The following is a 208,400-nucleotide window of genomic DNA, read 5'->3' as shown; positions in this document are numbered from 1 at the left end:
TACCCACGTGTTACTCACCCGTCCGCCGCTAAGCATCAGAGGTGCAAGCACCTCATCAACTCCGCTCGACTTGCATGTATTAGGCACGCCGCCAGCGTTCGTCCTGAGCCAGGATCAAACTCTCCAAATTGGTGTTTGAAATGCTCATTACTTTTTTATCGCTTTTTTCGCTTATCCCGAAGGATTTGCGAGGCAGTTATTACTCGTTGTTCAGTTTTCAAAGAGCAATCTTTTCTCTCTTGTCGGCCGTGTATCTCGTTGGCGACCTAGATAATATATCATACGCGCCTATGGCATTGCAAGTTTTTTTTTCATTATTTGCGAAAAACTTTTTGCATTAGCATTTCATACCTTCTTCTCACCTTTGCAGCTGGCCATAATGGCTTGTTTAAAAAATATAACTTGCTACAACATATTATATAATTTCCTAACTTTCATTAATTATTCTTCTTATACAATAAAAAAAGTAAGTACAATGTTACGGTGAGAAGACTTCGTTTAGTCTCCTTATCGTTACACTGTACTTACTTAAAGTTTTGACGAATTCGCTTATCTGAGCACTTCTTTAATATGAAGATGCCTGTCTACGATTAAGTTTACAATGACACCTTCAATGGATACCCAAGGCCTAGTCGGATAATTACGATCCGAGAATACAATCTCTCCAATACGTTCATCGCTAAGCTTAACGACCGTCCCATTATGGAACTGAGTAGCCTTCTCTACAAATGTACGGACATAAGTAGGATCCAGCTTCCCGAAGGAATCGCTTTGGATTTGTTCCAATACGAGATACGGAGATGCAGCTTTCCTATATGCCTTGTTCAAAGTCATTGCATGAAATATATCAGCAATCGCTACGATCTTGGCGTACGGGTTTATCTTCGTCGCATCAATGCCGAGCGGATAACCTGTTCCGTCAACCTTCTCATGATGCTGAAGCGCCGCCATCTTTACCCCCTCATTAAGAGCAGATACATTCTTGAGCAATTGGTACCCAAGAACCGTATGACGCATCATTTCTTCTTTTTCTTCTGTTGATAATGTATTAGGCTTCGTCAAGATTGCTTTGTCAATTCGGACGTTGCCGATATCATGCAATAAACCGGCAAATGCAATTTGCATCCAATCCTTTTGAGGAAAGCCAGTCCACTGTGCAATTTGATAGGAGGTTAATGCAGACGTAATGCTGTTATGAAGCAAATAGTCTTTCTCCAAAAATTGACGCGGTACAAAGGTCAGCAAGTTGTAGCTCTTTATGTGCTCCAGCATTTTCTCAAGCTGCTTGCGTACATCCATGATCGGCATGGCTTGACCCGCTGCAACAGTGTTAAATACTTGGCGTAAAACAATAATCATTTTGTCGTACTCTTCATGAAGGGGAGATGCGACTAATGCTGAACTCGGTTCTTGGCTTGCATCCTCATCGGTATCCTCTTTTGTCTTGCTCAAATCAATATTCGATTCAATCTCGACACTTGTGACGAGAAATGCTTGCAATATTTCTATTTCTTTTGGGGTAACGATCTTTCCCTTTTGAAATAAAACACTGCCAAGTGGGGTGAGGACATCTTCAATGATTTTGTCGCCTAATTTGAGATGTAATAATGTTACTGCTGCCACGAGAGTCCTCTCCCCTTGTGCCTGAATAGTAATTATGTACTCCCATAAATAAAGCAAACCTAGGCTGACCCGTCATGCGACGGAGTCAGCTGCGTCTGCTTTCATTTATTCTTGCGTCGTTTCGCCGCCATCTTGCTCTTCATTTTCATCTATAGCTTCATTCTCTTCACTGCGAGCAACACGTGTAACAGTCGCTACCGTATCATCTTCGCGTGTATTAATCAGCCTTACGCCTTGCGTATTCCGTCCCATCGTAGATATGCCTTCCATGCTGGTACGAATCATCGTGCCAGATGAAGTCATAATCATAAGATCCTCATCATTCTCAACCACTTTTAGTGAGACGATCGGTCCATTCTTATCGGTTACGTTAAGCGTCTTAATCCCTTTACCGCCACGGTTCTGAATACGATAATCGGCCACTGGTGTCCTCTTGCCGTAACCTTTGGAGGTAACGATCAGGATATCGTTATCCGGTACGATAACATCCATATCAATAACGGTATCTTCATCATCAAGCTGGATACCTTTCACGCCTGTAGCGGAACGTCCCATAGAACGGACATCCTGCTCAGAGTAACGTATGGACATGCCCTGCGCAGTTCCCATAATAATTTCCTGGTTACCGTCAGTCAGCTTAACGCCAATTAGATCATCGTCCTCACGAAGTGAGATTGCGATCAATCCGACTTTCCGAATGTTGACGTAGTCATCAAGCGGAGTCTTCTTCACAACCCCTTGCCTTGTAGCAAAGAACAAGTAATGTTCCGAATCAAATTCTTGTACAGGTATGACCGCATTGATTGTCTCACCCTGTTCAATTTGAATGAGGTTGATAATAGGCGTACCGCGTGCAGTACGGTTAAGATCAGGAATCTCATAGGCTTTCAGCTTATACACCTTACCTTTGTTCGTAAAGAACAGCAGGTAGTGATGCGTATTGGATACAAATAGATGCTCAACAAAGTCATCATCCTTAGTACCCATGCCGACAACGCCTTTGCCGCCGCGCTTCTGGCTGCGGTAAGTGCCAACCGGCAAACGCTTGATATAGCCCGTGTGAGTAATGGAGATGATAACATCCTCACGAGGAATAAGATCCTCATCGAGAATTTCCTCATCACTTGCCATTATCTCCGTACGACGCTCATCACCGAAACGATCCTTCAATTCAGCAAGCTCTGTGCTAATAATATCGAGCACAAGCTGCTCATCAGCTAGAATCGCTTTATATTCAGCAATTTTACGCATAAGTTCTGCATACTCTGCTTCTATTTTATCTCTTTCCAGACCAGTCAGGCGCTGCAAACGCATATCCAAAATCGCTTGCGCCTGCTCATGGCTGAGCGAGAATCTTGTAATTAAGCCTTCACGAGCTTGATCAGCTGTTTGGGAAGCGCGAATGAGTGCAATGACCTCATCCAAATGGTCAAGCGCTATTCGCAAGCCCTCCAAGATATGTGCGCGAGCTTCAGCCTTTTTGAGATCAAACTCCGTACGACGACGAATAACCTCGATCTGATGCTGTAAATAATGATAAAGCATATCGCGTATGTTAAGCGTCTTAGGCTCACCATTTACGAGTGCCAGCATGTTAATCCCAAAGTTGGATTGCAGCTGTGTATGCTTGTACAAATTATTAAGTACGATGCTCGGGTTAACATCACGACGAAGCTCAATGACTACGCGCATGCCGTTACGATCCGATTCATCTCGCAAATCAGTAATACCTTCAATTTTCTTCTCGCGAACGAGCTCGGCAATTTTCTCAACTAAACGAGCTTTAATGACTTGATAAGGCAGTTCATGCACAATGATGCGCGCTTTGCCGTTATTTTCTTCAATCGTCGCCCTTGCTCGCATTGTTACCGAACCGCGGCCTGTCAAATAAGCTTGACGAATCCCCATACGGCCCATTACAAAACCGGCTGTTGGAAAATCCGGACCTTTTATGTGTTCGATGAGTTCGAGTGGCGTAATGTCAGGATTAACAATAAGCGCCTGTACTCCATCGATAACCTCATTCAAGTTATGAGGTGGAATATTCGTAGCCATACCAACCGCTATCCCAGTAACCCCGTTTACGAGAAGGTTTGGATAACGTGCTGGCAATACAACTGGTTCCGACTCTTCACCGTCATAGTTAGGAATGAAATCAATCGTTTCCTTGTTGATATCGCGTAGCAACTCCATTGCCATCTTCGAAAGACGAGCTTCCGTATAACGCATGGCAGCTGCAGAGTCGCCATCAACTGAACCAAAGTTACCATGTCCATCTACGAGCATATAACGCATGGAGAAATCTTGTGCCATCCGTACCATCGACTCATAAACTGCGGAATCACCATGCGGGTGATACTTACCGATTACTTCTCCTACAATTCTCGCTGACTTCTTATGGGGCTTGTCCGGTGACATGCCCAGCTCAGACATCGCATACAAAATACGTCGATGCACTGGTTTAAGTCCATCCCTAACATCGGGAAGAGCGCGACTTACGATGATACTCATTGCGTAATCCATAAAGGAATCCCGCATCTCCGTACCAATATCTCGATCTCTTACAGACATACGTTGTTCTTCCGCCATGATTTACCTCCCTGACGCCATCTATAGCTACTCTTAAATCAACATAACTCTTATATTACTTTCTCAAAAAGCGAGCATATAAACCTTTTGCGCTCATGCTTTTGGAATTCCTGCGAAACTTTCGTCTTTACTTGCTAAAAATAGGTGAATTACCGCTCTCCATACATGAAAACCTGCCATAAAATAAACAGACCCAACTTTCATTATACCACTCAATCGAAAGTCTGTCTCCTGCATCATTTGAAATCGATGACCTGTAAAAGCAGCATTTTGAAAGGAGAAAAATCGTTGAGTATACAACGCGTTACGAGCAAATGGGCCAAAACAAAAGTCATGTTGAAATCTGACTATTTGCGCTCTTATATGCCCCCAACAAAACTATTCGGACGCGGCAGCCTTCAGTCAATGCTTAGTGAATATGGTATGGTCTACGTCAAGCCGATAAACGGTACGTTCGGCAATGGCGTCATCCGCGTGGAGAGAACTACTGTACCTGCTCTCGGATATCGCTATCAGCTAGGGACAAAAATCTTGTTTTTCTCAACACTCGACCAGTTATACCATAAGCTAGCTCAACAAACGAAGAAGCGAAGCTATCTTGTTCAAAAAGGTATCCATTTGCTAAAACATCAAAAGCGGCGCTTCGATATTCGCGTTATGGTTCAGAAAAACCCTCATAACGAATGGGAGGCCACTGGCATTATCGGTAGACTCGCCCATCCTGCGAAAATAGTAACCAATTATCACAGCGGCGGGACTCCGATGGCTCTTGAGCGGCTCATGGGCGATCATGCTAATGCTTCAGAACTTGCTGCCTTCAAAAACAAATTAAGAAAAGTCAGCATTACGATTGCCAACCAGTTACAAGGTGCCTACCCCAATATAAAAGAGCTAGGCGTGGACATCGCAATTGATGCAAAACTGCATCCATGGATTTTGGAAGTCAATACACTACCCGACCCATTTATCTTTCGAAAGCTGCCTGACCAAAATGTTTTTCATAAAGTATATCGTTATGCAGTCGCCTATGGCCGATTTAAAAAAAGAAGCAGTCGTCCATAATGGGCGGCTGCTTCTTTACGAGATCCTTTATTTTAAACATCTAGATTCGTTACGTATCTAGCGTATTTTTGAATAAATTCGCGGCGCGGTTCAACGTTATCGCCCATAAGCGTGTCGAACACGATATCCGCTTCAATTGCATCCTCAATCGTTACCTGGAGCATCGTACGGCTTTCAGGATCCATCGTTGTCTCCCAAAGCTGAGTAGCGTTCATCTCTCCAAGACCTTTATAGCGCTGAACGTTTACTTTTACGCCTTCTCCAAATTCAGCCAAAATCTTCTCGCGTTCCTTCTCGGTTTGCGCGTAGCGAATGACCTTATTACGCTCGATCTTGAATAGAGGAGGCTGTGCAATATAAATATAGCCAGCGTCTATAATTTCACGCATATAGCGATAGAAGAACGTTAAGATGAGCGTACGAATATGAGCGCCATCGACATCCGCATCGGTCATAATGATGATTTTGTGATAACGTGCTTTAGTTAAATCGAAATCATCGCTTATACCGGTGCCCATCGCTGTAATCATTGCCCGAATCTCAGCATTGCCAAGAATACGATCGAGACGCGCTTTTTCTACGTTCAAAATCTTACCGCGAAGCGGCAAAATGGCTTGGAAATGACGATCGCGGCCCTGCTTGGCAGATCCACCGGCAGAGTCACCTTCTACGATGTACAGTTCGCTGATCGATGCATCCTTGGATGAGCAGTCAGCAAGCTTACCAGGTAGAGAGCCAACTTCCAGAGCGCTCTTACGGCGAGTCAGCTCACGCGCTTTGCGCGCTGCTTCACGAGCACGAGCAGCAGATAGACCTTTTTCTACGATTTTGCGCGAAACAGAAGGATTCTCTTCTAGAAATTCCTGCAGCTTCTCAGCAAAAAATGATTCTACGATTCCGCGGACTTCGCTGTTGCCAAGCTTAGTCTTTGTTTGTCCCTCAAATTGCGGTTCCGGGATTTTGACAGAAATAATAGCCGTCAAGCCCTCACGCACATCATCGCCGGAGAAATTCGAATCATTATCCCTGATGAGATTTGATTTGCGGGCATAATCGTTAATAATACGCGTAAGTGCGCTCTTAAAGCCCGACTCATGCGTACCGCCCTCATGTGTATTAATATTATTTGCGAAAGAGTATATATTCTCGGTGTAGCTGTCATTATACTGTAGAGCGACTTCTACTTGGATATGATCCTTCGAGCCTTCCACATAAATTGGCAGCTCATGCAAAGGTTCGCGATTGCGGTTCAAGTATTTTACAAACTCGATAATACCGCCCTCATATTTAAACGTATTGGATACGCCAGTACGCTCATCACTAAGCACAATTTCAATGCCTTTATTCAAAAACGCAAGCTCGCGAATACGCGATTGCAGCGTCTCATAGTCGTATACGGTCGTTTCCGTAAAAATTTCTGTATCAGGCTTAAACGTTACTTGAGTACCTGTTTCCGTTGTCTCGCCGACAATTTTAATATCATACTGCGGAGCACCCTTGCGGTACTCTTGCTGATAGATATTGCCTTCGCGTTTTACTTGAACAATGACAAGCTCGGACAGTGCGTTTACGACAGATACGCCGACCCCGTGCAAGCCGCCGGATACTTTATAGCCCTCTCCGCCGAACTTACCTCCCGCATGCAAAACAGTCATAACGACTTCTAGCGTCGATTTTTTCAGTTTCGCATTCTCTCCTACAGGGATACCGCGTCCATTATCGATAACCGTTACGCTGTTATTCTCATGCACGATAATTTCGATTTTTGAGCAATAACCGGCCAAAGCCTCGTCAATACTGTTATCAACAACCTCCCATACGAGATGGTGAAGACCTTTGCCACTAGTGGAGCCAATATACATCCCCGGACGTTTGCGTACCGCCTCTAAACCTTCCAAGACCTGTATCTGACTCTCGTCATACGTATGCTGTTCCAAAGACATGCAACTTCACTGCTCCTCTCAACTGCTGTTCCTGATCGCCTTCGCTCTAGCCGTTAGCCACAAACTGATGGGCTCTTTTCTTAAGCGTAGAGGATGAAATAGGCGAATAATATATTTTTTGCTTCGTTACAACGATCGATTTTGGCTCTTCCTCGCCTATCGTTTCAACGTCCTTACGCTTGCGTGCTCCCGCAACGAATTGCTTGGATAGTTTAGAGGATTGCTCGATAGAAATATCAAAGATGGCCACGAGCTCCGCAGCCCGAATTATTTTCTCGCCGCCCAAATGGATGTACATGTCCTCTTCCTCACCTCTCCTATTCGCAATTTAACGTGTCACTCGGCCGTCATGCACATGATAGATGCCGGCATCCTGAAGCCTGCTCACATTCACGCTTTCAAGGCCGGTCGTTGTAATAAAGGTTTGTACTTTGCTCTGAAATGTCTCAATAAGCTGTGTCTGACGGTTCTGATCAAGCTCTGACAGCACATCGTCAAGCAGCAAAATCGGATACTCACCGATTTCCTCGTTAATGAGTTCTATTTCTGCCAATTTTAAAGACAGGGCCGTTGTTCGCTGCTGCCCCTGTGAGCCGTAGACTTGCGCTTCTTTGCCGTTGATAAAAAACGCCAAATCATCGCGATGCGGACCCACGAGCGTAACACCTCTGCGAATCTCCTGATCTTTCACCTGTGTTAACTTTATCATAAATTGATCAAATAAAACAGATTCATCTTGCTGGGCATCTGTATCAAAAGAAGGACGGTAGTCAATCGTGAGCTGCTCAGTCCCGTTCGTTATGCCTGCATGTATTCGTTCTGCAAACGTTTGTAATTTATGTATAAAGTGTTTCCTTTTTTTCATGATTTTAACACCATGCTCTGCGAGCTGCTGATTCCACACCTCAAGCATCGTTTGATTTGCCCCCCCAGGATAGGAGGCTTTCAAAAAATTGTTGCGCTGCTGCAGCACTTTTCCATATTGCTGGAGTGTATACAAATAGCCGGGCTGTACTTGTCCGATTTCCATATCGAGAAACCGTCTTCGCACTCCCGGCGTTCCTTTTACAATTTCAAGATCCTCTGGCGCAAACATGACGACATTTACCGAACCGATGAAATCACTGAGCTTACGCTGCTCAAGTCCGTTTATTTTCGCTTTTTTTCCTTGCGCTGAGAAAAGGAGATCCAGCTTAATCGCTCCGTACTTCTTATCGACCTCACCAGTAATGCGAGCGGAGCTTTCTTGCCAGCCAATAAGCTCCTTATCCTTAGAGGTACGATGAGACTTCGTTAAAGCAAGTACGAATATAGCCTCTAGCAAATTAGTTTTGCCTTGAGCATTTTGCCCAAGAAATATATTGACCTTATTCGGCGTTTGCAAGTCAATCTCGCTGTAGTTCCGATAATTTTGCAGCTGTATGCTCGTTAAAAACACGTTTTGACCTCCCGGTCCGTTGGTGCGTTACTCTCTACCTACCGTAAAGACGCCGCAGCCTTCAACTTCTACTTTATCGCCAGCATACAATTTTCTTCCTCTGCGGTTATCCGCTTCTCCGTTAATAACGACAGTGTTTTCTTGAAGGAAAAACTTCGCATGACCGCCGGTTTGAATGCAATCAGAAAGCTTCAAAAATTGGCCCAGCGTTATATATTCCGTCTTGATGGCGATTTCTTTCATGAAAATAGGTCAGCCCTTTCTTGCTTATATTTGAGATTTAGCCCGTTGTTCTATAAGGCAAGATGACATACATGCTATATGCATGATCCATAGGACGAATAATAATAGGGCTCATTGCGCCTGTAAAGCCAATAAACAATTGCTCGCTATCAATGACTTTAAGGACGTCGAGCATATATTTAGAGTTAAATGCGATTCGAAGAGGCTCGCCATTAAATTCTTTTGCTTCAAGCTGCTCCGTTACTCGTCCAAGCTCAGTCGAGCTGGATGAAATTTCAATCGTTCCATCTTCAAGCGTCATAAGGCGTACGATATTCGTTTTTTCCTCACGAGACATGAGGTAGGCACGATCAATCGCGTCCATCACATTTTTTGTATCAAGTACAAGTTCTGTTTTGAACGTTTGCGGAATAATTTTAGAAGTATCGGGATAAGTTCCATCAAGGATACGTGTATAAAATAATACATTTCCGAGTTTAAACAACACTTGGTTGTCTGATACAACGATATCGACAAGAGCATTTTGCTCTGGAACGAGCTTGGATAGCTCAATTAGTGTTTTCGCTGAAATGACGACATTGCTGAATTTGAGCTGTGCTTCTGTTTCAACTTGTGCGGTACGGCTTGCTAGACGGTGGCGGTCCGTTGCTACAAATTTCAATTCCCCTTCAAGCAAGTTCCAAAGTACACCTGTCAAAATAGGCGTTTGTTCACTTGCTGAGGCTGCAAGCACAGTTTGGCGAATCATTGCTTTTAATAGATCGCCAGGCATTTGCAATATATCGTTTTGCTCGATGGAAGGAAGTACTGGAAATTCTTCCGGATCAAGTCCGACCATTTGTATTTCAGTAGAGCCCGAACGGATCATCGTCTGGTAAGTATTGCTCACATCGATAACGACTTGCTCGGATGGGAGTTTTTTTACAATCTCCACGAAAAACTTTGCGGGCAAAACGACGCTTCCCGGTTTATCCACATGTGCAATAACGAATTGATCTCTTTCCACAGGGATGAAGCTTTGAATAGAGATATCGGTATCGCTTGCTGTAAGTGTTACCCCTAGATGAGTAACCTCAATTTTGATACCGCCGAGAATAGGTATAGCAGGACGTGAGGAAGCAGCCTTTGCTACTTGCTGGATCGCATCGTTTAATTCATTTTTTGAGATTGTTAATTTCATGATTTCACTCCTAGCGTTCTTATAAATTCATCCAAGTATGAGCTCTCACAAACGATTTTTTTGAAAACGGCGTAAATTGGTTATGTTTTGATGATTTCGCGTTTATTTTAAACGTTATACAAACCTTATACTTGACCGCGAAGCGAGCATTTGCCTGTAAAGGCTGGCATCAGCCGTTTTGCCGTATTTGATGATGTTTTTTTAAAGATTTTTAGTAGTCGTAGTAGTAGGGGCACTGAATATGTGGATAACCCCTTGGAAGACCGATAAAGCAAGCCTATCCACATGTGCATAGCTTGTGCATAGGCTTGCTTAGTTGTTCACATATGATTTTTGATCTTTTCGGTCAGGTTTTGAATGATTTTGTACAGGTCCTGATCTATTTTAAGCTGCTGTGTAATTTTCTCATGTGCGTGGATAACGGTTGTATGGTCACGCCCGCCAAAAGCTTCGCCAATCTTCGGAAGCGAGAAATCGGTGAGCTCCCTGGATAGATACATTGCGATTTGCCTAGGATAGGCTACCGCCTTCGTTCGTTTCCGCGCTTTGAATTCCTCTAGCCGCAGCCCGTAGAACTCCCCAACCTTCGTCTGAATATCATGCATCGTAATCATTCTAGGTCTGCTGGAAGGAATGATATCCTTAAGCGCTTCTGCCGCCAAATGCGACGTAATGTCTGCATTTATCAAGGATGAATAGGCGACTACCCGAATAAGGGCACCCTCCAGTTCACGAATATTTGTATCGATTTGATTAGCGATATAGATCATCGCTTCGTTAGGAATATCTAGATTCTCAGCGCGTGCTTTCTTGCGCAGTATTGCAATCCGCGTCTCCAGATCCGGCGGCTGAATGTCGGTAATAAGTCCCCATTCAAAGCGAGAGCGAAGCCTTTCTTCCAGCGTAGGAATTTCCTTTGGAGGCCGGTCACTTGAAATGACAATTTGTTTCCGCTCCTCATGCAGCGCATTAAAGGTGTGGAAAAACTCTTCCTGCGTCTGTTCTTTTCCGGCTAGAAATTGAATATCGTCGATGAGCAGAACATCGATATTGCGATACTTCGTACGGAAGCTTTCACCACGATTATCACGGATTGCGTTAATGAATTCGTTGGTGAATTTCTCAGACGAGATGTAAAGAACTTTCGTATTCGGGTTGTGATCCATGATGTAGTGGCCAATGGCATGCATTAAGTGGGTTTTGCCTAGCCCAACTCCACCGTATAAAAACAATGGATTGTAAGCTTTGGCCGGCGCTTCCGCTACGGCAAGCGATGCTGCATGCGCAAAACGGTTGTTAGCACCGATAACGAATGTATCAAACGTATACTTCGGGTTAAGCATATGAGTAGGTGTCGCTTCCTCATTCATGACAGGGGAATGCACCGCTTTCGGCGGGAACATATATGCGGGCTCCGCACCCTTCGGTTCCTCAATAGAGAAGCGAACATCGACTTGTCTGCCCAAAAACTCAAACAGTGTCGTTCTTATTAGCTTCGTATAACGGCCCTCCAGCCATTCGGCCGCAAATGTTGTCGGCGCTGTTACTTCAAGCATGGAATCATCAACAAAATTAGCTTTCGTTGCTTTGAACCAAGTGTCAAAGCTCGGTTTGCTCAATTTCGTCTGTATGATCGACAACACTTGCTGCCATAAATCATAGGTATGGCTGTCCACAGACTGTCACTCCTTATCCAAATCGCCACAAGTGGCGCAGTTGCAAGAAAAAATGTCGAAAACAAGGGTATTATAACGAAAGCATCCACATTATGAAGAGAAATAAGTGAATGAGTTATAAATAGGGGATGAGTTTGTTCACAATGTTATCCACAGGCTGTTGATAAAACTGAGGCAATATTGATCTAATCCACAATGAAAACATAATTATCATAGCAAAAGATGCCTTATATTTCAACGAAATCGCATATTTTATCCACATTCTCAACTGCTTGTGCATAAAAGTTATCTACACCACTACATATTGTTTATATCTTGTTAAGATTTCGACAAAGTTCGTTTAACCCGCCTGTGGATTGTGCACATGTTATTAGTTTTTGAAAAATGAAGTCAATTCATGCGTTTATCCACAGCTGACTTGAAATTATTTTTATCAACAAGAGGGTGCTGGAGCTGATCATTGACTTTTGGGGCTGGGCATGGTTTAATAAAAAAAGCGTTTTTTTAAATATAAGACGTTATAGGTGCATGCTTATAATGCTGCTTATATACACCGCGAAACGATGCTGCTCCGTCAAACTATGACGGCGAGAGCCGTTTACGCTTGATTGGAAACACGCAGTATAGGAGGTGCAGAACGATGAGACCTACATTTAGACCTAATGTAAGCAAACGCGCGAAAGTGCATGGATTCCGCAAACGGATGAGCACGAAGAACGGACGTAAAGTTTTGGCAGCGCGTCGTCAAAGAGGAAGAAAAGTACTGAGCGCATAAGCAGAAGACCACGTCCGGTGGTCTTTTTTTTTTGCTTGTGAGGATGAGGAGTGAGTGAGCAGCAGCTTAGGCTGCTCGCTTGCTGACTATACTTAGAAGATGAACAAGAGAACGGTGGCCAACAGTCGTGCATAGAAAATTGCGTCTTCGCAATCGTGAAGACTTCAGCCGGATTTATCGAGGCGGCAAATCGTTTGCGAATGGGCAATTCGTCGTCTATTGGTCGAAGCAACCATCGGCGGAACCATTTCGCCTCGGTGTATCGGCAAGCAAAAAAATAGGCAATGCGGTAGTACGTAATCGCATGCGCAGAATGATTAAAGAAATTGTTCGTCACCAAGCCAATCGAATCGTTCCCAGAACCGACTTCATACTAATAGTAAGAAAGCCTGCTACATTGATGAAGATGAAGGATATGGAGAAGAGCGTTCTTCATGTATTGAAGAAGGCCGGTTTGCTGAAAAGCACGAGTATTTCAAAAGAGAAGCAGGCAGATTAACGATATTTTGCCGGCTTGCTTCGCATGCCTAAAAAACGTGATACAGCATGCGCCAAGAAAGCGGATGCATGGATAGTCTCGTTGTTTCTTTGTCCCATAAATTATGGTATAGTCTAGATTGAAAATATAAGATTGTATTAGTCATACAATGCCTGTATTTTTCCACGAAACATATGCTGCGCCGCAAGAGCACGGCTATTGCCGCTGACGCTTGATGTAATGGCTTTCAGAGAGGAGTTTTAAAGTTGTTGTTTTGGACAAAAAACAAGAAAATGATTTTAGTGTTCGGTCTTGTTCTGCTTATGGGTGTGCTGGCAGGATGCGGCGCTCCATCAACAGAGACAACCGAGACTGCTGATCTATTGAAGGGGAACTTCTGGGAGAAGAACGTCGTTTATTACTTTGCCTTAACGCTTGATACGTTCGCAGGCTGGTTTGGCGACTCCTACGGACTTGCGATATTGCTCCTGACGATCATTGTAAGAACATTGATTTTGCCGTTAACGCTAAAACAGTACCGCAGCTCCAAAGCTATGCAAGCGTTGCAGCCGCAAATGGCTGAAATTAAGAAAAAGCACAAAGACAATCCGCAAAAGCAGCAAGAAGAGACAATGAAGCTTTTCCAAACGCATAAGGTAAATCCGATGGCGGGCTGTTTGCCTCTAATTGTTCAAATGCCGATTTTTATCGCTTTGTACAATTCAATCTACAAAAACCCTGATATTCGTGAGCATACATTCCTGTGGCTTCAGCTTGGAGAGAAAGATCCGTATTACATTCTTCCTATTCTCGCTGCCGCTACAACGTTCATTCAGTCAAAGATGATGCAGAAGCAGCAAACACAAACAATGCCAGGTATGGGCATGATGCTGGCGATCTTCCCTGTGCTCATTTTTGTAATGGCACTTTCTTTCCCAGCGGCTCTTCCTTTGTACTGGGTTTACAGCAACATTTACACAATCATTCAAAACTACTTCCTATACGTTCGTTCATCTGACAAAGGTAAGGAGGCCCCTGCGAAATGAAGAAAATCATTGCATCGGGGAAAACGGTAGAAGATGCTGTACGTAACGGATTATTACAATTGCAAGTAACTGAAGACCGCGTTAAACAAGTTGTGCTTGAGCAGCCAACCAAAGGTTTCTTTGGACTGTTCGGCGCAAAGGAAGCGAAAGTTGAGCTTGAGCTTATTCCCGATCCCATGCTTGAAGCGGAGAATTTCCTCCGTGAAGTGGCTGGCACGATGGGATTGCAAGTAAACATCGATCGAAAGCAAACAAGAGACGGTATACATATTGCTGTAACAGGCAGTGGAGATCTTGGCATGCTGATTGGACGTCGCGGACAAACGTTGGATGCATTACAGTACTTGGTTAATATTGTGGCTAATCGTTATTCAGACAGTCATTTGCGTATCGTACTTGATGCAGAAGATTTTCGGGAGCGCCGCCGCAAAACGTTAGCGGATTTATCCGATCGTTTGGCGGGACGAGTTATCCGCACAAGGAAAGAAGTTGTCTTGGAGCCGATGTCGCCGCATGAGCGCAAAGTTATTCATTCGCAGTTGCAGAACCACCCTAAGGTGAAAACGTTTAGTAAAGGCGATGAGCCGAACCGGCGAGTCGTTATTGCATTAAGACAATAAGCTGTACATTATAAATGTATACGAATCAATACGCTATCCACAGCAATGGCTCATAATGGTCATTGCTGTTTTTCCATTTGAGAGGTGCTGACAGCAATGGTACATGATACGATAGCTGCCATTTCCACAGCAGTCGGAGAAGGCGGAATCGCAATAATAAGAGTAAGCGGACCTGAGGCAATTGCAGGTATCGCGAGTGTTTTTCGTTCGAAAATAAATCTAAATGATGCGGATACACATACGCTGCATTATGGTCATATTCTCGATCCGAGGTCTGGAGAAGAGGTTGAAGAAGTACTTGTTACGCTGATGAGAGGCCCCCGTTCGTTTACCGCGGAGGATGTTGTCGAAATTAACGCACATGGCGGCGTTATTGCTGTTAAAAAGGTGCTTGATGTCGTATTGCAGCTGGACGGCTATCGCACAGCGGAGCCAGGCGAGTTTACGAAGCGTGCCTTCCTGAATGGTCGAATCGATCTTATGCAGGCAGAGGCTGTTATCGATTTGATTCGTTCCAAATCTGATCGAGCTTTTTCCGTTGCCCGCAAACAAGCGGAGGGCGTTCTGTCGAAGCGGATTAAAGCTTTGCGGCAGACGGTCATTGAGCTGCTTGCCCATATAGAAGTAAACATCGATTATCCGGAGCATGACGTAGAGGAAATGACGAGCTCGTTTATTCGTGACCAATGCGATTCTGCTATTAATGAAATAGATCGTCTGTTAAAAACCGCAAACGAAGGCAAGATACTAAGAGAAGGTATTGTAACAGCAATCGTTGGGCGTCCCAATGTCGGTAAATCGTCTCTTATGAATGTACTGACGCAGGAGAATAAGGCTATCGTTACCGATATCCCAGGTACGACTCGTGATGTCATTGAACAATTTGTAGCGCTAAACGGAATTCCACTTCGACTGCTCGATACGGCTGGTATTCGTGAAACAACGGATGTTGTTGAGCGAATTGGGGTGGAGCGCTCTCGCAATGCGCTTGAAGAAGCGGATCTCATTTTGCTAGTGCTGAACTATAATGAGCCGTTGCAAGTTGATGATCGGGAACTTTTGTTGCAAATGAAGGGTCGCCCAGTCATTGCGATCATAAATAAGACTGACTTGCCGCGTCAATTAGAAATTGAGGTGGTGGAGGAGTCGATTCCGGTCGATTCCATCGTTAAAATGTCGGTTCTTGAGGAAGATGGGTTAGACCGTTTAGAGAAGACGATTAGCGAGATGTTTTTTGAAGGCCAGCTTGAATCAGGTGATCTGACATATGTGAGCAATGTTCGACATATTGCTTTATTGAAGCGGGCAAGGCAATCGCTAGTCGATGCAATAGAAGCATCTGATACAGGAATACCGATTGACCTTATTCAGATCGATGCCAGATCCGCGTGGGAGTCGCTTGGTGAAATTTTGGGTGATGAGGCTGGAGATTCATTAATCGATCAAATTTTCTCGCAGTTCTGCTTAGGGAAATAGATGGAAGTAGGCTTTTGCAGCCGATATGAATTAAACTTACAACATGTGGCTTTAATGAAGAAGTAAAGTTAGTTCGCTGCTAAAAAGTGATTTTGCTAATGAGGCAGAGTTTCCAGCTGTCTCTGTGATTTAAGATTAGCGCAGCTCTAAGTGTTAATTAAGGAAATAGAATATCGAGCTAATCGTTATTCTATTCAGCATATAGGTTTCACTGAAATGATGGGGCATAAGAAAGTTTTCAATGAAAGCCTTCGGTTATGCTTACGAAGTGGTTTTCTATGAAAACCTTTAGGAGGGTAAAGGACAATGAGATATATAGCTGGTGAATATGATGTGATCGTCATTGGAGCGGGGCATGCAGGATGTGAAGCTGCACTTGCGGCTGCACGTATGGGCTGCGAAACGCTGCTGCTTACAATAAATCTAGACATGGTTGCTTTTATGCCATGTAATCCATCTATCGGCGGACCGGCAAAAGGCCATGTGGTGCGTGAAATTGATGCGCTCGGCGGTGAGATGGGACGTAATATCGATAAAACGTTCATTCAAATGAGGATGCTTAATACAGGTAAAGGTCCAGCGGTGCATGCACTGCGTGCGCAAGCTGACAAGTTTGATTATCAGCATTTAATGAAAAAGACAATTGAAGAAACACCTCATTTGACTCTGAGACAAGGTATGGCTGAAGAGCTTATTGTTGAGGATGGTAAATGCTTAGGAATCGTTACAAAAACAGGCGCTGAGTATCGTGCAAAGACAACGGTTGTTACAACGGGCACCTATTTGCGCGGCAAAATTATTATGGGCGAGCTGATGTATGAGAGCGGACCAAATAATCAACAGCCGTCAGTCAGACTTTCGGCAAGCTTGAAGGAGCATGGTTTGGAGCTTGTACGTTTCAAGACAGGTACGCCTCCGCGTGTTCACAAAGACACGATTGATTTTTCGAAAACAGAAATTCAACCTGGCGACGACAAACCGAAGTTTTTCTCGCATGAGACGGAATCTTCCACAAACGAGCAATTGCCTTGCTGGTTAACATATACATCTGAAGCGACGCACAAAATTATCAATGACAATCTTCATCGTGCGCCAATGTTCTCAGGTGCAATTGAGGGAACGGGCCCAAGATATTGTCCTTCTATTGAAGATAAAATCGTCCGTTTTGCTGATAAGCCAAAACACCAAATCTTCTTAGAGCCAGAAGGTAAAAATACCTCTGAGTATTATGTACAAGGTCTCTCCACAAGTATGCCGGAAGATGTACAGCTTGGTATTTTACGTTCTATACCAGGTTTGGAAAAAGTTGAGATGATGCGTAACGGATATGCGATCGAATATGATGCGGTAGTTCCTACACAGCTGTGGCCATCTTTGGAGACAAAGGTGATTGACGGTTTATTCACAGCTGGACAAATAAACGGAACTTCTGGTTATGAGGAAGCAGCGGGACAAGGCGTTATGGCTGGCATTAATGCTGCACGCAAAGTACAAGGGAAAGAACCGATTATTATCGGTCGTGCAGATGGCTATATCGGTGTAATGATCGACGATCTTGTTACGAAGGGGACGAACGATCCTTATCGTTTGCTCACTTCAAGAGCGGAATATCGATTGCTGCTTCGCCACGACAATGCAGATTATCGTCTAACGCCAACTGGCTACGAAATCGGTCTTATTTCGGAAGAACGTTACAATAAATTTTTGCGTAAAAAAGAATTGGTTGAAATGGATATTGAACGTCTACGCGGAACTAAAGTAAAACCTGATCAAGCAAATGAAATGCTGATAGCAGCGGGTACAGCGCCAATGGAGCATGGCACTGATGCGTTATCGTTGCTTCGTCGACCGGAAGTTACTTATGCGATGCTGGAAACGGTTGTACCTTCCGTTCCAGAAATGACAGAGGAAATGAAGGAACAGGTTGAAATTCAAATTAAATATGCAGGTTATATTGAGAAGCAGCTTGTGCAAGTAGCACGTTTGAACAAAATGGAGAAAAAACGTATTCCTGATGACATTGATTATAGTGATGTTCGCAGCTTAGCATCTGAAGCGAAGCAAAAGCTTTCTGTTATCAGACCGCTATCTATTGGTCAAGCGTCAAGGATTGCCGGTGTTACACCAGCTGATATTTCTATACTGCTTGTTTACTTGGAACATTACAACCGTGTTACTGCAGCGAGAGGATCATAATATGGACGAAACTTTAAAATGGTTTACAAAACGAATGGAGGAGAGCGGCATTCCGCTTTCTCCCTTTCAGCTTGAACAGTTCGAAACTTATTATCGCCTGCTCGTTGAGTGGAATGAGAAAATGAATTTGACCGGCATTACCGAACGAGATGCTGTATACGAGAAACATTTTTATGATTCCGTATCGCTTTCTTTTTATACGAAGATGGACAGTGTTCGTAAGCTTGCTGATATAGGCTCAGGAGCGGGTTTTCCTAGTATTCCTTTGAAAATTTGTTTTCCTCATTTGCAAATCATGATTGTTGATTCTTTGAATAAAAGAATACAATTCCTAACGCATCTGAAAGAGCAGCTTGGTTTAGATCAGGTTTTATGCTTGCATGGACGGGCTGAAGATATTGCACAATTGCCAGACCACCGTGACAAGTATGATTTAGTAACGGCAAGGGCAGTTGCGAGATTAAATGTATTAAATGAATTTTGTTTGCCCTTCGTAAAAAAAGGTGGATTGTTTGCTGCTATGAAAGGCTCGCAATCGGATGAAGAAGTTCGGGAGGCAGCTTTAAGCCTAAGAGAGCTCAAAGGAAAAATTAAATCACAGCATCAGTTATCACTTCCAAACGAGCAATCAGAGCGACATATTGTTTTAATAGAGAAGCTAGATGCTACTCCGCGTAAATACCCTAGAAAAGCAGGCACTCCACTAAAACAGCCACTTATGTAGCTGGCATCTAATGTTCCACGTGAAACATTTTGCAAATGGTTACTTGGGGAAAAGAACTTCCATTTTCTTATAACAATTATTTGTTCTAAAATGATGTCAAGCAGGAGATCGTCCAGTGATAGTCGAATTATTATAGTAGATGAAGAGACTGGACGATACCGTTACATAGACGAACCAATAAACGTCTTCATAAGACACATTGAAGTTCGTATCACGGGCAAATATAAGCATCGTATCAAGCTTTACAGCCATACCTGATTATATTTTAACTGAAGCCTCTCCTATCATTTCCGAATGAATTTTGTTATGGATGTTCGCCGTGCAGTTGACGATTATTACCTGAGAGAGGTTCTAGTAACCGAAATAATCCAATTGGCAATGAACCAATCTTACTGCTGAAGCGTATTTATTGCAAAAACCTTGTAATTGCTTTTTAATAGAATGGAGACATTTTCCTAGTTTACTAGTGTTAATGCTGACATTTTGTGTGAAACGCATGCTTCCCATTACTATGATGGGGGTTATGGTTTCTTTTGAAGTGATTAAAAACAAGGTTTATCTCATGATCGGGTGGTAATTATCGATATGAAAGAACAATTTTCTCGATTGTTCGGCCTGTCCGAGCAGCGCATACCGCAAGAAGAAGTTCGGCAAATACCGATTCAAGAAATCGACGCAAGCCCATTTCAGCCGCGGACGATTTTTGATGATGACCGAATTGAAGAATTATGTCAAACGATAAAAACGCATGGTGTTATTCAGCCTATCGTTGTTCGTATGCGTAATGGAAGATATGAAATCATAGCAGGGGAACGTCGCTGGCGTGCTGTTACTAAGCTAGGTTACGATACGATCCCTGGTATTGTTCGTGAATTCAACGATTCACAAACAGCTTCCATTGCATTAATTGAGAATCTTCAAAGAGAAGGTTTATCAGCAATTGAGGAAGCGATAGCTTATCAAAAATTAATCGAGCTTCATCAATTAACACAGGAAAGCTTGGCTCAGCGTCTAGGGAAAAGTCAATCGACGATTGCCAATAAATTAAGATTGTTAATGTTGAATGATACGATTAAGATGGCTTTAATGGAACGGAAAATTACGGAACGACATGCAAGGGCTTTGTTGTCGCTCGATAATGAAGAGTTGCAGCTTAAAGTATTAGATGAAATCATAACTAAAGATTTGAATGTTAAGCAGACTGAGGTTAGAATCGCTTTCCTAAAAGAGTCAACCAAACTCAAGAAAGCGAAACGTATTTCTTTTACTAAGGACGTACGTCTGGCCCTTAATACAATCAGACAATCCATTGAAATGGTTTCTGGATCTGGATTGCAAATTAAGACGAATGAAAAGGATCATGAAGATCATTATGAAATTACGATCCAGATCCCTAAAAGATAGAGTTATATCTTAAAATAGTATAATTTAATGCTTATTTGTGCCGTCCTCACTGAGGGCGGCGATGCCATTTGTAGCTAGTTTTTTATTAAATGTGCTGTACATGTATGATTCATGATAATTAACTAGTTTTATGTTATTAGCATTTTTACGTTAATGGATCTTAAGAAAATAGCACATAAAAGTTGTACACATAGAGGTGAGCCGGTTTTGTCGAAGATAATTGCAATAGCCAACCAGAAGGGCGGTGTCGGAAAAACGACAACGTCTGTCAATTTAGCTGCCTGTCTTGCATCACTTGGTAAAAAAGTGCTGCTAGTTGATATTGATCCACAAGGGAATACAACAAGTGGTCTCGGTATTAACAAAGGGGACGTAACGAATTGTATTTACGATGTGCTTATTAATGAAGTCCATCCAAAAGATGCAATGTTTGAGACGGCTGTTCCAGGTCTGAAAATCATTCCAGCAACGATTCAATTGGCTGGTGCCGAAATCGAATTAGTGCCGACGATATCAAGAGAGCTGCGTTTGAAAAAGTCTTTGCATATGGTTAAGGATGATTTCGATTATGTGCTTATTGATTGTCCTCCGTCACTTGGGATATTAACGATAAATTCGTTAACCGCAGCTGATTCTGTTCTTATTCCTATTCAGTGCGAATATTATGCTCTTGAAGGTTTGAGTCAACTGCTTAATACGGTTCGACTCGTTCAAAAGCATTTAAATACATCGCTTCAAATTGAGGGTGTTCTTCTGACCATGCTTGATGCGAGAACGAATTTGGGAATTCAAGTTATTGAAGAAGTGAAAAAGTATTTCCAACAAAAAGTGTATCAAACGATTATTCCACGTAATGTACGTTTAAGTGAAGCGCCATCACATGGACAAGCTATTATCACATACGACCCGCGTTCTAAAGGTGCAGAAGTTTATCTTGAACTCGCAAAGGAAGTGATTATGTATGAGCAAGCGGCTAGGTAGAGGGCTGGATGCGCTTATCCCATCGCTTTCTGTGAATGACGATGATAAAGTGATTGAAATTACCTTATCCCAACTAAGGCCTAATCCGTATCAACCTAGGAAAACATTTGATGAGGATTCGATTAAAGAATTAGCAGAATCCATTAAGCAGCATGGCATCATTCAACCTATTATTGTTCGTACTGTATTGAAAGGTTACGAAATCATAGCAGGTGAAAGACGTTTCCGTGCTTCACAATATTGTGGAAATGCGACTATACCTGCTGTAGTAAGATCGTTTACTGATCAACAGGTTATGGAGATTGCTTTAATTGAGAACCTACAGCGCGAGGATTTGAATGCAATTGAAGTTGCAATTGCTTATCAGGCGCTTATCGATAAGTTCAAGCTTACGCAAGAAGAGTTGTCCATGAAGGTCGGAAAGTCCCGTTCTCATATTGCCAACTTCGTTCGGTTGCTTTCGTTGCCAACTGAAATAAAAGATAATGTTTCACGTGGAACAATTTCTATGGGTCACGCAAGAGCGTTGGTCGGCATTAAAGATGATAAGGTGCAAAAGGAATTAGCAGATCTTACCGTTTCTCAAGAGTGGAGTGTCCGCGAGCTTGAAGAGGCGATTCAGAAGCTTGATTCTAAGCAGCCGGAAGATACAGCGAAGCCGAATCAGAAAAAACGCGATCCGTATATTGACCATTTAGAGGAGTCGCTTCGTGAACGATTTAAAACGACAGTGAAAATTAAACAGCAAAAAGATAAAGGCAAAATTGAGCTACAATACTATAGTAAACAGGATTTGGAACGTTTGCTAGAATTGCTTCAATACATGGCATAGACTATACCAAACAATGGCATACCTTAGTTGTAATCTTGCTTTTGAAAGATTAAACTAAGGTATGCCATTGTTGTGAGCAGGCAGCTAGGAAAGGTGTGAAATTCGTGAGCAATCGTAACCAATCACTCATTTATTTGGATCATGCGGCAACCTCTTGGCCTAAGCCGCCTGCAGTAACAGAAGCAGTTGTTAATGCTATGTTAAATGACGCTGCTAATCCGGGAAGAGGCAGTCATGCTATGGCTGTGCGAGCAAGTCGAATATTATTTGAAACGCGCAAACAATTGGCTAAACTATTTAACATAAAAAACCCGAATGACATAGCATTCACCTCTAATACGACGATGTCATTAAACATGGCGATAAAAGGTTGGTTGAAGCCTGGTGATCATGTTATCGCAACCTCAGTTGAACATAATTCAGTAAGAAGACCTTTATATTTTCTGGAACAGACAATCGGTATTGAAGTGACATATGTAGAATCGGATGAACGTGGAAATATTAACATAGATGATGTTGCCTCAGCTATTCGTTCTAACACAACACTTGCTATTGTTAATCATAGTTCCAACCTGTTAGGAACAATTATGCCTGTTGCAGATATAGCTGAACTAACAAGGAAGCATGGAATAAAATTGTTAGTTGATGCCGCGCAAAGTGCAGGTATTTTACCTATAGATGTAAGAACAATGGGCATTCACATGCTGGCTTTCCCGGGACACAAAGGGTTGCTCGGCCCACAAGGCACAGGAGGGCTGTACATCGATCCTGAGCTTGATTTGGTGCCTTTATTGCATGGTGGGACAGGAAGCCAATCTGAGGCAGTAGAGCAGCCTCAAGTGAGGCCAGATCGTTATGAGGCGGGAACACAAAATACACCGGGCTTGGCAGGGCTCAAAACCGGTGTACAGTATGTTCTGTATGAGACGGTGCACAATATCCATACTAAGGAATGGATGCTTACTCAGAGATTAATGCAAGGCCTTGAACCAGTAAAGGGAGTCAAAATACTGGGACCAGAGCTTGGGGAACAAAGAACAGGTATTGTAGCTTTTAACCTAGAGGGCGTTGATGCTTCTGAATTATCATTCATATTGGATCAGCATTACCGAATTGCTGTGCGAGCTGGATTTCATTGCACTCCACTCGCACATGCTTGTGCAGGAACATTGGAAACAGGAGCTATACGAGCAAGTGTCGGTGTATTTACAACGAATGAAGAAATTGATGCGTTAACAGGTGCAATCAGAGAGATTGCACAGCAATATGGCGTTTAGCATTGAACTGGGGGCGGAGTAGCTAAGATGGAAGATTGGACATCAAATCCGATGAATGCAGTTACGGTGGGCATTGCGTTATTTGCCATCGTATTATTCATTTGGATAGCGGTTTTAGGCGGGCGGCTGAAAAAGCTAAGAAAGCAATATACAGCGGTTATGGGGAATACAGGTGTGACGAATATGGAAGATGTCATTGTTGAATTGAAGCAAGGCCTTGCCGAGCAGCAGCAAGCGAATGCGGAGCTGAAGGCTCAGCTAATTGATATGCAATCTACTGTAACAAAGCAAAAAGGAAAAGTAGGCGTCATTCGTTATAATGCTTTTGCTGAACAGGGCAGTGATCTCAGCTTTTCAATCGCAATTATCAATGATGAGAAAGATGGAGCCGTATTTTCAGGTATTCATAGCAGGGAGAATACTTATGTCTATGCAAAACCTCTTGAAAAAGGCCAATCAGTATACCCTTTAACCCCTGAAGAGCATAAAGCTATTTTGGAAGCAAAATAGGAAATTTATTTGTTATTAAATATTATCCGAAGCTGCGGTTTGTTCAAGAACGCTGGTCGTGATATGCGCATTGTTCGCAATAGCAGTAAATAAACTGAGCGAAATAATGTCGGCCATTTTCATAACGAGATGCAGACGAGTGTTTTGCAGCACAAAATACTCCATAAATCCGCCTACATTAACGATACCAGTAATATGAATGTCGCCAACAGGAGGAAGGTCCTTGTTGACGCCAGCACCAGGACGCACAGGGCCTACACCAACTTGAATGCTGCCTACGCTGGATACTTGACCAAGGCAGGCATCAATGCCAATCACAAATGGTTTGTGGAACCGCCGATTGATCTCGATAAGGGTATCATCTAAATTCATAGCATGAACCGGATTTTCAAGCGTGCCAAATAGTGAGAAATGAGGGCTGCGGTATTTCGATAGTGAGGTTCCAATCAGCGGTCCTAAAGAGTCTCCTGTTGAACGGTCCGTGCCTACGCAGACAACTACGATGGGGCGTGCAGCAGCCATTTCTTCGAGCATGGCTGTAAGTCGATTTACTAGCATGCCAATTACGTTTGCGGTGGTGTAGGGTACCTTCAAAGGCGTCTCTTTAATAAATGAAAGCTTCATAGAATCCCTCCGATTATACCGATATGCTACTAGTATATGGATAGGACAACCATTTTATACGTCAGATAGTTTTGATATTTTGTTTGCCAAGAAAGTTTGTCATGCTAATTTAATGGAGGTCTTGCTTGTGTTAATTGCCTTCGATTCAACTCAGCAAGCATTGCGTGCAGAAATGCTGCTCGAATACGCAGATATTGAAATTGACATATGTCCCACACCGAAGGAAATTACAGCCGGCTGCGCATTATCTATTCATTTTCCTGAGGAAGATTTGATAACGGTTAAGGAAGTTATTGTGCAGGAAAACGTGGAAGTTAGAGGTATATTTAAGCCGATTGAAGCCGGTTATGAGCAAATCGACATGTAAATATATTCAAAGTTAATGAGGAGGAATTGTGATGTCAATCAGAGAACGATATGATGAATTTGTTGATTGGTTGACAAACAATGAATTATGGCAAGCATTTGGTAGTTCTGCGCTGCGAATCGTTATGTTCTTATTCATTGGCCGTGTAGTTGTATGGGTAATCCATAAAACCATTGATCGAATTATTTTAGAGCGTGAGAACAAGATGTTGATCAACCACACAAGGCGAATGACAACCGTAGGCAAGCTGATGAAAAATGTAACTTCTTACGTCGTCTATTTTATAACCATTATGCTCATATTGTCTGAATTCGGGATTAATTTAGGGCCATTGCTCGCAGGAGCAGGTGTACTAGGACTTGCTGTCGGGTTTGGTGCGCAAAGCCTGGTGAAGGATATTATTACGGGATTTTTTATTGTACTCGAAGATCAATTCGCTGTTGGCGATGTGATTCAGACAGGGCAATTCAAAGGGACCGTAGAAGTCATTGGACTTAGGACAACCCGTATTCAGAGCTGGACCGGGGAGGTTCATATTGTTCCCAATGGCATGATCAATGAGGTTACAAACTTCTCGATTAATAATAGCATAGCGGTTGTTGATATTTCGATTGCTTTTGAGGAAGAAGTCAATCGTGCGCTAGAGGTCATTCGACATACGATGATCACGATGAAGGATGAGAATTTAATTAATGCACCGGAAGTGCTAGGTATTCAGGCTATTGCTCCAACAGGGGTAACGCTTCGAGTGATTGCTGAATGTCGACCGAATACGCATCCCATTGTATCACGCAAGTTAAATATGGAGCTGAAAAAGGCATTAGATGCGAGTGGTATTGAAATTCCGTATCCTCGAATGGTCACTTATCATCGCAATGGAAAGGGAGGCGAAAAAGATGGAGCGTAAGCAATTTGAGCTAGGTGATGTTGTTCAAATGAAAAAACAGCATCCATGCGGCTCTAATGAAATGGAAGTCATTCGAATGGGGATGGACATCCGCATTAAATGCGTCGGTTGTAAGCACAGCGTTCTAATCCCTAGAGCTAAATTTGAAAAAAACATGAAAAAGGTGCTGCGCTCCAAAGCCTCTGAAGAAGGCTTAACGTAAGCAGAAGTATGAACGGCTGAGGGGTTTTAAGGAAATACTTGCGCGTTGACAAGCACTGTGATACAATAATTTTTACATGCGGAGAGGTACCCAAGAGGCCCAAGGGGGCTGACTCGAAATCAGCTAGGCGGGTCAAACCGTGCGTGGGTTCGAATCCCACCTTCTCCGCCATTATATTAAACATTTACGGTTCCTTCAGAGGAACCGTTTTTTTATGTCTTTTTAATAGATTAGGAAATACAAAGGAATAAATAAAATAGAAAAGAGAGCTCTTGCGAGCTCTCTTCCTGACGGTGAATAATGGCTGAGTCGATCAATTCTCACTGCAAGCTGTTGAAACATCATTCGTCAATCGGAACAAATCAGCTAAAGCTTCATTAAATCCTTTTGAGCACAATCATACACGGCCGATTGAACGGTAACGTGTATCAATGCTCGAATGCGCGTGTGTTACAGACAAGTGTCTTTGGCACAACCCTCCGCTTCTCTCCTGAGTGGACGAAATCCTCACGCGATGAGAGCTAATCCGTTTTTAGACGGGTATAGTGTCTCCGCGTTTGCCGAAATGGTTCAATGGAACCACACCTCTCTTGCACCGTCAAAAATTAGAATGGCCAAACTGATGTTTTATTATTCAAAACCATGTAGAAAAATTAATGGCCCATTCGTTTCCATTTACGCTCGTGGTTAGAGGTGTCAGGAAAACGCTGCCCTTTGCTGAGCTTAACCTTCTTCGGATTATTGATTCCCATATGAAATGAGTTCACACCGTCCTCGATGTATGTGCCATCATTCGGAGCTTTGTCGCCCGGCGAAAACATTGTACCTTCACCCATTATGATCAGCCTCCAGCTTATATTTAGAGCGGATAGATAAATACACAAGATCTATCCCTTCAAGTTGTAGTATTAGCGGGCAATGGAATTTGCATGAGTAGCAGATAACGGCTATAAATGGATGAATCATCGCCAGAACTTGCTTGCGCAGCACCATCATCTATTTTCGCTTGTCATAGGCGTTCAGATTTGATATAGTATAGAGATGCGAGCAGAAGCTCGTTCCTTGCTCCATTTATGGGGCCGTTAGTCCAAGAGGAGGTGAAACAATATGCGCAAATATGAAGTAATGTACATCGTTCGTCCAGACGTTGAGCAAGAAGCCTTGCAAGCGATCGTTGACAAATTCCATGGCATTATCTCCAATGGCGGAGAAGTCACAAAGCAAGATGTGAGCGGAAAACGTCGTCTTGCGTATGAAATCAACAAGCTTCGTGATGGTTATTTTGTACTCGTTCATTTCAATGCAACTACTGAAGTTGTAAATGAACTTGACCGTATCATGAAGATTACGGATGAAGTTATCCGTTCGTTGATCGTCAGAGACGCCGCTTAATCCAAGCTGGATTGTTCGATTGGGAGGTCAGAAACGATGTTGAATCGTGTTATACTAATTGGTAGATTGACGAGAGACCCAGAGCTTCGCTATACACCTGCAGGTGTCGCAGTTACACAATTTACGTTAGCGGTAGATCGTCCGTTTACAAGCGGTGGTCAAGGTGAGCGTGAAGCGGATTTTATTCCGGTTGTAACATGGCGTCAACTGGCCGAGACTTGCGCCAACTATTTGCGCAAAGGCCGCTTAACAGCGGTTGAAGGTCGCATTCAAGTTCGGAATTACGAGAACAACGAAGGCAAACGCGTCTACGTGACGGAAGTTATCGCTGATAACGTTCGGTTCTTGGAATCCAACAAAGATGGCGGTGGATCGCGTGAAGAGGGTGGAAGCAGCTACAGCGGCGGTACAAGCACCGGCGGAAGCAATTTCGGCGGCAATGCGTCCCAAAGCAGCGGTAACCGTCCATCTGGTAATAACTCACGTAACGACAGCCGTGATCCGTTTCAGGATGACGGACGCCCGATTGATATATCAGAGGATGATTTGCCATTTTGATAATGGTGTAGCTCAGGCTGCACATGTCAATGGAGCAGTTGCACAGCCTTTAGCTGTTGTGTAATTGTAATATTTTCAACGATAAGGAGGATACCTATCATGGCTTTCAAGCAAAGAGATAACGGTGGCGACGAGCGTCCAGAACGTAAGTTCAGCGGACGTAAAGGCGGACGCAACAAACGCCGTAAAGTTTGTTTCTTCACTGTAAACAAAATTTCTAAAATTGACTATAAAGATGTTGATTTGTTGAAAAAGTTTATTAGCGAGCGCGGCAAAATCTTGCCACGTCGTGTGACTGGTACAAGCGCGAAATACCAACGCTTGCTTACAATCGCAATTAAACGTTCACGTCAAATCGCATTGCTTCCTTACACGACTGAATAGGTTGATGTCTGGAATCAAAAAGCCTACTGAGGTTTCTCAGTAGGCTTTTTTTGTATTTCTAATCGAATGATACGCATATATTCACGAGGCAAGTAAGGGGAATATGGCTCCAAATGATGGTTAGAATCATGCGCTGAATATATTTTGTATTGGAGTAAGGATGCAGGCTGCAGCAGCTGTTTGCTCCGCTGCTGGTCCATTTGCTGATCCAAATGCCATGCGCCAGCTAAAATCAGAATGAAAATGAATGAGCTGATCGCTATTTTTGTATGCCGCATGATGATCACTCCTTTAGTAAGAGTAATCCCCATTTTAACTATTTTCATTCTCCCCGCTTTGTCATCTCAATTCTTTTGACAATTTTAGACTTGAACGATATACTAAAGTGTAGTCAAAAAACAACTAAATTAACTTTTTTATCGGAGGAGCCTGCCAACAGCGGGCTCTTTTTGCGTTTTTTTAAGGCTCCGGCAGAAATGGAAGTACTTTTATAGAAATAGGGAAAAGCTATGGAAGTCATTTGTAGAGGAAGGGGAGAGTGTTTTTGCTATCTGTCATCATCATTTTACCATTTATTATGGCTGCTATTAGTCCTTTGCTGCGAAAGCTGCTGCATGGACTTCATACGGGTTGGATTATTCTGCCTTTGCCAATTTTGCTGTTTAGTTATTTTCTATGGAAAATACCAGCGATTCAAAGCGGTGAAACCATAACAGCAACCATCCCATGGATACCTTCATTAGGAGTCAATTTCACCGTTTATTTGGATGGTTTAGGTTTATTATTTGCCTTATTAATTACGGGAATTGGCGCGTTAGTCGTCCTTTATTCGATTTATTATTTGGATAAAAATAAGGAAGCGATAACATCCTTTTATGTTTATTTGCTTCTATTTATGGGGGCTATGCTCGGGGTTGTCCTATCAGATAACCTTATTGTGCTGTATGGTTTCTGGGAGCTGACGAGCATTTCCTCGTTCTTGCTGATCGCTTTCTGGAACCATAGAGAGAAATCGAGATATGGCGCATTAAAATCTATGCTCATTACAGTATTCGGCGGCCTTTCTATGCTGGCTGGTTTTGTACTGCTGTATGTGATGTCAGGTACCTTTAGCATTCGTGAGATCATCGGCAGCGTTGATACGCTAAGCGGCCATGTATTGTTTTTGCCCGCAATGCTGCTTATTCTAGTCGGAGCGTTTACGAAATCGGCGCAGTTTCCATTCCATATTTGGCTGCCCGATGCGATGGAGGCTCCAACCCCTGTAAGTGCGTATCTGCACTCAGCGACGATGGTTAAGGCAGGTTTATATTTAGTCGCAAGGTTCAGTCCAATCTTCTCTGGAGAGTCGGCTTGGTTCTGGCTCGTTTCGTTCTTTGGTCTTGTGACGATGATTTATGGCTCTTTCCGAGCGATGAAGCAGACGGATTTAAAATCATTACTCGCGTTCTCAACGATTAGCCAGCTCGGCTTGCTGATGAGTTTATTTGGACTTGGATCGGCGGCGGCTTTCTATACAGGAGGTACAGATTCACTCTTTTATGCAAAAGCAACGATGGCGGCCATCTTTCATTTGATCAACCATGCTGTGTTTAAAGGTGCTTTGTTCATGGTTGTCGGGATCGTTGACCATGAAACAGGGACGAGAGACATTCGCAAGCTAGGCGGTCTTATGGCTCTAATGCCAATAACCTTCTCCATTGCGCTTATTGGAGCCTTCTCGATGGCGGGCCTGCCACCGTTTAATGGCTTTTTGAGCAAGGAAATGTTTTTTACAGCGGCTCTTAATATTAGGCAGCTGGACTTTTTCAACGTTTCATTTATGCTGGCTATCATTCCCGTTATCGCATGGGTTGCAAGTATATTTACATTTGTATACAGCATGATTTTGCTATTTAGAACGTTTATGGGACCAGCACAGTTTGAAAAGTTGGCGAAGAAGCCGCATGAAGCGCCGCTCGGCATGCTTATTTCCCCGGTCATTCTTGCTTCTTTAGCTGTCGTTATCGGTTTGTTCCCAAATCTGCTTGCGTACTCTTTAATTGAACCTGCCATGGCTGCGATTCATCCGAATGTGCTGCTGCCCGGCGAGCGTTTCCTCGTGCATATTCAATTCTGGCATGGCTGGACAGCTGAAATATTTATGACGATGGGCGTCGTTATTGCAGGGACACTTTTGTTCAAGTTTCATCAACGTATCCAGTGGATCAATCAACCGCTCTTCCAGCACATCTCATTGAACCAAATGTATGATGGAGGGCTTCGAGTATTGGATAGAGGCTCCAATCGGTTGACCAACCGTTATATGACGGGTTCCATTCGCCACTACTTGATGTACATTTTTGTATTTCTAATTGTGTCGCTTGGGTTAACGATGATCCAAGAGAAAGTGAATGTGTTTCAGTTCTCGGATTATGCTCCAATATCCGTATATGAGGCGGTTATTATTATCGTCTTAGTCATATCGGTTATTGCCATACCGTTTACGAAGTCGAGAATGATGGCTATCATTTTAACGGGTGCGGCAGGTTATATGGTCACCTTGTTTTTTGTCATCCTACAGGCGCCTGATCTAGCTTTGACTCAGATGATCGTCGAGACAGTATCGGTGACGCTGTTCCTCTTATGTTTCTATCATTTGCCGAAGCTGAGCAAGGAAATAGCCGCCCTGCGTTTTCGACTATCTAATTTCGTTATTGCGCTTAGTGTGGGAATTATAATGACATTAATTGCGCTTGGTGCAAGCGGAAATCGCGCGTTTGATTCTATATCAGACTTTTTCTTAAAAGAGAGCTACGAATTAGCGGGCGGCAAAAATGTGGTTAACGTCATCCTCGTTGATTTCCGCGGCTTTGATACGATGCTTGAAATTGTTGTCCTTGCCATCGCATCGTTAGGTATTTATTCCATGATTAAGCTGAAGCTGGATACAGAGGATGAAAGAGTGTTTCTGCCTAAGCAAAGCAATAGAGGAAAGCTGGCGTTTCCAGTAGTAAGAAGCAACGATGTTATTCTGAAAACGATAGCGAAAGTCGTTATCTTCATTATATTAACGTTCTCAGTGTATTTGATGTTCGCAGGGCATAACCACCCAGGCGGAGGATTTATCGGGGCATTAATGGCGTCGGCTGCATTTATTTTGCTTACGATGGCCTTTGGATTGCAGACGATGCGAGAGGTCATTCCTATCGATTTCCGAGTATTAACAGCGATTGGGCTGTCGATTGCTATTTTGACGGGAGTAGGATCTTTTATATTTGATGCACCATTCCTCAGTCATGCCTTTGGTCACTTCGAGCTGCCGCTATTGGGCGATACGGAGCTTGCTACGGCAATGCTGTTTGATTTAGGGGTATATTTGACCGTTATTGGCGTGACGATGACCATCATTTTAACGATAGGGAGGGATAAGTAGCTATGGAATTGTATATGTCACTCGCAATCGGTGTTATTTTTACAGTCGGGGTCTATCTGATCTTGTCCAAAAGCCTGCTGCGTATCATTTTGGGAACCTCTATCCTTACCCATGGTGTTCATTTGCTGCTGCTTACGATGTCCAAGCTGAAAACAGGAGCTGCGCCGCTGCTTGGCGAAAAGGCGGAAACGTATGTTGATCCGCTGCCGCAGGCTCTGATTCTAACTTCTATCGTCATTAGCTTTGGCGTAACCTCTTTTTTCTTTGTACTCGCGTATAAGGCTTATCAGAAGCTGGGTACTGACGATATGGAGCAGTTAAGGGGGAATGACGATGAATAATCTGCTTGTATTCCCGCTTCTCATTCCTTTGTGTACGGCAGTTATTCTTTTGTTTTTTAAAAATAGTGTGATCGGGCAGCGTTGGATAAGTGCGATTGGTATGCTTTTTAATCTGGCTGCAGCTATTGTCCTTATCTATCAAGTAAAAACGGAGGGCATTCAAACGCTGCATATGGGAGGCTGGCTGCCGCCGTATGGTATTGTGTTCGTTGGGGATATGCTTGCCGCATTGCTTGTTTTGGCTACTTCGATTGTCGGCACCTTCTGTTTGTTCTTTGCATTCGGAACGATCGGCAAGGAGAGAGAAAAATATTATTTTTATCCGTTTTATCAGTTTCTGCTCGTCGGTGTGAGCGGATCGTTTCTTACGGGAGATTTGTTTAATTTATTTGTTTGCTTCGAGGTTATGCTTATTTCCTCCTATGCGCTTATCGTGCTTGGAGGGACGAAGAAGCAGCTCCGCGAAACGTTGAAATATATTTTAATTAATATTTTATCCTCAACACTATTTGTAGCAGCAGTCGCCTATTTGTACGGAGTTGTAGGCACTTTGAATATGGCGGATTTATCACAGCGCATAGCTGAAGTAGGTCAGAGCGGCGTCTTGAACGTCATAGCGATACTGTTCATGATCGTATTTTCTTTAAAGGCGGGACTGTTCCTATTTTTCTGGCTGCCCGGCTCTTATAGTGCGCCTCCGGCAGCGGTATCCGCATTGTTTGGTGCGCTGCTCACGAAAGTAGGCTTATATGCTCTCATACGGACATTTACGCTTATCTTTTATCACGAACCTGCGATTACGCATCATTGGATGGCTTGGATGGCCGCTGCAACGATGGTTTTAGGCGCTTTCGGGGCAGCCGCTTATTCCGATATTGGCCGTATTTTGAACTACAATGTCATCATCAGCGTTGGTTTTCTAGCTTTTGGGTTAGCAGTGAGCTCAAAGGAAGCGCTAGATGGAGTCGTGTTCTATTTGCTGCACGATATGGTTGCCAAGGCACTCCTTTTTATCATTGGAGGAATGCTTATGTATATTGCTGGTACGGGGCGTTTAAAGGAAATGGGAGGTTTGATCAAGCGTTATCCGTTTATGGGCTGGATGTTTTTTATCACAGCGTTAGCCATTGCAGGCATTCCTCCACTTAGTGGATTCACAGGAAAATTGCTGATCATTATGGGCGGCTTTCAGGAAAAATATTTCTGGCTTACAGCTGTGTCGCTAGCATCAAGCTTCATCGTGCTCTATTCCTTGATCAAAATATTTATGGCGGCTTTCTGGGGTGCAGAAATGAAAAACGCCGAATCGCTGCCTGCCGTTAATAAAGGATTTATTGTTTCCACAGCAGGGTTATGCTTGATCGTCGTTGCGATGGGCATAGGATCGGAATGGGTGTACCAATACGTTTCTGAAGCAGGGCATACGCTTATCAATCCGGCGCAGTATATCGATGCCGTATTAAAGGAGTAGATGAGATGGCGTTGCAAATCTTATTAAACTTAATCATTTCGTTCGTATGGATGTTTCTTCACAATGACTGGTCGGCTCCGCGGTTTATCGTAGGTTATATCATTGGTATTTTATTTATAGGGCTGCTCAGCCGCTTTTGGCCGCATGACTTTTATATGAAGAGAGTATGGGCAATCTTTCAGCTGCTTGTCCTGTTCATAAAAGAATTGTTTGTATCCAGCTTCGTTGTGATTGGACTAATCGTTCGTCCTAGGCTCGCCATACGTCCAGGGATTTTTGCTCTGCAAACCGAGCTCAAAACAGACTGGGAAATCACAGTGCTGTCCTGCCTAATCTGTTTGACACCAGGGACGCTGACGCTCGACGTATCCAAGGATGGACGAACATTATATATTCATGCGATGGATATGGATGATGCGGAGCTGCTCTCACAGCAGATCAAGGATTCTTTTGAAAAAGCGATTATGGAGGTGACTCGGTAATGCTGTCCCCTTTGCTTATTGCATCATTAGTTATACTGTCACTAGCTATTTTGGGTTGTATGTACAGGCTGCTCAAAGGTCCATCCATAACGGATCGGATTGCTGCTTTGGATACGATTGGCGTCATTTTATTATCGATGATTGCAGTCATTTGCATGCTGTTAAAAACACAAAATTATTTCGATATCATATTATTGATCGGCATATTGACCTTTATCGGGACAACCGCTTTTGCAAGATATATTGAAAGGGGTGTCGTCTTTGAACATGGAGATGATAAGTAAAGCAGGAGAGCTGATTATTGGTCTGATGGTTCTGTTTGGTGCATTAATTGGTGCTCTAAGTGCTTTTGGCTTAATTCGGCTTCCTGACGTTTATTTACGATCACATGCGGCAACCAAAAGCGCGACGCTTGGGGTGTTGTTCATTTTGGTAGCCGCTTTCCTATACTTTATGATTTATTTGGAGCATACGAGCGCCAAGCTGCTGTTAGGTATTGTGTTCGTATTCATCACAGGTCCGGTAGCCGGGCATTTAAATGGAAGAGCGGCCTATCGTTCAGGCGTACCGCTATGGAATAAAAGCGTACAGGATGATTTGAAGGACGCCTCTAAAGAGGAACAGGGATAATTGCCAACAAAGGACAGCATACCTTTCTAATCGATCCGCTTCAAAAAGGAATGAAACATGATCTTTAATAAAATAAGATGATAGGCGAGCCCGATGCCAAATGCCCCTAAAGCAGCTAAAGGCTCGCCTGCTATGCCTAATAAATAGCTTTTGGCAGGCCAGTAGCTTGGAATCCATGCTCCTAAATACTGCCATGGCAGGGGGGTGAAGGCAGCAATAATAGGTCCTGCAAAAAGTAAACCGCTTATCTTGGACAAGGCTAAGCCTTCGACCTTATTTGATGCAAAAGTCGCTAGAAACAAAGCCAAACATGGGGCCTCTAGGGTTAGCAATACGATGGTATACAAACTTTCGATTTGAAGCTTTGCAATGCCCGATAATAGGATGAATAAACTGGCCAAGCTTATTGCAAGAGCGCATGGCAGCAGTAATCGATACAAAAAATAGCCTTTACGTGTGAAAGGGGTAATCGCATAATAAGCAATCATATTTTCATCCCGTTCATCGAGCATAAGAAGTCCAGCCATTGTCCCTGGAAGAAGCGGTATGACAAGCATAAGGAACGTTACCGCGAAATTGGAATAATCCATCAATAAAAAGCCGTACTGCTCATGTATCCAATCGGATAATGGAGGGAGGGCATAACGAGCAACCACGATAATGGCTAGGGGACCAAATAAACTGGCCATAAGCATAGGATCCATCCTAATTTGCCTCGCATCATTCCTCATAAAAGCTTTAATTTTCAGTATCATCATGAATCCCTCTTTCCTATTTTCATAAGAATGACCTGCTGAAATGACCGTTTAGCCCATAAGAAAACGAGTGTGTTGCCTAATAATAAAATGAAAATGGCATACATCGTTTCTGCGACAGATGGCTGTTTGATCATCGATTTTAACAATAAGAGGGTTCCTTCCGTAGGGATGATCATGTATAAATATGGATTGCCAATCTGAAAGAAACCGAGTAGAGGAAGCGCAAACGGCAGAGCATAGAGCTGTGAGAGTAGAATAAAACCGTTTACCGATTGCGAGCGTACAACTACGCCAATGGATAACAAAGTGAAAAAGCTGGATGTAAGCAGGATGCCAATCGTGAAATGAAAAGGTGAAGCGGGTACACCAATGGAAAATAGATGTATAGCCCAGGCAGATGAGATTGAGAGTAAGGCAAGAGAACAAGCTTTGGCAAGCAAATATTCGGTTACACGAAGCGGGGTAACGAACAGACTGTCATGAATGCCTTGGTCTTTCTCAAGCAAGACAATGCCGCCGGCTAGAATTAATCCTAACGCACTTGGATCAGAGAAGGTAAGCAATAGAGCAACGGTTGTTTTGTAGTCTGTGGGAATAGAGTGGAGCAATAGGAGATATATTGTGCAGACGAGCATGTAGATCAGGTAAAATTTATGGCGCCACTGGAAACGAAGATCATGACATACGGTCATCCACATTCTCATACTAAAGCCCTGCCTGTCACATCAATAAATATTTGTTCAAGAGTTGCTTCTAAGGAATGAATCGTTTCGATTTTTTCATGATGGATAAGGTTCATAAATTGCTGATTCCCCGCAAGCCCATCCATAGAAAAGTGTTCGGTTATCAGCTCATGCTGCTTTAAATATTCAATTCGAACACTGTTTTGGCCATGTCGCAGTCTTAGCTCTCTAGGAGAATCAATAAGCTTAATCTGACCATCGACAATAAAAGCAACACGGTCGCAAAGCTCCTCGGCTGCTTGCATGTTATGTGTTGTGATGACAATGGTAGTACCCGCAGCTTTCCTCTCCAAAATCAACTCTTTCATCCGCTTTGCATTTACGGGATCAAGGCCGGAGGTCGGTTCGTCGAGAAACAAAATGTTTGGTTGATGCAGCAATGCACGACAAAAATTCAACCTCATCTTCATGCCTTTGGATAGCTGTGACACCTTCATATTCGCGGCATCCTGCAGTCCAACCTGGGAGAGGAGCTGCATAGGGTCCAAGGTAACGCCTGCATAAAGAGAACGAAACAATTTTAAGTTTTCAAGGACTGTAAACTTGCTGTAGAAGTTGGGGAATTCAAAAGCAACGCCGATTTGTTCATAATAGTCGGGACCAGTGCTCTTGATTTCATGATCCAAAACACGCACACTGCCTGCGTAACCTTTAAGTGCACCGATCAATATTTTTTGCGTGGTGCTCTTTCCAGCACCTGATGGACCGAGAAAACCAAATACTTCTCCTGGCGCGATTGAAAAGGTAAGGCCGTGCAGAATCGTATTTGTGGTACCGGGATACTTGTACTCAAGCTGATTCACTTCGATCATTCGATAATTTCCCCTCCTAAATCACGCTTTGCATACATACCTTCCGCAACAATATCAAGCATAAATGAAATGGTATCGGAATAAATGCCTGGCCCGATTTCCCCCTTATGCAAGGTAAGAAGGACAAGCGCTCTGATCATACTAACGATAAGCTCAGGCTTTGTATGAGTGAGAATGCCAGCTGCTTGCCAATGGTGAATAATTGGCATTAAGGCATCTGCATCATCAGAGAAATTATGTTCCAAGAGCTCTGGAGGCAGCTTGCGTACAAGCTGAGCAAATTCACCTTCCAAGTACATTTGACGAACCATAGGGCTTTCTCCTAATAGACGGAAGGATTCAATAAGAAATTGATGAATACTCTCTTTGGTTACGAGTTCACTCCGATTTAGCGAAGCAAGCAGACGATTGCGGATTAAAGCCTCCTCTTCAAGCAGAATGTGATAAAAGAGCTCCTCCTTCGAATTGAAGAACATATAGAAGGAGCCTTGTGCAATGCCGCAAGCTTTCGTTAAATCTTCAATGCTTGTTTTGCGAAGACCAGCAGCTTCGAAGCAGCGTTTGCCTTCTTCGAACAGCTTTTTGCTAATCCATTGTTTCTCTTGCTCACTGAATTTTTTGGGCATAAGGATTCTCTTTTCTTTTTTATGATTTTATGAATAATTTTATTTTATATTCACAATAAGCGATAAAGGAGATTCCAGTCAAGCATAATAAAAGAGCAGTACCCAAGTAGAGGATACTGCCCTGATTTTGATATCTTAGAAAGCAGATCGTTTGCTGCTGTTATCTTATATTTCTCTGCCAAAGGGGCTAGTATCAACTTCAGCGTCGCCGTGAAATTCTGCTTTTGCCCACTTTAATGGAAGGTTTAGACGTTCGCGGCTTGGTGAATACTTTGCTTGAGCTATTCTTTTGCTTAATGTCTTTCACAATCTTGCCTTTGGTCGCTGGCTTTGTGGTGATTGTATTCGTGCTTGCTTTGGAGGAGGAGGAAACACCCGCCTCTTTGGAGCGTCTCATAACCGAGCCGGTACGATTAACGGTAACTGGTGGTGCAAGCTTCTTATCATCAACGGTAGGTATGCGGTACGTTGTCTTAGGCTTGTAGGTATCCTTTGACGAATAACCTCGGTATTTGCCGCTGCCGTATTTGCCCTTATCGAACAGATCATCAAGAACACTCGCGATTAAGTAGGCTTGGAGAAAGCTTGAGCTATAATTCTGACGTACATATTCCGTTGAGTTAATTTCGATCAGTGTATCTTCCGGTGCATCAGGAGCCTGCTGCAAATCGATGACTTCATCGGAATAGACGAGAAACATCCGCTCTGTACTTGTCTCGCTCTGCTGCTTCGGTTTACGCTGCTCGTTAAAATCAGAAGCGACATCAGGAACGGAACGATTTGCGGCACGATAGACGTAAGAGGTTTGATTGCCAGAGCCGTTGACTGATTCTAACGGGTACTGCTCCTTAACTGTATCTGAAATGGTGCATGCTGTGAGAAGCGGGATGATAAAGCTAAGCAGAAGCAGGTATTTCAAAGATTGATGCCACCATTTGTTCATTGTTATCCTCCTAGCCGCCGCGCAGCACGCGAACATCTGCAGGCAGCACGCTTTCTCCTTCATAGAGCATGAAGCGCCCGTTTTGCCATTCGATACGAAGCAGCTTCATATCATCTGATTGATATTGCCAGACAGACTGTTCGCCTCCCTGCATATATGGCGTTTTGCCGGTCGCCGTAATTAAACCGGAGAATTGCTCCTCCATATGATATGTACGTTCATCCAGCTCCAAAATGGTAGGCACCTCGTCAATTGATTCCAAGCGCCCGTCTATAGGGTCATAAAGCGCAAATACGGTTCTTTCTCGCTCCTCTATCGTTAAATAACGAATGGTTATGCCATCCTGAAGCGTGAGGACAATCGCGTTGCGTGCACGATTATGAGTTCTGCCTGTGACGTTATAAGTTATTAAGGAAACCTCACAAGCATCGCCAGGTGACAATGTCATTATGCTCTTCTCAGCAATGGGCGGAGGAGAAGTAGCAATCAGGTTTTTGATCCGTTTGAACAAGCTCATCGTATATACTCCTTCTGAATAATTAGATAGACCCGATAATTAGTGCGCCTGCAACATGCAGAGAGCCTGCGAATAACGCGTAGTTGACTTTACCCTCATGAATACCTTGCTCCAGCTTCATACCGCTGACAGCAATGACGATTTTCTCTACGATCCACTCCAGTATGAGCAACAGCACGAAGGAGATGAGCGAGATGAGTAGAGCTTCCCACATTTCACTTGATTTACTGATGGATTGGGACAGTATGTACGCTTGAGCAAATAATTTGAGTACGAAGCGGGTCGTTACCGCAGTATTTCCTTTTTTAATTTCCTGCAAATCATTGTACTTCGTAAAACGCGAGTCTAAAAACATGATGATGATTAACAAAATTGCTCCAGCACCTGTCCAAATCGGAATTCGAATAAGGTCAATCCAAGACATCGTCAGTTCCTCCAATGGTTCAATTTATAAAAAAGACCGCTTCCGTTAAAACCGGTCCTCCGATTCGTAACATAAGCGGCTACACTAGATAATATTTATGAAGTGACTAAGCTATTACTGTTTCTCGTATTGCTTCATCAAGGCGGCAAGCTCATCATCGACCGCTTTATCCTTGCCGAGCTTCTCAAACTCAGCATCAAGCGATTTTCCTTTGGCGCTTAATTCGTTACTGGCTTCAGCTTGCGCTTCCATTTGCAGCATCTTCTCTTCCATACGCTTCATGCCTGAAGCAGCTGAATCGGTACCGAAGCCAGACATTGCTTTATTGATTTCCGTTTGTGCCTTGGCTGCATTATAACGAGCGACGAGTGTCTCACGTTTGTTTTTAAGCTCAGTGAGCTGCTGGCGCATCTGATCCAGCTTGCCGCGCAGATTGTCTGCGAGCAATTTATTCTGATCGAAGCTCGTTTTGTACTCCGTTGATTTTTGTTCGGCTGTTTTCTTCTCTTCCAAGGCACGACGAGCGAGCTCAATGTTTTGCGCTTGTGCTGCCAGATGGGCTTGCTCACTGCGCTTCTCTACCAGCTGTGCTTGCTCTTCATAAAGCTGCTTGAATTTTTTCTCAATGGCAATTTGTGCTGCGACTGCTTTCTCGGCATCGGCTAGATCCTCTTGCATGTCGCGAATATATTGATCGGTCAACTTAACAGGGTCTTCCGCTTTCTCAATTAGAGCATATACATTCGATAAAGTAAGATCACGCAGTCGTTTAAATATGGACAATGAAATCCCTCCTAGAATCGTAGTACGCATAAGTCATAATACGCGAAGAGCAAGCGAGTCGTTGCAAGTAAATGCAGAATCGCTGCCATTCGCGTTTATATTTAAAGAAATGCTACAATAAACCAAAATGATCACCTGTATGAGAAGAAAAGAGGGAGCATAACCATGGAAAATAGCAAAACTGGAACGGAGCGGTTTAAGCGATTTATTTTGAACAATAAATTCGTATTATTTCTGCTTGTTTTGTTGCTTGTTGGACTAAATATTATGGTGCTGACGAAAATTTCATACATTTTCACGCCTTTAACCGTGCTGCTCAAGACCTTGCTGCTGCCGGTCATATTGGCGGGAATAGCTTATTACTTACTTAATCCAGTCGTCGACTTCTTAGAACGAAAGGGAGTCAAACGGATATATTCTATTATTATGCTGTTTCTGGTTGGCGCAGGACTGATTACAATTTTGCTGGTCATCGTCATTCCATTATTAAATGGGCAAGCCGTGAGCTTCGTGAACAGCTTTCCTAAATACGGCGAGCAATTGCGGGTTAAATTTGAGCAGTTTATGGATAGCGCTGGATTTATTCAAGTACAAGAGTGGTTTAATTTAAATCCGGAGAAGCTGACGTCGAATATTACAGAGCAAGCCACGTCCATTTTGAATGGAACGTTAACTAGCGTGGGTTCCTTTGTGGGAGCACTTAAAGAGGTTATTCTTGCGATATTGACGCTTCCGTTTATTTTGTTCTATTTGCTAAAAGACGGGAAAAAGCTGCCGGAAACGATCGTTAGTGTCCTGCCTAACAAGCTTCAGCCGCATACGAAACGAATTATGGCAGAGATGAACGGACAAGTCAGCAGCTATATCCGAGGTCAAATTATAGTAAGCTTCTGTATTGGGCTTTTATTATATATCGGTTACTTAATTATTGGGCTCGAATACTCACTTGTGCTTGCGCTGGTAGCTGCGTGCACAAGCGTTATTCCATATCTAGGGCCTGCCATTGCGATTACACCAGCTTTAATTGTTGCTATGGTGACTTCGCCTGTCATGCTCCTGAAGATGGTGGTTATATGGACGATTGTTCAATTAATCGAAGGCAAGTTCATCTCGCCGCAAATCATGGGCAAAACGCTGCATATCCATCCGATTACCATTATTTTTGTTATTTTGACAGCAGGCAACTTGTTTGGCCTTGCAGGGATTGTACTCGCGGTACCGGGTTATGCAGTCATCAAGGTCGTTGTGATTCATCTGTTCGAATGGTTTAGAAGCCGCTCGATTCTTTATGAAGCAGATAAGAAAGGCGAAAACGTGCTATAATAACCGATTTCGCTTAAGCAGCTTGAAATATATAAATACAATACCGAAAGCCAGCAGGTAGGATAAAAAGGTATACCCTATATTCCAGCCGTTGCCGTAGGATACTTTGCCAAAGATTAGAGCCATAAACTCAAGCAGTGTAGTGCCCAGTATGAACAAGAACAAGATTAGCATAGTTAATACGGGGCGTGAGTTGATCAACCAGATCATAAAGCATGCTAGTAGCGGGTAAAGACCGATATCAAGCGGCAAAGCGGAAACGGACTCGTCATTGGGGATAAGAGGAGTGAAATCCCAAAACTTTAATTGAAAACCAATTGAGTTGATGACTAAAGAGGAGACCGCTCCGATAGGGAAAATAAGAAGCAAGGTTTTGGGGCTTTTTATGCCCAAATATATACCGGCAATCCAAGGAACAAAGAACCCAAATATAGTATTGATAAGCATTATAAGTTCCTTTCTTGAACATTTTTTATTAGAATGTCCTGAATCCAGTTCAGCATGCGTGAAAAAGAAAAAAGGAAGGCGCCAAGTGCGCCTTCCTTTTTGTTTTAACCTACCTCTGGTTTGAGCAGTCGAATAGGTGGACCGATCGTCAGCTCAACTTTATTAATGCGATGTTTGCTTACTTCACGAACGGTAAAGGTCAAATTATGAAAGCCAAATTGTTTGCCTGGCTTAGCTTCTTCCATTTCACTGTACAGCCAGCCGCCGACCGTATCAACCTCTTCATGCTCAAGCTCAGCTCCTATAAGGTCGCCCAGCTCAGTAAGCGATACCTTGCCATCCAGCATATAAGATGTATCCGACAGCATCTCGATATCTTTGCGTTCATCGGCATCAAATTCATCTCTGATATCGCCGACAATTTCCTCCAAAATATCCTCAATCGTTACAAGGCCGGAAGTGCCGCCATACTCATCTACGACGATCGCAAAGTGTACGCGTTCCTGCTGCATTCGTTTTAGCAATGTCTTGACAGGCATCACCTCGGATACGGACATGACAGGCTGTATAAGTGTTTGCAAATCAATTTCTTTGTTTACTTGATATTGAAGAAACAATTGCTTCGTGTTGATCATCCCGACGATATGGTCTTTGCTGTCGCCGGCAACAGGGAAGCGGGTATATTGTTCCTTGCGAATGATATCCATGTTTTCTTGCAGTGTATTGTTCTTATATAAGACGGTCATGTCTGTACGCGGAACCATAATTTCTTTAGCTAAAATTTCATCAAAAGCAAAGATCCGATTTACGTAACCATATTCCGTATTGTTGATTTTACCGCTCTCTAAGCTGTCTGTTAAAATAATTTGAATTTCTTCTTCGGAATGGGCGTTCTCATGCTCCTTCGCTGGCTTTAAGCCAAACAAACGAACCAACGCATTGGCAGATCCATTCAAGACCCAGATGAAGGGGTACATGACTTTGTAGAAAAGAATAATCGGTTTCACGACAGTGAAGCTGACAAGCTCTGCCTTCTGGATGGCAATGCTCTTAGGAGCAAGCTCACCAACGACCACATGGATAAATGTGATGAATAAAAAGGCGATTAGAAATGACAAAATGTGACTCAAATTACTGTTTAGATTCCATTGCTCGAATAGAGGGAGAAGCAGTTTTTCAACGGTAGGTTCTCCTAACCAACCAAGTCCGAGCGCTGTAATTGTAATGCCGAGCTGACAGGCAGATAGGTAACCATCCAAATTGCTTACAACACGTTGAACGGCAATTGCGTTTTTCTTGCCTTCAACTACTAACTGGTCGACACGGCTGGAACGAAGCTTAATGATTGCAAATTCAGTAGCTACGAAAAAAGCGGTTAACACAATTAGTAAAGCAACTAAGAGCAGATTAAGTCCTATACCCATAATAAATGTTCACAATCCTTCTTATTCGTATTTAATTGATGTTATTTAATAGTACGAACTTTCTGCCAATTCATCAAACCGCTGAAAAAGGGTTATACGGCTGCAAAAGCCCAATTTTACCGATTTAGAGAAGCCAGTAGAACAATATTAGCCGATACCTAGCGATTACGAGATTATTTGTCTGGTTTAATGAATAGTTCTTATGAACTCGAAATCAATAAAAAAAAGAACGGCAGCAGGCCGTCCATTTTTTTTGAAATATAAGAAAGGATATGATTTACTGTTACTCACCTTATATTTCGTAGTCTAGGCGATATTAAAACTTATTTGCTTGCTGCTCTGACCACTCACCGATGACAGGCAGCTTATTCAGCTTCCCTTGCAGCGTGAGCAGCATGAGGCCAATCCATGCAATGAAAGCGGCTAGACCAAGCAATATCCCTAGCAGCCAACCAATTATCGGGATAAAGCCTAACAAAATATTAGCGGCGATGAAAGCGACCGATAAGACGATAGACTGTACAGCATGCAATCTAACGAAGCGGCTCTTCTTCTCTAGCACAAGGAATATAATGCCGGTTATAAAACCTGCCAGGTAGCAAAGCAAGCCTGCTACTTTCGGATCAAGTCCCGTTGATGAGCTGTCTGGTTGTAAGGATGGAGGTTGATTCAAGAGATTCACCCTTTCTATTTTACCTATACTTGCAATGATTGTATTCGTCATACATTTTCAGTAGACCTCTTTATTTTATAAAATATTATCCAAAATTGGTATCAAAACTTTGTAAAAGGTTTGTAACCTGTTTCGACAAATTATCGTCTAAACTAAAGAATGCGTATTTATAAAAGAATTGATAAGATAGGAGAAGTCATCATATTATGAATAAAATGAATAAACGTAGATGGTTAATTGCTGCATCAGCTGCAGTAGTGCTTCTTGGTGTTGTTGGTTTTTTCAACAGAGGAACATTGGCTATGCTAGGGTTTGATTGGTTTCTGGAAGGTCAGGTAAAGAAGCAGCTCGAGCAATCTTATAAACCTATCGATGGACGGGAACCCGTTCCAGTGAGTACAATTAATAAGAAACAAGATCCATTCTCCATCCTGCTGCTCGGCATTGACCAACGCGGCAAGGAGACTGGACGATCGGATACGATGATCTATACAGTCGTTCGTCCAAATGACGGCGAGATGCTCATGGTTTCCATACCGCGTGATACGTATGTAGATATCGTCGGTAAAAATAAAGAGGACAAGATTACGCATGCATACGCTTTTGGCGGTGCGGGAATGGCAATGAACACGGTTGAGAAGTTTCTAGACACACCTATTCAATATTACGCTTCAATTAACTTTGAAGGATTCCGTAACGTGATCGACACGCTTGGCGGAATTTCGCTTCCTATCGAAGAGGATATTGTGAATAAGGATGCTGATCATGAGAAATTTGTCATTAAAGCTGGCCAGGAAACTTACAACGGTAAGGATACACTGAACTATGTTCGTTATCGTGAGGATGCTGGCGGCGATATCAATCGTACAGAGCGTCATCAGATTTTCTTGAATCTTCTTATGGATAAAGCGAAACAAATGAATCAATGGTCCAAAATTCCTGAGCTTATGGATATTATGGGCGATAATTTCAGTACGGATATGCGTCCACAGCAGCTAGTCGATTTAGGTCAAATCATGCTCATGGCGAAGGATCGCAAAATCTACAGCCATTCGCTGCTTGGTGACGGACATCGCTTGAAGAGCGGCGGAGCTTGGTATTATTTTGCCGATGAGGAAGATTTGTCGAAGGTACAAACCATGATTAAAAACTGGTTAAATGCAGATACACCTGCTTCCAGTCTAATATTGCCTGATAAGTACAATGAAGATAAGGTCAAAGATGTAGGTGCATTATCAAGCAGCGAAACGACGACTAAGCAGCCTTAATGCTGTTTGCTCCGCTCCGTCTTGCTGCTTTAGGACCAATAGGAATGGAAAGAGCAAACGGAACGGAGTGGTTTAAGAAAAATGAATATCGCGTTTTTTTTGTTGCCGAAGCAAGAGGTCGTGTGTGTTACTCAGGATGTAACGTTAAGACAAACGCTAGAGCGTATGGAGTATCATCGCTATACGGCGGTTCCTATCATTAATGATGATGGCGGTTATGCAGGTACGGTTACGGAAGGCGATTTGTTATGGTATTTTAAAAATCATGCTGACTTATCACTGGAACAAACCAATAAGGTGAAGCTAATTGATGTACCGCTTCGAATGAACAACAAGACGGTACGAATTGATGCCAATATGGATGATCTGATCTCGCTGGCGAAGGTGCAAAACTTTGTACCGGTTGTCGATGATATGAACCGTTTTATTGGCATTGTACGCAGAAGCGAGATCATTGATTATTGCCAAAAAATTATTATGGAGCAGCATAATGTGCTGCAGGATAAATAAGAAACGGCAGCGATTGGGATCGTCTTCAGGTACTATTTTCAAACTAGGCAGGGCAATATAATAAGCAATAAGACGGAATAAGCTTGCTGTTCCGTCTTTTTCTTTTATAGGAAGCGCCTAAGCCGACAGTTCGACTAAAGAGTGAGCCTGCTGGAATGTGAGTGATATGTTTAGCTTTTATGCTATAATGAGTTGTAAAAGTTTCGTAAGAAACCAGATTATATAAGCAAGAGGTGAACGGTTTGAGAACCGGCTTGAAACCAGTGCTGTGGAGCTTTGCGGCACTCCTTTTATTATTGTCCCTTCTAGTACCGCTATTTAATGTAATTACCATGCTGCTGCTTATGGTGCCGTATGTCGTGCTGTATACGATACTGTCGCCAAAGTCTTTTGTGCTGCATCTGCTTCCGGTATGGGCACTGGCATTTATTATCGGCGGGCCAGCTACACTTATTATCGGATTATTTTTCCTCATACCGTCTATTGTGATGGGCCACTTGTATATGAAACAAGCGCCTGCCTCAAAGGTTCTTCGGACGGTCAGCGTCGTCGTTCTTGCTCAGTTGATGCTTGAGTTGATCATATTCGAGGCGTTCTTGAATATTTCGCTCATTAAAGAGCTCAGAACATTTATAAGGTCAACAGTCGATGAACTGATGACAAAGCAGCTGCTTCCTACAGAATGGAATTCGGATCTAACTGAGGTTGTTGCTCGTACGATGGTCAATTCTATTCCTGTAACCTTTATTATTATCGCTTTCGTACTCACTGCTATATCGCAATTTATAGCTCGCAGAGCTGTAAAGTGGAGCGGCGGCCCGGAAGTACCTAGGTTTACGCGTGCCAAAGATTGGCGTTTGCCTCGTATACTCGTTGTGCTTTATTTAATTACTTATGTAATCGAGCTGTTCTCGTCGACGACGAGCGATTCTTTTTTTGCAGTGGCTTTGATGAACTTGGTACCTCTGCTTAGTTATGTTTTTGCGTTTCAGGCTGTCGGATTTTTCTTTTTCCTTGCTCATCAGCGAGGATGGAACAAAGCGGTACCGATTCTTATTGCGATTCCGGTGCTATTGATCCCGCCGCTTAGCTTGATCGGCGTGCTGGATACTGCTTTTCCAATCCGCAAGTCGTTTACGAAACCATAGCACAGGAGCGGATAGGAAATGCCGAAGTTTTTGGTTACACGATGGCACGGAATGCATCAAATGTGGGCCTTTGCATTGATGGTGCTCATGTCAGTGGGACTTGCATGGTTCGAGTGGCTGCTTGGGCTGCTCGGATTACTGCTCACGGCCTTGGTATTGTTTTATACCATAATGGCAGAACGTGCTTTCCGCAAAGATTTGAAATCGTATCTAGGCACGTTGTCCTACCGGGTTAAAAAGGCAGGAAACGATGTCGTCAGCGAGCTTCCTTTCGGAATTATTTTATATAACGAAGATCGTATGGTGGAATGGCATAATCCTTATATTGCTAATATGGTGGAGCGGGAAACCGTCATTGGCGTTCCGCTTGCGGAGCTGTTCCCATCATTGCAGCAAGTGAAGGAACGCGAAGGAACGATTGAAGCTACAGTAGGCTCGCAAGTTTACCAGCTGATCTTCAAGCAGAAGGAACGTATTCTTTATGTGAAGAACATTACGGATCTGTGGCAGCTTGGCCGCAAATACGATGATGAGAAGCTCGTTATCGGCATTGTAATGATCGATAATCTTGAAGAAGTTACGCAGGGCCTCGACGATCACCAGCGCAGCTCTATGCTCTCGAAGGTGACGACGGAAATTACCGAGTGGGCTCAAAAGTATCATATTTATTTGAAGAGGCTCACGTCGGATCGTTTTCTGCTCGTAACGGATCAAAAAACGTTAAAGCAGCTTGAACAGTCTCGTTTTGTCGTGCTGGACGAGGTTAGAGATATTACCGGCGATCACAAAATTCCGGTTACGCTGAGCATCGGTTTTGCGGCAGGGGCTGAGCATATAATCGAGCTCGGTCAATGGGCGCATATGAGTCTTGATATCGCGCTCGGACGAGGCGGCGACCAAGCAGCGGTGAAGGTTGGCAGTCGGCAATCCTTCTATGGCGGCAAGTCGAATGCGGTGGAGAAACGGACACGCGTGCGCGCCCGGGTGGTCGCACATGCATTACGTGATCTGATACGCGAGAGCCATAACGTAGTCATTATGGGGCACAAAATGCCCGATATGGATGCGATTGGAGCAGCTATCGGTGTTATGAAGGCGGCGCAGCTGTTCGGCAAGGAAGCTTATATTGTGTTAGAAGGCGTAAATCCAGCCATTCAGAAAATGATGGAGCTCATCCGCGAAGACGAGAAGCTGTCCAAACGCTTTGTCTCACCAGAGCAGGCCTCGGCATTAATTACACCTCAGACGCTCGCTGTCGTTGTTGATACGCACAAGGTGTCGATGGTTAAGGAGCCTAAGCTGCTCACACAGACCGACCGTATTGTCGTTGTCGATCATCACCGCCGCAGTGAGGAATTTATCGCAAATGCGATATTAATTTATATGGAGCCTTACGCTTCATCAACATGTGAGCTCGTAACGGAGCTGCTGCAATACATCCATGATCGAGTAGTACTCGATGTACGGGAATCAACAGCTTTGCTTGCCGGTATTACGGTAGATACAAAGAGCTTCTCGCTTCGCACTGGTGCGAGAACGTTTGAAGCGGCATCATTCCTGCGCCGTAATGGGGCAGATTCGATGATGATTCAGCGGATGCTGAAAGAGGATCTTGAAGAATACGTGCGCAAGGCTGAAATTATTAAGCATGCTGAGGTGCTTTATGAGCATGTCGCCATTGCAGTAACCGAAAGCGGTCGTAAATATTCGCAGCTGCTCATCGCGCAATCAGCGGATACGCTGCTGAATATGACGGATATACTCGCTTCCTTCGTTATCGGAGAGCGCCAAGATGGGCTTATTGGCATTAGTGCGCGTTCACTAGGCCATATGAATGTACAGGTCGTCATGGAGAGAATGGGCGGAGGCGGACATTTGACGAATGCTGCCGCTCAGCTGGAAGGCTCTGTGGTGGAAGTAGCGGAACGTTTGAAACAAGTGTTAGAAGAAATTGAAAAGGAAGAGGGGTTATTTGAATGAAAGTAATCTTTTTGCAGGATGTTAAAGGACAAGGGAAAAAAGGGCAAGTAAAGGATCTGTCCGAAGGGTATGTACGTAATTTTCTATTGCCGCAAGGGCTTGCGAAGCTGGCATCCGACGGCAACCTGAAGACGCTTGAAGTACAGCATGCTTCTGAACAGAAGCGCAAGGATAAAGAAAAGCAGGACGCGCAAGAACTAGGCAAGAAGCTTGAAGAGATGACCATCGTAATTAAGACAAAAGCAGGCGAGGGCGGCAGACTATTTGGTGCCATTACGAGCAAACAAATTGGAGAAGCATTAGCGGCGAAAGGCATTAAAGTAGATAAACGCAAAATCGAGCTTGATGATCCAATCCGTACGCTGGGTGTTACACAAGTCGTTGTGAAGCTTCACCCTGAAGTGAAAGCGAAGCTGAACGTGCAGGCGTCTGAAGAATAGAGCAGTCTAAAGTATAAGCCAAGGTTTGTTACAGAACCTTGGCTTATGCTTACGAAGTAGGCTTTTATGAAAAACTTAGCTATATGCTTACGATGTAGGTTTTCTTCGAAAACCTTAGCGTATGCTTACGAAGTAGGTTTGCTACGCAAACCTTTTAGGAGGGACCCATGAGCACTGAATTGATGTTTGATCGTGTTCCACCGCAAAACTTAGAAGCGGAACAAGCTGTTATCGGAGCGATATTGCTGCAATCAGAAGCCTTGATTACAGCGATGGAGCGCGTGCGCAGTGAAGACTTCTACAGCGGTCCTCACAGACAAATATATGAGGCGATGGTTGAAATCGCGGAGAACAACCAGCCGGTTGATCTCGTGACTTTGACTGCGCATTTGCAGGATCAGCATTTGCTTGAGGAAATTGGCGGAGTCAGCTATTTGGCGAAGCTTGCCAACTCGGTGCCAACCGCAGCAAACGTTGACTACTATGCACAAATTGTAGAAGAGAAGTCGATGCTGAGGCGCCTTATTCGCACAGCAACAAATATCGTATCCGATGGTTATGCGAATTCGGAGGATGTAGGTGTACTTCTCGGAGATGCAGAGAAACAAATTCTCGAAATATCGAACCGCCGCTCCGGCAGCGGGTTCATCTCCATAAGAGACGTATTGATGGAGGTATTCGAGAAGGTAGAGCAGCTGTACCAGGATAAAGGCGGCACAACAGGCATTCCATCCGGGTTTACCGATCTGGATCGGATGACAGCCGGCTTCCAGCGAAGCGACTTGATCATCGTTGCTGCCCGTCCTTCTGTAGGTAAAACGGCATTCGCGCTTAACGTTGCACAAAATGTCGGCGTTCGCGCACGCGAGACCGTCGCGATCTTTAGTCTGGAGATGTCAGCGGCACAGCTTGTACAGCGTATGATTTGCGCAGAAGCAAATGTAGACGCCCAGCGGATGCGGACAGGGCACCTTGAAGGCGATGACTGGGAAAAGCTGACGATGGCGATTGGGTCGCTTTCGGAGGCACAAATCTTTATTGATGACACACCGGGCATTACGGTCGCAGAAATTCGCGCCAAATGCCGTCGCTTGAAGAAGGAAAAAGGGTTAGGCATGATCATGATAGACTATTTGCAGCTCATCTCCGGCCGCGGCAAAGCGGGCGAGAATAGGCAGCAAGAGGTCTCCGAAATTTCACGTACACTGAAGCAAATTGCGCGTGAGCTTGAAGTTCCCGTTATTGCACTTTCTCAGCTAAGCCGGGGTGTTGAGCAGCGGCAAGACAAACGTCCGATGATGTCCGACCTTCGGGAATCGGGATCTATCGAGCAAGATGCTGATATCGTATCGTTCCTTTACCGGGATGATTATTATGACAAAGAGTCTGAGAAAAAAGATATTATCGAGATCATTATCGCTAAGCAGCGGAATGGACCGGTAGGTACGGTTGAGCTCGTGTTTCTCAAAAAGTACAATAAATTTGTAAGTATCGATCGCGCGCATCAAGATCCGATGCAAGCGTCGTGAATATCCGAACAATTGCATGTGTAGTTATGCAATTGTTCGTTTTTCGTTTGACTTCTCGATGTTGGACTGCTACACTATTAATGCTGTCTTTTGACTTGTGACACGGGCCCTTTTATAAAAGGTTTGCTGGTGTATAAAGCATTGGGACGGTAATTTTCGGTGCTTATAAACACCGGACGGGGGTATAATTATGTCTACGGTTGTTGTAGTTGGTACACAGTGGGGAGACGAAGGTAAAGGCAAAATCACTGATTACTTGGCAGAGGGAGCCGACGTCGTCGCTCGTTACCAAGGAGGAAACAATGCCGGACACACCATCCTTATTGATAACAAAAAATATAAATTGACGATGATTCCATCGGGTATTTTCAATCATGATAAAACTTGCGTCATCGGTAACGGAATGGTTATTAATCCGGAAGCTCTGATTGACGAAATTAACTATATTCACGAAAATGGCTTCTCTACTGATAATTTGAAAATTAGCGATCGCGCTCATGTCATTATGCCTTATCACCTTGTACTTGACGGTCTTGAAGAGGATCGTAAAGGCGATAATAAAATCGGCACAACTCGCAAAGGGATCGGCCCTTGCTACATGGATAAAGCGGCACGCAACGGCATTCGTATTGCTGATTTGATGGATGCTGAGGAATTTGAATCCAGAGTTCGCAGCATTATCATCGAGAAAAACCAATTGATTGAGCAAGTATATGGCGGAGCGCATCTTAATGCGGATTCCATCGTTGCCGACTATCTTGGTTTTGCAGAAGTGCTTCGCAAATATGTAACAGATACTTCAGTTATTCTAAACGATGCTATCGATGCTGGTCAGAAGGTTTTGTTCGAAGGCGCTCAAGGCGTTATGCTCGATATTGACCAAGGAACTTATCCGTACGTAACATCATCCAACCCATCAGCTGGCGGAGTTTGTATCGGTTCTGGCGTTGGTCCGTCAAAAATCCAGCAAGTTATTGGTGTTGCAAAAGCATACACAACTCGTGTAGGCGATGGTCCTTTCCCAACAGAGCAAGACAACGAAATCGGTCAAATGATTCGTGACAAAGGCCATGAATACGGTACAGTAACAGGTCGTCCACGCCGCGTTGGCTGGTTCGATACGGTAGTTGTTCGTCATGCACGCCGCGTTAGCGGTATTACAGGTCTTTCTCTGAACTCGCTAGACGTTCTTACAGGCCTTGAAACAGTTAAAATTTGCACAGGCTACAAATTGCGCGGCGAAGTGATTGATACTTACCCAGCAAGCCTCAAAATGGTATCAGAGTGCGAAGCGATTTACGAGGAGCACCCAGGCTGGTCAGAGGATATCTCTGGCGCAAAAACACTTGAGGATCTTCCAGTGAATACACGCAATTACTTGAACCGTGTATCCGAGCTTACAGGTATTCCAATTGCGATCTTCTCCGTTGGCCGTAACCGCGAGCAAACAAATCCGGTTCGTCCGATTTACGAATAAAATGTTTTTTACAAAGGGTGGCCTGCGGGCCATCCTTTTTTTTGTATATAAATGTTGAAAACTCGCTTTAAAACACTCAATTATAGGAAATTAATAGAGTTTAGAAGAATGGTTGTCCCTAATGTTGACCATAATGATATATAACAGATTATGGCAATTGCGGCTGCTAAATAACAATTTGTCAGCTGCTGGACGAAGGGATTGGTGCGGCAATGTTGAAAAAAGTAGAATGGCTGGCGAAAATTGTAGCAGCAGGATTAATCGTAAGTTTCTTATCCATTTGGACGACGGGATATATTGTAACCAGCTATGTGGAAACGATATTAAAACAATTCAATTTACCGCTTGAAGTGCCGCCGATGGCAATGTCAGGCGTATGGGGCAAACTATGGGGAGCAGATCCGCTAGTAACGACGGATATTGCAGATAAAGAAGAGAAGAAGACTATAGTTGATGGTGAGGATACTCCAGCAACAGATGCAGGTGAAAATGAGCAGGCTGATCCACCGGCAGCCATCGACGCCTTTGGGCAAGCAACGGATGCTCCGCTTACCGATATGGGCATTGGCGGGGGCACCGAAGCAGGAAGTGGTGCAAAACCTGAAGATGGTAGTGTTGAAGAGGGAACAGCTGGTGTTGATGATACCGAAACAGCGATGACAACGGATGATTTGACTGAAGTAAAGGATCAAATGAGCGATGAGGATAAGGAAAAACTATTCAGTCTGCTTATGACAAAATTACCGCAAGAATCGTGGCAAACAATCTCTCAATATATCGAAAACGGGCTGACAGAACAAGAGTTGACAGAGATTCAACAAATAATGGCACAGCACCTCGACAAGACCGAATATGGGCAAATGATGGAGATTCTGAAAAAATATTAATATTGTGAATAGGGTGTAAAGGTTGCTCCAATTGTTGGGCATATGTTACAGTATTAGGCGAACGATCCGACAGGATAATTCGTCTTTTTTTATGTCGGAAATCGGAAAAAAAGTTGCATTAGCGCGAAAAGGAGACAATCATGACCGTTTTCAGGGACAAGGGTCGGATTCAGAAAGTATGGAATCAAGCGATTCAGTACTTTCGGCATGACCGATCGCAACAACTGGATGGCAAGACACAGCAACAATCCGCAAGTGATCAGGCAAACAAGCCATTTTGGCGAAAAAAGCCGGTTCAGTTAGCGGGCGGGGCGCTCGTACTCCTCACAGTAGCCGGATTTAGCGGAATCCAATATGTTCAAGCAAACACAGTCGAATTTTATAACGTATATATGAATGGAACAGCCGTTGGAACCGTAAGTGATCCACAAGAAGTAGAGCAGCTAGTTTTGCTGGAAACCGAAGAGGTTCAGCAAGCTAACCCGGGCATTAACATGGTGCTTGATACAGGAACAATTACCTATGAGCCTGATCATGCATTCAAAGGAACTCCAGAAACTGCTGGTACGCTGGACAAGCTTGAAGGGTTGTTTACCTCTCATGCGGTTGGTGTCGAAGTGAAGGTTGATGGAAAAGTCATCGGCATAGTGAAAGACCAACAGACAGCAGATGAAGTTTTATTGCGTGTGCAAAGCAAGTTTGCACCGAAGCTTGCCGCAGCGAAGAAGGAAGCAAAGGAAGTGAAGTCGCTTTCGTTCAATGCAAAGGATGCAAAGCCGCCAGCGCTTGATTCGAAGGCAGCCTCTAAGCAGCCTGGGCGTGAAGTGACAGAAGTTGAATTCATCGAAGCGGTAATGATGGAATCAATCGATACCGATCCAGAACAGATCATGGAAGCAGAAGCTATTTATAAGATGCTCGTTCAAGGCAGTATTCAACCAACTAAATATACGGTACAAGCAGGCGATTGCGTCGGCTGTATCGCACAGAAATTTGATATTTCCCCAGAGGTTGTTTATAAGAATAACGCATGGATTAAAGATGATAAGATAACGATTGGTGATGTTCTTGATCTAACGGTGCTCCAACCGGAGCTCACAGTAAAGACAACCGAGAATTTAGTTGAAGTTGAAACGATAGAACCACCCGTTGAAATTAAGAAAAATGCGAGCATGCGTGTAGGCGAGTCGAAGACGATAGCAAATGGTACGGCTGGATCCAAACGAATGACTTATCGCATCGTGAAGCAAAACGGTTACGTCGTATCCGAAGAGCTTCTCACGAAAGAAGTAATTAAAGAAGCGACTCCAAAAATTGTTGAACGAGGAACGAAGGTTGTTTTGGGAGAAGGATCAGGACGTTTTGCAATGCCTGTCTCCGGATCTAGAATGACTAGTAAGTTCGGGAAACGTTGGGGACGCATGCATAACGGTATTGACCTTACTGGCAACAAGAACATTCTTGCATCCGATACAGGAAAAGTTGAGTTTGTTGGAACGAAGCCAGGTCTAGGCAAAACGGTTATTATCAATCATAAGAACGGCTACAAAACCGTATACGGTCACCTTAGCTCTTACAATACCAAAGTAGGGGATATTGTTGAGAAGGGTGAAAAGATTGCTATCATGGGCAGTACAGGAAACTCTACTGGCGTTCATTTGCATTTTGAAGTACACAAGGACGGCGTCTTGCAAAATCCATTAAAGTACTTATAACATATACCCATAATTTACTAGAGAGAAACACTTTTGCTATAAGCGAAGTGTTTCTTTTTTTTGCGTATATAAATGATGTGTATGGACATGGAGTATTTAACTGATTCATGCAGTGATGGCGGACTGAGGAAAAACCTTTCAACATGAGGGAAGTTTCATTGTGAAGCAAGGGATAACAGTGTTAAAATAGAAGGTAATAAAAAGGACAAGCGACGGGCGGGTGTAGCGATGCACGGAAAAATATTAGTGGTCGATGACGAACAGCCGATTGCAGATATTATAAAGTTTAATTTGGAGAAGGAAGGGCATCAAGTTATTTGCGCTTTCGATGGCGGCGAGGCGGTTCGGCTTGCGTTCGAGGAGCTTCCTGATCTTATTTTGCTGGACCTGATGCTGCCTGTAAAGGACGGTATGGATGTATGCCGCGAGGTTCGCGCCAAGCTGCAAATGCCAATCATTATGCTGACGGCCAAGGATACGGAAATTGATAAGGTGCTTGGGCTTGAGCTGGGCGCTGATGATTATGTGACAAAACCATTTAGCACAAGGGAATTGCTCGCACGAGTGAAGGCGCATCTGCGCAGGCAGCAAAAGACAGAAGAAGCTGCAAGCGGTGATCATGCTGGCACTGCCGATCATTCCGCCGAACAGGAGCAGCAGGGCTTTAAGCTGTTCAACCTATTTGTGGATACAGATATGTATGTCGTTTATAAAGACGGCGTACCGCTTGATTTGACTCATCGTGAGTATGAGCTCGTTTATTATATGGCCCGCAACAGCGGCAAGGTGATGACGCGGGAGCATTTGCTTCAAGCAGTATGGGGATTTGAGTATTTCGGAGACGTGCGAACGGTTGATGTTACGATTAGAAGATTGCGCGAGAAGATTGAGGATGATCCAAGTCGCCCAGAGTATATTATGACACGGCGCGGTCTCGGTTATATGATGCGCAACTCCAAGTCCGGAGGCTTCGGCCCAGGATGAAGGGCAAAAGTTTTTTTCGCACAATCCAAGTAAAGCTGGTCATCATCTATTTGCTGCTTATATTGGTGGCTATGCAGTTGATCGGTGTTTATTTTATAAGTACGGTCAAAAACTCCTTAATTGACAGCTTCACGAAAAATTTGAAGGAGCAAGCGGATATTTTATCTAAGTTTGCAGCTCCGAGCTTAGCGGCTAAACCAGATACTGAGGGTGATTCTGCGGAAAGCACGACAGAGGATCTTAGTTTGGTCGTTCGCAATCTGTTCAGCATTAGCGGCGCCGAGGTGCAGGTGCTTGATTCGAACGGGAAGATGGTAGCAACGTCCGTTCAAAGCAACGAGACCTATATTGGCCAGAAGAACAAATCGCTTGCTGTAAGCCGGGCACTTCAGAACATTACAGACAATGAGCAAGAAATTATAGATGATGATAATACACGCAAAAAGATGATTGCCCAGCCAGTGACGATTAATGACAACAAGGTGGTTGGGGTTGTATATGTTGTTGCGTCGATGAACGAGCTGTATGAGACCGTCAACAGGGTCAATCAGATCTTTTTCTCAGGGACACTTATTGCGCTTGGTCTCACGGGTGTGCTTGGCATATTGCTTGCTCACACCATTACGAGCCCGATTCAAGGTCTGACGAGGCAAGCAGAGGCGATTTCACAAGGGAAATTCGATCTTCAGGTGCCCGTGCTTGGCGATGATGAGATTGGCAGCTTGAGCGTTGCCTTCAACGATATGACGATTCGGCTGAAAGAAGCTCTATCGGTAAATGAAGAGGAAAATGAGAAGCTGAATTCCGTTCTCTCCAACATGAGCGATGGCGTTGTTGCAGCGGATGAGAACGGCAAGGTCATCGTATGGAATAGGAGAGCACTAGAATTGCTCGACGTACGCTCCTGTGAAGGACTTGAGTTGTCCGAGCTGTTCGATCTATCCGAGGAACGGCTCGAAGAGCTGCAGCAAGGGCGCGGTCAGACACTGCTTATTGAACGTGATGAGGATGGGCAGGAGATGAACGATAATGATGAGGGGCTGCTTAAAGTAACATTTACGCCTATTCATCGTCGGGATAAGGGCATTACCGGAACGATAGCTGTCTTGCAGGATGTGACAGAGCAAGAGAAGCTTGAGCAATCGCGGCGTCAGTTTGTCGCGAATGTATCGCATGAGCTGCGTACACCGCTTACTACAATTAAGAGTTATGCAGAAGCACTTAATGACGGTGCGCTGGATGAACGGGAGTTATCCGAGCGCTTTGTTGGCGTTATTCGCAATGAAACGGAGCGGATGATTCGGCTCGTTACTGATCTGCTGCATTTGTCGCGGCTCGATTCAAACCAAGCGCCGCTGCGCCGCAGACAGACAAATGTTCATGACATGCTTGATGAAGTGGCTGATCGTTTCTCATTTCAGCTTAGGCAGAAGTCTATTAAAGCCGCAGTGAGCGTTGATCAAGGGCTGGAGTCCGCTTGGCTGGATCGCGATCAGATTGATCAGGTGCTTGATAATTTATTCTCCAATGCAATCAAATATACGCTGGACGGTGGGACGATTGAATTAACGGCGAAGAAGCCGGCCGATTCGGCATCACTTTCAATTAGTGTGAAGGATACTGGCATTGGAATTCCGAAAAAGGATTTAAATCGTATTTTTGACCGCTTCTATCGTGTAGATAAAGCACGCTCACGCAATATGGGCGGAACAGGCCTTGGGCTTTCGATTGCCCGGGAAATTGTGAAGGCACATAGCGGTACGATTTCACTTGATTCCGAGCTAAATGAAGGAACTACGGTTACATTCACTCTTCCACTTCTACAGGAAGGGGGCGAGCTGGCATGAAAGAAAAAATAAAGACAACAACGCTTATCCTTCTAGTCGTGCTTAGTCTCCTTCAAAGCTATTTGCTTGCATACAGCATGCCTGGTCTTGGCGCTACAGTAAGAAGCGATCAGGATTATGTTAATTCGGAACCAATAGGAAAACCGACAAGCGTAGAGAGTGTTATTTTTCCAGAAGCGTTAGTTATCCACTTAGGCGGCAATAAACATACCATCATCTATCCGGGGACACAGTTCTACGAGATGATTCTTAACCAGCGCATTCAGGGTAGAGAATTTAAAGGGTTCCAGCGAAGCCCTTCAGATGTGCTCAACTGGGAAGAAATTCGCAAAAACGATATCGGTATCGAGCTTCGCTTTGATAACGGCATTCCAGTAGAGCTGCTGCAGAAGCTGCTTAAGCTGGAAGGCGATTTGCTGTTCTTGAACGAAACAATTGACCGCATCTGGATTTTCAAGACGTCGGGCACCGAGGAAATTCGAACGTTCTTTTTTAGCGCTGATGGCGAGATGGTTTATGAGTCCGTTCGTGCGGATCTGACGGTACGCGATGTGCAGGACTATGTGGGGTTCGGACAGTTCCAGCCTAAATACACCATGACAGCAGACGGTCTTTATATTCCGGTTGCGCCGATTCAGTCAACTGAAATCGTATTTCCTTACGAGACGTATTCGCCGGATTTGATGAAACGAAGCTTATTTTTCGATCAAAGCACAACAAGAGCAATTGAAGACCGAGGCGGTTCGCAAATTTATACAGACGGCAAGCGCGGATTGCAGGTAGAACAGAACGGCAAGTGGATCAGCTATACAGATCCAAGCGCTCCGCAAATTACGGAAAACTTGCTTAGCGACAATGTGTATGCTTCAGTAGATTTTGTCAATCAGCATGGAGGATGGGACGGGACACATCGTTTTGTGAATGCTATGCCAGGCAGCGAAGGCAAGGATATTAGATTTAAGCAATATGTCGAGCAGTATCCTGTTATGGACACGAAGCCGTTCCGCTATGGGTACATGAGATTAAGGCTTCAGCAAGGTGTCGTAACCGAATATTCGAGAACACTTATTACGCTTGGAGCGCAGTCGGAATCGAGGAATGTTCGTTGGTTGTCAGGCGGGGAAGAGCTGGAGAAAACGCTCAGTAATTACGATAGACGCAGCGAAGTGACAGCATTGTTCCCAGCGCTGCAAGCAGCTCCGATCGATGAGAACAGACTTCGGTTCATACCGGTATGGGCTGTTCGCTTGAAAGACGGTACGGAAGAAATATTGGTGGAGGCTTATCGAAGCGGATTTACACCGCCTGAGCAAAAGGATGAGGACGCTGTGCAAGGTGAGGCTGATGGCAATTCAGATAAGCCAAATGATACGACAGCAACAGCAGCTAATGCTGCAGGAGCCGTAAGCTTATCAGTGGGTGCGAGCCAGATTCGTTCGCTTAATGGACCATAGAAATAGGATACGAAAGCAGGAGGTGAAGGCGATTGGATTGGGGACGAGCGAAAAACGTGCTTATTATTTCGTTTTTGCTGCTCAATGTATTACTTGGTTATCAGCTATGGCTGGATATCAGGGAACAGTTGAACATTAATGTAAACACGGCGGAGCTGCCGCAGGATAAGTTACTGCTCATGCAGCAGAAGCGAATTTCGTTAGAAGCCAATCTGTCGCTGGAAACACCTGAGCTCAAAGACTTAACTTATTTGCTCCACTCTGACAGCCGCAAAAATGCGGAGCCAGTCATATTGAAAGAGCCGGTGGATAGTACGATCATCTATTCCAAAAAAGAATTAATAAAGACACTGGGAGATCGTATTCCTGAGCTTGATCAATATGCATTTGATTTGCTGAACAGCAGCGTAGGCGAGTCTGTTTTTTATCGGGTAGTAGAAGGACGTCCGATGTTTGATGTGAAGCTGAAGCTTTATATTAAGGATCAGAAGATTACTTCCTTTTTGCAGGATCGTGTAGAGCTGCTCGGATCAGGCGAAGCCAAGCAGGTGCTGCCAGCTGCCAAGGTGGTAGCGAGCTTGATTGAAACTTATTTACCCGATGGTGCGGTCATTACCGATATCCAGCTTGGCTATAAAGGTCAAATCTTTGATTCGGAGCGTCAAGTGTCGGTGCCGTCATGGCGTGTTATGCTGGAGGACGGCCATCTGTTTTACGTGCATGCCATCAGCGGCGAGGTTGCAACGGATGATGAGCAAGGGGAAGCGGCAGCGAACGGTTTACGTTAACGGGAGCAGGAGAAGGGACAGGAAAAAGCAATTATGGGACTTCGATTTACAGTACTAGGAAGCGGTTCGACTGGCAATGCAACCATCGTGCAGGGGAATGACAAGATGGTCATTGTAGATGCCGGTATGAGCGCGAAGAAGCTGGATGAACTCATGCGCGAGCGCGGAGTAATGGGTCATCAATTGGACGGGCTGTTCGTCACACATGAGCATTCCGATCATATTAAGGGATTGGGTGCTTTTGCAAGGAAATATGATTTGCCCATTTATGCCAATGAGGCAACGTGGGCTGCAATGGAGAGGCATGTTGGCACGATTGCTCCAGAGAAGCGAGTGTTTATGGAGACAGGTGAAGAGGTAAACCTCGGTTCAATGGCCATTCAATCGTATCCGATCTCGCATGATGCGGCAGAGCCTGTAGGTTATTGCTTTGTAGAGAATGGCGAGAAGCTGAGTCTAGCTACTGACCTAGGGTATGTAAGTGAAAAGGTCAAACGTCAAATTATTGATTCCGATGTGCTTGTGCTTGAGGCCAATCATGATACGGAAATGCTTCGTATGGGGCGTTACCCGTGGAATACGAAGCGCCGAATATTGAGCGATGTTGGCCATTTATCCAATGTGGCTGCAGGCGAAGCGCTGCTAGAGCTCATGACAGATCGAACAAAACGCGTTTATTTGGCTCATTTGAGCCTTGACCATAATTTAATGGATTTGGCAATGCTGACTGTGAATACTATATTAGAGGACCATGGAATATTTTATAAGAAAGAAGAACACCCTCTACGCGCAACCTATCACGACCGACCTACGTCATGGGATGTAGTGAAGCAGAAATAAGGGATTCCAGCTGTGCATCAAGCGCATCCGCTTTAGCACTTAGCTCTTCTCTAGTAAGTATGCCCTTATCTATAAATAATTCTAGCATCGCACTTAAGGTGAGAACGGTACGGTAGTGATCATCCTTTAAATCTGCTAGCTTTGCAGCAAGCTGAACATGTTCCCAAGCGACAGGCGTTTTGGCTTTCATATTAGCATTTCTCCTTTAGTGGAACGACTTTTGAAGCGCAACAAAAAACTTTTGATAAGCATCGCATGATTCTATTATTATTTTAGTCATTTCTTCCGAAAACATTCCTAGATTCAAAAAAATAGTCTTGATGTCCGAGGCATTGAGAGGGGCGATAGTAATGAGCTTATTCGACGACGATTTTTATTCAACCAAAGTATCCAAGCGTGCTGCTCGCGAGAGTAAGAAAGGAGACTTTGCATTTCGATATAAGAGCGGTGGACGCAAGTGGTCCAACGTTCGTATTGCATTTGTATCTTCTATCACGAGCGCGGTAGCTGCAACGTTGTTGTTCGGTGCTGTGTTTGGCGGCGGAGGCAGTGGTACGACCAGCGGCGGCGGCGGTGCACCGGTAACGGGTGGTATACAAGTGATTGATCCGCTTGAGCGTCCTATACAGGCTTCAGCGAAAGTAAGACCGGCCGTCGTAAGCGTCATTAATCAGCAAATGTTCTCTCTTGGAATTGGAAAAGACAAATCGCAGCCGGAAAAAGAAGAAGGCAAAGGTACGCTTCGTGAAGCGGGTGTGGGCTCAGGTGTCATCATTAGCAAGAAAGATGGCAAAGCGATTATTATTACGAATTATCACGTCATTGATCAGGCACAAGCGGTAAAGGTCGTACTGATGAATGGAGAAGCGCGTGAGGCACGTATTGTCGGTAAAGATCAAATTACGGATCTTGCTGTGCTAGAAATTGACGCAAAAGGAATCGAAGTCGTTGCAGAAATTGGCGATTCGTCTGCGCTTCGCCCTGCTGAATATATTATTGCGATCGGCAACCCGCTCGGACTCGGAGAGTCTGTGACAACGGGCAGCGTGAGCAAGACAAGACAAATTGTACCGGTATCACTTAATCAAGATGGCGTGTACGACTGGGAACAAGAGGTTATTCAGATTGATGCATCCATAAACCAAGGAAACAGCGGCGGACCGCTTATCGATTTGAATGGACGTGTAGTTGGCATCAATAGCATGAAAATAGCTGATCTTGGCGTAGAGGGCATTGGCTTTGCTATCCCCATCAATCTGGCTATGCCGATTGTTGAAAGCTTAATTAAGCTGGGCCATGTGCCGCGACCATATCTTGGCGTATACACGATGGATTTGGAGCAATATTGGGAGCAGCAGGACTTTGAGGATGCGTACAGCAACCCTGGCGAAGGCGGGATTTTGCCGGAGGGCGATGTTCCTCATGACGAAGAAGAGGCTAACCCAGGTGATGATCAGATTCTTGAGGGCGGACAGAAGCTTACGCTGCCAGATGAGGTTTACGATGGTGTAATCGTGCTTGAAGCGGTTGGCCCTGCTAAGGATGCAGGTTTGCTGTTCAACGACGTGATCGTTAAGCTGGATCGCCATCCGATCGGCAGTACGATGGACCTTCGCAAATATTTATACCAACAGAAGAAGATTGGTGACGAGATTGAAATTAGCTTTTACCGTGATGGGAAGCTGAAGGTTACGAAGTTTAAGCTGGCTGAGAAGACAGATGAGGAATAAGTTCGAGTGCATAAGCTGGATAAAGCTTGGTTAGTTCAAGCTTATTGAGATGGAATGTTAGGATTAGCTCGAAGGAGCCGCGGTATGCAAATGGTAGCCCATTTGTGTGCTGCGGTTTTTTTTGTGCGTGGATGTGGGGAGCATACTGGGAAGGGGATCGTGCGGAGATAATGTTAAGAGGAGAATGGTGAAAAATAGGTTAATAAAGCTAGTGGCAAAAAGTGGTGCGTGTAGGTAAATAGGCGAAGTTAGTGGGAAAAGAGTTGTGTTTAGGTAAATAGACCGAGAAATGAAAAGAAAGACCGCCAGTCAGATATTAGCGATGAGATACGGAAATTGTCGTCTTCACATGGAGAGGCGTTTTCTGATATGCTGTGTATAGACAATAAGGACGACCATCAACTAGGGATAGGAAGCGTGCAGACGATGTATTGTGTATGTAAAGAGCATATTGAGAAAGCATTGGACCGTTTTGTAGATGAGTATGAGGATGCACCAGACGTAGTAGATCTGAAGGAAACACAATTCGCAGACTGGGATCCACCGCGCAAATGTGATTTTTGTGAAGAGCCAGCTACTTTTTTGGTGGTTTAACTGACCGTAGAGCAGGATCTATAGAGTTATGTCCGTATAGTGTGAAGGTATGAAGAAAGACACGAATATTGAGGGTATATAGGACTTTATGTCCGAAGAGCTTATCGCACTGAAGAGAAGATCCGAGATATAGAGGATTTAAAGGACGAAAGCGCTGCGGATTGAAATATAGATCCGAGATGATAAAGGGAAGTGTAAGGATTGCATATACAGATAGCTGCTGTTGGTAAGCTGAAGGAAAAGTACTTAGTGCTTGGCATAGCGGAATATGCCAAGCGGTTAGGGCCTTACGTGAAGCTTACGCTCACGGAAGTGCCCGATGAGAAGGCGCCGGAGACGATGAGTGCGGCGGAGGAAGCGATTGTGCGCGAGCGAGAGGGCGAGAGGCTTCTAGCGCAGCTGAAGCCTGATGCGCATGTTGTCGCGCTCGCGCTGGATGGCGAGCTCTGGTCAAGCGAGGATCTCGCGGGCCAGCTCGATAAATTAGCCACGTATGGGCGCAGCCACGTGGCTTTTGTTATTGGCGGGAGTACGGGATTGTCTCCCGCTGTGATGAAGCGCGCCCAGCAGAAGCTGAGCTTTGGGCGCATGACCTTGCCGCACCAGCTCATGCGTCTGGTGCTGATTGAGCAGATTTATCGCGGAGTGAAGATAAATCGGGGGGAACCGTATCATAAATAGGGCGAAATTGTATTTTGTCAAGTCAAATTTACAAATGCTGAAAATTTATGTTTAGTGTATAATAATAATGGTTCTTTGTCTGTAAGGAGAAGGTTAATTATGCACTTAAAAGATAATATTTTTGATAAGAATAATTTACTTGAATTAGTTGATAAAATTCGTAAAGAGTCTAGTGTTTCGATAGAAACTGATAAACAAATTGAACTAGGACAGTTCTTTACTAACTCTAAAATTGCAAGCCTTATGGCATCTATGTTTAATGAAGGTAAAAGTACGGTTAGATTACTCGATGCAGGAGCTGGAGTAGGCTCCTTAAGTGCAGCATTTATTGCAGAAATGTGTTGTAAAAAAGTTAAACCTAAGGAGATTTCAATTGTTGCATATGAAAAAGACTCAGCATTATTGTCTTATTTATTTAAAACTAGAGAAATCTGTAACAATGCTTGCAAGCGTTTAGGAATAAAGTTGAACTGGGAGATATTGAATCGCGATTTTATTAAGGAAAGTATAGGTCTTTTGGAGAATAGTGAAGTGGAAGATCTAGAATTTCAACGTTTTGATTGTGCAATTTTGAATCCACCTTATCGTAAAATCCATAGTAATTCGTTAGAACGGAAATTATTAAAAGGAATCGCAATAGAAACTTCTAATTTATACTCTGCCTTTGTAATTTTAGCAATACGTCTTTTAAAGAGTAATGGTGAGTTGGTAGCTATTACACCTAGAAGCTTCTGTAATGGTCCGTATTTCAAATCTTTTCGAAAAGAAATGTTGAACGAAACAACTTTTTGCCAAATTCATACCTTTGATTCGAGAAGGAGTACATTCAGTGATGATGGAGTACAACAAGAAAACATAATTTTTAAATTAATAAAAGGAAAATCACAAAATAACTATGATGTAACTATTTCATCTAGTTTTGCAAACACAGATGAAATTGCTAAATATAATATACGTTATGATCAATTTGTACATCCCAATGATAAAGAGATGTTTATAAGAATATTAAAAAATGATTCAGGATATCAAATCTCAGATCAAATAGATAGGTTAGGAAATACAATAGAAGACCTGGGGATTTCAGTATCTACGGGTAAAGTAGTAGACTTTAGATCTAAAGATTATCTGCATAATGAGTCATTACATGGAACAGTGCCACTAATTTATTCTATTCACTTTGAGGACGGATTTGTAAAATGGCCTAAACTAAATAGTAAAAAACCAGATTCTATTCTTCAGAACTGTGTGACAGATAGTCTATTACTACCATCTGGTTTTTATGTTTTAGTTAAGCGATTTTCTTCAAAAGAGGAACGCAGAAGAGTAGTTGCAGCTATCTATGACCCTGGAAGAGTGATGTTTTCAAAAGTCGGATTTGAAAATCATGTAAACTACTATCATATTAACGGAGAAGGGTTAACTGAGAGAATAGCTAAAGGATTAGCTGTGTTTTTAAATTCTTCATTAATTGACTCATATTTACGTCAGTTCAATGGCCACACTCAAGTAAATGCAACCGATTTAAGAAATCTTAAATATCCTCGTATAGAACAACTAGAGGAAATAGGCAAAAGAATAGGTACTCAATTACCTGAACAAGATCAAATTGACTTAATGATAAATGAATTATTCTAAAAACAGTGGTTATATGCATAAACAAATGGGAGGGATAAGCAATGTCATTACAAGAAGAGATAGATAAAAAAGCAAAAGAAATTCAAGCTGATGGATATCCAATGTCAATTGGAGAGTTAGCGAATATGTATAAGGATGGCGAATTAAAAGTTAATCCAGAATTTCAAAGGTTTTTTAGATGGTCGGACTCCCAAAAAACTAAATTAATAGAATCAATCCTTCTAGGAATACCGATACCGCCGATATTTGTCGCTCATGGTGAGAAGGGAATATGGGATGTTATTGATGGGCTGCAGAGACTATCGACAATATTTGAATTTATGGGTTTATTAAAATCCCCTGATGATACTTTGAAGCCGCCTAGTAAATTATTAGGTACAAAGTTTCTACCGTCTTTAGAGAATAAAATGTGGGAAAACCCTGATGATCTAGAAAATTCTTTTACTCAAGAATTAAGAATTGATTTTAAAAGATCAAAATTTGATATAAAGATGCGAAGTATGAACTCTTTCAAAGAATTAACACAGGCGGCTCAAAGTTATCAGACCAAGAAGTTAGAAATTGTCTATTAATAATGGTTAATAGGGACTTTTATTTGTGGGCAGCAGAACTTGTGAAACATCAGTCATTTGTAAATTGCATACCTCTTTCAGAAAAACAACAATTAGAACAGTTCAATATGGAAATTTTAATGCGTTATTTAGTTATTCGACATGCAGATTTAAGTAAAATTAAAGGTAACGAAGATATTGGAGATTATATTTCGGAGGAAATTATTAATATAGCTGAAAGTGGAGCATTAGATCTACAAAAAGAAGAAGAGATATTCTATAAGACCTTTGATTACCTTGATAGAATTCTCTCTGATGATATATTTAGGAAATTTGATCATGAAAAGGGCAAATTTAGGGGCGCTTTTTTGATGCCAGCATTTGAAGTGATTATTGCAGGTGTAAGTGAGAATATAGATGAAATAAATACGAAGGCCCCAGAGGAAATGAGTCAGATAATTAAAGAGATATATAATTCTACTCAATATCTAAGTGTTACAACTCGAGGGGGCGCTCGCCCTATCACGAGGTTAAAAGACCTAGCTACTTTAAGCAAGGGAGTATTTATGAATGGCTGAGTACTCACTCGAGAAGTTCCAAACAAAACTTGATAAAAACATCTCTTGGAGAAAACGTGAGCTTACAATACTTAAAAATAATGTTGATGGAGCAGAGGAGAGCCTATTAGTTACCTCAATAAGATCAGGAATAACATTATTGTATGGTCATTGGGAAGGGTTTATTAAAACAACTGCTCGAGAGTATTTAAAATATTTAAACAGTCTAAATATAAAATGTATTGATATGAAGGATAATTTCATCACCCTATCAATGAAGAAAACAATAGTTAACTCGAGGCAATCGAATAGATGCTTATCACATTCTGAGATTATAAGTGAGTTATTATATGAATCCGAAAAAATATTTAATGTTAATGAAATGGATAAGCTTATTGTAGATACTGATTCAAACTTAACTTACGAAATATTAGAAGATATATTATTTAGTTTGGGTTTAGACTGTGAAGATTTTGAGATGAAGGATAACTTTATAAAGGAAAATCTAGTGCTTGAGCGAAACAAAATTGCTCATGGTGAATATGTGTTAATTGTGGACCCTAGGAAAGATAAAAACGATGAAGAAAAAAGGGCGAAAGAAGAATTTGAAAATCTATATCATGAGATTCTAAAACTTATGGAGAAGTTTAAAGAATTAGTATTTGATGCTGCATTTAAGGGAAAATATCTGAAACAGGTCCCAGAGTTGAATGTTAGTCAGAATTAATACAGAATATTTGTGGATGAGGTCACCAAATTGGGTGACCTTAAGTTTCACCCTATAGATGATAAGGTGAACCGTATCATAAGTAGGGCGAAATATTTAGGATATGCTGCGAAAAACTGATAATATAAACACTTGATAAAACTAAAACACTTAAAAAGTAAGTGGAGAATGAATTATGAAGCTAGGTCTATTATTTAATCTATGCTTGCTTATCCTTCTCCGCTATTTTAATGGATTATTTTAGAAAGTATGAAGTTTTATTATCTTTAGTGAGACTTTAGGATATTAACTATTCATGTTATTTACGTAGCAGAATTGGATACTGAACTGATTGGCAAGATTCACGTTCAAGTTCGTTTTTTGATGGAATCACATCCATTTACTGAAATTGGTGGTCTTGTTTCGGTCAATGCCTATAAACATATGCTATAGTGATAATAAATAAAATCAGAGGTAGGATTCTTTTAAATTTATGATATTGATCCATTACGTGAAGATAACTTTTAAGGTGGCGTCAAGAATTTTGTGTAAGTGAAGAAAACCTCTCTTGTAGAAGACTGCGTTAGTCCGTGGTGGTAAACATGGTTTGGAGTTCAGCAATTGTGATAAAGCCAATATGACAACGTGTAGCGAAGTTGTGTGGTAACTCAATTCTACAAGAATGGGTCTTCTTTTTCCATTTATCTATTTACACAAAATATTTTATGCTTTCACTTATAAAACAGATCTTAATTGATGAAAAGGAAGAGATTCAGTGGGAAGAAAACAATCTTTTACTGAGACAGAGCTGCTGGATACGACAAAAAAATTAGTGCTTGAGCATGGCTACGACGGTTTTCATCTCAAGCTGCTCTCACAGCATCTGTCCGGAGCCCGGAGCACTATTTATCAATATTACTCTAATAAAGAAGAGATAGTTGCTGCTTGTATGAAACGCGTAATAGCAAAGGTATTAGAAAATTGTTCAGCAATTGATGAGACTGATCCTATGGACGCTCTCGAGCAGTTACTTCTCATTTACGCAGAAGAATCTACGCTCCATCAACTTCTGGGAGATTCCGGTAAAATTAATACTGCTAATTCTTCTGCAGCAGCGAGAGATATTGAATTTATTGAGGAAGCACATATGACCCTTAAAATTCAATTATCACGCTTGTTTGAACGCGCACAACAGGATAAAGGCCTACGGAAAGATATCCCATTACCTGTACTTATTGGTGTTTTTTTTAACTTAATTAATACGCCTAATATGCTGAATATCCCTATGCCTGATTGGGGAAAGCTGTTGTTTCAAATGTGGATCGGGGGAGCAAAGAGCTAGCCTCAGTCTTGGAATTAATTTGACACAAGTGTCATTTATGATGTTTAATTAATGAGACAAGCGCGATTGTGTTCCAAAAATGGCACAAGTGTCAAAAAATAGAGGTAAGGAGTTGATAAGAAAATGTTTTTAGCTATGAAGGAATTGATGCATAGTAAAATGAGATTTTTAATGATCGTCATTATTTTTGTACTAATAGCCTGGTTGGTATTCATCTTATCAGGTTTGGGGAATGGATTATCTACGCTAGCTGCGTCAACATTTAAGACAATGAAGGCTGATTATGTCATATTTGAAGAAGGGTCGCAGTCTTCAATGAGCAAGTCGTTACTGTCTGATCAATTGATGACGGAAGTGGAGCTGCTACCAAATGTGGGTGCTGCCGCACCCATGGGAACAACGATGGCAACGGCGCTTAAGGAGCAAAGCACCAAAAATGAAGATAAGGTGGACATAGCGATTATAGGAATTATCCCAGGAAGCTTCTTGGAACCGGCTATCGTCGAAGGGGAAAGCCTATCTTCCGGTAACCCTACAGGTGTCGTGGTGAATTCTACCATGAAGGACGAGGGCTATAATATTGGTGACACTTTTCAGTTAGATGGAACGACGGAATCATTGACAATTATCGGATATGTCGAGAACCAGACCTATAACCACGTTGCATCAGTATTTACTCCAATGGCTGAATGGCGGAAGATTACCTTCGCGGCTCCGGGTTCGGATAAAGGAGTTGCAGAGCCCGTTAATGCGATTATGTTACAAGGCAAGAATATCGATCCAGATTTAATTAATAGTAAGCTATCAAATACGGATACGGTTACCCGAGCGGCAGCCGTTCAAGGAATGCCAGGGTACAAAGAAGAGAACGGTACTATTTTAATGATGCTTGCATTTTTGCTCGCTATCTCCGCATTCGTGCTTGGGGTGTTCTTTTATGTCATTACGATGCAGAAGACCAACCAGTTCGGCATTATGAAAGCTATTGGTGCTAGTAACAGATTTTTGGGCAAAGCTATTGTATCACAAGTGTTTGTGCTTTCGCTGACTAGTATTGTAGTTGGAATCTTACTGACTTATGGAACAGCTGCCATTATGCCGAAGGGTATGCCATTCAAGCTGGAAACTAGTCTTGTCGTCACGTATTCTGTTATCTTGCTAATTATCGCTATGTTAAGTTCGATCGTATCTGTTCGCAAGATTACAAAGATTGATCCGCTCAAAGCGCTCGGGAGGATTGAATAATGACTAAGGGATTGCAAATGAGTGAAGTCACAAAATATTATGCTGAAGGAAGCAATCGGATCGCGGCACTCGATCATGTGTCAATATCAGTGGAGCCGGGTGAGTTTGTTGCTGTAGTTGGACCGTCCGGGTCTGGTAAAAGTACGTTCTTATCCATTGCTGGAGCGCTGCTTAGAGCCTCCGAAGGAGATATTAAGCTGAATGGGTATAATATCTCTACGCTTACTGCGAAGGAACTATCTAATATAAGGTTACGAGAAATCGGATTTATTATGCAATCATCGAATTTGGTTCCCTATTTAAATGTTCTTGATCAATTGCTAATAGTAAAAAGGATGTCAGGAAAGGTTAAAAGGGAGGATAAGGAATTCGCCACTAAGTTGCTGGAAGAGCTGGGTCTGGGCTCGAAGTTAAAAAGCCCTCCGGAAGAGCTATCAGGTGGTGAGAAGCAACGGACAGCGATTGCTCGTGCTTTAATTAATAATCCCAACATCATCTTGGCAGATGAGCCGACAGCAAGTTTGGATACCAAACGCGCCCATGAAGTGGTCAGTCTAATTGCGCATGAGGTGAAGTCACGCCAGAAAGCGGCGATTATGGTTACCCATGATGAGCGTATGCTTGAATATTGCGACAAGGTATACCGAATGGAAGATGGGAAATTGTCGTTAGCTGAATCGTCAAAATCAGGGTTAGCCCATGTTTGAGTTCTTTCTTTTCCTTCATCTTACAGCACTTTTCTTTTGGATTGGGGCACCCGATTTCGGGTGCCTTTTGATGTCGCCCAACAGATGGTACAGACAAACATATCACAAGTTGGGAGAAATATTGCTAAGGGGGTATACCCAAAATTCGCAATATAGATGTTACGGTGAACTGTACCATAAATAACGGCAAGTTTATGAACAAAGTAAGATACTCTTACAAGTAAAAGCAGCAAACCATTGATCTAACAAGTAGAGGATCATAATTACCATTTGATAACCAAAAGATTAAGATCTGAATGTCAGGGACATCACTAGCGGGTGTCCCTAGAATAACAAAATTAAAACTTCGGTCTAAAAACGACTGCTCACAACAATTACAGCTAACGCGATGAAGATGATGTTCACGCCGATTCCCCGATATTCCTTACGTTTAACATGGAAAAGGGCACCACAAAGGACGATCACGGCAAGTCCGGTTGCGGCAATTGGCGCTAATACAGGTGCGATATTCGTCACTTGTGGTATTATGATTCCAAGTGCACCTAATAATTCTGCTAACCCGATAAGGACCACAAACACTTTTGGAACGTCTTTTACCCATCCCCAAGACGCTTTCGCTTTTTCATACTGAAACGCCTTCAACCAGCCTGAGTAAACAAAACCTAGTATTACAACACCTTGTACGACCCATAACGCGATATTCATTAATTATGCCATCCTCCTGATTACTTATTCGTGATCCACTAAAGGTATAATAGTCCCTATGAGGCAACTCAAGGAAGTAGGCACTTTAACTAAACATAGTAAATAAAAAGTTACCTTAATAAAGCAAAGGGTGGTGTGGACAATAAAGTCGTATTGTAAGTTTGAATCAGCGTTGGATATACTAGTTGGGAAATGGAAAGCTATCATTCTGCTTCAACTTATTTCAAACGGCACAATGAGATTTAGCGAGCTTCAAAAATCAATTCCGGACATAAACAAGAAGATGCTTACCCAACAATTAAGAGAACTTGAATATAACGATATCGTACATCGCGAGGTATACAACCAAATACCTCCGAAAGTAGAATATTCAATTTCGGAATACGGCAAAGGTTTAAGTACTGTGCTACAGGTATTAAACGATTGGGGAGTTTCCCATATTGAACATATGAATAAGCTGTATGGAATTGATCAATCAGGGAATTAATCTGGACGGAAACTATAGTAAGCGGAAGCTGTCTGCTTGAGGATAATGAACGCAAAGAGCCTCTATTAAGGTGCCGAAAAAATATGCCATTACTGACAGCGCGGTGAGCCTTACCATAAGTAAACCGAATTATTTTGAACAAAACTCTTATTTGATACTGAATAGCACAATTGAGTTAGGGTGAGACTTAACATAGATATTATTTAAGCAGATCAAAAAGCCGATTCTTCCTTTTGGGAGAATCGATTTTTCGTTAGAGGGGCTTGTTGGAATTACGGGAAAAGAACGACAAAAAGGGCAAGAGGAATTGTCCTTGTTTATCCTATAACATTCAAATTAAATTGAAATAGGGTGGGAGTATGGATAAGGAATATAAATTAGCTAGCCAATTATTAACACTTCTTGATACGGAACAAAGATGGTTTACCTTGGCCGAAGTTGAGAAAAGTCTAGGAATCTCAGATAAAACCATACGTAAGATGGTTGAAGAGATAAGCAAGCAGCTGCCACCTGATATCACCATTGAGGTGACTAGAGGAAAGGGAGTATTTCTTCGACGTGATGGACGAGGGAAGACGATTAGTGAAGTGGTTTCTTTTATGCTCAGGCAAACCACCTTTTATCGGCTGATGAATCTATTGTTTACCACTGACGGACGATTCTCAGTGGAGGAGCTTGCTGGTGAAATGTTTATGAGTACCTCGTCTTTGAAGAAGTTGATTGTAAATTTAAATAATAATGATCTGAAACCGTATAAGCTGCACATTACTTATTCCAGCCCTAAGATCAAAGGGAATGAAATGAATATACGGTATTTTTATTGGAAGCTATATTGTGATGCCTATGACTTTACAGGATGGCCCTTTGAGAATATTAACTTTGCTTATATTAATGAGTTAATCACAAATATAGAGAATGAGAAAAATATAGTTTATTTTATCAATTCCAAAAGGAAATTATCCTTTTTGCTGGCGATTGTAGTCGATAGAGTTACGAGAGGGAAATGTGTAAAAGTCGACGAGGTCAGATATCCCTGGGAAAAAGGGATGTTTTATTTGCCGGTGAAAGCTCTTGCGAAGAGTCTAGAAGAACAGCTTTCTATAGAATTTCCTGAAAGTGAACTATTCTTTATGCAATCAAGAGTGAGACTCAGCCAATACCATTATTACGAAGGATCGGAAATGACACCGATAAAAGAATTCGAATTATACAAGGATAAAGAAGAGTATCAAATGGGTAATCTGCTTTTTACATTACTGGCAAAGGTATATCCGAATATGGATATGGAAGAACGATTTACATTGGAGGTATATGACTTCATTGACAAGCTTTTAATGGATAATGCCATTCCTGAATGGATGATGATTTCAAAAAGCAATTTATCGACATATGTTCAAAAAGAGTGCCAGCAGATATATCAACAATTGCAAGACTGCATGAAAACGTGGAATGAAGCTTATCCCTCTGTCTTGTATAATGATTTCCATTTAACAAAACTAACCTTAATTGTTCGTTCAAGCTTACGTTATAAAAGAAAAAAGGCCTTTTTAGTGATCGGTGAAGAATTTTCAATTCGCCATTACATAGCGGATTTGATTAAAAAGGAAATTGGGGATCAGTTGATCGTTAATACTTCCATTATGAAAGGACTAACCGACGAAATGGTGCAGCAGCATCAAATCGATTTCGTCATTAGTAATTTCCCGGTTTCATTAAAGTCAGTACCTGTTGTTACGATTTCTACGATTCCATCTAAAAGAGATCTGGACAATATTCGTAAAGAATTACTTTTATAATTTGACCAATTATTTTCCGTACCCTACGTAAGATTTTGGTCTAGTTTGCGATGATAAAAAACCTTATGCTCAAAGCAGGTTCTAAACGATAAAGGCTGACCTTCCTTAAGGAAATTCGTTTGGAAAATACTAAAGCATCTATTTTCCCGTCGGTAAATGGAAGCGATTTCGGAAAATCTGAGTGCAGTATTCAGATTATTGGAGGAAACCATATGAGCAGGCATTTAGGTGCAAAAAAAGGAGAAATAGCAGAGCGTGTTTTGCTTCCAGGAGATCCTTTGCGTGCAAAATTTGTAGCAGAGAATTTTTTAGAGGAAGCCTATTGCTATAACGAAGTAAGAGGTATGTATGGATACACTGGGTTATACAAAGGTGTGCCCGTATCGGTTCAAGGGACAGGGATGGGTAACCCATCGATGAGCATATATGCAACGGAACTGATCATCGATTACGAAGTGAAGAAATTGATTCGCATTGGCACATGTGGCGCGATGCAAGAAGAAGTAAATATCCGTGATATTGTATTAGCCCAAGCCGTGTCTTCAGACAGCAATCTGACAGAGAAGATTTTCCATGGCTGCAACTATGCGCCTACGGCGGATTTCTCATTGCTAATGAAAGCATATCAACACACACAAGGTAAGCAAGCGAAAGTCTTTGTTGGCAACATTTATAATTCTGATGAATTTTATCGTGAAACGTTGGATCGACTTCACAAATTTATGGACTTTGGCGTATTAGCAGTAGAAATGGAAAGCACCTCACTCTATACTTTGGCTGCTAAATATGGTGTAAAAGCACTATCCATTTTGACCGTGGGCAGTCAATTATTAACGCAGGAGCACTTAACTCATCAAGAAAGTGAACAGTCCTTTTATGAAATGGTAGAAATAGCTCTTAATACAATCATTGATGGCACTAGTTTATAGGTTTAAGGGTTAGGAAAAGAGAGTGAGAAAGAAATGAGAGTAATTCTGTCCGGATTGCAGTGGATGATTTTTATGATCGCAGGCGCAATTGCTGCACCAATTGCTATCGCAGATTTATATAACTTAACACCCATTGAGACTGCTGGACTCATCCAGAGTACCATTATTACTTTGGGGATAGCGGGCTTTTTACAAGGCCTGATTGGTCATAAACTTCCTATTCATGAAGGTCCGGCAGGGTTATGGTGGAGCATTTTTACCATTTACGCGAGTTTAGTGGGGGTATTATATTCTTCTAACATTGATGCTCTGCAAGCTTTAAGTGGAGGAATGATCATTAGCGGTGTCTTATTTATCCTCATTTCAGCCTTTAAGCTAATGGATAAAATAGCCCGATTATTTACACCAACCATCACTTTTATATATTTATTGTTATTGATCTTTCAATTAAGCGGTTCTTTTATGAAAGGGATGATGGGAATTACATCTAGCCATACGACGTTAGATGTTAAAGTGTTTTTGCTTAGTGTGATTGTGGTTTGCATTACCTTTTGGTTAGGGAGCTGCCGCATCGCGTTACTTCGACAATTTTCGGTGATCATTAGTATATTGTTAGGTTGGCTATTATTTATAGTTTTTGGTAATACACCGGTTTTTTCACAATCAAAAAACCTAGTTAATCTACCCGAAATGTTGCCATTTGGATGGCCGCGATTTGACGGTGGGACCATCACTACAGCGTTGTTATTAACACTGCTGTTAATAACCAATGCGATTGCCTCCATCCGGTTGATGGAAACCGTGATAGAGCAAAAGCAATCCACGGATCATCGCCGTTATTGGCGTGCTGGAATTATATCCGGAATTACACATTTTATTGGCGGCTCTATAGGGGCGATTGGCTCGGTGCCTATTTCGGGAGCAGCGGGATATGTTGAACAGACAGATATGAGAGAGCGTAGGCCGTTCTTAATAGGGTGCAGCTTAGTAATTGTTATATCCTTGTTTCCGCCAATTATGAATGTCATATCCGGCATTCCAGCTCCGATTGGCTATGCTGTTACATTCGTTATTTTTGTGAAGATGGTTGGAATATCGTTGAGGGAATTGCGAAAGGTCATTCATGAAGAGCGACCTTTTATTGTTAGTGGAGTTTCCCTGCTAGTGGGTGTGGGTTTAATGTTTATCCCTTCATCAGCCACAATGCATTTATCTCCAATTCTGATCGCCATTTTAAATAATGGGTTAATATGCGGAAGCCTGTTAGCGATTATTTTGGAACAGGGGTTCATGTGGAGGGAAAAACAGCGGAGTAAGGTAAGACAATAAACAAAAATTTGGAGGGGTAAAGATGCATTATCTCATCTCTGTTGCTGGTCTAATTCTTGTTCTAATACTGGCATGGCTTGCAAGTAATGATAAGAAAAAGATTAAATATCGACCAATTATTGTCATGATTGTGGTTCAGATTGTTTTAGGAATACTTCTACTAAAAACGAGTATAGGGGAATTATTAATTAAGGGCTTTGCCAATAGTTTTGATAAATTACTGGGATATGCAAATGAAGGGATTAACTTTATTTTTGGTGGAATGGCAAACGAAGGGGCACACACATTTTTCCTCTTTGTATTGATGCCTATCGTATTTATGTCAGCAATTATCGGGATTCTGCAACATTATAAAATACTGCCGTTTATTATAAAGTATATTGGCTTGGTCCTAAGTAAAATAAATGGTATGGGGAAATTGGAATCCTATAATGCGGTTGCGGCTGCCATTGTCGGACAAAATGAAGTGTTTATTTCCGTGAAAAACCAACTCGGATTATTATCTAAGCAGCGGCTGTACACATTATGTGCATCAGCAATGTCGACGGTATCCATGTCAATCGTTGGTTCTTATATGACGATGCTGGAGCCTAGATATGTTGTAGCTGCATTAATACTAAACCTATTTGGCGGCTTTATTATTGCATCCATCATCAACCCATATGAGGTTAAACCTGAAGAGGATATTGTTGAAGTTCAGGAACAAGAAAAACAAACGTTTTTCGAAATGCTGGGCGAGTATATCATGGATGGCTTTAAGGTAGCCGTCGTGGTTGGGGTTATGTTGGTTGGTTTCGTTGGGTTGATTGCTTTAATTAACGGCGTCTTCGCTGGAATATTCGGTATCTCGTTCCAAGAAGCATTAGGTTATGTCTTTGCACCAATCGCCTTTGTTATGGGTGTGCCATGGTCTGAGGCTGTTAGTGCAGGCAGTATCATGGCGACCAAATTAGTGGCGAATGAATTTGTGGCTATGCTTGATTTTGTGAAAATTCAAGACGGCTTTAGTGATCGTACGACAGCCATCGTCTCTGTATTTCTAATCTCATTTGCTAACTTTGGGTCCATTGGTACAATCGTGGGTGCCGTAAAAGGCTTGAATGAAAAACAAGGTAATGTGGTTGCTCGATTTGGATTAAAGTTGTTATATGGCGCGACACTTGTAAGCGTTTTATCAGCCATCGTTATCGGAATCATATTTTAGTTGAGTACAGCTAAAATAGAAGGAGCATTAACATGAAACAAACACCTCGGTTTAAGCGGATTATCGTCATCGTTATGGATTCTGTAGGCATCGGTGAAGCTCCGGATGCTGAAAAGTTTGGGGATACAGGATCACATACATTACGGCATATTGCAGAAAAAATGAATGGGCTGCATGTTCCTGTTTTATCTAAGTTAGGGTTAAGCCATATTGACCAAATACCCGGAGTACCCAAAGTAGAGCAGCCTTTAGCTTATTTCACCAAAATGCAGGAGGCTTCGAACGGGAAGGATACAATGACTGGTCACTGGGAGATTATGGGCATGAAAATCGATGTTCCTTTCAAAGTGTTTCCTGAAGGGTTTCCAAATGAATTAATTAACGAATTAGAACAAAAAACGGGGCGAAAGGTTATTGGCAATAAACCAGCTAGCGGTACAGCTATTCTGGATGAACTTGGGCAAGAGCATATGAACACTGGTGCACTCATTGTCTATACTTCAGCAGATTCAGTGATTCAGATTGCGGCTCATGAAGAGGTTGTCCCTGTGGAAGAGCTTTATCAAATCTGTGAGATAGCTAGAGAAATTACGTTACGCGAGGAATACATGTTAGGCAGAGTGATCGCCAGGCCATTCCTCGGAGAGTCTGGAAAATTCAAGAGAACATCGAACCGTCATGATTATGCCTTGAAGCCTTATGGAAGAACCGTGATGAATGAGCTCAAGGATGCTGGGTTCGATGTATTAGCGATTGGCAAAATTTCAGATATATATGATGGTGAAGGTGTCACCAAGTCATTGCGCACAGTATCAAACATGGATGGTATGGATAAACTCATGGAGACCATTCATACTGATTTTGCAGGACTTAGCTTTTTGAATCTTGTTGACTTTGATGCACTTTATGGACATCGTAGAGACCCGATCGGGTATGGGAAAGCGCTAGAAGAATTTGATGCTCGATTAAATGAAGTTCTTGCCGAGCTGAGCGAAGATGATCTTCTCATGATTACAGCAGACCATGGCAATGATCCTGTTCATGTGGGTACAGATCATACCCGTGAATATGTTCCTTTACTCCTCTACAGCAAGAGTTTCACTGAGCAAAGTGAGCTACCTGTAAGTAAGACATTTTCGGATATTGGGGCAACGGTTGCAGATAACTTTGATGTGAAAATGCCGCAGTTTGGACAGAGCCTCTTACAGAAGCTTAAGTAAACTTGATTGAATAGCCAATGTACTGGCTGGTTGAGAAAACGAGGGTCATTAATGTTTGTGAACCTAGAGAAAGTAACGTCATAATGAAAGAAGCCTGCCAAAATGGCAGGCTTTTGGCTTTTTAAGCGATTATATTTATAAGGAATAGCCCATCACTCTTAACAGTAACGTTAATGATAAAATTTGAATGAGTAATAAGTTCGAAATTTGGAGTTATAAGTGGCGATGAACTCCTAATATTTTCGCCTTACTTGTGATATGCTGAACCGTACCATAAGTAGGGGTAAGTATCTGTTGTACAGCACTACGTTTCAAGGGGGCAGTCAATGAACAAAACAGATCGTTTATTAGCCATCGTGCTGGAGCTGCAAGGTAGACAAGTGGTACGTGCCGAAGATTTGGCGGCCCTATTTGAAATTAGCGTGCGGACGATCTATCGTGATATTCAGGCGCTCAGCGAAGCGGGCGTGCCGATTATAGGCACTACAGGCACAGGGTATTCCTTAATGGAGGGATATTTTTTACCGCCGATCAGTTTCACGATAGGGGAAGCCGTGACCTTGCTTATAGGAACGGACTTTATCGAGCAACGATTTGATGATGATTATCGTGACAGAGCTAAAGTAGCTAAGAGGAAAATCGAGGCCATTCTATCAGACAGTGTACGCAATGAGACCTCCCGTATACGCAGGGCGCTGCGATTGCTCGCTCCAGGCAAACAGGCAGCTCCGTCAAATGAAAAGGAAAACCTTGATAAGATTCGCCGAGCGATATTAGATGGACGAAAGATCAGATTTCATTATTCGAAAGGAACTACGGAACCACGGGGAATCGCCATAGCGATCGTACTGTCGCTCCCTATGGCCTCGTACTCGTTGAAGGGTTATGGATGCTCGTGGCGCATTGCGACTTACGCCAAGACATTCGCCATTTCCGTTTATCCCGAATAACCGAACTTGTCGATCTGGAAGATCGATTCGAACCGCCTGCCCATTTTAACTTAAGGGAGTATCACCCTACAGATGATCGGCATCTGCGAGTGCACCTCCGATTTAATCATAATGTCGTAGATAAAGTGAAGGAATCGAATAATCGATTTATTGAGGGTATGGAAGAGAATCAAGATGGATTGGATGTAGTATTACGCGTTCGTCATCTGGACGATTTGATGCAATGGGTTCTGAGCTGGGGAGGGAACGTAAGGGTAGTAGAGCCTGAATCATTCCGAAATCGGATTTACGAGGAAGCCGAAAAAATGCTTAAACGCTACTGACATTACGTTGTCAGTAGCGTTTTTGTATATTAGGTGTATGAGAATAGCGCAGTGTTTTAGAGATAGGGTGACCTTTCTCATAATCTTATTATAGAGGTGGAATTTATTCATGAGTAATATCAAATGGGAAGTGGATCCGGACCACAGCTCCGTCGAATTTTCGGTGACGCATTTAATGATTAATAAAATTAAAGGAGTATTTGAGCGTTTCCAAGCGATTTTAAGTTTTGATCCCAACGAGTTAACAACCATGGGTATCCAGGCTTCCATAGAAGCAAATAGTATCACAACTCGTCAAGCACAACGAGATGAACATTTGAGGAGCGACGACTTTCTTCATGCTGACAAGTATCCAACTATTGCGTTTCAAAGCACCAACTGCGTCTATACTGGCGAAAGGCAGTATGAACTTACGGGCAATCTAACTCTGCATGGAGTAACCAAACCTGTCACTTTTCATACCGTTTTTGAAGGACTAAACAAAGACCCTCGCGGTCGGGAACGTGTAGGCTTTCATTCAACAGCCAGTATTGATCGTAATGAATTTGGTTTGAAATTCAACTCGCCTCTTGAAACGGGTGGAATTATTGTCGGAAATGAAGTGATAATCGAACTTTATATTGAGGCAATTAAAATAAATTAGAGATTCCAAAGACCATCCTTTTATCGGGATGGTCTTTGTTCAAAAGCTGGCCGTTACAGACAAAGCGGGGAACCATGCCATATGTGACGGCGAAAAACTTTGTTGTGGAAAGTTGGAGAGTATTGTAGGAAACTTTATTTCCAAAATTCAGGTGAAAAGTAGGTAGACTCAGGACATGCGATCACTATAATGGAAATAAGATACATATATAGAACCAATCTATTGGATATAAACAAGAATCAGGCTGAGTAAGAAAGCGATTAGAGGAGGCGATCTCGTGGGAAGATCATTTGCGAATTTGCATATTAAGTCGAAAAACCTTGAGAAGACTGTCGATGCATTAAGAGAGCTAAGTGAAGGGTATGCCACAGTATTAGGCGAGCCAAATAATGAGACTCAAGAGATCAAAGTCGTCATGTACATAAGCAAAAGCAATGAAAACTGGATCAGCGTGCTCCACGATTATTTTGTATGGGGTACGGTGAAGGAGGTTGGCAAAACATTGTCCCGGCTTATCGAAGAGCCAGTGATGACCGCCGGATATATGAATGAGGAATTATTCGAGTTGTCGTTTTTCGAGAATGGAGATATTAGGGCCGAAAAAATCTTTTGTGAACAGTGGATGAGGGATGAATATGAACAACTCAAAGAAGAGTGTATTAATGATGACTACCTGCGGATAGCGTTGGATATTCGTAATGAGGATTTTGACGACTTCATTAGCATTACGAGTCCAGTACAAGCCGTAGATAAGCTGTCAGAACTCGTAAAAATGTCTTTATGGAGTGATTCCGAGTGGATACCGCACGAAGAATCTCTCAGAAAACAATTTGGGACATATGAATTTTGAAAAGAATTTTCCATGAAGTAAATTCGACTGCCAACAGCGGCAGACTTAATAGTCCAAATAGGGGGGAGTATTTATGTACATTGTATCTCGGCCAAAACCGCTRTCAGATGGTCAAAACCAAGCACTTGCGAAGGAAGACGCCGCTGTTTATCCACCGGGCTACCTCCGGTTTTTGCGGCGATTTGGCGAAGGGACTTACAGAGGGTGGTTGAATGTCCAACTGCCGGATACGGAGGTGCTTAAACCCTTTGCTGAGTACGGGTTATGGGAGCATGACGAAGACAGCCCCATTACTGAGCAACAGATTGGTGAGTGTACCGTTATAGGCACAACAGTGGACGGTGATTTTCTGGCCGTGCATCCCCAGACGGCTTTACTTCTCTGGCTGCCTCGGCATGCGGAGCACGTTAAGGCGATTTCACTGCAGGAACGGGAGCAGGAAGACGAAGGGATGTACGCCTTGGTGCTGGACGAAATATATCGTCAGGTGTATGGAATTAGTCAAGAGGAGGCTGTCTATTATGAACCGTGGACGGGCACTCGGAGCCATCTCTTTTTACGTTTGCCACAAGGGCAGAACCGACTTTCGTTGCCCGATCTGGCCGGAATGTGCCAAGCAGATTTTCCACCGGATTTGTCCATTGAGACCCCATATGCATGCTTCCTGTTCTACCGGCAACTAGGTGGCTATGTACGATTGAATTATGCCTACCAACAAGAGGTGGCTGTTTTCTATGAACAGGATGTACAACAGGCGTTTGCCGTTATGAAGCAGTGGCTCTTGTCAAAAGGGTGCGAAGCAATTTCAGAAAATAACAGTTGAACTAGGTGTAGGAGCGATTAATGGATGATAAATCTAAAAGATATCGGGAAGTTCGAGGATCTGCCGGAAATCGCGATGCACATTTACAAAGGAAATATTCCTGCTTTGCAAGCTGCAATTACAGCAGGCTGGAATATTGAAGCTGGCATCATACTTAGCAAGCATAACACGTTAAGTCCGCTTGATCTGGCGCTTATATTGCAGCAAATGGATGTTGTAAAGCTGCTGGTAGCGCATGGCGTCAACCTGAATGTCAATCATAATCCGGCCTTTTTGCGAGCAGTTCGCTATTGCAAGGAAGACATCATTCGCTACATTGCAGCGCAAGGAGCCAAGCTGGACAAGCTCAATCAAATCGGGTCTGGCGCTTATTCACAGGCTTACTATGGCAACAAAAACAATATCCGGCTCATTCATGAGCTGGGATTAGATATAAAGTTGCATGGCGGTGCTGTATTGCGTCAAGCTGTATCGAATCATGACTATAAGACACTCACCTATTTGCTCGATCATGGGGTGGACATCAACTATAATAAACCGGATATGGTCTATCCTTATCAAGCGACTCCGTTAACCGTTGCCGCGCGCATGAGTAATTTGGCCATGGTCAAATTTTTGATTGAACACGGTGCGGACGTGACTTTTGCGGAAAAGGACGGTGAGCGCCCGTATACGATTGCGGTCAGCAATAAGAATACAATCTTGGCTGACTATTTGAAATCGCTGGAGCCGGCAGAGCTTCATAATATGGAAAATAAAAAGTTTGAGCTAAAAAAATATAAACTGACCGATGAACTGGTTAGCTTTCTTACTGGAGACAAGCTGCGCCTTGAGCTAGCGCAAAATGAATATAAAATCGGGTATATCGATTTTTTTACATTAACTGATACGATTGAGATGAAAGTTGGCAGGCAAAAGCTGTTGCGTCTGTCAGCCGAGATCGACAATTACTCTGGTCTGCAGCTAGTGTGGAATCCGAAGAAAAAAGGCTTGGTAGGCTGTTATGACGTGGAGCACCAGGAGTATGCGGATTTGTGCAGCTTTACAGAGTTCCTCGTGCAGCCTGAAATGTACCTCATTAAGTTTCTTGAGGGAGAGTTATAGCTATTTGTCACACTAGTAGAAGAGAAAGTGTACAAAGGAGATTAACTTATGAAGGATGCGTTAATGGAAAGATTAAAGAATTTCCTTCATCGGGAGGATAATAGCACACTAGTAGGCATTCCGGCGAGCCAAGAGGAAATTGCTAAGGCACAGCAACGGCTGAATGTAAGCTTTCATGAAGATTACGTACATTTTATAAGGACGTTTGGCGGAGCATATGCAGGTCTTGCGGTACATGCATTCTCTAATGGGTCTAGTCTCGGAAATGAAACGGTTATTGATTTGACGCTGGAGTTTCGAGAGCAATATAAGGAGCTTCCCTGCGCAGAGGTTTTACGAACTAGTTATGTCATTTCTATGGATGGCTCCGGCGACCCGATTATCATCGATCGGTCAGGAAAGGTACTCATCTGTTATCATGATACCGGGGAGATCAAGTTAGTAGCGGATTCATTTGAGTTGCTGGTCGAGGAAAACTTTTATGAGTGGTGATTAGTCCAATTCGGTAGACCCGTTAAGGCGAACCGTAACATAAGTAGGGCAAAACTCTTTCGAGAAGCCTTACGAAGCATAGTAATAGCGCTCGCTGTTTTAAACCTATAGTCTCGAACCACCTGTTTAACTACGAGGGTGGTTCTTTTTTTTGTTTGAGGTGCATCATCATATGCTGCCGTATCCTCGCGACCATTGGACAAACGTGCTTTTTTTTCCTTGTCCACATTTATACCTTACCAAAATCTATTAATTTGCATTTAATGAACGATACCAATATCAAGGAGGTTTTGGAGATGGGAAATAGAAGACCTACGGGTTACGATCCTGTTCAGATATTTAACTCCACATCGTTTAATGCGTTTGGAAAAGTTGAATATGCATCCATCTTTTGTAGTGACGACAATTATGCGGTTCAGCGTGACGAGACTTGGACAGCTTCTAGCCGCGGAGTTTGCTTGGTGACTAGAATCACCGCAACGGTTAGAACACCGAGTGGAAATATTGAAGCGGAGCCGTATACTTCTTCCGGCACATCTTTCAGCAAGTTTGCCATTATACAGGTAGGGGTAAATAAGTTCCAAGTGACGCGTGTTGTAAGTACAAGTAGACGCAAGTAAAATCCCAATCGGGGCATGATCAAAAATAGGTTATAAAAATGAAAAGACGACAAGCCAAGGATAAAAGGCTGGTCGTCTTTTTTTCGCTCTAATGTTTCTTATACCATGATATTCTGCGCTGCATCGAGGAATCTTTCAAGAGCCGAAAAGGGCGCAAGTCCGGTTGATAATTGCCTTCAATGATCCAAATTCGATGCTTTCTGTCGATGCCTATATCGAACCCGACTTGTCTAAGCTTGGGGTAACGCTCTCCAAGTCTTTTGGCAGCCAATAGTGCGATCCGTTCCGCTTTGAAAAGCAAGCTCCGATCTCCGATTCGGGCTAATTTTAGCGCCTCAAGCACTGGAATGGTGCGGCTAGTCACATTTGTGACTAGATATCCTTGCGCCGCTACTTTTGCGTATGAGCCTGTCACGTTCCAGGGGGATGAAGAGCCTTTTTTCCGCTGAGTTATTATGCGAATATCGAATGGCTTGTGCCCAATTTGAGCAAGCTGCAGACGTCTTTGGACAATATATCCATGAGCACTGTTTTTTTTACGGAGCCATTTGAGTATTTTATCAGTGTCTCTCATGGTAACTGCATTCTGTTCGTTATGAATACGATAGGTATTCGTACCGTTCCGTTTGATGAACACGATATCCCTTCCGTAACTCCCGTTGCGAGGTTTCAGTACGACGCTTTGATATTGAAGCAGCATTTTCGATAAGGTTTTCTTCTTAAGTAACTGTGTTTGTGGCAACCGTCCGGCGAGAGAGGACCTGCTGCGAAAGATGCAATATTGCAACCATTTGTCTCTTTTGATTAACATTATAATCACAGCCTTTTTCAATCTTATACGGTAATTCTAAGTCAAATTAGTGATCAGCATAAGTGACGATTCGTCCATATTTATGAACTGAAGCAGGTAAAGAAGGCTTTTGAACCCGCACCGCCTATCATTTCTGTTTTCTCCGCTTTGCGTAGTAGAATGGTGGGGATAAGGAATGATATTATAAATAATGACAAGTTTTGTTGGAAATAATGTTATAAAAGGAGAGATGGACATGTCTTATATCGTTGATTTTAAAAATGTGTCTACGGTTGGTTTAGAGTCTTCACCTGTAGCAGAAGCGCTTGCTGGTTTGCGCGCTAATGAAGCCCGTTACTTTATGAATAAATACAAACATGAATTTACGGTTGTGCCAGCTAGACAAAGTCAGGATACACTTGATTATGTGAACCAAGTTTTGAAAGAGCGTGATATTGCGTTTGCGGCCAAGCCTTTAGAAACGTCGCGTTTTCAAGTGGAGAATATTAAATTTGCTTACGTATTTTATGAAGACGGTCTTGGAATCAATGTCATGTATACGGTCGATGACGCTAAGAAGCGGGCCGTTGGCTTTAAGCTCTCTGAGGGGATGGAAGTACCAAACGAGTTAGAAGGAAAATTTAAGTTTGCGAGGCAGAAGTCTAAACTAGCTGGAACAATCCGAGGTTCGTTTTTTGTAATTAAAAAAGAATATTAAATAAGCAACAGCGAAAATTTGGACTGTAGAGGGCTTGAGGCCTGTAAACTCGAATCGTAATAAGAATGTTTAGCCCTTAATTAACTTAAGGGCTTTTTTATATGCAGAAAACAACAACGTTTTCCATATCATGGTATAATTTTGCTAATAGTCCTTATGTATTTTAATGATAAGGAACAATAATATCCTAGGAGTGTTGCATGGAATTATACAAGCTTTTGTCTGAGCTTCTATCACGAATAGAAGAAAATGTTTCTGGTACTAGGGAGGCAGAATATCTGGTCGATCTCCCGATTTCCATTGTTCATTTGCGTCGACTCTTCAAGTTCGCTTTCGGCGTGCCGCTACAAAGCTATATCCGCTCTCGAAAGCTTGCCGCGAGCTTGGAGCATTTGATGCTTACCGAGAAACGAATTCTCGACATTGCAATCGAATGTGGTTATGAACATGAGCAAACCTACATACGCGCGTTTAAACGCGAATATGGGCTTACGCCTGGCGAATGCAGACATTCCGGAAGAAACATTCATATAACAGCTCCACTTCATCTATTTCCGAAAAACAATGTTTGCGGAAACTTGGTATACGGGCCGAATATGGTCATGATGCCATCGTTTCATTTAATTGGGCAAATGTATCGAATTGAAATTGCTGAAGCGCCGACAAAAGCGCCCGAGGCTGCTAAGCAGTTTTGGTGGAACAATCGGCATAAAGTGCCAAATCCAGTAGAACCCAATATTTATTATGGTCTAACAAAGACACTTGATCCATCACTTAGTTGGACGCACTATCTACCGTCTATACGCGTACAGAATCTGAACGATATTCCTGACGGCTTTTCAGGTGACACCGTCCCTGCTTCCTTATGCGTCGGTTTTCGTTATATAGGGAACCATCATTATGAGGAGATTAGTGAACTGCGCGCAGAGGCGCTATATCATGCTATCGATAGGCTTGCAAAGGAGAACGAAGGGAAATATGAGCTTCTGGATCGCGAATTTTTCGTAGAAAAAATCGACACGGATGCATACGATGGCGAGTACTGTCAGATGGAATGGTTTGCGCCCATCAGAGTAAAATGATCAAAAAAGTCCATTGAGCGTGCCGCTATTGTGGTACGTTCTTTTTATAGAGTAAGAAAAAATAAATGTTTGTGCGGAAAGGAACTTGTATGAATTATAACGAGGTTGTTTCAATCGGTGATACCTATTTGCTTACAGTAGTATCGGAGCTGTTCGGATTAGAAGGCTATGAAATTCAGCTGATTCCGGCACATGCTGGAGGAAGGAATGTCGTATATACCTGTGTGAAAGAGGGCGCCGACGCCAAAATACTTAGAATCGCTTTTTTACCTGACAGGAGCCGGGAAGATTTTCTGGGAGAAGTTGAGTATGTTAGATATTTATTCGAGCATGGGGGAAGTGTCTCAAATGTAATCAGCTCCCAGAAGGGGAATCTGCTGGAGGAGATTACACATAATAACCACACCTTTTTTGTCTGTCTGTTTGAAAAGGCTAAGGGAAAAATGCTTGTAGAAAATAATTATCAGTACCGAGAAGGAGCTCCAATTACCGAATATTATTATAATTGCGGCAAAGTTCTGGGAAAACTGCATCAAATATCAAAAAGGTATATGCCTGTCCATCGCCGGCATAGTTTTTTTGACAAATACAATGCTGAATATATTGATAAACGGATACCAGACTCCTTACCTCTGCTTAAAGAGAAGCTGGTAGAGCTCCTTAATACCTTAAAAGGATTAGACAGCAACCAGGATACTTTCGGAATGCTCCATTTTGATTACAACGATGGGAATTATTCCATCGATTTTGATACCGGACAAATAACCGTATATGATTTCGATAATTCATGTTTCGGTTGGTATATGTTTGACTTGGCAGGCCTTTGGACAAGCGGAGTGGGCTGGATACAATTTGAGCCAGACGCCGGTAAACGTAAAAAGTTTATGGATGATTATTTTGAAACAGTCCTCGCAGGATACAGATCCGAGACCAAGCTCGAAGATTCGACGTTGGATAAGGTGCCTTTATTTATCAAAGCAAATCTCTTGGAAAATATTATTGACGCATTCGAGGTCATGCAGAACAACGGTGAGGAACCAAAGTGTGATGAGGAGCTGTCGTATCTTATAAAATGTTTGGAAGACGATATCCCGTACAAAGGGTTTTTTCATGAAATGTACTCTTGCGAAGCACCCTTTGAGTATGAGGAACGAAATATTTAGTTTTTACAAAGTGAAATGAGGTTCAATTACGCGATGAAAAGAGGCTGCCACTATGGCAAAATGGGATAACATGCTGTCTATGCTGTGGATGCTGCGATCCGGAAGGAAGCTCACCGCCGCGCAGATTGCAGACAGTTTGGAGATCAGCGTCCGCACCGTGTACCGGTATATCGACGCACTATGCGCCAGCGGAGTGCCGGTCGTCGCGGAATCGGGCCATGACGGCGGCATTCGCATTATGGAAAGCTTCAAGGAGACACCATTGTTCTTCAATCCCTTAGAGCTGAAGGCGCTTGTAGACGCGTTTAAATTTACGCAAGGCGCTGGCTATCCGTATACAGAACAGCTGGAAAGCGCGTTGAAGAAGGTGGAGAACGGGCTGCACGAAGATCAGCTTCACGATCTAACCCGTCAGACGAGCGGCATGGATGTGATTGCTCCGTCGCGTCCACCTTCCGTCGTTCCGTTGTTGCGAGACCTGGAGCAGGCGGCGGATGACGGACAAACAATGCGCATCACCTATCGCAAACCAAATACGGAACAGGCCGACGAACGTAACATCGATCCCTACGGGCTGGCTTATGTCCGAAACGAATGGTACGCTGTCGCGTTCTGCCATCGGTCGCAAGCGGCTCGGACGTTCCGCGTGGATCGTATCGCACGGCTGGAGCCGACCGATATGCGGTTCGAAAAACCGGAGCACTTCTCTGCGTCCGCCTATTTCCATGACCAGTCCAAGCGGGAACGAGAAGCGGACGGACCGTTGACAGTCATTCGCATCGAGGGGGACCCCGTCACGTTGAACGCAGTTTGCGGCCACTGGCATATGCGCCACTATTTGACGGAACGGACCGACCGAGAGGCGCAGTTCCTGCTCGATACCCCAACAATGAACAAGTACCTTCCAATGTATTTGATGACGTTCGGCACGGCCATTCGCATCCGGGAACCGCTGGATCTGAAATATCGCATTCAGGAATTAGCGATAGGAATCGCAAATCATTATGCAGACGATTCCAATTGTACTTCGCTGACAACAGTTGTCAGCGAACCCGGTGTATGATAGTGGAAAGGCTGCAGCAGCCAAACGACGATGAATAAAGGAAGGTGGATTTATCCATGCTTAAACAATCTCATCAATTGTACGATTATCACGTTTGGGCGAACGAGCGTTTATTCGGACATCTAGAGCAGCTTCCGAAGAATGTGTTCCATGCGGAAGTAACGAGCGTTTTCCCGTCCGTGTCACAAACGTTCGGGCATATGTACTTGTTCGAACAGCTTTATCTGTGTGTGCTCGCGGGAGTTCCGAACGAGAACATTTTTCCGAGGATGTCGGTCTGGGCGGAGCAAGCGCAAGGCAAAACAGTGGACGAGACACGGCAGCTGTTCGCCGGCGTCGCCGAACAGTACCGAGATTTGCTGCAGCGAACGCCAGACCCGGACAAGGAGATGACAATCGAGCATCCGAACTACGGTCGTCTCAATACGCGGTTCTCTGAGATTCTGCAGCATGTGGTCAATCACGGGACGTATCATCGGGGCAATGTGACTGCGATGCTGAGGCAGCAAGGATATGCGGGGTTCCCGACCGATTATTTGTTTTATTTGCTGAACCAACAGGAAAGTCAGAAGTAAATCGAGCGGAACGAGCAGCGGCGATATTCGTTTGAAGCAGGGCGAAAATTAAAAAAACACTCAAAAATACGCTTGGAACCCCAAGCGTATTTTTCTATTACAATTGCATAAAATAGCGCCGCGGCGGAGTTTTCGCCATTAGACAAAATAATAACATGTGTTTAAAATCAGCGACGCAAAAAAGATTGGGAGAGAAATACAATTCCACTTGCACCTTACGTAACGTAATGTTTTACAATAGAGCTACCGGTATATAGCTAGCGCCAAAGATCGGAGATGGTTAATGAAGAAACATTGGAAGGTCGGGGACCTCGCCAACCTGACGGGGCTGACCGTAAGAACACTGCGCTTTTATGATCAAATCGGTTTGTTATCGCCATCCGACCAGACAGAATCGGGTCATCGGCTATATAGTGAATCGAACTTATCACGCTTGCACCAGATATTATCGCTTAAGGAGCTGGGGTTATCTCTCGAGGAGATTAAGCTGGCCTTAAGTGGCGGGCAGATCAGCCCGCTTGAGATCGTCAATCTGCAGATTAATCAAATCAAAGAACAGATCAAACGACAGCAGAAACTATTGGAGCAGCTCAGACATGTATCCAAGCTAATGCAAGGTCAAGCGGAATTAACAGTTGAAGATTTCACGAGCCTTCTGCAAGCGATGAAAATGGAATTCGAGAAACCGGTCATTGAACGGCAAACGAGTTGGGAGCTACATTTGAACCTGTTAGGGGACTTTCTTGCCAAAGAGAGCGGAAGTCCAGAACATAAGGAGGAAAATCAATGAACGAACGATTTGTCAAACATGGAACTTTTGTCGTCGAGCGGACTTATGCTGCTTCACCGGAGAGGGTTTATCACGCATGGGCCGATCCAATTGCCAAAGCGAAGTGGTTTTCGAAGCCAGAGATCTTCGATTTTCAGGTCGGCGGGCGTGAGTACAGCAGCGGCGGGCCGCCGGAAGGGCCGGTCTTTACCTTCGATGCCTACTATCAGGAGCTTGTTCCAGAGCAGCGCATTGTTTACACGTACACGCTGGATTCAGGAAGCACGCGCATCTCCGTCTCGATTACAACGATAGAGCTTATTAAAGTGGAGGACGGTACAAAGCTTATTTTCACGGAGCAAGGTGCGTTCTTTGACGGACACGATACGCTAGAAATACGGGAGCATGGTACAAACATCATGTTGGACGCACTTGGAAAAACAGTAGACGGGGAGTAGGAACATGACAAAAGTTGAAAATGAACTTATGACTACTCGCGAATACAATTTCCCGCGGGAGCTCGTGTTTCGAGCTTGGACAACCCCCGATTTGATAGCCCAGTGGTGGGGGCCGCAAGGCTTCACGAATACGAATCAAGTGTGTGATATCAGGCCGGGAGGCACATGGCGGTTCATCATGCATGGACCGGATGGAGTGGATTATCCTAACCATAACGTCTTTGTTGAAATCGTACCGTCAGAGCGGATTGTGATTGATCATGTGTCCGGTCACGAATTTCGGATAACGGCTACCTTCGAGAGCATTGAAGGCAGCACCAGAGTCACCTTCCGTCAACGTTTCAAGGATAAAGAAGAGTTTGAAAAATCTAAGCCAATCTGCATAGAAGCTAATGAGCAGTTGCTTGACCGGCTTGGCAAGGTGCTGGCGGAATTGGTCTATTAAAGGACTGCCACTTACGTGATGACTCCAAAATTGTTGCCGTTCACGTTCTCTGATGGGAATCGGACGGCGATTTTTACGTAAGGAGGATGACCGACTCTGGCATGGTAACATTGACGAGCCGAGCGTCTGCTTGATTAGCGTCGAACCCGACAAAGCACCAGCATTAACCTAGAGTTTCCCCAGCATCATTCACGGCTTCAAGAACTTAGTACTTCTGGACGAGGAAGGCCAACCGCAAAGATTTGTTGAATCCGTGCTCCTCCAATTATTAGCAGATACATCTGTCAAATTGAATGAGGAGATTATTGGAAAAATAAATTTAATCTTTGTCTCGAAATGAATGGATAAAGCTCTTGCAAAATGAAGTAAGAATTCATTAGAACACTAACAAAGGAGCATGCTGCGGCTGCTCCTTTTATAATTTTCGACGATTGATCCGTTAAGCTGAGCTGTGCTCTAAGTAGGTCGAATTTCTATGTTTCATGGTAGGTGGCCAATAGAAGTCGAGTATAGAGGAAAACAAAGATTCTCCAAGATATTTTCCACTGCGGTCGTGCGTATAAATTTCAACAGTTTATCAACTGTTTGATGGTCCTGCATTTCTCGTGCTGATGCGGAAGAGGGATGAATTTTTGTGCTTCCGGGCAAGTTAGAGAGAAAATATCGAGGGGAGTGTTGTATGATGGCAAGAAGAAGGAGAAAATATGCGGTGCCTGGGGTTGAACAGGGGATGCAAGCTTTCAAAGCAGATGTAATGAAACGCGAAGGCTATGCCGTGAATCCGAATCAACCGGACGACGTAAAATACGAAGTGGCGAAGGAGCTTGGAGTGCCTTTGCATCCAGGAAACAATGGTCATTTGACTACGGAATCAGTGGGCCATGTCGGTGGTAAAATTGGCGGTTCCATGGTTCGGGAAATGATCCGTCTCGCCCAAGAGCAGATTGCGAACAGGGAGCAGTCCTGAAGAATTATGAGTGCATGGATACACGGCTGCCGGGTTGGGAACTAGAATGATAAAAAAGGCACCCATTGGTTGCCTTTTTTCAAAAAAAAATAAGTGATACAGCGAACAGTGCTTAGATATAATTGACGTTCGTTGCATGCTTTTCCTCTAAGGGCATCCAGCCAACCGCAATCTCCAAGTGACAGATAATTCGGTTCTATAAAAGAGATTGCTCCATGTTTAGTTGCTCATTGGCCTCCAATGAGAGAGATGGCTGCAAAGTAACAGGCGAGGGGAAGACTCACCCTCGCCTGTTAAAGAACCTATCAAATGACCTCGCGTGTTACTACTAGCAGGCCAATAAAGAATTGTCTAGCCAGGATTCTCCGGTTTACTCCGGTGTCCCTTGAGTTACCCCATGAATATAGGTGAGCCAAGGAGTGTCCAGCGCGCCTTGCCCTGGATTATAGGTAAAGAAGTATTCGACGGTATCCCCAGACTGCAGGTTGTTTACAGGGTAAGTATAGTTGCCGTTTCCTGCTGAGGTCATAGCTACGTTTTGCTGTGCACCGTTATTTATCTTATAGTGCAAATCGGCAAAGGTTGCGCCATTTACATAAAACGTCAAGTTATTGCCCGCTTTTTTCAGGCCCCGCACCGCATCGCCAATGACGATAACGGTTGATGGCGCAGGTACAACCGTGATGGTAGAGCTGGCTGTTTTGTTGCCGTCAGCCGTTGTTGCCGTAACCGTTGTTGTTCCTGGAGCGAGCCCTGTCACCACACCGTTCTGATTTACGGAAGCGATGCTGGCGCCCGAAACGCTCCAAGTGACCTGTTTATTTGTTGCATTAGAGGGTGCAACAGTGGCGTTTAACTGTACACTCTGTCCTACTTGCAGCTGTGCAGCGCTCTGGTTTAAAGTTACACCGGTAACAGGCACGTTCGTAGGATTTTGGCCACCGTTTTCTTTATAAACCCGCACATAATCCACCAGCATCGTCGCAGGAATATCAGATGGACTTGGTGCTAAACCGCCATCAAAATGACCGCCGATCGCGAGATTCATAATGATGTAGAAAGGCTGGTCGAATGGAGCGTTCGGATTGTTCGGTGCAGCTACGGAGTACCATTGGTCTCTGGAGACCTTAAAGAAGAATTCCCCATCCACGTACCATTTAATGTTATCCTCTTCCCAGATCATCGTATACACATGATAATCATTGGCAAAGGTTTGCCCTTCCGAGAAATGATATTCCCCAGCAATATATCGATTCACTGGCCATTGTCCGCCAAAGTGCACGGCGCCGCTAGTTGTGCCTGGCAAGCGTCCTTTGGCTTCCATAATATCGATTTCACCGGATGCTGCCCATGCGCCATAAGCCGAATCTTCTGGAAGCATCCAGAGCGCAGGCCATACACCATTGCCTGTAGGCAGCTTCGCGCGAATATCCACTCTGCCGTACTGGAAGGATAGATGATCTTTGGTATTTATTTTGCCTGAGGAATATAGAGCATACCGGCTTGGATCCTGCGGGAACGATTTTGGATCGTTCAACGCCCGGATATTCAGCTTGCCGTCCTGTACAAATACATTTTGTGTACTATTGGTATAGTGCTCCAGCTCTGCATTGCCCCAGCCCCAGCTATTGGGATCGTTACCGATATAATAGCCAGTTTCATAGTTCCATTTGTTCGTATCGAGCACTGTACCGCTAAATTCATCCTGCCAGATGAGATTCATGCCGACAATGGCTGGGTCGCTTGGCGTTCCGATTGCCACATCGTCATGATCGGATACATCTGGACGGGGAGCATCCGGATTCCCAATAAAGGTATAGTTAACGAAGTTGCTGCCAACACTTCCGCCTGCCTGCCCATTCAATGGGTAGCCGATTCGAATTTGCATATTCACCTGGATTGGCTGGAACCAAAGGCCATAGATATAGTCGGCCCAATATCCCCACTGATTGGCATCGGACATGTTATTGTAACCATTACCGGAATATGAGAATCCGCTCTGGCTGGAGTTCGCCATATCCACCCATTGCCCGTTGATGTTAATTTGGTAGACGAATTTTCCAAGCTCAGTGCCTATTGGCGCGCCACCATCAATTTTTGGCAGCGGTATGCCTATGACGCCTTTCGAATCTGCTGTAAAGGTTGTTCCATCGTAGGGAGTAATGACATATGAATTTCGAACGGGTTGATTAAAGGTTATCGTATAAATGACGTTAGCCGAAGAGGTTTTTGATTCAAGTTTTACGTTAATAGACTCTGTTACCGTAAACCAGAAGCCGCCGCCTCCTTCGGTGAATTGGCCAAAGTTGCTATCATAGATCCAACCGCTGGCAGCATTATTGTTGATATCAATCCAAGTACTGCTGTTTACGGGTTTTACAAACACCTTCAAATCATCCGCTACGGCCTCATAAATAATGGCTGGATTATTGTTGAAGGTAGGATAAGTAAAGCCTGCACCTCCTGTAAAGCCTGCTGTAATTTGTGGCCCTTGGGTAGGGGTCATAGCCGTAATCGTTGTTTTGTTTATATTTTGAAACAAAAGCGTGTAGTTAAGGGTCGTTCCATTAGCTTTAGAATACAGCTGAATTTCTGTTGTTGCGGAGAGAGTGAACCAGTAGCCATACGTACCGCTGTCGTTCCAATGCCCCCAGTTTTGGTTATAGACGTAGCCGCTGGCACTGTCAATATTGACCCAGTTGCCCCCTACTTTCACATTTACGCCTACGTCATCGGAAACATCGTTCCATGTGGCGGAGCCCCCGTTAAATATAGGCATAACAAAACCGTAGCTCGCTTGCCCAACCCCTGATTTTGAAATGACAGGTCCATCTGCTGCTGAAAAGTAAGCCATAGAGGTAACGGTGGTGCCTGCTGCATCGACGGTTTGAATTTTCGAAAATGGCAATAGCCCGACGCTCGCCATCATCGCTACCGCCAAGAACAAGCTCAGTACCTTCTGTTTAAACCGTTTCTGTGAATGGTGAAGTACCTTCATTATTGTCCTCCTTCAATAAAATATGGTTACCCCTGCGGCTCCTTTTATTTTGAGGCAATTGATTGTGTAAGTTCTCGGAGGAAACCGCTTACATTGGAGTGCACCTTTATTCTATCGAATACAATTAACAGCTGGAAAGGTCCATTTGTTTTTGTTATGACCCAATTTTTTGGATTTTGATTATTTTTGAAGGCTCATAGTGCTTTGCCCTGATATTTTCCTTCTCTTTCAAGCTTTCGCCGCATCAGCTGCCGGTACTCCGTGGGCTGCATATTCATAACATCGCGAAATGCCCTTGTAAAGCTTTTGTAGCTTTCATACCCAACCATGGTGGCTACCTCGATAATTTTATGATCGGTTTCGGCTAGCAAGCGGCGGGCCTTATCTAGTCGCACATCGCGCAGGTATTCTGCAAAGCCTTTGCCAATATTCTTTTTAAACAGGTTGGAAAAATAGGCGTAATTAAGCGACACGTGGTTAGATACCATCGCTAGATCCAGCGGCTTATGATAACATTCGTGTATAAAACGAATGGCTTCATTTAAGTCCTGCGTTTTGCGATAGCTGCACTTGTAATCATAATAAAACTGATTCAGCCGAAGCAGCTGCTGCTGCAGCGCCTGAATATAATCTCGAATGCCCGGATAATCGAATAGATTCCGCAAGCATTCGATATCAAGTGCCTCTTCCCCCATGTAGGGACGGATCACCCGCTCATACTCCTCGAGCATCTGCACCGTTGCGCTGCATAACTGCTGCGTGTACCGTATATGGTAACGCTGCAGCACATTTTTGTGGAATAGCGTAGAAATGCCTTGGGCAATCTTCCCGCTGTTTTTGGTGCCAATAAGCTGAAACAGGGCATATAGATCTTCATAGGGAATTTCCCATTGCGACTCCAGCCTCTCCATATGCGCGGGTAGGATGCACCTCTTATCAGGGAATAAGTAGCTATGGCGATATAGTTCAAGCACCTGTGTATAGCTGCCGGGAAGCCCTTTTAAGCCTTGCTGAGGTCCAGTCATAGCGGCTGTGGCATCAATCTGACTTGCCTTAAGTGCAGCAGGCAAAGCATTCTTATCTGTGGCCGCATCAACCGCAAGAATCAGGTATGGGCGGTGCTGCAGGCATATATATCCCTGGCTGCCATAGACACGGTAAGCAATAGATTCGATGCTATGGGCACTGTCTGCCCCCGGTTGGTTAATCCACAACTCTTCCCGCAGCAAGCACAGACGGTAATTATGCCAAAGTTTTGGGTTTTGCTGCTGAATCTGCCGAATCCATGCTTCATCGTTCACTGCGCCTTGCATAAACATGCAAAGCTCTTTACGGTCTGTCTCCTCTGCGCGGCGGGACATATGCTCCATATTGCGGGAAAGGGCTTGCCGCGCCTTTATTTCCTGACCAATATGCTCTACTGCGGTAAGCAGATCCTCCCGTTTTACCGGCTTGAGCAGGTAGCCTTTTGCCCCAAGCCCAATGGCTTTCTGGGCATAAGCAAAATCACTATAGCCGCTAATTATGAGGTAATCCACATTGAGGTGCTCTTCTTTTGTTTGCTCCATTAGCGCCAGTCCGTCCATATCCGGCATCATAATATCGGTAATCACCAGATGAATGTTATGCTGACGCAATAAGTGCAGCGCCTCAATTCCGTTAGCGGCACAATAAATAGCATCAAGCTGCAGTGGAAATTGGCGCAGCATGGCCTGCAGGCCATCGCGTATGTGCTTTTGATCATCTACAATTAGAATATTGATCATGCCCTACCATCCTCCAAGATTCACATTTTCCCAAGGCAAACGTAAGGTTACACAGGTATAAGCGCCCTGCACACTGTCAATTGAAAGACCGCAGCCCTTGCCATAATGAAGCTGCAGGCGCTTATGCACGTTTTCGAGGCCGAGGCCGTTTTTGCTGGTCACAATTGGCGTATCTGAATCGCCGCTCAGCACAGCTTGCAGGCTAGCCAGCATCTTCGGATCAACACCCGCACCGTCATCGCGTATCTCAATTCGTAATAGGCTGTCATTCTCGACTTGTACGGTCATTTGTATGTGTACACTGCCGCCTAAAGGTGCCGCATGATGAACCGCATTTTCAACGATGGGCTGCATGCACATTTTAGGAATAGCATAGTGAAGCACCTCCTGCGGGAGATCCGCCGTCAATACGATGCTGCCGCCCTCCATAAAGTTAATGAATTTGATATAGCTTTCGATGTTGGCGAGCTCCTCACTGAGGGCAACGGTGTCGCTTCGCCACTGCATGCTGTAGCGGAGCTGTGAGCCTAACGATACGAGCGCATCGGCGATTGCAGGCTGCTGCTGAACCTCCGCCAGCATCCGAATGGATTCCAGCGCGTTATACAAGAAGTGTGAATTGATCTGCGAATGGAGCGAGTGCAGCTGTGCGTTTTTGGCAATGAGCTGCTTATCCACCACCTGCGTCATCAGACGACTAATTTCGTCCAGCATTTTGTTGTAGCTGATGGCTACTTCATCGATTTCATCACCGGTCTCGTGTTCATCTAGGCCGATATTAATCTTCGCATCCAATTGGCCTTTCCGCACCTGACGCATAGAAGATAATACGCTGTCCAATCGGCGGAAAATACGCCGTGTCGTATGCGAAACGAGCAGCATAATCAGCAGCAGCACACATAAAGCAATCACTACCACAAAGGCATACCAGCTGCGCGGACCCTTCATCAGTGCTTGATGGGAAGCAATATCCACAACATAAGCGTTCAGTGGAGCAATATAACGATAAAGCGCGTAGTAGGTTTGATCTCCTACTTGGACCTTCATGGGGCTATCCTGTTGAAGTACGTCCAGCTGCCGGTGAATGCTGCTAAGGATACTGTTCAGCCCCTCCCCAGCGGTTTGAGAAAATAGATGCTGCGGATTGTATATATTTTTTGAAGGGTTGGTTCCGTCCATGACAACCGAGAAGAAGTCCCCTCCTCTCTCCTCCAGCAGGTCGTTGAAAAATACGCTGTGCTCGGCACGAATTTCCATAATGGTAGGAAACTTGTTCTGTTGACCCTGAAGCCGTACCAATCGATAATAGGCTAGCGTATGCTCGCCATCCTTAAAAGCAAACAGACGGTATGCTGCGCCGCCTTCATCTCGAAGGGTCTCCCAATAATCCTGCGGCCAAAACTTGTCATAATGATAGATTTCGGGCCAAATTTCGAACAGGTTAGGGTTATCGACATAAAAGCTGAGCTCACTGATCATCTCATGGCTTTCAATAATATTATGCATCTGCTCAAATTGATTTTGTTTAAATTTTACGAGGCGGAGGCCATCCCCGCGCATATTGGAGTGGATAAAATCCACGAATGCCTTTTGAGTCAGCGCTGTCGAGGAAGCGTTTTCAAACATGTCCATTTTGCTGCGCAGCTGTTCGTTCAGCCGTGCGACATGGCTGCTGCCGGTGGCCATAGCGTCTTTGTATAACTGGGCTTCCTGTATACGGATAAATAAAAAGGACACCAAAATGGCAGGGATCGCAATGACTAGGCTAAAGGCTAGAAACAGCTTTTGGGATATGCGGGCATTGCGGTAAAGCTTTCTCATTTTGGTCAGCATATACTTCATTTAACGGCCCTCCCTACCTCCGTAATATACCATATATTACAAACCGGCTGGTAGGTAACAAGGCGTTACTTACAAATGTGTAAGTAAAGTCGGAAATACCGGCCACCATTTCAGCAGCCGGCAGTAAATAGGATATAGGTGTAATTACTCCGCCATTTTTGCTTTTCGTACATCCAGCTCGGCTTGGCGATATTCCATCACCTTGTCGAAACCGTAACTCACGCGGCGGGCAAGAAAATTATCAAAGATTTTATCAAAGGCTGCTTCATCCTTAGCCGTAATCAGCTCAGGCAGCACTTCCTCCCAATTTTGAGAGATGCGTGACCAGGCTACCGCTACTTCAGAATCACCCAGTGGATCTAGACCTTTGTAGATGCCGCTGTCAATATCGGCTTGCCCATTGGCGAAGTCCTCCATTTGCTTAATGACAGGAGCTTTCTCCGGTCTCCATTGGTTGATAATAACAGGGTTCCGCATCATCCAGTAGGTATCCATAATGCCGTATTCCTTTTCAAACTTTTCAATATCAGTTTCAAGCAATTTCACCATTTCAGCCTTCAGCTGAGGCTTGCCGCTCACCATTTCCCACGTCTCGCCTTCCTTGCCAAGGAATAAATCTCGTTGGCCTTCTTCGCTGGCCAGATACGTGAGGAAGCGGATAGCACGTTCAGGATTTTTAGTCGATTTGCTGATCATTGTAACCATCCAGCCGTCCATGTTGCCAGGGAACAGCTTTGCAGAATCACCCTTGCTGTTCTGCGGTCCATCTACTGCAATGTAGTTGGAATCCGGGTTCCCGCTAGCGGCCAGCATCGGATTGACAGCCGTCATTCCCGTCCACTCGCGAATCATCATGAAGTAGCGGGCGTTGTTCGTTTTTTCCTCTACTTGCGTATCGGAGTCCACTAGGAAATCTACATTAATCAGTCCGCGCTCGTATGCTGTGCGGAAGGTTTTCAGCCAAGTGAGGTAATCTGGATCGGTAATGCGGTCGTAGACTTTGCCGTCTTTTTCATGCGGAACAGCGAGTAGATTTTGCAGGTATTCACTCATCCCATAAGGAACATTCCCCTGTGCAAAGAAGGGACTAATCGGTTGGCCTTTATACTCGGGATACTTATCCTTAAGCAGCTGCAGTGCATTTAGAAAACCCTCCGGCGTGCTCAAATCTGGTTTGCCCATCTCCTCATACAGATCTTTTCTCACCAAAAAGGTTTGGTTGGCGGCTGTCATGCCTGTTTCATGCATGAGATTAGGGCTATAGGAGTCATTCGGAATGCCATACGTATTGCCATTTTCTTGACGATACCACTTCAGTGTGCCGTCTCCCGCGACCTTGAAGAAGTAGGGATCATACTGCTCTGCCAATTCATTTAAAGCATATACATGGTCGCCTTCCCATAGTTTCTTGACAGCGTTTTCCCAAGAGCCCATAGAAATTAAGTCTGGCAGCTTGCCAGAGGTCATCATCAAGGTAATATGCTCGTTCGCTTCGCCAGAAGGTACTTCGAGCTTAATATTGACGCCTGTTTTTTCGGTTACGTACTTGGAAGTCAAGCTCTCTCCCCAGCTGTGGGCATACCAGGATGCACCTACGAACCACGAGAGTTCGACTGGGCTGGTATCCAGCTGCCAAGCAGGCTGTTCAGGGCTTGGCGTTGATTCGCCTTGTGGCTGCTCGGTACTTTCCGCAGGCGTTGAAGTCGGCTTGTTTTCGTTATTCTCCGATTTGGTACATGCGGCCAAGCCTAATGTAAGAATTACGGCTAAAACGATTACCATGCTTAGCTTGATGAGGTTGTGCTTCATGACATGAACACCCTTTCTTTACTGTTTTTTTATAGGTCCCACACGTCTCGCTAACGGTCGCTTAGAGAAACGTACAGCACTTACCCTTTAATCGCGCCAATCATTACGCCTTTGACCAGATAGCGCTGAATAAAGGGATAGAACACGAGAATTGGCAGCGTTGCCACCATCATCGATGCAAATTTGATGGAGTTGCCAGGCAGTCTTGCGCCGAATTGAGCCATGGCTTGCTGCTGCATGAAGGACATGGAGTTCTCCGCAATGATTTTGTACAGTATGGTTTGCATAGGCAGCTGATCCTGCGAGCGGATGTAGATTACGCCTTGGTAATAATCATTCCAGTGATAGACGGCTGAGAAAAGCGATATGGTAGCCAGTACGGCCATGCTGTTAGGCAATACGATTCGAAACAGAACGCCATAATCGGACGCGCCGTCTACCTTTGCGGATTCCTCTAAGCTGTCGGGAATGGTGCGGAAGAAGCTCATGAATATAACCATATTGAAAAAAGTGTACATAGCCGGGATGATGAATACCCAAAAGCTGTCGTAAAGGCCTAGCTTTGTCATCAGAATAAAGGAAGGGATTAAGCCGCCTGAAAACAACATCGTAATCAAGGCGATTTTGAGATAGATTTTGCGGCCGATTAAGTTGGATTTGCTCATTCCATAAGCCACAATGGCGGTAAATAACACATGTACCGCTGTTCCTATCACCGTGCGCAGCGTAGTGATGTAGAAGCCGTGCATTAGACTTTTATCATTGAATACAACACTGTAGCTGGCTAGTGAAAATTCCTTTGGAAACCAGTTTACGGTGCCAAGCATGGCTTGCTCCGGCGCATTAAGCGAATTTATAAATACAAACCACATCGGGTACAGCGTTATGAAGCAAACTGCCAGCATCAGCAGCGCATTGCACACCTCAAATACGCCAATTCGCCGCAATCTTCTGCGTCTTTCCATGTACCTGCCCTCTCTTTCTTAAAAAATGCTGTCGCCAGTTAATTTCTTGGATGTGTAATTGGCTAAAAATAATAGTCCTAACGCCACAATGGAGCGGACAAACAAGACGGCTGTTGAGAAGGAATGGCGCCCAGATACCAAGCCCATATTATAGATGTATAAATCCAGGCTTTCGGCCATCTTCATGTTCATGTTGTTCTTCAACATAAAGATCTGTTCAAAGTTGCTGCCGAGTATCCCGCTGACAGCGAGGATGAACAAAATAGCGATGGTAGGACGTATGCTCTGAATGGTAATATGCCACATCCGCTGCCAACGGTTGGCGCCATCGAGCTCCGCTGCTTCGTATAGCCCTGGATCAATGCCAGCGATTGCAGCGATATAAATGATGGCACTCCAGCCCGTTTCCTTCAGCGTATCGGAGAAATAGGTAATCCACCAAAAATACTTAGCGTCACTATTAAACAGAATTTCGCGATCCTGCAGTCCGAGCGCCATCATCAGTTGGTTGATGACACCGCCCTCGCCCAGCCAATTGAGCATAATGCCGCCAAAAATGGTCCAGGCAATAAAGTGCGGCAGGTATGAAATGGTTTGGACTGTGCGCTTAAATCGAATCGTCCGTATTTCATTAAGCATCAGGGCGAAAAAGATGGGAATGGGAAAGCCTAGCAGCAGCTTGATGCTGCTCATCCCTAGAGTATTGCGGATCGAGCGCCAAAAACGGTCATCCGTAATAAAATCTTGAAAGTGTTTCAGCCCTACAAAGGGTGATTGCAGCATGGGCTTGGCGATACTGAAGTCCATAAATGCAATAATCAGCCAAAACATTGGAATATAACAAAAGATGAACATCCATATAATGCCTGGGATTACCATGCTTTGCAATTGCCACTGCCTAAAAAAAGTTTTTATTTGTCCCGTCCTGTATTGAAACATGTTCTGCGCCCCCTTCCTTTTCATCGTATGAAAATAGACCTAGGAAAAAAAGGCCATGATTTTTGACCCTATCCCATTTTTTTGGATTTGTTTGACTGGGCGTCAAAATTAAGTATGCTGTGAATAAATGAAGGGAGTGTGCATGGGATGGGCAAGCTTTTATGGGAGCAGGATTTTTTAAATAGAAACACCGATTTGAGCGCATGGAACATTCGCCTTGGCAACGATTTGCTTGATAACGATGGCAAACCAATAGATCCGGGCTGGGGCAATGGGGAACAGCAGTTTTATACCGAACATGCTAGCAATCTATATATCGATGAATTGGGGCTAAACCTATGCGCGCGACGTGAAGCCATTGAAAAAGACGGTCGGCAATTTGCGTACACCTCGGCCCGTATAGATACAAAAGACCACCTCTCCTTTTGCTATGGAAAGCTTATCGTTCGCGCAAAGCTGCCAGTGGGACAGGGGTTATGGCCTGCCATATGGCTGCTCCCGCAGCATCAGGCTTACGGTCCTTGGCCTGCCTCTGGCGAGATTGACATTATGGAAGCTAAAGGCCGCTTGCCGAGGCAAGTATCCGGAACGCTGCACTACGGGAAGGATTGGGACCATAAGGTTACCGATGAGTTCTCCTACCAGCTTGAACAGGGAACCATTAACGAATTCCGTGATTATTCATTGGAATGGGATGCTGGCTCCATAAGGTGGCTGGTAGATGGGCATTGCTTCGCCGAGCGCCCTATGGAGCCGGGCATTATGCCCTTTGACGAGCCTTTTTATTTGGTGCTTAACCTTGCTGTTGGGGGCTGGTATGACAATGTGGCGGTGGATGAAACAGCGCTGCCAGCGGTCATGACAGTTTCAAACATATGGTTATATCAAAGTTGAAAAAATAGCTGCTTGGGGTCGTTTTTGGGGGAAGAAGAGTAGACGGAGTTACAACTGTAAAGCCAAGAATAATAGGGCATACCCGTATTGGGGATGCCCTATTTTCACTATAGTCTGGATGGGGGGAACCTTATTGGCGTATACTTTGAACGGTTTGAATTCAGCAAAGACGCATTCTCATTCGTTTAAAGTGTCAGCCCACCATCGACCAGTACGATGGAGCCCGTCATGTAGCTGGAGCGATCGGAAGCAAGGAATGTGACGACCTCCGCCAGCTCGTCCGGCTTAGCATAGCGGCCCATACGCATATTTCCGACTTCCTCTGGCACATATCCACCGGACATGAAAGCCTGTTCTACGCTCTTCGTCAGAGCCGTTTCCACACCACCTGGACAAATGCCGTTGATACGGATACCTTTTTTCACATACTCGATTGCCGCACCTTTCGTCAGGCCGACAACCGCATGCTTGCTTGCGGAATAAGCGGATGCGCTGTGCTCACTTTTGACCCCAGCTGTCGAAGCGGTATTAATGATCGTTCCGCTTTCTTGCTCCTCCATTACCTTTAATACATATTTCATGCCGAGGAAGACGCCCCGGACATTAACGTTCATAATTCGGTCGAACTCGTTCTCATCAATATCCGCGAGCTTCGAGAACTTCTGTACAACGCCGGCATTGTTGAAGAAAATATCGATACGCCCGTAAGTATCGACGGCTGCTTTTACATAACGCTGAACATCCTCGCTTTTTGACACGTCGGCCGGTACGAAGATGGCTTCGCCGCCCTGTTCCTGAATCATTCGAACCGTCTCTTGACCGGATTCCTGATTAAAATCAACAGCGACAATCGTTGCGCCGTTGCTGGCCATTTTCAAGCTGCTTGCACGGCCGATGCCGCTCCCTGCTCCAGTAACGATAGCTATTTTATTTTCCAACATATGAGTTCATCCCTTTCGAGTGTAATAGCAAAGGATCTTTGCTTTCTTCATTGTAATGCGCTTTCATTTTTGAAAATTGTATTTTTCAACGATTTGTAGTACTTTCTTATCTTCTACTTTTTTAACCTTAATCGTACCCAATGGAGGTTCGTATGAATAAGCTCTCTGAGCTGGTTGTTTTTGGCCAGCTTCTCTCTGATGTGATTGAAATCCCTGTATTTATCATTCATCCGGGTCGGACAATTGAAGCGGAGTTTGTAGACCGTTCGCTTCACTCTAATCCTTACTTTACATCCATTCGTGAACAGGTAGCCGGCTACGCTTATGCGCTTTATGCTGCAGAGCAGCCGGTTCATTTTACCCGATCACGTCTCCAATATTTTTTTGTGAATGCGATGGATGAGAACCAGCTTACTGGTACGCTTGTTGTTGGTCCGTACATGAATGAGAAGCCGCAAGAGGGTGAATGGAACGAGACAATAAGCTCCCTCCCCATTGATAACCGGAGGCATTTGCTGGAGTTGTACGAAGAGATTGCGCTGCTCTCCACGGAGCGCATAGCCGCATGTAGCCGAATGATTTATTATGTACTTCGCAGGCAGCTCGTTGATTCGTCGATCAGTCTTCTAGCGGATGCAATGTCGATGCAGGAACCGGTTGTGGAGAAGAAAGAGCCGGATGCTGAGCTGTCGCGAAGACGTCGCAGCGGTATGCTGCACGCCAACCTGTCGCATGAGCGTGTCATGCTGCATTATGTGCGTAGCGGAGAGCGGGAGAGAATAAGAACATTCGTCATGGAATCCATTATTGCCGAGGACGAGTTTGGCGTGCTGGCCAAGCGGAGCAGGATTCGAAGCGAGAAGAACCTGATGATTACGGGAATCGCCCTGATTTGCCGAGCTGCAATTGAAGGAGGAATGCACGAGGAGGATGCGTTTACGCTGAGTGATTTCTATATTCAGCAGCTGGAAGAGAAGGATACGCTGCAAGCAATAAGCGCCATCATGACCGAGGTGCTGTTCGACTTCGTTGACCGGGTCTCGGAGGTTCGCCGGGGTCACTACTCACCCGCAATACAGGATAGTCTTCACGAAATCGCTAACCATTTATACGGTGACATTACTCTTGAACGGCTAGCCGAGAGTGCGAATCTTAGCCCCAACTACTTGTCGAGCTTGTTCAAGAAGGAGGTTGGACTGACTATTTCCGAGTATGTCCAGCGTGAACGGATTGAGGAAGCGAAGAGGCTGCTCACACTGACCGATTACCCGATTACCGATATCGCAGCATGGCTGAACTTCAACGATCAAAGCTATTTCAACAAGGTATTTAAAAAGTGGAATGGAATGTCGCCGAAGGCATATCGGAAGAGCGAAAGGCGTCCGGCGCAAAAATATTCGGAATGAAGTGTAAAAAAACACTTACATCGGGGATAAATATTTTGTTATAATACCAAACAGACCAGTCGGTATGGTTTTGGGGGAGGTGTTTTAAATTGCATACAAAATCGCTAATCATTGAGAAGGCTACCGTCCTATTTCAGCAAAAGGGATACAAAAGTGTAGGTCTGAATGAACTTTTAAAAGTCTGCAACGTTACAAAAGGAGCGCTGTATCATCATTTTCCAAATGGTAAAGAAGAGCTGTTAATTGCTTGTTTGCAAGCTTTAAACGAAGCCATTACGACAGATATCGAAAATATTTTTAGAAGGTATCCATCAACCATAGAAGCCACACAAGGCATGATCGAAAAACTAATTCACAACTTAGAAACAGAAGGTACGATTACCGGTTATACATTTAGCAGTATTGTCAGTGAAATGGCCACAGTGAGTGAGCCTGTCCGCAAAGCATGCAGTGTGCTGTATGAAAATATTCAATATATTTACTATGTGAAACTTATAGCTGAAGGTTATTCTGATGAATCAGCTGCTGCTATTGCCTTGATGATGACTGCTACAATCGAAGGTGCTATGCTGCTTTGTTTAACGCAAAAATCATCAGCTCCCTTAAAAACGATCGCTAAAATGTTGCCAAATGTATTGAAGACCTTTAATACAGAAAATTAGTTATGTTGACTGTATCTGATCTGTATTTATCGAATGATTAAACAAAGAAATGTCTTTTGAAAGGAAGAAAAGAATGAACTTAGAAACAAGATTGCCGAGAAACGGAAAAGAGGGAGCGTTGTATGGTGCAATTATTTGTACATTGACCGTTCTGTTTATGACGTCATTAAATATAATTTTAGCTTCCCGAGAATTTAATGGAGAAGTTGCCTTCATGATTCTTAAAACGTTACCAATCATGTGGATTATTGTCATGATTTTGGAACCTGTGTTTATTGGCCGTATCGCCGAAAAATTGGTTGATAAATTTACTGAACCTACGGACAGCTTTAATACCAAAATTATGTTCCGTATCTTATTTACTGTACTAGGAATGTCAGCTTGTATGACGCTTATTGGTCATATTGTAGGAAACGGTTTAAGTTCAGAAATTTTTAGCAACTTCTTAACCAACTGGCCAAGAAACTTCTTAATAGTACTAATTGCAGAGAGCTTAGTCATTCAACCCATTGCGCGATTAGCGATGGTAAAACTACATGCTGTCCAAGACAAAAAGGTGATGGAGTGTTGATGTGTTCGCAACCATATCGCATTTAAAGCAACAATACTGAAAACATAAATAAGCTCTCAGTCGAACGAATCAGTTCTACTGAGAGCTTATTTATGTTTTCGGAGAAGTTATTCCAGATCTACGAGCTGGTCCGTATTTTGATGCAAACGGAATAGCTGAGAAAGCTGCTTGGCGAGAAAAAGCGGCGTATAAGGCATATCATTGCGAAGCCAGCAGACAATTGTACCAATAAAGGCGGAGGAGCCGTACCAGATTGCAATATCTTTGGATACGATTACGGCCGGTTTAGATGAGTTGTTGTTTTGGTACTCTCTTCTGCTGGTGATAAGATCAACAATTAAATTCGAAAGCTTATCCGTGAAGATTGGTATGCGCTGCGAAGCGAGCAGAACCTTATAAAACTTAGAGTTCTCAGCAATATGCTCGAGCACTTTAAGCAGAATGGACCAATCCAAATCAGTAGAACGAGGCTGATTTCGAATGTCATGAAGAATAGTATGTATTTCATTAATCATGTCGTCTGATAATCTCTCAAGCATTTCCGGAATATCTCGGTAATGAAGATAGAAAGTAACACGATTGATGGTCGCGCGTTCCGCAATACGATTCACCGTTATTTTTTCTAGATCCGTCTCCTGCAGCAAATCTACAAAGGCATCTCGAATCAATTGACGCGTGCGAAGTACACGTGGATCCATTCGCGGTGATGTTGTTGACATAGGTACTCATTTCCTTTCCCTACAAATGATTTAAACGACAAGAATAGTTATTTATGTAGTTTATTCTCGGTATAGACGACAGAATCTAATGATCTGTAAACTAATAAACATTTTCAAAAAATCTGTAGTTTGTAAATTAGGCGCGATGTAATTATAATCTTTTACATTGAGTTTATTATACTACAAAGTGTTTATTAAATTCACGAACAATTTGAAGGGATTGAACATCATGAGTACAAGTTTAGCTTTTGACAGTAATTCAATTAAGAAAGGTCCCTTATTGTTTGTCATGATACTGGGTGCGTTCATCGCAGTTCTGAATCAGACGATAATGAGCGTTGCGCTGCCAGAGTTGATGATTGACTTTAGCATTGAGGCGTCAACAGCGCAGTGGCTGACAACCGGATACATGCTGGTTAACGGGGTACTTATTCCAATCACTGCATTCTTAATGCAGCGTTTTACGACCCGTGAGCTGTTTCAGTCTTCCATGATCATTTTTCTCGTTGGTACGATTGTTTCGGCAGTTGCGCCTAACTTCGACATTTTGCTAACTGGCCGCCTTATTCAAGCCGCTGGAGCGGGGATTATTATGCCGCTGTTAATGAATGTTATTCTGACCGTATTTCCTCCGGATAAGCGCGGAGCTGCTATGGGAATGGTTGGATTGTCTATTATTTTTGCTCCTGCAATTGGACCAGCAGTCGCTGGTTATATCATGGAGCATTATTCATGGCGTACGATGTTTTATGGAATGCTTCCAATTGTCGTCCTCATTATTGTAGTTGCTTATATTTTCCTGAAAAATGTAGCTGAACGAACCTATCCTAAAATTGATATTTTGAGTGTCGTTCTGTCAACAGTCGGATTTGGTACCGTTCTTTATGGCTTCAGCAGTGCTGGAAGCAAAGGCTGGTCAAGCGCAGAAGTGATTGCATCGCTTGTTACGGGTGTGGTTGCCTTGATTTTGTTTACATGGAGACAGCTGATTTCGAAGGATCCGCTTCTGGATCTAAGAGCTTTTAAATACAGCATGTTTTCCCTAACCACCATTATTAATATTGCTGTAACCATGGTCATGTATGCAGATATGATGCTGCTTCCACTCTATTTGCAAAGTGCACGTGGATACACCGCTTTGGAGTCAGGCTTGCTTATGCTCCCTGGCGCGCTTCTAATGGGACTAATGATGCCGATAACAGGAAAGCTATTCGACCGGTTTGGAGCAAAATGGCTGTCCATCATCGGTATGGCTATTACGATTATCACAACGATCGGCTTCGTTAATCTGACCGATTCGACTAGCTATACGTATTTAGTGCTGATGTCCACAGGTCGGCGCTTTGGTATGGCGATGTTCCTGATGCCAATCACTACGGCGGGTCTGAACCAACTGCCTGCAAGATTAAATGCGCACGGTACTGCGATATCCAACACCATCAAGCAGGTAGCTGGCGCAATAGGTACTTCTCTGCTTGTTACGGTTATGGCTAGCCGGACAAAGGCACATCTTCTAGATATCTCTGCAGCAGGCGACGCAGCTAATTTTTCGAAGGAGCATATTATGATGGAGGCTTCTATTCAAGGTATTAACGATGCGTATCTTGTCATCATTGGAATCGGAGTAGTAGGTCTGGTGCTTTCCTTCTTCATTAAGCGTGTAGGGCAAGCCGAGGAAGTAGAAGAAACTAAAATAGCTCTGAACCGAAAAACAGCTGTTGAGGCGTAAGGAATAACGGTAGTCAAGTTTCCTAAATGTTTGCTCATTACAAATTATTAAGAAGAGCCTCGTGACTACTCACGAGGCTCTTTTTTGGCTTGAAATCATCTAACTGGATTCGCGTAAGCATGCTGTTTTTAAATAAGCAGCAAAGCTCTTAATATTCATCCGGATATGCCGATTATTGCCTTCAAGCTTGCTCATCATAATGCCGCCCTGCATGATGGAAAGGGAGAAGGTAGCCAGCGCCTCTATATCAAGGTCTTCTTTGAACTCACCGCTTTGCACACCTTCGGATATAATTTTTCTTTTGGCTTCCAGCGTACCTTGCAATGCTTGCTGGGCTTTCTCGCGTAGGCCTGGATGACTGTCGTCGCTTTCGATAGCAGTGTTGAGGAGGGGGCAGCCCCCGATGAAGGGAGGCGCTTCAACGACTTTCTCGTATATATTTAAATATGCCAGCAGCTTGCCAGAGGCCGTTTCCTGCTGACTGATTGCATGAGCAAGCTGAGCCCCAACAATACGCCCGGCATAACTAAAGGCTTCATATGCAATCTCATCTTTACTGGAAAAATGACGATAAATGCCGCCTTTCTTAATGCCTGTCAACTCTGTTATATCAGATAAGGATGAGCCCGAATATCCCTTTTGGTTAAAAAGTTCAGCGGCTTTCGTTATGATGTAATGGCGTGTCTTTTCACCTTTCTCCATCGTCATCCCCCTCGTACGTAACTGTATTTGTACACGTAGTATATCAAACGAATTTGCACTCTTGCAAAACATAACATCTATGTTATCATAAAAGATACCGAACGGTATCTTTTATGAGCGGCAGGGGTGAAACGATAATGGGCACAACATGGTTTAAGGAATCCAGCTATGCATGGATTGGATTAGGGTCTCTTTGGATTATTGGATTTATTGGTGCATTGACCAGGTTCAGCATGTCTTTTTTTCAGGTGCAAATAGCAATGGATTTACAGATTAGCAGGGGATTTATTTCGATGGCATGGTCGACTAATTTATTAATTACAGCGATATGCGCTCCTTTGGGTGGCTGGCTTGTAGATCGTTACGGTGCAAAAAGGATATTGTTTATAAGTGCAGTCTTGAGTACCTTGGGTACTGGCGTTGTCGTGTTAGGGAACCAGCCTATCTTGTTTTTCATTGGATATGGTGTAATCTCTGGTTTAGCTGGTATTGGGCTGACGACAAGTTATATATTGATGTTTGAATGGTTTAGGCATCATCGTGCTAAAGCAATGGCACTGCTTGGGAGTGCTTCCTCTGTAGGATTAGCGATTATTACGCCAATTTTCGTATCCGCGGGATGGCTGACTTGGAAGGATGCCTTTATGGCTTCTTTTGCCCTAGGAATAGTTGTGACATTACCTGTTATTTGGCTTGGAATTAAGAGCTCTCAACAGCAAAATATAAATAAAGCTCAAACGGATCATCCAGTAGAGGTCGTAGAGCATGATATACCGCTTAAAGTAACAACATCACCTAAGAAATTTGTCTATCTTCCTATCTTTGTCGTTGTCGCTATTGCGCTGTTTACCTGCGGTATTAATATGGGTTCCGTCGAAATGAACTTGGTAGCTATACATCAGTTGGCAGAAGTGTCACCAAGCATGCTCGCCTTATCCATGAGTATACTTGGCATTATGGAAATTACGGGGGCTCTCTTTTGCGGCTATTTTCTAGATCGATACAATAAATTAATGATGATGTCCATATTGTATGGCATACGTATTTTGGGTTTTATTTTCCTCTTCATGCACTTGGGAAGCTCACCCATTGTATTTGCAATTGCGTTTGGAATTACTTATTTAACCGCAGTACCCGGAGGAATCCTTGTCATTAATGAATTTGCAAAAGGGAAAGGAAAACATACGGGAGTCCTTCTTCTATTCCATCAGGGAGGCGGTATAGTGGGAGCATTAATCGGAGGCTTATCTTTCGATTATTTTGGGAGTTATCAGAACCTGATTGCCGTTGACATTCTAATCTGTATCCTCGTAACGCTGGGGTACTTCATATTATTTACGACCCATAAACGGAAGCTTCGAATCCCCAATAATAAGGTTGCAGCAAGCAAGGCGCTTTGAATTATTTTAAGGGCAGGTGCGCTTTAAAATTGGCTTTCTAGATGATATGCTGAACCGTAAAGCGGTACTGATGAAAGGATAACGAAATGAAAAGCATATTGTTTAAGTATATGACTAAATTCACGTCTCTTAGCGATGAGGAACAACAGGCTATCGTTGATGACATCCTTATCGAGGAATATAAAAAGGGAACAGTACTCCTTAGACAAGGAGATGTTCCCACAAAGTGTTATTTCGTGCTGAAGGGCATTGTCAGACAGCACTTAATAGATGAAGCGGGAAAAGAGGTTACATCGAATTTTTTCACAGAAGAGCAAGCCGTATCGATTTTTAATCGTCATCAGCAAAATAAGCCGTCCGCGTACACCTTAACTTGCCTTGAAGATTGTATATTGGTGGTTGGGGAGCTCGATGATGAAAAAGGCATGTTCAATAAACACTTACAACTCGAATCAATGGTACGCATAATGGTAGAAGAAAATCTGGGTGAGGTGCAAGATGAGTTGACATCATTCATTGCTTCTGCACCTGAAGAACGCTACAAAGCGCTATTACGAAAAAGGCCTCATCTCGTCGATCGTGTACCCCAACATCAATTGGCAAGCTATCTTGGCATAACGCCAGAGTCATTAAGCAGAATCAAGAAACGGGTCAACACCAGCGATAGTTAAGGAAGCTATTTTTCACTTTTGGGAAGTTTTCCTCCTCTGAGCAGCAGCCAAACTCCAAAGCCTAGCTCTCCTGCAATCATTGGCGCCATAAATACGACATTAAGTACATCAATTACCCCATCGTATTGTGAAAGAAACGTTTTGCTAAGGTGAACGACGATATAGCCTATTGAAGCAAGCAGCAATAAAATGCTGATCACTTTAGGAATACGGTTTGATTTTAAAGCCACATAGCCCACAATGAACAAATGCCCGCCAAAAACGATCAAACCAATAGACCAAATCGATTGGAATGCCTCAAGAAATAGCATCATAAGTGACTGCGTTTGTTCGATGTTGAATGAGACCGACTGGTCTGTATTTTTCGAGAGCAGAAATACAAGAATCAAGTTTAAAATGGCAATACCGAGTATTGTCGTATAGGTAAGACGGAGCCATGCACCTAGCAAGGAAAGGCTTTTATTCAATGGCTCTAGGAACACATAAAAAGCCCAGGTGACTAGAATGTCAGAAATCATAATGATGACCCAGCCAAAGATTTCGCCTTTGAAAAGGTTATTTGATGCTACGATGTTGTTGAATGTGGTGCTGGCATCGCCTTCCACAATAAGGCTCCCATGGGCAAAGCCATAGGAAAAAAATGAGGCAAGAGTCATGATGATGAGTGAAATGCCAGCCGTTAGTGCAGCAGTTCGCTGATTTGATTTTTCTTGTACGGTGATAGTCATAAGAAAGCCTCCTATAGATCCTGTATTGTTTTCATTTTAACTAGGAGGAATATGACCGGTCATTGACTTAAATCAAGGAAGAGGGATTTATAAATTCATGAATACGCCTCAAACCTATAATCAATCGGTGGATTACTGGAAGCAATATCAGAAGTTTTTTCCTGAAGAAATGCAGATAAATGAAAACGGATTGCCAAAAGAAGAATGGATGACTTGGAACAATGTTCATATTCATCTGGATCGAATGCTTGCTCCGGATGCAAAATTAAAAATTATTTTCATCCATGGCGCTGGCGGGAATGGCAGGTTGTTGGCCCCATATGCACGAATATTGCAAACATATGGTTATGAAGTGGTATCTCCGGATCTGCCGCCGTATGGCTTAAGCTATGCAAAATCGGTAAAACAATTAGATTATCAGCTTTGGATTAACATCCTTACTGCATTGATTGATGAAGAATTGAAGCGGGACGGTAAACCGATTATCTTGCTGGGTACTAGTATAGGAGGCATGTTAGCTTATCACACCGCTGTACAGAGTAGGCAAGTGAAAGGATTAATTGCAACAACATTTGTTGATACGAGTGATTCCAGCGTTCGTGATCAATTAGCTCCTAACAAACTCATTAGCCGGTTGGGGAAATTTTCGTTGGACAGTTTTCCTAAGCTGTTTGATTCCTTACATATCTCTGTTAATCGTGTATCTCGTATGAAATTAATTACGAACAATGTCGAATTGACCAAGCTTATTATGAATGATGCTCATGCCGCAGGAACGAAGATCCCTTTACGCTTATTAAGAACTTTCTTAAATATGAAACCGGCAATAAAACCTGAGCATTTTGATGTTTGTCCGGTTTTGCTCGTCCATCCTCAATTGGATCCTATGACTCCGTATAGCTTCAGCAAACCATTTTTTGAAAAAATAAAAAGTGAAAAGGAATATGTAGCTTTAGAAGGGGCAGGCCATTTTCCAATTGAACAACCGGGGCTAGAGCAGATGAATGCTGCGGTGCTTTCTTTTTTGAAAACAATAGAGAACGAATAGTAAGTAGAACATCTATTCATATCGACTTAAAAAAGCCCTTTTGCGTAAAGCAAAAGGGCTGATATACGTTCATATGCTGTACGATTCTATCGCGATGGCGTTTGTCCCTATTTTTCTTGTGTATTTTTCGATACCAAATTGTACCATTGCATGATAATTATTAATTTGATAATATTTAGACATCAAATAGTTAGACATCTAAATAAATATTACTTTATCGTGAGTGTCTCTAAGGAAGGGGTTTACGAATAATGGGAAGAATGAACGAGAAAGTGGCGCTTATCACTGGAGGAGCTTCAGGCATAGGCTTGTCCGCAGCTAACTTGATGGCAAAAGAGGGAGCAAAAGTAGTCATTGCCGACTTTAATGCTGAGGGGGCCAAAGAAGCTGCCGAAAATATTAAAATCCAAGGCGGCGAAGCCGTAAGCGTATTTCTTGATGCCGGGGACGAAGTGTCCATTAAGGAAGCAGTTGAATTTACGGTACAACAATATGGTAAAATCACGAGCCTGTTCAACAATGTCGGCTCGACAAACCTGAAGAAGGATATAGATGTTGTTAACGTTGATCTGGATGAGTGGGATCGGCTTATGACTGTTAATTTAAAGAGCGTCTTACTCGGCTGCAGATTTGCTATCCCTCATATGATCCATGCTGGTGGAGGCTCGATTATCAATACAGCTTCTATGGCGGGTTTTCATGGAGATGCAGTTCGGGTTGCATACGGAGCTTCGAAGGCAGGCGTTATAAATCTTACCAAATATATCGCTACCCAATATGGGAAGAATAACATTCGTTGTAATGCAGTAGCGCCTGGATTGATTTTGACGCCGGCTGCTAAAAATAATATGCCCTCGGAGGTATTGGGTATCTTCGCTAAATATAACGCACTGCCTTATCACGGAGAACCGGATGATATTGGACATACCGTCCTGTTCCTGGCTTCAGATGAATCCAGGTTTATTACGGGACAGACGATTCAGGTTGAGGGAGGGCATTATATTGCAAACCCATCCGTCCCTGATTTCGAGCAATATATGAAACTGGCACAGCATCAATAACAGCTGAAGCTTGCGACTGAAGCGGCTAGCCAAAGTATGCTGACATGAATAATGAAAATGCGGTTTTAATGATAGGAACAAATAGCAGATCAATCAAATTACGTTAGGAGAATGCGATATGGGGAAATTGGACAATAAAGTAGCAATTATTACTGGCGGGGCATCGGGTATAGGCGAACACATGGTTAATCTGTTTGCACAAGAAGGAGCTATCGTTATTGCCGCAGACATTAATGAGGCAGCTCTTGAATTGGCAAGTCAAAAACAGAATGTTTACGGTATGAAATTAAATGTTGCCTCTGATGATGATTGGCAGGCGCTGGCAAAGGATGTTCATGATCGTTTTGGTAAAATTGATATTCTCGTCAACAACGCAGGCATTTCTTCTGAAAAACCATACGAGCAAATCAATATCGAGGATTGGCAGAAAATGCTCTCCATTAATGGGTTTGGCCCATTTGCCGGGATGAAGCATGTCACTCCCTATATGGCAGCCCAAAAGAAAGGCTCCATCGTTAATATTTCTTCGTACACGGCTTTGATCGGCCAAGGCTTTAATCACTATTCAGCCTCTAAGGGTGCAGTTCGCGCGATCTCTAAAGCGGCGGCTACAGCTTTTGGGCGTCAAGGCATCCGGGTAAACGCACTATTTCCGGGGATCATTGAAACACCAATGACACAAGCTTTAAGCACTTCAAAGGACCTGTTAGACCGCTTAATCCAGGCCACACCTCTACAGCGTTTAGGCCAACCTGACGATATTGCTCAAGCAGCGTTGTTCTTAGCTTCTGATGATTCTTCGTATATTACAGGATCTGAGTTAGTAATTGATGGTGGATACTCAGCTCAATAATGTGTAATATGATGACAGCCCTTAATTTTAATTAAGGGCTGTCATTTATGTGCACCAAGGAGGTCTTTATGGAAGAGCAAACCATCTTCAATCTCATACATAACATGGATAAATTCACCAATAAAATGATTATTCAGTGGAACAAGTCATTCAATGAGGACTTAGGTGTTTCTCATGTGCTTGTGCTCGGCCATCTTAAACAAAACGGAAAGAGCAGGCCATCGGACATTGCAAAAATATTAGGGCTTACCCCGCCTACGCTTAGTTATTTATCGGAAAAACTTGTCGCCAAGAAATTAGTCGTCAGATTAATGGATGAGTCTGATCGTCGAATTATTTATTTGGGCATTACCGACAAAGGTGCAGATATTCTTAAAAGAGCACAGCTGGAGGGGCAACGGCTGCGTACAAATCTATTAGACAAATTGACTGAGCAGGAGCGGGAGCAGCTAGCCAACCTGTATAGTAAGCTGAATAAAGAGGACTAGATTTTCTGTATACGCAAGATTGTGGTTGCGGTGAATAGTACTGGTGTTTGTTAAAAAGAGGATAGGTAAAGCTTTGTAGCTACCTATTATTTAAAATATGCCTAAGACTGTCCAAAGGACGGTCTTAGGCATGTTCTTGTTTATGCTTATTTCTTTAATTGTAGCAAATTGATAATGATAGTTACTGCTTCGGCTCTTGTTGCCGTATCGTTGGGCACAAATAGGTTGCCGCTGCGTCCGCTTATGATTCCCAATTCCTTCACTGCGGCTACTGAACCTTTTGCCCATGCTGGAATTTGGCTATCATCAGCAAAATTTGTCACTGTAGCAGCTGTTGTATCTGCTTTAGCAGCTCTAGCCATCATAACCGCTAATTCTGACCGAGATATGCTCGCTGCTGGACGGAAGCTGCCGTCTTCATAGCCATTTACAATCTTCGCTTCGGATGCTTGCGCAATGGCCTTCTGAGCCCATTCTGCAATAGGATCTGTGAAGCTCAGTTTTGTATCATTGTCGGCAGGTTTTAGCGCATTCATCAGCATAACTGCAAATTCAGCGCGTGTTACTGTAGCATTTGGTTTAAACGTTCCGTCGCTATAACCTTTGACGATCCCTTTGCTTACCGCTTGTTTAATCTGAGCTTCCGCCCAATGTCCTGTAGTATCACTAAAGTTGGACGAGTCTGATACTGGCAATCCCGTTGCTTGGTCTACAACGAGTACAGCATACTTCGTAAAGTGATCAACCTCTACAGCAATATGGCTGCCGTTAATTTTGCCGCCATTAACCTTCACCCATTCCTTCTTCACTTCATCAAAGTAGAAGATTGCGACCGTTTGATTACTGTTCAGTTTGGCTGAATCGAATGCAAACGTCAAAGTAACGGGTTTATTGAAGTTTTCAGGGAAGTTTTTTAGAACCTCATAGATCGAGCTCGCGAGAATCTCATGTTTGCTAAGCAGATTTTGAGAATTTAATACTTTCTCAATTGTTAATTTTAGCTCCTTGCTACTAGCACTGGCTGGAATGGTTATAATGAGCTCATTGTCCAATCTAACCTCGCCGGCTCTTCCAATAGGAAGCGTTAGGCTCCCATTCGTGGAGATGACTGGTTCGGAGCTGTTGCTTGAACCACCGCCGTTATTTCCATTGTCTACTGTACCATTGTCTTGAGCAGCTCTTGTTATCGTTGCTGTATATTTAGTTCCAGTGCCGTCCTGAGCAATGACGAATAGTTCAATCCGATTGCTGCCTACATTAAGGGGAAGCTCACTGCTTGTTTCTCCATTTGCTAAGCTAATCGGACCTGCTACAAGTACATTGGCACTATTGTATACACTTGCTGTCACAGTGCCATACGTTGAATCACTGACCGTAGCTGATATGGTAATGTTGGACAAAGAGTTAGGCACATTGCCCGTATAGGCGTATACATTTTCGCTTACCGTTTGATCTAATGTCACATTGCTTAAGGTTAATGTTTTCAAGCTTGCACTAGAGCTCAATGTTCTAAAATCAACCTCATTACCATAGCTTACTCCAATTTCATTTATCACATATGCACGTGCATAATAGATTGTAGCGGATTGAAGTCCTGTGAGATGAACAGAAAAGGCTTCTGTCCCATCTAATTCAGCTGCGGATTTTCCATCTATTACAGTAGGATTCGGATGAGTGGAGTATACGATTCCCCGTTCGGCAACCTCGCCGCCACCATCTGAAGTTACTGTTCCTCCTGCGACAGCCGACATAGAGTTGATTTGACTTACCTCTAGGTCCGTTTCAACAGTTGCAGGCTGAATAGAGGAAGCTACAAAACGGTAAGTATTGGAGTAAGTTGTATAACCATCGTCATTCATAGCTTCAACTTTCCAATAATAGGTTGTTCCTTCTTTTAACTCTATTTCGAATTCCTTCATATCTAAGTTGTTTTCTGCGATATGTTCAATACTCCACCCAGAATTAAATTCAGGATCATTACCTAAAATGAATTCATACGAAACGGCATTGGCAGCAGTCTCCCACTGGAAAGTTGGAGATAGGGAAGCGAATGTACCATCTGCTGGACCTATGAGGTGGGTATAACCCGGAAACAGTTCATTATTCAATAAAATCGGCTCATACTGAGCATGACGAATCATTGTATAGCTGCCTTGATCATCCGGAATAAATTGAATGGCTTGCTTCTCAGTCAGGCTCTTCTCTCTCAGAGAATACGTTACATAGTCGCCAATGTCACTTTCTTGTATTCCGATTAAGGCACTTGAACCAAATGATTTATTAGCTAAACTGATTCTGATTTCTTTATCGTCTGAATTGGTGGCCATAAGATTAGGGTATTGCAGTTGAATAACATTAGTAGATTCATATAAGATGACTTGGAAGGTTCCGAAGGGGTTCATATTAGAGTTGCAACAAAAGCGCATATTCGTATATTGTAATACAAATTTCCGATTTGGTGCTTCTCCAATCGTTTTGTAGAGGACTGTACCATCCAGCTCTAGCGAAAGATCAGCCAAAAAAGCTGTAATATAATGATTGGGACTCTCCAAAGGCAGTTCTTCTAAGCTTTCAGGTGTTCCGAAATCATTGGTAGGATTGTTGAACATGAGGAGGCCGTTGGTATTAGCATAAACCTGTTCATTTTTTGTCCCGTAGAAATCAAACGAAAATCCAATAGGAATAGCTCCGGACACACCATCATCCCAATCATCAAAGTCTATCTTGGTTGCATCCTCATAAATGGACTCAATAGGTTGATTCGCTGGTAATGCACTAGCAGCGTAAGCTTCTGAAGAATGTAGGGTAGACCCCCAACTTACCATAACCACAAAAGCTAAACCTAGCAATAAACCTTTACGTATGTTCTTGACTATCCGCACGTTTTACTTCCCCTTTTCCCATTTCAAAATGATTGGCGGCTCTAAACTTACGCAGTTCTCCCGCATCATTTAACGCCACTATCAAATATAAATTATTATTCAAGTTACAAATAGTGTGCGTTGTCACCAGTTTTGTCATATGACAAGTTTATTTATAGAAGGCAATATGACCTTTCAGGGTTAGGGTCGAGGCTTTATTTGCATGTGCTTCCTGAGTTAGGGAATATTAAAGATCGATTAAGCATGTGCAAATATGACCTATAACAAATGAAGGAGAAGTGTTATGAATTACAGGAATATCACCGTTGCCGGCAGCGGCGTATTAGGAAGCCAAATCGCGTACCAAACTGCTTTCAAAGGGTTTAATGTATCTGTATATGACATTAACGATGAGGCTCTAGAGCGTGCCAAAGAAAGAATTGTAAATTTGAAGCCGCGGTATCAAGAAGATCTTGGGGCTACGAGTGAAGCGGTAAATGCAGCTTATGACCGTATCTCGTTCAGCTCTGATTTATCACAAGCTGTTGCAGATGCTGATCTTGTCATTGAAGCCATTCCTGAGGTCGTACAAATGAAAATTGATTTTTACAAGAAGTTGGGAGAGGCAGCTCCTGCCAAAACGATTTTTGCAACAAACTCTTCAACTTTATTGCCAAGCCAATTTGCGCATGCAACAGCTCGTCCGGAAAAGTTTCTAGCGCTGCATTTTGCAAATGAGATTTGGAAAAACAATACGGCGGAAATCATGAGGCATCCGGGAACAGATATGAAGGTATTCGATGAAGTTATTGCGTTTGCGAAAGCCATCGGAATGGTTGCTTTGCCTTTACATAAAGAACAGCCAGGTTATATTTTGAATTCTTTATTAGTTCCTCTATTGGAAGCTGCGCAGCTGCTCCTAGTCAAAGAAGTTGCTGATGTAGAAACGATTGATAAAACATGGATGGTAGCCACAGGAGCGCCACTAGGCCCGTTTGCCATCTTGGACGTTGTAGGCATCAATACCGCTTACAATATCGGACTTGCAAAAGCGCAGGCTACAGGTGATCAAAATTTTGAGAAAGTGGCTGCGCTATTGAAGTCAGAGTACGTAGATAAAGGAAAGCTTGGAAGAGCCACCGGAGAAGGATTTTATAAATACCCGAATCCTAATTTCATTAAACCGGATTTTTTGAAAAGTTAGTTCTTTATCGTTGCAAAAGAAAAGGAGCTGTCCCAAGTAGATTTATCTACGATTGGAGTAGCTCCTATTTTTTTATGAAGCTTAGGCAGAATGATTTCCTCCCCTTAGCATATTTACAGCTTACGAACCTAGCAGGTCCTATTCTAACCATTTGTAGTGGATTAAAAATGTAACGAACCCCAGAATCGTTATTTCGAGAAAAGCAGCTCATAACACGTTACAAAGCATGCAATAACGTTAATAAGATTCGTTAAAATGGAACAGAAGTCGTTTTCTGCATAATAAGCATCATACAGTTCGTTAGAGAAATGGCCTTGGGATGTTATGAGCTAAATTAAAAAGACCCCGGCAGACGCTGCCGAGGTCAACTATATAAATAAATTGCGCACAAAGAAGGACTATGTTAATATTAATGAACCACTGAATAGTTTTTGTAAAGTTCACAGATTTATTACATCTTATCTACACTCTTATCTTATCACATGGATTTACAGTTTGTCAAATGTTCTTTTTCTTCTCCAGACCAAACTAACAAGGAGCGTGTTCAGGAGGATGATGAATGCAAAAGATTGGCAGCAAGAGCAGGAACGGTTGGATATGGTTACGAAACAGCTGCAAGCAAGTATCGCTGAGCTAGAGCCTGAAGTGGATCAGCTTCGCGATCAGGCGGCGGACATCCGCAAACGATTTTGGGAAGAGGTTACGGTCGATACGAGCACAGACGAAGATTTTGAAGAGACCTTCTTAACGATTAAGCAGCAGTCTGCGGTGTTGTCCGAACGGGAACGAAGCCACGCGCAGCTGAAGAGGCAGTGGAAGAGTATGAACCGCTTGCTGCCTTCTCCCTATTTTGGGCGTATCGACTTTCATGAGGATGGTCTTGAATCCAAGGAGCAAGTGTATATCGGCGTATCGTCCTTCGTCGATGCAGATGGTATGAGCTTCCTAGTGTATGACTGGCGTACACCTATAGCGAGTGTATACTACGACTATTCGCCAGGGGCGGTCGCTTTTGAAACACCCGGAGGGCATGTCGCTGGGAAGATGGAACTGAAAAGGCAATACCAGATTCGAGGCGGGCAGATTCAGAATTTGTTCGACTCGAGCTTAACTATAGGTGACGAACTGCTTCAGCAGGTGCTTGGCAAAGGCGCAGATGCACAGATGAAAAGTATCGTTGCAACTATTCAAAAGGAGCAAAATGAGATTATTCGCAATGATAATAGCCGAATGCTCATTGTGCAAGGAGCCGCGGGAAGCGGGAAAACCTCTGCGGCACTGCAGCGTGTGGCGTACTTGCTGTACAAACACCGCGAGAGGCTGAAAGCGGACCAAATCGTGCTTTTCTCGCCCAATCCGATGTTTAACAGCTATGTCTCTACCGTTCTTCCCGAGCTTGGCGAGGAAAATATGCAGCAGACGACCTTTCAGGAATATCTGGAATATTGGCTTGGACGGACATTTCGTCTGGAGGACCCGTTCGATCAGCTCGAATATGTGCTGACGGAAGAATCCGATCCGGGGTACGAGGCGAGAATGAAGGGGATTCAATATAAGTCGTCGGAAGTTTTCCTTCAAGCTCTCCGAAACTATGCCTTATGGCTCGGCCAGAAAGGCATGCGATTTCAGGCGATTCAGTTCCGAGATCGTGAACTAATTACCGCGGAGCAAATGAAATCGCAATTTTACAGCTACGACCCCTCCATCCGCTTGGTCAATCGTGTCGTTTTACTGCAGGAGTGGATAATGCGTGAGCTGGTCATGCTGGAGCGTAAGGAGCGGGACGAAAGCTGGGTGGAGGACGAACTTAACTACCTCGATAATGATCAATATGCGGCAGCCTATCAGTTTTTGCGTAAAGACAAAGGGATCTTCGAGTTTGCAGAGCAATATGTCGAAGCCTATAACATCATGAACAATAAACACCAGCAAGAGGACGATGTATTTGATTTTGCCCAGCAGGAGGAAGAGCTGCTGCGCCGAATGGTTGTGAAAGAAAACTTTAAACCACTGAGGCAAAATGTGAGACGGTTGTTATTTATAGATATGGTTGGTATTTATGATCAGTTGTTTAGTGATAATAACGCCTATCAGGAAATGACGAATGAAACCGTAGTGCCTAGTGATTGGACAGAAATATGCAAGCAAACGAAAGAGAAGCTGAGCAAGCTCGAATTGTTTTATGAGGATGCGACACCATACTTGTATTTAAAAGAACTCATTGAGGGTATTCGGACCAATACGGAGGTTCGGCATGTATTTGTTGATGAGGGCCAGGATTACTCGATGTTTCAGTATGAATTTCTCAAAAAGCTGTTTCCCCGTGCTCAAATGACGGTGCTCGGTGATTTCGGTCAGGCGATCTTTACGCAGGCGACGAACTTGCACGAGATGGATTCGCCGCTTATACGGCTTTATGGCGAAGGAGAAACGAGACGCTTCTTTCTAGTTCGCAGTTATCGCTCCACCCGAGAAATTGTTGGATTTACGAGGTTGTTGCTGCCATACGGGGAGGCGATCGTGCCCTTCGAAAGAGGTGGCAAGAAGCCGCTTCTCTTTAAGGCGGATAGCAGTGAGAAAAGAGTGGAAAGAATCGCGGCAGATCTTGCTGCCCTTCAAGCTGAAGGCTTCGAATCTATCGCCGTCATTACGAAGACAGCGACCGAGAGCTGTGATGCCTACGAAGCGTTGACAGACGTGGGCTGTCAGACGCTTCGGCTCATTACGAAGAAGACGCCTACCTTCGAGAATGGAGTGCATGTCATTCCTGCGTATCTTGCCAAGGGAGTGGAATTCGATGCCGTACTGATCTACGATGCTTCTTCGCAGACCTATCATCGGGAAAGCGAACGCAAGCTTTTCTATACGGCATGTACACGTGCGATGCACCAGCTTATCCTCTACACGACAGGAGATTGGACACCTTATATTCAAGCCGTGGATCGTTCCTTGTATGATTTGGAGCAATAAGAAATTGATGCACGTTTATTAGATAATTATTTATGGTCCGATCGCTACTTTTGGGAAATAAGCTTGAGATATAAAAATTTTGAAATCATTAGGCTTATGTTCCATTTTTCGCGATTTAATATTTAAAATCAAAGGAATTACTTTGGTTTTGTCGAAATAGGTTGGATTATGATGACAAAAAGAAAAGCGGTCCTTGTTACAGGGTCATTCTTTATCACCTTATTGCTAATTCGAATCATCTGGGCTTTTCTTCAGGCGTCACCAGAGCACCCTCGTGCGGTTCGGGGCGAGTTGGATTTGCGCGGCTTCGACTTCACCAAGGATCGCACGGTTACAGTAGACGGAGATTGGGAGTTCTATCCCGGCAAGTTTGTGATGCAAAGCGAGTCGAACACAATCTCATCCGAAGAGGGAAGAATGTTCATTCATGTTCCCGGAACGTGGAACCTGTCTTTATCCGAGAACAACTCGCCATACGGCTATGGCTCCTATCGTCTGCGCGTCAAGGTCAACCCGGATAATGATCTAACCTATGGCATTCGCGTTTCGAACGTGCGTACTTCGTCTGAACTATATGTGAATGATCGTTTTTTGGCGAGAGAGGGGCAGCCGGCAAAGATCAAACAGCAGTATACAGCCCGAAGCATGCCTTATACCGCTACTTTCAAGGCCGATACAGGCGAAATCGATATTGTCATACAAGTTGCGAATTATGACAACAGTATACGAGGCGGTGTGGTAGGATCAATCAAGTTAGGCAGTGAACTTGCGGTGGACAAAGAAGTAGGGTTTTCCATCAACATGCAGTTAGTCGTATGTGTCGTTCTGATGATTCAGGCCTTGTATACGCTTATTCTGTATGTGATCGGCACCCGACAAAAAGCTTTGATCTACTTCTTTATGCTTGTTGTTAGTGCCGTTGTCATGACACTGCTCGACGATGATAAGCTTTTGCTAGTTTGGCTGCCGGCCATCAACTATGAGTGGTCCATTAAACTCGTTCTTCTGTCCTTTATTGGAGTAGGAGCCTTCCTACTGCAGTTTGCCAAAAGTCTCTTGCCAGAACATGCGGAAAACAGAGTGTTCCGCTGGTTCCCCTTGCTTTGTTTGATTGCCACACTGCTGATTGTGTTTTTGCCAGCCAGGTACGCACTGAGCGCATTAGCTGTATACTACACCATAGATTTGCTCGCTTGCTTGTACTGTCTGATGTTCTCGCTGCGTACGGCCCTGAAGAGCGATAAGAACGCCATTTATTTGGTCGTTGGTCTAACCTCTGTTTTGACTAATATTATTGGAGGGTACCTCAAGAGTCTGCTAGATATGGGCTATTATCCGATCGACCTGATCGTTGCGTTCCTCGCTTTTGCGTCTTTCTGGTTCAAACGTTATTCCGATACTTTCGCCCAAACGGCGAAGCTCGCCGAGAAGCTTCAGAAAGCGGACAAGCTGAAAGACGATTTCCTGGCCAACACATCCCATGAATTGCGGAATCCGCTGCATGGCATCCTTAACATCGCCCAAACCGTTCTGGATAACGGTATTAGAGATCAGGACGACAAAAACAAAGAGAACATGAAGCTGCTTATTTCCGTAGGCAAGCGAATGTCATACATGCTTAACGATCTGCTGGACATGACGCGGCTTCAGGAGAATGGCATCCGCTTGCATATAGGGAGTGTCCACGTTCAGGGAGTCGCCTCCGGTGTAACCGATATGCTTCGTTTTATGACGGAAGGCAAGTCGATTCGCATCGTCAGCGACATTCCCGACAACTTTCCTAGTGTCATGGCCGATGAAAACCGGCTTACACAAATTTTGTTCAACCTGCTTCACAATGCGGTGAAATATACTGATCAAGGACATATTATAATAAAGGGCGAGGTCAAGGACGGTAAGGCGAGCATTGTCGTCGCCGACACCGGCATCGGGATAGATCTAGAGACACAGCAAAGGATGTTTGCTCCCTACGAGCAGGGGGACCCTGGCATAACGGCAATTGGAGGCGGGCTCGGGCTCGGGTTAAGTATATGCAAGCAGTTGGTGGAGTTGCACGGAAGCACGTTGGAGGTTAACTCCATTCCGGGCCATGGTTCGGTATTCAGCTTTACCTTGCAGTTATCCGATTCATCCATCCGACATTACGAGAAGGCTATGATTGCTCCGGTATCGGGTGTTTATGCAGAAGCGGTGGTTTCCGCTTCCTTTGGACTTCGCGGTGACATTTCCAAACTGGAATCGGCGACCGGTTCAGACCGGCCAAACATTCTGGTCATAGACGACGATGCTGTCAATTTAAGTATATTGAGCAACCTCCTTACTTCGGAAAAGTATAAAGTCGTCACGGCTGCAAACGGGCGTGACGCACTTGCCATACTGAATACGAGAGAATGGGATTTGATCATTACCGACATCATGATGCCACGCATGTCCGGATACGAATTGTCCCGTATCATTCGTGAGCGCTTTTCCGTCACGGAGCTACCCATTCTGCTCTTGACCGCCCGCAGTCGACCGGAAGATATAGATACCGGATTCCTGTCGGGAGCCAACGATTACTTGAGGAAACCGGTAGATGCGCTGGAACTGAAATCCAGGGTACGGGCATTGACTGAATTGAGGCAATCGGTGCGCGAAAGACTGCGCATGGAAGCGGCTTGGCTTCAGGCGCAAATTCAACCGCATTTTCTGTTCAATACGCTTAATTCGATAGCCGCACTCAGCGAAATCGATAATGAGAAAATGAGAGCGTTGCTTGAAGAATTCGGCCATTACTTGCGGGCAAGCTTTGACTTTCGGAATTTGGAACGACTCGTTCCGCTTGAGAATGAGCTTGGTCTTGTCCGCTCATATCTGTATATCGAAAAGGAACGTTTTGAGGACAGAATAAACATTCGCTGGGATGTGGATGCAAGAATTCATTTGCAAGTTCCACCGCTCTGCATCCAACCTCTTGTCGAGAACGCAATACGACACGGCCTGCTAAGCCGTGTTGAAGGCGGAGAAATTCATATCCGAATTACCGCAAAAGAACATGAGGCGGAAATTTCGGTCACAGATAATGGTATAGGGATGGATGAGAAAACTGTACGGCGCGTCTTGGACAGCCGCTTGGACGTAAAGGCGGGAATCGGCTTGTACAATACGGATCGGCGATTGAAACAACTATACGGCAAGGGATTGCAAATCCGGAGTGTTCCGAATCAAGGCACTATTGTCAGTTTTGTCGTGTCAAAATGAGGGAAGAGAAGAGCATTAATTAAGATCTTAAGATTCTAGTGGATTAATTCTCTCTGCGATTCGTTCACCGAAAGATGGCAATGTGAACGTAAGACGGATTGACGGCAGGAACCGTTAATAGCGAGTATGACGCATGCCGAATTTACGGCATTAATCGTAAGATTGCTCAAAGCGGCCATTCTGATTAATAAGTAAAAAAGAACAGCTCTATGCCGATACATTGATGGACTGGATGGACAAGCAGTTGGTGGTGTATGACAACATTCTTGATTCGGAACTGTCTTTTCCTGAAAAAACTAAAGAAATCATGCTGTTGGAGGCCAAAAATTCAAACATGTTAGCGGATGAATTTCCAAAGGCCCCATCCTCTGAGTTGAGTGGATTGATGCAAATGATGGAGAGCTATAGCGAGCAGAAGGTCGTGCACTTTTTTGAGAAGTTTGTCGCGCTTGGCAAGCAAGAGGGTTATATCCATAAAGGCCAAACAGAAGAGATGTCGATGCGTTACTTCACTATGTTTAAGAATGAAATTGGTCGTCATTGGGAGTCATCGAATCAAGAACACATAACTAGGAGTATGGATCAATTGATGGAGTTGTTCTTTTATGGGTTAGTGGGACAGGTGCAGAAGCAGAAACATGCCAAGGAGCAAAATGGATCTACCTTTTAAAGAGCCCATAAAGCTGGACCTTATCACACAAATCGAGTGAAAACGATAGTTCGCATGATTCATGTTTACAAAGAGAGGGCCGTCCTGCAAAGGAAGGCCTTTTTCTCTCCTTCTCATAATGTCATATGTATTTTATTGTTTTGACCTTTACCTGTAACCTTTCCATAGATAGTAGGCACTTCTATATCATACGGAAGAAAGGAGCGGGAGCATGCTTCAGTATATTGAAGACGCAAAACAAGGGGATCGGCAAGCTTTTGAATCTATTGTCCGGCACTATACAGCAATGGCAAACGCGGTTGCGTACGAGAAGCTGCACGATTTTCAACTAGCGGAAGATGCAGTGCAAGAAGCATTCACTGAAGCCTTTCTGCATTTAAATAAACTGCGAGTAGGAGAAGCATTTCCGGGATGGTTCAAAGCTATTGTGATACGGCAATGTTATCGTATGACGCGTAGAAAGCATCATCCCATCGTGCCTTACGAGGAAGTAGCGCAATCGGCAGAGGCTCAAATTAGTGTCTCTGATATTATTGAGAAAAGAGAGCTGCAGCAGTCCGTTCATGATTCTATAGCTTTATTAACACCGAAAATGAGAATTGCGGTTCAATTGTTTTATATTCAAGGGTATTCTCTTCAAGAAATTTCGAGCTTTGTGGGCACTTCGGTTTCGATATTAAAGAAACGGCTCTTTGATGCTCGTCGTAAATTGAAGGGTGCTCTGCCAGTAGCCGATTTGATCTCCGTATATAATCATTTGTATGTAGGAGGAAAAGGTGTGCTTCATATTGTAAACGGAGATTCAGTAGCAGAGAAGCTGCGGCAAGGCATCGTGCAGGGTGAGATTTTAGTATGGCGGGAAGTGTACCCTCATGGTCCTGTATTTTTAGATTCTGCTGCAGTAGACAATCGTTCTAGACGATCACAATATTTGGAACAAACAATGGGAATCCCTCGCTCTGAGTTTGTTCAGGGTAGTGAAGCGCAGGAGAAAGTGTTGGCTGATTTTCATAAATATGAGGAGATTGTGTTTTGGTTTGAGCATGATTTGTTCGATCAGACGATGCTGTGCTATTTGCTCCATTCGTTCTCAGGGCAGCCTTTGCTGAAAACAAAGCTGAGCTTATTGTGCATCGGGGAATATCCAGGAATTGAACTGTTTCGCGGGTTGGGACAGCTTTCTCGGGAGCAAATGGAGACGTTATCGGGAACTTGGAAATTGATTGGGGCAGAGGAGCTGGACTTAGGCAGAGCGTTTTGGCAAGCCTATACGTCACAAAATCCACAACAGTTGCAGCAATTGTTAAGTCAAGATACGTCCGTGCTGCCATTTGCGCATGATGCCTTCCAATTTCATTTATCACGGTTCCCGTCTACCCACAATGGGCTTGGTATCGTAGAGCAGATAACGCTTGCGATGATCCAGGGGGGAATAAACAGTCCGTATGAATTATTTCAGCATGTTGGAAACAAACTCAACGCCTTGGGTATGGGTGATTTGCAATACTGGCATATTTTAAAGGAAATGTCTCGAGATCCGTATCCATTAATACAAATCGGCGGATTACAGACGATCCCTTCTTATCTCGATTCATCGATATCATTCCGCGATTGTATCGTTACGTTAACCGAATTCGGAAAAAAGGTGTTGGATGGAAAAGAGGACTGGATTGCGAATAAAGGAATAGATGAGTGGTATGGCGGAGTGCATTTGCAGGGATATTTTCCGCGGTGGCGCTGGAATACAATCGAACAAAAGATCATTGAGATAGGCGCAGAAACGTGACCTTATTTAAAAGATAAAGTTTATGCTTAAAGGTGGGGTGGGGAGATGGACAATCGCATCTTAGAAAGAGGCCTATCGATCATATCGCAGTGCAAGGGTCGAACGGGTGATATATGGGAGGCGCATTTTGGGGCGGCAGCAATCGCAAGCTATTTTTTCGTAAAAGAAAACCTGATACCAGCCGAGACGTCAGCTCGAATTGCAGCAGAATCAGACGTGATGCTTCGCAGTCGAGCATACGAGCATATCGCTCGCAGCGGAGGAGAGATGGATGCCGAAACAGCCGAAAAACAAATTCTAGCTGCTCTACTGCCTACAATGGATGGGCTCCACTGGGTCGGACACAATGTTATCTATGCAGCTATCAGTTTGATGGCGATCAGAGAACTTGACGGTTGGGGACATGCGGATGATATTGAAGGCATTTCAAGCTTGATTGCTTCTTTTAATAAAACCATTCCCGGAAGGTCATGGCTAGGGTATTCGGCATCGGACGTGAAGCGGCTGGAAGTGGTAGAGAGTGATCGGTTTCCTGCTATTCAAAATGCTGGGCAGCTATCCGAATTTATCATAAATGAACTCTCGTCTTTTCAAACCATTTATAGATCAGAGGCTCACCATGATTTAATTGGACATATGCTAACTTTTTCGCAAGCATTAACGATTTTGCATGAGCTCGGTCATGTCGAATATTTTCTGAAAGGCATTCCCTCTCTTCAAAAACTGGTTAAAGTTCTTCGTACCAGTCATCACATAAATCCGGAGCAGCCGCCAAAATTGTTCTCTTCAGTGGATCGTTGGCCCCTTCCACTGGCATGTCGTTCAGAGTGGCTGCCTATTGAGGAAGAGTACTGGCTGCAGAGGTTTCAACATACGGATTGGGATTTTGGTCACACATTTAAATTTCCGTACAGCTTTTATAATCATATTAACCGGCTCACCACACCTAACCTTCAAGCAGTGGAAAACTTCCGATACATTATCGGGTAATCACGAGCGCATTAGCGACCGTTGCGATTCCGATGCATTACAGTACGAAGGCTCTAGGGATTTTAGGGAGATTTGTTTTCGCCAAGGCAGATAAGTTCATTAAGGCTGTAGGACAGCGAACGACAGAAGTGAATACATTAGAAGTTACAAAGGAAAACGTGTCCCAATTTGCGGGCGTCGTCACGATGCAGTATGAATAATAGAAGAGAAACTCTATGTTATTAAGGGTTAGAGTGTAAAAAAAAAAGGCTCCGCGAGATGATCATGTCATCTGCGGAGCCTCTTTTAGCTTGATTTATGTGCAAAGAGTCTGGCTCTAGCCCGCTGCCCAAACGTCTAATTCAATTTTTAATTCGGGCAAACCTAATCCTTTAATATAAGCAACCGTCATGGAGGGAGGCGTTTGGCCAAACACTTTATCCCAAATGGAATAGAAATGATCCCAATCTATTTCTTCCGTAGCCCAAATGTTGATTTTAATGACATGATCAGGAGTTAATTGTTGGGAAGAGAGGATATCAACAATATTACTCATTGTATTGGTTACTTGTTGATTAAAATCGGTAGGAATATTGTTGTTCTGATCAATGCCAATTTGGCCGGAAAACACGTACATCTCCGCATTTCTGCTTATTTTCGTTACATGACTATAGCTGCCAACCGGCTTCGCTATATTTTCCGGATTATATCTATGAACAACATGATTATTTAAATTCATCGTTTGTAACGTCTCCTTATAAATGGAAAATAAATAACTATGAATAGGTTATCTATTTCACTGTATTTTAACTTTTTATGATTGTAGACAGAGCTATCCCGTCTTGATCAATTTTAGAAAAAAACAGCAGTAGAATACCCGATTCCAACAGATAATGATTTAATCGATCTCTTCTTCATCAAGTATCCCTCCTTCATTTATAAGTAAAATAACTTACTGTAGAATAATAACATTGTTGAAGTGAAAAGAATAGCAAGGTTGTTGCATGATCACCAATGAGGTAAAAACTGTTAACTTTGCTTTTTTAGAAGCTGTGCTTGTATATTGTTAGTATATCTTTTATTTTTTAAAGGATTTTATAGGGAACATGCATGGGTTCGTGAAAACTAGAAATGTAGAAAGAGAATAAATACTTTTCTATCGAACCAGCCATATGTGTGGAATAGACAACCGGGAGGAAACAAAATGAGTACACAGAGTCTGGGAGTTCCATTAGAAGGTTTTGCTGAATTTAGTCGAACCGTAGCTGCAGAAGGCGCGGTACTGTTAAAAAATGAAGGACAGGTGCTTCCGCTTCGAGATGGCGAAAACGTTGCTGTTTTTGGCAGAACCCAAGTGAATTACTACCGCAGCGGTACAGGATCAGGCGGGAGCGTCCATGTTTCTTATACAACGAATTTATTAGATGGTCTTCGCGGTAAAAAGAACCTGACAGTCAATGAAGAGCTTGCGGCTGTCTATGAAAAGTGGATTGAGCAAAATCCATTCGATAATGGCGGCGGCGGCTGGGCGGCTGAGCCGTGGCACCAGAAGGAAATGCCGTTAACTGATGAACTAGTGTCGGGCGCAAGAGCTAAATCGAGTAAGGCAATCATTGTGATTGGACGTACAGCGGGAGAAGATCAGGATAATGCCGATGCACCGGGAAGCTATCAGCTAACCTCGGACGAAAAAGCGATGCTGAAGCAGGTAACAGCCTATTTCGAGCAAACCATCGTAGTGCTGAATGTATCGAACATTATTGATATGAGCTGGATGAACGATGAAAGTTATGTCCACCCCATTTCAAGTGCGATCTACTCTTGGCAGGGCGGCATGGAAGGCGGTAACGCCATTGCCGATGTTCTGGCCGGAGAAGTGACTCCGAGCGGTAAATTGACGGATACCATTGCTTATTCCATCGATGATTATCCATCCACTCGAAACTACGGCAATGAATTTAAAAACTTTTATCAAGAGGATATCTATGTAGGCTATCGTTATTTTGAAACATTTTGCCCAGAGAAGGTTCAATATGAATTTGGATACGGGATATCGTATACCTCATTTAAAGTCGATGCTGAGCAAGCAAAACTGACCACTAAAGATGGGAAAAATTTCGTTGAAATTGACGTAACGGTTACCAATTCAGGAGCTGACTACGCGGGTAAAGAGGTCGTGCAGGTTTATTATGAAGCACCGCAAGGGAAATTGGGACAACCGGCCAAAGCTTTGGCTGCATTCGGCAAAACCAAAGTGCTTCAAGCAGGCGAATCAGAGCGCCTTACAGTGAGTTTTCCTGTAGATACAATGGCATCTTATGATGACGCTGGTGTGACAGGGCATGCTTCCGCTTATGTTCTAGAAGCGGGAACGTATCGCTTTTATGTAGGAACAAGCGTTAAAAACCTTATTGCAATAAGCGTACAAGGTAAAGACGGTTACGTTGTGGAAGCTCTTGAGGTCGTAGAGCAGCTGCAAGAGGCGTTGGCACCAATAGAGGGCTTTAGTAGAATGAAGCCGGGCGCTCGGAAGGAAGACGGTTCATATGAGCTGATTACGGAAGAAGTACCCACTCGCAGTGTTTCCTTAGCAGAACGGATTGAGAAGAATCTTCCTGCAACAGTTAAGCAAACTGGAAACAAAGGATTTAAATTAAGAGATGTTTATGAGCAGAAGGTTGGCATGGAAGCTTTTATCGCTCAGCTTAGCGATCAAGATTTGGCTGCCATTGTCAGAGGAGAGGGCATGAGCAGTCCGCTTGTTACGCCGGGTACAGCTTCGGCTTTCGGCGGAGTAAGCGACAGCTTATTTAATTACGGAATTCCGGTTGCTTGTACAGCAGATGGCCCGTCAGGTATTCGTATGGATAGTGGGCAGAAAGCGACCCAGGTTGCCATTGGCACCTTGCTTGCGGCAACTTGGAATGCTGAGCTGGTCGAAGAGCTCTATGTTATGGAAGGGCAAGAATTGTTAAGCAACAACGTGGATGCTCTGCTTGGGCCTGGCCTCAATATTCGCCGCAGCCCGCTGAATGGCCGCAACTTTGAATATTTCTCAGAAGATCCGCTCATTTCCGGCGTATTTGCAGCAGCATGTACTCGAGGAATTATGAAAGGCGGCTCTAATGCTACGCTGAAGCATTTTGCCTGCAACAACCAAGAAAAGCATCGCAGTAAAGTAGACGCTATCGTATCAGAGCGCGCTCTTCGTGAAATTTATTTGAAAGGCTTTGAAATTGCGGTAAAAGAGGGCGGCGCGAATTCGATTATGACCTCCTATAATCCAATTAACGGACATTGGGCGGCTTCTAATTATGATATGAATACTACCGTGCTTCGCGGCGAATGGGGCTTTAAAGGTATTGTCATGACTGACTGGTGGGCCATCATGAACGATGTCGTCAATGGAGGATCAGCGGATCGTAAATATACGAACTGGATGGTTCGTGCACAAAATGATCTGTATATGGTTGTTCCTAACTATGGCGCGGAAATCAATGGCTGGGATGACAATACGATTGAATCGTTGGAGAATGGAACGTTAACAAGGGGCGAGCTTCAACGCTCTGCAATGAACATTTGTGAGTTCATTATGCATGCGCCTGTATTCTCGAGAAAACAAGTCATTGAAGAGAAGGTCGATACATTCAAAGTGAATGCATCTCTATCTCCGGAGCAAGCACAAGTACTTTCCGAGAATGCACAAGTTAAACCAGCGGCAGCAGGATCAAGCTTTATGAAAGTGGATCAAGCTGGCCAATACCGGATTATTGTCAGCATTATGTCTCCTGAGCCTGAACTGGCTCAAAGTGCTTGCAACGTGACACTGAATGATCAATTGATGACGACTATTCAGACGAATGGGACGGAAGGCAAATGGATCAAGCAGAAGCTTGTGAAAGTCGAGCTGGAAGCAGGTCTTTATGAACTGAAGCTGGAATTCATCAAACCAGGCTTGCAAATTGAATGGATCGAATTTAAAAAAGTGTAATGCAGAATAGCTGTGTGTAATACTTACCAGAAAGAACGAGGGCACCCGCAAAGGTGCCCTTTATTTTTGAATGCTTATAAAATCGGTATAGTAATGCTGTGACATCATTGCTCTACAGCTAAGCCCTTTTCTTTGAAGACAGCACTTTATGTATAAAATGCTTAGGCGGAATTTGGCTTGGTGATTGTTTATTGGAATCGTTAGAATGAATGATTAATGCTAGCAGCGCAACGTTTATGGAAGTAGCTGCAGCCTGCGAAACGAGGTAGACATTTTCCCAGTTTGGAGCGAATTTATTTTTATATTCATAAAGCCCCTTGAAGTTATACAGCTTGTTCCCATACTTATAGAGAAGCTTGATGATGTGCGAATCAGTAACGTTAGCAAGCGGAGCCATGCCTAAGCTGCAAACATCATAGGCTTGTTCTTTGGCCCAAAGGAATAGGGAAACAAATAGAACATCCATTGTGCCATGCGGACATGCTTTTGTATAACGCATGAGATCCACCGTTAATCGCCGAAAAACAGATTCTTCTTCCATTGTATTAATAAATGGCTGATGATCCCCTGCAATGGTGACAAACGCTTCATAATTTCCGTCAGGCCCAACAAGCACCGCGACTGGAAAACGCATGACATACTCCTTTGCGAAAGAGCCTACAGAAAAGCTTTTTTCTTTCCGATTACCCAGCCATTCATCTGAAATGTCTTGAAGACGATGGAGGAATGAGTCGGAATATGGCGGGTGCAGAACATCGAAGGTAAACCCGGAGCGTCCAAATTTATTCATGCGATTTCGCAGCTTAAGCCATTGCTTTCCATTCAGTTGAAAGGTAGATAAGTCGACCTGTGCTTCTTCACCGATTTTGGAGCATCGCAGCCCAAGCTTCTCATACAGCGATAGAAATGAGGATTTTGCTTGATAGAACACGGGTATTTGCTTATTTTCAGTGCAGTCCGCTACAAACTGCTCAATAACGCGCCTAGTAAACCGTGGGTTTCCAACAGGGTCGCCAAGTACAATTCTTCTATTTAAGGCTGTGCGGTACACGATCAAAGCCTCGTAATCGGAATCCCAGAACCATTCTTTATCACCAAGGTAGTATAAATGCGTGTGTGAGTTATTGCCGTATCTTTCAAGCAGTTTTGTCAGACGTTCTTCAGAATGGATATCAATCATGGTGAAGCCTCCAAGTAAGCAGTCTCTGGGAGCCAGCTGAAATAATATTTGTCTTCCTATTAAACAGAGATTATAGTTAAAAATTATACCAGTAATACCTATGTTTTAGGTTTTTTTCTTGCGAATATAACGAATGTGGAGGAAGTTTTCATGAAAAAAGCATTGGTCGTAATCGATGTACAGGAAGCCTTTTTTTCGTTGCCGGAAAATTATCTTTACAAAAAAGAAGAGTTGGTAGCGCGGATCAATGAGTGGATTACTGCCGCGCGGGAGGGTAATGTCCCAATCGTTTTTATCCAGCATACGGATTATGACAACGCAGATGATGAATTTTATGTAGATTCACCGGATTGGAAGCTGCATCATGGACTCGACATAAGGGCTGAAGACACCGTGATTCGCAAAACAAGCTGGGATTCGTTTTATGATACTGATCTGGCTTCTACTTTGGAGGAAATGTCGATTGAGCAGCTTATATTTGCTGGAGCACAAACGGAGTTTTGTTTGGACACCACCATTCGGGCAGCCTACAGCCGTGGTTACAAGAACAATATTTTAGCGAAAAACAGCCATAGTACATTAGATAATTCCGTCCTGACTGCACAAAAAATCATCGAACATCATGAGAAGGTTTGGAATAGAAGATTTGTTACTATTCTTGATGTGAATGAAGTGGCACTTTAGGAGCGTAAACTATATTCAAGCCTACTTTTACTAGAAGAAATGATATAATGGTAATAATTTCTAATGGGAGGGGCTTGAAGAAGTGCGTTTAATAAAAAATGCTATATTGCTAGTCTTAATATTTAGTTCTTTATCGTTATTTGAGTATGGGAATTCGGTCAGCGCTGCCAGTAAGCCACTCATTAAGGTCATTGTTGATGGTGCTGAGATTAAATTGCCCGTTAATCCGATCGAGGTTAAGGGCAGCGCAATGCTGCACGCAAAAAGTATTTTTGATGCGCTGAAAATCAGCTCGAAATTCGACAAAAAGCGGATTACAGTGAATCACGGGGGAGTTACTTTTAAAGCAGAAGTAAATCAAACGCGTATTTATATCGGAAATCGAGAGCTTCGTTTGACACAGCCGCCCATTGTAAAGGACGGACGTACTTATGTACCGGCACGATTCATTGCCATTGTACTTGGCAAGGATGTGAAATATGATTCAAAAAATAGCCAACTGGTTTTCGGATTGACTGAAGATGCGAAAAAGGCTTTACTGCGTAGTTTGTTTGAGGCTGCGAGGAAGGGCGATGCCGCTGCGGTTACAAGCTTGATAAAGCGGGGAGCGGACCCGAATGGTAAATTGCTCTTCGAATACTTAGATAATACACCATTAAATTATGCCATCTTAAATAACAGAACGGATGCTGCTCGTGCATTATTAAATGGCGGGGCTACAATTAAGGATGCTGGTCCAGACATAGGTTTCAGTGTAATTGTGCTTCAGAACGCTGAATTGCTGGATTTACTGCTTACGTCAGGTCTAGACCCAAATCACAAGGATAGGACGGGTTCGCTGCTGGAGTCAGCATCAGGCATTATTGGAATTTCTGAGAATGGAACTTTTTCAAAGGACTTGTATCCTTCCCCAGCTCTGGTTAATACATTATTAAAGCACGGAGCTGACCCGGGGATAGACAACTCCCTTTACCGTGCTGTCCATGCTCAAAATTACAGTATTGTACAAGCTCTACTGAAAGCAGGCGCTGATCCTTATAAAGCGAATCAACACGGCACTACACCGTATGATTTAAGTGTTCAGCGAAATATAAACCGTTGGCTGATCATACAGAAAGAACGTGTTGGGCTGCCAACGCTGAGCATTACGGATGCTAAAGGGAACATAGTTGAAAATGGTAATTTAAATCTTCGTTCCATGGATGATCTTAAGAGCCCGCAATCCTATGTTGATTGGACTGCTGGACAAATTCACGTGGATGAACCGAATGGCAAATATCAAATCGTGAACGTAACGGTAGACGGTGGCACATATATTTTACCGCATAGTTTTAACTTTACGATCCAAGGTGAGACGGTAACACCGAGCACGTTAAAATTGCCTGAATTCAATGTCAGTGGTACGTTAAGCAGTGAATTGGTTCCCATAGATGGCGGTTATATTATGCTTTATCATAATCAAACATCTACATTAACTTTTATAAAAATTAATGCGAAGTCGTTTAATCTCTATGCGCCTGCGGGGCAGTATCGGATCGTTGGATACCGTGATGCCTCTAATAAACCGCATAGTGTGGAAGCCGATGTCACCATTACTAATACAGGTGGAGTTCAGGCTATAGCAATCGATTTAAAAAAAGTAGATAACCCTATGAATCCATCATAAAGAGATTTTAAAAAAGGGACCGCCCAAGGCGGTCCCTTTCCATTTGTTAAGACGATTATCCAGAGCGTTTATATAAATAGGGTGGGACGATAAAGGATTTATTATGAAATGGCATTTGGTTAAATAACGAATGCCACCATTCGCAGCCTAGATCGTCCGAAACCGTAAAAAGTTGTGTGTTGATTTCATCTGTTTGCTGTGAAGAAAGCTGGACATGATGAGCCCAGGTATCCAGCAATTCATCCAGCATTAGCTCGACATCCGAAGGCAGCTTCAAATCTGACTCGTAATCGCTCATCCATTTCCCTTCCTTCCTACAGCCTTTTCTTTGGGCAGCATACCAAGCGCTTCGGCAAGCTGACGGCGTGCCAGCAGTATTTTATAGCGAACGGTGCCTGAAGGCAGCCCAAGCGCTGCGCCAATTTCACCGCTTTTCATGCCGCCAACAGCCTTCATGAGCAGTATAGAACGAAGCTCCTCGGGCAATTCTCGGATGGCTGACTCAAGCTCGTGAAACTGCTCACGGCCAGCCAACAATTGTGATAGGTCACCATTCGGACTTGGAAAGCTATACAGCTGGATTTTGGATACAGCTTGTTTATAGCTCTGTGATTTCCGATAATAATCCTTTACCCGATTGGCAGCAATCGAAAATATCCAATACAAATGCTGATCCTCGGGTATACTTTCGACGACATCTTTGCGGTTCCAGATTTTCATGAATACGTCCTGCAGCAGGTCGGAGGCCGTTTCTTTACTTTCTGTTCGTCCGAGCAGATAAGAATAGATTTGCCTTGAATGTGTACGATACAATTGCTGAAACAAAGCCTCTGCGTTTATCGGCATAGCTTGTTTCTCATTCATCATCTCTTGTTTTGATCGTTCCTGTTTTTGAAATAGCAAGGTACTGGAGTAGAGGCACAATAGCCTTCGAAGCTGTTATATCGCCAATGACTACAATCTCGGAAACTTTACTTTTAATTAATTCAAGTTGCACATCATCATCCATTTCGAAATTTCCAATCAGCACCATACACATTTTTTCCTCGACAAATTCAAAGAAGCTGTTGGAGAACGTGTCATCTCCTAGAAATAACCGCACATTGGAGGATGTATTGGAATAATAAATGATTTGACCGAGCATGCGCGATATGGAGCTTCCTAATACGACTTCGCTTCCCTTAGGCAGTATCAGCTGTCCAGCTAAAATGACATCTTGAAACCCAATCTTCTCCACCGGTGAAGTGATGACCGCTTGCCCCGCAATGACGACGATATCCTCAGGAGCACCATTGCTGTTGGCAAAAAACTCGCCTCCCAATGAAACTTGCCCGGACAAGATTTTCACTTTGCCTGCCGTAGAAGGGACTAAACAAACGCATCCAATATTTTGCTGGGGTATGCGATTCAAAGCACTAGCTAGCGATTCTGGGGCAATTATAATACCAATGTTGCTAATGGAGGTCACATTAGCTAGATCCTCAGCTTTCACTCCAGTCAAATCGAGAAGACCCATATTTTCAAGAGCTCTTTCTTGAACATTAGCTTGCTGTACGTTTTCCATACGCTTCACGCTCCCATCATTTTCTAATTACACTAAATATAACGTATGACATTTAAAAGTGTTGGGAGAGAACAAAATAAGTTAATTAATTGCATCTTTAACGTTGCTTCGTTATCGTAGCATTAAGAGCGGTACATTAATGATACGTGTTAGGAGATTCGGGAAATGAAAAAAAAGATCTTGATTGTTGAAGATGATATTCATATATCCAAAATTATTAAAATGAATCTCAACCTTGTGAATTACGATACGGCGGAGGTTTATGACGGCTTGGCGGCGCTGGAGCTGCTTCAGCGGGAAAAGGTTGATCTTATATTGCTGGATGTGATGATCCCTCATTTGGATGGATTTGCGCTGATGGAACGAATTAAGCCGTATCAGATACCGGTTATTTTTTTGACGGCCAAAAACTCTGTTTACGATAAAGTGAATGGATTAAAACTGGGAGCCGACGATTACATGGTTAAGCCTTTCGAGGCTATCGAGCTGCTTGCCCGCATAGAGACGGTATTGCGAAGATACGGCAAAGAAGAAAGTGTATTACATTTTCAATCTATTGCAGTCAATATGGATAAACGAGAAGTAACCAGTCAAGGGGAAGTAGTCGAGCTGACGCCGAAGGAATATGAATTGCTTGTTGTTTTGCTGAAAAATAAGAACATTGCCCTCTCGAGAGAGCAGTTCATTAGTAAGGTATGGGGCGGCGACTATTATGGCGAGACGAGAACGGTCGATATGCATATTAAATCGCTGCGCAAGAAGCTAGAGCTGCAGGATTATATCAAGACGATTTATAAACTCGGTTATCGGCTGGAGGATTAAGAGGATGAAATTTTGGCAAAAAATTTATGTCTTCTCTATTCTGGTCTTTATCATTATTTTTAACGCTGCCTCTATTATGGTGATCGAGCGGAGCCATAATCGAATGCTTAAGCAGGAAATCAACAACGCTTTAAGTCAGAACATGAGCATTCATTCCAGCGTCGATGCGATTGTACCCATCCTTCGAATCTATGACTCCATTGATTACGAAAAAACGGTATTAACGAGAATTGCTAATGAATTTGTTGGTAAAAATAACGAGCAGCTCGTTTATTTGGATATTAGGGACGAGCAAAATCGGTCAGTCTTTAACAATACCGATTTTCAAATCCCAAAGCAGCGTGAGGAACTGGACAAGCTCGCCGTAGACGAAATTAGTTATATTTTGCGGGATATCGATCAGCGAACGATACTGTTCACATCAAATATTGCGAATATAAACCATAAAAGCTATGTTTTCACCTATATGATCGACGTTACTTCCTTGTACCAGGACCGTGTGGATCAGTATCAGTTTTTTGCAAAAGTAGATGTGGCAGCCTGCATCCTTTATATGCTGATTATGTTTTTTGTAAGCCGAGGTCTGACGAGGTCAATTGATCGCCTTAGCCGGACCGCGCAGGTTATTGCACAAGGCGATTTCTCGGAGCGCGTCCAAATAAAATCAAAGGATGAAATTGGCATGCTGGCTCAAAATTTTAATGATATGGCTGCTGTTGTTGAGGATAAAATAACGATTCTCGAGCGAAATAATGAAGAGAAACAGCGGTTCATCAACAATTTCACACATGAATTGAAGACGCCTTTGACTTCCATTATTGCCTATGCCAATTTTATGAGGACAACCAAATATAACGAGGAAATGTTCATGGATAGTTTGAATGTCATTTATTCGGAAGGAAAGCGCCTAGAGTCGTTGTCCTTGAAGCTCATGAACCTGATTTTGCTGCAGGAGGACGATTTCCAGATGGAGCTGCATGATTTAAGGGAGATTTTTGCTGAATTAAAGCCGACGCTTAGTGTAATGGCGAGCGAGAAGCATGTGGGAATGATTGTGGAATGCGAACCGTGCGAGCTGCTGGTGGAGAAGGATTTGATAAAGGTGTTGATCTCCAATCTTGTAGATAATGCGCTGAAAGCTTCATCCCCGCAGCAAACCATTATACTGCGTGCTCTGTGGCGCGGAGATCAATATATTCTGCAGGTACAGGACGAGGGCATCGGCATTGCCAAGGAACATCAGGATAAAATATTTGAACCTTTTTATATGGCGGATAAGTCTAGAACAAGAAGCAGCAACGGAGCAGGTCTAGGGCTTGCGATATGTCAAAGTATTGCAGGCGTACATCATGCTGCAATCCATATTGCAAGCAGTGAAAATCAGGGCGCAACCGTAGAAGTTGTGTTCACTCCGGGTCATCCGAAAGGCGGGATTAAGGAATGAACAAGCGCATTCTGGTTATGGTGCTCGCAGCGCTCGCAATCATTTCGACGGGGTGTGGCAACGTATTGGATAGGACTCCTAAAGACACGGTGATGGTTAAAAAAATAACGAAAGAAACGGGCAGCAACGATGTGGAATACGAGGGTGTTCTGTCCCAAGAGGCGGTGAAGACGCTTAGTTTGAATGCAGTCAACAAGTATTTGGAAAAGAGTCTAACGATCGATGAGCTGCAATTCGAGCTGATGGCTATTGACCAGCATAAATTTAGAGAGCTGCTAAATGAAGCGGAGTATGGAGTTGACCCCAGACCAGAAAGGGCGCAGGTGATTGAACAGGGCGCTAAGGCCAAGCTGGATTATCAAACAGAACTGGATGACATTTCTGGCGGCTTGTATTATATAACACTGACTAGATTGTCTGATCCTAGTGAAGTGTATGACATCGTACTGAACGCCAAAGACGGTGATGTGATTAAACTTTCCGAGGTGGGCGTCGTACGAGCCCCTTCCTCCAGCAGTCAAAGTGAACGAGAGAAAATCATTGCTCTCGCAAATGCGTTTATCGATATAGAAGGAAGCTACCCCCTATCTGAATTGTCGCTGAATGAGGACATTACCATCTGGGACAGCGTTGTGGAATTGTATTATACGAGCAAGGAAGATAAGAAGTTGAAATATTGTGTCACGGTGAATGTGAGGCAAAATAAGGTTGTCGGGTTTAGCAAGGATGTTATGGCGTTGTTAAGCTACTATTCTAGACTGTAAATAGAGTGAGATGAAGAGAGCCAATTGCATGTGCAATTGGCTTTTTTGTATTTTTATATTTTACAACTTCAATACAACTCTATCTCACTTATCATATATCCAGTCACTATACTGATGAAGTAATGCCTCGGAACGATAAAAGTGTAAGTAGTAGACAATGATAGCAATTGAAAGGAAGAGAACCTATGAAAAAGGCATTGTTCATTTTGTTGACGATAATGATGATGGTTGTATCTGCATGCAGCTCTGCTGCAGGCGGAAATTCAGGAGGTACGCAGACAAAGGGCGAGGGGCAGGCCGGTACAAATCCGCCTAAGGAAGAAACGGTTGAACCGAAAAACAGCAATGAGAAAAAAACGATTGTGTTCTCGACTTTTTTTCAAAACGATTTCTTTGTAGAAGCCAAAAAGAAATATGAAGCCAAGCATCCCAATATCACCATTGATCTCAAATACATCGATACAGAGGACGCGGATTTAGAAGTCAATTTGGAGAAGTTTATAAAAACGACAGGTACAGCTTTGTTGTCCGGTAAAGGGCCTGACCTGATTGAGATGGACCAACTGCCATCAGGGGATTATATAAAAAAACAGCTGCTAGTCAATATGAGTGAGCTGATCGATAAGGACCCAACTTTTAAGAAGGAACAATATTTCGGCAATATTTTGGACGGAATGAAAGTGAATGGAGGATTATATGGGATGCCGCTTGGCTTCTTTATTTATGGTCTCTTCGGCAATCATACGTTGATCGAGAAAAGTGGCGTTAAAATTGACGACAGCCATTGGAACTGGACTCAGTTTATAGAAACGGCTAGAGAACTCGTCAAGCATACAGATGAAAATCAATCCGTATTAGGCACAAGTCAGCCAGAATATATGATTACGCAGCTGGTTAATGATCAATATGGGACGTTTGTGGATAAGGAGAGTGGAAAGGCTAATTTTGACTCTGCTGCCTTTACTGATTTGCTGAAAGAAGTAAAATCCGTGTTCGATGACAAAATTATGAGTGGAGATAAAGGTTTTCCTATATTTAGAGACACCCAAATTAACTCGCCTGACGATTATATTCGTGAGATAAAACAAAGCGAGTTTTTGACAGGAGGCCTATCCCACAAGACAAAACTATACTTAAAGCCGATCGCAAGCGGTCAGCAGGCAGGCGGCTCCTTCAGAACGTATCAAACGCTGGGCATAAACGCAAAGTCTTCTGTAAAAGAGGAGGCATGGGATTTCTTGAAATTTATGCACTCTGATGAGATGCAGCATCGAGCAGGCAGTGCCGGCTTCCCACTCAGTAAAGCTTCATACAGCAGGGTTGTCCAGGATGTATTAAAAAAAGGGACGGTTAAGTCTGATCAACCGATCGGGCCGATGAAAGGCAAAGTGTTTGAAATTACCCAAAAGGATATTGATGATCTAGATAAATTTCTTACTGGGGCCAAATATTCGGTTCAGTTCAACAATACTCATATTGATGACATTGTAAGGGAAGAGTCTTTAGCTTATTTCGCCGGACAGAAAACACCTGAAGCCGTGGCAAAGCTAATTCAAAATAGAGTGACGACTGTTTTAAATGAATAGGAAAAGCATGAAAAGTGTTCTGATCAGGCTGCTGCGCAAGGATGGTGCTGCGGCAGCCTGCTTTTTGGCACCGAGCCTAATTGGTTTTTCCTTATTTTATCTTGTCCCGTTTGCCATGGGATTTGTGTATTCCTTTCAGGATAGTACCGTTAACGGCTCATTTGTTGGTTTGGATAATTACAAGGATTTGCAGGCCAGCGCATCCTTTCGGAAAGCGGCAGCCAATACATTTCTGTTTACTGGCGTTAGTGTACCGCTCATTATTGCTTTGTCTTTGTTGTTTGCTCATTTGCTGAATCAAAAGCTGTTTATTCGAAATTGGCTGCAGACCGCCTTTGTACTGCCGCTTGTCGTGCCTGTCGCATCTATTGTGATGATATGGCAAATCATGTTCGACTGGAATGGGACATTGAATGCTTGGATGCAGAGCTTGCATCTGGAGCGAATAGATTGGATGAAGTCGGAATGGTCAATTGGTGTGTTAGCCATCGTATATACGTGGAAAAACATTGGGTACAACATCATATTATTTCTGGCGGGGCTCCAAAGCATTCCTAAAGACTATTATGAGACGGCGGATATTGAGGGAGCAGGTATTTTTCATAAATGGATTCATATTACGCTCGTTTATTTGACTCCGACCATGTTTTTTGTCGTTCTTATCTCTATTATTAATTCGTTTAAAGTGTTTCGTGAAACGTATCTAATCGCAGGCAACTATCCTCATGACCGCATCTATATGCTGCAGCATTACATGAATAATATGTTTTTATCCCTTGATGTACAGAAGCTGACAGCCGCTGCAGTTCTAATGGTAGGCTGTATTCTTGCTTTTGTAATGGTCATGCTTTCCATCGAACGGCGTTTTCGGAATTCCATGGATGGGTGAAAGGGTGGTGAAAGGATTGCCATTATTTAAAAAGCTTGTGTTGTCAGTTATCATGGGGGGGCTTGCTGCGGCAATGCTATTCCCCATTGTTGTTACATTTTCCAACTCATTCATGACAGAGACCGAAATTGACTATAACTACAATCTCATTGGCAAGATGGTTAATATTGCGGCAGGGGAAAAAGACGGATATATCAATTTAAAGCTGATCCCAGATTGGGTATCATTCGGTCAATATGCTGAAGTATTGGTTCATAAACCGATGTTTCTCCATATGTTTTGGAATTCCGTATTTATTGTTGTACCCATCATTGTTCTGCAAGTGATGATCGCATCTCTAGCCGCTTATGCATTTGCCAAGCTGCGGTTTTGGGGGAGGGATAAGCTGTTTGTCGTATATTTGATGACCATGCTTATGCCGTTTCAAGTGACGTTAGTGCCCAATTATATTATTGCGGATAAGCTGGGGCTCATGAATACAACTTCCGCCATTATACTGCCGGGGATATTCAGCGCTTTTGGCGTGTTTATGCTCAGGCAGTTCATGATGCATATTCCATATACGTACGTTGAAGCAGCCAAAATAGATGGGGCAGGGCATGCAACCATTTTTTATCAAATTATTGTACCGCTCGTCAAGCCGGGAATCGCCGCTTTAATTGTTTTGTTATTTGTTGATAATTGGAACATGGTTGAGCAGCCGCTTATATTTCTTGAGGACACATTCAAGCAGCCGTTGTCACTCTATTTATCGCGTATTAGCGAGGGTGCAAGGGGCGTTGCTTTTGCTGCCTCCGTTTTGTATATGACTCCGATGGTGCTGTTATTTTTATATGCAGAGTCTTACTTTGTTGAGGGTGTTCAGCTATCGGGAATTAAAGGTTAGCCCATTCACGGAGGGATTTTAATGGAATTACAACTAGCTGGCCAAGCAGTGCCTGGACGCAAAAGAAAAATTCGCCTTCTGTTTGGCTTGTTTATAGGGCTGTTAATCGGATTTACGCTGTTTAGCAATACGCTAATGTCCTTAACCTTACCCAAGGTCGTGTTAGTCACGCCAAACCGTGGTGAACTTAATCATACCTTTCAAGGCAGCGGTATTGTGAAATGGCGGGTGCAAACGGCTTTGTCGGGTGAGCCCGGTATGAGGGTAAACAAAGTGAATGTTAAGGAAGGGGAGCCTGTTAAGAAAGGGCTGGTATTGATTGTTTATGATCAGAAGGCTGCAAAAAATCAAATACTAGACGAGCAGGCCGCTCTTAGTAAGCTGCAGCTCCTCAATAAAGAGCTGGAGCAAAGCTATGTCGAAGCCTCCCAAAGCGGAGATGAGAAGAGCGTCGAAAGCGCCAAACATGCGCTGAAGGTAAACGAGATAGATAGGGATATGCAGCAGCGGAGAATTCAGAAGCTGCAGGAGAATTTGGCAGAAACGAGCACATTGGTTGCGCCTTTTGACGGGATTGTAACCAAGGTTGGCGCGGTCGAGGGTTTGGCTTCATCCGAAGGAGGACCTGCTGTTATGATTGCCAATACGAGCCTTGGCTTTGAATTTGAATTACTAGTTCCCGAGGCTGCAGCGGCTCCTCTGGAAAAAGGAGCGAAGCTCGATGTTCAATTGAGCGGCACTCAGGCTAGACAAATCGAGGGCAGCCTAGTGGAAATTCAAGACACTGATGCTCTTAGCCCAGCAGGTGAAGGCGGGAGCACAGCCTCGCATACGGCAATGAAGAAATTGCTTGTTGCGATAAAGGATAATCAATTGCAGGGAGGAGAGCGTGCCGAGGTTATGCTGACTCAGAAGACAGATGATGTCATTCTGGTACCGAATAAAGCGATTCACGATGAGGGTGACAAAAAATATGTGTTTGCCATGGAGGAGAGGAGTGGACCATTAGGCAACGCCTTTTACGTTCGCAAAGCGTACATTACAGTCGTTGATTCAAATGATACACAATCTGCCGTTACGGATGGGCTGTTCGAGCAGCAGTCCATTGTATTCGAGAGCAGAGATCCGCTTCAGGATGGTGACAAGGTTCGCGTTCACTAGGGTCGTATCCTATAAATGTTATAAGGTTTGCCCGCTGTAGCTCTCTGGATTGGTCAGTAAAACCAATACGTTGAAGTTTGCTAGTGCAAAGCTATATCAATACATTAAGCAGGAGCTTTACTCCATGTAAAAGGGGTATGGTTCTTTTTTTAGGTACAAATTCATCCTTCCATATTTTAATACCGAGTTAACTGATATACTATTCCTATTAGATAAGACTCCTAAAATGGTAATTAAATGTAAATTAATTATGTGGTTTTTCTATTATAAACAGCAGGTTCGCTGCGAACCTTAAAAATTATGTTCTAACAATCGCAACAGGTATACGGAGGAACTTTCATTGATTGTAAGTACAAAACTTCACATCCCCCATGTGCGTAACTCTTTAGTACCAAGGCCACGGCTAATACAAATGCTTAATGCGGGAATGGAAGCCAAGTTGACGCTTGTTTCTGCGCAGGCTGGATACGGGAAAACGACAGCATTAAGTGAATGGGTGCGGCAGTGCAATGGAGCTGTTGCCTGGATTTCACTGGACAAGCAGGATAATGACTGGATTCAGTTTTGGAGATATGTCACAGCTTCTATTCAGGAGAGAATTCCCGGCTTTGGCTCTACAGTTGGGGTGCTGCTCGAAAAAGGTTCATCGACTTCGACGGAGCTTGCTATTATAGCGCTGCTTAATGAGCTCAGCCAATTAACCAGCGAGCTTGTCATCATTCTCGACGACTATCATGTGATTGAACTTCCCTCTATAAACCATTCCATGGCCTATTTGCTCGAGCATTTGCCTTCTCAGATTCATCTCTATATCGCAAGCCGTACCGATTTGATGATACCTACCGCCAGACTGCTGGCAAAAGGTGATCTACACCGAATCGTCATCGACGATTTACGTTTTAAGCTGGAGGAAGGCGTTCTTTTTTTTCGGGATACGACTGATTTATCATTGTCTAAAGAACAAGTGACGGAGCTGTTCCATCAGACAGAAGGGTGGATCAGCGGCTTGCAGCTTGCAGCAATCTCTCTGAAGCGAAGTGATAACATAGCTGCGACCATTCAACAATTTAAGGGTCAGCAGCATCATATATCCGATTATTTATTGGAAGAAGTATTTCAGCATCAATCGGCATCCATACGCACTTTTTTATTGGAAACCTCTATTTTAAGTCGGATGAATCATTCATTGTGCGAGGCTGTAACGGGCCACCCGAATAGTCAGGAGCAATTGGAGAGATTAGTGCAGCTGAATTTGTTTGTTATCCCGTTGGATGATCAGAGAAATTGGTATAGGTACCATCATCTGCTTTCAGATTTTTTGCAACAAATATTGTTTCGAACAGACTCGGAAAAGTGGATGCAAGTACATAATCAAGCAGCTGCTTGGCTGGAGCATCATGGCTTTGACGAAGAAGCAGTAGACCATTACTTAGAGGGAAAGCAGATAGAGGAAGCTGTCCGTTTAATAGAGAAAAATTTGCATAAGTTAGTGCATTCGAAAACGGTTTTGTTAGTTAAGTGGGTATCGCTTTTACCGGAAAACGCTTTTGCAGAGAAACCAATGATTGATTTATTGTATATTTCGGTCTTACTAGGAATCGGAGAATGGCAAGCCGCCTTCATAAGAATTGGGGAAGTAGAAACTCGCCTACAAGCGCTGCAGGGAAAGATGAGCGAAGTGGAATGGCGCCAGGTCATGGGCAATATCTACTTTTTTTATTCTATTTCCTCGTATCTTCAAAAGGACTTGGAGCGACTGTCGACATACCTCGAGTTGGTAGAGAAATATGTGCCGGAAGGCAGCTTTTTTCAAACGATGGGGCGTAACAGACATCAAGCATATGATATATTTGATGATCATTTGGCGCATATCAATGATCTTCAAGCCGTAGACACATTCCTCTTGGAATGGATTAACGTTTGGGAGAATAAAAAAGAATATCCCTTTATCGGTTTTTTATACGCTTCCTATAGCAAATTGCTATACGAGTGGAATCGATTGGACGAGGCAGAGCTATATGTAAATAAGGCTATTGAGCGTAGGGACATCGTGCCATATGCCCGGATTATGATTCCAAATTATATAAGTGCTTCGAGAATTCAGCAAGCCAAAGGAATTCCAATCCGTGCATCAGAGCTGCTCATTCAGTTGACACGACAAATTGACTCACCTGATTTCGAATTATTTATGTTGGGCATAGAAGCGGAACAAGCTCGTTTATCACTGCAGCAAGGTTCGCCCCAAGCTGCTTTTGATTGGATGCAAAGATGTGGTCTGGCACATACGGATGAGGTTCCATTGTCTCGAATGGCAGAGTATCTATCTTTGGCCAGAGTGCTTGCAGCGTGTGAGCGGATAGAAGAAGCGCTTTTCTTATTGGAACAGATGTATCGTATAGTAGAGAAGAAGGATCGTCTCCGCGATCAAATTAAAGTTTTAATTATGCAAAGCGTGATGCATCAACGTTTGGGTCATACTGAGGCTGCCAGGAAACAGTTGGAGAAGGCATTACACTTAGGGCAACCAGAGGGGTATGTACGCAGCTTTATCGATGAAGGACCTATAGTAGCTGAACTGCTGACTGCTTATATGAAGGGAAAGCGAGAAAAAGTTTTATCCGCTCCTCCCATGGTTTCACTGGAGTATGTTAGACAGTTGCTTCAAGCATTTACTGTCATACAAGTAGAGGACAAATCGCACAAAGTCCTGCTAACCGAACAAGAGACAAAGGTTTTATTGTTGATTGGGGACGGATTGTCAAACAAGGAAATCGCCGTTAGCCTGAATATTACTGCTGAAACCGTAAAGTTCCATATAAAAAATGTGTATAGAAAGTTTGGAGTAAACAATCGGGTGCAGGCGTTGCAGCATGCCAAACAATTAATGCTAATCGTATAATAGCCCCCTTTTTCTTACACATACCTCCCCATTCGGGGAGTTTTTTTTTTGAAAATATAGTCTTATAGTTAGAGGGACCATTAGGAGATTCGACATAAAAAGATAATCTACAACAATAAATTAGTATAAAAGGGGGATAAAAGCTATAAGTCTAAAATGAATAAAGCAGAAATCGGGGAAATAATTAGTAGTTCGTCATACTTAGGAACTAGATTTAAATGTTTGTACTGCGGCCTTATCTTTATAGTTGTGAAATACCTAGAATCACTAAAGTCTATCCATAGGAGAGTTAAAAAAGCGATGTTTAAAAAAAGAATATCAGGCTCGATGCGAGTATTGTTAAAAGGTTATATGGTTCGTTTACTATTGGGCTTAATGGTTTTTTCATTGTTTTCGTCGTCTCTTGCGTTGCCTGCATTTGCAGATGCGCCAAACGTTGGCCCAGACGGCAGTGCGGGTTGGACATATTGTGCGGATGAGCGTACTACATGCGGCTTTGAAGGAACAAAAGAAGTACGATACTGGGGTAATGATGGTAGTTATAGCTTTAATACAAAAATTGCGACTAACAGTATAGCTTGTTCAAATGACGTATTCGGTGATCCTGCTGCAGGAACCCCCAAAAAGTGTTATTACCGTAACCTTCAGCTTGATTCTGGGGAAATGACCAAAGTGGTTAGTAATTACAATAAGACATTAACGGTTACGTTTAACGTATATGCGAAACAAGCTGGCACTTTAGAGGATTTGAAAAGCAAGATTACCATTAAAAAAACAAGTGACGGCGACTTTACAGCTCTTGATGCAGACGATACCGTTACGAACGCAACATCTAGCACGCTTCAAATCAATTTTAAAGACAATCTAGTTGGTGCGGCAAACGCCATAAAGATTGATGCAGGGGCTTTTTTGGATAGCGATAACACGCCTTACGGTTTGCCGTTAGAAATTACGGCTATCATGTTCACCCCGCCCACAGTTATAGCGGACACGACGGATAACAATAATGCGAATGATATTGAGCTTACGTTCGCTGACGATTCGGAGTGGCGCCAAGCGATCACGGCGGTGAAGGATGGATCTGCCACTCTCGCTATGGGAACGGAATATACGGTCAATAACGGGAAAATCACGATAAAAGCCGGCGTCCTGGCAAAAGGCAATCATAATATCAACATATCCGCGTCTGGCTTTCCAGACGTAGGGGTAAGCCAGCTTGTTAGAAAGCTGTATCCAGGAGCAGGAGCGGGTACAATAAGTGATCCATATCTCATAGAAACCTCTGATCATCTTAATGAGGTTAGAAATAATATGGATAGCGGCACTTATTACAAGCTCGTAGCAAACATTAATTTAAACGGTTTCGCAAACTGGGAGCCGATAGGAAATGATATTGAGCCGTTTAAAGGATATATAGACGGCAGCGGATATCCAATTTCAAATTTAAAAATCGATACTAATTACGCTGGAAACAAAGGATTATTTGGTTCTGTGAATGCAGAGGGCACCCTTACAAATATGGTATTGGAAGATGTTAATATAATTGGTCAAAGCAGCAACGTAGGAGGGCTGGCTGGTACTAATTATGGAAAAATTAGCAACAGCAGCGTTACAGGAACGGTACAAGGTTCTACCGCTGTAGGAGGCTTGGTTGGCTATAGTGAAAATGGAACCATACAAAACAGCATGGCGGCGGTAAATGTAAGCGGGGTCTTTTATATTGGCGGATTGGTTGGTTTTCGTCAATACGGGTCCATTAGCAACAGCTACGCGACAGGTAGTGTGAGCGGAGCAAGTTATGTTGGCGGCTTGATTGGTGTCGCTCAATTTGGCTCAGTAAGCAATAGCTACGCAACAGGATCTGTGTCGGGGAGTTCTTTAGTAGGTGGCTTGAATGGTAATGTAGCTTATGATTCAACCAATAACAGCTACTACGACAGTCAAACCACTCACCAAGGAGATACAGGAGGAGGTATTGGGAAATCAACCGCTGAAATGCAAACGAAATCTCATTTTAACAGCTGGAATTTCAATACGGAGTGGTATATTCTCCCGGAAAAATATCCTCAATTATGGGCGTTTGTAGCCTTGGCTCAAGGAACGGACGGCGGTTCAACCAAATTAATCCGCGTTGCAGAGGGGATGGAATATTCATTTGACGGCAGCACTTATATTCCAATTACCGGCATGGAAGCGGATAACCTTATTGCAGATGCGGGAGATAAAGTCTTTATTCGTGCAGCAGCAGATATATTGAGCACAAAAACATTGACGGTTTCTCTAGCGAATATTAAGTCGGGTAGTGCACCTACAACGTCGGCATTGACCGCTGGGACAAGTGCGGGAACAACAAAGCTAACTGGCGTGACGAGTGCAATGGAATATAAAGTGGGCTCTGGATCGTACTCGGCAATAACGGGTATAAGCATGGACAATATTGTTGTCAATGCAGGAGAAAAGATTTCCGTTCGATTAGCGGCTGTGATGACACAACCTGCATCACTTGACCAAACGTTAACGGTAACACGCGAAAACATCAAGTCTGCGGCGGCACCGACAACGGGCACTTTGGAACCAGGAACGATTGGTGAGACAACCAAGTTAAATGGTATTACCTCAGCGATGGAGTATAAAGTCAACAATAATTTGTATGAGAGAATTTCTGAAACAAGCATCGATAATATTGCTGTTAAGGAAAATGATACGATCTCCGTTCGTATAGCGGCAACAGCTCTGCAACCGGAGTCTGAGCCGCAAATACTGACCGTGCAGTCAAATGTAAGAAATCCGAAGAGTGCTGATGCATCGCTTAGCGAGCTTACGTTAGGCGGAGTGACGCTTAGTCCAACGTTTGATAGTGAAACAATGGAATATACATCAAATGTAGCTAACAACGTGACGAGCACGTCAGTTACGGCAATCAAGGGAACTGCAACAGCTACGATTATAGCAGCTGATTTAGGTGTGAAACAGTTATCGGTAGGAGAGAATGTGATTACAGTGCATGTAACAGCGGAAGACGGCATTACGAAAAATGAATATACCGTCACCGTAACGCGAGCATTAAGCTCAGACGCAACGTTAAGCACGTTGACGTTAAGCGGCGTCACACTCAGCGAGGCGTTTGCCAGCGATACATTAACGTACACGGCAAATGCGGCTAATCACGTGACGAGTACGACAGTTGCAGCAAGCAAGAGCAATGCAGCAGCAACGATTACAGCATCCGATCTAGGTTTGAAACAGTTATCGGTAGGAGAGAATGTGATCACCGTTCATGTAACAGCAGAAGACGGCAGCACACAATACTATACGGTCATCGTAACGCGAGCTACAAGCCCAGATGCAACGCTAAGTGCATTGACGTTAAGCGGCGTGACACTCAGTCCGTCATTTGCTAGCGGTACATTAACGTACACGGCAAATGTGGCTAATCACGTGACGAGCACGACAGTTGCGGCAAGCAAGAGCGATGCAACAGCAACGATTACAGCATCCGATCTAGGTTTGAAGCAGTTATCGGTAGGAGAGAATGTGATCACCGTACATGTAACAGCGGAAGATGGCAGTACAAACAGTTATACGGTCACCGTAACGCGTGCTAAAAATTCAGATGCAACGCTAAGTGCATTGACGTTAAGCGGCGTGACACTCAGTCCGGCATTTGCCAGCGGTACATTAACGTACACCGCAAATGTAGCTAACGACGTGACGAGCACGACAGTTGCGGCAAGCAAGAGTACTGCAACAGCTGCGATTACAGCAGCCGATCTAGGGTTGAAACAGCTGACGGTAGGAGAGAATGTGATCACCGTACATGTAACAGCGGAAGACGGCAGTACAAACAGTTATACGGTCACCGTAACACGTGCAGCAAGCTCAAATGCAAGGTTAAGCTCATTGACACTAAGCGGCGTTTCATTTAGCCCAACGTTTGACAGCGAAACTTTGGAGTATACAGCAGATGTAGCTAACGACGTGATGAGCACGACAGTTGCGGCAATCGAAAGTGATGCAACAGCAACGATTACAGCATCCAATCTAGGTTCGAAACAGCTTTCAGTAGGTGAAAACACCATCACTGTGCAAGTCACAGCAGAGGACGGCAGTACAAAAAAATACACCGTTATCGTAACGCGTGCGCAAAGCTCAGATGCAACTCTCAGCGAACTGACATTAAACGGCGTGACACTCAGTCCGAAGTTTGTAAATGGTACATTCGCTTATACCGGGAATGTAGCCTATAGCGTGACGAGTACAACAATTACAGCTACTAAGAGTGCTGCAACAGCTACGATTAATGAAACAGATTTAGGTTTCAAACAGCTTTCAGTAGGAGAGAACACATTCATCGTTCACGTAACAGCCGAAGACGGTGTTACAAAGAAGCAATACAATATCATTGTTACACGTGCAAAAGAGGTTGTATCTGGTGGAGGTGGTTTGCCGGTACCTACACCATCGCCAACACCAACTCCGGTACCTACGCCAAAACAGATACCATCACCAACACCAACGATTAGCTTAGTTGATATCTCCAGACACTGGGCTGAAGATAACATCAAACAGGCGATTAGTAATGGAATCGTGACAGGTTATCCGGACGGTACATTTAGGCCTAACCATACCGTGACACGTGGAGAATTTGCAGTCATGCTGATGAATTTGTTGAAGCCGCAAGAAGCGGGAGCGGAACTGTCATTCACAGATACAACAAAGATTCCAGCTTGGGCGCAGAAGGCAATCGCACAAGCGGTACAGGAAGGTATTATTAATGGCTATGAGGACGGTACTTTCCGTCCAAATGCAGAAATTACACGCGCAGAGATGGCAGTTATACTAGCTAAAGCTTTGGGTCAGTCTACGGAAGCCAATGCTGCTACAAGCTTCGCGGATGATAATGATATTCCTGCGTGGGCGAGAGCTAGCGTTGCTTACGTAAAACAAGCGGGCATAGTAAAGGGGAAGGGTAATAATGAATTCGCCCCTCAAGACCATGCCACAAGAGCTGAAGCTGTAACCGTTTTGCTGAATATACTGGCAAGTCGGAATAAGTGAATAAGTGCATCCTAGAGTCTGAAACTTGGAATTTTTATTAAAGGATGGAGTTATATGCCTCACTACTATTTTAATGAAATTTGGACACCTTTTAAAATCATAGGTATTCGTCTATATCGCGATGATGATAGGGACGTATGGATCAAGTTCTGGAACGCGAAAAGGCGCCGAGTCATTCGAGCAGGATAGATACCTGCATTAAACTTAAAACAGCAGCCCTTATCAATAGGGCTGCTGTTTCAGTCTTTTCAGCTGCATCGATTGGCTATTAAACTTGGCCGGGGAGCATGCTCTTCACGGAGAAAGAGCAGTCGTTATTTTGCTGTTGTTGACCGGAGTTATTGTTTGGTTTTTATTTTTTTAGAACGGGCTCATCCCGATTGTATTGACTTTCTCGCCAGTTATACTGATGCCCATTCTTGTCGTAATGTCACGGTAATGACCAACACGGCGACCGACTCGGTAGTCCGTCTCGTCTTTGTTTCCTTCAAAGTTGCCGTTAATAATCATAATGGTTACACCAAACCCAGCAGGTGTTAACCCTTTGGCAATGTCTGATGCAGATGGTGTCCAGTTGCCGACCATTACATCATGTGCAGAAGGTTTCGGCGGTTGTGGAGTCATCCAAAATAAGATAGCTGTCATAAAGCCTAGCTTGCCGTCGTTTACGATTAATTCAGGTTGTTGGAGCAATGTGTTCTGATTTCCATAAATAATTCCGCTAATAAGTCCGTAATTGTAGTTCCAGCTAAGCTGAATCGGTCCACGTCCGTGATACGACTTGCCTGGAACTGGAGGGAATTCGGCATGGCTTTGAATGTACCCTGTGTTTGTGGAATTAATATAAGCGACTTCTTCATTCCAAAATAGTCCCCAGCTCAGCTCGCCGCCAGGTGCTGTCGCCCAGCCTCCGCCTGTTTCATGCGCAATATTGGCGAGGAAAGCTGCCAGCTCGCGCTTGCGGTTTACAGTGGAACCTTCTTTAATAAATGTGCCAAAATCAACCGTTTTAGAGATGACCGGTACGGTCAAATTCCATGAAGCGTTGAAATCTGCATTTTGAGAAATGAGTGTTTCTGTTTTCGTTGTTTTGTTCAAGCGGAATACACGGTTGTTCCATGTAGCACCTTGGCGGTATTCAAGCTTGTACTTAATGTTTGCAACGTCTGTTACTGCAGCGATTAGGTTGTCATAAGAATAATAGTCGACTTGACCAGGTTTATAGTACGTTTTGCTAGCAGCAAAAGTGTGCCATGCAGGTGTACCAATACGCATCGGGAACAGTGCTTCATATTCTGTTTTTGGCAGTGCGGCTTGTACGGCTGCCGCTGCGTTTGCTGGTGAATATTGAGGATCAATTCCGCCCCATTGTGCTGTAATTTGTTCATCGGTTAGAACGCGGCTTTGTCCGACATTTAGTTCGGCAAGAGAGGTTTTTACGGTGATGGCCGTACTTGCTGTTGTGTTGCTGGAGCTGTCTTTTGAGGATACAGAATAGATATACGAAGTGTCAGGCTGCAAGCCAGTATCGGTGTAAGTTAATGTGGAGGCGTTTGTGGAACCAACTTTTGTAGTGCCGCGGTAAATATCGTAACCAATGACAGCAATGTTGTCTGTTGCAGCATTCCAAGTTAATGTGACTGAATTAGCGGTTTTTCCTGGCGAGGCAAGATTCGTTGGAGCTGTAGGCGGAGTTGGATCTTGGTTGCCCCCGCCCGTACCTGGCTCAAGCAGCAGCCATGGTGAGCTCGATGGAGCGCCAGCACCGGGTACATCGCCTTGTGTCCACCATTTGGCTCGATAGTTGTTGTTATTGTAGCTCACTTCATCGCCGGTTAAATACACTTGGGTGGACACCCACGGTGAGGCCGTTAATGCAGCTTGCTGCTGAGCAGCATTGGCGGACACGGTTTTTGACACCGCTTCCAATTGAGCCAATAATAACAAAGTGGATAATACAATGACGCTTATGCGGATGAGCTTTCTGCTTATCAGTTTGCGTTTCATAGACATCCTCCTAAACTATTTTGTTAATTTCAACAACAAGTATATAATCTTCCAAAAATTTAATATATAGACGGTAATAACTATATTATTTTGTTTGTTCGTGTCGATTGTTACAACATTCGAACTATTTTTAGGGATAAATTTATGAGATATTAATATTTTTATGTAAAATAATACAAAAATACCCCAGTGCAATTGTACTGGGGCTTTGATCGATTTATTCGGTGTCTGGTGCAGCGATAGAAAGGCCAAGCCAAGGTCCTAGGGTAGACCTTGTGCTATCTGCCGTATAGAAGCGGTCAAAAAGTAAGCTCAGGCCATTGCCAGATAACCCCCTAGTTTCGTTGATAATCATTAACGAAAAGACTTGCTCTAAATTGAGCAAGTCACAAACCGTCGCATATTAAAGCGACAAAGAGGCTGATTTTTTTTATAAGCTATTAATATAGGGTAAACTTTCCTTTATAAAGATTAGAAGAGCCGTCGGATCTTGTGTTGTCCTTCACTTTAGCTGAACCGCCTACTGCGTTTACGATGTACCCGACCCCGTCCAAATGGACACTATTGTTTTTGAAATTTATTGGTGCCAGTTGGATAGCTTGAGCCGTGGGTGCGATTCTGGAACGCATCGACTACGCTGCTGTTGCCATTGCGGCTGCCAGTATTGTTGTAGATCTTGGAGTTAACCCCTTCACGTCAATAAAGCTGTCCGCTGAGTTTGCCCCGGAAATTCCAGTGCCGTTAAATGTGCAATATTCCACGAGAGTTCCATCAGCACCCTCTTTAATATCGATATGCTCAGCTGTTATTCCAGGGCCGAAAGTGGTGTATCTTATAGTATTGCCAATGACCGTGTGCTCGTAAGCAGCACTTTCATCCGATCCTACATAAGCGCCTTCGCCGTATCCCGCTTGATATTTTCCAGTATCATAATTGTTGGCGTTATCCAGTGTATTGTAGGAGCTGCCGTCCCTGAAATGAACGCCTTCGTCGCCACATTGTATATTTCGGCCTTGAAGATGAAGTTGTAGTTCCCATTGTCGATCATGATCCCCTTTTGTGCTCTTGTTACTTTAATATCGCGAATTTCCCAATAGTCGCCTGTTAGATGAATGCCGTAAGAACCATCATTGGTAGCGGGTCCTTGCAATATAGGGGGATTTGCTGGGTCACAACCCTTCAAAATGATGCGGCTGCCGGAAGTGCCGCTAGCGCCCGAATAGAAAACACCAGTTGGAACGCCGTTAGCATCCAATCTAGGATCACCGCTTGCAGCTCGAATACCTGAGTAGGTTCCTGGCGCAATCGTGATTATTGTACCTGCGCTCGCATTGATCATCGCACCTTGAATGGCAGCTGCGGAGGTTAATGCGCCGGAACAAGCTGCTATCCCTCCGGACTGTGTAGTTGCGCTGACGGTATTGCTCGAAACCGATTGATTGCCTGCCGCATCCTTTGCTTTTACGTAATAGCTGTAAGTTGTCGATCCGGACAAGCCAGTATCACTGGCTGTAGTTGCTGCTACCGATTTGAGAAAACTGCCGCCGCGGTAGATGTCATATCCAGTCACGCCCAGATTATCCGAGGAAGCGTTTCAGCTCAAGTTAATTTGACTGCTCGAAGCAACGGAGGCGCCCAAACCAGTTGGTGCAGTCGGTGAGGAGCTTTAGGCGTAACGCCTAAGAAGTATCGGGCTGAGGTGTTTGGTGAGGGGCAGCTTTAAGAAAATTTGCAAGAATTTAATAAAAAATAAAAAGAAAATAATGTAACATTATGTTATTGTGGAAAATATATCAAAAATAAAATTAAAAGGAGGGGAAAGTGTTATGAAAAAATTAGAAATTATAAAAATAGGGCCGAAGAGTGCTTTTAAAGCGACATTATATTTTGCTATTATTCCATTATCGATTATGGTTGTTTTAGGCTTTTTAGTCGCGATTATTGGACTCGCTATTGGCAAACCAGGCTTACTGTCAGCAGGAATTCCTTATATTATTATGCCCGTTATACTTATTTTTGTTTATGGCTTGATTGGGATGTTAAGTGCCTTTATCTATAGTAAGCTAGCGACAAAGTTTGGCGGTCTTGAAGTAACGGTTGTAGAAAAGGATAACCCTATAGGATAATCCGTCATGAAAGACCGATCTCAGCTTCGTGTAGAACGCTGAGGTCGGTCTTTCATTTTTAAAAGCGCAGTTGGTTATGCACGGACAGCGCACTTCTTCCAACGTCATATTATTCTCCTTGTTTCTCGTGATGTAATAGCCAGTTTTTACGTGTTAATCCACCGCCATAGCCGCCTAAATCACCATTTGAGTTGATGACTCGATGACAAGGAATCATAATCGCGAGCTGATTTGCGCCATTGGCCTGAGCGACAGCACGATAGGCGGATGGTTTACTGAGTGCAGCGGCGATGTCTGAATAGGAACGCGTTTCGCCCGGCGGAATTTTCATTAATTGCTCCCATACGCTCTTCTGAAAAGGTGATCCAAGCAACGAGACGGGGGTTTTAAATTCGGTCAGTTTTCCGTCAAAATAGCGGGTCAATTCACTTTCAATCGATTGGATTGGTTCCGTGACACCTGGAATGATGGCGGATTTTGTCCGTTGACGAAGCCTTTCTACTTCGCGTTCTAGCCCTCGCCGATCAACAAATTCAAGAAGATAAAGTGCACTCTCATCCCCAATTGCAATCATCGGCCCAAGCCTTGTGTCGATCCAAGAAGCTTTCAAAACCTGACTATTCTCTACTAATGTAGGCGCGGCCCCCATAATTCGCGAGAAAGCGTCTCTGAAACCGCTGCTGGATTCATAACCAGCAGATAGCTGAGTATCAATGATCGTTTGACCCGATCTAATGTTCTTCAAGGCAAGTCCCATGCGGCGAGCGCGAGCATATTCAACAAACGTCATGCCAAATCGCTTCTTGAACTGACGGCGCGCTGTTGACTCATCAACCGAAAGATTTTTGAAATCTTGTTCTTTCCATCGTTTTTCAGGATTTTCCTCAACGGCAGCAACAAGCTGGCGAACAACCTCCGATACATGGTTTGGGTGGGAAAGCGGACGGCATCTTTGGCATGGCCGATAGGAGGCAAGCAGCGCTTGTTGTGCCGTCTCATAAAATTCGCAGTTCTCAAATTTTGGCTTTCGTGCTGGGCAGGTTGGACGACAGAACACGCCAGTCGTTTTGACGCCTACATAAAATACGCCTTCATATTCCGTTCTTTTCTCTAATAACGCCCTGTAGTATTCTTCGTTACGCTCTGCAGGTACCATGTTTGCACGCCCTAATCTTAGATTATGCTCTTATTATAGAGCCTTCAGAAATATAACGTAGCCGAAAATCAGGCATTTATTTTTTTTGATTCGCATGTATTCAGATGAAGTTCGTAATCTGATTACCAGAACGCAATCCAACAACGGGTGACGCTTATCTTGACTTTGACACGGCTTTACAGTCCTTCATGTTGATTGTGCAGTAAGAGAAAAGCCAAGAAATATGCTAGTTACAACCCAGCATTTTCTTGGCTTTTGAGTATGAATGAATTGTCGAGCTTGAATCTACTTCAATAGCGACAGGATGGTGCTATTGCTTAAATAATAGCTCTTTACCATCCGAAAGGTACGTATAATAGTGATCTTTGGAAGCTTCTTCAATATGCTCGAATGCCCAGTGAGCAGAAGTCGCATCCGGCCATGATGGTGTTGTTACGCCTGTAAGCGGTCCTCTTCCTAGCAAACGGTTCATAATGGTAACTGCTTGCGCACGTGTTACATATTCCTTCAGACCGAACGAGCCATCTTCAAAACCGATCATAACCCCCGCTTTGTTTACAGCGGCAATAGCTGCTGCAGCCCAGTGCTGATCAGATACGTCCTCAAATGTGTTCGTGAATGGTCCGTTAAGATCAACATTTAACCATTTGGCCGCAATCATTGCCATTTCGGCTCTCGTTATGCGGTCATTTGGCCGGAAATTGCCCTGCTTATCGCCAATCATTAATCCAATATCTTGTAGCTGCTCGATGTTAGCTGCGGCCCAGAAGCCTTTTGCAACATCCGGATAGAGCTCTTGGTATTCATAAACATTTGGTAAATTTTTGTTGCGTGCTAGTAGAGCCGACATCTCCGCTCTCGTGATCGTGTTATTCGGGCGGAATGTGCCATCAGGGAAGCCTTTAATATAAGCATTATGATGGCCAGGGTTTGCAATGTTCAGGTCAGTGAAAGACTTCAAAGTGCCTGTGAAGCCGCTGCCCGGCTTATAAGATACGGTTGCTTCATAACCAACGGGAATAGGATTCTTCAGCTGAATAATAACTTGATTGCCATCCATTCTAACGTCTTTTATTTCCACTGCCTTGCCACTAATTTTTACTATAAAGCCTGATGTGTCCACCTTACCGCTGCCATCAACTAGATCAAGAACAATGGTTCCCGCTTTTGGATCGATGGTGGTCTTCTTCACTTGCTCCGTCACAGGCTGAGCGGGTATGACGGTGCTTCCACCTGTCGACCGTTCTGTTAACTGAATAACGGAGAAAATGCTAAACTTGTCAATTTCAATCTCTAGTCCAATTGGAGTATCACCGCTGTACACAACGGCAGGTTTCATTACCACTTTTTCTCCATCGCTATGCTCTACAAAAACTCGCAGCGAATCTAAAAAGCTGTCGTAGTTGCTTGCAGGCACGGTGATTCCGTTCTTTGCAAATGGTAAGAACAGTGTTGTTGTGTAATCGCGATAGTTTGTTTCAATTTCCAAGGAGGAGCCGATCACTGCAACATTTCGGCTTCCAGCTGCTGCTCTGACAACTGTCTCATTCACAATGCTGGTATTTAATTCCGCTTGATGACCAGCATCTTTTACAGGAATTAAGCGGAAAAACAAGTCAAGATAACGATCTGCCATGCGGTCAATAACATTTGCAGCAATGGATATAGTTGCATATTCTGTACGTATATCCAACGTATTTTGGTTGGTGTTTAACAGTCTTATAGATTGTCCAGGAATTTCGACAGCAATCTCACCTGGTTCGTCTCCTGCAACCTCATCAACAAATACAGTTGATACTCCGTTTTTTGTTCTAAGATCATTAATAAACCTTGCTGCTGCTGCCGGATCAAAAATGGCTTTGTCAATTTTTACTCCATTTGATAACATAACACGATTAATGCCAACCGGCTCACTCACCTCGTTGTCTGAGCCGCCAACAACAGGGACTTGTCGATAATTCTCGATTGTTGTCTTTGTTAGGTTCTCGGCTTTGACAATTAACAGGAATGTGCGGGTTTTCGTTACACCATTTTTAGAAACGGAAGCGGTGAGTATAACACTCTCATCCTTTGCATGACGATGAACAAGTGTCTTGATTGATCCATTCTCAGGCAATGAAATTTCAATTGAACTTGGCTTGTTGGAAGTCCAATCGATCATCGTTTCATTTGCCCCTGTTGTTACAATGAGTACAGGAAGCGTAACACTCTCCCATGTATCGTTTGCTTGGTAACCGATTTGCAGGGCCCTCAGTGCATCATCAATAGCTTCGTCTGTCGTGAATTCGACCGTTATAAGCAAGGGCTTGCTTTCATATCTGTCTTTTTCCGTTAATGTCACTTGAATTTTGGTTCCAGGCTCAAGGTCAAGTCCTCCGATGACAACGGTTCCCGTCTCTTCTCCGGCATTTACAGCACGTTTCAACTCTGTACCATTCTCGTCGTATACAATAATGGTCGCCCCAGCAGGCACCTCTACTACCTTAACGCTGCCATTCGATACACTTGCTTTAACCTTTGAACTTTCCGGTGAGCCACTATCTATTTTTGCTGTGCTAGAAGTGGATGGGCTTTCCAGCTTTCCAACTTCTGCAATTGCAACCTTAACCAAGTCCCCCTCACCAAGTACATGCGGGGCTTCAATGTTAACTACAACGGTAGCTATGGACGTATCCGTGTTTGTAACTGTACCAATAACATCGCCGTTCTTGTCATATACGTTGATAGTTGCACCTGGTGGTACATCTTTAACGGTTACTGCGTTTTTCGTTGCGTTTGTTTCCAAATTGTTACTCTCAAGCGGCGCGCTTTCCGTTTTTGCTTCGCTCGATATCGGTTTACTTTCCAGATGACCGTCTTCTGTGATCGTAACTTTTACAATATCGCCTTCAGCAAGCGCGGTTGTAGGTTCAATAGTAACGACAACGGCTGTTTTTGATGTGCCTGTATTTGTAGCCTTACCGATAACATCACCGTTCTCGTCGTATACTAGAATGGTTGCACCCGGCGGTACATCCTTGACGGTTACGGTATTATTTGTTGCGTTCGTTTTAACGTTATTTGTGTCAAGCACGCTGTCAAGCTTCGCTTCGCTAGACACTGGCTCACTTTCGAGCTTACCTGTCTCAGTAACTGTAACTTTAATGTTGTCTCCTGCCACAAGCGTATGCGGTTCTTTAATTTCAACTACGATATCTGCTTCCGTGCCAGTGTTAGTAGCTGTTCCAATAACCTCGCCGTTCTTGTCATATACGTTGATGGTTGTACCTGGCGGTACGTCTTTAATCGTTACCGTATTGTTCGTTGCGTTTGTTGTGATTTTTTTCTCGTCCAACGGGTCGCTCTCCAGCTTCGCTATGCTTGTTACTCGTTCGCTTTCTGGCTTGCCGTCTTCTTCTGTAATTGTAACCTCAATGATGTCACCTTCTTGAAGCTTGGTTGGCGGATCAATAGTGACTACCACTTCTGTTTCTTCATTGCCGTTGTTAGTTGCTGTACCGATGAGCTCGTCATCGTCACCATACACTTTAACAGTCGAGCCCGGTGAGACGTCTTTAACGGTTACTGTGTTTTTGGGTACATTCGTAGTGATTTTCTCTTTTTCAGGCGCACTGCTCCGTAAAATAGGAGATACTGCTGTTACGTTGCTGGCTACTTCACCATTTTTTGCATATGAAATATCAATTTGGCTGGCGCCAGCTAGTATATCCTTGCCATCGTCGGTCAATGTCAAGCGAACCGTTCCGTTCGTTGCAATTGACGAAGTTGCAATGACTTCACGATTGTCGTCGTATAGGGTTACAGCTACTCCATTCGGAACGCCATTGATCGTCACAATGCCATTAGCTGTATAGGACAACACAATGTTATCTGCGACAGGCGCCGCAGTCATAATCGCTGAACTGCTCGCAGATGTGCCTCCGTTGCTGGTGATTACAGTAATATTGTTATTACCGGCCTGCAGATGACTCGAATCATCAAAGGTATAAACAAGCACGCCCTCACTATTTGTACTATACTCGCCATCTACTAATTGATTGTTAACATAAATATCAACCTTTTCATTAGGCAAGTTATCGCTTTTGCTAATGCCGTTGACCTTGATATCAATACCCGTCTGTGTTCCAACACCTGTGGAGAATACTTTATTGATTGTAACTGCACTTGGTCCTTGCTTATAATTTCCGTTGGGTTTTAGTCCTCCGTCAACGTAGGAGTTTTTGAAATACCATGCCAGAATATCATGATGGGAGTTGGCTCCCCCTGTACTCGCGCCAAAGCCTACATATACCTCTTTGTTCATAAGGGATGTGCCGACATTACGAGTCAGTGATCTGTTATCCGCATTCGTTCGATCATCACTTAGACCATAAGTTGTAGTAAGAAGTCCATTATCATCATAATCAACCCAAACATGAACGTAAGCACCGCTTGCGGCGTAATCGTACAAACGGAAGTTGGCTCCTTGCAAATTATCAATAACGTCGCCACTGCCCTGTTGATGATGGTTGTTGCCATTCATTACAATAGCGACATGATCGGCAGTAGGGCCGGTTGGATTCGTTATCGGATGATATTGATTTAAGCGATTAAAAGGGGTGTTGGGATCATTGTATTGAATTCCCTTATGAGGTCCGAGGTTTTTCCACGTATCGAACTCTACACCTACGGAGTTTGGAATACCGGCATAGCCTACGCCTTCGCCTACCCCGCCTAGAACAGGAGTCGGATTATCCTGAATAATAAAGGTTAGACCATCAGCGGGTCCCGGAAAGTTTAAATTATTTAACGAAGTGCTTCCATTTAAATGCATGACAAAATAAGTGCTAAAGCCGCCGTCAAGCTTAATTTTATTTGTACGAACGACGATGCCGCTTGAATCATTCGTAACCGGCACTACTCTTAATCGTCCGTTCGCTGTTGTGGCGGTGTTATTTCGGCCCGGAATAGCCGGGAAGCTCAGCACTCTGGTCGCATCATTAGATACAACTGCAGTAGGACCGGTATGATTAAAATTTTGCCAGCCGACATAGATTGGCAGCGAGTCCGGCTCGGAGCTCGCCAGCACAGGCGTTATCGGCGCCGCTGAGAGTACCAAAATAAAGGAAGTAACAACTAATAAAATCCTTCTAAAAAATGAATCTTTGTGTAGATGATCAACGTGCATGATTTTTCCTCCTGGTTGTGGTCATCAATTTGTAAAAATATGCTAATTCGCACATTCCTAATTATACCATTCGATTCTGGACAAACTCTAAACATCCCTTGATATGTTGATCAGTACTTGTAAATCATGAATAAAATTACTTTATTGCTTCACTATATTATTTTCGAGAAAAAAATGATGAAAAACCTATGTGTAAGCGATTGCAGCTGGGAAGTGTTCGTTATTTAGGGGCAAAATAAGTTGATTTATTAAAGGATAAAGATGTACAATAGTTGGGTGATTGATAAAGAAGTGCTAGGTATTCAGAATGTTAATGGTCCTGACTATTCATTAGTGATTATTCTCACAATATAATCAGGCATTTACATGATTAAAAATAGTTAGTTAAACTCTAAGGAGGATTTTAATATGGCATTGGTATCAATGAAAGAAATGTTGAACAAAGCGTTAAAAGAAGGCTATGCAGTTGGTCAATACAACATCAACAACTTGGAGTGGACACAAGCCATTCTAGGCGCTGCTCAAGAAGAGCAATCCCCGGTTATCCTTGGCGTTTCTGAAGGCGCAGCTCGTTACATGGGAGGTTTCACAGTTGTAACTGCAATCGTGAAATCACTAATTGAAGAAATGAAAATTACAGTTCCTGTTGCGATCCACTTGGATCACGGTTCTAGCTTTGAAAAATGTAAAGCTGCGATCGATGCTGGATTTACATCCGTTATGATCGATGCTTCACACTCACCATTTGAAGAAAACGTAAAAACGACTCAAGAGGTTGTTGCATACGCGCACGAGCGCGGCGTTTCTGTTGAAGCTGAGCTAGGTACAGTTGGCGGACAAGAAGACGATGTAATAGCTGAAGGCGTTATTTATGCAGATCCTAAGGAGTGCTTCGAGCTAGTACAACGTACTGGTATTGACTGCCTTGCTCCTGCACTTGGTTCCGTTCACGGTCCTTACAAAGGTGAACCAAACCTAGGCTTCAAAGAAATGGAAGAAATTTGCCAAACAATCAAATTGCCACTAGTATTGCATGGCGGCACAGGTATCCCAACTGAGCACATCAAAAGATCCATTTCGCTAGGAACAGCGAAAATCAACGTAAATACAGAAAACCAAATCACATTCACAAAAATCGTTCGTGAAGTGTTGAGCGCAGATTCCGAAGCTTTCGATCCGCGTAAATTCCTTGCTCCAGGTCGCGAAGGAATCAAACAAACCGTTATGGGCAAAATGCGTGAGTTTGGTTCATCCAACAAAGCGTAAGATCATTTTCGAATATACAACAAAGAGCTGTCTTTCAAACGCCGCTGGCGGGAGAAGGACAGCTCTTTTTTTGTAATCGGATTTGCGGCAAACGCAAGGCTGCTCACATTCCCGGCAAGCTAAGCGCCAGCAAATAAAAAGGATTTCAATTAGAAATGAGGAATATAATGTAAAAATAAATATGCATAAACAGAATGGAGAATGGCCTATCGAGCTCCCTCACTATGAGCAATATAAAAGGATTTTTGCGCAGATAGCGAAGCCTTTTGCTTATGTAAATCTTGATTTATTGGATGCGAATAGCAGAGCCATTGCGGCTGCGGCGGGTGACAAGAAAATTCGTGTCGCAAGTAAATCAATAAGGTCTGTGGAAGTTCTTCGACGTATTCTTCATTCAGACAAAGTGTATCAAGGCGTCATGTGTTATACGGCAAGAGAGGCGGCTTTTCTGCTGAGGCATGGCTTTGATGATTTGCTGCTTGGTTATCCCGCTTGGGAGCCGGACGAAATTTCAATTCTGTTAGAAGCTGCAGCTAGTGGCCGAACGGTCGTGTTTATGGTTGATTCCATTCAGCATGTGGAGCATATCGAGCGGCTTGCAGCAGCCACTGGCGTACAGGCAGCGCTTTGTCTGGATATTGATATGTCTGCAAACTATCCAGGACTGCATTTTGGCATATGGAGATCACCGGTAACCACATGGGCACTGGCTAAACTGATTGTCGAACGGATTAAGCAATCCAAATGGGTAAGGCTGGACGGTGTAATGGGCTACGAGGCGCAAATTGCTGGGGTAGGGGACCGGGTCTCGGGACAGTGGTTAAAAAATTCATTTATCCGCCAGCTGAAGCGGCGTTCAATTCGAGAAGTAGCTGAAAGGCGTGAGGAAGTGCTGCAAGGTATTCACGCGTTAGGCGGGGAACTGCGCTTTGTAAACGCTGGAGGTACTGGGAGTATAAGCAGCTCCAAATTGGAGCAGGGAGTAACGGAAATCACCGTAGGCTCTGGTTTTTATTGTCCTACGCTATTCGATCATTATGCTGATTTTCAGTATTTGCCTGCTGCTGGATATGCGGTGGAAGTCGTGCGGAAGCCTAGACTAGATATGGTAACCTGCTTGGGCGGGGGTTACACCGCTTCAGGTGCTGTTAGCGCGGAAAAAGCGCCGCAGCCGCATTTGCCTGAAGGCTTAACGTTGATTTCGTTAGAAGGCGCGGGTGAGGTGCAGACGCCGATTCGTTGTCCGAGCGGTTTGGCTCTCGAGCTGGGAGATCCAATCTTTTTCCGGCATGCGAAGGCTGGGGAATTATGTGAACGGTTTCCGAAGCTGTATGCGATAACTGGGGAAGGCATTGTTGATGAGTACTTAACCTACCGCGGAGAAGGGGAATGCTTCCTATGAAAGCGAATCGGAAAAGCTGGACAAATTGGTCGGGGTCAGTCACTGCCGCTCCTGAGCTTATTCGGCATCCGAAGACGATAGATGAAGTAGTGGCAATCGTTCGTCATGAGTGTTTGAAGAAAGGCAAATATTTGCGCGTTGTAGGGTCAGCGCATTCTTTTACGGCGGTTGCGGCTTCTGATCAGGTGCTTGTATCGCTTGACGAGCTGCAAGGAGTGGTGAGTGTAGATGCTGACGAGCAGACGGCTGTCGTCTGGGCAGGAACGAAGCTGAAGCGGTTAGGCGAGCTGTTGCATGAAGAAGGACTAGCGCAGGAAAATCTAGGCGATATAGATGTTCAGTCGATTGCAGGTGCGATTAGTACAGGAACTCACGGATCAGGGCTGCGCTTAGGAAGTATAGCTACACAGGTGATTGGCATAACGGTCGTAAACGGCTTAGGAGAAGTGCTGGAATATACGCTGCAGTCACATCCGGCTGTATTTCGAGCATTACAGGTTTCATTAGGCACATTAGGCATTATTGTTCAGGTAAAGCTCCGTTTAAGGAGCTCTTATGTACTTTCCTATGAGAGCAAACGTATGGCTTTGACGGACTGCTTGACGCAATTGCCGAATCTTGTAGAGGATAACCGGCATTTTGAGTTTTTTTGGTTTCCATATGCGGAGACTTGTCAGGTCAAACTGATGAATGAGACGGATGCGCCCATGCCTACGAACAAATGGATTGAATATGTAAACGAAAAGCTAGTTGAAAACACATTGTTTGGCTTACTATCAGGGCTTTGTAAGATGATCCCCACAGCAAGTGCTGCCATAAGCAGGTTAAGTGCATCAAGTGTACCCGTTGCGACAAAAGCGAATTATAGCCACCGCATATTTGCGACAGAAAGAACCGTCCGTTTTTATGAAATGGAATACAGCTTGCCGAAAGAAGCCATGACGTCGGTCATTCGTGAAATGCGAGAGGCAATGGAACGTGAGCGATTCCATGTTCATTTTCCTATTGAGTGCCGGTATGTGGCGGCTGATGAAATCTGGCTTAGTCCCGCGTATGGCCGCGATTCTGCCTATATAGCAGTCCATATGTATAAAGGCATGCCGTACAAACGTTATTTTGAAGTGATGGAGCAAATCTTTCTTCGTTATGAAGGCAGACCCCACTGGGGTAAAATGCATACGCTCAAGGCTGCCAATTTAATTAAGCGTTATCCGATGTGGCAGGAATTTGCCGAAATAAGAAAGCAAATGGACCCTCATGATTTGTTCATGAGCCCTTATTTGCGAGAGTTGTTTACGACTCAAAATTAGCTTTTACATCCGCTAGATCATGTTTAAGCCGGGTAATAAAGCTCTTTGAGATCGGGGTAGAGTGATGTCCTTCAGGCTGAATAAGGCCTAAATAAACAGCGCCTTGGCCTGTTAAATCAAGCTCCAAAATGACCGATTGATCCCGAATAATGGACAAATCACTCACAAAAGAGTAATCAAGGCCAATAGTGACGGCATGATGATTTAGGAGTGCCCTGCCAATCGAATTCGGGTTGTTTGTCGTAAACAAAATATCCACAGCGCCATATTTGGCTTGAAAGTCATCCATAAACCATTTTACATAATCATCATTATACAAGACGATCGTTTGCTGCATAATTTCCTCTGGTGTAATCGTTTTGTTAAGCGCCAATGGAGACTGTGTGCTTACTGCAGCAACCATCTTTACACTCATCAAGCGTTCAATGGACAGTCCGATATTTTCAACAAGGCGATTCTCAAACAAAATAATAAAACCCAAGTCGGCTCGATTATGCAGAATGTCGTCGATAATTTCATGAGAGCCCTTCTCGAAAATCTCCATTCGTATTTGCGGATAATCCTTTTTAAAATCCATGACGGCATTCTCAATCAGAAAAGCATGGCCGGGAATGGTAGCGAATCGCAAATGGCCTTGTATAGAATTAGAATAGCCCTGCGTGGTCTCGACTAGCTCTTTGTACTTGTTCAGAACTTCGTACACCTTTTTTATAATGACAATTCCTTCGGCTGTTGGTACTGCTCCTGACCGAGATCGCTTGAGGATAACAACTCCCCATTCCGATTCTAGGCTTGAAATCGCCTGGCTAATAGCCGATACGGTGACATGAAGATTTTGAGCGGCAGCCGAGATCGACCCCGTTTTTACAACTTCAACAAGATACTCTAGCTTTTCGATATTCATGAATGACCTATCTCCTTTGCTTTAGTTTTTCTTAAGTATTATTCAATTTGTTTAAATTTATCTTAACTTATATCAATGATAAGATGAAATCAAGGTACAGAAACTCGTACTTATAAAGTAAGAGTGAAATTGGCGGATTGTGGACAACGTAATCGAGACCGTTTATGGGCTCGAATCAAAAGAGGGAGTGTTGATAACATGAGATTCCAAGATAAAGTTGTTATTGTTACAGGCGGTGCAAGCGGTATTGGCGAAGTAACTGTCCGCTTATTTGCCGAAGAAGGAGCGAAAGTGGTCATTGCGGATTTTTCTGATCATGGGCAGGGCGTTTCCGATCAGTTGAATACAGAAGGCTTTGATACCTTGTTTGTAAAAACGGACGTGTCTAACGAGGACGACGTCATTCATATGGTATCCCAGACGGTGAGCAAATATGGCAAGCTGGATGTTCTGTTTGCAAACGCAGGTATAGCTAAGGACGGGCCTGCTGATCTATTAAGCTTAGATGCCTGGAATAGAACCATTGATATCAATCTAACAGGCGTGTTTCTCTGTGATAAATATGCGATCAAGCAAATGCTTGCACAAGGCACAGGCGGCTCCATCGTAAATTGCGGATCCATCCATAGCCACGTTGGCAAAGCAAATGTTACTGCGTATGCTTCTGCGAAAGGCGGCGTTAAGCTTTTGACCCAGTCGCTGAGTGCGGACTATGCAACTAAAGGCATTCGAGTCAATGCAATTTGCCCAGGATACATTGATACACCGCTCATTGCAGGACGGAATGAAGCGATTACGCAGCATCTTATCGATTTGCATCCGATGAAACGCCTTGGCAAGCCTGAAGAAGTCGGTAAAGCCGTGTTGTTCCTTGCCAGCGATGATGCTTCTTTTATAACAGGTGCCAGCCTGCTTGTTGATGGCGGCTACACCGCGGTCTAATTCGCATTTCAGTAACTAGGATCTCGTAAGGAAGACAAATCCGAAAGGAAGGATCAACGATGAGATTACAAGGCAAAATTGCTCTTATTACAGGCGCAGGTACAGGTATAGGAAAAACAACAGCGCTTCGGTTTGCTAAAGAGGGAGCCAAAGTTGTCGTAACGGATATCAATCTTGAAAATGTTAAAAAAACAGCGGACGAGATTCAACAGTCCGGCGGTGAAGCGCTAGCTTTGCACCATGATGTCAGTCATGAGGATAGCTGGACGCAGGTCGTTGACGCATCCATATCCGCATATGGACAAATTGATATTTTATTTAATAATGCAGGAATCTATTTCATTAAGCCTCTAGCAGAAACGACGTTGGACGAGTTTAATCGCATGATGAGCATCAATGTAACCAGCGTGTTTCTTGGGATGAAGCATGTTATGCCGCTTATGGCGAAGAAAGGCGGCGGGTCGGTCATCAATGCCTCCTCCGTTGCAGGTCTAAAAGGGGCTGCAGGTCATATTGCATATGGTGCCAGCAAGGGCGCTGTACGAATTATGACCAAGGATGCTGCCGTTGAGTACGCTCCGGCTAATGTCCGCGTCAATTCGATTCATCCGGCCTACATTAATACGGCGATGGGAGCCTATGCTGTTAACACAGCTAAGATACCTGAGTCTGAATTAGCCGAAATTGTGGCGCCATTAGGACGTTTTGGTACGGTAGAGGAAGTCGCGAATTTAGTTGTTTTTCTGGCATCCGATGAATCATCTTTCTCAACGGGGGCAGAATTCATTCTCGATGGCGGGGCTACTGCGAGATAAATAAAAAAAGTAAGGGCACCCAAGGGCGGGTGCCCTTACTTTTTGTCTAGCCTTATATAGAGAAAGGAATTATTTTAATCAACTAGCGTGCCGAAAGAACGTCTGAATTAAATTGGATACCGTCCTGTCATATAATGTTTTCGCCATCGCTTCACTTTGAATATGACCACCTAAGTAAAGGTGGATGACTCCGTGTAATGAAGCCCAAACCACATGAACAACAAGTATCGGGTCTTTTTCGGCTATCAGTTCTAGCTCTATTGCCTCAGCGATCGTGTTTATAACTTGTTGCAAAGCAGTTATCGTCGCTTTTAAACTTTCCTCTTCCGGTTTGAATTCGCTAAAAGCTCCGCCAAACATCAACATATAGTAGCTTGTATAGGATTGTCCAAAACTCCAATAAGCTTCACTCAAGTCACGAAGATATTCCTCTAGGTCTGCTTGTTTTGGTACCGAGTCAAAGGACTTGGCTAACAGCTTGCAGCCTTCCAAAAATAATTGCTTAGCTAAACCTTCTTTGTTATTAAATAAGTTGTAAATGATTTTAGTGGAACATTCCATTTTCTCAGCAACTCGGCGAACCGTAACCGCCTCTGGGCCATGTTCCTGCAAAATCCTTGCAGCTGCCTCTACAACGTTTTGTCTTAAATTCTCGGTATGCTGCAGTCTCGTTTCCTGATAGGTTTTAACAGTACGGTTATCTGTGAAAGGCATATCGGAAGGATTGTTCATCTAACTTCACCCTCAGACCTTTAATTTTTTCGAGATACGATGTTTCCTGACATTCATTTTACTATTTTCAATTACATAACACCAACTAAAATGGGTGTCGCGTTAACAACAATCATGACTTTTGATCAGTAAGTTGACATTAAGCGGGTAATTAAATGCAATGGTTTCATTATGGTTTGATCAGTTGCCTAGTGGCCGAGTACATGAAGAAGTGATGCTCAACGTAGTTGCAGTTGTGGATCTTACTCATTTGTTTTTACCGGATATGCTTAAAAAACGGAGCGGTATCGTCATTAATGTAGCTTCTACTGCAGCATTTCAACCGGATCCGTATATGGCGGTGTATGGAGCGACCAAATCTTTTGTACTGTCGTTTACACAGGCGCTTTGGGAAGAAAACCGCAAACGCGGTGTCCAATTTCTTGCTTTATGTCCAGGTTCAACGGAAACCCCATTCTTCAGCGTTGTAGGAGCAGAAGAGGCATCTGTCGGAAAGCGCGATACGCCAGAACATGTTGTACAAGTGGCGCTTCGCTCATTAGAGGCTGGTCGGCCTTATGCTGTTGCTGGGATCAAAAACTTCATAACAGCTCAAGCATCTCGTTTTTTAACAAGCAAACAAATGCTTCGTATTGTGGAGCGGATGCTGCGTCCGCGTGTACTTTTAAAATAAAAATGTGAAGTTCGTTATCTGTGGTGGAAGAACTTATTTGTTTAAAGTGAAAAGGCACCCAAGCGGGTGCTCTCTCATTTTTAACAACAAATAAGCTGGCTTATATTCACATTCTGTTAGTTATTGAAATGCATGGGGGAATTGCGTGACGATGCCAGCTGTAAATGCATCCGCCATATCCAGTGCTTGTTTCTCAATTTGATCAAAGGCTTCGATGTCAGATTCATAATTTTTGGATAATCGAAATACGGCTTCATTTTTGGTCATGCGAAGATGCTCATGCAGCATGTTCTCCAAGGCTGACTTCGGCCAATTGGGGTTGATACTGTTCATAAAGCCAGCGATTTCATCTGCATTGGCATACCATTTCTTTTCTGCTTCCGCAGCTGCTTGATTATTGCCAGCCTTCGCAGCTTTAACGAGTTGTGCAGCCAAAACAAGATGTTCTCTCATTAAACGGTCAAACTGAGAAGCTACCGTATCTCCGTAATAATATTTAAAAACGGCGGCCATGTCTGTGGGATTACGAAGGAGACGCTCGGTAACTAACGCTTCATCAGGCAAACCTTCCGCAATACTAATAATGAGCATCCTCGTCCAAGCGACGTGTTGCTCCCAGAGCGTTCGGAAAGTTTGGTTTAATTCTACTTCGGCTTTACTTATACATGTATTACTTTGTACGTTACCCCATTTCATTCTAAAAAATGGTGTAGGCGTTTGCCTATAGGGGATATAATTCGTCTGCCATGTGTATGGGTTATAAGGATAAGTACCTGGATAAGCAGCATTTCTTGCAAAGAAAGACGGTTGATGCCGTGGATCTGATATCCAAGGAATCGAATAGAACATAGGTGTTGCCTCCTTAATATAGGTATTCACCTAATAACTATACGTAAAGAAAGTAGTATGCGATTGGGCTATTGACTATATTTATCACTGTAAACCCTGCACGAATGAGGACAAGGGATACTACATGCTGATTATGGCCTGCAAAGTGAACGATAACCTCGTGCAATTCATTTATTTAATCGATAATAAATATGTCGTTATAAACAATTGAGCGTCAGCAAGTAACCTATGGTGAAACATAGATTATTTGCTGACGCTCTTTTTATTGTTTCTATGCATCAAACAAAATTTGTATTGGGCTGCATATCTCGTCCAATTTATTGCCGCACCGCCACCTGAATGACACATTGACCCCTTATAGTATAGAAACTGCCATCAATAATAAAGGAAAGATAGGAGAAATAAACATGTATGAAATTCATAATGTATCCAGATTATTCGGCCAGGAATATGCACTTAAAAATATATCTCTTGAAATCAAGGGTGGGCTTAACTTTATCGTAGGTGCATCAGGAAGCGGGAAAACAACCCTCCTCAAAATATTAGCAGGCTTGGATCAGGATTTTAAAGGTGAGGCTTATTACAAAAAGCAAAATCTAAAAACGCTCAGCCAAAAGGATAAGAGTGAGTATCACAATAAAAAAATCGGGATCGTATGGCAGGAGTTTAACTTGATCGACGATTTATCGGTATTGGATAACATAAAAATGCCTCTATATTTAAACGATACCATTTCAGGTGAACGAATAACTCAGCTCATGAAGCAGCTTAAAATTAATGAACTCGCAAAGCAGAAGGTCAGAAATCTATCTGGCGGTCAAAAGCAGCGGGTGGCTATAGCAAGAGAGCTTATGAAAAATCCTGAGGTCCTTATTGCTGATGAGCCCACAGCCGCGCTTGACTCGAAAGCAGCCAGTGTAATTATTAATATATTGAAGCAAATCGCCAAAACGCGTACAGTCATTATCGTCACGCATGATAGCTCGATGCTTGACGATAACAGCAGTGTTTTTGAGTTTGATAAAGGTGAGCTCGTGTCGGAAACCAAAGTCGAACAAGCTAAGCCAAAACCATCTCCGATGACAGCAAAACCCGCATTATCTGTGAAGCGGACCATGTCAATCTCAATGACCAATATAAAGAGTAAAATAAGCAGATACGCGGTGTTGGTGATTGCCATATTGGTATCGACAAGCTTTCTATTAATGAATACAACAGGCCGTATACAAAACACGAGTAAAAACAGCTTTGATGAATTGTACGCTGCGATTGGCGAGGGCCTTTTTGATATTGAGATTGCATCTAAATTTATAAGCGCAGGCAGTTCAAGCGAATCTGATCAAGAGCAAAAGCCAAATGTCGATGTGGATCAGGACATTGCAGGCCTTTATGAAAAATACTTAAATGATGAACGTGTGAAGCACGTGGTATTTGCCCAGGCAGTGAATAATATTACGGTAGTCTTAGATGGCAAGGAGCACAAGATTGAGGGCTCAAACAATGTCCCTGTATTCAAAAAGCTAATATCTGGTAAAATGCCTACGGGTGATCATAATGAAGTGGTTGTCTCAAACAGCTTGGCAGATGTTTTAGGCGTTTCCAATAATGATCTCATCGGCAAAACGATTGACCTCCGTGGGACGCTTTTTAATTGGGATTCCGGTGAGCCAGTTGAAAAGCCAGTTGGTACGACTGTCAAAATTGTTGGTGTAGCGGATACCACAGCTGTGGTAGAGTTTAACGGTGAGATTAAGGAGTATCCAGTAAACGACTCATTCTTTTTCAGTAAATCATCGGTTATTGAACTGCGCGAACAGGCGAACATGAAATCCAAAACGTCTAATTTCTCGATGAGAGCAAATAGCGCCGAGGACATGATTTCATTGAAAGACGAGCTGCTGGCGATGGGAATTGTGCCGAATGGCAGATTTGAACTGGTCGAAGATATGGTTCGATTAAATGCTCAGGCGAAAGAGCAGTCAGGCTCAGCTGTCATTGTCATTAGCATTCTGTCTTTAATCGTTTCGCTTGCCATTTCGTTTATGACAGCAGCTATGCGTAAAAGAGAATATGCGATTTTCAAAATAAACGGCTATAGGAATAGCGATCTAACAAAAATGACGTTCGTGGAATACATGTTTGTTAGCTTAGCGGCATTTGTATTATTTGTATTGGCCTCTCCACTCATCAACATGGCTATGAATTCAATTACTGGCTCGCCGGGTGTTTTGGAAGCCAAATCATATGCTATAGAGGCGGGCCTGATTATCCTCATTGCTTTGTTTTGCGGCTTGATAACAACGATGGTGATTGGGACTGTCAATACATTTAAATCGTTGAAGTCAGGTGACAGAGCATGATTATTTTAGAAGAGGTAACAAAAAAATATGGTGACCAAACTATTTTAAACCGTATAGGATATACGTTTCGGAATAGAGGGATTACCTGTATTCTTGGCGCATCAGGCAGTGGGAAAAGTACATTATTGAACCTGCTCGCAGGGTTCGATATGAATTACAAAGGAAACATTACGGTATGCGATGAGAAAATTACAGAAATGACACCAGTAGAGCTTTGCCAATTCCGACAAAACCATATCGGGTTTATTTTTCAAAGTTACAATTTAATAAGCGGCTATACTGTTATGGAAAATATTTTACTCGCAGCTGAGTTGAATGGGAAATCAGAGCAAGAAAACCGTGATAAGGTATTTGCATTAATCAAAGAATTAGGCTTGGAAGCGAAGGCAGAAGAAAAAGTGGAAAATCTATCAGGCGGGCAGAAGCAACGCGTTGCGATTGCGAGAGCACTTGTGAATGATCCGCAAATATTATTCGCAGATGAGCCTACTGGAGCGCTTGATCGTGAGTTAGCTAATCAAATCATGGATATTTTGAAGGAAGTGGCAAGGGATCGGCTGGTCGTTGTCATTACCCATGATAAAAAGATATGTTCGTGGGCTGATGAAGTTTTGTCTATCCAAAATGGGAAGATACAGGTTGTTTCATCTCAAGCAATATCAGCAGAACAAACGATAGTCCAAAAGCGAATCAAAGCAAAGCATACGAGTAACCGTGCCCAGGTTTCCATTTGGAAGTGTGCTGTTAAAAATTTTAGAGTGCGACTATTTCGTTATATGGCAGTTAGCTTGGTTATTGCAATAGGAATTGCGCTGTTTGTTGTTTCACTCTCATCCAGCAACATCATGAGTCAGTCTATTACTGATTTCAAAGACAAAAACACCGCGTTCAATAACGGATATATTGCGTTAAATGAGAAACAAGATCCATTCAAACTATTAAGCCAGGATCATAGAATTGAAAATATCTATTATCAATACGTACTCAAGGACGTAGCACTTACCCTAAGTGCAGGGAGCGTTGGCTTTAAAGAGAAAATACCTATGCCAAGAGCCACTGAAAATATGTCATATGGCATCATGCCGAGATATGGGGAGAACGAGATTTCAATTACGCCAAGTGTAGGGAGAAAGCTTACCGATAATATTCGTGAGCTCATTGGCCAAAAAATAACGTTGAAATATGACGGACACAGTTTCCCTCTCACAATCAGCGGTATCTATAACGCAGGTTATGATGATTTTTTCATCAGCTCCGATGTGGAGCAATCACTTTATGAGCTTGAGAGAGGGGAGAAGCCATTCTCAGTTTCTTATGATGTGACAAGCTTTTCGGATATTGTGCCGGTAACAGATGATTTGGAAAAACAAAATATAACGACCAAAACGGCTGTGGAGCAAGTCGCTGCTCTGGAGAAAACCTTTAGCAGCGTAAAGAAGCTTTTTCTTGCTGTGTCCATTCTTATTTTATCCATCGCACTTTTTATTAGCATTGTACTGCTTGCTAAACAAACAAACGCTAGATACCGTGAGATCGGAATTTTAGCAGCTCTCGGCTACAACAAGGGATGGATCAGGGGGATATTAGCTGCTGAAAACATCCTTTTAGCTAGTACATCAACGATTCTCAGTATCGGAATGTTCTTCGTCATCAGTTATATATACAGCCTTTTGCTAGGGGGCGGAATGATCATTCAAGCCCTGCAAATGGTGATTACCGTCATTTCAACATTTATCATTATTCTTTTAATGAGTACGATTGTTAGTCGGAAGCTAATTGCTGCTGAGCCGGCGGATGCTCTTCGGAAATAAAGGATTACGAAGTAATACTTAGTGATGTTAAAATTATTGCAAACGAAAATAGTCTATACCCCGAATGATAGGGGGATAGACTGTTTTTTTTATTTTCAGCTAATTGACCTTAGTTAATTATGATCCAGAAGAGGAAGGGTCAAATAAAACGTTACACCATCCGCTTCATTAAACACGCCGTACTCCCTTTCATGTCGTTGTAAAATCGCTTTTACGATGGACAAGCCGATGCCTGTTCCTCCAAGCTCACGACTGCCTGATTGGTCAGCTCTATAGAAAGTGTCCCAAATATAAGGCAGATCCTCTTCGGGAATAAGCACGCCCTCATTTTTAAGCTCTACCCGTACGGAGGATGACTGTTCGGTCTTTATACGTATTTCAAGACGTCCTTGAACGGGGGTATGACGTATAGCGTTGCCAAGCAGGTTGATCAGCACTTGCTCCAGCCGCTGCCGATCTGATCGCACCCATAGTTCTTCGGCATCTAGCCCAATCAGCTGGGGACGGATGGATTTCTCATACAAGAGTGGAGCCATTTTCGTTAGTACCGATTGGACGGTTTCATAAAGCGGGACACTTGACCAATGTAGTGCAAACCGGCCGCTCTCTAGTTGGGAGAGATCCAGCAAATCGGCGACAAGACGGGCCATCCGCTCCGATTCCTCGATAATCACGGCCGTATATTTATCGCGTTTCAGCCCGTTTGCTACATTGTCTTGGAGCGCTTCTGCATAACCTTGGATTAGACTGACCGGTGTTTTTAATTCATGTGATACACTTGCTACGAATTGCCTGCGCATTCGTTCTAGCTGCTTTTCTTTCTCGATATCATCAAGCAATTTCAAGTTCGCTTCCTGTAATTCAGCCATCGTTTGCTGCAGATTACGTGCAAGGCTATTCATCGTTCCCGCGAGCTGGCCGATTTCATCCTTCCGATTCATACGTACGAATGCTGTGAAATCGAGCTTGGCCAAACGCTTCGCTACTTTGTTCAGCTGCATCAGCGGCAATGTAATGGTGCGTGAAAGGAAATAAGCAAAAAGTAAAATAGGGATGGCAGCAAGCGCGTAAAAATACATATAAAATCGGCTCATCACTTGCACAGCATCGCCGACAGGCTGGAGTGTTGCCAGTGCAATTAAATACGCATCTCCATCCCTATGGTTTACTGTGTTCGGCAGCTTCACTGCGGCAAGTAGCATGTTTTCATTATCAGCATTAAAGGATGATATTTTCGTCACGCTCACATGTCCTGTTTTGGATAATGTGCTGAATCGGTCGTTGTTTTGCAGCCAAATGCTCATGGCGTCCGACAGCCGATTACTGTAGGGATTAACATAAGTTGCAGGTACGAGGGGTTGAATTTTAATGTTCTTATCATCCAGCGGAGGCTGAACGTATGGCTCGGGATCGAGTTGAATCGATATATCATAATCATGATTAAGGATGATGGAAGGCGTTACAGGTATAGCAGGAATGGCTTTGTAGCCCCCAGCATACACGTCGATTTTATTTCCTTGCTTGTACAGCACGGCTGTTACGCCGTAAAAGCGTTGTTCAAAGCTGATGACCTCTTCGGGCTTGACGTTTAGATCGTAAATACCGGATGCATACTTATGATAGATGCTTTCCATCTGCTGAGATAGCTCATTCGACTTCTGCTCGATGTAAAACGTTCCGAAAAACTTAGTCTGAAGCACCATCCAAAGAATGATAAAAAACATCAAAGCGACCAAGGTCACCCAAAATATTTTGAAATCCAATCGCTCTCTCTTCATACGTACCTCATGTTTTCATTTGAAATTTATAACCGTTGTTGCGCACGGTTTGGATGTAACCAGCCTGGTCTCCTAGTTTTTTGCGTAGACGTTTAATTTGCGTATCGACTGTACGGGCATCGCCGAAATAATCGATTCCCCATAAGCGATCAAGAAGAGTATCTCTTGTTAATACGATATTTGGATGCTGGTAGAAGAACAGCAGCAGTTCGTATTCTTTTGGCGACAATTCGAGAAGCTCACCGTAAAGATAAACATCATGGGCTTGCTCATTAATTTCCAAATCATGATGCTTCTTCAGCTCTGCGGCCCCATCATGAACATGCCACCGGCTTAATAAGGCTTTAATTTTCGCGGTCAACACTTTCGGGCTAAATGGTTTAGTTACATAATCGTCTGCACCCAATTCGTAGCCATATAACTTATCTTCTTCCTCCGACCTAGCTGTTAGCATGACAATAATAGTCTGGGAGTGACTGCGAAGCTGCTTGCATACTTCAAAACCATCTATACCGGGCATCATAATATCAAGCACAACGAGATCAGGCGGCGTAAGGCGAGCATGCTCCAACGCTTCATAGCCATTTGCTGCTTGTGTGATGTGGTAGCCCTCTTCTTCCAAATAATCTGCAACAAGCTCCCTCATTCGAGGCTCATCCTCGACGATAAGTATTAAGGGCTGTTTCACCATATTGGATTCAATCTCCTCTGTTGCCCTTGTCATTCGCTATCATCGGGGCATTATGATTCATATTGTTGAGTTCACTAATTACCACCATTATGGAGGAAATGATCCTGTAAACGCAATGCAGCCCAATATACCGGCTCATTCGCCCCTAATTTGCATTGCCAATGGTTTTCATTTGTCGTTTTATGATAGTATATAGACCTATACGCTAAGAAGGAAGTGAACCATTATGATCAACATAACGATTCCGGCGCCGGACGTAACCATAACCAAGCAGGTTAATCCACAGCTGAGCAATATTTATGGCTTTACTGATTTTCACCTGATTACAAGGGAGCATGGCGGTTTCTTTATGTTTTACAACGATAAGGACGAGCTGCTGTTTGTCGGCAAGGCACGGAAGCTAAGACCCCGTATCAAAAAACATTTTGAGGATTCCGTATCCGTCATGAAAAACCATCGTAATGAGGTTACTAAAATTGAGGTTTATGTTAATGAGGATTCGGTTGATCGCGAGATTTACGAAACATACCTTATAAACAAATTCAGAGCGAAATACAATGTAGAAAAAGTGTTCTTTAAATAAATAGATCGACAAACACAAAGCAATGAGCGCAGTCATTCGGACGAGGCTTATTGTTTTTTTGTTTAGGGTGCGATGCCGGCTTGTTGACATCGGAAAGTAAACCTGATATATTTATCTTAAATTAAAGATAATTAAATTAAAGATTGTTTTTAGAAGATGATTTGTATTCATGAACCACGGGAAAGCTAAAATTGAATGGAGGAATATATAATGAATCAATTAAAAGGTATCCATCACGTTACGGCAATTACAAGCAGTGCAGAGCGCAACTATGACTTTTTTACAAATATGTTAGGTATGCGATTAGTGAAAAAAACGGTGAACCAAGACGATATCCAAACGTATCATTTGTTTTTTGCAGATGATAAAGGCAATGCAGGCACTGATATGACATTTTTCGATTTTCCACATATTCCGAAGGGCGTGCATGGAACGAATGAAATTTCAAAAACTTCATTCCGAATTCCGAATGATGCAGCTTTGCAATACTGGGTAGAGCGTTTCAATCGTCTAGATGTCACGCATACCGGTATTCAAGAGATGTTTGGCAAGAAGTCACTTTCGTTTGTTGACTTTGATGATCAACACTATCAATTGATTTCGGATGAAAACAATAAAGGGGTAGCTTCAGGGGTGCCTTGGGAAAAAGGACCAATCCCGTTAGAGCACGCGATTACGGGTCTAGGGCCAATCTTCATTCGCATTTCTAATTTCGAGAACTTCAAAACGATGCTGGAGAAAGTGCTGTTGTTCAAAGAAATTGACCAAGACGGTTCATTCCATCTATTTGAGGTTGGTGAAGGCGGAAACGGAGCTCAAGTTATCGTAGAATACAATGCTGTGCTTCCACAAGCGCATCAAGGCTTCGGCACCGTTCACCACGTGGCATTCCGTGTTGAAGACCGCGGCGTATTAAATGAATGGATTGAGCGCCTAGAGAGCTTCAGATTGCCGTCATCGGGCTATGTAAACCGTCACTTTTTCGAATCGTTGTACGCTAGAGTGGCTCCGCAAATTTTATTCGAATTTGCTACGGATGGTCCAGGGTTTATGGGTGATGAGCCTTATGAAACGCTTGGTGAAAAATTATCGCTGCCTCCTTTCCTAGAGCCTAAGCGTGAAGAAATCGAGAAATTAGTCCGTCCGATTGATACGGTTCGCAGTACGAAGGAGTTTATTAAAGAATAATGCTTCATAAAAGGCTCCAGCTTCCCTTGCGAAGCTGGAGCTTTTATTTAAAAAGCAAACGTAAAAGATATTCAACAATCGCTTTAGGTAGTGGATTGATTGGACAATATCCCCTATACTTGTAAGGCAACTTCAAGGAGAACTTGAATGTATAATAAGGAATGGGGGACATGAACTTATGTCTAGTTTGCCAAATTGCCCGGAATGTAATTCTGAATACACGTATGAGGATGGCAGTCTGCTAATCTGTCCAGAATGCAGCCATGAGTGGAGCTTACTAACAGAATCCGATAACGATGAAGATAAAAGAATAATTAAAGATGCGAATGGAAATGTGCTGAATGATGGCGATTCTGTAACGGTCATTAAAGACCTTAAAGTTAAAGGCAGCTCGCTCGTTATCAAAATAGGCACAAAAGTAAAAAACATCCGCTTAATTGAAGGCGATCATGATATTGATTGCAAAATCGATAGCTTTGGCGCTATGAAATTGAAGTCGGAATTTGTTAAGAAGATTTAGTATTTGTTTTTAATTCAAGTATAGATGAGGCCCGATTGGCTCTTTAGAGCTTTTCGGGTCTTTTTATTGATGTTTAGGAGAAAATAATTTTCATAAACTGAATAATGGTGAAATTAATTTACAAAATGAGGGTATTATGATATGTTGATTTTGCCTAGATGGCAGCAGCAGTCAAGGAGTAAATAAAACAGCAGCGGAGTGGAGTCCAATGAATACAAATAGAAATGTACTTGATAGGATAAGAAGAAAGTTGGTCGTTTCCTGCCAAGCCTTGCCGGATGAGCCGCTGCATAGTCCATTTATTATGGGGAGAATGGCATATGCAGCTTTTTTAGGCGGAGCTTCAGGGATTCGTGCCAACAGCGTAGAGGATATTAGGGAAATTAAGCAGCAGGTAGATCTACCGATCATCGGTATTATAAAAAAGGATTATGAGGGCTCTTCCGTATTCATCACCCCTACGATGAATGAAGTGGATGAACTTTGCCGAGAAGGCGTGGACATCATCGCAATGGATGCAACAAATCGTGTGAGGCCGGACGGATCAACGATATCGGAATTATTTCCTTTACTACGAGATAAGTATAAAGATCAGCTCTTTATGGCGGATTGCTCGACCTATGCTGAAGCTATCGAGGCTGCAGCGCTAGGGTTTGACATTATTGGGACGACTCTTAGCGGCTATACGGAAGCAACAAAAGATAATGTTTTGCCGGATTTTCAGTTGATAGAGAAGCTCGTGAATACGATATCTGTTCCGATTATTGCGGAGGGCGGCATCTCAACACCTGAGGAACTAAAACGATTATTTGACCAAGGGATTTATTCGGCTGTAGTGGGCTCTTCCATTACAAGACCGATGGAAATAACCAAAAAATTCGTAAAGGCTGTTGAATAGCCCATGGGAATGAACATTTTAGCGGCAGATATTGGCGGTACCCATACGAAGATAGGCATTTGCGATGAACGAGGCCGTATCACTCAGTTCAAGGAGTATGCAACTGAAGCTCATATGGGCGGCAAGCATCTCATGGAAAAACTGCTTTTCCAAATGGAGTCGTACCAGCATTTTGATGCTGTCGCTATTAGTACGGCCGGACAAGTGAACGCAGATGAGGGCTGCATCTTGTATGCCAATGAGAATATCCCAAGCTATACAGGCATGAAGGTCAGAGAGATCGTAGAGAATCGGTTCCATAAGCCAGTGAAGGTTGAAAATGATGTGAATGCAGCTGCTTTAGGCGAGGCGTATTTTGGAGCGGCAAAGTCGTTTACTGATTTTTTATGCTTAACGTTTGGGACGGGGATTGGCGGAGCCATCGTCATGAATCGTCAGATCTATCGTGGTGCGAGCGGCTCAGCTGCTGAATTCGGTCATATGTTTACCCGTCCATTGTCGCAAACGAATGGCGGCACGCGCAAATCATTTTATGAAACCTATGCCTCAACAACAGCCTTAATTCGAATGGCCCAAGAAGCTGATCCTGAAATTGTAGACGGAAAAGGTTTTTTTGATAAAATACAGGTAGGAAACGAACCATTACAACAAATATTGCATGCATGGACGACCGAAGTTTCCGCGGGTTTGGCTTCACTCATTCATATTTTCAATCCACCTGCTATTATTGTAGGAGGCGGAGTGATGGAGCAGGATGAGCTTGTTCGAATGGTTGAGAAACAAACCAAAGCCTTAATTATGGAGAGCTTTGCGGGTGTGAACATCGTAAAGGCTTCTCTTGGAAATAAAGCTGGCTTATTAGGTGCGGCATCATTATTTCTACGCTGAATAGACAGGATTTAGGGAGGTGATCGGTTGCGCACTATCAATATTTTTACAACGATTCATTCGAAATACAACAACCTGACGAATACCGAAAGGAAAGTAGCAGACTTCATTCTGGAAAACTCGGAAGGTGTCGTCTACATGTCGATTACCGATCTTGCAGATCACTGTGGAGTGGGCGAGTCCAGCGTATTCCGGTTTTGCAGGTCGTTAAGCTATAAAGGGTATCAGGATTTTAAAATCGCCCTTGCACACAGYATCACCGCTGAGAACGAAATACCGCAGCTCACGGACAAGGTTCTGATGAATGATACGATGGATCAAGTGTCCTCTAAGGTGCTGTCATCCAACATAAGTGCATTGAACGAGACCTATAACTTAATCGATAACGAAAAAATGGATCAGGCGATTGAGCATTTGCTCCAAGCGGAACGGGTCATATTTTTTGGCGTAGGCTCCTCCTTGATGACGGCAATGGAAGCGAAAATCAAATTTATGCGTATCACAAACAAAACGGAATGCAGCATCGATTCGCATCTGCAGATGATGTCAGCGGCTTTAATGACGAAACGGGATGTCGCTGTCGTTATTTCTTATTCCGGTTCTACAAAGGATACGATTGAAGTAGCGAAAAGGGCGAAAGAAAGCGGTGCTACCGTCATTTCAATTACGAGGTTCGTTAAGTCGCCGCTGACCTCTTACTCTGATCTGACGCTGCTGTGCGGAGCGAATGAAGGACCTTTGCAGGGCGGCTCATTATCTGCGAAGATTTCACAGCTTTACTTGCTCGATGTTTTGTATGTGGAATATTTTAAAAGAACCTATGAAGATTCAATAAGGAATAAGGAAAGCACGGCTGCGTCGGTAGCTGTGAAATTGCTATAAAGCTTACGGTGAATAAAAAGAGGTAGAGTGCGATTGTTAAGCACTCTATCTCTTTTTTGATTTTCATAGAAAAAGCCGCTCTATCGCGGATCGGCACGAAGAGCGGCTGGCTTTAACATTTTATAATGATGAGATTCCAATTATGAACGAGGCTTGAAGATGCCAAAAGGCCGACCGATTGGCAGAAACACACGTCCAAAATGCGTATTCAGTACAGCTGCGCCTGCAGCATATAGCGATAGGAGAGCAATCCCCATCTCAGCATAGGCAGCTAATGCGTGGAACACGTCAGGTGCTACTCCGAATGCATCAAAGCTTAGTCCAAGGAAAAGCAAATCTATTAGAACGAAGATGAAGAATAATACTTTATTTGTCTCCGCTGCTCCGATAGTCATCAGCAGCGAGAATATGAGATAACCGACAAAAGCAAAACCAAGCTGCTTGCCATCTGCGATTGCAGCCAGCTCAGCACCGAACACACCAAGCTTGATCAGCCAACTGCCAGCCATCGCCATCCAGAAGAAAGCATAAGCGCCAAAGGCGGTCATACCAAATGTATTGTTATGTTTTGCATCTTGAATAGAAGCAAAGAGCTGAGCAAAGGCGCCTAGAAAAATCGCCCATGGAATAACGAGGCTCAGACCGTCAGTTAAGCCGAGCTTCTGTGAGGAAGCTACGAGCGTAACGATAGCCAGCCCAAATAAGCCGATGGCGCTTGGGTCGGCTGTTACAATTTTGACATTGGAATGATGTTCATTATGCATGTTAGAAAAGAAACCTCCAATAGTTTTCAGGGGTAAACCTGCAATAGTATAGTTGATTCTGCCGATACCAGAATTTCTAGTTTAACGGAAAAGATCTGGCTCGCATAGGGGGAAATTATTGAAAACGCCCCTTTTGCCTTGTTTCAGCAGAGGGGCGTCACATAAATGTTTTATATTCAGCCTTTTGGCTACTGTCCGAGTGATTTCTGTTTGGGGATAGGTCCGAATAAAACCCAATGTCCTTTCACTTTGCCGGCCCAAGCAACGATGATCCATGAGCCAACTAAAGCCAGGAAGAAGCCTCCTGCAATCCAGGCTCCGTAAACGAGCGGACTCCCATTCACATCCATCATACGGTAATATCTGAGGAACATCGGATGCAGCAAGTACATGCCAAATGACGCATGGCTGAGATGAATAAGTACCGATTTCAAATATTCCAAACGGGATGCCTTAATCCGAAGGGCAAGATGAATAAGCAGCAAACAAGCCGATGTAATATAAATTTCATTTTTAATTTGCACCAAAAAGCTATCGTTAAATAGTAGTTTTCCCTGCGCCTCACGCAAGAAGTAGATCACGTTGAGCATGCCGGAAATGGCTGCTACTAGAATTAATGTGCTGCGTAAAGCAATGCTGCTGCGTTTGCGCTCCCAGAAGGCATGAAATATCGTATAGTTGATTCCTATATAAGCCCCGATACAAAAGTACAAGCTGTATGCGAAAAAACCGCTGGTGACGTATTTGATTCCCATTTCCTTGGCGTTAAGCATATAAACCCACTGAATGAGAAGTCCGCCTGTGATCAGCCAATTGATGAGACGCGGCCATTTTCTCATCACATACCAAAGTACAGGGAAGAGCAAATAACACTGGATAATAATAAAGATAAAATACAAATGAGCATAGGTTTTTCCAATCAGCAATTTAACGAGAAAATCCCAAGTTTGAAAATAAGAGATAAACTGCTCGAAATTAATAAATCCGTATCTGAAATAGATGATAGTGGCATAATACATAAACGAAAATAGGAGAAACGGCAGCATAATTTTAGTGATGCGTTTCTTGTAGAACATCGTAGCTGTTTGTTTGTTTAATGGTTTATCATTGTAATTGTAGAAAAGAGATATGCCGCTGATCAGAATGAAGAGAGGTACGGCGAATTTGGATAACGTATTAAACAGGACAAGAATCAAAAACAGTGTGGAGTTAGGATCGGAATTGACTACTGAAGAGGATGTCGCGTGAATCATAATGACAGCAAGTATGCCAAATGCGCGTAGGCTCTCAAGCTCAGTCAAAAGCGCCTTCTTAGCTGGCGGTTGAGACATTTATGCACCTCGTGAGTAAGTAGATAATTTAACAATATTTGTTGCTAAAATGCTGACAAGCTAGTATAGCACAAAAGTGGAAAAATATAATGTAGTAGTTTGTGGAGAAATTGTGCGCGGGCAGGGAAATTGAAAAGGAGCTTAAATTTAAATCTCGAATATCTAATGTAATCGGATAGCTAAAAATCTAATGACAGACAGGAGTTGGATACAATGATAAAAGGTTTTGGTGGAATATTTTGGAGAACCAAAAATCTTGAAATGATAACAAAATGGTACAGTGAAGTGTTGAAGCTTGAAATAGGGAATTGGAATGGGACGATGATAAAACCCGAATCCGGAAATGAGACTATCTTTTCTTTTTTTAGCGAGAATGACAGCTATTTTCCAACAGAACAACAAGTGATGTTAAATTTCCAAGTACATAATGTAGACGAGACTATTAAGCATCTTGAACATTTGAATGTACCTCTTGCAAAGAACTTAGAGGTTAGTGAATTTGGGAAATTTATTTGGATTGAAGATCCAGAAGGTCGATTGATCGAGCTTTGGGAGAAAAACGGGTAACAACAACTTAACAATCACTATGGCGAGGCTGCCGGTATGTAACGGCAGCCTCGTTGAACTAACAATCGAGTTTGAGGTCTGCAGGGAATACAACCTCGAAGTCGCATCAGTCCATTTTAGATACTAAGCTAATCATGAGAAATCCGTCTTTGATTAACGAAGGTGCTGCAATGGCTGGAACAGCAGCATGCACGGCAACCTTTTTACTCATTAAAAGTTGGTTCAAGAGAAAATAGCGTCAATTGCGTCTTGGCTGCGCTTTTGACGCTATTTTTGTTTTAGTGAGGTTTTTGAAAGGTTGGAAAAGGTAAAGGAATCTCCTAGCATACGCTCGATTATTCGTGTGAATGCCAGCTTCTTACGTTCTACTATATCTTCGGACCATAAGAAAATTCCGGGATCAAACATAAAGTTGATGCCAACTAGTATGAATTCGGCAGTTTCCTGTGGGTCTTGAATTTGAAAGATTCCTTCCGCCATTCCTTGATTCAGAATTTGTGTCACGTAAGGGGCACTGTCTTGTACAGCTTGTACGAGAACCTTCTGGTGAATCGATGCATTATGTTCATGATGCAGAAATTCAATAATTTTGCTCTCATCCTCGTATGGTTGTTCCCACAAGATGGTATACATCTTTGCTTCTACAGTCATTCCTTCGGTTTCCGCTAGAACTTTGACCATATTAACTTTTTCTTCAGCCAAACGTTCTACAATGGCGATCATAATATCATATTTGGTTTTGAAGTGATAATAAAATGTACCCTTAGCAATGCCCAGTTTATTGACTATATCGTCCACAGCAGTTTGATTGTAGCCATTTTCTCTGAATAACTCTAATGAGGCTTCTATTATTTCGGCGCGCCTAATTTCTGGTTTTTTATTAACTCTCGACAAGTTGTTCATCCTCCTCATGTATTTACTCTATTGACAAACTGACTAAAAGTCAATAAAATTGGCTGGGTAACATTAACCGACTATTAGTCAGTCAGAATGAAAAGGAGAAAATACTCATGAATCTGCGCATTATATTATATCTCATCGGATTTAGTGCCTTTGCAGGATCGCTGGGGCAAAACTTATATACGCCTTTACTTGCCGACATGCAGAACGATCTGCAAACAACAAGTTATTTAATGAGCTTGACGATTTCTTTATTTTTGATTGCTTTAGCTGTCATGCAGATCGTATTCGGACCACTAGCAGATACAAAAGGAAGGAGAAAAGTGCTGCTGCCTGCACTCGCCGTATATTTTGTGGCATCTTTAGGCTGTGCATTTTCCTATTCCATTGAATCATTTCTGGTTTTCCGCGTCTTTCAGGGCATAGGCTCCGCAGCGGTTCCCGTTGTAGGAGCAGCAGTAATCGGTGACCTGTTCCGTGGAAAAGAATTGGCAAAGGGAATGGCTACTTACCAACTTATGCTTTTGCTTGCTCCAGCTATCGGACCTCTTCTCGGAGGACTCATCGGGGAAAAACTCGGATATCAAGGCGTGTTTTTCTTTTTGTCAATCCTAATCCTGCTGCTTCTGCTCGCCAATATGAAGCTCTTGCCCGAGACAAAGCCACAGAATGTATCCGCGACAAGGTTCAGCCTTAGCTCGTTTATTGTAATTTTTAAAAACTATCTCGGTGCGGTTGTTTTGTTATATGGATTTGTACAATGTGTAGTTTACTTAGTATATCTTGTGTTCTTGCCTCAAATCCTAAGTACGTCGTATAACATGTCTACGGGGATGGTTGGGATTGTACTGCTTATTATGTCCGCCTGTACGATTCTGAGTATTAGAGTCGGCAGTTGGATGCGTAACCGAATGGGAAGTGGACGAGCATTAATGTATGCATTCCTTTTACAATCGATTACAGTCGTTCTTTTTGCTTTAACCGCCAATCTCTCGTTACCGATTTTGATCGTGGATGTTTGCTTGTTCGGCCTCACGATGGGGCTGACTGTGTCCATGCCAACTACTATTTTGGCGGAACAGTTTCCAGAGGAACGCGCCACTGCCATCGGTGTGTATAACTTGATCCGATATATAGGCATGGCAATTGGCCCGATGATCGGCTCCTTACTTTATGTTGAGAATGACTTGAAGCCTTTGTTCTTAACTTGTGGCATAGCCTATTTAATCTCTGTCTTAGCAGGAGGCGTGTGGTTGAGTTCGAAGCGTCTGAGGGTTATTCCTTCTTGAGCAATTGGTAAAAGGCGTCACGTTGCGACAAATATTTTTTGCATAGCCACGTTTCGCCTCCGCCAATACCATTTTATTAATCTAGCGGGCAGGTCAGTTTAAATTGAGGGAGGGGAATTAGTATTGAGATGGAATATATACACTGAGCTTTACTTTCCGTAGGAGGGGGAGATTCAATGTACATAAGAAAAGCTTGTTTAGAGGATGCAGAGGGTATTGCCAAGGTTCATGTTGATAGTTGGAAGTCTACGTATAAAAACATTGTTTCAGATGAGTTTTTAAAGAACCTTTCTTATGACCAACGAAAGAACTTGTGGAATCGAAATATCTCTGATAAGGAGAATTATACATTTGTCGCAGTAAATAATGAGGGAGAAGTCGTAGGATTTGCAGATTGCGGGAAAAGAGAAAGTAATAATATCGATAATTCTGGTGATTTAAAATCTATATATTTGCTTGAAGAATATCAAGGAAAAGGTGTGGGGAAGCAACTTTTCAAACAACTTTTTCTTCAATTTGAAGAACTCGGCTACAATAGAGTTTTTGTTGAAGTATTAGAAGATAATAAAACCCGTTATTTCTACGAATATTACGGTGCTCATTTATTTAAATCGGATAAGATAACAATTTCCGGCAATGAATTGAATCTTCTTATATATGAGTGGAGCAATATTGGCGAAGTATTATCTAAATTGTGAATACAGCGTCGAATAAGAAAAATATGTTTGTTAAATTTCGATTTATGGAGGAATCAAAATGGATGTAACATTCCAAAGAGATCACTTATTCTGGGTACATGAGCCTGAAGAATATACGATTACAGATGGAGAAATTGTGATTAAAACAGAAGCTGGAACAGATTTTTGGCAAAGAACCTATTATGGCTTTCAAAACAATAATGCTCCTGCTTTGTTAATGAAAACCAATGAGAAATACTTTTCGTTTATAGTAAAAACGGAATTTGACAGTAAACAACGCTTCGACCAGTGCGGTGTAATTATCTATCAAAATAGTGATAACTGGATAAAGGCTTCTATTGAATATGAAAATGAAGAATACCAGAGATTAGGAAGTGTTGTAACGAACTTAGGATATTCTGATTGGGCAACTACGGATATTTCTGCAACAAAGAAATTTATGTATTACAGACTGAGCCGACGTAAAAGCGATTATTGTATTGAAAATTCTTATGATGGCATTCACTATAAGCAAATGCGTATTGCACACCTTTTTGAAGGAGCAGACAATATTCAGATTGGTATTTATGCTTGCAGTCCAGAAGACTCTTCATTTAATGCCGTTTTCACAGAAATGAAATTTACTGAATGCCAATGGAAAGAACACAAGTAACAAATTTCCAGTGTAACTAATAGATAAATATAAATGATCGAATAAATAATTGGTAAGAGAAGGATATTCAAATTCATGACTCATAAAGCGGGAAGAGGTATTATGGAACCACCAAAAGGAAGGTTAAAAGTAATTATTTTGTGTACAGCATTATCACTTGTAGCCGTTTCTGTATTCCTGTTCATATATAATTTCCCAAAAAAGATTGATCTTGAGTATCCAGCATTGGAATATCGCGTAGGCAAACCTGAAAGTGGAGAAGTAACAACAATCAAAGTTAAGGGAACTATATATAAACCCTTGTTCCGTGATCCATCCTTTCATGGACAATTCATTATTAATAAATATGATTAAACAAAAAATTATCAATTGCGGGATATAGATTTTTATCAAGATTTATTATTTTATCATCAGAATGAAAATGGAACACCTGTTCACAAGCCTTTAGGTTATCTAATGATATCGGATAATTTTGCCCAACTGAACATAGATGTGAATGAAAAAATGAATGATAACCAATTGATAGGTAAGGACCTAAGAATATCGGCACCTGCTAAAAATTACGAGGAAGCCATGAGAATTAACGCAGAGTTAAAAGCGAACTAAATCGGCAAAAATCTGAAGCACCCCCATCGACAACAGGGATGCTCTATTAACATATACAGTGTCACTTTATATAAAAACTATCTACGTCGTTGAGATTCCAGTATTATTACATCAGTTATGTTTACACATTGGCGGTTCGTATTAATATCGTCCTAATGGTTGCCATTAACCTTTCTCAGGAAGATGTTCAGGCTGATTGACGACAACAGATCCATCATCTAGTCTCAGCCATGTTTGGAAGTCAGCTTTCCCTTCGGTCAATTGTATGATCCTTGCACCACGTGGAAAACCGTCTTTTCCATAGGTGTTATAGCCCGTAGCTCTTCCATAACATAGACGGATGCCGTGAAGCTCACCCCAGTAATCATTGATATGATCATGCCCAACGAACGTACCGCGGACATCTTTCATTTCAAGAAATGCTGTGAAAAGTCCGGAATTGATTTTTGGACTCGCTACGCCTTCATGCTTCTGCCCATAGCAGGTATGCTCGTTCCATACCTCGTTATATTCGGGCACAGGGATATGGAAAAAAGCAAGCGAGGGCAGTGGCACATCATTGTTTTGTTTCGTCAAACGAGCGGATTGCTCCTTATACCAGCCAATCTGGCTATGAGTTACCCAGGCATAGCCGCCAACGGGCTGATCGGCATACTCGCCTGAATCCAGTAAATATAATGCGGCAGCGGGGCTGCTATTATTTTTAGAATGAATTTCCAGCACATAATTTCCCGCACGATCCCCTAGGCTAGGGCCCATTTCGGTTAAGCTGAGCGGTCTTTCCTGCTGCAAGCGAATAAGCTCTTCTCTGGTGGTGCCAACCTCGGTATCATGATTGCCAAATACAGCTGCCCATGGGATATTAAATTCTTCCGCTGCTTTGACAGCATTTTTAAAGGACTCTTGTCTATCAGTACAATGCTCACTATAAATAACGTCACCGGTAAAGATCACCAAATCCGGTGATTCTTCTTGCAGGACGTTCTTCATTAGAGAATAGGTTTGTAAATCCTCCTGCTGCCCGTTTTGCCAGTGCAGATCGGTAAATTGAACAATTTTGAATGTGCCATCTTCTCGAAAGTTTAAGTTCGCCATAGTACCCTCCACTTGAATCTTATTCGAATGATTTTCGCCAAAAATATGTAGACAATGGTTTACGCAATGGTTTACGTACATTCATTTCGATATCATTCATCATTATCCTGCAATAAGGCACGATTAAATAAGGGCTGTCCCAAACGTAGATGTATCTGCGTTTGGGACAGCCCTATTATTGTTCCGCTATGATATTAAAAATCAAAGTTGTCGGGATCTGGACCCACCCGAAGATTTTGGTTCAGAGCGTCTATTCGGGACAGCTCACTCTCAGATAGTTCAAAATCAAATACATTACTATTTTCGATGATGCGATGCTCTTTCGTTGACTTCGGAATCGTTACAATGCCATGCTGTAAATCCCAGCGCAGAATGACTTGAGCAATGGATTTGTTATGCTTTTCAGCAATCTCCTTAAGAACGGGATGATCTAACAGCTGACCTTGCATAAGCGGAGACCATGCTTCGATTTGAATGTCTTGTTGCTTGCAATAGTCGATTAACTCTTTCTGCGTTAGCTGCGGATGGAGCTCCACTTGATTGATCATCGGTTTAACGGCAGCATCTTTCATTAACGTCTCCAAATGATGAATCTGGAAGTTGCTTACGCCAATGGCTTTGACTCGGCCATCCTTGTAAAGGGTCTCCAAAGCTCTCCACGCCTCTTGGAATTTGCCTTCTACAGGCCAATGAATCAGGTACAGGTCAAGATAGTCTAAACCCAGTTTATTTAGTGTAGTTTCGTAAGCCGCCAGCGTAGATTCATATCCGAGATCAGCATTCCAAACCTTTGATGTGACAAAAAGCTCTTCTCTAGTCACGTTATACTCAGCCATAGCTTCACGAATGCCTTGTCCGACACCTGTTTCATTGCCATAAATAGCTGCAGTATCAATACTACGGTAACCATTTTTAATCGCTGCTTTGACGGACTCAACCAGCTCCGCGCCATCCTCAACTTTAAAGACGCCAAGACCAAACCAAGGCATTTGAACACCGTTGTGAAGTGTAGTTGTATCCTGTAAATTCTTTGCGATCACAGTGAAGCCCTCCTGTGTTTTGTTTCATCTTTTTTTTCTAAAGCTCTTGCCCAGCCGGTTAAAATAACAGCGCCGAGAACCATCAATCCGCCAACCCATGCCGTATGAATAAGTCCCATCGAGTCCGTAATGACACCGCCCAAATAGGCGCCAATGGCGATACCTGCGTTAAACGCAGCGATATTGACAGCCGAAGCGACATCTACCGCCTTCGGCGCATAACGTTCAGCGAGCATCACGACATGCACTTGCAAGCCGGGTACGTTCATGAATGCAAACAGTCCCATCAAGATAATCGTAATTAAGCCAACCACTTTAAACGGTGCGGTGAAGGTAAGAACAAAGAGTATGACAGCCTGCAAAATAAACATGTAAAACAAGGCGGTAATCGGCTTCTTATTGGCAGCTTTCCCTCCAATGACATTGCCGATGGCGATGGCGATGCCGTATACCAAAAGAATGGCCGCTACCGTACTTTCCTTAAATCCGGTTATATCGTGAAGCAACGGGGATAAATAAGTAAAGACAACAAACGTACCCCCGTACCCAATAGCAGTAATCGCGAATGCAAGCAGCAATCGTCCATTCGTAACCAGCTTTATCTGCTCGCGCAGCGGTGTTCGAGTTCCTTTGCGCAAATCGGAAGGAATCAACACCATATTGGCAATAAAAGCGATAACGCCAATAAGAACTATGCCAACAAAAGCAGCACGCCAGCCCATATGCTGTCCAATCCAAGTACCTAACGGTACGCCTGTAACGGTTGCTACAGTGAGTCCTGAGAACATAATTGCGATCGCGCTAGCTCTGCGGTTCTCGGGAACGAGATCGGCTGCAATGGTAGCGCCAATTGACATAAATACGCCATGAGCCAGTGCCGAGATGACGCGTGCGGTAAGTAAAATACCAACGCCGCTTGCCGATGCCGCAAGGCTGTTCCCAGCAATAAAAACAATCATGATCCAAAACAATAATGTTTTTCTCGGAATCGTAGATGTTAAAGATGTTAATATTGGAGCTCCAAAAGTAACCCCAAGAGCATACAACGTAACGGTTAGTGCCGATGTTGTAACCGATATATTCAAGTCTTCAGATATAAGCGGGAGCAGCCCTACACTGATGAACTCTGTTGTCCCAATCGCAAAGGCGCTTATGGCTAACGCTAGAAGCGCCAGGGTACTTCTTTTTTTATCTAATGCCATTTGTATAACCCCTTTTGTATGGTATTGCCGGCCGGTAAGTGCTATTATGATGGGTTTAGGCAGTAATGAACAGTACGTACTTTGAAGTGCTATAGGTACTAAAAAGTAATAAATGCATGAACAGTAGGCGATAGCTCGGTTGGGGAGGATATATCTATGATTAAGAAAAAATACAATATTTCAGTGGAAGCGACCCTCGAGGTTATTGGAGGGAAATGGAAATGCGTAATCCTTTGTCATTTAACGCATGGCAAAAAAAGAACGAGTGATCTCAAACGTATTATGCCCTCCATTACACAAAAGATGTTAACGCAGCAGCTGAGAGAGCTGGAGCAAGATGGCATCGTGAATCGAATAAGCTACAATGAGGTCCCGCCGCGGGTTGAATATGAGCTCAGTGAATACGGATGGAGCTTAAAATCGATATTGGACTCCCTTTGCTCATGGGGTGAGATCCATATTATTAAAGAATACGGCAATAAGGCTGCCGTATTGGAAGACAATGGCCTAAATAATCTTGAGATGGACATCGTCGAACAGGAAGAAGATGTGCTTTGCTAAACCATCCAATAACAAACAGGCTGTCGTCATGTGGACGACAGCCTATTTGTTTATGACGATCATTAAGCTTTTTGTTCGTAGAGCTTAACGATTTCAATAATCGTATTGACGGCTTGTACCATATTGTTAACCGACACATATTCAAATCGGCCATGATAATTTTCTCCGCCGGTGAAAATATTCGGTGTCGGCAATCCCATGTAGGAAAGCTGCGAGCCGTCTGTGCCGCCGCGAATCGGTTCGATTAGCGGGGTAATGCCGAGGTTGATCATCGCTTGCTCTGCGATGTCTACGACTTGGATCACCGGCTCGATTTTCTCCTTCATATTGTAGTATTGATCCTTGACTTCAAGCACAATACGTTCTTCTCCGTACTTCGCTTTCAGTTCCTCTACGATACGAGTAAGCTCCAGCTTTCTTTCTTTAAATCGGTTGCGGTCATGATCACGTATCAAATAATGAAGCTCCGTTTGCTCGACGTCGCCTTGAATGGATGACAGGTGGTAGAAGCCTTCATGGCCTTCTGTCTGCTCAGGTGTTTCGTTAGCTGGCAGTTTCCCGTGAAGCTCCATCGCCATTTTGGCGGCATTGATCATTTTGCCTTTGGCCGTTCCGGGATGCACGTTTTTGCCCTTGCATATAATGACAGCGCCAGCGGCATTAAAGCTTTCGTATTGAAGCTCGCCCAGCGGACCTCCATCCATTGTATAGGCATAGACCGCATCAAAGGCTTGTACATCAAACTTATGCGGGCCTCGGCCGATTTCTTCATCAGGTGTAAAGGCTACTCTTATTTTACCGTGCTTCAACTCAGGATGATTAATGAGATGAGCCATCGCCGTCATGATCTCAGTTATGCCTGCTTTATCGTCTGCACCAAGCAGTGTCGTGCCGTCTGTTGTAATCAACGTATGACCTTTATAGCCGTGCAGCTCTGGGAAGTCGTTCGGTGACATAATGATGCGCTGTGCTTCATTTAAGATAATGTCGTTCCCGTCATATTGTTCAATAATTTGCGGCTTGACGTTAGTGCCAGTAAAGTCAGTTGCTGTATCGATATGCGCAAGGAAACCGATGGTTGGGATCTCTTTATCCGTATTGGCTGGAAGGGTAGCCATGACATAGCCGTTAGCATCCATCGTAACCTCTTGCATGCCGATGGCTTTCAATTCCTCTACTAGCATATTAGCTAACGTCAGTTGTCCGGGCGTGGAAGGGCAGGTTTCGCTGCTTTCATCGGACTGTGTGTCCACCTGCGCGTAAGTGATAAATCTGTTTATAATCTCGGTTTTCATCATTCTCAGCTCCAATACAAATAGTCATATAGCAAAATACAATACAAAAGCGACGTATCTTCATCGTCACTAGAAGTGGGCTCTAATCTGTTCACTTTAAAGATGATACGCTGTTCCATGATTTTTTTCAAATCGCTTGGGTAACAATAAGAGTAGAGGTGGAATCACAGCATGCATACCTATATGGATATTTTAATACGTACGATTGTTGCTATTTTACTGCTTCTACTAGTAGCTAGAATATTGGGTAAACAGACGATTTCCAACATGACATTTCATGATTTTGTGACCGGCATTACGATAGGGGCACTTGCAGCCAATTTGGCATTCAATGAAACATTGAAATGGTCGCATATTACTTTGTCACTCGCGGTTATGACGGTTACGTCTTATCTGTTATCTGTCGTTGCCTTAAAGAGCCGTAAATTAAGAAGCTGGATTTCAGGCTCCCCAACCGTTCTCATTGAAGGCGGGAAGATTCTTGAGAATAATATGAAGAAGGTTAGATATACTTTGGATTCTTTGGATCAAGCTTTAAGAGAAAATGGGATTTTTAATATGGATGAGGTTGAATATGCAGTTCTTGAGGATAATGGCATGGTGTCTGTATTAAAAAAAGACGAGTATCAGCTTGTCACGAAAAAGGACATGAAGCTTCAATTAAACAAACAGGAGTTTCCAATTGAATTGATTATGGATGGTTCACTTTTGGAAAAAGAAATGAAGGAGAATGGGCTGACGAAGGAATGGCTGGAAAACGAACTGAGAAAAAAAGGGAAGAAAATATCTGACGTTTTCTACGCGGTAAGAGGGACAAAGAAGCAGCTCATCTTTGACTTTTATGAAGACGGTATACATAAACCTACGGATAAAGAATAAGGATGCACGCAACGGTAATTTGCATCGCAGATTACCGTTGCGTGTCTATTTACCTCTATATGTGTGTAGCGCTGGTCGTTGTTTTTTTTGTAGCTCCGAGTCTGCTTGCACCAACAAACATAGCGGTGATTAAGCCAATGCTGCCCACACAAATGCTGAGTATAAAGCCGTGATTGATCGCTGTTGCCAGCGCCTCTTGCAGAAACTTGCGTATTTGCGGGTCTAGCTGACCGCCTGCTCGCATGAGCAGTTCTGGATTGGCTAGAGTATTGATTTTGTCAGAAGGAATGCCAGCCTTATCTGCACCTGCCGTAATTAATCGATGCAAGTTGTTATTTACAATCGTCGCCATAATAGATGCACCCAATATGCCGCCAATGTTGCGCCAGAAGCCGACGATAGATGAGCTGACGCCCATATATTTAGGATCAACGTTTGCAGCAATCGAGCTCTGTGCGACACTCATTAGAGGACCGACGGCGCCAAAGCCAAGCAGAATCATAAGTACAATCATATAGCCGCTGGAAGCATGAGCGCTAACTGTAGAAAGCAGCGTAGCTACAATAATAGTCATTAGCATAGTGAACAGCATGAGTGTACGGAAGGCGAATTTGGATTGCAGGAAACCAAATAGAATAGCACCCCCGATTAACGAGGCCATCATAGGCGTCAATACGCCGTTTGAGTTGCTATGTCCTAACACCCCTACCGTAAAGCTAGGCAAATACGTAATGGCGGAGAACATAATGACGCCCTGACAGAAGCAAAGAATACTTGTGCCCAAGACCATCTTATTTTTAAAGATGCTCAGAGGAAGGACGGGTTCAGGAGCACGCAGCTCGACAAAAATAAACAGAGCGCCAATTACAGCTGAAATCGTGAATAAGCTAATTTCCTGCCAGGAGCTCCATGCGTAGGTTTTGCCGCCCCATTCGAGCGCTAGCATTAAGGAGACCGTAGTAATGATCAAAAACAAGGTTCCCAAATAATCGATTTTTGGTTTTTTCTCGGAACGTGTTTCTTTGAGCGCAATCATCAGAACAATCATGGATGCCAAACCGATGGGAATGTTGATATAGAAGTTCCATCTCCAACCAAAGTGTTCAGCAATGAAGCTGCCGAGCTGCGGGCCTGCAACGGAGGATAGGCCGAAGATCGCACCGAATACGCCAGACATTTTTGCTGCATCCTTCGGATCTTTAAATATCGTATAAATAATGGTGAAGCTGATTGGGAACAAGGCGCCGGAGCCAATCCCTTGAATGACGCGGAACCAGATGAGCTGATCAGCACTCTGAGCGATACCGCATAAGGCGGAGCCGATCAAGAACATGCCAATACCAATCATATAAAACATTTTTCTGCCGAATAGGTCGGACATTTTGCCGAACACGAGCATCGTGCTTGTTGCTGCCAGCATGTAGGCGGTAAATACCCAGCTGACTTTATCGAAAATGTTAAAGTCCTGACTGAGCTTGTTAATGCAGGAGGCCACAATCGTATTGTCCAAAGATGCCATTAATAACCCTAGTGCCATGGCAAGAATGATGAGGTTATTGTTTGAACGTGATTTTTCCATCCTAAACCCTCTTTTCCTCTTCTAATTTATCCATACGATCCAGCCCCTCTTGGATCGCTTCCAGCTTAGCACTATATTCCTTAATTCCGATTTCAATGCATATGATATGTCCAGGCTGCATGGTGCTTTTATACAAGGCGTATTTATCGCGCAGCTGATCGAGCTGTGTCTGTGTATACTCTTGTGCCTGCTTCAACCACATAACTACCATGTCATTACCTACCAGCTGGCCGAAATAAAGCCGCATCAGGAAATCTGATTTAACCGTATCCGTTTCCATCGGGCTGTGCAGATATTCGTAAAATCTACTTTTTCCAGCCTCTGTGATGGTGAACACATTTTTATTCGGCTTGCCCTCTTGCTGCACATTTTCCTTCGTGATCAATGCCTCTTTTTCCATCCGATGCAGCATCGGATAAATCGTTCCATAGCTTGAGCTATAGAAATAAGAGAAAATATCCTCGAACAATTGTTTAATTTCATAACCGGATAATGATCGTTTCATAAGCATGCCTAAAATAACGTCCTGACTGTTCAAAGCAAATGTTCCTCCTTGTCATTTTACTTAGGATAGAATGGGTATAGGTGTAATAAATATCCATATTCATATTACGATCCATAATATATCACTCCGATATAGGTGGTGTCAATATTTAGAAATAAAACAATTGGTAAATAAAAAAGAATGAGTAGATCATTCACTTTTCATAAAATTCTACCTAACGATAGGTTGAAAAATGATAATAAGAGTGATATGCTAAAACAAATTCAAGGTATAGGAGGAGTTGCAATGAGTAAAAGCGAGGAAACATTGGCATCCATCAAAGAAGTGAGCTATCAACTATTTGCAGAGGTGGGCATTACGAAAACGACGTATTCGATGATTGCCAAAGCGGTTGGAATAGCTAAACCGTCTATTTATTATTACTTTAAATCGAAAGAAGATCTCATAGCGGCAATTTTTGAGGACTTGTGCAGCGCGATTCAGTTCTCGACATTTTTTGAAATGGATACTTTTACAAAAGATAATTTTGAGGAGAAGCTTGTTGAGCTCGGAATCCATATGATTGATGAGCAGGCTAAGGACCCTTATTATAATCGCGTATTGCAGGAATATATGTTAATGGCAACAAGGTATCCCTTTTATCACGAGAAGCTGCTTATGACCCAAAAAGGGTATTTGTACGGCTTTGAGATGCTGATGGAGAAAGCTAAACATTTTGGACTTGTTTCAGATCAGGCGAGTGCTGCTAAAGCACATATGCTTGCCTTAGTGCTTGATAACATTGGCAACTTTATGATGCTGGTTGAACATATTGATTATAAACAGATCTGGGTAGAGGCTGTAAGCGGCGTTTTCAAAGGAAGTGATGCTAGTGGAAGCAAGTAAACGATTGATTGGGCTGGATTTTGCCCGTGCATGGGCACTGTTCGGTATGCTTATCGTAAACTTCATTGTAATTACAAATGCTGAGCATAATGGCCCCGCGTGGTTGATTACTGTTACTTCGTTATTTCAAGGACGAGCCTCGGCTTTATTCGTTTTACTTGCTGGCATAGGCATTTCGCTCATGTCTCGGAAAGCTGTTGCTAGTCACGATAAAGCAAAGATTATAGCTGTTCGCCAAATGATTTGGAAAAGATCGCTGTTCTTGTTTGTAATCGGATTACTGCTATATGTTATGGAATGGACAGGCGATATTTTACATTATTATGGTGTTTATCTGTTCATGGCAGCAGTGCTAATTACGGTAAGAGACAGGATATTGTATGGACTGGGCGCAGCTATATTAATAACAGCACAATGCCTTCAGCTTGTATTCGATACCTTTAAAGGATGGGGCGGTCCTGTACCGTTTATGCATTATGTGGATTTTTGGACGTTGGAAGGTTTTGCTCGCAATTTATTTTTTAATGGCTATCATCCTATATTTCCATGGTTTTGTTTCTTCATCATCGGACTCTTGATAGGAAGAATAGATTTTCATAACAAGGCGCTTCGAATGAAGCTGCTGATCATTGGAGCAAGTGTCACGATTACCATGGAGCTGCTGTCAAAAATGCTAACTTATTTGTTCATCCCGAGCATGGGTAGCGAAAGTGCTAAGTTTTTGTTCAGCACAGGTCCGATTCTGCCGAATGTTTTGTACATATTATCTGCATCGGGTTCGGCTATTGCCTTCTTAATTCTAAGTCTGTTCTTGACTGAAAAATACGATAAAAGCTGGTTTATAAACGTTATCGTACAAACAGGCCAGTTAACGTTGACTCATTATGTGAGCCATGTGGTAATTGGTATCGGTGTTCTCATTGCACTAAATCGACTGGAAAACCAATCGTTGATATTCGCCTCTATATACTCATTTTGTTTTTTCTTATTTAGCATTCTATTTAGTGTGCTTTGGCGTAAGAGATTTTCAAGAGGGCCGATTGAACTGCTGATGAGGAAAATTACGGGATAAAGCGGCAAGCTTATCCATCCGCATTCTTTTACAATAACGAAGTTAACGAAAACACCACTCTATCAGGAGTGGTGTTTTTGTTTTAGATTAACCTTATAGTTTGGTTAAGAGGTAGCTTTGACCGCCTGACCTTTGGGGTGACGCGGAGCAGCATAAGTGCTCGGATTAGCTTTGCTCATTGCTTTTCTCTGCTGCACATTGTTTCGAACAAGCGCGAAGATGACGAGCAAGGTGCCGAAAAACTCATAAGCGCTAATGTGGTAGCCTTGAAAAGCCATAATGACGAAAGTAGTAATCGGAACGAAATTAATAAACAATATGCCATTTAGCGGCGATAATAGTTTGATGCCTGCATTCCAGCATAACAAAGCTGCTAGTCCAGGCAATAGAATCATAAAGGACATTTCATATTTGATTGAAAGTATCGTTTCCCAAGTGGGTACGGGCAGCACGCCAAAGGTGGATGCAAGTGTAACGATAACAAAAGATACGGCGCTGCCGAGCAAACAGGTTAACGTGGAATAGCGGAGTATGGACCACTGTTTAAACTGCGTACCGCCCATGGAGTAGATCACCCATCCAACAACTCCTGTAAAGATGAGCAGGAGCGGGAACATATGTTGACCAGCCATCATGAAGAAAGCTAATTTTCCGTTTGTAATAACGAGTAATGCGCCTACAAGGGCGATGGCTACACTCGTCAGCATATATTTTTTTGGTGCGGTTTTTTTAGTGACCCACAATACCATAATAGATATCATCGGCATAAGCACTTCCATTATGGAAGCAGCGACGGTGCCGGATTCCCCCATCAGATGCTGACCAAGGAATACGGCCATATTGTAGACTGTAAAGGCCATTGTCCCATAAAACAACAGAGATTTACCTCTGCCCTCTAAGCGGAATGCAGATTTACCCTCTTTCACTAGCAAGAGTACGCTTAGAATGATTGCAACGACAAAATAGCGAATAAACGAGAAATAAAATGGATCAATTTGCTGTAAAGCGACGTGGGCTACAGGAAACATGGCTCCCCACGACATACTTGCAACGAGGCAAAGTATAGAGCCGATAATGACTTGTTTTTTAAGCACGAGTGGTCTCTCTCCCTAATAGAAATTATGCCGAGTTATTGTCTATTTCCAATGATAGGGGGTTGCAAGTCGATAGTAAAACGATTGAAAATAAAGTTTATCATCATTTATAATGATATCTAACATATAAGATCATCTGAATCGAATGGCGGCGGAGGGGTGCGCTTGGAATTTAAGGATTTGAAAATTTTTCAAACCGTTGCTGCACACGGCAGTATCAGCAAAGCAGCGCTCGAGCTGAATTACGTGCAATCGAATGTAACAGCAAGAATTAAGCTGCTGGAAAAAGAGCTGGATACGCCATTATTTTATCGCCATAAGCGCGGAATGATTTTAAATACGGAAGGCAAACGTCTGCTCGAACATTCGAAAGACATCTTGTCCAAAATGGAAGAAATGAAGCGTACCTTTCACAATAAAACAAATCCTTCCGGTGTCCTGGAAATCGGAATTGTGGAAACCGTTATCGCGCTTCCTCATATTTTATCCTCGTATTATAGCAAGTATCCGAATGTAGAATTATCGCTGAAAGCCGGAGTGACGGATCAGCTGCTGCAAGAAGTGCTGGATATGAAGCTGGATGGCGCTTTTGTTACCGGACCAATTAGGCATCCCTTAATCGAGCAGGTAGAGGTTATTCAAGAAAAGCTAGTGCTCGTGACCAAGGGGGATGCGTTCTCGATGGACGACATCACGACAAAACCGCTTTTGCTCTACAACAAAGGCTGCGGTTATCGCGGGAGACTGGAAAGCTGGATGAAGGTAGAGGGCATTATTCCAAAACAAATTATGGAGTTTGGCACTTTTGGGACGATTATTGGCAGTGTCGCAGCGGGGGTAGGCATAACGATAATTCCCGAATCCTCGATTGTTGATTTGGCTGCTAACGGCACCGTTTACTGTCATAGCGTACCTGAGCCATATCGTGATATTACGACGATTTTTATACGGCGCAAGGATTCCTATTTAACGAGTACATTACAATGCTTTATTGATGAAATTATTGCTCGGACGAGTGGAGTTTAATCAAATGTGATATGAAAAAAAGTCGGTGCAGGGAATTCGCCTGCACCGACTTTTTTCATCGCCTTTCATTATTCGAACCACTGTCTCGGCCCTATCGTGTGGAAGCTCTCCGTCTGATCTGGATTCAAGGCATCTTGGATACGTTTATAAGTAAAGTCACTCAATGGTCTAGGCAGATCATCAATACTGTAGTACTGGCAGGCTGTAATTTCTTTATAACAAGGCTGAGGAGCTTGATTGTTTACCGTTTTGCAAATGAAAACAAAGTGGTGCATATCATGATGCGGCTCGTAGTATACACCCGTTAAGCGATCTACGGTTACCTCCAGACCTGTTTCTTCTAATACTTCTCTTCTCGCCGTTTCCTGCGCAGACTCATTTTGTTCGGATAACCCTCCGGGTATTTCCCAATTGTATTTTCCATAGTTATGTTTCACCAATAGAACACGATTTTCAGAATCTACGATAATAGCAGCCGCACCAACCGGTTTGTTTGACAATTAAAGTCCTCCTAGTTATCTGTATGATTAATGGCATTCTCTATACGGAACCATATGGAAAAAAGTTGCAGCGATATTTACAATACCTTCACCCTGAGATAATAGAGCAATAATATCTTCTTGTTATGATAAGGCAGTCATGTTTATGTGGATTGTCAAAATTGTTTACAAAGGAGATTATTATGAACTACGTCAACAAAAAGGTATTATCTATTCTGTTATCCTTGGCATTATTGCTTGGTTTGCTCGGAGCAGCCGCGCCATCCCCGGTCGCTGCAGCTTCAACGAATGAACCGGTGACGTTACTGCCGGGAAATTCGGTTTGGAAATATTACGATAAAGGTATAAATCAAGGCACAGTATGGAGATCTACTTATGACGATTCGGCGTGGAGCTCGGGCAGTGCTCCGCTTGGTTATAAGGATTCCGGCGCAATAATTAGTGCAGCAGGTTTTGGCGCATTGAAAACAATTGTAGATTATGGAACGAATAAAAGTAAAAAACCTCCGACGACATATTTTCGGACGAATCTGAATGTAGATAAGAACAGCGTTGATCATTATGGGCAGCTGCTAGCTACCTTTGCCATTGATGATGGTGCAGTGGTTTATGTAAATGGAGTAGAGGTTGTCCGTCTGGGCATGCCTGGAGGCGAAATTGAGTATTCTACATTAGCGACTTCAAATTTGAGTGATCCTGTTGTTTATCCAGATGTAGACCTAACAACAGCATTAAAGGCTAATTTAAAAGAGGGTAACAATGAGCTTGCTGTTGAGGTTCATCAGCAAAGCGCCGGCAGCTCCGATCTCTTCTTTGATATGAAGCTGATTGCTCTGCAAGAGGCACCTAAGGTAGAAGTAAGTAAAGTGACGGTCACTTTCAATGGTGATCCCGTCAGTTCCAAAGGATTTACATGGTACACGCCGTTGGATGTGAATCGAGCTAGTCAAAGTGATTTGCAAGTGGTAGAAAAAACTGGCGATACAGCAGATTTTACGAACGCAATAGCATTTACGGGTCGTTCAACCGTTGCTAACAATTCCTTAGGAGAGCTTGTTCATAAAGCTGAAGCGACGGGCTTGAAAGCAAACACGACATATTTCTTCCGTGTCGGTGATCAATCGTTGAATTTGTGGAGTAAGACAGGAACATTTCAAACCGCACCAACAGGCGGTGCGTTCTCCTTTATTGATTTAACGGATACACAAGCGAAGGAAGAGGACGAGGCGCAAACATCGGGCTCAACCATTGCTAAGGCGCTGGAAACTGTGCCAGATGCAAAGTTCGTCGTTCATAATGGCGATGTAGTTGAGAACGGAACATCCGAGCAGGAGTGGAATTGGCTGCTTGGACATTCACAACCAAGTCTGCTGAATACAACGATTGTACCTTCAGCTGGTAACCATGAAAATAAAAACTATGCGTTTTACGATCATTTTAATGTAAAGCAAGCTGAAAATTCAGCAACAGTAACAGGTGCTTATTATTCGTACGATTACAGCAATGCTCACTTTATCGTGCTGAATTCGAACGAGAGCTCAACTGAGTATGCGAATTTCTCAGTAGACCAAGTAGAATGGTTGAAGAAAGATGCAGCAGCAGCGAAAGCGGCAGGCGCGGAGTGGATCATCGTTAATATCCACAAAGGTCCATATACGACTTCAAACCATGCGACGGACAGCGATATTATGGGCGCTAACGGCGTAAGAAACAAAATCGCTCCACTCATGAATGAACTAGGCATTGATTTTGTGCTTCAAGGACATGACCATATCTTTGCTCGTACAAAACCAATTAAAAAGGATGGCACTGCAGAATCGGTTGAAAAAATTACAGAATCACTAAATGGACAAACGATTGAATACGCAGTAAAGCCTGACGGCACGATTTATATGATTCCAGCTACAGCTGGTGCGAAGGTTTATTTCAAAAACCAAGATGCACGGCTTGGCGATGCGTATTATAATCTCTTCGACAAAGCTGATGAAAATCATGCTCGCAAGTATGGTGAGACGACAAGTGCTGCACGTGGAAAGGTACAGAACTTCGTTGGCGTTAACATTGACGGAGGTAAACTAACAGCAGTTGTTTATGAAATTGACAAAAATATTGATGGTGGAAAACCATTCATCGTTGATCAATTCGGTATTACGAAGGAAGACAAGCCAGACTACAGCAAAGAAAAAGTAAGCAAGGTTACCGTAACTTTTAACGGTGACCCAGTAAGCTCGAAAGGTTTTGCATGGTACACTTCACTGCTTCTTAAAGGCAATGACCTGCAAGTGGTAGAGAAAACGAACGCAGCGCCAGATTTCACAAAAGCAATTAATTTTGCAGGTCGTTCTACCGTTTCATCCAACTCACCTTCTGAGCTTGTTCATAAGGCAGAAGCAACGGGCTTGAAGGCAAATACGTCGTACAATTTCCGTGTGGGTGACGCGGCACTGAATATTTGGAGTGAAGTAGGAACATTCCAAACCGCACCAGTAAACGGAGCATTCACATTCATCGACTTGGCGGATACGCAAGCCAAAGAAGAAGATGAGGCGAAGCTTTCGGCAGAAACGCTGGAGAAAGCACTAGCTACAGTACCAAGCGCACAATTCGTTGTGCACAACGGTGATATTGTAGACACAGGCACAAAAGAAGAGCAGTGGAACTGGCTGCTGGGCCATTCACAAGCAAGCCTGCTTAACACAACCATTGCACCATCAGCAGGTAACCATGAAGATAAGAACAATGCATTCTACGAGCATTTTAATATCAAGCAAGCAGAGAACTCTGCAACGGTAACGGGCGCATACTACTCGTACGATTACAGCAACGCACACTTTGTTGTGCTGAACTCGAATGAAACTTCGGCAAAATATGCGAACTTCTCCGAGGCGCAAGTCGAGTGGTTGAAGAAAGACGTGCAAGCAGCGAAAGCAGCAGGCTCGCAGTGGATTATTGTCAACATTCACAAAGGTCCATATACGACTTCAAAC

The 208,400-nt window shown here is 43.4% G+C and carries 189 protein-coding genes, 1 tRNA gene, 1 rRNA gene and 4 pseudogenes (1 of these 195 only partly in view); 131 read left to right on the top strand and 64 right to left on the bottom strand.

Annotated features, from left to right (window positions below):
• From AC1DM9_RS17265 to gyrA, 3 genes are all read right to left on the bottom strand, one after another.
• Positions 1-130: ribosomal RNA gene (locus AC1DM9_RS17265) — 16S ribosomal RNA — on the bottom strand; the annotation flags it as partial.
• Between the two features lie 419 nt (positions 131-549).
• A complete protein-coding gene (locus tag AC1DM9_RS17260) occupies positions 550-1,623 on the bottom strand; it encodes an HD-GYP domain-containing protein (protein ID WP_477511814.1) in 1,074 nt (357 codons plus the stop codon).
• A 105-nt stretch (positions 1,624-1,728) separates the two neighbouring features.
• Positions 1,729-4,212, bottom strand: a complete 2,484-nt coding sequence (gene gyrA, locus AC1DM9_RS17255; RefSeq protein WP_477511813.1) for a DNA gyrase subunit A — start codon at positions 4,210-4,212, stop codon at positions 1,729-1,731.
• Between the two features lie 288 nt (positions 4,213-4,500).
• Here gyrA and AC1DM9_RS17250 point away from each other — a divergent pair, with 288 nt between their 5' ends.
• On the top strand, positions 4,501-5,274 hold the full coding sequence (locus AC1DM9_RS17250) for a YheC/YheD family protein (RefSeq protein ID WP_441878046.1): 774 nt from the start codon (positions 4,501-4,503) through the stop codon (positions 5,272-5,274).
• A gap of 32 nt (positions 5,275-5,306) precedes the next feature.
• On the opposite strand, the gene gyrB is transcribed toward AC1DM9_RS17250, so the two are convergent.
• The 6 genes from gyrB to dnaA form a co-directional block, all read right to left on the bottom strand.
• Positions 5,307-7,217: a DNA topoisomerase (ATP-hydrolyzing) subunit B gene (gene gyrB / locus AC1DM9_RS17245; RefSeq protein WP_076266599.1), complete on the bottom strand. Its 1,911-nt coding sequence runs from the start codon at positions 7,215-7,217 to the stop codon at positions 5,307-5,309.
• A gap of 46 nt (positions 7,218-7,263) precedes the next feature.
• The gene (gene remB / locus AC1DM9_RS17240; protein WP_054025778.1) at positions 7,264-7,515 is read right to left on the bottom strand and encodes an extracellular matrix regulator RemB; all 252 of its coding nucleotides are present in this window, start codon (positions 7,513-7,515) and stop codon (positions 7,264-7,266) included.
• A 30-nt stretch (positions 7,516-7,545) separates the two neighbouring features.
• Positions 7,546-8,655 (bottom strand): DNA replication/repair protein RecF, encoded by a 1,110-nt coding sequence (gene recF / locus AC1DM9_RS17235; protein WP_477511811.1) that lies wholly within the window; start codon positions 8,653-8,655, stop codon positions 7,546-7,548.
• Positions 8,656-8,682: 27 nt separating this feature from the next.
• Positions 8,683-8,898: a S4 domain-containing protein YaaA gene (gene yaaA / locus AC1DM9_RS17230; protein WP_339205835.1), complete on the bottom strand. Its 216-nt coding sequence runs from the start codon at positions 8,896-8,898 to the stop codon at positions 8,683-8,685.
• Positions 8,899-8,935: 37 nt separating this feature from the next.
• Positions 8,936-10,078, bottom strand: a complete 1,143-nt coding sequence (gene dnaN, locus AC1DM9_RS17225) for a DNA polymerase III subunit beta (RefSeq protein WP_477581225.1) — start codon at positions 10,076-10,078, stop codon at positions 8,936-8,938.
• Positions 10,079-10,398: 320 nt separating this feature from the next.
• The gene (gene dnaA / locus AC1DM9_RS17220) at positions 10,399-11,754 is read right to left on the bottom strand and encodes a chromosomal replication initiator protein DnaA (RefSeq protein WP_076266595.1); all 1,356 of its coding nucleotides are present in this window, start codon (positions 11,752-11,754) and stop codon (positions 10,399-10,401) included.
• Between the two features lie 640 nt (positions 11,755-12,394).
• On the opposite strand from dnaA, the gene rpmH reads away from it, so the two are divergent.
• The 7 genes from rpmH to rsmG all read left to right on the top strand — a co-directional run bounded on the left by rpmH (position 12,395) and on the right by rsmG (position 19,069).
• On the top strand, positions 12,395-12,529 hold the full coding sequence (gene rpmH / locus AC1DM9_RS17215) for a 50S ribosomal protein L34 (protein ID WP_054025773.1): 135 nt from the start codon (positions 12,395-12,397) through the stop codon (positions 12,527-12,529).
• Positions 12,530-12,656: 127 nt separating this feature from the next.
• Positions 12,657-13,028: a ribonuclease P protein component gene (rnpA, locus tag AC1DM9_RS17210; RefSeq protein ID WP_076266594.1), complete on the top strand. Its 372-nt coding sequence runs from the start codon at positions 12,657-12,659 to the stop codon at positions 13,026-13,028.
• 272 nt (positions 13,029-13,300) lie between these two features.
• On the top strand, positions 13,301-14,053 hold the full coding sequence (locus AC1DM9_RS17205; protein ID WP_441878478.1) for a YidC/Oxa1 family membrane protein insertase: 753 nt from the start codon (positions 13,301-13,303) through the stop codon (positions 14,051-14,053).
• A complete protein-coding gene (gene jag, locus AC1DM9_RS17200) occupies positions 14,050-14,673 on the top strand; it encodes an RNA-binding cell elongation regulator Jag/EloR (protein ID WP_076266593.1) in 624 nt (207 codons plus the stop codon). The genes AC1DM9_RS17205 and jag overlap by 4 nt, the downstream gene beginning before the upstream one ends.
• A 96-nt stretch (positions 14,674-14,769) precedes the next feature.
• Complete coding sequence (mnmE, locus tag AC1DM9_RS17195; protein ID WP_477581223.1) at positions 14,770-16,149, top strand: tRNA uridine-5-carboxymethylaminomethyl(34) synthesis GTPase MnmE; 1,380 nt, start codon at positions 14,770-14,772, stop codon at positions 16,147-16,149.
• A 306-nt stretch (positions 16,150-16,455) separates the two neighbouring features.
• Positions 16,456-18,345, top strand: coding sequence for a tRNA uridine-5-carboxymethylaminomethyl(34) synthesis enzyme MnmG (gene mnmG, locus AC1DM9_RS17190; protein ID WP_076266591.1), 1,890 nt, complete (start codon positions 16,456-16,458; stop codon positions 18,343-18,345).
• A gap of 1 nt (position 18,346) precedes the next feature.
• The gene (gene rsmG, locus AC1DM9_RS17185) at positions 18,347-19,069 is read left to right on the top strand and encodes a 16S rRNA (guanine(527)-N(7))-methyltransferase RsmG (protein WP_477550392.1); all 723 of its coding nucleotides are present in this window, start codon (positions 18,347-18,349) and stop codon (positions 19,067-19,069) included.
• A gap of 96 nt (positions 19,070-19,165) precedes the next feature.
• Here rsmG and AC1DM9_RS17180 read toward each other — a convergent pair whose 3' ends face one another.
• On the bottom strand, positions 19,166-19,321 hold the full coding sequence (locus AC1DM9_RS17180) for a hypothetical protein (protein ID WP_441878061.1): 156 nt from the start codon (positions 19,319-19,321) through the stop codon (positions 19,166-19,168).
• A gap of 333 nt (positions 19,322-19,654) precedes the next feature.
• Here AC1DM9_RS17180 and noc point away from each other — a divergent pair, with 333 nt between their 5' ends.
• The 5 genes from noc to AC1DM9_RS17155 all read left to right on the top strand — a co-directional run bounded on the left by noc (position 19,655) and on the right by AC1DM9_RS17155 (position 24,073).
• The gene (gene noc / locus AC1DM9_RS17175; RefSeq protein ID WP_076266589.1) at positions 19,655-20,473 is read left to right on the top strand and encodes a nucleoid occlusion protein; all 819 of its coding nucleotides are present in this window, start codon (positions 19,655-19,657) and stop codon (positions 20,471-20,473) included.
• A 207-nt stretch (positions 20,474-20,680) separates the two neighbouring features.
• On the top strand, positions 20,681-21,454 hold the full coding sequence (locus AC1DM9_RS17170) for a ParA family protein (RefSeq protein ID WP_076266588.1): 774 nt from the start codon (positions 20,681-20,683) through the stop codon (positions 21,452-21,454).
• On the top strand, positions 21,435-22,286 hold the full coding sequence (locus tag AC1DM9_RS17165) for a ParB/RepB/Spo0J family partition protein (protein WP_441878064.1): 852 nt from the start codon (positions 21,435-21,437) through the stop codon (positions 22,284-22,286). The genes AC1DM9_RS17170 and AC1DM9_RS17165 overlap by 20 nt, the downstream gene beginning before the upstream one ends.
• Positions 22,287-22,390: 104 nt before the next feature.
• Positions 22,391-23,563, top strand: a complete 1,173-nt coding sequence (locus tag AC1DM9_RS17160; protein ID WP_477581221.1) for an aminotransferase class V-fold PLP-dependent enzyme — start codon at positions 22,391-22,393, stop codon at positions 23,561-23,563.
• 27 nt (positions 23,564-23,590) lie between these two features.
• Positions 23,591-24,073, top strand: coding sequence for a DUF4446 family protein (locus tag AC1DM9_RS17155; RefSeq protein ID WP_477581219.1), 483 nt, complete (start codon positions 23,591-23,593; stop codon positions 24,071-24,073).
• A gap of 15 nt (positions 24,074-24,088) precedes the next feature.
• Here the strand turns inward: AC1DM9_RS17155 and yyaC are convergent, their stop codons facing one another.
• Positions 24,089-24,697, bottom strand: a complete 609-nt coding sequence (gene yyaC, locus AC1DM9_RS17150) for a spore protease YyaC (protein WP_339205822.1) — start codon at positions 24,695-24,697, stop codon at positions 24,089-24,091.
• 112 nt (positions 24,698-24,809) lie between these two features.
• On the opposite strand from yyaC, the gene AC1DM9_RS17145 reads away from it, so the two are divergent.
• The 4 genes from AC1DM9_RS17145 to AC1DM9_RS17130 all read left to right on the top strand — a co-directional run bounded on the left by AC1DM9_RS17145 (position 24,810) and on the right by AC1DM9_RS17130 (position 26,344).
• Positions 24,810-25,064, top strand: a complete 255-nt coding sequence (locus AC1DM9_RS17145; RefSeq protein ID WP_076266583.1) for a putative Se/S carrier protein — start codon at positions 24,810-24,812, stop codon at positions 25,062-25,064.
• A 31-nt stretch (positions 25,065-25,095) separates the two neighbouring features.
• On the top strand, positions 25,096-25,971 hold the full coding sequence (locus tag AC1DM9_RS17140; protein ID WP_076266582.1) for a mechanosensitive ion channel family protein: 876 nt from the start codon (positions 25,096-25,098) through the stop codon (positions 25,969-25,971).
• Positions 25,961-26,173: a DUF951 domain-containing protein gene (locus AC1DM9_RS17135; protein WP_054025760.1), complete on the top strand. Its 213-nt coding sequence runs from the start codon at positions 25,961-25,963 to the stop codon at positions 26,171-26,173. Before AC1DM9_RS17140 ends, AC1DM9_RS17135 begins: the two co-directional genes overlap by 11 nt.
• Before the next feature lie 80 nt (positions 26,174-26,253).
• A tRNA-Ser gene (locus AC1DM9_RS17130) sits at positions 26,254-26,344 on the top strand.
• Between the two features lie 482 nt (positions 26,345-26,826).
• Here the strand turns inward: AC1DM9_RS17130 and AC1DM9_RS17125 are convergent.
• Positions 26,827-27,009 (bottom strand): YjzC family protein, encoded by a 183-nt coding sequence (locus AC1DM9_RS17125; RefSeq protein ID WP_076266580.1) that lies wholly within the window; start codon positions 27,007-27,009, stop codon positions 26,827-26,829.
• A gap of 271 nt (positions 27,010-27,280) precedes the next feature.
• On the opposite strand from AC1DM9_RS17125, the gene rpsF reads away from it, so the two are divergent.
• The 3 genes from rpsF (at position 27,281) to rpsR (ending at position 28,507) form a co-directional block, all read left to right on the top strand.
• Positions 27,281-27,565, top strand: a complete 285-nt coding sequence (gene rpsF / locus AC1DM9_RS17120) for a 30S ribosomal protein S6 (RefSeq protein WP_054025758.1) — start codon at positions 27,281-27,283, stop codon at positions 27,563-27,565.
• Positions 27,566-27,601: 36 nt separating this feature from the next.
• Positions 27,602-28,123: a single-stranded DNA-binding protein gene (ssb, locus tag AC1DM9_RS17115; protein WP_054025757.1), complete on the top strand. Its 522-nt coding sequence runs from the start codon at positions 27,602-27,604 to the stop codon at positions 28,121-28,123.
• Between the two features lie 99 nt (positions 28,124-28,222).
• Positions 28,223-28,507, top strand: a complete 285-nt coding sequence (gene rpsR, locus AC1DM9_RS17110) for a 30S ribosomal protein S18 (RefSeq protein WP_054025756.1) — start codon at positions 28,223-28,225, stop codon at positions 28,505-28,507.
• Between the two features lie 23 nt (positions 28,508-28,530).
• Here rpsR and AC1DM9_RS17105 read toward each other — a convergent pair whose 3' ends face one another.
• A complete protein-coding gene (locus AC1DM9_RS17105; RefSeq protein WP_441878074.1) occupies positions 28,531-28,785 on the bottom strand; it encodes a hypothetical protein in 255 nt (84 codons plus the stop codon).
• Positions 28,786-29,045: 260 nt separating this feature from the next.
• On the opposite strand from AC1DM9_RS17105, the gene AC1DM9_RS17100 reads away from it, so the two are divergent.
• The 6 genes from AC1DM9_RS17100 to mnhG are packed head-to-tail and all read left to right on the top strand — an operon-like array spanning position 29,046 to position 34,846.
• On the top strand, positions 29,046-31,922 hold the full coding sequence (locus AC1DM9_RS17100; protein ID WP_477581216.1) for a Na+/H+ antiporter subunit A: 2,877 nt from the start codon (positions 29,046-29,048) through the stop codon (positions 31,920-31,922).
• A 2-nt stretch (positions 31,923-31,924) separates the two neighbouring features.
• A complete protein-coding gene (locus AC1DM9_RS17095; RefSeq protein ID WP_054025754.1) occupies positions 31,925-32,263 on the top strand; it encodes a Na(+)/H(+) antiporter subunit C in 339 nt (112 codons plus the stop codon).
• Positions 32,256-33,734: a Na+/H+ antiporter subunit D gene (locus tag AC1DM9_RS17090; protein WP_477581214.1), complete on the top strand. Its 1,479-nt coding sequence runs from the start codon at positions 32,256-32,258 to the stop codon at positions 33,732-33,734. The genes AC1DM9_RS17095 and AC1DM9_RS17090 overlap by 8 nt, the downstream gene beginning before the upstream one ends.
• A 5-nt stretch (positions 33,735-33,739) precedes the next feature.
• On the top strand, positions 33,740-34,216 hold the full coding sequence (locus AC1DM9_RS17085) for a Na+/H+ antiporter subunit E (RefSeq protein WP_477581212.1): 477 nt from the start codon (positions 33,740-33,742) through the stop codon (positions 34,214-34,216).
• Positions 34,216-34,500, top strand: a complete 285-nt coding sequence (locus tag AC1DM9_RS17080; RefSeq protein ID WP_477511803.1) for a Na(+)/H(+) antiporter subunit F1 — start codon at positions 34,216-34,218, stop codon at positions 34,498-34,500. The genes AC1DM9_RS17085 and AC1DM9_RS17080 overlap by 1 nt, the downstream gene beginning before the upstream one ends.
• Positions 34,484-34,846 (top strand): monovalent cation/H(+) antiporter subunit G, encoded by a 363-nt coding sequence (gene mnhG / locus AC1DM9_RS17075; RefSeq protein ID WP_477550579.1) that lies wholly within the window; start codon positions 34,484-34,486, stop codon positions 34,844-34,846. The genes AC1DM9_RS17080 and mnhG overlap by 17 nt, the downstream gene beginning before the upstream one ends.
• A gap of 26 nt (positions 34,847-34,872) precedes the next feature.
• Here mnhG and AC1DM9_RS17070 read toward each other — a convergent pair whose 3' ends face one another.
• The 8 genes from AC1DM9_RS17070 to AC1DM9_RS17035 all read right to left on the bottom strand — a co-directional run bounded on the left by AC1DM9_RS17070 (position 34,873) and on the right by AC1DM9_RS17035 (position 40,452).
• Positions 34,873-35,604, bottom strand: a complete 732-nt coding sequence (locus AC1DM9_RS17070; protein WP_477581210.1) for a hypothetical protein — start codon at positions 35,602-35,604, stop codon at positions 34,873-34,875.
• Positions 35,601-36,308 (bottom strand): fluoroquinolone export ABC transporter permease subunit, encoded by a 708-nt coding sequence (locus AC1DM9_RS17065; RefSeq protein WP_076266572.1) that lies wholly within the window; start codon positions 36,306-36,308, stop codon positions 35,601-35,603. The genes AC1DM9_RS17070 and AC1DM9_RS17065 overlap by 4 nt, the downstream gene beginning before the upstream one ends.
• Positions 36,305-37,159, bottom strand: a complete 855-nt coding sequence (locus AC1DM9_RS17060) for an ABC transporter ATP-binding protein (RefSeq protein WP_477581208.1) — start codon at positions 37,157-37,159, stop codon at positions 36,305-36,307. The genes AC1DM9_RS17065 and AC1DM9_RS17060 overlap by 4 nt, the downstream gene beginning before the upstream one ends.
• Positions 37,156-37,785, bottom strand: coding sequence for a TetR/AcrR family transcriptional regulator (locus AC1DM9_RS17055; RefSeq protein ID WP_477581206.1), 630 nt, complete (start codon positions 37,783-37,785; stop codon positions 37,156-37,158). Before AC1DM9_RS17055 ends, AC1DM9_RS17060 begins: the two co-directional genes overlap by 4 nt.
• Before the next feature lie 199 nt (positions 37,786-37,984).
• The gene (locus AC1DM9_RS17050) at positions 37,985-38,728 is read right to left on the bottom strand and encodes a DUF4247 domain-containing protein (RefSeq protein WP_477581204.1); all 744 of its coding nucleotides are present in this window, start codon (positions 38,726-38,728) and stop codon (positions 37,985-37,987) included.
• 10 nt (positions 38,729-38,738) lie between these two features.
• Entirely contained in the window at positions 38,739-39,245 is a 507-nt protein-coding gene (locus AC1DM9_RS17045) for a DUF4178 domain-containing protein (RefSeq protein ID WP_076266568.1), read from the bottom strand.
• Positions 39,246-39,267: 22 nt separating this feature from the next.
• Positions 39,268-39,669, bottom strand: coding sequence for a DUF350 domain-containing protein (locus tag AC1DM9_RS17040; RefSeq protein ID WP_076266567.1), 402 nt, complete (start codon positions 39,667-39,669; stop codon positions 39,268-39,270).
• A 114-nt stretch (positions 39,670-39,783) separates the two neighbouring features.
• Positions 39,784-40,452 carry a PspA/IM30 family protein gene (locus AC1DM9_RS17035; RefSeq protein ID WP_477581202.1) on the bottom strand — a complete coding sequence of 223 codons (669 nt, stop codon included), beginning with the start codon at positions 40,450-40,452 and terminating at the stop codon, positions 39,784-39,786.
• A gap of 165 nt (positions 40,453-40,617) precedes the next feature.
• Here AC1DM9_RS17035 and AC1DM9_RS17030 point away from each other — a divergent pair, with 165 nt between their 5' ends.
• Positions 40,618-41,775 (top strand): AI-2E family transporter, encoded by a 1,158-nt coding sequence (locus AC1DM9_RS17030; RefSeq protein ID WP_477511796.1) that lies wholly within the window; start codon positions 40,618-40,620, stop codon positions 41,773-41,775.
• On the opposite strand, the gene AC1DM9_RS17025 is transcribed toward AC1DM9_RS17030, so the two are convergent.
• The 3 genes from AC1DM9_RS17025 to AC1DM9_RS17015 all read right to left on the bottom strand — a co-directional run bounded on the left by AC1DM9_RS17025 (position 41,770) and on the right by AC1DM9_RS17015 (position 44,370).
• A complete protein-coding gene (locus tag AC1DM9_RS17025; protein ID WP_477581199.1) occupies positions 41,770-42,222 on the bottom strand; it encodes a CBO0543 family protein in 453 nt (150 codons plus the stop codon). The two genes, AC1DM9_RS17030 and AC1DM9_RS17025, sit on opposite strands and share 6 nt — an antisense overlap.
• Before the next feature lie 104 nt (positions 42,223-42,326).
• Complete coding sequence (locus AC1DM9_RS17020) at positions 42,327-43,646, bottom strand: hemolysin family protein (RefSeq protein ID WP_076266563.1); 1,320 nt, start codon at positions 43,644-43,646, stop codon at positions 42,327-42,329.
• A gap of 316 nt (positions 43,647-43,962) precedes the next feature.
• On the bottom strand, positions 43,963-44,370 hold the full coding sequence (locus AC1DM9_RS17015) for a DUF4870 domain-containing protein (protein ID WP_441878104.1): 408 nt from the start codon (positions 44,368-44,370) through the stop codon (positions 43,963-43,965).
• Between the two features lie 155 nt (positions 44,371-44,525).
• Between AC1DM9_RS17015 and AC1DM9_RS17010 the strand changes: the two genes are divergently transcribed.
• The 14 genes from AC1DM9_RS17010 to AC1DM9_RS16945 all read left to right on the top strand — a co-directional run bounded on the left by AC1DM9_RS17010 (position 44,526) and on the right by AC1DM9_RS16945 (position 61,186).
• Positions 44,526-45,587, top strand: a complete 1,062-nt coding sequence (locus AC1DM9_RS17010) for an LCP family protein (RefSeq protein WP_441878106.1) — start codon at positions 44,526-44,528, stop codon at positions 45,585-45,587.
• A gap of 81 nt (positions 45,588-45,668) precedes the next feature.
• Positions 45,669-46,097: a CBS domain-containing protein gene (locus tag AC1DM9_RS17005; RefSeq protein ID WP_076266562.1), complete on the top strand. Its 429-nt coding sequence runs from the start codon at positions 45,669-45,671 to the stop codon at positions 46,095-46,097.
• A gap of 242 nt (positions 46,098-46,339) precedes the next feature.
• Positions 46,340-47,245: a DUF2232 domain-containing protein gene (locus AC1DM9_RS17000; protein WP_076266561.1), complete on the top strand. Its 906-nt coding sequence runs from the start codon at positions 46,340-46,342 to the stop codon at positions 47,243-47,245.
• Between the two features lie 18 nt (positions 47,246-47,263).
• Positions 47,264-49,225 (top strand): DHH family phosphoesterase, encoded by a 1,962-nt coding sequence (locus AC1DM9_RS16995; protein WP_076266560.1) that lies wholly within the window; start codon positions 47,264-47,266, stop codon positions 49,223-49,225.
• The gene (rplI, locus tag AC1DM9_RS16990) at positions 49,222-49,665 is read left to right on the top strand and encodes a 50S ribosomal protein L9 (protein ID WP_076266559.1); all 444 of its coding nucleotides are present in this window, start codon (positions 49,222-49,224) and stop codon (positions 49,663-49,665) included. Before AC1DM9_RS16995 ends, rplI begins: the two co-directional genes overlap by 4 nt.
• Positions 49,666-49,832: 167 nt before the next feature.
• On the top strand, positions 49,833-51,194 hold the full coding sequence (dnaB, locus tag AC1DM9_RS16985) for a replicative DNA helicase (protein WP_076266558.1): 1,362 nt from the start codon (positions 49,833-49,835) through the stop codon (positions 51,192-51,194).
• A gap of 190 nt (positions 51,195-51,384) precedes the next feature.
• Positions 51,385-52,671, top strand: a complete 1,287-nt coding sequence (locus tag AC1DM9_RS16980; protein ID WP_441878110.1) for an adenylosuccinate synthase — start codon at positions 51,385-51,387, stop codon at positions 52,669-52,671.
• A 212-nt stretch (positions 52,672-52,883) separates the two neighbouring features.
• Entirely contained in the window at positions 52,884-53,558 is a 675-nt protein-coding gene (locus AC1DM9_RS16975) for a hypothetical protein (protein WP_339205786.1), read from the top strand.
• 140 nt (positions 53,559-53,698) lie between these two features.
• Complete coding sequence (locus AC1DM9_RS16970; protein WP_477581195.1) at positions 53,699-55,273, top strand: LysM peptidoglycan-binding domain-containing M23 family metallopeptidase; 1,575 nt, start codon at positions 53,699-53,701, stop codon at positions 55,271-55,273.
• 228 nt (positions 55,274-55,501) lie between these two features.
• A complete protein-coding gene (gene yycF, locus AC1DM9_RS16965; RefSeq protein WP_441878116.1) occupies positions 55,502-56,257 on the top strand; it encodes a response regulator YycF in 756 nt (251 codons plus the stop codon).
• Positions 56,254-58,104 carry a cell wall metabolism sensor histidine kinase WalK gene (gene walK / locus AC1DM9_RS16960; protein WP_076266553.1) on the top strand — a complete coding sequence of 617 codons (1,851 nt, stop codon included), beginning with the start codon at positions 56,254-56,256 and terminating at the stop codon, positions 58,102-58,104. The genes yycF and walK overlap by 4 nt, the downstream gene beginning before the upstream one ends.
• Positions 58,101-59,558, top strand: coding sequence for a YycH family regulatory protein (locus tag AC1DM9_RS16955; protein WP_477581193.1), 1,458 nt, complete (start codon positions 58,101-58,103; stop codon positions 59,556-59,558). Before walK ends, AC1DM9_RS16955 begins: the two co-directional genes overlap by 4 nt.
• Before the next feature lie 32 nt (positions 59,559-59,590).
• Positions 59,591-60,346, top strand: coding sequence for a two-component system regulatory protein YycI (gene yycI, locus AC1DM9_RS16950; RefSeq protein WP_339205778.1), 756 nt, complete (start codon positions 59,591-59,593; stop codon positions 60,344-60,346).
• Between the two features lie 33 nt (positions 60,347-60,379).
• Positions 60,380-61,186, top strand: a complete 807-nt coding sequence (locus tag AC1DM9_RS16945) for an MBL fold metallo-hydrolase (RefSeq protein ID WP_076266550.1) — start codon at positions 60,380-60,382, stop codon at positions 61,184-61,186.
• On the opposite strand, the gene AC1DM9_RS16940 is transcribed toward AC1DM9_RS16945, so the two are convergent.
• Positions 61,155-61,376, bottom strand: coding sequence for a hypothetical protein (locus AC1DM9_RS16940; protein ID WP_054025729.1), 222 nt, complete (start codon positions 61,374-61,376; stop codon positions 61,155-61,157). The genes AC1DM9_RS16945 and AC1DM9_RS16940 overlap by 32 nt on opposite strands.
• A 160-nt stretch (positions 61,377-61,536) precedes the next feature.
• Here AC1DM9_RS16940 and AC1DM9_RS16935 point away from each other — a divergent pair, with 160 nt between their 5' ends.
• The 10 genes from AC1DM9_RS16935 (at position 61,537) to AC1DM9_RS16890 (ending at position 70,934) form a co-directional block, all read left to right on the top strand.
• Positions 61,537-62,916: a S1C family serine protease gene (locus AC1DM9_RS16935; protein ID WP_477581190.1), complete on the top strand. Its 1,380-nt coding sequence runs from the start codon at positions 61,537-61,539 to the stop codon at positions 62,914-62,916.
• Positions 62,917-63,342: 426 nt separating this feature from the next.
• Positions 63,343-63,510 (top strand): CxxH/CxxC protein, encoded by a 168-nt coding sequence (locus tag AC1DM9_RS16930; protein ID WP_063847536.1) that lies wholly within the window; start codon positions 63,343-63,345, stop codon positions 63,508-63,510.
• Between the two features lie 201 nt (positions 63,511-63,711).
• Positions 63,712-64,191: a 23S rRNA (pseudouridine(1915)-N(3))-methyltransferase RlmH gene (rlmH, locus tag AC1DM9_RS16925; protein ID WP_339205773.1), complete on the top strand. Its 480-nt coding sequence runs from the start codon at positions 63,712-63,714 to the stop codon at positions 64,189-64,191.
• A gap of 99 nt (positions 64,192-64,290) precedes the next feature.
• Entirely contained in the window at positions 64,291-65,826 is a 1,536-nt protein-coding gene (locus tag AC1DM9_RS16920; RefSeq protein WP_477581187.1) for an Eco57I restriction-modification methylase domain-containing protein, read from the top strand.
• Between the two features lie 41 nt (positions 65,827-65,867).
• Positions 65,868-66,398: a DUF262 domain-containing protein gene (locus AC1DM9_RS16915; RefSeq protein WP_477581185.1), complete on the top strand. Its 531-nt coding sequence runs from the start codon at positions 65,868-65,870 to the stop codon at positions 66,396-66,398.
• A gap of 41 nt (positions 66,399-66,439) precedes the next feature.
• Positions 66,440-66,955 (top strand): hypothetical protein, encoded by a 516-nt coding sequence (locus tag AC1DM9_RS16910; RefSeq protein ID WP_477581183.1) that lies wholly within the window; start codon positions 66,440-66,442, stop codon positions 66,953-66,955.
• Positions 66,948-67,661, top strand: coding sequence for an MAE_28990/MAE_18760 family HEPN-like nuclease (locus AC1DM9_RS16905; RefSeq protein ID WP_477581181.1), 714 nt, complete (start codon positions 66,948-66,950; stop codon positions 67,659-67,661). The genes AC1DM9_RS16910 and AC1DM9_RS16905 overlap by 8 nt, the downstream gene beginning before the upstream one ends.
• A gap of 754 nt (positions 67,662-68,415) precedes the next feature.
• Positions 68,416-68,982: a TetR/AcrR family transcriptional regulator gene (locus AC1DM9_RS16900; RefSeq protein ID WP_477581179.1), complete on the top strand. Its 567-nt coding sequence runs from the start codon at positions 68,416-68,418 to the stop codon at positions 68,980-68,982.
• 123 nt (positions 68,983-69,105) lie between these two features.
• Positions 69,106-70,227, top strand: coding sequence for an ABC transporter permease (locus AC1DM9_RS16895; protein WP_477581177.1), 1,122 nt, complete (start codon positions 69,106-69,108; stop codon positions 70,225-70,227).
• Entirely contained in the window at positions 70,227-70,934 is a 708-nt protein-coding gene (locus AC1DM9_RS16890; RefSeq protein WP_477581175.1) for an ABC transporter ATP-binding protein, read from the top strand. Before AC1DM9_RS16895 ends, AC1DM9_RS16890 begins: the two co-directional genes overlap by 1 nt.
• A 351-nt stretch (positions 70,935-71,285) precedes the next feature.
• Here AC1DM9_RS16890 and AC1DM9_RS16885 read toward each other — a convergent pair whose 3' ends face one another.
• Positions 71,286-71,639 carry a DoxX family protein gene (locus AC1DM9_RS16885; RefSeq protein ID WP_477581173.1) on the bottom strand — a complete coding sequence of 118 codons (354 nt, stop codon included), beginning with the start codon at positions 71,637-71,639 and terminating at the stop codon, positions 71,286-71,288.
• 130 nt (positions 71,640-71,769) lie between these two features.
• Here AC1DM9_RS16885 and AC1DM9_RS16880 point away from each other — a divergent pair, with 130 nt between their 5' ends.
• The 13 genes and pseudogenes from AC1DM9_RS16880 (at position 71,770) to AC1DM9_RS16820 (ending at position 84,409) form a co-directional block, all read left to right on the top strand.
• Positions 71,770-72,126, top strand: a complete 357-nt coding sequence (locus tag AC1DM9_RS16880) for a winged helix-turn-helix transcriptional regulator (RefSeq protein WP_477581171.1) — start codon at positions 71,770-71,772, stop codon at positions 72,124-72,126.
• A gap of 359 nt (positions 72,127-72,485) precedes the next feature.
• Positions 72,486-73,922: a helix-turn-helix domain-containing protein gene (locus AC1DM9_RS16875; RefSeq protein WP_477581170.1), complete on the top strand. Its 1,437-nt coding sequence runs from the start codon at positions 72,486-72,488 to the stop codon at positions 73,920-73,922.
• 212 nt (positions 73,923-74,134) lie between these two features.
• Entirely contained in the window at positions 74,135-74,851 is a 717-nt protein-coding gene (gene deoD, locus AC1DM9_RS16870; protein WP_477581240.1) for a purine-nucleoside phosphorylase, read from the top strand.
• Positions 74,852-74,884: 33 nt separating this feature from the next.
• Positions 74,885-76,180: a purine/pyrimidine permease gene (locus tag AC1DM9_RS16865; protein ID WP_477581168.1), complete on the top strand. Its 1,296-nt coding sequence runs from the start codon at positions 74,885-74,887 to the stop codon at positions 76,178-76,180.
• Between the two features lie 22 nt (positions 76,181-76,202).
• Entirely contained in the window at positions 76,203-77,384 is a 1,182-nt protein-coding gene (locus AC1DM9_RS16860; protein ID WP_475445258.1) for a NupC/NupG family nucleoside CNT transporter, read from the top strand.
• A gap of 32 nt (positions 77,385-77,416) precedes the next feature.
• Positions 77,417-78,604, top strand: a complete 1,188-nt coding sequence (gene deoB, locus AC1DM9_RS16855; RefSeq protein ID WP_477581166.1) for a phosphopentomutase — start codon at positions 77,417-77,419, stop codon at positions 78,602-78,604.
• A gap of 326 nt (positions 78,605-78,930) precedes the next feature.
• Positions 78,931-79,877: pseudogene (locus AC1DM9_RS16850) on the top strand (helix-turn-helix transcriptional regulator).
• 109 nt (positions 79,878-79,986) lie between these two features.
• Positions 79,987-80,520: a YceI family protein gene (locus tag AC1DM9_RS16845; RefSeq protein WP_477581164.1), complete on the top strand. Its 534-nt coding sequence runs from the start codon at positions 79,987-79,989 to the stop codon at positions 80,518-80,520.
• Positions 80,521-80,797: 277 nt separating this feature from the next.
• Positions 80,798-81,370: a hypothetical protein gene (locus tag AC1DM9_RS16840; protein WP_477581162.1), complete on the top strand. Its 573-nt coding sequence runs from the start codon at positions 80,798-80,800 to the stop codon at positions 81,368-81,370.
• A 73-nt stretch (positions 81,371-81,443) separates the two neighbouring features.
• Positions 81,444-82,193 carry a hypothetical protein gene (locus tag AC1DM9_RS16835; protein ID WP_477550450.1) on the top strand — a complete coding sequence of 250 codons (750 nt, stop codon included), beginning with the start codon at positions 81,444-81,446 and terminating at the stop codon, positions 82,191-82,193.
• Positions 82,194-82,217: 24 nt separating this feature from the next.
• Positions 82,218-83,297, top strand: coding sequence for an ankyrin repeat domain-containing protein (locus AC1DM9_RS16830; protein ID WP_477581160.1), 1,080 nt, complete (start codon positions 82,218-82,220; stop codon positions 83,295-83,297).
• A gap of 48 nt (positions 83,298-83,345) precedes the next feature.
• Positions 83,346-83,789 (top strand): SMI1/KNR4 family protein, encoded by a 444-nt coding sequence (locus tag AC1DM9_RS16825; protein ID WP_477511782.1) that lies wholly within the window; start codon positions 83,346-83,348, stop codon positions 83,787-83,789.
• 296 nt (positions 83,790-84,085) lie between these two features.
• A complete protein-coding gene (locus AC1DM9_RS16820; protein WP_076266536.1) occupies positions 84,086-84,409 on the top strand; it encodes a hypothetical protein in 324 nt (107 codons plus the stop codon).
• Positions 84,410-84,497: 88 nt separating this feature from the next.
• On the opposite strand, the gene AC1DM9_RS16815 is transcribed toward AC1DM9_RS16820, so the two are convergent.
• Positions 84,498-85,220 (bottom strand): YheC/YheD family protein, encoded by a 723-nt coding sequence (locus tag AC1DM9_RS16815; RefSeq protein WP_477581159.1) that lies wholly within the window; start codon positions 85,218-85,220, stop codon positions 84,498-84,500.
• Between the two features lie 235 nt (positions 85,221-85,455).
• Between AC1DM9_RS16815 and AC1DM9_RS16810 the strand changes: the two genes are divergently transcribed.
• The 10 genes and pseudogenes from AC1DM9_RS16810 to AC1DM9_RS16765 all read left to right on the top strand — a co-directional run bounded on the left by AC1DM9_RS16810 (position 85,456) and on the right by AC1DM9_RS16765 (position 92,439).
• Positions 85,456-85,917, top strand: coding sequence for a phage tail protein (locus AC1DM9_RS16810; RefSeq protein WP_477581157.1), 462 nt, complete (start codon positions 85,456-85,458; stop codon positions 85,915-85,917).
• Positions 85,918-86,117: 200 nt separating this feature from the next.
• Entirely contained in the window at positions 86,118-86,999 is an 882-nt protein-coding gene (locus AC1DM9_RS16805; protein WP_477581155.1) for a helix-turn-helix domain-containing protein, read from the top strand.
• A 65-nt stretch (positions 87,000-87,064) separates the two neighbouring features.
• Positions 87,065-88,162, top strand: a complete 1,098-nt coding sequence (locus tag AC1DM9_RS16800) for a phosphotransferase enzyme family protein (protein WP_477581153.1) — start codon at positions 87,065-87,067, stop codon at positions 88,160-88,162.
• A gap of 52 nt (positions 88,163-88,214) precedes the next feature.
• The gene (locus tag AC1DM9_RS16795; RefSeq protein WP_477581151.1) at positions 88,215-89,225 is read left to right on the top strand and encodes a helix-turn-helix transcriptional regulator; all 1,011 of its coding nucleotides are present in this window, start codon (positions 88,215-88,217) and stop codon (positions 89,223-89,225) included.
• A gap of 56 nt (positions 89,226-89,281) precedes the next feature.
• Positions 89,282-89,800, top strand: a complete 519-nt coding sequence (locus tag AC1DM9_RS16790; RefSeq protein WP_441878184.1) for a DinB family protein — start codon at positions 89,282-89,284, stop codon at positions 89,798-89,800.
• 283 nt (positions 89,801-90,083) lie between these two features.
• A complete protein-coding gene (locus AC1DM9_RS16785; RefSeq protein WP_477581149.1) occupies positions 90,084-90,590 on the top strand; it encodes a MerR family transcriptional regulator in 507 nt (168 codons plus the stop codon).
• Positions 90,587-91,027 carry an SRPBCC family protein gene (locus AC1DM9_RS16780; RefSeq protein WP_430056348.1) on the top strand — a complete coding sequence of 147 codons (441 nt, stop codon included), beginning with the start codon at positions 90,587-90,589 and terminating at the stop codon, positions 91,025-91,027. The genes AC1DM9_RS16785 and AC1DM9_RS16780 overlap by 4 nt, the downstream gene beginning before the upstream one ends.
• A 4-nt stretch (positions 91,028-91,031) precedes the next feature.
• Complete coding sequence (locus AC1DM9_RS16775) at positions 91,032-91,472, top strand: SRPBCC family protein (protein WP_477581147.1); 441 nt, start codon at positions 91,032-91,034, stop codon at positions 91,470-91,472.
• Between the two features lie 109 nt (positions 91,473-91,581).
• Positions 91,582-91,713: pseudogene (locus AC1DM9_RS16770) on the top strand (tryptophan synthase subunit beta); the annotation flags it as partial.
• Between the two features lie 438 nt (positions 91,714-92,151).
• Positions 92,152-92,439: an alpha/beta-type small acid-soluble spore protein gene (locus AC1DM9_RS16765; protein ID WP_430056352.1), complete on the top strand. Its 288-nt coding sequence runs from the start codon at positions 92,152-92,154 to the stop codon at positions 92,437-92,439.
• A 370-nt stretch (positions 92,440-92,809) separates the two neighbouring features.
• On the opposite strand, the gene AC1DM9_RS16760 is transcribed toward AC1DM9_RS16765, so the two are convergent.
• The 6 genes from AC1DM9_RS16760 to AC1DM9_RS16735 form a co-directional block, all read right to left on the bottom strand.
• A complete protein-coding gene (locus tag AC1DM9_RS16760) occupies positions 92,810-95,437 on the bottom strand; it encodes a family 16 glycosylhydrolase (RefSeq protein ID WP_477581144.1) in 2,628 nt (875 codons plus the stop codon).
• A gap of 194 nt (positions 95,438-95,631) precedes the next feature.
• Positions 95,632-97,203, bottom strand: coding sequence for a response regulator transcription factor (locus AC1DM9_RS16755; protein ID WP_477581142.1), 1,572 nt, complete (start codon positions 97,201-97,203; stop codon positions 95,632-95,634).
• Between the two features lie 3 nt (positions 97,204-97,206).
• Complete coding sequence (locus tag AC1DM9_RS16750; RefSeq protein ID WP_477581140.1) at positions 97,207-99,045, bottom strand: sensor histidine kinase; 1,839 nt, start codon at positions 99,043-99,045, stop codon at positions 97,207-97,209.
• A gap of 144 nt (positions 99,046-99,189) precedes the next feature.
• Positions 99,190-100,854, bottom strand: coding sequence for an extracellular solute-binding protein (locus AC1DM9_RS16745; RefSeq protein ID WP_477581138.1), 1,665 nt, complete (start codon positions 100,852-100,854; stop codon positions 99,190-99,192).
• An 80-nt stretch (positions 100,855-100,934) separates the two neighbouring features.
• The gene (locus AC1DM9_RS16740) at positions 100,935-101,819 is read right to left on the bottom strand and encodes a carbohydrate ABC transporter permease (RefSeq protein ID WP_076266517.1); all 885 of its coding nucleotides are present in this window, start codon (positions 101,817-101,819) and stop codon (positions 100,935-100,937) included.
• Between the two features lie 18 nt (positions 101,820-101,837).
• A complete protein-coding gene (locus tag AC1DM9_RS16735; protein ID WP_141500841.1) occupies positions 101,838-102,758 on the bottom strand; it encodes an ABC transporter permease in 921 nt (306 codons plus the stop codon).
• A gap of 147 nt (positions 102,759-102,905) precedes the next feature.
• Here AC1DM9_RS16735 and AC1DM9_RS16730 point away from each other — a divergent pair, with 147 nt between their 5' ends.
• Complete coding sequence (locus tag AC1DM9_RS16730; RefSeq protein WP_441878203.1) at positions 102,906-103,652, top strand: glycoside hydrolase family 16 protein; 747 nt, start codon at positions 102,906-102,908, stop codon at positions 103,650-103,652.
• 185 nt (positions 103,653-103,837) lie between these two features.
• On the opposite strand, the gene AC1DM9_RS16725 is transcribed toward AC1DM9_RS16730, so the two are convergent.
• Positions 103,838-104,593: an SDR family NAD(P)-dependent oxidoreductase gene (locus AC1DM9_RS16725; protein ID WP_076266514.1), complete on the bottom strand. Its 756-nt coding sequence runs from the start codon at positions 104,591-104,593 to the stop codon at positions 103,838-103,840.
• A 152-nt stretch (positions 104,594-104,745) separates the two neighbouring features.
• Here AC1DM9_RS16725 and AC1DM9_RS16720 point away from each other — a divergent pair, with 152 nt between their 5' ends.
• The 3 genes from AC1DM9_RS16720 to AC1DM9_RS16710 all read left to right on the top strand — a co-directional run bounded on the left by AC1DM9_RS16720 (position 104,746) and on the right by AC1DM9_RS16710 (position 107,232).
• Positions 104,746-105,999 (top strand): helix-turn-helix domain-containing protein, encoded by a 1,254-nt coding sequence (locus AC1DM9_RS16720; RefSeq protein ID WP_441878207.1) that lies wholly within the window; start codon positions 104,746-104,748, stop codon positions 105,997-105,999.
• An 89-nt stretch (positions 106,000-106,088) separates the two neighbouring features.
• On the top strand, positions 106,089-106,661 hold the full coding sequence (locus AC1DM9_RS16715) for a TetR/AcrR family transcriptional regulator (RefSeq protein ID WP_441878209.1): 573 nt from the start codon (positions 106,089-106,091) through the stop codon (positions 106,659-106,661).
• A 73-nt stretch (positions 106,662-106,734) separates the two neighbouring features.
• Positions 106,735-107,232: a DUF2798 domain-containing protein gene (locus AC1DM9_RS16710; RefSeq protein ID WP_441878211.1), complete on the top strand. Its 498-nt coding sequence runs from the start codon at positions 106,735-106,737 to the stop codon at positions 107,230-107,232.
• A 107-nt stretch (positions 107,233-107,339) separates the two neighbouring features.
• On the opposite strand, the gene AC1DM9_RS16705 is transcribed toward AC1DM9_RS16710, so the two are convergent.
• Positions 107,340-107,951: a TetR/AcrR family transcriptional regulator gene (locus tag AC1DM9_RS16705; protein ID WP_441878213.1), complete on the bottom strand. Its 612-nt coding sequence runs from the start codon at positions 107,949-107,951 to the stop codon at positions 107,340-107,342.
• Between the two features lie 229 nt (positions 107,952-108,180).
• Here AC1DM9_RS16705 and AC1DM9_RS16700 point away from each other — a divergent pair, with 229 nt between their 5' ends.
• Positions 108,181-109,680 carry a DHA2 family efflux MFS transporter permease subunit gene (locus AC1DM9_RS16700; protein ID WP_441878215.1) on the top strand — a complete coding sequence of 500 codons (1,500 nt, stop codon included), beginning with the start codon at positions 108,181-108,183 and terminating at the stop codon, positions 109,678-109,680.
• Positions 109,681-109,779: 99 nt separating this feature from the next.
• On the opposite strand, the gene AC1DM9_RS16695 is transcribed toward AC1DM9_RS16700, so the two are convergent.
• Positions 109,780-110,382, bottom strand: a complete 603-nt coding sequence (locus AC1DM9_RS16695) for a TetR/AcrR family transcriptional regulator (RefSeq protein ID WP_441878217.1) — start codon at positions 110,380-110,382, stop codon at positions 109,780-109,782.
• A gap of 137 nt (positions 110,383-110,519) precedes the next feature.
• On the opposite strand from AC1DM9_RS16695, the gene AC1DM9_RS16690 reads away from it, so the two are divergent.
• Both AC1DM9_RS16690 and AC1DM9_RS16685 read left to right on the top strand, forming a co-directional pair.
• Positions 110,520-111,782 (top strand): MFS transporter, encoded by a 1,263-nt coding sequence (locus tag AC1DM9_RS16690; RefSeq protein ID WP_441878219.1) that lies wholly within the window; start codon positions 110,520-110,522, stop codon positions 111,780-111,782.
• Between the two features lie 86 nt (positions 111,783-111,868).
• Entirely contained in the window at positions 111,869-112,453 is a 585-nt protein-coding gene (locus AC1DM9_RS16685) for a Crp/Fnr family transcriptional regulator (protein ID WP_441878222.1), read from the top strand.
• A gap of 5 nt (positions 112,454-112,458) precedes the next feature.
• On the opposite strand, the gene AC1DM9_RS16680 is transcribed toward AC1DM9_RS16685, so the two are convergent.
• Positions 112,459-113,181, bottom strand: a complete 723-nt coding sequence (locus tag AC1DM9_RS16680; RefSeq protein ID WP_441878224.1) for a DUF4386 domain-containing protein — start codon at positions 113,179-113,181, stop codon at positions 112,459-112,461.
• Between the two features lie 127 nt (positions 113,182-113,308).
• On the opposite strand from AC1DM9_RS16680, the gene AC1DM9_RS16675 reads away from it, so the two are divergent.
• From AC1DM9_RS16675 to AC1DM9_RS16660, 4 genes are all read left to right on the top strand, one after another.
• Positions 113,309-114,229: an alpha/beta hydrolase gene (locus tag AC1DM9_RS16675; RefSeq protein WP_477581132.1), complete on the top strand. Its 921-nt coding sequence runs from the start codon at positions 113,309-113,311 to the stop codon at positions 114,227-114,229.
• 251 nt (positions 114,230-114,480) lie between these two features.
• Positions 114,481-115,290 carry an SDR family NAD(P)-dependent oxidoreductase gene (locus AC1DM9_RS16670; protein ID WP_477581130.1) on the top strand — a complete coding sequence of 270 codons (810 nt, stop codon included), beginning with the start codon at positions 114,481-114,483 and terminating at the stop codon, positions 115,288-115,290.
• Between the two features lie 118 nt (positions 115,291-115,408).
• On the top strand, positions 115,409-116,143 hold the full coding sequence (locus AC1DM9_RS16665; protein ID WP_441878232.1) for an SDR family NAD(P)-dependent oxidoreductase: 735 nt from the start codon (positions 115,409-115,411) through the stop codon (positions 116,141-116,143).
• A 68-nt stretch (positions 116,144-116,211) separates the two neighbouring features.
• Positions 116,212-116,631 carry a MarR family winged helix-turn-helix transcriptional regulator gene (locus AC1DM9_RS16660; protein ID WP_339205714.1) on the top strand — a complete coding sequence of 140 codons (420 nt, stop codon included), beginning with the start codon at positions 116,212-116,214 and terminating at the stop codon, positions 116,629-116,631.
• A 146-nt stretch (positions 116,632-116,777) separates the two neighbouring features.
• On the opposite strand, the gene AC1DM9_RS16655 is transcribed toward AC1DM9_RS16660, so the two are convergent.
• Complete coding sequence (locus AC1DM9_RS16655) at positions 116,778-119,513, bottom strand: S-layer homology domain-containing protein (protein WP_477581128.1); 2,736 nt, start codon at positions 119,511-119,513, stop codon at positions 116,778-116,780.
• Positions 119,488-119,652: a hypothetical protein gene (locus AC1DM9_RS16650; RefSeq protein ID WP_441878237.1), complete on the bottom strand. Its 165-nt coding sequence runs from the start codon at positions 119,650-119,652 to the stop codon at positions 119,488-119,490. The genes AC1DM9_RS16655 and AC1DM9_RS16650 overlap by 26 nt, the downstream gene beginning before the upstream one ends.
• A gap of 144 nt (positions 119,653-119,796) precedes the next feature.
• Between AC1DM9_RS16650 and AC1DM9_RS16645 the strand changes: the two genes are divergently transcribed.
• From AC1DM9_RS16645 to AC1DM9_RS16615, 7 genes and pseudogenes are all read left to right on the top strand, one after another.
• Positions 119,797-120,696 (top strand): 3-hydroxyacyl-CoA dehydrogenase, encoded by a 900-nt coding sequence (locus tag AC1DM9_RS16645; protein WP_477581126.1) that lies wholly within the window; start codon positions 119,797-119,799, stop codon positions 120,694-120,696.
• A gap of 555 nt (positions 120,697-121,251) precedes the next feature.
• Entirely contained in the window at positions 121,252-123,666 is a 2,415-nt protein-coding gene (helD, locus tag AC1DM9_RS16640; RefSeq protein ID WP_477581238.1) for an RNA polymerase recycling motor HelD, read from the top strand.
• A gap of 168 nt (positions 123,667-123,834) precedes the next feature.
• The gene (locus AC1DM9_RS16635; RefSeq protein ID WP_477581124.1) at positions 123,835-126,906 is read left to right on the top strand and encodes an ATP-binding protein; all 3,072 of its coding nucleotides are present in this window, start codon (positions 123,835-123,837) and stop codon (positions 126,904-126,906) included.
• A 196-nt stretch (positions 126,907-127,102) separates the two neighbouring features.
• A pseudogene (locus AC1DM9_RS16630) lies at positions 127,103-127,576 on the top strand (TetR/AcrR family transcriptional regulator); the annotation flags it as partial.
• Between the two features lie 211 nt (positions 127,577-127,787).
• Complete coding sequence (locus AC1DM9_RS16625; RefSeq protein WP_477581122.1) at positions 127,788-129,362, top strand: sigma-70 family RNA polymerase sigma factor; 1,575 nt, start codon at positions 127,788-127,790, stop codon at positions 129,360-129,362.
• A 45-nt stretch (positions 129,363-129,407) separates the two neighbouring features.
• Positions 129,408-130,352 carry a hypothetical protein gene (locus AC1DM9_RS16620; protein WP_477581120.1) on the top strand — a complete coding sequence of 315 codons (945 nt, stop codon included), beginning with the start codon at positions 129,408-129,410 and terminating at the stop codon, positions 130,350-130,352.
• 32 nt (positions 130,353-130,384) lie between these two features.
• On the top strand, positions 130,385-130,552 hold the full coding sequence (locus AC1DM9_RS16615; protein ID WP_477581118.1) for a hypothetical protein: 168 nt from the start codon (positions 130,385-130,387) through the stop codon (positions 130,550-130,552).
• Positions 130,553-130,668: 116 nt separating this feature from the next.
• On the opposite strand, the gene AC1DM9_RS16610 is transcribed toward AC1DM9_RS16615, so the two are convergent.
• Complete coding sequence (locus tag AC1DM9_RS16610) at positions 130,669-131,070, bottom strand: RidA family protein (RefSeq protein ID WP_441878249.1); 402 nt, start codon at positions 131,068-131,070, stop codon at positions 130,669-130,671.
• Positions 131,071-131,535: 465 nt separating this feature from the next.
• Here AC1DM9_RS16610 and AC1DM9_RS16605 point away from each other — a divergent pair, with 465 nt between their 5' ends.
• Positions 131,536-134,322, top strand: a complete 2,787-nt coding sequence (locus AC1DM9_RS16605; protein WP_477581116.1) for a glycoside hydrolase family 3 C-terminal domain-containing protein — start codon at positions 131,536-131,538, stop codon at positions 134,320-134,322.
• Between the two features lie 118 nt (positions 134,323-134,440).
• Here AC1DM9_RS16605 and AC1DM9_RS16600 read toward each other — a convergent pair whose 3' ends face one another.
• Complete coding sequence (locus AC1DM9_RS16600) at positions 134,441-135,502, bottom strand: phosphatidylglycerol lysyltransferase domain-containing protein (RefSeq protein ID WP_477581114.1); 1,062 nt, start codon at positions 135,500-135,502, stop codon at positions 134,441-134,443.
• A 150-nt stretch (positions 135,503-135,652) separates the two neighbouring features.
• On the opposite strand from AC1DM9_RS16600, the gene AC1DM9_RS16595 reads away from it, so the two are divergent.
• Entirely contained in the window at positions 135,653-136,186 is a 534-nt protein-coding gene (locus tag AC1DM9_RS16595; RefSeq protein WP_477550480.1) for a cysteine hydrolase family protein, read from the top strand.
• 82 nt (positions 136,187-136,268) lie between these two features.
• Positions 136,269-137,852 carry a stalk domain-containing protein gene (locus AC1DM9_RS16590; protein WP_477550481.1) on the top strand — a complete coding sequence of 528 codons (1,584 nt, stop codon included), beginning with the start codon at positions 136,269-136,271 and terminating at the stop codon, positions 137,850-137,852.
• Positions 137,853-137,907: 55 nt separating this feature from the next.
• Here the strand turns inward: AC1DM9_RS16590 and AC1DM9_RS16585 are convergent, their stop codons facing one another.
• Genes AC1DM9_RS16585 through AC1DM9_RS16575 form a run of 3 tightly spaced genes read right to left on the bottom strand, consistent with a single transcriptional unit; the run spans position 137,908 to position 139,416 of the window.
• Positions 137,908-138,150 (bottom strand): hypothetical protein, encoded by a 243-nt coding sequence (locus tag AC1DM9_RS16585; RefSeq protein ID WP_477550482.1) that lies wholly within the window; start codon positions 138,148-138,150, stop codon positions 137,908-137,910.
• A complete protein-coding gene (locus AC1DM9_RS16580; protein ID WP_339205702.1) occupies positions 138,147-138,719 on the bottom strand; it encodes an RNA polymerase sigma factor in 573 nt (190 codons plus the stop codon). The genes AC1DM9_RS16585 and AC1DM9_RS16580 overlap by 4 nt, the downstream gene beginning before the upstream one ends.
• Positions 138,709-139,416, bottom strand: coding sequence for a hypothetical protein (locus tag AC1DM9_RS16575; RefSeq protein ID WP_477550483.1), 708 nt, complete (start codon positions 139,414-139,416; stop codon positions 138,709-138,711). The genes AC1DM9_RS16580 and AC1DM9_RS16575 overlap by 11 nt, the downstream gene beginning before the upstream one ends.
• Positions 139,417-139,581: 165 nt before the next feature.
• On the opposite strand from AC1DM9_RS16575, the gene AC1DM9_RS16570 reads away from it, so the two are divergent.
• The 9 genes from AC1DM9_RS16570 to AC1DM9_RS16530 all read left to right on the top strand — a co-directional run bounded on the left by AC1DM9_RS16570 (position 139,582) and on the right by AC1DM9_RS16530 (position 154,925).
• Complete coding sequence (locus AC1DM9_RS16570) at positions 139,582-140,238, top strand: response regulator transcription factor (RefSeq protein WP_477581112.1); 657 nt, start codon at positions 139,582-139,584, stop codon at positions 140,236-140,238.
• A 4-nt stretch (positions 140,239-140,242) separates the two neighbouring features.
• Positions 140,243-141,682 (top strand): sensor histidine kinase, encoded by a 1,440-nt coding sequence (locus tag AC1DM9_RS16565; RefSeq protein WP_477581110.1) that lies wholly within the window; start codon positions 140,243-140,245, stop codon positions 141,680-141,682.
• Positions 141,679-142,446, top strand: coding sequence for a hypothetical protein (locus AC1DM9_RS16560; protein ID WP_477581108.1), 768 nt, complete (start codon positions 141,679-141,681; stop codon positions 142,444-142,446). Before AC1DM9_RS16565 ends, AC1DM9_RS16560 begins: the two co-directional genes overlap by 4 nt.
• Positions 142,447-142,631: 185 nt before the next feature.
• Entirely contained in the window at positions 142,632-144,032 is a 1,401-nt protein-coding gene (locus AC1DM9_RS16555; RefSeq protein ID WP_477581106.1) for an ABC transporter substrate-binding protein, read from the top strand.
• A 7-nt stretch (positions 144,033-144,039) separates the two neighbouring features.
• Positions 144,040-144,921, top strand: coding sequence for a carbohydrate ABC transporter permease (locus AC1DM9_RS16550; RefSeq protein ID WP_477550487.1), 882 nt, complete (start codon positions 144,040-144,042; stop codon positions 144,919-144,921).
• Between the two features lie 52 nt (positions 144,922-144,973).
• Positions 144,974-145,807 (top strand): carbohydrate ABC transporter permease, encoded by an 834-nt coding sequence (locus AC1DM9_RS16545; protein WP_475449817.1) that lies wholly within the window; start codon positions 144,974-144,976, stop codon positions 145,805-145,807.
• A gap of 21 nt (positions 145,808-145,828) precedes the next feature.
• Positions 145,829-146,968, top strand: a complete 1,140-nt coding sequence (locus AC1DM9_RS16540; protein WP_477550488.1) for an efflux RND transporter periplasmic adaptor subunit — start codon at positions 145,829-145,831, stop codon at positions 146,966-146,968.
• Positions 146,969-147,395: 427 nt separating this feature from the next.
• Complete coding sequence (locus tag AC1DM9_RS16535) at positions 147,396-149,867, top strand: winged helix-turn-helix domain-containing protein (protein ID WP_477581104.1); 2,472 nt, start codon at positions 147,396-147,398, stop codon at positions 149,865-149,867.
• A gap of 300 nt (positions 149,868-150,167) precedes the next feature.
• Positions 150,168-154,925 carry a cadherin-like beta sandwich domain-containing protein gene (locus AC1DM9_RS16530; RefSeq protein ID WP_477581102.1) on the top strand — a complete coding sequence of 1,586 codons (4,758 nt, stop codon included), beginning with the start codon at positions 150,168-150,170 and terminating at the stop codon, positions 154,923-154,925.
• Between the two features lie 360 nt (positions 154,926-155,285).
• Here the strand turns inward: AC1DM9_RS16530 and AC1DM9_RS16525 are convergent, their stop codons facing one another.
• Positions 155,286-156,932: a glycoside hydrolase family 19 protein gene (locus tag AC1DM9_RS16525; RefSeq protein ID WP_477581100.1), complete on the bottom strand. Its 1,647-nt coding sequence runs from the start codon at positions 156,930-156,932 to the stop codon at positions 155,286-155,288.
• 606 nt (positions 156,933-157,538) lie between these two features.
• Here AC1DM9_RS16525 and AC1DM9_RS16520 point away from each other — a divergent pair.
• Positions 157,539-157,796 carry a hypothetical protein gene (locus tag AC1DM9_RS16520; protein WP_441878279.1) on the top strand — a complete coding sequence of 86 codons (258 nt, stop codon included), beginning with the start codon at positions 157,539-157,541 and terminating at the stop codon, positions 157,794-157,796.
• Between the two features lie 19 nt (positions 157,797-157,815).
• Here AC1DM9_RS16520 and AC1DM9_RS16515 read toward each other — a convergent pair whose 3' ends face one another.
• The gene (locus AC1DM9_RS16515; protein WP_477581098.1) at positions 157,816-158,502 is read right to left on the bottom strand and encodes a hypothetical protein; all 687 of its coding nucleotides are present in this window, start codon (positions 158,500-158,502) and stop codon (positions 157,816-157,818) included.
• A 256-nt stretch (positions 158,503-158,758) separates the two neighbouring features.
• On the opposite strand from AC1DM9_RS16515, the gene AC1DM9_RS16510 reads away from it, so the two are divergent.
• Positions 158,759-159,058 carry a hypothetical protein gene (locus AC1DM9_RS16510; protein ID WP_477509559.1) on the top strand — a complete coding sequence of 100 codons (300 nt, stop codon included), beginning with the start codon at positions 158,759-158,761 and terminating at the stop codon, positions 159,056-159,058.
• Between the two features lie 109 nt (positions 159,059-159,167).
• Here AC1DM9_RS16510 and AC1DM9_RS16505 read toward each other — a convergent pair whose 3' ends face one another.
• Positions 159,168-160,214 (bottom strand): bifunctional transcriptional activator/DNA repair enzyme AdaA, encoded by a 1,047-nt coding sequence (locus tag AC1DM9_RS16505; RefSeq protein ID WP_477509558.1) that lies wholly within the window; start codon positions 160,212-160,214, stop codon positions 159,168-159,170.
• Positions 160,215-160,524: 310 nt separating this feature from the next.
• Positions 160,525-165,381 carry an S-layer homology domain-containing protein gene (locus AC1DM9_RS16500; protein WP_477581095.1) on the bottom strand — a complete coding sequence of 1,619 codons (4,857 nt, stop codon included), beginning with the start codon at positions 165,379-165,381 and terminating at the stop codon, positions 160,525-160,527.
• 408 nt (positions 165,382-165,789) lie between these two features.
• Here AC1DM9_RS16500 and AC1DM9_RS16495 point away from each other — a divergent pair, with 408 nt between their 5' ends.
• The 3 genes from AC1DM9_RS16495 to AC1DM9_RS16485 all read left to right on the top strand — a co-directional run bounded on the left by AC1DM9_RS16495 (position 165,790) and on the right by AC1DM9_RS16485 (position 169,359).
• Positions 165,790-166,647, top strand: coding sequence for a class II fructose-bisphosphate aldolase (locus AC1DM9_RS16495; RefSeq protein ID WP_054025684.1), 858 nt, complete (start codon positions 165,790-165,792; stop codon positions 166,645-166,647).
• A 181-nt stretch (positions 166,648-166,828) separates the two neighbouring features.
• The gene (locus AC1DM9_RS16490; RefSeq protein WP_477581093.1) at positions 166,829-168,049 is read left to right on the top strand and encodes an amino acid deaminase/aldolase; all 1,221 of its coding nucleotides are present in this window, start codon (positions 166,829-166,831) and stop codon (positions 168,047-168,049) included.
• Positions 168,037-169,359, top strand: a complete 1,323-nt coding sequence (locus AC1DM9_RS16485; RefSeq protein WP_477581091.1) for a D-arabinono-1,4-lactone oxidase — start codon at positions 168,037-168,039, stop codon at positions 169,357-169,359. The genes AC1DM9_RS16490 and AC1DM9_RS16485 overlap by 13 nt, the downstream gene beginning before the upstream one ends.
• Here the strand turns inward: AC1DM9_RS16485 and AC1DM9_RS16480 are convergent.
• Entirely contained in the window at positions 169,343-170,263 is a 921-nt protein-coding gene (locus AC1DM9_RS16480) for a LysR family transcriptional regulator (RefSeq protein ID WP_477581089.1), read from the bottom strand. The two genes, AC1DM9_RS16485 and AC1DM9_RS16480, sit on opposite strands and share 17 nt — an antisense overlap.
• Positions 170,264-170,461: 198 nt before the next feature.
• On the opposite strand from AC1DM9_RS16480, the gene AC1DM9_RS16475 reads away from it, so the two are divergent.
• Together AC1DM9_RS16475 and AC1DM9_RS16470 are read left to right on the top strand one after the other, a co-directional pair.
• Positions 170,462-171,205, top strand: coding sequence for an SDR family NAD(P)-dependent oxidoreductase (locus tag AC1DM9_RS16475; protein ID WP_441964029.1), 744 nt, complete (start codon positions 170,462-170,464; stop codon positions 171,203-171,205).
• 59 nt (positions 171,206-171,264) lie between these two features.
• Positions 171,265-172,020: an SDR family NAD(P)-dependent oxidoreductase gene (locus AC1DM9_RS16470; protein WP_477581087.1), complete on the top strand. Its 756-nt coding sequence runs from the start codon at positions 171,265-171,267 to the stop codon at positions 172,018-172,020.
• Positions 172,021-172,098: 78 nt separating this feature from the next.
• Here AC1DM9_RS16470 and AC1DM9_RS16465 read toward each other — a convergent pair whose 3' ends face one another.
• On the bottom strand, positions 172,099-172,752 hold the full coding sequence (locus AC1DM9_RS16465) for a TetR/AcrR family transcriptional regulator (RefSeq protein ID WP_477581085.1): 654 nt from the start codon (positions 172,750-172,752) through the stop codon (positions 172,099-172,101).
• A gap of 172 nt (positions 172,753-172,924) precedes the next feature.
• On the opposite strand from AC1DM9_RS16465, the pseudogene AC1DM9_RS16460 reads away from it, so the two are divergent.
• Positions 172,925-173,425, top strand: a pseudogene (locus AC1DM9_RS16460) (SDR family NAD(P)-dependent oxidoreductase); the annotation flags it as partial.
• Between the two features lie 120 nt (positions 173,426-173,545).
• Here AC1DM9_RS16460 and AC1DM9_RS16455 read toward each other — a convergent pair.
• Complete coding sequence (locus AC1DM9_RS16455) at positions 173,546-174,274, bottom strand: LysM peptidoglycan-binding domain-containing protein (RefSeq protein ID WP_477581083.1); 729 nt, start codon at positions 174,272-174,274, stop codon at positions 173,546-173,548.
• Between the two features lie 407 nt (positions 174,275-174,681).
• Between AC1DM9_RS16455 and AC1DM9_RS16450 the strand changes: the two genes are divergently transcribed.
• Both AC1DM9_RS16450 and AC1DM9_RS16445 read left to right on the top strand, forming a co-directional pair.
• Positions 174,682-176,634, top strand: coding sequence for an ABC transporter ATP-binding protein/permease (locus AC1DM9_RS16450; protein ID WP_477581081.1), 1,953 nt, complete (start codon positions 174,682-174,684; stop codon positions 176,632-176,634).
• Entirely contained in the window at positions 176,631-178,445 is a 1,815-nt protein-coding gene (locus AC1DM9_RS16445) for an ABC transporter ATP-binding protein/permease (RefSeq protein WP_477581079.1), read from the top strand. Before AC1DM9_RS16450 ends, AC1DM9_RS16445 begins: the two co-directional genes overlap by 4 nt.
• 113 nt (positions 178,446-178,558) lie before the next feature.
• On the opposite strand, the gene AC1DM9_RS16440 is transcribed toward AC1DM9_RS16445, so the two are convergent.
• Complete coding sequence (locus AC1DM9_RS16440; RefSeq protein WP_477581077.1) at positions 178,559-180,223, bottom strand: sensor histidine kinase; 1,665 nt, start codon at positions 180,221-180,223, stop codon at positions 178,559-178,561.
• Between the two features lie 7 nt (positions 180,224-180,230).
• Positions 180,231-180,914 carry a response regulator transcription factor gene (locus tag AC1DM9_RS16435; RefSeq protein WP_477581236.1) on the bottom strand — a complete coding sequence of 228 codons (684 nt, stop codon included), beginning with the start codon at positions 180,912-180,914 and terminating at the stop codon, positions 180,231-180,233.
• 226 nt (positions 180,915-181,140) lie between these two features.
• Here AC1DM9_RS16435 and AC1DM9_RS16430 point away from each other — a divergent pair, with 226 nt between their 5' ends.
• From AC1DM9_RS16430 to AC1DM9_RS16405, 6 genes are all read left to right on the top strand, one after another.
• Positions 181,141-181,497: a nucleotide excision repair endonuclease gene (locus tag AC1DM9_RS16430; protein WP_076266468.1), complete on the top strand. Its 357-nt coding sequence runs from the start codon at positions 181,141-181,143 to the stop codon at positions 181,495-181,497.
• A gap of 210 nt (positions 181,498-181,707) precedes the next feature.
• The gene (locus tag AC1DM9_RS16425; RefSeq protein WP_477581075.1) at positions 181,708-182,685 is read left to right on the top strand and encodes a ring-cleaving dioxygenase; all 978 of its coding nucleotides are present in this window, start codon (positions 181,708-181,710) and stop codon (positions 182,683-182,685) included.
• A gap of 178 nt (positions 182,686-182,863) precedes the next feature.
• Positions 182,864-183,205 carry a zinc ribbon domain-containing protein YjdM gene (locus tag AC1DM9_RS16420; protein WP_477581073.1) on the top strand — a complete coding sequence of 114 codons (342 nt, stop codon included), beginning with the start codon at positions 182,864-182,866 and terminating at the stop codon, positions 183,203-183,205.
• A gap of 208 nt (positions 183,206-183,413) precedes the next feature.
• Positions 183,414-184,103, top strand: a complete 690-nt coding sequence (locus tag AC1DM9_RS16415) for an N-acetylmannosamine-6-phosphate 2-epimerase (RefSeq protein WP_477581071.1) — start codon at positions 183,414-183,416, stop codon at positions 184,101-184,103.
• 9 nt (positions 184,104-184,112) lie between these two features.
• A complete protein-coding gene (locus AC1DM9_RS16410) occupies positions 184,113-184,991 on the top strand; it encodes an ROK family protein (RefSeq protein WP_477581069.1) in 879 nt (292 codons plus the stop codon).
• 27 nt (positions 184,992-185,018) lie between these two features.
• Positions 185,019-185,873 (top strand): MurR/RpiR family transcriptional regulator, encoded by an 855-nt coding sequence (locus AC1DM9_RS16405; protein ID WP_076266465.1) that lies wholly within the window; start codon positions 185,019-185,021, stop codon positions 185,871-185,873.
• 140 nt (positions 185,874-186,013) lie between these two features.
• Here AC1DM9_RS16405 and AC1DM9_RS16400 read toward each other — a convergent pair whose 3' ends face one another.
• Positions 186,014-186,637, bottom strand: a complete 624-nt coding sequence (locus AC1DM9_RS16400; RefSeq protein WP_339205658.1) for an acetate uptake transporter — start codon at positions 186,635-186,637, stop codon at positions 186,014-186,016.
• 188 nt (positions 186,638-186,825) lie between these two features.
• Positions 186,826-187,968: an acyltransferase gene (locus AC1DM9_RS16395; protein WP_477581067.1), complete on the bottom strand. Its 1,143-nt coding sequence runs from the start codon at positions 187,966-187,968 to the stop codon at positions 186,826-186,828.
• A 213-nt stretch (positions 187,969-188,181) separates the two neighbouring features.
• Here AC1DM9_RS16395 and AC1DM9_RS16390 point away from each other — a divergent pair, with 213 nt between their 5' ends.
• Positions 188,182-188,535 (top strand): VOC family protein, encoded by a 354-nt coding sequence (locus tag AC1DM9_RS16390; RefSeq protein ID WP_477581065.1) that lies wholly within the window; start codon positions 188,182-188,184, stop codon positions 188,533-188,535.
• Positions 188,536-188,802: 267 nt separating this feature from the next.
• On the opposite strand, the gene AC1DM9_RS16385 is transcribed toward AC1DM9_RS16390, so the two are convergent.
• A complete protein-coding gene (locus AC1DM9_RS16385; protein ID WP_430056478.1) occupies positions 188,803-189,429 on the bottom strand; it encodes a TetR/AcrR family transcriptional regulator in 627 nt (208 codons plus the stop codon).
• Positions 189,430-189,545: 116 nt separating this feature from the next.
• Between AC1DM9_RS16385 and AC1DM9_RS16380 the strand changes: the two genes are divergently transcribed.
• The 4 genes from AC1DM9_RS16380 (at position 189,546) to AC1DM9_RS16365 (ending at position 192,428) form a co-directional block, all read left to right on the top strand.
• Positions 189,546-190,724 carry an MFS transporter gene (locus tag AC1DM9_RS16380; protein WP_477581062.1) on the top strand — a complete coding sequence of 393 codons (1,179 nt, stop codon included), beginning with the start codon at positions 189,546-189,548 and terminating at the stop codon, positions 190,722-190,724.
• Between the two features lie 176 nt (positions 190,725-190,900).
• Positions 190,901-191,422: a GNAT family N-acetyltransferase gene (locus tag AC1DM9_RS16375; protein ID WP_339205651.1), complete on the top strand. Its 522-nt coding sequence runs from the start codon at positions 190,901-190,903 to the stop codon at positions 191,420-191,422.
• Positions 191,423-191,480: 58 nt separating this feature from the next.
• The gene (locus AC1DM9_RS16370) at positions 191,481-192,074 is read left to right on the top strand and encodes a DUF1349 domain-containing protein (protein WP_477509543.1); all 594 of its coding nucleotides are present in this window, start codon (positions 191,481-191,483) and stop codon (positions 192,072-192,074) included.
• 75 nt (positions 192,075-192,149) lie between these two features.
• Positions 192,150-192,428 (top strand): hypothetical protein, encoded by a 279-nt coding sequence (locus AC1DM9_RS16365; RefSeq protein ID WP_477509542.1) that lies wholly within the window; start codon positions 192,150-192,152, stop codon positions 192,426-192,428.
• Positions 192,429-192,845: 417 nt separating this feature from the next.
• On the opposite strand, the gene AC1DM9_RS16360 is transcribed toward AC1DM9_RS16365, so the two are convergent.
• The 3 genes from AC1DM9_RS16360 to AC1DM9_RS16350 all read right to left on the bottom strand — a co-directional run bounded on the left by AC1DM9_RS16360 (position 192,846) and on the right by AC1DM9_RS16350 (position 196,017).
• Positions 192,846-193,775: a metallophosphoesterase family protein gene (locus AC1DM9_RS16360; protein WP_477581059.1), complete on the bottom strand. Its 930-nt coding sequence runs from the start codon at positions 193,773-193,775 to the stop codon at positions 192,846-192,848.
• A gap of 194 nt (positions 193,776-193,969) precedes the next feature.
• Positions 193,970-194,764, bottom strand: a complete 795-nt coding sequence (locus AC1DM9_RS16355; RefSeq protein WP_477550583.1) for an aldo/keto reductase — start codon at positions 194,762-194,764, stop codon at positions 193,970-193,972.
• 47 nt (positions 194,765-194,811) lie between these two features.
• Entirely contained in the window at positions 194,812-196,017 is a 1,206-nt protein-coding gene (locus AC1DM9_RS16350) for an MFS transporter (RefSeq protein ID WP_477550507.1), read from the bottom strand.
• 156 nt (positions 196,018-196,173) lie between these two features.
• Between AC1DM9_RS16350 and AC1DM9_RS16345 the strand changes: the two genes are divergently transcribed.
• Entirely contained in the window at positions 196,174-196,578 is a 405-nt protein-coding gene (locus AC1DM9_RS16345; RefSeq protein WP_339205642.1) for a winged helix-turn-helix transcriptional regulator, read from the top strand.
• 62 nt (positions 196,579-196,640) lie between these two features.
• Here the strand turns inward: AC1DM9_RS16345 and pepT are convergent, their stop codons facing one another.
• Entirely contained in the window at positions 196,641-197,873 is a 1,233-nt protein-coding gene (pepT, locus tag AC1DM9_RS16340; protein WP_477550584.1) for a peptidase T, read from the bottom strand.
• Between the two features lie 171 nt (positions 197,874-198,044).
• Here pepT and AC1DM9_RS16335 point away from each other — a divergent pair, with 171 nt between their 5' ends.
• On the top strand, positions 198,045-198,752 hold the full coding sequence (locus AC1DM9_RS16335) for a DUF421 domain-containing protein (RefSeq protein WP_477509539.1): 708 nt from the start codon (positions 198,045-198,047) through the stop codon (positions 198,750-198,752).
• A gap of 55 nt (positions 198,753-198,807) precedes the next feature.
• Here AC1DM9_RS16335 and AC1DM9_RS16330 read toward each other — a convergent pair whose 3' ends face one another.
• Both AC1DM9_RS16330 and AC1DM9_RS16325 read right to left on the bottom strand, forming a co-directional pair.
• Positions 198,808-200,331, bottom strand: coding sequence for a DHA2 family efflux MFS transporter permease subunit (locus AC1DM9_RS16330; RefSeq protein ID WP_477550508.1), 1,524 nt, complete (start codon positions 200,329-200,331; stop codon positions 198,808-198,810).
• A 1-nt stretch (position 200,332) separates the two neighbouring features.
• Entirely contained in the window at positions 200,333-200,869 is a 537-nt protein-coding gene (locus AC1DM9_RS16325) for a PadR family transcriptional regulator (protein ID WP_477581057.1), read from the bottom strand.
• Positions 200,870-201,121: 252 nt separating this feature from the next.
• Between AC1DM9_RS16325 and AC1DM9_RS16320 the strand changes: the two genes are divergently transcribed.
• Complete coding sequence (locus tag AC1DM9_RS16320) at positions 201,122-201,721, top strand: TetR/AcrR family transcriptional regulator (protein ID WP_477581056.1); 600 nt, start codon at positions 201,122-201,124, stop codon at positions 201,719-201,721.
• Positions 201,708-202,793, top strand: a complete 1,086-nt coding sequence (locus tag AC1DM9_RS16315; protein WP_477581055.1) for a DUF418 domain-containing protein — start codon at positions 201,708-201,710, stop codon at positions 202,791-202,793. Before AC1DM9_RS16320 ends, AC1DM9_RS16315 begins: the two co-directional genes overlap by 14 nt.
• Before the next feature lie 104 nt (positions 202,794-202,897).
• On the opposite strand, the gene AC1DM9_RS16310 is transcribed toward AC1DM9_RS16315, so the two are convergent.
• Positions 202,898-203,836 carry a DMT family transporter gene (locus AC1DM9_RS16310; protein ID WP_441878490.1) on the bottom strand — a complete coding sequence of 313 codons (939 nt, stop codon included), beginning with the start codon at positions 203,834-203,836 and terminating at the stop codon, positions 202,898-202,900.
• A gap of 216 nt (positions 203,837-204,052) precedes the next feature.
• On the opposite strand from AC1DM9_RS16310, the gene AC1DM9_RS16305 reads away from it, so the two are divergent.
• The gene (locus AC1DM9_RS16305) at positions 204,053-204,913 is read left to right on the top strand and encodes a LysR family transcriptional regulator (protein ID WP_477581053.1); all 861 of its coding nucleotides are present in this window, start codon (positions 204,053-204,055) and stop codon (positions 204,911-204,913) included.
• A gap of 68 nt (positions 204,914-204,981) precedes the next feature.
• Here the strand turns inward: AC1DM9_RS16305 and AC1DM9_RS16300 are convergent, their stop codons facing one another.
• Positions 204,982-205,413 carry an NUDIX hydrolase gene (locus tag AC1DM9_RS16300; protein WP_477581051.1) on the bottom strand — a complete coding sequence of 144 codons (432 nt, stop codon included), beginning with the start codon at positions 205,411-205,413 and terminating at the stop codon, positions 204,982-204,984.
• Positions 205,414-205,595: 182 nt separating this feature from the next.
• On the opposite strand from AC1DM9_RS16300, the gene AC1DM9_RS16295 reads away from it, so the two are divergent.
• Positions 205,596-208,400, top strand: partial view of an S-layer homology domain-containing protein gene (locus AC1DM9_RS16295; protein WP_477581049.1) — the 5' portion only. Its footprint extends 1,173 nt past the window's final position; the window shows 2,805 of its 3,978 coding nt (coding positions 1-2,805); it begins with the start codon at positions 205,596-205,598; its stop codon lies beyond the right edge, outside the window.

Source organism: Paenibacillus sp. 01T431 (assembly GCF_056398625.1).
This window is presented reverse-complemented; position numbering and strand designations above follow the sequence as displayed.

Coding starts and splice junctions, on each gene's coding strand:
- AC1DM9_RS16500 (WP_477581095.1), bottom strand. CDS start 165,381: ATGCACGTTGATCATCTACACAAAGATTCATTTTTTAGAAGGATTTTA.
- AC1DM9_RS16505 (WP_477509558.1), bottom strand. CDS start 160,214: ATGGTACCTGCAGAGCGTAACGAAGAATACTACAGGGCGTTATTAGAG.
- AC1DM9_RS16410 (WP_477581069.1), top strand. CDS start 184,113: ATGAACATTTTAGCGGCAGATATTGGCGGTACCCATACGAAGATAGGC.
- AC1DM9_RS16575 (WP_477550483.1), bottom strand. CDS start 139,416: ATGGAAAACGTACAGCAAGCTAATGTTCAAGAAAGAGCTCTTGAAAAT.
- AC1DM9_RS16530 (WP_477581102.1), top strand. CDS start 150,168: ATGTTTAAAAAAAGAATATCAGGCTCGATGCGAGTATTGTTAAAAGGT.
- AC1DM9_RS16810 (WP_477581157.1), top strand. CDS start 85,456: ATGTCTTATATCGTTGATTTTAAAAATGTGTCTACGGTTGGTTTAGAG.
- AC1DM9_RS16765 (WP_430056352.1), top strand. CDS start 92,152: ATGATGGCAAGAAGAAGGAGAAAATATGCGGTGCCTGGGGTTGAACAG.
- AC1DM9_RS16345 (WP_339205642.1), top strand. CDS start 196,174: ATGATTAAGAAAAAATACAATATTTCAGTGGAAGCGACCCTCGAGGTT.
- AC1DM9_RS16660 (WP_339205714.1), top strand. CDS start 116,212: ATGGAAGAGCAAACCATCTTCAATCTCATACATAACATGGATAAATTC.
- AC1DM9_RS17050 (WP_477581204.1), bottom strand. CDS start 38,728: ATGAACAAATGGTGGCATCAATCTTTGAAATACCTGCTTCTGCTTAGC.
- AC1DM9_RS17140 (WP_076266582.1), top strand. CDS start 25,096: ATGTCAATCAGAGAACGATATGATGAATTTGTTGATTGGTTGACAAAC.
- gyrA (WP_477511813.1), bottom strand. CDS start 4,212: ATGGCGGAAGAACAACGTATGTCTGTAAGAGATCGAGATATTGGTACG.
- AC1DM9_RS16915 (WP_477581185.1), top strand. CDS start 65,868: ATGTCATTACAAGAAGAGATAGATAAAAAAGCAAAAGAAATTCAAGCT.
- AC1DM9_RS16905 (WP_477581181.1), top strand. CDS start 66,948: ATGGCTGAGTACTCACTCGAGAAGTTCCAAACAAAACTTGATAAAAAC.
- AC1DM9_RS16920 (WP_477581187.1), top strand. CDS start 64,291: ATGCACTTAAAAGATAATATTTTTGATAAGAATAATTTACTTGAATTA.
- pepT (WP_477550584.1), bottom strand. CDS start 197,873: ATGAAAACCGAGATTATAAACAGATTTATCACTTACGCGCAGGTGGAC.
- walK (WP_076266553.1), top strand. CDS start 56,254: ATGAAGGGCAAAAGTTTTTTTCGCACAATCCAAGTAAAGCTGGTCATC.
- AC1DM9_RS16885 (WP_477581173.1), bottom strand. CDS start 71,639: ATGAATATCGCGTTATGGGTCGTACAAGGTGTTGTAATACTAGGTTTT.
- AC1DM9_RS16725 (WP_076266514.1), bottom strand. CDS start 104,593: ATGTTGGAAAATAAAATAGCTATCGTTACTGGAGCAGGGAGCGGCATC.
- AC1DM9_RS16350 (WP_477550507.1), bottom strand. CDS start 196,017: ATGGCATTAGATAAAAAAAGAAGTACCCTGGCGCTTCTAGCGTTAGCC.
- AC1DM9_RS16955 (WP_477581193.1), top strand. CDS start 58,101: ATGAAAGAAAAAATAAAGACAACAACGCTTATCCTTCTAGTCGTGCTT.
- AC1DM9_RS16860 (WP_475445258.1), top strand. CDS start 76,203: ATGCATTATCTCATCTCTGTTGCTGGTCTAATTCTTGTTCTAATACTG.
- AC1DM9_RS16980 (WP_441878110.1), top strand. CDS start 51,385: ATGTCTACGGTTGTTGTAGTTGGTACACAGTGGGGAGACGAAGGTAAA.
- AC1DM9_RS16700 (WP_441878215.1), top strand. CDS start 108,181: ATGAGTACAAGTTTAGCTTTTGACAGTAATTCAATTAAGAAAGGTCCC.
- AC1DM9_RS16400 (WP_339205658.1), bottom strand. CDS start 186,637: ATGCATAATGAACATCATTCCAATGTCAAAATTGTAACAGCCGACCCA.
- AC1DM9_RS17145 (WP_076266583.1), top strand. CDS start 24,810: ATGGAGGTCTTGCTTGTGTTAATTGCCTTCGATTCAACTCAGCAAGCA.
- AC1DM9_RS16495 (WP_054025684.1), top strand. CDS start 165,790: ATGGCATTGGTATCAATGAAAGAAATGTTGAACAAAGCGTTAAAAGAA.
- AC1DM9_RS16310 (WP_441878490.1), bottom strand. CDS start 203,836: ATGTCGTGGGGAGCCATGTTTCCTGTAGCCCACGTCGCTTTACAGCAA.
- deoD (WP_477581240.1), top strand. CDS start 74,135: ATGAGCAGGCATTTAGGTGCAAAAAAAGGAGAAATAGCAGAGCGTGTT.
- AC1DM9_RS16865 (WP_477581168.1), top strand. CDS start 74,885: ATGAGAGTAATTCTGTCCGGATTGCAGTGGATGATTTTTATGATCGCA.
- AC1DM9_RS17065 (WP_076266572.1), bottom strand. CDS start 36,308: ATGAGAATGTGGATGACCGTATGTCATGATCTTCGTTTCCAGTGGCGC.
- AC1DM9_RS17095 (WP_054025754.1), top strand. CDS start 31,925: ATGGAATTGTATATGTCACTCGCAATCGGTGTTATTTTTACAGTCGGG.
- AC1DM9_RS16320 (WP_477581056.1), top strand. CDS start 201,122: ATGAGTAAAAGCGAGGAAACATTGGCATCCATCAAAGAAGTGAGCTAT.
- AC1DM9_RS17080 (WP_477511803.1), top strand. CDS start 34,216: ATGCTGTCCCCTTTGCTTATTGCATCATTAGTTATACTGTCACTAGCT.
- AC1DM9_RS16465 (WP_477581085.1), bottom strand. CDS start 172,752: ATGAACAATCCTTCCGATATGCCTTTCACAGATAACCGTACTGTTAAA.
- AC1DM9_RS16470 (WP_477581087.1), top strand. CDS start 171,265: ATGAGATTACAAGGCAAAATTGCTCTTATTACAGGCGCAGGTACAGGT.
- AC1DM9_RS16455 (WP_477581083.1), bottom strand. CDS start 174,274: ATGTTCTATTCGATTCCTTGGATATCAGATCCACGGCATCAACCGTCT.
- AC1DM9_RS17165 (WP_441878064.1), top strand. CDS start 21,435: ATGAGCAAGCGGCTAGGTAGAGGGCTGGATGCGCTTATCCCATCGCTT.
- AC1DM9_RS16565 (WP_477581110.1), top strand. CDS start 140,243: ATGAAATTTTGGCAAAAAATTTATGTCTTCTCTATTCTGGTCTTTATC.
- AC1DM9_RS16445 (WP_477581079.1), top strand. CDS start 176,631: ATGATTATTTTAGAAGAGGTAACAAAAAAATATGGTGACCAAACTATT.
- mnhG (WP_477550579.1), top strand. CDS start 34,484: ATGGAGATGATAAGTAAAGCAGGAGAGCTGATTATTGGTCTGATGGTT.
- noc (WP_076266589.1), top strand. CDS start 19,655: ATGAAAGAACAATTTTCTCGATTGTTCGGCCTGTCCGAGCAGCGCATA.
- AC1DM9_RS16805 (WP_477581155.1), top strand. CDS start 86,118: ATGGAATTATACAAGCTTTTGTCTGAGCTTCTATCACGAATAGAAGAA.
- AC1DM9_RS16975 (WP_339205786.1), top strand. CDS start 52,884: ATGTTGAAAAAAGTAGAATGGCTGGCGAAAATTGTAGCAGCAGGATTA.
- AC1DM9_RS16795 (WP_477581151.1), top strand. CDS start 88,215: ATGGCAAAATGGGATAACATGCTGTCTATGCTGTGGATGCTGCGATCC.
- AC1DM9_RS16800 (WP_477581153.1), top strand. CDS start 87,065: ATGTTTGTGCGGAAAGGAACTTGTATGAATTATAACGAGGTTGTTTCA.
- AC1DM9_RS16845 (WP_477581164.1), top strand. CDS start 79,987: ATGAGTAATATCAAATGGGAAGTGGATCCGGACCACAGCTCCGTCGAA.
- AC1DM9_RS16450 (WP_477581081.1), top strand. CDS start 174,682: ATGTATGAAATTCATAATGTATCCAGATTATTCGGCCAGGAATATGCA.
- yycF (WP_441878116.1), top strand. CDS start 55,502: ATGCACGGAAAAATATTAGTGGTCGATGACGAACAGCCGATTGCAGAT.
- AC1DM9_RS17045 (WP_076266568.1), bottom strand. CDS start 39,245: ATGAGCTTGTTCAAACGGATCAAAAACCTGATTGCTACTTCTCCTCCG.
- dnaB (WP_076266558.1), top strand. CDS start 49,833: ATGAGCACTGAATTGATGTTTGATCGTGTTCCACCGCAAAACTTAGAA.
- AC1DM9_RS16705 (WP_441878213.1), bottom strand. CDS start 107,951: ATGTCAACAACATCACCGCGAATGGATCCACGTGTACTTCGCACGCGT.
- AC1DM9_RS17015 (WP_441878104.1), bottom strand. CDS start 44,370: ATGACGAATACAATCATTGCAAGTATAGGTAAAATAGAAAGGGTGAAT.
- AC1DM9_RS16550 (WP_477550487.1), top strand. CDS start 144,040: ATGAAAAGTGTTCTGATCAGGCTGCTGCGCAAGGATGGTGCTGCGGCA.
- AC1DM9_RS16365 (WP_477509542.1), top strand. CDS start 192,150: ATGACTCATAAAGCGGGAAGAGGTATTATGGAACCACCAAAAGGAAGG.
- AC1DM9_RS16940 (WP_054025729.1), bottom strand. CDS start 61,376: ATGAAAGCCAAAACGCCTGTCGCTTGGGAACATGTTCAGCTTGCTGCA.
- AC1DM9_RS16585 (WP_477550482.1), bottom strand. CDS start 138,150: ATGAGCGATTACGAGTCAGATTTGAAGCTGCCTTCGGATGTCGAGCTA.
- AC1DM9_RS16560 (WP_477581108.1), top strand. CDS start 141,679: ATGAACAAGCGCATTCTGGTTATGGTGCTCGCAGCGCTCGCAATCATT.
- AC1DM9_RS16740 (WP_076266517.1), bottom strand. CDS start 101,819: ATGGAAAGACGCAGAAGATTGCGGCGAATTGGCGTATTTGAGGTGTGC.
- AC1DM9_RS16615 (WP_477581118.1), top strand. CDS start 130,385: ATGCATTACAGTACGAAGGCTCTAGGGATTTTAGGGAGATTTGTTTTC.
- AC1DM9_RS16650 (WP_441878237.1), bottom strand. CDS start 119,652: ATGACAAAACTGGTGACAACGCACACTATTTGTAACTTGAATAATAAT.
- rpmH (WP_054025773.1), top strand. CDS start 12,395: ATGAGACCTACATTTAGACCTAATGTAAGCAAACGCGCGAAAGTGCAT.
- AC1DM9_RS16680 (WP_441878224.1), bottom strand. CDS start 113,181: ATGACTATCACCGTACAAGAAAAATCAAATCAGCGAACTGCTGCACTA.
- dnaN (WP_477581225.1), bottom strand. CDS start 10,078: ATGAAATTAACAATCTCAAAAAATGAATTAAACGATGCGATCCAGCAA.
- AC1DM9_RS16720 (WP_441878207.1), top strand. CDS start 104,746: ATGAATAAGCTCTCTGAGCTGGTTGTTTTTGGCCAGCTTCTCTCTGAT.
- ssb (WP_054025757.1), top strand. CDS start 27,602: ATGTTGAATCGTGTTATACTAATTGGTAGATTGACGAGAGACCCAGAG.
- AC1DM9_RS16930 (WP_063847536.1), top strand. CDS start 63,343: ATGTATTGTGTATGTAAAGAGCATATTGAGAAAGCATTGGACCGTTTT.
- AC1DM9_RS16695 (WP_441878217.1), bottom strand. CDS start 110,382: ATGGAGAAAGGTGAAAAGACACGCCATTACATCATAACGAAAGCCGCT.
- AC1DM9_RS16580 (WP_339205702.1), bottom strand. CDS start 138,719: ATGATGAATGAGAAACAAGCTATGCCGATAAACGCAGAGGCTTTGTTT.
- AC1DM9_RS17030 (WP_477511796.1), top strand. CDS start 40,618: ATGGAAAATAGCAAAACTGGAACGGAGCGGTTTAAGCGATTTATTTTG.
- AC1DM9_RS17125 (WP_076266580.1), bottom strand. CDS start 27,009: ATGGGTGAAGGTACAATGTTTTCGCCGGGCGACAAAGCTCCGAATGAT.
- AC1DM9_RS16510 (WP_477509559.1), top strand. CDS start 158,759: ATGAAAAAATTAGAAATTATAAAAATAGGGCCGAAGAGTGCTTTTAAA.
- AC1DM9_RS16645 (WP_477581126.1), top strand. CDS start 119,797: ATGAATTACAGGAATATCACCGTTGCCGGCAGCGGCGTATTAGGAAGC.
- AC1DM9_RS16555 (WP_477581106.1), top strand. CDS start 142,632: ATGAAAAAGGCATTGTTCATTTTGTTGACGATAATGATGATGGTTGTA.
- AC1DM9_RS17005 (WP_076266562.1), top strand. CDS start 45,669: ATGAATATCGCGTTTTTTTTGTTGCCGAAGCAAGAGGTCGTGTGTGTT.
- AC1DM9_RS16390 (WP_477581065.1), top strand. CDS start 188,182: ATGATAAAAGGTTTTGGTGGAATATTTTGGAGAACCAAAAATCTTGAA.
- AC1DM9_RS16375 (WP_339205651.1), top strand. CDS start 190,901: ATGTACATAAGAAAAGCTTGTTTAGAGGATGCAGAGGGTATTGCCAAG.
- rplI (WP_076266559.1), top strand. CDS start 49,222: ATGAAAGTAATCTTTTTGCAGGATGTTAAAGGACAAGGGAAAAAAGGG.
- AC1DM9_RS16540 (WP_477550488.1), top strand. CDS start 145,829: ATGGAATTACAACTAGCTGGCCAAGCAGTGCCTGGACGCAAAAGAAAA.
- rpsR (WP_054025756.1), top strand. CDS start 28,223: ATGGCTTTCAAGCAAAGAGATAACGGTGGCGACGAGCGTCCAGAACGT.
- AC1DM9_RS17025 (WP_477581199.1), bottom strand. CDS start 42,222: ATGCTTATCAATACTATATTTGGGTTCTTTGTTCCTTGGATTGCCGGT.
- AC1DM9_RS16620 (WP_477581120.1), top strand. CDS start 129,408: ATGGACAATCGCATCTTAGAAAGAGGCCTATCGATCATATCGCAGTGC.
- mnmG (WP_076266591.1), top strand. CDS start 16,456: ATGAGATATATAGCTGGTGAATATGATGTGATCGTCATTGGAGCGGGG.
- AC1DM9_RS16790 (WP_441878184.1), top strand. CDS start 89,282: ATGCTTAAACAATCTCATCAATTGTACGATTATCACGTTTGGGCGAAC.
- AC1DM9_RS16830 (WP_477581160.1), top strand. CDS start 82,218: ATGATAAATCTAAAAGATATCGGGAAGTTCGAGGATCTGCCGGAAATC.
- gyrB (WP_076266599.1), bottom strand. CDS start 7,217: ATGTCTTTGGAACAGCATACGTATGACGAGAGTCAGATACAGGTCTTG.
- AC1DM9_RS17055 (WP_477581206.1), bottom strand. CDS start 37,785: ATGCCCAAAAAATTCAGTGAGCAAGAGAAACAATGGATTAGCAAAAAG.
- AC1DM9_RS16995 (WP_076266560.1), top strand. CDS start 47,264: ATGCCGAAGTTTTTGGTTACACGATGGCACGGAATGCATCAAATGTGG.
- AC1DM9_RS16420 (WP_477581073.1), top strand. CDS start 182,864: ATGTCTAGTTTGCCAAATTGCCCGGAATGTAATTCTGAATACACGTAT.
- AC1DM9_RS17105 (WP_441878074.1), bottom strand. CDS start 28,785: ATGCGGCATACAAAAATAGCGATCAGCTCATTCATTTTCATTCTGATT.
- AC1DM9_RS16670 (WP_477581130.1), top strand. CDS start 114,481: ATGGGAAGAATGAACGAGAAAGTGGCGCTTATCACTGGAGGAGCTTCA.
- AC1DM9_RS16425 (WP_477581075.1), top strand. CDS start 181,708: ATGAATCAATTAAAAGGTATCCATCACGTTACGGCAATTACAAGCAGT.
- rsmG (WP_477550392.1), top strand. CDS start 18,347: ATGGACGAAACTTTAAAATGGTTTACAAAACGAATGGAGGAGAGCGGC.
- AC1DM9_RS16945 (WP_076266550.1), top strand. CDS start 60,380: ATGGGACTTCGATTTACAGTACTAGGAAGCGGTTCGACTGGCAATGCA.
- AC1DM9_RS16545 (WP_475449817.1), top strand. CDS start 144,974: ATGGGGGGGCTTGCTGCGGCAATGCTATTCCCCATTGTTGTTACATTT.
- AC1DM9_RS16785 (WP_477581149.1), top strand. CDS start 90,084: ATGAAGAAACATTGGAAGGTCGGGGACCTCGCCAACCTGACGGGGCTG.
- AC1DM9_RS16430 (WP_076266468.1), top strand. CDS start 181,141: ATGATCAACATAACGATTCCGGCGCCGGACGTAACCATAACCAAGCAG.
- AC1DM9_RS16745 (WP_477581138.1), bottom strand. CDS start 100,854: ATGAAGCACAACCTCATCAAGCTAAGCATGGTAATCGTTTTAGCCGTA.
- AC1DM9_RS16775 (WP_477581147.1), top strand. CDS start 91,032: ATGACAAAAGTTGAAAATGAACTTATGACTACTCGCGAATACAATTTC.
- AC1DM9_RS17205 (WP_441878478.1), top strand. CDS start 13,301: ATGATTTTAGTGTTCGGTCTTGTTCTGCTTATGGGTGTGCTGGCAGGA.
- AC1DM9_RS16970 (WP_477581195.1), top strand. CDS start 53,699: ATGACCGTTTTCAGGGACAAGGGTCGGATTCAGAAAGTATGGAATCAA.
- AC1DM9_RS16600 (WP_477581114.1), bottom strand. CDS start 135,502: ATGATTGATATCCATTCTGAAGAACGTCTGACAAAACTGCTTGAAAGA.
- AC1DM9_RS16755 (WP_477581142.1), bottom strand. CDS start 97,203: ATGATCAATATTCTAATTGTAGATGATCAAAAGCACATACGCGATGGC.
- AC1DM9_RS16685 (WP_441878222.1), top strand. CDS start 111,869: ATGAAAAGCATATTGTTTAAGTATATGACTAAATTCACGTCTCTTAGC.
- AC1DM9_RS16535 (WP_477581104.1), top strand. CDS start 147,396: ATGGAAGCCAAGTTGACGCTTGTTTCTGCGCAGGCTGGATACGGGAAA.
- AC1DM9_RS16760 (WP_477581144.1), bottom strand. CDS start 95,437: ATGAAGGTACTTCACCATTCACAGAAACGGTTTAAACAGAAGGTACTG.
- AC1DM9_RS16890 (WP_477581175.1), top strand. CDS start 70,227: ATGACTAAGGGATTGCAAATGAGTGAAGTCACAAAATATTATGCTGAA.
- AC1DM9_RS16335 (WP_477509539.1), top strand. CDS start 198,045: ATGCATACCTATATGGATATTTTAATACGTACGATTGTTGCTATTTTA.
- AC1DM9_RS16415 (WP_477581071.1), top strand. CDS start 183,414: ATGAATACAAATAGAAATGTACTTGATAGGATAAGAAGAAAGTTGGTC.
- AC1DM9_RS16610 (WP_441878249.1), bottom strand. CDS start 131,070: ATGAATTTAAATAATCATGTTGTTCATAGATATAATCCGGAAAATATA.
- mnmE (WP_477581223.1), top strand. CDS start 14,770: ATGGTACATGATACGATAGCTGCCATTTCCACAGCAGTCGGAGAAGGC.
- AC1DM9_RS17040 (WP_076266567.1), bottom strand. CDS start 39,669: ATGTCTTGGATTGACCTTATTCGAATTCCGATTTGGACAGGTGCTGGA.
- jag (WP_076266593.1), top strand. CDS start 14,050: ATGAAGAAAATCATTGCATCGGGGAAAACGGTAGAAGATGCTGTACGT.
- AC1DM9_RS16355 (WP_477550583.1), bottom strand. CDS start 194,764: ATGCCTTGGTTTGGTCTTGGCGTCTTTAAAGTTGAGGATGGCGCGGAG.
- AC1DM9_RS16875 (WP_477581170.1), top strand. CDS start 72,486: ATGGATAAGGAATATAAATTAGCTAGCCAATTATTAACACTTCTTGAT.
- AC1DM9_RS16690 (WP_441878219.1), top strand. CDS start 110,520: ATGGGCACAACATGGTTTAAGGAATCCAGCTATGCATGGATTGGATTA.
- AC1DM9_RS17180 (WP_441878061.1), bottom strand. CDS start 19,321: ATGGCTGTAAAGCTTGATACGATGCTTATATTTGCCCGTGATACGAAC.
- AC1DM9_RS17085 (WP_477581212.1), top strand. CDS start 33,740: ATGGCGTTGCAAATCTTATTAAACTTAATCATTTCGTTCGTATGGATG.
- rpsF (WP_054025758.1), top strand. CDS start 27,281: ATGCGCAAATATGAAGTAATGTACATCGTTCGTCCAGACGTTGAGCAA.
- AC1DM9_RS16635 (WP_477581124.1), top strand. CDS start 123,835: ATGATGACAAAAAGAAAAGCGGTCCTTGTTACAGGGTCATTCTTTATC.
- AC1DM9_RS16485 (WP_477581091.1), top strand. CDS start 168,037: ATGCTTCCTATGAAAGCGAATCGGAAAAGCTGGACAAATTGGTCGGGG.
- AC1DM9_RS16750 (WP_477581140.1), bottom strand. CDS start 99,045: ATGAAGTATATGCTGACCAAAATGAGAAAGCTTTACCGCAATGCCCGC.
- AC1DM9_RS16825 (WP_477511782.1), top strand. CDS start 83,346: ATGAAGGATGCGTTAATGGAAAGATTAAAGAATTTCCTTCATCGGGAG.
- AC1DM9_RS16820 (WP_076266536.1), top strand. CDS start 84,086: ATGGGAAATAGAAGACCTACGGGTTACGATCCTGTTCAGATATTTAAC.
- AC1DM9_RS16380 (WP_477581062.1), top strand. CDS start 189,546: ATGAATCTGCGCATTATATTATATCTCATCGGATTTAGTGCCTTTGCA.
- AC1DM9_RS16395 (WP_477581067.1), bottom strand. CDS start 187,968: ATGTCTCAACCGCCAGCTAAGAAGGCGCTTTTGACTGAGCTTGAGAGC.
- AC1DM9_RS16490 (WP_477581093.1), top strand. CDS start 166,829: ATGCATAAACAGAATGGAGAATGGCCTATCGAGCTCCCTCACTATGAG.
- yaaA (WP_339205835.1), bottom strand. CDS start 8,898: ATGAAAGAAATCGCCATCAAGACGGAATATATAACGCTGGGCCAATTT.
- AC1DM9_RS16360 (WP_477581059.1), bottom strand. CDS start 193,775: ATGGCGAACTTAAACTTTCGAGAAGATGGCACATTCAAAATTGTTCAA.
- AC1DM9_RS16570 (WP_477581112.1), top strand. CDS start 139,582: ATGAAAAAAAAGATCTTGATTGTTGAAGATGATATTCATATATCCAAA.
- AC1DM9_RS16370 (WP_477509543.1), top strand. CDS start 191,481: ATGGATGTAACATTCCAAAGAGATCACTTATTCTGGGTACATGAGCCT.
- AC1DM9_RS16605 (WP_477581116.1), top strand. CDS start 131,536: ATGAGTACACAGAGTCTGGGAGTTCCATTAGAAGGTTTTGCTGAATTT.
- helD (WP_477581238.1), top strand. CDS start 121,252: ATGAATGCAAAAGATTGGCAGCAAGAGCAGGAACGGTTGGATATGGTT.
- AC1DM9_RS17155 (WP_477581219.1), top strand. CDS start 23,591: ATGGAAGATTGGACATCAAATCCGATGAATGCAGTTACGGTGGGCATT.
- AC1DM9_RS17020 (WP_076266563.1), bottom strand. CDS start 43,646: ATGGGTATAGGACTTAATCTGCTCTTAGTTGCTTTACTAATTGTGTTA.
- AC1DM9_RS16895 (WP_477581177.1), top strand. CDS start 69,106: ATGTTTTTAGCTATGAAGGAATTGATGCATAGTAAAATGAGATTTTTA.
- AC1DM9_RS17090 (WP_477581214.1), top strand. CDS start 32,256: ATGAATAATCTGCTTGTATTCCCGCTTCTCATTCCTTTGTGTACGGCA.
- yyaC (WP_339205822.1), bottom strand. CDS start 24,697: ATGAAGCTTTCATTTATTAAAGAGACGCCTTTGAAGGTACCCTACACC.
- AC1DM9_RS16625 (WP_477581122.1), top strand. CDS start 127,788: ATGCTTCAGTATATTGAAGACGCAAAACAAGGGGATCGGCAAGCTTTT.
- AC1DM9_RS16780 (WP_430056348.1), top strand. CDS start 90,587: ATGAACGAACGATTTGTCAAACATGGAACTTTTGTCGTCGAGCGGACT.
- AC1DM9_RS16935 (WP_477581190.1), top strand. CDS start 61,537: ATGAGCTTATTCGACGACGATTTTTATTCAACCAAAGTATCCAAGCGT.
- AC1DM9_RS17010 (WP_441878106.1), top strand. CDS start 44,526: ATGAATAAAATGAATAAACGTAGATGGTTAATTGCTGCATCAGCTGCA.
- AC1DM9_RS16435 (WP_477581236.1), bottom strand. CDS start 180,914: ATGGTGAAACAGCCCTTAATACTTATCGTCGAGGATGAGCCTCGAATG.
- AC1DM9_RS16480 (WP_477581089.1), bottom strand. CDS start 170,263: ATGAATATCGAAAAGCTAGAGTATCTTGTTGAAGTTGTAAAAACGGGG.
- remB (WP_054025778.1), bottom strand. CDS start 7,515: ATGTACATCCATTTGGGCGGCGAGAAAATAATTCGGGCTGCGGAGCTC.
- AC1DM9_RS17060 (WP_477581208.1), bottom strand. CDS start 37,159: ATGATCGAAGTGAATCAGCTTGAGTACAAGTATCCCGGTACCACAAAT.
- AC1DM9_RS16525 (WP_477581100.1), bottom strand. CDS start 156,932: ATGAAACGCAAACTGATAAGCAGAAAGCTCATCCGCATAAGCGTCATT.
- AC1DM9_RS16735 (WP_141500841.1), bottom strand. CDS start 102,758: ATGTTTCAATACAGGACGGGACAAATAAAAACTTTTTTTAGGCAGTGG.
- AC1DM9_RS16475 (WP_441964029.1), top strand. CDS start 170,462: ATGAGATTCCAAGATAAAGTTGTTATTGTTACAGGCGGTGCAAGCGGT.
- AC1DM9_RS16595 (WP_477550480.1), top strand. CDS start 135,653: ATGAAAAAAGCATTGGTCGTAATCGATGTACAGGAAGCCTTTTTTTCG.
- AC1DM9_RS17070 (WP_477581210.1), bottom strand. CDS start 35,604: ATGATGATACTGAAAATTAAAGCTTTTATGAGGAATGATGCGAGGCAA.
- AC1DM9_RS16710 (WP_441878211.1), top strand. CDS start 106,735: ATGAACTTAGAAACAAGATTGCCGAGAAACGGAAAAGAGGGAGCGTTG.
- AC1DM9_RS16665 (WP_441878232.1), top strand. CDS start 115,409: ATGGGGAAATTGGACAATAAAGTAGCAATTATTACTGGCGGGGCATCG.
- AC1DM9_RS16815 (WP_477581159.1), bottom strand. CDS start 85,220: ATGTTAATCAAAAGAGACAAATGGTTGCAATATTGCATCTTTCGCAGC.
- deoB (WP_477581166.1), top strand. CDS start 77,417: ATGAAACAAACACCTCGGTTTAAGCGGATTATCGTCATCGTTATGGAT.
- AC1DM9_RS16330 (WP_477550508.1), bottom strand. CDS start 200,331: ATGGAAAAATCACGTTCAAACAATAACCTCATCATTCTTGCCATGGCA.
- AC1DM9_RS16730 (WP_441878203.1), top strand. CDS start 102,906: ATGGGCAAGCTTTTATGGGAGCAGGATTTTTTAAATAGAAACACCGAT.
- AC1DM9_RS17135 (WP_054025760.1), top strand. CDS start 25,961: ATGGAGCGTAAGCAATTTGAGCTAGGTGATGTTGTTCAAATGAAAAAA.
- AC1DM9_RS16440 (WP_477581077.1), bottom strand. CDS start 180,223: ATGAAGAGAGAGCGATTGGATTTCAAAATATTTTGGGTGACCTTGGTC.